General features: G+C 70.6%; 140 protein-coding genes (1 of these 140 only partly in view). 73 read left to right on the top strand and 67 right to left on the bottom strand.

All coding sequences use genetic code 11. The annotated features are described in order from the left end of the window. Nucleotides 1-1,094: the 5' portion of an AI-2E family transporter gene (locus tag K8640_RS16610; protein ID WP_223747901.1), read on the bottom strand. Its footprint begins 70 nt before the window's first position; 1,094 of the gene's 1,164 nt are visible here — the first part of the coding sequence; its start codon is at nucleotides 1,092-1,094; its stop codon lies beyond the left edge, outside the window. A gap of 120 nt (nucleotides 1,095-1,214) precedes the next feature. Here K8640_RS16610 and K8640_RS16615 point away from each other — a divergent pair, with 120 nt between their 5' ends. Beyond that, nucleotides 1,215-1,631, top strand: coding sequence for a DoxX family protein (locus K8640_RS16615; RefSeq protein ID WP_223747902.1), 417 nt, complete (start codon nucleotides 1,215-1,217; stop codon nucleotides 1,629-1,631). A 10-nt stretch (nucleotides 1,632-1,641) separates the two neighbouring features. Here the strand turns inward: K8640_RS16615 and K8640_RS16620 are convergent, their stop codons facing one another. Next, nucleotides 1,642-2,901, bottom strand: coding sequence for a threonine/serine exporter ThrE family protein (locus K8640_RS16620; protein WP_144426625.1), 1,260 nt, complete (start codon nucleotides 2,899-2,901; stop codon nucleotides 1,642-1,644). A gap of 137 nt (nucleotides 2,902-3,038) precedes the next feature. Between K8640_RS16620 and K8640_RS16625 the strand changes: the two genes are divergently transcribed. Next, the gene (locus K8640_RS16625) at nucleotides 3,039-3,866 is read left to right on the top strand and encodes a pseudouridine synthase (RefSeq protein WP_223747903.1); all 828 of its coding nucleotides are present in this window, start codon (nucleotides 3,039-3,041) and stop codon (nucleotides 3,864-3,866) included. Here K8640_RS16625 and K8640_RS16630 read toward each other — a convergent pair. The 11 genes from K8640_RS16630 to K8640_RS16680 form a co-directional block, all read right to left on the bottom strand. After that, nucleotides 3,849-4,496 (bottom strand): hypothetical protein, encoded by a 648-nt coding sequence (locus K8640_RS16630; RefSeq protein ID WP_223747904.1) that lies wholly within the window; start codon nucleotides 4,494-4,496, stop codon nucleotides 3,849-3,851. The two genes, K8640_RS16625 and K8640_RS16630, sit on opposite strands and share 18 nt — an antisense overlap. Nucleotides 4,497-4,515: 19 nt before the next feature. Beyond that, nucleotides 4,516-5,094 carry an alpha/beta hydrolase gene (locus K8640_RS16635; RefSeq protein ID WP_223747905.1) on the bottom strand — a complete coding sequence of 193 codons (579 nt, stop codon included), beginning with the start codon at nucleotides 5,092-5,094 and terminating at the stop codon, nucleotides 4,516-4,518. Between the two features lie 16 nt (nucleotides 5,095-5,110). Continuing rightward, nucleotides 5,111-5,935, bottom strand: a complete 825-nt coding sequence (locus K8640_RS16640) for an aminotransferase class IV (protein ID WP_223747906.1) — start codon at nucleotides 5,933-5,935, stop codon at nucleotides 5,111-5,113. 12 nt (nucleotides 5,936-5,947) lie between these two features. Further along, nucleotides 5,948-6,517, bottom strand: a complete 570-nt coding sequence (locus K8640_RS16645; protein ID WP_223747907.1) for an aminodeoxychorismate/anthranilate synthase component II — start codon at nucleotides 6,515-6,517, stop codon at nucleotides 5,948-5,950. Next, nucleotides 6,514-7,965, bottom strand: coding sequence for an anthranilate synthase component I family protein (locus tag K8640_RS16650; protein ID WP_223747908.1), 1,452 nt, complete (start codon nucleotides 7,963-7,965; stop codon nucleotides 6,514-6,516). Before K8640_RS16650 ends, K8640_RS16645 begins: the two co-directional genes overlap by 4 nt. Nucleotides 7,966-8,014: 49 nt before the next feature. Next, nucleotides 8,015-11,593: an AAA family ATPase gene (locus tag K8640_RS16655; RefSeq protein ID WP_223747909.1), complete on the bottom strand. Its 3,579-nt coding sequence runs from the start codon at nucleotides 11,591-11,593 to the stop codon at nucleotides 8,015-8,017. 21 nt (nucleotides 11,594-11,614) lie between these two features. Further along, entirely contained in the window at nucleotides 11,615-12,733 is a 1,119-nt protein-coding gene (locus K8640_RS16660; RefSeq protein ID WP_223747910.1) for a hypothetical protein, read from the bottom strand. Continuing rightward, on the bottom strand, nucleotides 12,720-13,970 hold the full coding sequence (locus K8640_RS16665) for a DUF559 domain-containing protein (RefSeq protein WP_223784637.1): 1,251 nt from the start codon (nucleotides 13,968-13,970) through the stop codon (nucleotides 12,720-12,722). The genes K8640_RS16660 and K8640_RS16665 overlap by 14 nt, the downstream gene beginning before the upstream one ends. A gap of 207 nt (nucleotides 13,971-14,177) precedes the next feature. Next, nucleotides 14,178-15,374: a cupin-like domain-containing protein gene (locus K8640_RS16670; RefSeq protein ID WP_223747912.1), complete on the bottom strand. Its 1,197-nt coding sequence runs from the start codon at nucleotides 15,372-15,374 to the stop codon at nucleotides 14,178-14,180. 63 nt (nucleotides 15,375-15,437) lie between these two features. Further along, entirely contained in the window at nucleotides 15,438-16,382 is a 945-nt protein-coding gene (locus tag K8640_RS16675; RefSeq protein WP_223747913.1) for an SDR family oxidoreductase, read from the bottom strand. Continuing rightward, the gene (locus K8640_RS16680) at nucleotides 16,379-17,200 is read right to left on the bottom strand and encodes a lysophospholipid acyltransferase family protein (RefSeq protein ID WP_141324309.1); all 822 of its coding nucleotides are present in this window, start codon (nucleotides 17,198-17,200) and stop codon (nucleotides 16,379-16,381) included. Before K8640_RS16680 ends, K8640_RS16675 begins: the two co-directional genes overlap by 4 nt. Nucleotides 17,201-17,300: 100 nt before the next feature. Here K8640_RS16680 and K8640_RS16685 point away from each other — a divergent pair, with 100 nt between their 5' ends. The 5 genes from K8640_RS16685 (at nucleotide 17,301) to K8640_RS16705 (ending at nucleotide 22,826) form a co-directional block, all read left to right on the top strand. Further along, complete coding sequence (locus tag K8640_RS16685) at nucleotides 17,301-18,251, top strand: ABC transporter ATP-binding protein (RefSeq protein ID WP_223747914.1); 951 nt, start codon at nucleotides 17,301-17,303, stop codon at nucleotides 18,249-18,251. Further along, entirely contained in the window at nucleotides 18,251-19,279 is a 1,029-nt protein-coding gene (locus tag K8640_RS16690; protein ID WP_223748030.1) for an ABC transporter permease, read from the top strand. Before K8640_RS16685 ends, K8640_RS16690 begins: the two co-directional genes overlap by 1 nt. Before the next feature lie 10 nt (nucleotides 19,280-19,289). Next, nucleotides 19,290-20,777 (top strand): class I SAM-dependent methyltransferase, encoded by a 1,488-nt coding sequence (locus tag K8640_RS16695; RefSeq protein WP_223747915.1) that lies wholly within the window; start codon nucleotides 19,290-19,292, stop codon nucleotides 20,775-20,777. Nucleotides 20,778-20,798: 21 nt separating this feature from the next. Beyond that, entirely contained in the window at nucleotides 20,799-21,965 is a 1,167-nt protein-coding gene (locus K8640_RS16700) for a pyridoxal phosphate-dependent aminotransferase (protein ID WP_223747916.1), read from the top strand. A 177-nt stretch (nucleotides 21,966-22,142) separates the two neighbouring features. After that, nucleotides 22,143-22,826 carry a LysM domain-containing protein gene (locus K8640_RS16705; RefSeq protein ID WP_141324305.1) on the top strand — a complete coding sequence of 228 codons (684 nt, stop codon included), beginning with the start codon at nucleotides 22,143-22,145 and terminating at the stop codon, nucleotides 22,824-22,826. A gap of 139 nt (nucleotides 22,827-22,965) precedes the next feature. Here the strand turns inward: K8640_RS16705 and K8640_RS16710 are convergent, their stop codons facing one another. Next, nucleotides 22,966-23,934, bottom strand: a complete 969-nt coding sequence (locus K8640_RS16710) for a fatty acid desaturase (protein ID WP_223747917.1) — start codon at nucleotides 23,932-23,934, stop codon at nucleotides 22,966-22,968. A 114-nt stretch (nucleotides 23,935-24,048) separates the two neighbouring features. Beyond that, nucleotides 24,049-25,539, bottom strand: a complete 1,491-nt coding sequence (locus K8640_RS16715) for a class I SAM-dependent methyltransferase (protein WP_223747918.1) — start codon at nucleotides 25,537-25,539, stop codon at nucleotides 24,049-24,051. Nucleotides 25,540-25,705: 166 nt separating this feature from the next. Between K8640_RS16715 and K8640_RS42865 the strand changes: the two genes are divergently transcribed. Genes K8640_RS42865 through K8640_RS16730 form a run of 3 tightly spaced genes read left to right on the top strand, consistent with a single transcriptional unit; the run spans nucleotide 25,706 to nucleotide 29,878 of the window. Beyond that, complete coding sequence (locus K8640_RS42865; RefSeq protein WP_305070661.1) at nucleotides 25,706-27,751, top strand: FtsX-like permease family protein; 2,046 nt, start codon at nucleotides 25,706-25,708, stop codon at nucleotides 27,749-27,751. A gap of 4 nt (nucleotides 27,752-27,755) precedes the next feature. Beyond that, nucleotides 27,756-29,060 (top strand): ABC transporter permease, encoded by a 1,305-nt coding sequence (locus K8640_RS16725; protein ID WP_223747919.1) that lies wholly within the window; start codon nucleotides 27,756-27,758, stop codon nucleotides 29,058-29,060. Then, nucleotides 29,060-29,878, top strand: a complete 819-nt coding sequence (locus K8640_RS16730; RefSeq protein WP_223747920.1) for an outer membrane lipoprotein-sorting protein — start codon at nucleotides 29,060-29,062, stop codon at nucleotides 29,876-29,878. The genes K8640_RS16725 and K8640_RS16730 overlap by 1 nt, the downstream gene beginning before the upstream one ends. A 13-nt stretch (nucleotides 29,879-29,891) precedes the next feature. Here K8640_RS16730 and K8640_RS16735 read toward each other — a convergent pair whose 3' ends face one another. Continuing rightward, nucleotides 29,892-48,443, bottom strand: coding sequence for a non-ribosomal peptide synthetase (locus K8640_RS16735; RefSeq protein WP_223747921.1), 18,552 nt, complete (start codon nucleotides 48,441-48,443; stop codon nucleotides 29,892-29,894). A 127-nt stretch (nucleotides 48,444-48,570) separates the two neighbouring features. Next, nucleotides 48,571-50,607, bottom strand: a complete 2,037-nt coding sequence (locus tag K8640_RS16740) for a hypothetical protein (RefSeq protein ID WP_223747922.1) — start codon at nucleotides 50,605-50,607, stop codon at nucleotides 48,571-48,573. A 113-nt stretch (nucleotides 50,608-50,720) separates the two neighbouring features. Between K8640_RS16740 and K8640_RS16745 the strand changes: the two genes are divergently transcribed. From K8640_RS16745 to K8640_RS16765, 5 genes are all read left to right on the top strand, one after another. Then, nucleotides 50,721-50,903 (top strand): Xan family putative trans-acting RiPP leader peptide, encoded by a 183-nt coding sequence (locus K8640_RS16745; RefSeq protein WP_046711779.1) that lies wholly within the window; start codon nucleotides 50,721-50,723, stop codon nucleotides 50,901-50,903. After that, nucleotides 50,900-51,916, top strand: a complete 1,017-nt coding sequence (locus K8640_RS16750) for an aromatic ring-hydroxylating dioxygenase subunit alpha (protein ID WP_223747923.1) — start codon at nucleotides 50,900-50,902, stop codon at nucleotides 51,914-51,916. The genes K8640_RS16745 and K8640_RS16750 overlap by 4 nt, the downstream gene beginning before the upstream one ends. Nucleotides 51,917-51,968: 52 nt before the next feature. Further along, on the top strand, nucleotides 51,969-52,925 hold the full coding sequence (locus tag K8640_RS16755; protein WP_223747924.1) for a c-type cytochrome: 957 nt from the start codon (nucleotides 51,969-51,971) through the stop codon (nucleotides 52,923-52,925). A gap of 98 nt (nucleotides 52,926-53,023) precedes the next feature. Further along, nucleotides 53,024-54,937: a hypothetical protein gene (locus tag K8640_RS16760; protein WP_223747925.1), complete on the top strand. Its 1,914-nt coding sequence runs from the start codon at nucleotides 53,024-53,026 to the stop codon at nucleotides 54,935-54,937. 17 nt (nucleotides 54,938-54,954) lie between these two features. After that, a complete protein-coding gene (locus K8640_RS16765; RefSeq protein WP_223747926.1) occupies nucleotides 54,955-56,100 on the top strand; it encodes a hypothetical protein in 1,146 nt (381 codons plus the stop codon). Nucleotides 56,101-56,401: 301 nt separating this feature from the next. On the opposite strand, the gene K8640_RS16770 is transcribed toward K8640_RS16765, so the two are convergent. After that, on the bottom strand, nucleotides 56,402-57,682 hold the full coding sequence (locus K8640_RS16770) for a TldD/PmbA family protein (RefSeq protein ID WP_223747927.1): 1,281 nt from the start codon (nucleotides 57,680-57,682) through the stop codon (nucleotides 56,402-56,404). 734 nt (nucleotides 57,683-58,416) lie between these two features. Here K8640_RS16770 and K8640_RS16775 point away from each other — a divergent pair. Then, on the top strand, nucleotides 58,417-59,781 hold the full coding sequence (locus K8640_RS16775; protein WP_223747928.1) for a metallopeptidase TldD-related protein: 1,365 nt from the start codon (nucleotides 58,417-58,419) through the stop codon (nucleotides 59,779-59,781). A 4-nt stretch (nucleotides 59,782-59,785) separates the two neighbouring features. Here the strand turns inward: K8640_RS16775 and K8640_RS16780 are convergent, their stop codons facing one another. After that, a complete protein-coding gene (locus K8640_RS16780) occupies nucleotides 59,786-61,153 on the bottom strand; it encodes a cupin-like domain-containing protein (protein ID WP_223747929.1) in 1,368 nt (455 codons plus the stop codon). Nucleotides 61,154-61,247: 94 nt separating this feature from the next. Between K8640_RS16780 and K8640_RS16785 the strand changes: the two genes are divergently transcribed. After that, on the top strand, nucleotides 61,248-62,132 hold the full coding sequence (locus tag K8640_RS16785; protein ID WP_223747930.1) for a pirin family protein: 885 nt from the start codon (nucleotides 61,248-61,250) through the stop codon (nucleotides 62,130-62,132). 90 nt (nucleotides 62,133-62,222) lie between these two features. Continuing rightward, a complete protein-coding gene (locus K8640_RS16790; RefSeq protein WP_141332407.1) occupies nucleotides 62,223-62,867 on the top strand; it encodes a hypothetical protein in 645 nt (214 codons plus the stop codon). Between the two features lie 22 nt (nucleotides 62,868-62,889). On the opposite strand, the gene K8640_RS16795 is transcribed toward K8640_RS16790, so the two are convergent. The 4 genes from K8640_RS16795 to K8640_RS16810 all read right to left on the bottom strand — a co-directional run bounded on the left by K8640_RS16795 (nucleotide 62,890) and on the right by K8640_RS16810 (nucleotide 66,872). Next, nucleotides 62,890-64,107 carry a 50S ribosomal protein L11 methyltransferase gene (locus K8640_RS16795; protein ID WP_223747931.1) on the bottom strand — a complete coding sequence of 406 codons (1,218 nt, stop codon included), beginning with the start codon at nucleotides 64,105-64,107 and terminating at the stop codon, nucleotides 62,890-62,892. Between the two features lie 87 nt (nucleotides 64,108-64,194). After that, nucleotides 64,195-64,623: a 2TM domain-containing protein gene (locus tag K8640_RS16800; protein ID WP_141332409.1), complete on the bottom strand. Its 429-nt coding sequence runs from the start codon at nucleotides 64,621-64,623 to the stop codon at nucleotides 64,195-64,197. Nucleotides 64,624-64,693: 70 nt separating this feature from the next. Further along, on the bottom strand, nucleotides 64,694-65,170 hold the full coding sequence (locus tag K8640_RS16805; protein ID WP_223747932.1) for a carboxymuconolactone decarboxylase family protein: 477 nt from the start codon (nucleotides 65,168-65,170) through the stop codon (nucleotides 64,694-64,696). Nucleotides 65,171-65,282: 112 nt separating this feature from the next. After that, nucleotides 65,283-66,872 carry a PLP-dependent aminotransferase family protein gene (locus tag K8640_RS16810; protein WP_223747933.1) on the bottom strand — a complete coding sequence of 530 codons (1,590 nt, stop codon included), beginning with the start codon at nucleotides 66,870-66,872 and terminating at the stop codon, nucleotides 65,283-65,285. 111 nt (nucleotides 66,873-66,983) lie between these two features. Here K8640_RS16810 and K8640_RS16815 point away from each other — a divergent pair, with 111 nt between their 5' ends. From K8640_RS16815 to K8640_RS16840, 6 genes are all read left to right on the top strand, one after another. Then, nucleotides 66,984-67,256 carry a helix-turn-helix domain-containing protein gene (locus tag K8640_RS16815; RefSeq protein WP_223747934.1) on the top strand — a complete coding sequence of 91 codons (273 nt, stop codon included), beginning with the start codon at nucleotides 66,984-66,986 and terminating at the stop codon, nucleotides 67,254-67,256. Between the two features lie 324 nt (nucleotides 67,257-67,580). Next, complete coding sequence (locus tag K8640_RS16820; RefSeq protein ID WP_141332411.1) at nucleotides 67,581-67,784, top strand: cold-shock protein; 204 nt, start codon at nucleotides 67,581-67,583, stop codon at nucleotides 67,782-67,784. Nucleotides 67,785-67,857: 73 nt separating this feature from the next. Next, a complete protein-coding gene (locus K8640_RS16825; RefSeq protein WP_141332412.1) occupies nucleotides 67,858-68,040 on the top strand; it encodes a hypothetical protein in 183 nt (60 codons plus the stop codon). A gap of 212 nt (nucleotides 68,041-68,252) precedes the next feature. Continuing rightward, nucleotides 68,253-68,459 (top strand): cold-shock protein, encoded by a 207-nt coding sequence (locus K8640_RS16830; protein WP_141332413.1) that lies wholly within the window; start codon nucleotides 68,253-68,255, stop codon nucleotides 68,457-68,459. Between the two features lie 90 nt (nucleotides 68,460-68,549). Further along, nucleotides 68,550-69,425, top strand: a complete 876-nt coding sequence (locus K8640_RS16835) for an ABC transporter ATP-binding protein (RefSeq protein WP_223747935.1) — start codon at nucleotides 68,550-68,552, stop codon at nucleotides 69,423-69,425. An 11-nt stretch (nucleotides 69,426-69,436) separates the two neighbouring features. Beyond that, nucleotides 69,437-73,030 carry a M1 family aminopeptidase gene (locus K8640_RS16840; protein ID WP_223747936.1) on the top strand — a complete coding sequence of 1,198 codons (3,594 nt, stop codon included), beginning with the start codon at nucleotides 69,437-69,439 and terminating at the stop codon, nucleotides 73,028-73,030. Nucleotides 73,031-73,100: 70 nt separating this feature from the next. Here the strand turns inward: K8640_RS16840 and K8640_RS16845 are convergent, their stop codons facing one another. Beyond that, nucleotides 73,101-74,777 (bottom strand): long-chain fatty acid--CoA ligase, encoded by a 1,677-nt coding sequence (locus tag K8640_RS16845; protein WP_223747937.1) that lies wholly within the window; start codon nucleotides 74,775-74,777, stop codon nucleotides 73,101-73,103. A 147-nt stretch (nucleotides 74,778-74,924) separates the two neighbouring features. Continuing rightward, nucleotides 74,925-75,569: a YafY family protein gene (locus tag K8640_RS16850; RefSeq protein WP_141332990.1), complete on the bottom strand. Its 645-nt coding sequence runs from the start codon at nucleotides 75,567-75,569 to the stop codon at nucleotides 74,925-74,927. 53 nt (nucleotides 75,570-75,622) lie between these two features. Between K8640_RS16850 and K8640_RS16855 the strand changes: the two genes are divergently transcribed. From K8640_RS16855 to K8640_RS16875, 5 genes are all read left to right on the top strand, one after another. Beyond that, nucleotides 75,623-78,061, top strand: a complete 2,439-nt coding sequence (locus K8640_RS16855; protein WP_223747938.1) for a DNA polymerase domain-containing protein — start codon at nucleotides 75,623-75,625, stop codon at nucleotides 78,059-78,061. Nucleotides 78,062-78,201: 140 nt separating this feature from the next. Then, a complete protein-coding gene (locus K8640_RS16860; protein ID WP_223747939.1) occupies nucleotides 78,202-78,822 on the top strand; it encodes a trimeric intracellular cation channel family protein in 621 nt (206 codons plus the stop codon). A gap of 63 nt (nucleotides 78,823-78,885) precedes the next feature. Further along, the gene (locus tag K8640_RS16865) at nucleotides 78,886-79,380 is read left to right on the top strand and encodes a nuclear transport factor 2 family protein (protein ID WP_223747940.1); all 495 of its coding nucleotides are present in this window, start codon (nucleotides 78,886-78,888) and stop codon (nucleotides 79,378-79,380) included. A 46-nt stretch (nucleotides 79,381-79,426) separates the two neighbouring features. Continuing rightward, entirely contained in the window at nucleotides 79,427-79,828 is a 402-nt protein-coding gene (locus tag K8640_RS16870; protein WP_223747941.1) for a tetratricopeptide repeat protein, read from the top strand. Nucleotides 79,829-80,294: 466 nt separating this feature from the next. Continuing rightward, a complete protein-coding gene (locus K8640_RS16875; protein ID WP_223747942.1) occupies nucleotides 80,295-81,992 on the top strand; it encodes a dihydroxyacetone kinase family protein in 1,698 nt (565 codons plus the stop codon). On the opposite strand, the gene K8640_RS16880 is transcribed toward K8640_RS16875, so the two are convergent. Beyond that, nucleotides 81,982-83,001 carry a DUF6268 family outer membrane beta-barrel protein gene (locus K8640_RS16880; RefSeq protein WP_223747943.1) on the bottom strand — a complete coding sequence of 340 codons (1,020 nt, stop codon included), beginning with the start codon at nucleotides 82,999-83,001 and terminating at the stop codon, nucleotides 81,982-81,984. The genes K8640_RS16875 and K8640_RS16880 overlap by 11 nt on opposite strands. Before the next feature lie 135 nt (nucleotides 83,002-83,136). Between K8640_RS16880 and K8640_RS16885 the strand changes: the two genes are divergently transcribed. From K8640_RS16885 to K8640_RS16895, 3 genes are all read left to right on the top strand, one after another. Further along, on the top strand, nucleotides 83,137-83,745 hold the full coding sequence (locus K8640_RS16885) for a hypothetical protein (RefSeq protein WP_223747944.1): 609 nt from the start codon (nucleotides 83,137-83,139) through the stop codon (nucleotides 83,743-83,745). Between the two features lie 139 nt (nucleotides 83,746-83,884). After that, on the top strand, nucleotides 83,885-85,999 hold the full coding sequence (locus K8640_RS16890) for an endo-1,3-alpha-glucanase family glycosylhydrolase (protein ID WP_223747945.1): 2,115 nt from the start codon (nucleotides 83,885-83,887) through the stop codon (nucleotides 85,997-85,999). Between the two features lie 39 nt (nucleotides 86,000-86,038). Continuing rightward, entirely contained in the window at nucleotides 86,039-86,260 is a 222-nt protein-coding gene (locus K8640_RS16895; RefSeq protein WP_223747946.1) for a WG repeat-containing protein, read from the top strand. A gap of 7 nt (nucleotides 86,261-86,267) precedes the next feature. On the opposite strand, the gene K8640_RS16900 is transcribed toward K8640_RS16895, so the two are convergent. Then, nucleotides 86,268-87,713, bottom strand: a complete 1,446-nt coding sequence (locus tag K8640_RS16900) for a hypothetical protein (protein WP_223747947.1) — start codon at nucleotides 87,711-87,713, stop codon at nucleotides 86,268-86,270. Nucleotides 87,714-87,842: 129 nt separating this feature from the next. Between K8640_RS16900 and K8640_RS16905 the strand changes: the two genes are divergently transcribed. The 3 genes from K8640_RS16905 (at nucleotide 87,843) to K8640_RS16915 (ending at nucleotide 90,759) form a co-directional block, all read left to right on the top strand. Next, nucleotides 87,843-88,889, top strand: coding sequence for a sensor histidine kinase (locus K8640_RS16905; protein WP_223747948.1), 1,047 nt, complete (start codon nucleotides 87,843-87,845; stop codon nucleotides 88,887-88,889). After that, nucleotides 88,886-89,671: a LytTR family DNA-binding domain-containing protein gene (locus K8640_RS43130; protein ID WP_223747949.1), complete on the top strand. Its 786-nt coding sequence runs from the start codon at nucleotides 88,886-88,888 to the stop codon at nucleotides 89,669-89,671. The genes K8640_RS16905 and K8640_RS43130 overlap by 4 nt, the downstream gene beginning before the upstream one ends. A gap of 113 nt (nucleotides 89,672-89,784) precedes the next feature. Next, nucleotides 89,785-90,759 carry a Xaa-Pro aminopeptidase gene (locus K8640_RS16915; protein ID WP_223747950.1) on the top strand — a complete coding sequence of 325 codons (975 nt, stop codon included), beginning with the start codon at nucleotides 89,785-89,787 and terminating at the stop codon, nucleotides 90,757-90,759. Between the two features lie 337 nt (nucleotides 90,760-91,096). Here the strand turns inward: K8640_RS16915 and K8640_RS16920 are convergent, their stop codons facing one another. Continuing rightward, nucleotides 91,097-91,891: a dioxygenase gene (locus tag K8640_RS16920; protein WP_223747951.1), complete on the bottom strand. Its 795-nt coding sequence runs from the start codon at nucleotides 91,889-91,891 to the stop codon at nucleotides 91,097-91,099. Between the two features lie 641 nt (nucleotides 91,892-92,532). Between K8640_RS16920 and K8640_RS16925 the strand changes: the two genes are divergently transcribed. Together K8640_RS16925 and K8640_RS16930 are read left to right on the top strand one after the other, a co-directional pair. After that, complete coding sequence (locus K8640_RS16925; protein WP_370640355.1) at nucleotides 92,533-93,648, top strand: DUF2380 domain-containing protein; 1,116 nt, start codon at nucleotides 92,533-92,535, stop codon at nucleotides 93,646-93,648. Continuing rightward, complete coding sequence (locus K8640_RS16930; protein WP_223747953.1) at nucleotides 93,645-94,115, top strand: NUDIX hydrolase; 471 nt, start codon at nucleotides 93,645-93,647, stop codon at nucleotides 94,113-94,115. Before K8640_RS16925 ends, K8640_RS16930 begins: the two co-directional genes overlap by 4 nt. A 12-nt stretch (nucleotides 94,116-94,127) precedes the next feature. Here K8640_RS16930 and K8640_RS43135 read toward each other — a convergent pair whose 3' ends face one another. Continuing rightward, nucleotides 94,128-94,955 carry a DUF6597 domain-containing transcriptional factor gene (locus K8640_RS43135; RefSeq protein ID WP_370640356.1) on the bottom strand — a complete coding sequence of 276 codons (828 nt, stop codon included), beginning with the start codon at nucleotides 94,953-94,955 and terminating at the stop codon, nucleotides 94,128-94,130. A gap of 90 nt (nucleotides 94,956-95,045) precedes the next feature. Between K8640_RS43135 and K8640_RS16945 the strand changes: the two genes are divergently transcribed. Next, nucleotides 95,046-95,564: a DUF3224 domain-containing protein gene (locus tag K8640_RS16945; protein ID WP_223747954.1), complete on the top strand. Its 519-nt coding sequence runs from the start codon at nucleotides 95,046-95,048 to the stop codon at nucleotides 95,562-95,564. Between the two features lie 62 nt (nucleotides 95,565-95,626). After that, on the top strand, nucleotides 95,627-96,289 hold the full coding sequence (locus K8640_RS16950) for a hypothetical protein (RefSeq protein WP_223747955.1): 663 nt from the start codon (nucleotides 95,627-95,629) through the stop codon (nucleotides 96,287-96,289). Nucleotides 96,290-96,298: 9 nt separating this feature from the next. Here K8640_RS16950 and K8640_RS16955 read toward each other — a convergent pair whose 3' ends face one another. From K8640_RS16955 to K8640_RS16970, 4 genes are all read right to left on the bottom strand, one after another. Further along, a complete protein-coding gene (locus K8640_RS16955) occupies nucleotides 96,299-97,441 on the bottom strand; it encodes a leucine-rich repeat domain-containing protein (RefSeq protein ID WP_223747956.1) in 1,143 nt (380 codons plus the stop codon). Nucleotides 97,442-97,513: 72 nt separating this feature from the next. Then, the gene (locus K8640_RS16960) at nucleotides 97,514-97,753 is read right to left on the bottom strand and encodes a hypothetical protein (protein ID WP_223747957.1); all 240 of its coding nucleotides are present in this window, start codon (nucleotides 97,751-97,753) and stop codon (nucleotides 97,514-97,516) included. A 139-nt stretch (nucleotides 97,754-97,892) separates the two neighbouring features. Then, nucleotides 97,893-98,768: an NAD(P)-dependent oxidoreductase gene (locus tag K8640_RS16965; protein WP_141327527.1), complete on the bottom strand. Its 876-nt coding sequence runs from the start codon at nucleotides 98,766-98,768 to the stop codon at nucleotides 97,893-97,895. A 30-nt stretch (nucleotides 98,769-98,798) separates the two neighbouring features. Then, nucleotides 98,799-99,545 (bottom strand): SDR family oxidoreductase, encoded by a 747-nt coding sequence (locus K8640_RS16970; protein WP_223747958.1) that lies wholly within the window; start codon nucleotides 99,543-99,545, stop codon nucleotides 98,799-98,801. 169 nt (nucleotides 99,546-99,714) lie between these two features. Between K8640_RS16970 and K8640_RS16975 the strand changes: the two genes are divergently transcribed. The 3 genes from K8640_RS16975 (at nucleotide 99,715) to K8640_RS16985 (ending at nucleotide 101,642) form a co-directional block, all read left to right on the top strand. Further along, nucleotides 99,715-100,524 (top strand): AraC family transcriptional regulator, encoded by an 810-nt coding sequence (locus K8640_RS16975; protein ID WP_223747959.1) that lies wholly within the window; start codon nucleotides 99,715-99,717, stop codon nucleotides 100,522-100,524. 44 nt (nucleotides 100,525-100,568) lie between these two features. Next, entirely contained in the window at nucleotides 100,569-101,138 is a 570-nt protein-coding gene (locus K8640_RS16980; protein WP_223747960.1) for a hypothetical protein, read from the top strand. Nucleotides 101,139-101,204: 66 nt separating this feature from the next. Continuing rightward, the gene (locus tag K8640_RS16985) at nucleotides 101,205-101,642 is read left to right on the top strand and encodes a GFA family protein (RefSeq protein ID WP_223747961.1); all 438 of its coding nucleotides are present in this window, start codon (nucleotides 101,205-101,207) and stop codon (nucleotides 101,640-101,642) included. 22 nt (nucleotides 101,643-101,664) lie between these two features. On the opposite strand, the gene K8640_RS16990 is transcribed toward K8640_RS16985, so the two are convergent. Then, on the bottom strand, nucleotides 101,665-102,294 hold the full coding sequence (locus tag K8640_RS16990; RefSeq protein ID WP_223747962.1) for a TetR/AcrR family transcriptional regulator: 630 nt from the start codon (nucleotides 102,292-102,294) through the stop codon (nucleotides 101,665-101,667). A 199-nt stretch (nucleotides 102,295-102,493) separates the two neighbouring features. On the opposite strand from K8640_RS16990, the gene K8640_RS16995 reads away from it, so the two are divergent. Beyond that, entirely contained in the window at nucleotides 102,494-104,335 is a 1,842-nt protein-coding gene (locus K8640_RS16995) for a M4 family metallopeptidase (protein ID WP_223747963.1), read from the top strand. A gap of 231 nt (nucleotides 104,336-104,566) precedes the next feature. Next, nucleotides 104,567-105,958, top strand: a complete 1,392-nt coding sequence (locus K8640_RS17000; protein ID WP_223747964.1) for a glutamate decarboxylase — start codon at nucleotides 104,567-104,569, stop codon at nucleotides 105,956-105,958. A gap of 64 nt (nucleotides 105,959-106,022) precedes the next feature. On the opposite strand, the gene K8640_RS17005 is transcribed toward K8640_RS17000, so the two are convergent. From K8640_RS17005 to K8640_RS17015, 3 genes are all read right to left on the bottom strand, one after another. Beyond that, nucleotides 106,023-106,862 (bottom strand): alpha/beta fold hydrolase, encoded by an 840-nt coding sequence (locus K8640_RS17005; RefSeq protein ID WP_223747965.1) that lies wholly within the window; start codon nucleotides 106,860-106,862, stop codon nucleotides 106,023-106,025. A gap of 72 nt (nucleotides 106,863-106,934) precedes the next feature. Next, the gene (locus K8640_RS17010) at nucleotides 106,935-108,998 is read right to left on the bottom strand and encodes a hypothetical protein (RefSeq protein ID WP_223747966.1); all 2,064 of its coding nucleotides are present in this window, start codon (nucleotides 108,996-108,998) and stop codon (nucleotides 106,935-106,937) included. A 40-nt stretch (nucleotides 108,999-109,038) separates the two neighbouring features. After that, entirely contained in the window at nucleotides 109,039-110,511 is a 1,473-nt protein-coding gene (locus K8640_RS17015) for an MDR family MFS transporter (protein WP_223747967.1), read from the bottom strand. A 229-nt stretch (nucleotides 110,512-110,740) separates the two neighbouring features. On the opposite strand from K8640_RS17015, the gene K8640_RS17020 reads away from it, so the two are divergent. From K8640_RS17020 to K8640_RS17040, 5 genes are all read left to right on the top strand, one after another. Next, nucleotides 110,741-111,376, top strand: coding sequence for an SRPBCC family protein (locus tag K8640_RS17020; RefSeq protein WP_223747968.1), 636 nt, complete (start codon nucleotides 110,741-110,743; stop codon nucleotides 111,374-111,376). Nucleotides 111,377-111,636: 260 nt separating this feature from the next. Further along, nucleotides 111,637-113,574 (top strand): alpha-amylase family glycosyl hydrolase, encoded by a 1,938-nt coding sequence (locus K8640_RS17025; protein WP_223747969.1) that lies wholly within the window; start codon nucleotides 111,637-111,639, stop codon nucleotides 113,572-113,574. Between the two features lie 117 nt (nucleotides 113,575-113,691). Then, nucleotides 113,692-115,278, top strand: a complete 1,587-nt coding sequence (locus tag K8640_RS17030; RefSeq protein WP_223747970.1) for a fibronectin type III domain-containing protein — start codon at nucleotides 113,692-113,694, stop codon at nucleotides 115,276-115,278. A 63-nt stretch (nucleotides 115,279-115,341) separates the two neighbouring features. Next, complete coding sequence (locus tag K8640_RS17035; protein ID WP_223747971.1) at nucleotides 115,342-115,731, top strand: BlaI/MecI/CopY family transcriptional regulator; 390 nt, start codon at nucleotides 115,342-115,344, stop codon at nucleotides 115,729-115,731. Further along, nucleotides 115,728-117,320: a M56 family metallopeptidase gene (locus K8640_RS17040; RefSeq protein WP_223747972.1), complete on the top strand. Its 1,593-nt coding sequence runs from the start codon at nucleotides 115,728-115,730 to the stop codon at nucleotides 117,318-117,320. Before K8640_RS17035 ends, K8640_RS17040 begins: the two co-directional genes overlap by 4 nt. A 7-nt stretch (nucleotides 117,321-117,327) precedes the next feature. Here K8640_RS17040 and K8640_RS17045 read toward each other — a convergent pair whose 3' ends face one another. From K8640_RS17045 to K8640_RS17080, 8 genes are all read right to left on the bottom strand, one after another. Further along, complete coding sequence (locus K8640_RS17045; RefSeq protein WP_223747973.1) at nucleotides 117,328-118,587, bottom strand: PAS domain-containing sensor histidine kinase; 1,260 nt, start codon at nucleotides 118,585-118,587, stop codon at nucleotides 117,328-117,330. Nucleotides 118,588-118,716: 129 nt separating this feature from the next. After that, the gene (locus K8640_RS17050) at nucleotides 118,717-120,393 is read right to left on the bottom strand and encodes an isovaleryl-CoA dehydrogenase (protein WP_223747974.1); all 1,677 of its coding nucleotides are present in this window, start codon (nucleotides 120,391-120,393) and stop codon (nucleotides 118,717-118,719) included. Nucleotides 120,394-120,475: 82 nt separating this feature from the next. Next, nucleotides 120,476-120,955, bottom strand: a complete 480-nt coding sequence (locus tag K8640_RS17055; RefSeq protein WP_223747975.1) for a spore coat U domain-containing protein — start codon at nucleotides 120,953-120,955, stop codon at nucleotides 120,476-120,478. 112 nt (nucleotides 120,956-121,067) lie between these two features. Beyond that, nucleotides 121,068-121,541, bottom strand: coding sequence for a spore coat U domain-containing protein (locus K8640_RS17060; RefSeq protein ID WP_223747976.1), 474 nt, complete (start codon nucleotides 121,539-121,541; stop codon nucleotides 121,068-121,070). Beyond that, nucleotides 121,525-123,834 (bottom strand): fimbria/pilus outer membrane usher protein, encoded by a 2,310-nt coding sequence (locus tag K8640_RS17065; protein WP_223747977.1) that lies wholly within the window; start codon nucleotides 123,832-123,834, stop codon nucleotides 121,525-121,527. Before K8640_RS17065 ends, K8640_RS17060 begins: the two co-directional genes overlap by 17 nt. Then, complete coding sequence (locus tag K8640_RS17070; RefSeq protein ID WP_223747978.1) at nucleotides 123,831-124,610, bottom strand: molecular chaperone; 780 nt, start codon at nucleotides 124,608-124,610, stop codon at nucleotides 123,831-123,833. Before K8640_RS17070 ends, K8640_RS17065 begins: the two co-directional genes overlap by 4 nt. A 15-nt stretch (nucleotides 124,611-124,625) precedes the next feature. Further along, nucleotides 124,626-125,153, bottom strand: a complete 528-nt coding sequence (gene pru, locus K8640_RS17075) for a fruiting body spore coat protein U (RefSeq protein ID WP_223747979.1) — start codon at nucleotides 125,151-125,153, stop codon at nucleotides 124,626-124,628. 297 nt (nucleotides 125,154-125,450) lie between these two features. Then, nucleotides 125,451-127,319 (bottom strand): glycosyl hydrolase family 18 protein, encoded by a 1,869-nt coding sequence (locus K8640_RS17080; RefSeq protein ID WP_223747980.1) that lies wholly within the window; start codon nucleotides 127,317-127,319, stop codon nucleotides 125,451-125,453. A gap of 402 nt (nucleotides 127,320-127,721) precedes the next feature. Between K8640_RS17080 and K8640_RS17085 the strand changes: the two genes are divergently transcribed. Next, nucleotides 127,722-131,024, top strand: a complete 3,303-nt coding sequence (locus tag K8640_RS17085; protein WP_223747981.1) for a bifunctional serine/threonine-protein kinase/formylglycine-generating enzyme family protein — start codon at nucleotides 127,722-127,724, stop codon at nucleotides 131,022-131,024. Nucleotides 131,025-131,032: 8 nt separating this feature from the next. Here the strand turns inward: K8640_RS17085 and K8640_RS17090 are convergent, their stop codons facing one another. Beyond that, entirely contained in the window at nucleotides 131,033-132,487 is a 1,455-nt protein-coding gene (locus K8640_RS17090) for a hypothetical protein (RefSeq protein WP_223747982.1), read from the bottom strand. Between the two features lie 311 nt (nucleotides 132,488-132,798). On the opposite strand from K8640_RS17090, the gene K8640_RS17095 reads away from it, so the two are divergent. From K8640_RS17095 to K8640_RS17115, 5 genes are all read left to right on the top strand, one after another. Continuing rightward, nucleotides 132,799-134,295, top strand: a complete 1,497-nt coding sequence (locus K8640_RS17095) for a sigma-54-dependent Fis family transcriptional regulator (RefSeq protein ID WP_223748033.1) — start codon at nucleotides 132,799-132,801, stop codon at nucleotides 134,293-134,295. 40 nt (nucleotides 134,296-134,335) lie between these two features. Continuing rightward, nucleotides 134,336-134,815 (top strand): hypothetical protein, encoded by a 480-nt coding sequence (locus tag K8640_RS17100; RefSeq protein ID WP_223747983.1) that lies wholly within the window; start codon nucleotides 134,336-134,338, stop codon nucleotides 134,813-134,815. Between the two features lie 10 nt (nucleotides 134,816-134,825). Beyond that, nucleotides 134,826-135,629, top strand: a complete 804-nt coding sequence (locus K8640_RS17105; RefSeq protein ID WP_223747984.1) for a DUF4347 domain-containing protein — start codon at nucleotides 134,826-134,828, stop codon at nucleotides 135,627-135,629. 231 nt (nucleotides 135,630-135,860) lie between these two features. Further along, nucleotides 135,861-136,856, top strand: a complete 996-nt coding sequence (locus tag K8640_RS17110; RefSeq protein WP_223747985.1) for a hypothetical protein — start codon at nucleotides 135,861-135,863, stop codon at nucleotides 136,854-136,856. 111 nt (nucleotides 136,857-136,967) lie between these two features. Then, the gene (locus K8640_RS17115; RefSeq protein WP_223747986.1) at nucleotides 136,968-137,714 is read left to right on the top strand and encodes a hypothetical protein; all 747 of its coding nucleotides are present in this window, start codon (nucleotides 136,968-136,970) and stop codon (nucleotides 137,712-137,714) included. Between the two features lie 24 nt (nucleotides 137,715-137,738). Here K8640_RS17115 and K8640_RS17120 read toward each other — a convergent pair whose 3' ends face one another. After that, nucleotides 137,739-138,482, bottom strand: coding sequence for an NIPSNAP family protein (locus K8640_RS17120; RefSeq protein WP_223747987.1), 744 nt, complete (start codon nucleotides 138,480-138,482; stop codon nucleotides 137,739-137,741). A 172-nt stretch (nucleotides 138,483-138,654) separates the two neighbouring features. Continuing rightward, nucleotides 138,655-139,047 carry a RidA family protein gene (locus K8640_RS17125; RefSeq protein ID WP_074958353.1) on the bottom strand — a complete coding sequence of 131 codons (393 nt, stop codon included), beginning with the start codon at nucleotides 139,045-139,047 and terminating at the stop codon, nucleotides 138,655-138,657. Between the two features lie 193 nt (nucleotides 139,048-139,240). On the opposite strand from K8640_RS17125, the gene K8640_RS17130 reads away from it, so the two are divergent. Continuing rightward, nucleotides 139,241-143,125: a kelch repeat-containing protein gene (locus tag K8640_RS17130; RefSeq protein ID WP_223747988.1), complete on the top strand. Its 3,885-nt coding sequence runs from the start codon at nucleotides 139,241-139,243 to the stop codon at nucleotides 143,123-143,125. Nucleotides 143,126-143,172: 47 nt separating this feature from the next. Continuing rightward, entirely contained in the window at nucleotides 143,173-145,011 is a 1,839-nt protein-coding gene (locus K8640_RS17135; RefSeq protein ID WP_223747989.1) for an OmpA family protein, read from the top strand. Between the two features lie 56 nt (nucleotides 145,012-145,067). Here the strand turns inward: K8640_RS17135 and K8640_RS17140 are convergent, their stop codons facing one another. Further along, the gene (locus K8640_RS17140) at nucleotides 145,068-145,673 is read right to left on the bottom strand and encodes a LysE family translocator (protein WP_223747990.1); all 606 of its coding nucleotides are present in this window, start codon (nucleotides 145,671-145,673) and stop codon (nucleotides 145,068-145,070) included. A gap of 121 nt (nucleotides 145,674-145,794) precedes the next feature. Between K8640_RS17140 and gcvA the strand changes: the two genes are divergently transcribed. Then, complete coding sequence (gene gcvA, locus K8640_RS17145; RefSeq protein WP_223747991.1) at nucleotides 145,795-146,697, top strand: transcriptional regulator GcvA; 903 nt, start codon at nucleotides 145,795-145,797, stop codon at nucleotides 146,695-146,697. Here gcvA and K8640_RS17150 read toward each other — a convergent pair. Both K8640_RS17150 and K8640_RS17155 read right to left on the bottom strand, forming a co-directional pair. Further along, on the bottom strand, nucleotides 146,687-148,036 hold the full coding sequence (locus K8640_RS17150; protein ID WP_223747992.1) for a hypothetical protein: 1,350 nt from the start codon (nucleotides 148,034-148,036) through the stop codon (nucleotides 146,687-146,689). The genes gcvA and K8640_RS17150 overlap by 11 nt on opposite strands. Before the next feature lie 253 nt (nucleotides 148,037-148,289). Beyond that, the gene (locus K8640_RS17155; protein ID WP_141323994.1) at nucleotides 148,290-148,751 is read right to left on the bottom strand and encodes a carboxymuconolactone decarboxylase family protein; all 462 of its coding nucleotides are present in this window, start codon (nucleotides 148,749-148,751) and stop codon (nucleotides 148,290-148,292) included. 130 nt (nucleotides 148,752-148,881) lie between these two features. Here K8640_RS17155 and K8640_RS42870 point away from each other — a divergent pair, with 130 nt between their 5' ends. Beyond that, a complete protein-coding gene (locus tag K8640_RS42870) occupies nucleotides 148,882-149,766 on the top strand; it encodes a sigma-70 family RNA polymerase sigma factor (protein WP_305070662.1) in 885 nt (294 codons plus the stop codon). 12 nt (nucleotides 149,767-149,778) lie between these two features. Here K8640_RS42870 and K8640_RS17165 read toward each other — a convergent pair whose 3' ends face one another. The 3 genes from K8640_RS17165 to K8640_RS17175 all read right to left on the bottom strand — a co-directional run bounded on the left by K8640_RS17165 (nucleotide 149,779) and on the right by K8640_RS17175 (nucleotide 154,150). Then, entirely contained in the window at nucleotides 149,779-151,065 is a 1,287-nt protein-coding gene (locus tag K8640_RS17165) for a hypothetical protein (RefSeq protein WP_223747993.1), read from the bottom strand. 252 nt (nucleotides 151,066-151,317) lie between these two features. After that, nucleotides 151,318-152,064, bottom strand: coding sequence for a DUF2652 domain-containing protein (locus tag K8640_RS17170; RefSeq protein WP_223747994.1), 747 nt, complete (start codon nucleotides 152,062-152,064; stop codon nucleotides 151,318-151,320). Nucleotides 152,065-152,116: 52 nt separating this feature from the next. After that, entirely contained in the window at nucleotides 152,117-154,150 is a 2,034-nt protein-coding gene (locus K8640_RS17175; RefSeq protein ID WP_223747995.1) for a radical SAM protein, read from the bottom strand. A gap of 187 nt (nucleotides 154,151-154,337) precedes the next feature. On the opposite strand from K8640_RS17175, the gene K8640_RS17180 reads away from it, so the two are divergent. Continuing rightward, nucleotides 154,338-155,408: a hypothetical protein gene (locus K8640_RS17180; RefSeq protein ID WP_223747996.1), complete on the top strand. Its 1,071-nt coding sequence runs from the start codon at nucleotides 154,338-154,340 to the stop codon at nucleotides 155,406-155,408. Nucleotides 155,409-155,604: 196 nt separating this feature from the next. Beyond that, nucleotides 155,605-157,017 (top strand): alpha/beta hydrolase, encoded by a 1,413-nt coding sequence (locus K8640_RS17185; protein ID WP_223747997.1) that lies wholly within the window; start codon nucleotides 155,605-155,607, stop codon nucleotides 157,015-157,017. A gap of 15 nt (nucleotides 157,018-157,032) precedes the next feature. On the opposite strand, the gene K8640_RS17190 is transcribed toward K8640_RS17185, so the two are convergent. From K8640_RS17190 to K8640_RS17205, 4 genes are all read right to left on the bottom strand, one after another. Beyond that, nucleotides 157,033-158,238 carry a serine hydrolase gene (locus tag K8640_RS17190; RefSeq protein WP_223747998.1) on the bottom strand — a complete coding sequence of 402 codons (1,206 nt, stop codon included), beginning with the start codon at nucleotides 158,236-158,238 and terminating at the stop codon, nucleotides 157,033-157,035. Nucleotides 158,239-158,290: 52 nt separating this feature from the next. Then, nucleotides 158,291-159,034, bottom strand: coding sequence for a LytTR family DNA-binding domain-containing protein (locus tag K8640_RS17195; protein WP_223747999.1), 744 nt, complete (start codon nucleotides 159,032-159,034; stop codon nucleotides 158,291-158,293). Further along, on the bottom strand, nucleotides 159,000-160,118 hold the full coding sequence (locus tag K8640_RS17200) for a sensor histidine kinase (RefSeq protein WP_223748000.1): 1,119 nt from the start codon (nucleotides 160,116-160,118) through the stop codon (nucleotides 159,000-159,002). Before K8640_RS17200 ends, K8640_RS17195 begins: the two co-directional genes overlap by 35 nt. Before the next feature lie 62 nt (nucleotides 160,119-160,180). Continuing rightward, nucleotides 160,181-161,305, bottom strand: a complete 1,125-nt coding sequence (locus K8640_RS17205) for a histidinol-phosphate transaminase (RefSeq protein WP_223748001.1) — start codon at nucleotides 161,303-161,305, stop codon at nucleotides 160,181-160,183. 222 nt (nucleotides 161,306-161,527) lie between these two features. Here K8640_RS17205 and K8640_RS17210 point away from each other — a divergent pair, with 222 nt between their 5' ends. Beyond that, complete coding sequence (locus K8640_RS17210; protein WP_223748002.1) at nucleotides 161,528-162,412, top strand: FAM151A/B family protein; 885 nt, start codon at nucleotides 161,528-161,530, stop codon at nucleotides 162,410-162,412. 39 nt (nucleotides 162,413-162,451) lie between these two features. On the opposite strand, the gene K8640_RS17215 is transcribed toward K8640_RS17210, so the two are convergent. Genes K8640_RS17215 through K8640_RS17225 form a run of 3 tightly spaced genes read right to left on the bottom strand, consistent with a single transcriptional unit; the run spans nucleotide 162,452 to nucleotide 167,903 of the window. Beyond that, nucleotides 162,452-163,402: an NAD-dependent epimerase/dehydratase family protein gene (locus K8640_RS17215; RefSeq protein ID WP_223748003.1), complete on the bottom strand. Its 951-nt coding sequence runs from the start codon at nucleotides 163,400-163,402 to the stop codon at nucleotides 162,452-162,454. Further along, on the bottom strand, nucleotides 163,399-166,008 hold the full coding sequence (locus K8640_RS17220) for an SDR family oxidoreductase (RefSeq protein WP_223748004.1): 2,610 nt from the start codon (nucleotides 166,006-166,008) through the stop codon (nucleotides 163,399-163,401). Before K8640_RS17220 ends, K8640_RS17215 begins: the two co-directional genes overlap by 4 nt. Further along, on the bottom strand, nucleotides 166,008-167,903 hold the full coding sequence (locus K8640_RS17225; RefSeq protein WP_223748005.1) for an FAD-binding oxidoreductase: 1,896 nt from the start codon (nucleotides 167,901-167,903) through the stop codon (nucleotides 166,008-166,010). Before K8640_RS17225 ends, K8640_RS17220 begins: the two co-directional genes overlap by 1 nt. 171 nt (nucleotides 167,904-168,074) lie before the next feature. Between K8640_RS17225 and K8640_RS17230 the strand changes: the two genes are divergently transcribed. The 5 genes from K8640_RS17230 (at nucleotide 168,075) to K8640_RS17250 (ending at nucleotide 173,493) form a co-directional block, all read left to right on the top strand. After that, nucleotides 168,075-168,602 (top strand): TetR/AcrR family transcriptional regulator, encoded by a 528-nt coding sequence (locus K8640_RS17230; RefSeq protein WP_223748006.1) that lies wholly within the window; start codon nucleotides 168,075-168,077, stop codon nucleotides 168,600-168,602. 204 nt (nucleotides 168,603-168,806) lie between these two features. Beyond that, entirely contained in the window at nucleotides 168,807-169,829 is a 1,023-nt protein-coding gene (locus K8640_RS17235) for a deoxyhypusine synthase family protein (RefSeq protein ID WP_046711849.1), read from the top strand. Between the two features lie 517 nt (nucleotides 169,830-170,346). Next, entirely contained in the window at nucleotides 170,347-171,180 is an 834-nt protein-coding gene (locus K8640_RS17240; protein WP_223748007.1) for a hypothetical protein, read from the top strand. Nucleotides 171,181-171,223: 43 nt separating this feature from the next. Continuing rightward, nucleotides 171,224-171,682, top strand: coding sequence for a lipocalin-like domain-containing protein (locus tag K8640_RS17245; RefSeq protein WP_223748008.1), 459 nt, complete (start codon nucleotides 171,224-171,226; stop codon nucleotides 171,680-171,682). Between the two features lie 92 nt (nucleotides 171,683-171,774). Beyond that, nucleotides 171,775-173,493: a radical SAM protein gene (locus tag K8640_RS17250; RefSeq protein WP_223748009.1), complete on the top strand. Its 1,719-nt coding sequence runs from the start codon at nucleotides 171,775-171,777 to the stop codon at nucleotides 173,491-173,493. Between the two features lie 3 nt (nucleotides 173,494-173,496). Here K8640_RS17250 and nhaA read toward each other — a convergent pair whose 3' ends face one another. The 3 genes from nhaA to K8640_RS17265 form a co-directional block, all read right to left on the bottom strand. Beyond that, the gene (nhaA, locus tag K8640_RS17255) at nucleotides 173,497-174,906 is read right to left on the bottom strand and encodes a Na+/H+ antiporter NhaA (RefSeq protein WP_223748010.1); all 1,410 of its coding nucleotides are present in this window, start codon (nucleotides 174,904-174,906) and stop codon (nucleotides 173,497-173,499) included. Nucleotides 174,907-175,057: 151 nt separating this feature from the next. After that, a complete protein-coding gene (locus tag K8640_RS17260) occupies nucleotides 175,058-175,786 on the bottom strand; it encodes a hypothetical protein (RefSeq protein ID WP_223748011.1) in 729 nt (242 codons plus the stop codon). A 415-nt stretch (nucleotides 175,787-176,201) separates the two neighbouring features. Then, nucleotides 176,202-177,092: a sigma-70 family RNA polymerase sigma factor gene (locus tag K8640_RS17265; protein ID WP_223748012.1), complete on the bottom strand. Its 891-nt coding sequence runs from the start codon at nucleotides 177,090-177,092 to the stop codon at nucleotides 176,202-176,204. Nucleotides 177,093-177,167: 75 nt separating this feature from the next. Between K8640_RS17265 and K8640_RS17270 the strand changes: the two genes are divergently transcribed. Continuing rightward, nucleotides 177,168-177,473, top strand: a complete 306-nt coding sequence (locus K8640_RS17270) for a hypothetical protein (protein WP_223748013.1) — start codon at nucleotides 177,168-177,170, stop codon at nucleotides 177,471-177,473. Between the two features lie 13 nt (nucleotides 177,474-177,486). Here K8640_RS17270 and K8640_RS17275 read toward each other — a convergent pair whose 3' ends face one another. After that, entirely contained in the window at nucleotides 177,487-177,744 is a 258-nt protein-coding gene (locus tag K8640_RS17275; protein WP_223748014.1) for a hypothetical protein, read from the bottom strand. A 323-nt stretch (nucleotides 177,745-178,067) separates the two neighbouring features. On the opposite strand from K8640_RS17275, the gene K8640_RS17280 reads away from it, so the two are divergent. From K8640_RS17280 to K8640_RS17295, 4 genes are all read left to right on the top strand, one after another. Beyond that, the gene (locus K8640_RS17280) at nucleotides 178,068-179,897 is read left to right on the top strand and encodes a S1C family serine protease (RefSeq protein ID WP_223748015.1); all 1,830 of its coding nucleotides are present in this window, start codon (nucleotides 178,068-178,070) and stop codon (nucleotides 179,895-179,897) included. 114 nt (nucleotides 179,898-180,011) lie between these two features. Next, on the top strand, nucleotides 180,012-180,362 hold the full coding sequence (locus tag K8640_RS17285) for a nuclear transport factor 2 family protein (protein ID WP_223748016.1): 351 nt from the start codon (nucleotides 180,012-180,014) through the stop codon (nucleotides 180,360-180,362). 110 nt (nucleotides 180,363-180,472) lie between these two features. Further along, nucleotides 180,473-182,326 carry a M48 family metallopeptidase gene (locus tag K8640_RS17290; protein WP_223748017.1) on the top strand — a complete coding sequence of 618 codons (1,854 nt, stop codon included), beginning with the start codon at nucleotides 180,473-180,475 and terminating at the stop codon, nucleotides 182,324-182,326. Between the two features lie 152 nt (nucleotides 182,327-182,478). Further along, a complete protein-coding gene (locus K8640_RS17295) occupies nucleotides 182,479-183,057 on the top strand; it encodes a HEAT repeat domain-containing protein (RefSeq protein ID WP_223748018.1) in 579 nt (192 codons plus the stop codon). A gap of 59 nt (nucleotides 183,058-183,116) precedes the next feature. Here the strand turns inward: K8640_RS17295 and K8640_RS17300 are convergent, their stop codons facing one another. Continuing rightward, nucleotides 183,117-183,542, bottom strand: a complete 426-nt coding sequence (locus K8640_RS17300) for an ester cyclase (protein ID WP_223748019.1) — start codon at nucleotides 183,540-183,542, stop codon at nucleotides 183,117-183,119. Between the two features lie 74 nt (nucleotides 183,543-183,616). On the opposite strand from K8640_RS17300, the gene K8640_RS17305 reads away from it, so the two are divergent. Next, nucleotides 183,617-184,153 carry a GNAT family N-acetyltransferase gene (locus K8640_RS17305; RefSeq protein WP_223748020.1) on the top strand — a complete coding sequence of 179 codons (537 nt, stop codon included), beginning with the start codon at nucleotides 183,617-183,619 and terminating at the stop codon, nucleotides 184,151-184,153. Here K8640_RS17305 and K8640_RS17310 read toward each other — a convergent pair. Further along, nucleotides 184,142-184,567 (bottom strand): PaaI family thioesterase, encoded by a 426-nt coding sequence (locus K8640_RS17310; RefSeq protein ID WP_223748021.1) that lies wholly within the window; start codon nucleotides 184,565-184,567, stop codon nucleotides 184,142-184,144. The genes K8640_RS17305 and K8640_RS17310 overlap by 12 nt on opposite strands. Nucleotides 184,568-184,731: the final 164 nt, after the last annotated feature.

Raw genomic sequence — 184,731 nt, forward strand, 5'->3', positions numbered from 1 at the left:
TCCTGGGGGCCGGGCGTCGGCGGGCTCGCGGGCGTCGGGTGGTTGCGGCCGTAGTCGCGCTCGTGGATGCGCACCAGGGCCAGGAAGAAGGCGACGATGAGCGGGCCCAGCAAGAGGCCCACCGTGCCGAACGCGGCCAGGCCGCCGAGCAGCGAGAAGAAGACGATGGCGCCGTGCTGGTGCATGCCGCGCTTGGCGAGCAGCGGCTTGACGATGTTGTCCACCAGCCCCACCACCACCGTGCCCCAGACGGCCAGGAACAGCGCCGCCCACGGGTGGCCGCTGAAGAACATCAGCGCCGCGGCGACCAGCACGACGATGGCCGCGCCCACCGCGGGAATCAGCGCCATGAAGAACGCCACGCCGCCGAAGAACAGCGGCGCGGGCACCTGGACGATGAGGAACCCCACGAGCGCGGCGAAGGCCTGCACGCCCGCCGTCACCACCGACGACAGCAGCACCGCGCCGGACACGCTGCGGAACTCGCGCATGATCTCCAGCGTCTCGCCGCGCCTGAGCGGCGACACGCTCTCAATCCAGTGCACCAGCTCCCGCCCGTCCGTGAGGAAGAAGAACAGGGCGATGAGCATCATCGTGGTCTGGAAGGCGATGGAGCCCGTGGCCGCCACCGCCCCCGTCACCGCGCGCGCCGCCGTCCCGCCCTGGGTGCTCACCTGCTCCTGGATGGTCTGGTCCAGCTGCTGCTCCTCCAGGGGCATCCGCTGCATCAGGCTCTCGGCGCCCTTGCGCACCGGCCCCGGCAGCTTCTGCACCAGCCCCTCCACGCCCTCCTGCTGCACCGTCTTGGTGACGAACTGCGCGCCGGAGGACACCTCCGCCACCACGAACGCGGTGAGCCCGCCCAGGGGCAGCAGCAGCGCGAGGATGACGGCCGTGCAGATGAGGCCCGCCGAGATGTTCTTGCGCCCCCTGAGCTTGCGCGTCAGCCGCACGTGCAGCCCATAGAAGACGCCCGCGAGCACCGCCGCCAGGAAGATGCCCTTGGCGAAGGGCTTGATGACCAGGGCCAGCAGGAACAGCGACAGCAGGATGAGGCCGGTGAACACACGCCGGGCGGTCTGCTCGGAAGCCATGCCCGTGAAGCTAGGGCGGCTTCCGTGGGAGGGAAGGGGGAGGCGGCCCCCCAGGTCGGCTGCCTGCTCCACGAGCAAGAAGACTTGGGCCCGGGCCCCGGGCGGCTAGAGTGCCCCGCCATGCCGGCATTCGATTCGAGTCAGTTCACCCCGTGGCTGCTCCAGGCGCTGTGCGCCGCCTTCCTCGCCATCCTCTTCCTCCAGTCCGGACTGGACAAGGTCATCGACTGGAAGGGCAACCTGGGCTGGCTCACCGGGCACTTCGCCAAGAGCCCCCTGAAGGGCATGGTGCCGTTGATGCTCGGCGTCATCACGCTGCTGGAGCTGGCGGCCGGCGCGCTCAGCGGCGCGGGGGTGGTCTCGCTCATCGCCACGGGCAGCCCGGCGCTGGCCTTCTTCGGCGCGCTCTTGTCCGCGGTGTCGCTGGTGTGCCTGTTCTTCGGCCAGCGCATGGCCAAGGACTACGCGGGCGCGGGCGGGCTGGTGCCGTACTTCCTGCTGTCGCTCGCGGCCATCTACTTCACGCGCATGCGCTGAAGGCCCCGCGTCACATCACCTTGCGCGTGGGCACCAGCGCGTTGGCGGACAACAGTCCGGCCACCAGCGCCACCGCCACCATCAGCATGTTGAAGGCGGTGTCGACGCCCGCCACCACGTCGCGTTCGAGCAGCGAGGACAGGCTGCGGAAGCCCACGCTGCCGGGCACCAGCAGCATCAGCCCGGGTACGACGACGGTGACGGAGGGCTTGTTGCGAAGCCGCGCCAGCACGTTGCCCACGATGCCCAGCGCGAGCGCCCCCACGAAGGCGCCCAGCTGCGGCCCGAGCAACTCCGAGCCCAGGCGGGCCCCGAAGAACGCGAACGTGCCCGCGGCCGCAATCCAGCCCCAGTCCCGAGGCCGCGCGCGGAACAGCACGCCGATGGCGACGCCCGCCACCAGCAGCGCCACGGCCTGGGTCCACGAGGGCAGCGAGGGCGGCGGCGGGGCGACGGGCGGCGGCAGCAGCACGGACAGCTTGCTGCCCAGCGCGACGCCGAAGCCCAGCTGGAGGAACACCACCGCGGCGCCCGTGAGGCGCGAGGTGCCGGAGATGAGGTGGCGCGTGGCCAGCTCGTTGAGGGCCACCGTCAGCGTCAGGCCGGGCAGCAGGACGATGAGGCCCGCCAGGGTGGCGACCTGGATGGACAGCGGGCCGATGACGCTCGCGGCCAGCACGGCGAGCGCGGAGGAGAGGATGGCGCCCACGGGCTCGAGCACGCGGGCGGTGGTGGGCTGGCGCTGCGTCACCTCACTGAGGATTCCGATGAGCAGGCTGCTCACCGTGGCCACCGCCATCTCCTTCAGTCCTCCGCCGAACAGACGGGCGCCAGCTCCTCCGGCGAGCGCCCAGCAGAGAATCTGGAGCACGGGCCCGAAGCGCGGGGGGCGGGCGAGGATGTCCTCCACGCGCAGCGCGCCCTCGGCGGGCGTGAGGCGCGAGTGGATGACGTCGTCGGCCAGGACGTCGAGCTGCGTGAGGCGCTCCAGGTCCATGTCCCCGGGCTCCACGCGGATGAGGCTGGTGCGCAGCGCCTCGGGCGGGCCGAAGGACGCGAACAGGGACGTGGGGGTGGAGAAGAAGCGGCCCTCCAGGCCCAGGCGCTCGGACACGCGCTTCATCAGCCCCTCCAGCCGGTGGGAGGGAGTGCCGTAGCGGTGCAGCGCCTCGGCCAGTCTCAGGGTAAAGGCGACGGACGGCCCTGGCGGTGCCGGGTGGTGTTGGAGCGAGGCGGCGATTTCAGGAGGGACGGCCACACGCGGCGCAATGGCAGAGCCGCCCGGGTGGAGTCAAATGGCGGCACGGTGACGTCCGCCTGTCCGCCATGCGCGCTCGGGAAGCACGGCTGATGGGGTCTCCAAAGAAGACAAGGGATGTCGGGGTGGTGCAGGAAGGAGACGAGAGCATGGCGCGCAAGAGCAGGACGCCCAGGTGGCTGGAGGCGGCGCGGAAGCGGGACGCGGGGGCGGTGGCGGCGGGGCGCTCGGACTGGCTGGCGCGGGCGCTGGGGCGCGCCGGGGTGATGCCTCGGGCGGAGGCGGAGTCGGCGATTCGCGCGGGCCGGGTGGAGGTGGACGGACGGGTGGTGACGGAGCCCTTCGCGCCGGTGGGGCCGGAGCAGACGGTGCGAGTCGATGGGCAGGGACACCCGCTGACGTCCGTGACGCGGGTGTTGATGTTCCACAAGCCCGCGGGGCCGGTGGTGCATGGCACGGACCCGGAGGGTGTGGGCACGGTGTTCGAGCGCCTGCGCGCGGTGCTGCCCGAGTCCCTGCGCGGCTACGAGTGGCTCGCCGTGGGCCGCCTGGACCGGGACACCACGGGGCTGTTGCTCTTCACCAATGACGAGCGCTTCGTGCGCCATGGCACGGCGCCGGAGACCCATCTGCCCAAGCGCTACGTGGCGCGGGTGGAGGGACAGCCTGTCGAGTCCGCGCTCCAGCGACTGCGGGACGGCGTGGAGCTGGAGGACGGGCTCACGCGTCCGGCCCGGGCCGAGTCACGGGCTCCGGGGGTGGTGGAGCTGACGCTGACGGAGGGCCGGCACCACCAGGTGAAGCGGATGCTGGCGGCCGTGGGGCATCCGGTGCTCACGCTCCATCGCGAGGCCGTGGGCGCGGTGGTGCTCGACGTGCCCGAGGGGGGATGGCGGGAGCTGCGTGCGGCGGAGGTCTCCGAGGCGCTGGGGTTCGGCGCTCAGGGGGAGTCCGACGGGTCAGCGCAGGGTGAGTGATTGGCAGGTCTCCAGCGCGGCCCGCGCGAGGTTCCGGTTCTGGCTCGAGAAGGTGCAGAGGAACGCGGGGCTCGTGGGGGATGCGGAGTACATGCAGTCCGCCTGATAGGGATGCGTGGTGTCCTTGGGCGTCTCCGTCCAGAGGCAGTGCTCGCCCACGCGTTCGATGCGCGCCGTGGCGTCGGTGAGCCGGTAGCCGCTCTCGATGCTCTTCAGGCTCTGGAAGAACTGGGGGATGTAGAGGCCGAGTCCCCGGACGTTGGCGAGCTGCACGTCGAGCTTGGACAGGCCCGGCGCGGTGGCGGGCAGGGTCAGCTTCACCTTGACCCCTTGAGTCCCGGGGTCCTCCAGGACGTAGCTCTCCTGGAAGGGGGAGACCACGTCCAGCTCGAGGGCCGTCTTCACGCCGAACGACTGCACGTCCGAGGCGGGGATGGTGAGCCGGGTGCGCTTCGCGGGGGGCTTCTCCGGCGCGGGGGCCTTCGGTCTGGGCGAGGAGGCCGCGCCCGGACGTCGCTTCGGAGGTTGAGCTTGGGGCGAGGGGGGCTCGGCGGACGCGCTCCCTGCGCACAGGAGCATGACGAGGGCGGAGGCCAGGAGGAGCGGCGAGGTCGCGCGAGGAGAGCCCATGGTGTGAGCTTTCCATGTCCTATCGAGGGCGTGCGCCGAAATGTGATTGCACCGCTTCGAGCACGGCGGGCTCGCGCGGGTTGTTGAAGTGGCGTCCCCTGGGGACGACGATGACCTCGGCGCCCAGGTGCTCCTCCCAGAGTCCTTGATTGCGACGCCAGTCGGAGGTGAACGGGTCGCTGTCGGAGAGCACGACGACGGCGCGGCCCAGCGCGGCGCGCACGCGGGCGAAGTCGATGGGCGTGTCGAGCCAGGGGCGCAGCGCGTCCCACGGCTTGTCCACCTCGAACCAGCCGGAGACGAACACGGCGCCCTCCACGCGGTGTCCCTCGGGCATCGCGGCGAGGTAGCGGAGGAGGGTCTGACAACCCACGCTGTGGCCCAGGAACACGGTGGACGGCGGAGGCACAGGGCCGAGCGTGCGCGTGAGCGTGGACACCCAGCCGTCGATGGTCGGCGTGGCGGGCTCGGGCATGTCCAGCGTGAGGATGTCGTCGAAGGGCGCGGGTGGCTCGCGCAGCTTCTCCTCGAGCCAGGGATAGAAGTCGGTGTTCGGACGTCCGGCCCAGCGGTGCACGACGACGAGGGTGCGGCTCATGGGGCCGCAGTCTGCCTCAGTCCTCGCGTGATGCCATCGTCAGGATGTGCTCCCGGAGCCTCGCCGCGAGTGACAGGCTCTCGGGCAACGTGTGGCCGAGGAGGCGCGGGACTCCGGTGGCCAGCACCGCGGCGTTGGTGAAGACACCTGCACGCGCCTCGGCGAGCCGCGCGAGGGGAAGCGCCTGCTCCATGATGGGGACTCCATCGATGGAGCCCGAATCGAGGAGCACCGCGCGGATGACGCCGGGGAGGCACGGCGCATCGAGCGGCGGAGTGACGAGCGCGCCGTCCAGGAGGACGAAGAGGTTCGCGGTGGGCAGCTCGCACGCGTGAGCCAGCTCGTTGGCCAGCACGGGGAGCTGTTGCATCCGCGAGAACTGCCGGAAGTACGACAAGCCCTTGTGGTTCGGAGACGTCTCCCCGTGACGATAGGCGCCGTGCTCCACCGTGAGGATGGCGCGTCCCTCGTGCTGGAGTCGCTCGGCGTCGGGAGCGTGGGGCCGGAGGGTGAGCAGGAGCTGCCCATCGCTCGCGGACAGCTTGCCGATGCCCTGGAAGCGGGGACCGAGCAGCGGGTCGGCGGCGAGGCAGCGTCGCAGGGTGTCACGAACGGAGGCGGGCTCCAGCAGCTCGGGCGAGGGCGCGCGGACGGTGTCCGTGTGAGCGGCGAGGCTCGCCGTGAGTCGGCGCAGATGACGGGACAGGAAGAGGGGGGCGCCGTCCTCGATACGGAAGGTGGTGAAGAAGCCCGCGCCGAAGAAGAAGCCCTGCGCGAAGTCGTGCAGGCGCAGGTCCTCCCAGCGCTTCACCTCGCCGTTCACCGCCACGGTGGAGAGCATGGTGTGGCTCCGTCAGCGCCGAGCCGCCAGGAAGTTGGCGAGCAGTCGAGGCCCGTGGGTGGTGAGGAAGGACTCGGGATGGAACTGGACGCCCTCCAGCGCGGGCAGCGCCTTGTGCCGCATGCCCATGATGAGCCCCTCGTGCCAGGCCGTCACTTCGAGACACTCGGGCAGGCCCTCCCGCTCCACGACGAGCGAGTGATAGCGCGCGGCGACGAAGGGCCGTGGGAGTCCCTGGAACACCCCCTGGTTCTCGTGCTGGACCTCGGCCGTCTTCCCATGCACGGGGACGGGAGCGCGGACCACCTTCGCGCCGAAGACCTGTCCCAGACACTGGTGGCCCAGACACACGCCGAGCAGGGGGACACGTCCGCCGAAGGCTCGGATGACCTCGAGTGAGACGCCGGCATCCTCGGGCGTCCCGGGGCCGGGGGAGATGACGATGCGCTCGGGCTGGAGGGCCTCGATGTCGCGCACGGTGACGGCGTCGTTGCGCACCACCTTCAGCTTCGCGCCCTGCGCGCCGAGCGCCTGGACGAGGTTGAAGGTGAACGAGTCGAAGTTGTCGATGAGGAGGATCATCGCGTGGCTCCGCTCGCGCGCAGGGCGAGGAGCTGGGAGCGCGCCTTGTTCAGCGTCTCCTTGAACTCCTGGCGAGGCTGCGAGTCGTGGACGATGCCCCCGCCGACCTGCGCGTAGGCGCGGCCGTTCTTCACGAGCAGGGTGCGGATGACGATGTTCAGGTCCAGGTCGCCGTTGAAGGACATGTAGCCGAGCGAGCCCGTGTAGAGACCGCGTGCGTGCGGCTCCAGCTCGGTGATGAGCTGCATGGTGCGAATCTTGGGGACGCCAGTGATGGTCCCGCCGGGGAAGAGCGCGCCGACCACGTCGAGCGGCTCGGTGTCGGGCGTGAGCTGCCCTATCACCTCGGACTCGATGTGGAGGACGTGGGCGTACTCGACGATCTCCATCAGCTTCGTCACCTCGACGGTGCCGTAGGCGCAGACGCGGCCGAGGTCATTGCGCTCCAGGTCCACGAGCATGGCGTGCTCGGCGCGCTCCTTCTCGCTGGTGCGCAGCTCCTGGACGAAGCGGGCTTCTTCCTCGGGCGTGCCCCGGCGGCGGGTGCCGGCGATGGGGCGGGTGATGGCGCGTCCGTGCTCGACGCGGACCAGTCGCTCGGGGGAGGCGCTGACGACGTGGAAGCCGTCGCCTTCGAGGTAGCTGGCGAAGTGGACGGGGTTGGTGGCGGACAGGGTCTCGTAGAGCGCGAGGGGGGCGCCCGGGAAGTCGACCTCGAGGCGCTGCGAGAGGTTGACCTGATACGTGTCTCCGGCGCGGATGTACTCGCGCACGCGCTCCACCGCGTCCAGGTAGCCCTGCTGCGTGAAGTTGGAGCGCGGCTCTGCGAGGGGTGCATCGGCGGCGGGGGGGGCGGGAGGCGAGGTGGGCGTGGCCTGGCGCACGATGGACGCGAGGGTGTCCAGGCGGCGCTGGCAGTCCTCCCAGTCCGAGCCGGTGGCGATGGCGAGCAGGTGCCCTTCGAGATGGTCCACCGCGAGGAAGGTGTCCACGAAGGACAGGGCGATGTCCGGCAGTGCCAGGTCATCGCGCGGGTGGACGGGGAGCTTCTCGAAGTAGTGGTTGGCCTCGTAGGCGAAGAAGCCGACGGCGCCGCCGAGGAAGAGCGGGAGCCCGTCGATGCGGGGGCCGCGCCACCGACGGAACAGGGCTCGCAGTGTGTCCAACGGGGGACCCGGTTGGGGCACGTCGTCGATGAAGCACTTGGGGCCCTTGGCGACGAAGCGCAGGAAGGGGCTCGCGCCGAGGAACGAGTAGCGCCCCTCGTCACTGACGCGGGTGCTCTCGAGGAGGAAACGGTGCTGCGCGGGGAGGGCGCGAAGCAGGTCCACGGGCCGCGGCGCCCCGGTGTCCCACCGTCGATACACGGGAACCTGGTTGAAGCCCTGGGCCACGAGCGCATCGAAGCGCTCGCGGTCCAACGGTGGCGGAAGCGGCCGGGTGCTCATTCCGGGGGCTTCCTAGCAGGAAGTCCCGGAACGGGCATCCGGCGGTGGTTCAGGACGTGCCGGTGCTCTGGGGACCACCCGTCTGAGCCTCGCGCGACTTGCGGGCGTACAGGAGGATCTCGTCCTCGGAGAGCTGGTTCGTGCTGATGGCCGAGCGGTCCGCCTTGAGCTGTTGGACCTTGCCCTCGCGCAGGACGTGGAACTGGCCGGCCTTCTGTCCAGGGAGCTTGGCGTCGGCGTCGACGCGCGCCTCGGTGAACATGGGCTGGAGCTTCCGGAGGGCGTTGTCCTCCTTCACCCGGCCCACGCACCACATGCGCACGTTCTCCCGGCACTTGTAGTCGAAGTCCCCCGGGCTCTGCGTGGCGAGCATGATGCCGAGGCCCGCGGAGCGCGCGCGCTTGAGGAGGCTCTCCATCGGCTCCTTGGTCGCGGGCTTGCTCGTCGCGGGCAGGTACATGTCCGCCTCGTCGAAGAGAATCACGGCCTGGAGCTTCGGTGACGGATGCTGGCTGGCCCAGCGGTGGGTCTCCAGGAGCAGCTGCGACACCCAGAAGAGGATGCGCGAGTTGTCCCCGAGGAACTTGGTGCTGATGATGCTCAAGCGCGTGCGACCGGGCACACCGTGGACGCCGCGCCCGAGCAGTTCATCCAGGTCGAGCCGTTCACCGCTCACGGCCAACAGCGTGCGCAGGTTGATGCGGAGCACGCTGAGGTCCTGGGCCAGCTTGGCGTGGGTCTTCGTGGGGATTCCGTCCGTGGCCTCCAGCAGCGCGGGGTCCTGCGACATGACGAACTGCTGGATGAGTTCGAGGGTGACCTCCTTCCCGAAGGACTGGCTCATCAGCAGCCGGAGGGCTTGGGCGAGCACGGCCTTCGCGGCCTTGTCGTTGGGGCTGGTCCGGTAGTCGAGCATGCCGGCGATGGCGTCCGCGGCCTGCTGGACGCCCTGCTCGCGCTCCTCGGCGGGGAGTGTCTCCAGTCCCTGGGGGACAATGGGAATCGCGAGCGGTCTGCCATCCGAGCGTCCCGGCGTGTAGAGCGCGACGTCGACGCGCTCACGCAGGAGTCGGCGCCGCTCGCGCAGCGTGGCGTCCTCGATGGGCTCCTCCCAGGCCTCGGGGCGGGCGTAGGCGGCGAGGTCGCCCTTCCGGTCCACGAGGATGACGGGGATGCCTCGGAGCAGGAGCTGCTCCAGCGTATTGAGCGCGAGCGTCGTCTTGCCGCTGCCCGAGCCACCGAGGAAGGCGCTGTGCTTCGTCAGCTCGGAGGTGTCGAGCATGACGTTCTGGGGGAGCAGCCCCTCGGAGACGCCCAGGCGCAGGGGGCCGGTGAGCACCACGTTCGGGACAGCGGGGGTGCCTGTCGCGGGTGTCGGGCGGGGCTTGCGCACCAGGTTGACGGGGGCCTCGGGCTTCTGGACGGGCTTGGGGTCCGGGTCGGGCAGCAGATTGCTCACGGGCTTCATCGTCGAGAGGTCCGTGTCGTCATCTTCGGTGGCAGCCGTCTTCGGACCCGCGGCGGGTGGGGTGCTCGCTTGCGGCGTGACGGTGGCGACCTTCCCGGAAGGACGCTTCGAGGACTGCGCGGGAGTCGTCGGCGCGGGAGAAGGGCTTGATGCGTTGCGAGGTGTCGGCGTCGCAGTCGTCGTCACCATGGCGTCCGAGAACAGGCCCGACTGCCGGGGAACGAAGTTGTTCTCGTTCTTCACGTGGACGGGGGCGGGAGGTGACACGGGCGGAGGCGTCACCTCGGCTGCCTTGGTCTCTCGCTTCTCGGACTCCCGCGCGACCGGGTCCTTCGCGGGGCCTGGAGGCGGGAGCGAAGGGCCGAGCGGCTCCAGTCCAAGGATGTCACCCATGGACTTCAGTCGGGTGACGGGACGCGCGGCGCGGCTCCACTCCGCGAGCGCCGCCTGTCCGACGTGCAGGGCACGGAAGTCACGCAGGGCGACCAGCTCGCGGAGGTCACTGTCGCCCAGCACGACGCGTCGCCCGCCTTGCCGGATGAGCTTGCTCAAGGCGTCCGAGACGAGGGTCCCCGTGGACGATGGGAAGTCGGAGGTCCGGATGAGCACCGGAGTCTTCCCCCTCGCGGCGGTGAGGGCCTCGCTCATCTGCCGGCCCAACCCGCCTCCGTGCGGACGGCGCTCGCAGAGCGCGAGGACGAGCTTCTTGCCGGAGGGGTGCACGGCCACGTCCAGCAGGTCGTCTCCGTTGCGCGTCTTCACAGCGAAGCGAGGCGAGCCTCCCATCTCCTCGCTCCCCATCTCGACGGCCCACGCGAGCAGGGCGGTGATGTCGGACGCGTCCTCGGGGAGCTTCTCCTTGTAGGCGGTGCGGAAGTCCGTCCACATCCGGTCCATGTCGACGCCAGCGGGAGGTTGAGGGGCCGGTGGACGCGCGTCTCGACTCGGCAGCGGGAAGGTGTCCGGCAGGCGCTGCAGCTCGATGGCCTTCTCACGGTAGCGACGGCACTCGTTCAGCACGTCCCGGGCACGCTGGCCGGCGAGCTTCTCGAAGCCTTCGGGAGGAATGGGGTAGGTGGGCTCCTCGGGGCGGTACTGCACGCCGCGCTGCTCGTAGAGGAAGCGCAGGCGCCGAGCGACCATGTCGCGAGCGGTGGCCGCGCTGACAGTGCGCTCCAGCGTCACGGGGTCCGGGTCGTTCTCGACGCGGTCGACCATGGCCCGCGTGAGGAGCGGGCGCATCTTCTCCCAATAATCGGAGAGGCAGCAGATGACCACGATGGCGTTGGGCACCTTGCCGGCGATGGATGCCAGGGTATTTATCGCCCGGCGGAAGGCATTCTCAGCCTGGGGGCGCTGCTCGAAGTCGCTGATGTCTTCGATCTGGTCGATGCACAGCACGAGCGCGTGTCCCAGCGCGCTCATGACGCGGCCCAATTGCTCGACCATGCGAGCCGGCGCGTCGTCGGAGGTGCGTGGGACCAACTCGCCGATGACCTTCCGGTCCTCGGGGGTGATGTCCTCGCAGCGCAGCCAGTTGAAGATGCGGCGGTTGATGCGCGGGTCCCGGCGCTGGAAGTAGATGAGCGCGCGCAGCAGGTCCACCTCGACGCCGCGGAAGCGCGGGTCGGAGAGGAGATCGTCCGCCACCGCGCGGACGGTGCCGTGGAGTTCGTCGTCCTCCAGGACCTTCTCCTCGGGCTCGATGAGCGGCGCGAAGAGGCTGGTGCACTGAGCCATCAGCAGGTTCGACAGGTACATCATTCCGCTGTCGTCATCCTGCGCCACGTCGTACGGATGATGATCGATGGAGTCGATGAGGTTGGACAGGATGTACCGGTCGTAGTGCGCCGCATCCACCGTCATGGGCATGTAGCCGGTGAAGCCGCGCTTCTGCTCGTGCGCCGCGTTGCGGAAGGCGCGCACCAGGTGCGTCTTGCCGCTGCCGGACTCTCCGAGCAGGAGAAGGATTTTTCCCGTGTCGGGAGCAGGTGACGACGTTGCCCGGTCCAACAGGCGTTTGAAGGCGCGGCGCGCGGCGGGGTTGAGGGTCTCCACGTCGAACGGGTCGGGCTGCCAGAGGTACTGGCCCTGTTGGACGCTGCTGAAGACCTCGCCGCCGTCGGAGAGGAAGACCTCGAGTCGAGGGTCGCGGGACATGGGCGCTCCTGGAAGGACGAATCAGACGACGACGAAATGGAAACTGGCGCCGTAGGAGCGCACCTCGGACTCGGCGACGTCCTTGGGGTCCATGGCCGAGACGAGGTCCGCACGCGTCAGTGACAGATGCTGGGTGCGGTTGGCCTCCAGGAGCGCGGCGTCGAACGCCTCACGGTTGCTCCACTCGGGCTGGAGGGCTCGCCACACGTGGGAGATGAAAACCTTGTCGCGCCCGAAGCGGCCCGTGGGCAGGGCCCGCGCCACCGAGAGCACATGCTCGGCGAAGGACTCCACGAGGACCGAGGGTGGCGGCGCGGCGGGCGCGGGGGCTTGATTGGGCGCGGACCCGGTGTCGCGTGAGGGCACGGTGTTTCGCGTGGGCGCTGGGGTTCGCTGGGGCGTTGCCCCAGCCTCGCGCGTGGACGCGGTGTTTCGCTGGGGCACAGACCGGGTGTCGCTCGCGGCCGCGGTGGACGACTCAGGGAGGAACCACTGCCGCAGCAGCGTCAGGCGAAGAATCTCCGCGTCGGCGCGAGGTGCCCCAGCGGCGCGGGCAGCGAGCTGCTCCACGGCCTTGCGCGGATTCTTCACCTCGGTGTCGAGCATCTTGCCGAGCAGGTGGGCCTGCACGGCACCCAGGGAGAACGGCCGCTCCGTCTCCACACCCAACTGGCGCCAGAGCAGCCTGTCCCGAATCTGCGACAGGGACGGCTCTCCCTCTCCGACCTCGGGATGGTGCCGGGCGAGCACCGCCGCGCGGACGCCATCCGCGTCGTTCAGGCGGGTGAGCGTGGCCTTGGAAGGTGCGACGTCCAGGCTGTTCGCGAGGAGGTAGGTGGCCTTGAGCTTCTTCCAGGTGAGCCCCTTGGGAAGCTGCTCCAGGCGCAGGAACTGGAGGACGCGCTCCATCCCCGCGCTGGTGAGCGTCAGGCCCGCCTTCTTCTTCGCGGCCACGAGCTCATCGCGCAGGAGCTGCTCCAGCACGGCGTCGAGTCGGGCCTTCCACTCGGGGCGCGAGAGGCGGTGCTCCACGAAGGGGCGCAGGGCATTGCCGAGCTCCGTGCGGGTGCCGCTGCGTTGTGGACGCGGCGCGAGCCAGGTGAGTGCGAGTCCCGCCAACCGGTTGTCAGGGCTGTCCATGCGTTGTCCTTTGCGCGGTGGCTTCTCGCCGCCGGGCCTCCATGAGCGATTCGAGGGTCTTCAAGATGTCTTCACAGTGAGGGTGCAGGTCCTCGTAGAGGAAGCGGGCCACCCAGTAGCCGATGCGCTGGAGCGCCAGGTCCTTGCGTCGGTCCCGACGGAACCGCTCGGGGTCGAGGAAGTGGTGTTGGCCGTCGATTTCGACGGCGAGCCGCAGCTCGCGGCTCAGCAGGTCGACCTCCAGCGGGCGCTTGCCCTCGCCGAGCTCCACCTTGGCGTTGAGGGTGAAGACGTCCTTGGTGGCCGGATGGACCTGCAGGATGTCGTGGTAGAAGAAGTGCTCCATCTTGCTGCGGGCGCGGGCCTCGGACTTCTCGCGCTCGGCGACCATGGCCTCCGCGTTCTCCCGGAAGCGCTCCAGCAACGGCGGCGCGACGTGGGGCTCCGGCTGTGAGGCCGGAGCCTTCTTCTTCGAGGATGCACGTCGAGGGGACGCGAGCTCGCCGACGGGCGCTCCCTGCTCGGAGGTGACGGCGACAGGGTCCGGGAGCTCGAGCAACCCTTCCCGCATCATCGCGAGCGCGTGGGAGTCCTTGCGTCCACGGGTGCCTTCGAGCGCATCGGGTGGCAGCACGCAGGCGACGTGAAGCAGCGGTGCCGCGGAGCAGATGGCGGTCGCGGTGCGGAGGCTGCGCGGGTCGGAAGGGGAGAGCGCCAGGTGGAGGGCGGGGGCGCGGCCTTCGGGGATGATGAGCAACAGCGCGTGGAGGACGCGGAGCGGGTCGTGGGAGATGGCCTCACGGACCTCGTTGGGGAGCGTGCCTGGGGGCGCGGGCTCCGGGGCTTCGAGCAGCTGTCGGCACAGGGCCCACGTCACGGGCTCGGCGTGGGGCGGCTCCAGTCGCTCGAAGAGGACGCGGCGGTCGTGCTGCGTCTTGCCCTCGAAGTGCAGCTCGCGGGAGGAGATGGCGCGCTGGGAGAAGACGACGTAGCTCTCCGCGTCTCGGAAGAGATTGCGCTCACGGGCGAGCTGGGTGGCCCAGGCGGCGACGGTGGAGCGCAGGTCCTCGCTCTGGGCGAAGGCCGCCTTCAAGCCGCTGCGGTGGAGCCATTCCGTCCAGAGCCGGAGCGCGCGCTCCGGGTCGCCCACCAGGGCGCTCAGGGTGGGAATCCCTTCCGCACGGCGCCGGGCATGCCGGTCCAGCGAGTCCAGGAGAGCGGTGTCTGCGGTTGTCACCAAGCCCATGCCCCCACGGGTCCCCGGAGATGGACCCGTCACACCGGGTAGAGCCTGCGCCCTTCATGTCATTCCTTGCAAGCGGCGAGACCCGGTGCATCCAATGTCTCACACCGCCCGCCGGGTCTGTCACGACATCGATGCGAGGAGTGACTCACCCCGTGGTGGTATGGACTGGAGTGACTGTCTTCGTCAGGGGCGCAATCCCTACCGCGGCGCCGGGTCCCCCGCGGGCAGCTCCATCACATCCGGCATCTCCGCCAGCATGTTGGCGTTGGGATAGAGCGTGAGCTGTCCCGCTTGTCGCTCGATGAGCCCCGCGAGCCCGCCGGCCGTCTCCTCGAACGGCGCCCCGTGCGTCTGGAAGGCGAACGCCTCCCACAGCCGCGCCACATGCTCACGCCATGAACTCGGCAGCTTCTGGAACGTCACCCGCGCCTGCTCCGCCAGCGCCGAGGACACCGAGACCTCCCCCCCCGCGAACACCCGACGGCGGAACAACTCCCGCTCCCGGTTCCGCTCCTCGGGCGTCGCCTTCGCCAGCGCGCGGATGCCCGCCGACAGGTCCTTCCACAGCTCCAGCGTCGCCGTGGACGGAATCGTGGTGATGAAGCTGTTCACCATGACATGCATCGCCCCGAAGGACTCCACGTGGTGCCACCAGAAGGGCGGAATCAGCAGCGCCTCCCCGGGCTCCACCACCGCCACGCACGCGTGCTCCATCGCCGTGCGAAACCGGGGGAAGCGCTCCAGGTCCAGGTTCAACAGGTGCACGGGCGTCGTGGGCGCCCCGCCGCCCAGCACGTCCAGCGGCGCGTGGTACAGGTTCTCCAGCTGCTCCGGCGGGAACATCGTCACCCGCTTGGTGCCCTCGAACATGCAGATGAAGTTGATGCAGTCGTCGTAGTGCAGGTTCACCACCTGCCCGTCCGAGCCCACCCAGAACTTGCTCTCCACCCCCAGCGGGTCGCTGAACGACAGGAAGTCGAACCGCAGCTTCTCTCGCACGTGGGACTGCTCGAGCATCCCGTTCTGCATGTACACGTACTCGCCCGTGCGCACCGCCGCCTTCAGCCGGTCCGCGAAGTCCGCGAAGCTGCCCTGCTCGGGCATCACCGCCACGCCCCCCTCCGCGTCGCTCACCACCAGCTTGGGCCGGTAGTGCCCGCCCGACTCCGGAGGCAACACGCAGAAGTAATGCTGCGGCCGCTCCCCCAGCTGCGCTTCCAGCACCGCGAGCTTCCCGTCCAACGTCCCCTGCGAGCGGAACGCGTCCAGCGCCCCCGAGGCGTCCAGGAGCCCCCGGACGATGACCGGCTCACGGTAGTGCCACTCCCGCAGCTCCTCGAGCGACGGGCGCTCCAACCTGCGGACCGGCCTGGCGGAAAAGGGCAGGGGCTTCATCGGCATGGGGCTCCAACTCGCGGCACGAGGGGGCCCTCACGCTACCACGTCCACGCGGGGGCCCTAGATGAGCCCCCCGGACACGGGCGGCGGCGCCGCTTCACGGTAGATGCGCAGCGTGTCCGCCACGCTGTGCCGGTACTCGAACCCCGTCGCCTCCAGGAAGCGCCGGTTGTCCACCACGATGGGATAGCGCAGGTGGTCCAGCGCCCCCACCGACAGGCGCGGGAGGCCCGCCCGCCCCAGCAGGAACGACAGCACCTGCGCCGGCAGCGGCACCGCCGTGCGCCGCGTCTCGCGCACGATGACCGACAGCGGAATCGGCGGAGGCCCCGCCACGTTGAAGATGCCCCGGATCTTCTTCTCCAGCGCCAGCTGCAGCGCCGTCACCACGTCCTCCTCCTGGAGCACGTGGAACAGCGGGTCATAGCCGAGCACCATCGGCACCCGTCGCCCCTTGAGGAACGAGGCCAGCGTCCCCGTGCCCGGCGCGCCCAGCGTGTACGGCAGCCGCAGCACCGCCGTCGTCACCTCGGGCAGGCGCCACAGCGCCGTCGCGGCGTACAGGTCCGCGGCCACCAGGTCCGCCAGCTCCGGGATGGCCTCCAGCGCGCGCGGCGGCTCGTCCTCGGAGTGGTACAGCGGCGAGTCCGGCGCCGCGCCATAGAAGGTGTGCCGCCCGACGAAGAGCAGCTGCTTCACGCCGTGCGTCGCGCAGTGGTCGAACACCGCCTTGGTGCCGTCCAGGTTGATGCGCCCGCGCTCCGCGCCCGGCACCGTGAAGGCCGTGACGGTGGCCATGTGCACCACCGCGTCCGGACGCCAGCGGCGGAAGACGTCCTCGGCGACGCGCTTTCGCACGTCGCCGCGGAACACCTGGATGTCCGCCTCCTGGGCCGTGTCCCACGGACGGATGTCCACCCCCGCCACCTCGTGGCCCGCCCGCTTCAACCGCAGCGCCAGCTTGCGCGCGATTCCTCCGGAGATACCCGGGATGAGCACCCTCATGGCAGCAGCTTTCTGGCCAGCCCGCGGTGCTGTCGCCCCGCCCGGCCGCGCTCGATGAGACCCGCGATGCGCTCCTTCACCTTCGCCACATACCCCTCGATGACGTGGTCCTCCTCGTCCCCGGTGCCCCGGAAGACGAGCGGCTCGCCATAGTGGATCTCCAGCCGCACCGGCAGCGGCACCGGCAGCAGGTACGGCGTCAGCGGCACGTACGGCACCCCCAGCAGCCTGCCCAGCGTGTACGCGTTGAACACCGTCGGGATGGCCGAGCCGCCCCCCAGGAACGCGAACGGGATGATGGGCGAGCGCGTCTGGAGCGCCAGCCGCACGAAGCCCGTGCCGAAGTCCACCAGCGAGTAGCGGTCCGGGAACAGCTTCGCCGTGCCGCGCGCGCCCTCGGGAAAAATCATGAGCAGCCGGTCGTCCTCGAGCAGCCGCCGCGCGTGCTCGGGCAGGCCGGTGAACTGGCCGGTGCGGCTGGCCCACAGCGAGGAGACGGGGAACTTGTGGAGGAATCGCTCCACCATGCCCTGGGCGAGCCGGGGCGGGTCCATCTCCAGCAGGGTGGACGTCAGCACCATGGCGCCGTCCACGGCCACTCCGCCGGAGTGGTTGCCCACGAGCATGCCCCGGCCCCGGGCGGGGATGTGCTCGATGCCGTGGCAGCGCACCCGGAAGTAGTACCGGTAGATGAGCGCGAAGACGCGCAGCGCATCCCTCACGTGCTTCCGGGAGATTCCGTACGGGTCCACGCCGTACTCGTTGAACGGCAACTCCAGCCGGTCAACCCGCGCATCCAATCCGTCGCTCAGGGCCACGGCGGCGGACCGTAGCACCCCCGGACGCGGCCCGCCGCATTCCACGCGCGCGCCGTTGGGCCCAGGCCCGCCTTGGGCCATACTGCCGCCCACTCCCCCCATGACATCCCCAGACGAGCTCGCCATCGAGGTGAAGGGACTGGTCAAGCGCTTCGGCGACGTCACCGCCGTGGACGGCATCGACCTGGACATCCGACGCGGCGAGTGCGTGGGCCTGCTCGGCCCCAACGGCGCCGGCAAGACGACCACCGTCGAGATTCTCGAGGGCCTCCAGGAGCCGACCTCCGGTCATGTACGGCTGCTCGGGCTGGACTGGAGGCGCGACGCGACGAGGCTTCGCCAGCGCATCGGGCTGACGCTCCAGGAGACGAAGCTGGTGGAGCAGCTCACGGTGGAGGAGACGGTGCGGCTGTTCGCGTCCTTCTATCCGCGCCCGCTGTCGCTCGAGGAGCTGATTGGCATGGTGCAGCTGGGCGAGAAGCGGCACGCCCGGGTGGGCAAGCTGTCGGGCGGCCAGCGGCAGCGGCTGGCCCTGGCGCTGGGGCTGGCGGGAGACCCGGACCTGCTCTTCCTGGACGAGCCGACCACGGGCCTGGACCCGCAGTCGCGCCGGGCCCTGTGGGACGTGGTGGCGACGCTCAAGGCCAAGGGGCGCACCGTGGTGTTGACGACGCACTACATGGACGAGGCGGAGGTGCTCTGCGACCGGCTGGTCATCATCGACCGGGGGCGCGTCATCAGCCGGGGCACGCCCGGGGACATCGTCGCGTCGCTGGGGGCCGAGCAGGTCATCGAGCTGGAGGCGGAGCCGTCGCTCGACCTGGAGCGGCTGTCGCCCCTGCCCGCGGTGGTCTGCGCGCAGCGTCACGCGGACCGGCTGTCCCTGCGGGTGAGGGCGCTGCACGAGGCGCTGCCGTGGGTGCTGCGCGAGGTGGAGGCGTCCGGCGCGAAGCTCAAGCACCTGTCCACGCGGCGGCCCACGTTGGATGACGTGTTCATCGGATTGACGGGGCGCTCGCTGCGCGAGGGTAACGAGGAGAAGGCGGCGTGATGGGCTCGCTGGGTGAGCTGGTGTTGATGCGCCTGCGGGTGCTGTGGCGGCAGCCCGAGGTGCTGTTCTGGACGTTCGTCTTCCCCATCGTCACCACGCTGGTGCTGGGGCTGGCCTTCCGCAACGAGTCGCTCGGGCCCGTGCGCGTCGCCATCGCGCAGGGCGAAGGGGCCCCCGAGCTCTCCGCCCGGCTCGCGGGCACGCCGGAGCTGGAGGTGGAGACGCTGGAGCTCCTCGAGGCGCGCCGTCAGCTCGCCCGGGGGCGCGTGATGCTGGTGCTGGTGCCCGGCACGCCGGAGCCCGAGGCGCTGGTGGACCCCAGCCAGGCGGAGGGGAGGACGGCGCGGCTGCTCGTCATGCAGGCCCTGTCGCGCGCGCCGGATGCGCCTCGGCTGGAGGCGGTGCGGACGACGCCGGTGTCGGAGCCGGGCAATCGCTACATCGACTTCCTCATCCCGGGCCTCCTGGGGATGTCGTTGATGTCCTCCAGCCTGTGGGCGCTGGCGGTGCCGCTGGTGTCCATGCGCGGCGGCAAGCTGCTCAAGCGACTGGCGGGCACGCCGATGTCGCGCACGCACTTCTTCCTGGCCTTCTTGCTGGGGCGCACGGCCTTCGCGGTGCTGGAGGTCGCCTTCTTCTGCGCCTTCGCGCGCTGGCTCTTCGGGGTGCCGATGTTCGGCAGCTACGTCGCGCTGCTGGGCATGGGGCTGATGGGCGCCATGTGCTTCGCCTCGCTGGCGCTGCTGGTGTCCATTCGCGCGCACAACGAGGAGGCGGTGGGCGGGCTGGTCAACCTGGTGTCCATGCCGATGCTGTTCCTGTCCGGCGTCTTCTTCGCGTCGGACAACTTCCCGGGCTGGTTGCAGCCGGTCATCCACGCGCTGCCGCTGACGGCGCTCAATGACTCGCTGCGCGCCATCATGCTGGAGGGGACGTCGTTGATGGCGCTGGGGCCGGCCATGTGGGTGCTCGCGGCCTGGACGGTGCTCCCCCTGGTGGTCGCGCTGCGCTGGTTCCGCTGGGTCTGAAGGAGAGTCCATGTCGAAGCCTCCCGCGTCGCCCGCCTTCGTGCAGCAGCTCAACTTCCTCGGCCGTGACGCGAGCAACGAGTCGGCGGCGCTCCAGGCCGCGTTCTCGCTCGGGCTGTTCGGACAGCTCTCCGCGGGGCCGGGCGCGTGGCCCCTGTCCCTGGACTCGCTGGCCGAGCACCTGGGCGCGAATCGCCGCGGAGTCCGCGCCATCCTCGAGCCGCTGGTGGGCCTGGGCTTCGTGTTGTTCCAGGAGGGCCAGGGGTATCTGCTCGCGGAGGACACGGCCGCGTTCCTCGCGGATGCGTCGTTCCGTGCGCGGCTGCGGGCGGTGCCGGACTGGTGGCACGTGGTGGCGAAGCTGCCCGAGGCGGTGCGCACCGGCGCCGCGGTGGACGGGCGGGATTTGCTGGGGTGGTTTCGCGCCCTGTTCCTGGAGCCGTCGCCTGCCGCGCCCAACGCGCGGGCCGAGGAGTTCTTCGACCGGTACGCGCGCAACTTCGCGCGCACGCAGGCGCTGGTGACCGCCGCGGAGCTGGGGTTGCTCATGCGGCTGGTGGAGACCGCGACGCCTCGCGACGAGCTCGCCGCCGGGTTGAAGGTGCACCCGGAGGGGCTGGGCGTGCTCCTGGGCGTGCTCGCCTCGCTGGGCGTGGCGCGGGAGGAGGCGGGGCGCTGGTCCTTCACGGAGGCGGCGGCGCGGATGCTCGACGCCACGAGCCTGCCGTACTTCCAGCGCGCGCTGCCGGCGACCATGGCGTATTGGGAGGCCTTCGGACATCTGGGCGAGGCCGTGCGCGAGCAGCGCTTCCGCCTGGACCTGAGGGACCCGGAGACGGCGCGCCGCATCTACCAGGAGAACGCCTCGCGCATCTCCGGCATCTTCGGCTCGCACCTCCGGCTGAGCCGCAAGGCGGCGGAGCTGGTGGGGCAGATGCGCTCGCTCGCTGGCGCGCGGGTGCTGGACGTGGGCACGGGCTCGGGCGTGTGGGGCGCGGCCTTCGGGCTCGCGGCGCCCACGACGCACGTGACGTACCTGGACTCGGTGCACGTGCTGGACGCGGTGCGCCCGCACCTGACGAAGCTGAAGCTGGAGGCGCGCTCGCGGCTGTGGGAGGGGGACTGCCTCTCGGTGGACTACGGCGAGGCGGAGTACGACGTCATCCTCCTGCCGCAGATCATCCCCGCGCTGCCGCCCGATGCGCTGCCGGGCTTCTTCGCGAAGCTCGCGCGGGCGCTCAAGCCCGGCGGGCTGCTCCTCATCTCCGGCTATCTCTTGACGGACCGCCGCGACGGGCCGCTCGACGCGCTCTACTTCGCGCTGCGGCGCTACGTGTCCAATGAAGGGGACGTGCTGTCCCTGCCGGAGTTCCAGGCGCTGCTCTCGCCCGTGGGCCTGACGTCGGCGCGAGCGTTCGACATGCCCATCCAGCAGGTGGTGGTGGCGCACCGCGGGGATGTCGCCTGGCCCGAAGTCGCCGCCGTGCCGGCCGCCTGAGTCCTCACATCCGGAGTCGAGATGGAACCGCTGCGCTCATTCTTCATGGAGGACTACCTGGAGGGCTCGCGGTTCACCGCGCGCTACAACCTGGGTGAGTCCGGAGGCCGTCCCGTCACCGTGGGCGAGCTCTTGACGGGCTCGGGGGTGAGCCCCGACGAGGCCTCGGCCGTCTTCCTGTCCACGTTGCTGCGCGACAGCCCCAACTGGGGACGCGCGGACCTGCGCGACCTGGTCGCCGCGATGCACCCGGGCGCCACGCGGGAGAACGTGCTCATCACCACGGGCACCAGCGAGGCGCTGCTGCTGCTGTTCCGGCAGCTGCGTCCGCGCAAGGTGGCGCTGGCGTGGCCCGCGTTCCAGCTCCTCTATGAGCTGCCCATGCAGCAGGGCGCGCAGGTGGTGCGGCTGCCGGTGCGCTGGGACGAGCGGGGCCGGCCGTCCATCGACGCGGGGGACTGGGTGGCGCGGCTGGAGCGCGAGCGCCCCGACGTGGTCATCCTCAACACGCCCCACAATCCGAGCGGCCTCGTGCTGGACGCGGGCCTCTTGGACACCGTGGCGAAGTGGGCGGACGCGAACGGGGCCACGGTGGTGGGCGACGAGCACTACCGCTTCCTGTCCTCCGAGGACGCGGTGCTGGGGGCCACGGTGTATCGGCCGGGCACGCGCTCGTTCGTGACGGGCTCGTTCATCAAGTGCCTGGGCTGTCCGGGGCTGCGCATCGGCTGGTGCGTGGGAGACACGGCGATGCTGGCGCGGATGCAGAACGAGAAGAACTACACGACGCACACGGTGAACCCGGTGACGGAGTGGATTTCGTACGAGGTGCTCAAGGACCTGCACAGCCCCGCGCTGAAGCGGGCGCGCGAGGACTGGCTCCAGAACCGGCGCACCCTGGCTGCGTTCCTGGAGCGCTCGCGGGGCGTGTACGGCACCGCGCCCCAAGGGGGCCTCGTCACCTGCATCGGCGTGAAGGGGGCCCTGGAGCCCGCGGCCTTCACCTCGCGGCTGGAGGCCCTGGCGGCGGAGGGCGTCTTCGTCCTGCCGCTGAGCGCCATGGAGGTGGGAGATCCAAACGGCAGCCACCCGCTGGAACGGGGCCACGGCTTCCGGCTGGGACTGGGCGCCGAGCCCGCCCATTTCGCGGAAGCGCTCGCGGTGATTGAGCGCGCCACCGCGCCGTGAACCCTCTCGGAGTGAATACGCGCGGAGATTTGTCACTCTCCGTCTGGAAATCTCTCGCGGAGACGGGGGCTGCTCTACAGCCCGGGTAGAAATCTCACAATTTTGTAAACAGGCAGAGAATTGCGGGGCGATCAGCAACTCAGCCAGGGGAACCCCGAGAATAGGGCAGGAGCTTTTATGGCCAACTACCGGATCAATCCTCGTGAGCGCCGTACGACCCCCAAGGACTACGTGATTCAGCGTGGCGACACGCTCACGAAGCTGGCGGCTCGGTTCGGCACCACCGTCGACAAGCTGGCGCGCGACAACAACATCGCGAACAAGGACCTCATCTTCACGGGCGCGTCCCTGAAGGTGGGCTACTCCGGCAAGGACACCTTCGAGCCGAGCGGCTCGCGTCAGGGCCTCCGCGGCGGTGGTCGTCCGACGGGCGGCCAGGACGTGGGCGGTCCCACGGGCGTGGGTCCCAGCAGCGCGTCGTCGGGGATGTCCCGGCTGGCGGATGCCGCGCGCCGCGCCGCGATGGGCATGGGCGGCTACAACAGCCAGGGCCTGTGCGCCACGGGCGTCAGCCGCGCCATCCGCGATGCGTACGGCATCGGCGTGTCCGGCAACGGCAACCAGATCGACAACAACCTGCCGCGCGACAAGTTCAAGCAGGTCAACATGTCGCTGGAGGAGGCGCTGAAGATTCCGGGCCTCGTCCTCACGTGGGAGAGCACCTCCACGCGCCTGGGCAGCATCTACGGCCACACCGCCATCACCCTGGGCGACGGCCACTCGTCCGCGAGCGACTTCATCGAGCGCAACACGACGAACAGCGGCCGCACCGGCTTCAAGGTGTTCATGCCCATCGAGTAGCGCCCGGCCCACACCGGCGATGCTCCAGAAAGCCTCGGTCCCTTCAGGGGGCCGGGGCTTTTGCGTTTCGGCGTGACGCCTGGAGCCAGGGGGCCCCGGAGCGGTGAGGCCCTCGGGGCTCGCTGCGCCCTCGGCTTCGCTACCGCAGCAGCGCGGAGAAGGAGTGGTCCCTGGCCGAGTAGTCCGCGTCCTCGAGCAGCAGCTGGTGCACGCGGCCCTGGAACGCGGTGGGGACGGCGGGGAACAGGTGGTGCGTCAGGTGGTACTGGTCATGCCGGGGGAAGAGCACCCGGTTGAGCCAGCCCCACGCGAAGATGTGATTGCGCGAGCGGTGGAACTCATCCGCCGAGCCGATGACCCCCGCGTGGTCCACCGCGTCCGACCAGTAGCGAATCACCTGGTACGGCACCACGTACGGCACCACGTAGAAGAGGGCGAACGCCTTCCAGCCGATGCCCCACTGCGCCAGCGCCGCCAGCCCCGCGATGAAGCCCCACCGCGCGAGCGTCACCATCCACGGGTCCGCGCGGTGGAAGAGCACCGGCTTGAGGAACGCGGGCAGGTGCATCAGCGTCAGCGGCCGCAGCAGATGGTCCTTCACGAACGGCCGGTCGGCTTCCGCGAAGCCGAAGCGGCGGCGGGGCGCGAAGTCCAAATCCTTCTGCGCATCCCCCAGGTGCAGGTGGTGCGTGAAGTGCTCGCGCGTGTACGGCTCCAGCGCCGTCCAGTCGATGATGGCCAGCACATGGCCGAGCGCGCGGTTGCGGCGCTTGCCGCGCACGAACATGCCGTGACAGGCCTCGTGCAGCATGTTGCCCAGCGCGCGGAAGCGGGTGCCGATGAAGAAGGCCACCAGCGGGTAGAGCACCCAGCCCGCCCAGGGATGTATCGCCAGCAGGCTCGCGCACCCGAGCGCCGCGCCCGCGCCGAGACCGATGTGAAACAGCAGATGTCCCACGCCGCCCGGCAGGGAATGCGAGTGATAGCCCAGCGAGGCCACCCGTCGGGCGAACCGTCCACGGAGCTTCGCGGCGATGGACCCGCCCCGCTCGCCCGTCTCGGGTGAGGTCTGGGTGTCAGGGCTGTCGAGCTGCGGCGCTGCGCGCATCAGGACCTTTCAGGGGTCTTGCTCGAACGCGGGGGGAGTCGGAACGGTAGTCGGGGTGCCGCGCCACGAGCAAGCAAGGGGCCGTGAAATCCCTGGCTCTGACGCGGCGCGTGCTCAGTCCGCCAGTCGGGAGGGCAGTTCCACCCCGGGCCGGGCCGCCAGAATCATCTCCTGTGTGGGCAGGGGGATGCACACGGACGAGGACAGCCCCACCGCCTGCAGGAGCTGTCCGTACTCGGAGGCGGACAGCAAATCCCCCTCGTTGGTCATGAACCGCCGCAGACCGAAGTACAGGTGGTCCAGCGGACCGTCGCGCCGCTCGTTCAAGACATACTCGGCGATGAGCAGCACGCCGTCCGGCTTGAGCGCCCGGGCCACGCGCGCGAACAGGCCGGGCAGGCTCTCCGGCCTGAGCACGTTCAAGACCTGGGGAAGGATGATGACGTCGAAGGCCGCCTCGCCGAAGTCGTGGGTGAACAAATCCCCAGGCCAGAAGCGCGCGCGGTCCGCCACCTGGAGCCGCGCCAGGTTCGTCTTCACCTGCTCCAGCACCACGCCCTGGTCGAAGTAGGTGACGTGGGTGGTGGGCGTCGCGCGAGCGAAGGCCGCGCCCCACACGCCCGAGCCCGTGCCGATGTCCAGCACCGCCGCGCCCTCCAGCGGGTGCGCCTTCGAGAGCGTGGTGGCCGCCTTGCGGCTGAGCTGGAAGTGCGACGCGAACACCGCGGTGATCTGATTGGAGTTGTCCGCGTAGAAGCGCCGGCTCACCTCCGGGTCCTTCAGGTCCAGGATGAAGCGCTCCTCGCGCACCGTCTCGTCCAGTCGGCCCAGCGCCTCGGTGTACTGCGCGGACACGCTGAGCGAGCGCACCAGGTACGCCAGCGCCTTGCCGTCGAGGAGCCGCTTCGCCTCCGTGCTCAGCCCGAAGGTCTCGCCCTCGCGCGTCACCAGCCCCAGCGCCTCCAGCACCTCCACCACGACGCGCAGCCCCGTCGTGCTCAGGTACGTGGCCGCGCCCAGCTCCGGCAGCGTGCGCGGCGCGGACGCGAGCAGCTCCAGGAGGCCCAGCCTCCCCGCGGTGATGAGCACCTGCGTGCGCGCGCCGCTCCGGGCGAAGCGGTCGAAGAAGTCCTCCGCGCTCCCGGCGGTTGCCTTGGCGCGCGTGTCCTCCAGGAACAGCGCGCGGTAGTGCCCGAGCACGTCCCAGCGCTGGCCCTCGTGCTCCACGGGCTCGCCTCGCTTCACCGCCTCGTCGAGCAGGGACAGGGGCCCCCACCAGGGCAGCTCGGCGCGCAGCCGCTCGAGGAAGGTGGCGTCGCGCAGGAACGTCGCGGCATGACGCGTCAGGGCGAAGCGGCGCGTGTCATCCAGGGAGGCGTAGCCCAGGCAGACGAGCAGCTCGAGCAGGGCGCGCAGCCCGCGGGGCGAGGACTTCGTCGCGGTGGCCAGGGCATCGAGCGAACACGCGGTGGTGGTGCCCTCCACCGGCAGTGCGTCGAAGAGGCCCAGGCGGAGCGAGGCGCGCAGGAGCGCGGACTCGTTCGCGGCGTTGCGTGCCCAGAAGTGGACCGACTGCGCGAGGGAGGGGCTGGGGGTGGCCGACATGCACTCGCAGCTTGGTCCGGTCGTCTCGCGTCGCGCAACCCGGCGGGGCGCATCGCTTGTATCGCCCGGGTGGGTTCTCTATCGTCGGGGGCTCCACGTCCGGTCGAGGACGCCCGCCCGCCCCGCTGGGGCGAGGGTGCAGGGTCCGCATCGCGAGGAGTCTCCATTGACGTTGCTGTCCTTCGCGCTTCAGAGCGTCGTGGCCCGGCCTCGGAGCTGGGTGGTCGCATTGCTGGCGCTCGGCTCCGCGCTGCTGCTCGCGTTGGGGCTCGCGATGGTGGCCGGTATCTCCGAGGGCACCCAGCGCAGCGTCATCGAGAGCGGCGCGGGGCACTTCCTCGTCTACAACTCCCAGTCCGCCGAGAAGGCCGTGGTGGTGACGGGCCCCACGGGCGCGCCGGTGCTGATGCCGCTGCCCGACTACCCGTCACTCGAGACCCGGTTGCGACAGACACCGGGTGTCCAGGACGTCGTGCCGCTCGAGGTGGGCATGGCCGCGACGTTCCGCGGCAACTACCTGGACGACAAGCTCTCCACCGCGCGCGCCGTGGCCCGTCAGCCTCCCTCGCCCGAGCGCGACGCGCGGCTCTCGCGGCTGGCCACCGATTTGGAGCGCACGCTGCGCGACGTGGCGCGCGACGCGGACCGTCAGACGGAGGCCTTCCTCACCGCCGACGAGGCGCGCATGGACCGCGCGGCGCTGGAGGAGACGTCGAAGCCCGCGTTCTGGGAGCGCTTCCGCGCCGAGCCCCTGGTGGCGCTCGAGTACCTGGAGAACCACGTCGCCCGGCAGGTGGGCGAGGGCGAGTCCATCGACATCGAGTACCTGGGCAGCGACCTGTCCCAGTTCGCCCGCGCCTTCCCACGCTTCGAGATGGTGACGGGCACGCTGCCGCCCGAGGGACACCGGGGGCTGCTCCTGGGCCACGGCCTCTACGAGCAGCGCTTCAAGCTGCCGGTGGCGGCGCGGCTGGATGAGCTGAAGCGGGAGCTGGACCGGGGCGCGCTGCTCGCGGAGGACGAGCGCCTGCGCACGCTGGTGGAGCGCGCCTCGGCGGAGCTGCCGGACCTGCTGGCCCGCGTGGACGCGGAGCGCTCCGATGCCGCGCGCGCGGTGCTCCAGCGTGTCCTGGGGCACGCGGGGGAGCCGGAGGCCCTGTGGCGCGAGTTCCTGCAACTGGACGACGGAAACTTCGCCGCCCGTCACCAGGTCTTCTACGCGGAGCTGGCGCCCCTGCTGCCGCTGTACCGCGTGAAGCCCGGGGACACGGTGGTGCTCAAGGGGTTGGACTCGCTCGTCAACGGCGTGCCGCTCAAGGTGTGGGGCACGTATCGCTTCCGGGGACTCGGCGGGGACACCAGCCGCGTCAACACGCTGAGCCTGATGGACTTGGTCAGCGCGCGCTACCTGTCCGGGCGCCTGTCGCCGGACATGGTGGAGGAGGCGAAGCGAGACGCCCAGTCGCTGGGGCTCGACTTCCTGTCGGAGGCGGAGGTGGACCAGCTCAAGCCGGCCACGGTGGTGGAGGTGGAGACGGTGCCCGCGCGCGCGACGGACATCCCCGACTTCCCGCGCGCCCGCGCCTGGCCGGACACCTTCTCCGCGACGGAGCTGCGCGGAGGCAGCGTGCTCCAGGCCGCGGTGGTGGTGGCTCCGGACGCGGACCCCGTTCGGGTGGCCGAGGTCGTGGTGCAAGAGGGCACGAGCGCCTCGGCGCCGCTGGCCACGGTGGACTGGGAGGCCGCGGGCGGCTTCATCAGCGGCGTGGTGGGCATGACGCGGGTGGTGCTGCTGGCCTTCTCGGTGATGCTGTGCCTGTTCGTGGTGCTGGTCTCCGCGGGCACGCTGCTGCTGCTCGCGCAGGAGCGCGTGGGCGAGGTGGGGACGATGCGCGCGGTGGGCATGCAGCGGCGGGACGTGTTCGGCTCGCTCTTGATGGAGGGGCTCCTGCTGGGAGGCCTGGGCGCGGGCGTGGGCATGGCGCTCTCGGCGCTGCTGCTGTTCGGGTCGATGGGAGATGGCATCTCCGTCACCGACGAGGCGCTCCAGTTCTTCATGGGCGGCCCCGTGTTGATGCCCCGGCTGTCGTGGGGACAGGGCCTGGGGGTGTGGCTGGGCGTGGTGGGCGTGGTGGTGGTGGCGTCGCTGGTGCCCGCGTGGCGGGGCAGCGCGGTGCCACCCGCGGTGGCGATGCGAAAGAGGGAGGACTGAGGCGATGCTCTCCCTTCTGCATCTGGCGCTGCGAAACCTCTTCGCCCACCGGGAGCGGGTGCTCCTGCTGCTGGGCATCACCGCCGCGGCCAGCGGCGTCATCGTCGCCGTGTCGTCGCTGGCGGCCGGGGTGGCCACGGCCCAGCGCGAGGCCGTCACCACGTTCCTCACCGGCGACCTCAACGTGGGCGGCTTCTTCAAGGTCCACCCGGACTCGATTGCGCCGGTGGTGGGTGACGCCGGCAAGGTGCGCGGCGTGCTGGAGCCCCAGGTGCCGCAAGGCTGCTACCTGCGGGAGCGGGGCCGCAGCTTCGCGCTCGCGGGCGCGGGGCGCCGCCGCACGGGCTCCTTCCTGGTGGGCATGGACGTCGCGAGCGAGAAGGACTCCCTGGCCCGCTTCCGCGTGGCGTCCGGCCGGCTGGAGGACCTCGCGCGGCCGCGCACCCTGGCCGTTTCCACCACGCTGGCCGAGCGGCTCCAGGTGAAGACGGGAGATCTGGCCACGCTCTTCGCGCAGCCGGTGGGCGGAGGCCGTCGCAACGCGCTGGACGTGGAGGTGGTGGCCATCACCGAGAAGGCGGGCCTGCTGGGTGAGTCCGCCGGCCTGCTCGTCTCCAACGAGACGCTGCGGGAGCTGGACGGCTTCAAGCCGGGCTCGGCGGGTGTGCTCCAGGTGGTGTGCGGTGACACGCCGGTGGACGTGGACGCGCTGGGCACGTCGCTGCGCGACTCCCTGCGCGGCGCGGGCTTCGACGTGCTGCCCGCCGCGAACCAGTCCTACGCGGAGAAGCAGATGCTGCTTTTGCGCGAGGGCTGGCGGGGCCAGAAGCTGGACGTCAGCACGTGGGAGGACGAGTCCTCGTTCATGTCCTTCGTCACGCTGGGCCTCACGGCGCTGGCGGTGCTGGTGAGCCTGGTGGTGCTGGTGCTGGTGGTGATTGGCCTCTTCGTCGCGCTCAGCGTCGCGGTGCGGGAGCGCACGCGGGAGATTGGCACCCTGCGCGCCATGGGCATGCAGCGCCGGAGCGTGGTGGCCCTCTTCATGACGGAGGGGCTGCTCCTGGGCTTCGTGGGCTCCGCGCTGGGGGTGGTGGTGTCCTCGGTGCTGTGCGTGACCTTGCGCGGCGCGGTGCCCTTGCACGAAGAGATCGCCAACCTGTTCTTCAGTGGCACCTTGCCCCTGACGCCCAACGTGGGGCTGTGCGTCCTCGCCGTGGTGCTCGTCACCGTGGGCGCGGGGGTCGCCACCTTCATTCCGGCGGCGCGTGCCGCCTCGCTGACACCTCGGTCCGCCATGGAGTCCCTGTGATGCAGACATCCATCCGCCGTCTCGCCGTGATGTTCGCCCTGTCGCTCGCGCCCCTGGCCCCGGCGGCGCAGAAGGAAGAGAGGCCCGCCGAGTCGAAGGCCGCGGAGTCGAAGGCCGCAGTGTCCGCCGAGGAGGTGATCCGGCGGGTGGATGCGCGCATGGCGCTCAAGAGCGACTTCAAGAGCACGGTGCGCCTGCGCGAGAAGCGCAAGGACGGCACCGAGGCGCTGCTGGAGATGCTGGTGTTCCGCCGGGACTCGTCGAAGGACCTGCTCATCTACATCACCAAGCCGCGCAACATGGCGGGTGGCGGCTACCTGCGCATCGGCCGCAACCTGTGGGAGTACGACCCGTCCGTGGGGCACTGGCAGCGGACCACCTCGCGCGGCAACATCGTCAACACCATCTCCTGCGAGGAGGACTTCGACCGCTCGCACCTCTTGGAGACCTACGAGGTGCAGGACGAGGGTGAGGAGACGGCGGCGGGCACGAAGTTCCGCAAGCTGTTCCTCAAGGTGCGCCCGGGCATGGAGGCGTCCTTCCCGCAGCTGCGTGTCTGGGTGGACCCCGACTACAACATCGTCAAGCGCGTGGGCTACGCGCCCTCGGGCCGCGTGCTGCGCACCGACGTCATCCGCGGCTACCAGAAGATTCTGGACCCGGCCGCGGACAACCGGCCGGTGTACCTGATGCGCGAGGTGCTCGAGGTGGAGGAGGCCGAGGGCACGCAGCTCACCGTGCGCTACGACGAGGTGGAGCTGGCGCCGCTCAGCCCCAACATCTTCACCAAGACGTGGCTGGAGGGCCGCTTCCGCTAACGCGGCCCCCGCCTCACGCCTTGCCCAGCGCCGCGAGCAGCAGCGCGGCCAGGGTGTCGACCTCGGGCGGGTGGAGCACGGTGGCGTGCTCCCCCTCCATCTCCAGCACCTCCATGTGCTCGGCGGGCAGGTGGTGCGTCCAGCCCAGGCGCGCGTCACCCACCTGCTCACGCAGCGCGCGGCTGGTGATGAGCGTCGGGCGCACGCGCGTCAGGGGGATGGTCCACGCGCGGGCCTGCGGCGTGAGCACCTCACCCAGCACCCGCCAGATGCGCGCGAAGTCGCTGCCCCGGAAGTGCGGCGCGGCCGTTCCCCGCTCGCGGGCCCGCTTCGCCACGTGCTCCCACTGCTGCTCGCGGGAGAGCGAGGCCAGCTCCTGCTCCATCGCAGCGTCGCGCACGCCGAACTCGCTGGCGAGCACCAGCACGGCGTCCTCATCGGACGACGGCGCGACGGCGCGGATGGCCTCCCACGTGGCGGTGTCCATCAGGGCGAGCAGCTCCACCGTCTCGCCCTGGGCCTCCAGCAGCGCGGCCACGCCGAGCGCGGGATAGCCGCCGTACGAGAAGCCCGCGAGCCGGTAGGGCCCATGGGGCTGGATGGCGCGGATGTCGCGCGCGTACGCCTCCACGCGGGCCTCCAGCGTCGCGTGTCCGTGGCCCGTGGCCAACGTCTCCGGGGCCTGGATGCCATGGCAGCGGAAGTGCGGCTCCAGGCGGGGGACCAGGTCGCGGTAGTGGTGCACCTCGCCGTCGCCCGCGTGGAAGAGGAACAGCGGGGGCGTGTCCTCGGGGAGCCGGGGGCTCGACAGGCGCACCGCGCTGGTGCGGCGGGGGCCTTCTCGCAGCAGCGCGAGGATGGCCTCGGAGGACTCGCCCAGCGTGGGGCTCTGGAAGAGCGTGGCCAGGGGCAGCGGCAGGCCCAGCTCCTCCTCCAGCCGCGCGAGCAGTCGCATCGCCAGGATGGAGTCACCGCCCAGCGCGAAGAAGTCGTCGCCAGCCTGGACGCCCGGTCGGCCGAGCACCTCCGTCCACAGGCGCTGGAGCACCATCTCCAGCGTGGTGCGGAAGGGCGTCTCCAGCTTCGAGTCGGACGTGGGCGCGGACGCGGGTTCGGGCGCGACCACGGCGTCCGGGTCCGGCAGCGCCTTGCGGTCCACCTTGCCGTTGGCGTTGATGGGCAGCGCGTCCATCACCACGAACGTCGCCGGCACCATGTAGCCGGGGAGCTGTGAGGCGACGTGCTCGCGGAACGGCTCGGAGCGCGCGACGCCCGGAGCCTGCACGTAGGCGTACAGCGACGTCACGCCGGACGGGGACACGCGCGCGATGACGACGGCCTCCTGGACCAGCGGGTGGCGGCGCAGGCACGTCTCAATCTCCGACAGCTCGATGCGGAAGCCACGGACCTTCACCTGGTGGTCGGCGCGGCCGAGGAAGCGCAGGCGTCCGTCGGGCAGCAGCCGGGCCAGGTCGCCCGTGTGGTACATGCGCGCGCCGGGCGTGGCGGAGAACGGGTCCGGCAGGAAGCGCTCGGAGGTGAGGTGTGGCGCGCGCAGGTAGCCGCGTGAGAGCGCCGCTCCGCCGATGTACACGCGGCCCGGCAACCCGGGAGGCACCGGCTCCAGGTGTTCGTCCAGCAGGTAGAAGCACACGCGCGGCATGGGCCGGCCGATGGGGAACGTGGCGGCGGTGCCCAGTCCCTCCACCCCGGGGATGTCACAGGTGGCGGACGTAATCGTGCACTCGGTGGGGCCGTAGACGTTGACCCACGGCGCGTGTCCACCGCCCACGCGCACCCAGGCCTCGAAGGTCTCCTTCTTGAGGACATCGCCACCGGGGGCGAGCAGCTTGAGGCGCGCGGGCACACGCTGGCCCAGTGCCTCCATCTGACGAATCCACTCCTCGATGTACGTGGGAGGCAGGCTGATGATCGTGATGCCCGTCTCCTCCAGGTACGGTGTCATCGCGTGCGCGGGCACCAGGCCGCTGCGCATCACCACCGTGCCGCCCACGAGGAGCGGCGGGTACAGGTCCTCGGCGGCGGCGTCGAAGGTGAGCGGCGCGAAGTTGAGCATCCGGTCCCCCTCCACCAGCCCGAAGCGCTTCGCGATGCCCACGTTGTGGTTCACCACCGAGCGGTGCTCCACCATCACGCCCTTGGGCTCGCCCGTGGAGCCGGAGGTGAAGACGATGTACGCCGTCTGCGCGTCAAGGACGCGGCGCGGCCCGGGCTCCAAATCGTCCGAGACGGACGCGGGCATGGGCGGCACCTCCACGTCCTCGACGAGTGACAGGTGCGGCTCCAGCACGTTCGCGTCCACCCACAGCCTGTGCACCTCGGCGCGCACGAGCACGTCGCGCTTGCGTGGCTCGGGCCAGTCCGCGTCCAGCGGGACGTAGGCGCCGCCCGCCTTGAGGATGCCGAGCAAAACCGCCATGGCCTGGGTGGACGGCTCCATCACCACGCCCACCCGCTCCTCGGGCTTCAGCCCTCGCTCGAGCAGGCGCGAGGCCAGGAGGTTCGCGCGTGCGTTGAGCTCCGCGTAGCTCCAGGTGACGTCCCCATGCGCGACGGCGGCCGCGTGCGGCGTGCGACGCACCTGGGCCTCGAACAGCGTGTGGATGCACGTGTCCGGCGCGATGTCCTGCGCGGGGCCGGCCAGCGCGGCGAGCACCTCCCTGCGCTGGGTGGGAGACAGCATGGACAGCTGGGGCAGCGAGACCTCCGGCGCGCTCAGCGCGGAGGCGGCGAGCTGCTCGAAGGCGCGTGCGAAGCGCTCGCCGGTCTCGGGCGTGAAGAGGGCGCCATCCAGGGCGATGAAGCCGGACAGCGGGCCCGCGTCTCCGAGCGTGACGCTCACCACCACGTCATACGCGGGGATGACGCCGTCGACGTCCAGCTCCGTGACGGACAGTCCGTCCAGGCCGGGCAGCCCGGGGCGCTCCGCCTGGAGCAGCGCCTGCGCGAGTCGGGGCGCGGTGCGGTCTCCATCCGGCTGCACCGTGTCCGCGATGCGCTTGAACGGCACCTCCTGGTGCGTGGTGGCGTGGGCCACGACATCGCGCACGCGGCGCAACAGGCCGCGCAGGCTGGGAGCGCCGGACACCTCCGTGCACAGCGGCAGCACGTTGGCGAAGTAGCCCAGCAGCGACTCCACCTGGGGCGTGGAGCGGCCCGAGAAGGGCGTGGCGACGACGACGTGGGACTGGCCGCTGAGGCGGTGCAGCCACGCCTGCGTCAGTGCCAGCAGGACGCTGAAGGACGAGACGCCCTCGCTCCGGGCGAGCGCGCGGATGGTGTCCGAGTGCTCCGCCGAGAGCGACACCGTCACCGCGCGCATGTTGTCGTTGAGCGCGGGCGCGCGGCGCGGGAAGTCGAGCGGCAGGTCCAGCAGCGGCGGTGCATGCGCCAGCGCCTGCTTCCACGACGCGAGGCCCTCCTCGAGCCTGCGCAGCTGCTCGGGCTGTCGCTGCCAGACGGCGTAGTCGGTGTACTGGAGCGCCAGCGGGGGCAGCCGCGCGGGGCGACCCTCCACCGCCGAGTTCCAGGCCGTCGCCAGCTCCTCCGCGAAGGTGGCCAGACCCACGCCGTCGTTCACGGTGTGGCTGAAGGCCAGGACGAGCGCATGGCGTGAGCCGCGCTCATCCAGCTTCAACAACTCGAAGCGATACAGCGGGCCCTGCGCGAGGTCGAAGTGCTCCCGGTCCAGTCGCACCACGGCGTCGCGGGCGACCTCGAGCGCGTGCGTCGCGGACAGGCGGGACAGGTCCACGCGCGTGAGGACCGAGGCGCGTGGAGGATGGACGCGGACACGGAGCGCCTCACCCTGCTGGAAGAACGTGGTGCGCAGCGTCTCGTTGCGCTCGACCACGGCGGCCAGGGCCTCCTCCAACCGGTCCGCGTCCAGCGCGCCTTCGAGCAGCAGGCCGAGCGTGAGGACATACGGCGGCGCCTGGGGAAGCTGCAGCGCGTACCAGAGCCGCTCCTGGACCAGGGACGGTGGCAGCACCTCCGGTCGGGCGACGACGGTGGGGACCTCGAGCACCGCGCGAGGCGCCGCGTCGATGAACGCCGCCACCGAGGCGATGGTGGGGTTCGCGAAGAACACCGCCAGGGGCAGCTCGACGCCGAAGGCCTGACGCAGCCGCGCCACGAGCCGGGTGGCCGAGAGGGAGTGGCCGCCGTGCTCGAAGAAGTTCGCCTGGCGGGAGAGCTGCGCCAGTCCCAGCGCGGCCTGGAACAGGGTGGCCACCCGCTCTTCCGTGGTGCCGCGGGGCGCGTCGTCACCGAGCGAGGGCAGCTCCTGTCGAGGCAGCTCCTGGAGCTCCAACGCCTTGCGGTCCACCTTGCGCGACGACGTGAGCGGCAGCGCGTCGAGGAGCACGAAGGCCGAGGGGACCAGGTGCTCGGGGAGGCGCTGACGCAGCCACGCGCGCACCGTGTCGACGACGAGGGACTCCGGATGCGTGGGGACCAGGAACGCCACCAGCCGCGTGGCTCCGTCCACGTCCTCGCGAGGCACCACGGCGACTTCGCGCACGTCCTCGTGGCGGGTGAGCACGGCCTCGATTTCACCGGGCTCCACGCGGATGCCACGCACCTTGAGCTGCGTGTCCAGGCGACCCAGGTACTCGAGCTGCCCGTCCGCGAGCCAGCGCACCCGGTCTCCGGTGCGGTAGAGCCGCTCGCCCGGCGTGGTCGCCAGGGGATGCGGGATGAAGCGCTCCGCCGTCAGCTCCGGGTGCTCCAGATAGCCCCGTGCGAGGCCGGTGCCGCCGACGTACAGCTCACCGGGCACGCCGATGGGACTCGGCTCCAGGCGCTCATCGAGTACGTAGAGGCGGGTGTTGGGCCAGGGCGTTCCCACCGTGACGCGGGCCACTTCAGTGGCCCCGCCGCCCGACGGGCGTCCGAGTCCCGGGAAGGGCGTGACGGTGGCGGCCACCGTGACCTCGGTGGGGCCGTAGGAGTTGAGCAGCGCGCGGCCCGGGGCCCAGCGTCGGACCAGCTCGGCCGAAAGGGGCTCGCCGCCGGAGACGATCACCTGGAGCGACTCCAGTCCCTCGGGCTCGAGCAGGGTGAGGACCGTCGGCGTGAGCGCGCAGTCGGTGATGCGCTGCTCGCGAAGCAGCGTGCGCAGCGGCAGGTCGGGCAGCAGCCGCTCCTTGGGCGCCATCACCAGCGTGGCGCCGGAGAGCAGCGTGGAGAAGATCTCCCAGACCGAGCCATCGAAGGTCGCCGAGGCGAACTGGAGGACCCGCCGGCCCGGCTGGAGCCCGTGCGCCTCCAGCGCCGCGAGGGCCGTGTTGCACAGGCCCTGGTGCGTCAGCAGCACGCCCTTGGGCTGGCCCGTGGAGCCCGAGGTGAAGATGACGTACGCGAGCTGCGCGCCTTGCGCGGACTCGGGCAGCTCCTCCACCGGCTTGCGTGAAATCTCCGCGGCGTCGGTGTCGACGTACGCGGACATGATGGCGACGGACGAGAACAGGTCTCCCAGGCCCTCCCGCGTCACGAGGACCCGCGCGCCGGCGTCGATGAGGAGCTGGGCGAGTCGCTCCGGAGGATGCGCGGGGTCCAGCGGCACGTAGGCCCCGCCGGCCTTCAGCACGGCGAGCATGGACACGATGAGCTCGGGGCCGCGCTCCAGGCAGAGGGCGACGCGCTCCTCGGGCCCCGCGCCGAGCTCCCGCAGGAAGTGCGCGAGCTGATTGGCGCGCGTGTGCAACTCCCGGTAGGTGAGCGTCTGTCCCTCGAAGGCCAGGGCCTCCGCGTCGGGCGTGCGAGCGACCTGCGCGGCGAAGCGGGAGACGACGGTGTCGTGGGCGTCGCGTGCGCGTGCGGAGGCGTTGAAGTCGACGAGCACCTGTCGATGTTCCGCCTCCGTGAGCAGGGACAGCCGGCGCACGGGCGTCGTGGGCGCGAGCAGCGCGGATTCGAGCAGGCGCACGTAGTGCGAGACCATCCGCTCCGCGCTCGCGGACTCGAACAGCGCGGTGGGGTACTCGAGGTAGAAGCCGAACTGGTCTCCCTCCTCCTCGGCGGTGAGCATCACGTCATAGAGGCTGGCGGCCGAGCCGAGCTGCACCGGGCGCGCCTCCAGGCCGGGGAACCCATCCGACAGCGTCCGCGGGCTGGGGCTCAGCTCGAACATCGCCTGCACGAGCGGCGCGTGGGAGAGGCTGCGCTCCACCTGGAGTGCCTCGACCACCCGCTCGAAGGGGACCTCCTGATGCGCGAACGCCTCCAGCGCCGTGGTCCGTGCCTGACCCAGGAGTGAAGCGAAGGAGGCCTCGGGGTCGACCTGCGTGCGCAGCGCGACGGTGTTGATGAACAGGCCGACCAGGGGCTCCAGGGACGGATGGACCCGCCCCGACACCGGCGTGCCGATGCTCAGGTCCGACTGTCCCGTGTAGCGATGGAGCAGCGCGGTGAAGGCCGCGTACAGCGCGATGAAGGGCGTGACCTGGTGTTCGCGGCACAGCTCCCGCAGCGCTTCGACCAGGTGCACCGGCAGCGGGTGGTGCCGTGTGAAGGCGCCCGCGTGTCCGCGCCCCGGATGCCGGGGGACGTCCGTGGGCAGCTCCAGCACGGTGGGCGCGCCGTCCAGCTTGCGCCGCCAGTACTCGAGGTGGGCATCCTGTCGAGCGAGTACGGCCGGCGTGCGCTGCCAGGCGGCGACGTCCGCGAAGTCGAGCGTCAGGGGCGGCGCCGTCGGCGCGCGGTTCTCGCGGCAGGCCGCATACGCTTCCGCCAGCTCGCGCAGGAGGAGGTCCATCGACAGGCCGTCCACCACGATGTGGTGGAACACGAGCAGCAGGACATGGTGCTCGGGCGCGAGGAGGAACAGGTGGAAGCGGTAGAGCGGCCCCGTGTCCAGGCGGAAGGGACGCTCAGACTCCTCCGTCAGCCGCCGCATCAGGACGTCGCGAATCGCGGCCTCGGCTGACAGGTCCTCGCGGTCGAGCACGCGCATCGGCACGGGCTCGAGCCCCAGCCGCGGGCCCCCTTCGGCGGGCGTGAAGATGGCGCGCAGCGCGGTGTGTCGCTCCAGCAGGAACAACAACGCGGACTCCAGCGCCTCGACGTCCAACGGTCCGCGCAGCTCCGTGGCCTCCGGAATGGCGAGCGACGCGGAGTCAGGCTGGAGCTGCTGGAGGAACCACATGCGCTCCTGCGAGAACGACGGCACGGTGGGCGCGTCACCGGGCCGGGGCACGGGCTCGGGGAGCGGGAGGGCCTGTCCCGGCGCCAGCTCAGTCAGGGCTCGCGCGATGCCCGCCACCGTGGGCGCGAGGAAGAGGGTCTTGAGAGGCAGCTCCTGCCCCAGCGCCCGGCGGATGCGCGACACCAGCCGCGTGGCGCTCAGCGAGTGGCCACCCAGCGCGAAGAAGTCCGCGTCGCGGGAGACGCTCTCCAGTCCGAGGACCTGGCGGAAGAAGCTCGCGAGCAGCTGCTCCAGCGGTCCGCGCGGCGGCGCATCGCCAGCGCCTCGCGTGACCTCCGGCTCCGGCAGGGGGAGCGAAGTGAGGGCTCGGCGGTCCGTCTTCCCGGAGGGCGTGAGCGGCAGCGCGTCGAGCACGACGACGGCCGAGGGGACCATGGCCTCGGGGAGCACGGGCTTGAGCGCCGCGCGTGACGCCTCGGCCTCCTCCGCGCGCCCCTCTCGCGGGACGACGTAGGCGATGAGGCGCGTATCACTCCGTGGGCTCGTTCGAGCCACGACGACCGCGTCGCGCACGGCGGGCAGTCGCCTCAGCGCGACCTCAATCTCCTCCAGCTCGATGCGCTGTCCGCGCACCTTCACCTGGAAGTCGGTGCGGCCCAGGTACTCCAGCGTGCCGTCGCCACGCCAGCGTGCGAGGTCTCCGGTGCGGTAGAGGCTCGCGCCGGGCGTGTCGCTGAAGGCGTCCGGGAGGAAGCGCTCGGCGGTGAGCTCGGGGCGACGCCAGTACCCGCGCCCGACCTGGAGGCCGCCGATGAAGAGCTCCCCCTGCACGCCCACCGGGACGGGGTGCCCCGCGGTGTCGAGGACGAGCAGGTGCGTGTTCGCCACCGGGCGACCGATGGGCACACTCGTGCGCGGGTCGCCCCGAGGGCAGCGCCAGTGGGTCACGTCCACCGCGGCCTCGGTGGGGCCATAGAGGTTGTGGAGCTCCGTCGTGGGCAGCCGCTCGTGGGCTCGCTGGACGAGGTCGGCGGAGAGCGCCTCGCCGCTGCACACGAGCGCGCGCAGGTCCGCGAAGGACTCCTGCCAGGGCTCCTCGAGGAAGGCCGCGAGCATGGAGGGGACGAAGTGGGTGACGGTGATGTGCTCGTCGGCCAGGACTCGCGCGAGGTAGGCGGGCTCGCGGTGCCCGCCCGGCCGTGCCAGCACCAACCGCGCGCCCACGGTGAGCGGCCAGAACAGCTCCCACACCGAGACGTCGAAGCTGGTCGGCGTCTTCTGGAGCACGCTGTCACCCGCGACCAGCGGGTGGACCTGGCGCATCCACGTCAGTCGATTGACGACCGCGCGGTGCGCGTTCATCGCGCCCTTGGGGCGCCCCGTGCTCCCGGAGGTGAAGATGACGTACGCGAGCGAGTCGGGGTGCGGCCTGCCCGAGACGCGGGTGCTCGGCAGGCTCGCGAGCCGCGTGGCCTCCGCGTCGAGGAGGACCGTGTGGCCCGGGTGCGAAGGCAGGTGGCTCGCGAGCTCCTGGCGCGTGAGGACGACGGCGGCCCCTGCGTCCTCGAGCATCCCGGCCAGTCGCTCGCGAGGCAGCTCCGGGTCCAGCGGCAGGTAGGCCGCGCCGGCCTTGAGGATGCCCACCAGCGCGATGACGAGCTCCAGGGAGCGCTCCAGGAACACGCCCACGAGGACCTCGGGCCCCGCCCCGAGGGACTGGAGATGCCGTGCGAGCTGATTGGCCCGGGCCTCCAACTCTCCGTAGGTGAGGTGGTGTCCCTCGAAGGTGAGCGCACGGAGCCCGGGCGTGCGCTCCGCCTGGGCCTCGATGAGCGAGACGAGCGTCGTGTCCGCGTCGTACTCCCGCCCGGTGTCGTTGAAGTCGCGGAGCACCTGGCGGCGCGCGTCGACATCGAGGAGGGACAGGTGCGCGACCTGCCGACTCGGGGTGCGCAGTGCGTCCTCGAGCAGGTGGACGTAGTGGGACAGCAGGCGCTCGATGGTGGGCGCCTCGAAGAGGTCGGTGCTGTACTGGAAGGACAGCTCGTGGCCCTGGGGATTCTCGGTGACGGTGAGGGCCAGCTCGGTCTGGGTGTTCAGGCCGTCGACGACGAGGGGCCGGGCCTGGAGGCCGGGGAAGGTCCCGGCGAGCGTGTTCTCCGCGCGCTCCCAGAAGAGGCCCACCTGGAACAAGGGTGCGTGAGCGAGGCTGCGCTCGACCTGGAGGGCCTCGACGACCCGCTCGAAGGGGGCATCCTGATGCGTGAAGGCCTCGAGCGCCGTGGTCCGTGTGCTCGCGAGCAGCTCGGCGAAGGTGGTCCCCGGGTCGAAGCGGGTGCGGAGGACGACCGTGTTGGTGAAGAGGCCGACGATGGACTCCATCGCGGGGTGCGGACGTCCGGAGACGGGCGTGCCCACGGACACGTCGTCCTGCCCGGAGTGTCGATGCAGCAGCGCCGCGAGCGCCGCGCTCAGCACCATGAAGGGTGTGACGTGGTGTTCCCGGCAGATCTGGGTGAGTGCCTGTTCCAGCGCGGGAGACAGTCGATGGAAGCGGCTCAGCGCGCCCGCGTCACCGAGGACGGAGGGACGCGGCTTGTCAGTGGGCAGGGCGAGGAACGCGGGAGCGCCGGCGAGCTGGCGCTTCCAGTACTCGACGTGGTGGTCCTCACGGGCCCGGACGGGAGCGGAGCGTTGCCACGCGGCGACGTCGGCGTAGGTGAGCGAAGGCGTCGGCAGGGAGGGCGTCTGGTGCTGGCTCAGGGACGCGTAGGCCAGGGACAGCTCGCTCAACAGCAGGTCGATGCTCAGGCCATCGACCACCACGTGGTGCAGCACGAGCAGGAGGACATGGTGCTCGGGGGCGAGGCGGAACAGGTGGAAGCGGTAGAGCGGCCCCTGCTCCAGTGACAGGACGCGAGTGCTCTCCTCGCGCAGCCGGAGGTGCAGCGCGGGACTGTCAGCGTTGGTCGCGGAGAGCTCCTCGACGTGGAGCACCTCCACGGGAAGCGGGTTGTGTCGTGGAACCGGCCGCCCGTCCTCCGCGATGAAGGTCGTTCTCAGGACCGGGTGACGATCGAGCAGCAACCGCAGCGCGCCATCGAGCGCCGGGATGTCCAGTGCGCCGCGAAGCTCCACGGCCTCGGGGATGTTGTAGGCGCGCAGCTCGGGTTGGAGCTGGTGGAGGAACCAGAGGCGCTCCTGCGCGAAGGAGGGCTGAGGAGGCAGTGCGGAAGGCGCGGGAGAAGGGAGCGGGAGCGCGTCGTGGTGCAGGGAGAGGAGGAGAGCGAGTCCTGCGACGGAGGGGGAGGAGAAGAGGGCGGCGAGAGGAAGCTCGACGCCGAAGGCGAGGCGGATGCGGGAGACGAGGCGGGTGGCGGAGAGGGAGTGGCCGCCGAGGGAGAAGAAGTCCGCGTCGCGAGGGACGTGAGAGAGGGAGAGGACGTCGGCGAAGAGTTGGGCGAGGAGCGCCTCGGCCTGTCCACGAGGAGAAGCGTCGGAGGAGGGGACTTCCGCGGCGGAGATGTCGAAGGAGGAGAGGGCCGTCCTGTCGACCTTGCCGCTGGTGGTGAAGGGGAGAGAGGGGAGGGAGAGGAAGCGAGAGGGGACGAGGGCTTCAGGGAGAGAGGAAGCGAGTGCGTCCCGAAGCGCGGAGAGAGGAGGCGCACCGTCGTCGAGAACGAGGAAGGCGACGAGGAAGGTGTCGCGAGAGGGGCGGAAGGGGAGGACGGCGGCCTGGCGGACGCCGGAGAGGCGAAGCAGAGCGGCTTCGATTTCTTCGACTTCGACGCGGACGCCGCGGAGTTTGAGCTGGAAGTCGGAGCGGCCGAGGAAGGAGAGGGAGCCGTCGTCATTCCAGCGGGCCCTGTCGCCGGTGTCGTAGAGGCGAGCGCCGGGAGAGGTGCTGAAGGAGTCAGGGATGAAGCGCTCTGCGGTGAGGTGGGGGAGTGAGTGGTAGCCGCGAGCCAGGCAGATGCCGCCGATGAAGAGGTTGCCGGGGACGCCTGGGGGGAGGGGCTGGAGGGAGTCGTCGAGGACGTAGAGGCGGCAGCGGGGAAGAGGGCTGCCGAGACGGACGGGCCGGTGAGGGAGGGAGATTTCAGCGGCGACGTTGATGCTGGCTTCAGTGGGCCCGTAGGTGTTGACGAGGCGGGTGGAAGTCAGCGCGAGGGATTGGACGAGAGAGTCTGGGAGGACTTCGCCGCCGGTGACGAGGACGGAGAGGGAGCGGAAGGCGTCGAGGGCACCGGGCTCCTCGAGGGCGGTGGCGAGGGAGGAGGGGGTGATGACGACATGGGAGACGGAGTGGCGGCGGATGTCGTTGGCGAGGCCAAGAGGGCCGACGTCGCGGAGGATGACGCGAGCGCCGCGGGAGAGGCTGAAGAGGATTTCCTCCTGGTGGATGTCGAAGGAGAGGCTGCCGGAGGCGGCCCAGGTGTGGCCCGTGGAGGTGGAGTAGAGGGCGTCGAAGGCGTCGAAGCAGTGGACGACATTCTGCTGGGTGGAGAGGACGCCCTTGGGAGTGCCGGTGGAGCCGGAGGTGTAGAGGACGTAGGCGAGGTTGTCGGGCAGGGCGCGCAGAGGCTCCGCCAGTGCTGCGTCAGCACGCTGCGCCGTAGCAGGCTCGACGAGCGAAATCCCAAGCTGCACATCCGCGAAGAGAGCAGGCGAAGAGACGACGAGGCATGCACGGGACTGCTGAAGCAGTTGTGCGCGCCGGGCTGGCGGGTGCGAAGGCTCCAGAGGGAGGCACGCTGCGCCGGAAAGATGGACGGCGAGGAGGGAGACGACAGCCTCGGACGAGCGCTCGACACAGACACCGACGACAGCTTCCGGACGCGCACCAAGAGCCGCGAGATGCGCGGCGAGACGCGAAGCGCGAGAGTGGAGCTGGGAGAAGGTGAGGGTGGCGTCGGGAGCGACGAGAGCAACGGCGTCAGGCGTCCTCGCGAAGGAGGCAAGCAGCAGGGACGCGACGGTGCCGTCGGAGTCGAAGGGACGGTGAGAATCGTTGAAGTCGAAGAGGACGCGCTGGCGCTCTTCGACGGAGAGCAGCGAGAGGCTGGAGAGGGGCGCCTGGGGCGAGGCGAGGACCTGTTCGAGGAGGATGACGAAGTGGGAGAGCATGCGCTCGACGGAGGCGTGCTCGAAGAGGTCGGTGCGGAACTGGAAGAAGAGCTGGAGGGAGGAGTCGGGCAGCTCGGTGGCGGTGAGGGCGAGGTCGAGCTGGCTGGCGCCATTGTCGACGAAGACGTGCTGAGAGGAGAGGCCGGAGAAGGAGAGGGGCGAGTCGACGCGGCGCAGGTCGAACATCACCTGGAAGAGGGGCGCGTGACTGAGGCTGCGCTCGACGTGGAGCGCGTCGACGACCCGCTCGAACGGCGCATCCTGGTGGCTGAAGGCGTCGAGCGAAGTGCTCCGGACCTGCGCCAGCAGCGAGGCGAAGGTCATCCCTGCTGGAAGCTGCGTGCGAAGGACCAGCGTGTTGAGGAAGAGGCCGACGATGTCCTCGGTGGCGGCGTGCGTGCGGCCGGAGACGGGAGTGCCGACGCACAGCTCGCGCTCACCCGAGTAACGGTGAAGCAGGGTGGCGAACACGGCATAGAGCGCCATGAACGGCGTCACCTGATGCTGTCGGCAGAGCGCCTCCAGCCGGAGGCGGACTTCACGAGGCAGGTCCTGGTGACGCGAGAAGGCGCCTCGATCCGTGAGGACCGGCGGACGCGGCTTGTCGGTGGGGAACGCGAGCAGCGCGGGGGCATCGGCGAGCTGCCGCTTCCAGTAGTCGAGGTGGACATCCTCACGCGCGCGAAACTCGGGGGTCCGCTGCCACGCGGAGATATCCGAGTAGGTGAGGGGCGGCGTGGGGAGCAGCGGCGCTCGTTGCCGGCTCAGCTCTGAGTACGACTGCGCCAACTCGCTCAGGAGCCGGTCCATGGACAGGCCATCCACGACGATGTGGTGGATGACTATCAGCAGGACATGGCGATCGACCGCGACCCTGAACAAACGGAAGCGATACAGGGGCCCCTTCTCCAGTGAGAACGGGCGCGAGCTCTCCTCCTCCAGACGTTGCTGGAGCAGTGCGCGCAGTGCCTCCTCGCCACGGACGCGAGGCCGGAGGTCCTCCACGTCGAGCAATTGCTCGGGGACGGGCTGGAACGCCAACCGAGGCATCCCCTCCGACGAACCGAAGACCGCGCGCAACGATGAGTGCCGCTCCGGCAGCAGTCGCAGCGCGGCCTCCAGGGCGGCTGTATCCAGGACTCCCGTCAGCTCGATCGCCTCCGGAATCACATACGCGGCGGAGTCAGGCAGGAGTTGATGGAGGAACCAGAGGCGCTCCTGCGCGAAGGAGGGCTGAGGAGGAAGAGAGGAGGGAGCAGGAGCGGGGAGCGGGAGCGCGTCGTGGTGCAGGGAGAGGAGGAGAGCGAGTCCTGCGACGGAGGGGGAGGAGAAGAGGGCGGCGAGAGGAAGCTCGACGCCGAAGGCGAGGCGGATGCGGGAGACGAGGCGGGTGGCGGAGAGGGAGTGGCCGCCGAGGGAGAAGAAGTCCGCGTCGCGAGGGACGTGAGAGAGGGAGAGGACGTCGGCGAAGAGTTGGGCGAGGAGCGCCTCGGCCTGTCCACGAGGAGAAGCGTCGGAGGAGGGGACTTCCGCGGCGGAGATGTCGAAGGAGGAGAGGGCCGTCCTGTCGACCTTGCCGCTGGTGGTGAAGGGGAGAGAGGGGAGGGAGAGGAAGCGAGAGGGGACGAGGGCTTCAGGGAGAGAGGAAGCGAGTGCGTCCCGAAGCGCGGAGAGAGGAGGCGCACCGTCGTCGAGAACGAGGAAGGCGACGAGGAAGGTGTCGCGAGAGGGGCGGAAGGGGAGGACGGCGGCCTGGCGGACGCCGGAGAGGCGAAGCAGAGCGGCTTCGATTTCTTCGACTTCGACGCGGACGCCGCGGAGTTTGAGCTGGAAGTCGGAGCGGCCGAGGAAGGAGAGGGAGCCGTCGTCATTCCAGCGGGCCCTGTCGCCGGTGTCGTAGAGGCGAGCGCCGGGAGAGGTGCTGAAGGAGTCAGGGATGAAGCGCTCTGCGGTGAGGTGGGGGAGTGAGTGGTAGCCGCGAGCCAGGCAGATGCCGCCGATGAAGAGGTTGCCGGGGACGCCTGGGGGGAGGGGCTGGAGGGAGTCGTCGAGGACGTAGAGGCGGCAGCGGGGAAGAGGGCTGCCGAGACGGACGGGCCGGTGAGGGAGGGAGATTTCAGCGGCGACGTTGATGCTGGCTTCAGTGGGCCCGTAGGTGTTGACGAGGCGGGTGGAAGTCAGCGCGAGGGATTGGACGAGAGAGTCTGGGAGGACTTCGCCGCCGGTGACGAGGACGGAGAGGGAGCGGAAGGCGTCGAGGGCACCGGGCTCCTCGAGGGCGGTGGCGAGGGAGGAGGGGGTGATGACGACATGGGAGACGGAGTGGCGGCGGATGTCGTTGGCGAGGCCAAGAGGGCCGACGTCGCGGAGGATGACGCGAGCGCCGCGGGAGAGGCTGAAGAGGATTTCCTCCTGGTGGATGTCGAAGGAGAGGCTGCCGGAGGCGGCCCAGGTGTGGCCCGTGGAGGTGGAGTAGAGGGCGTCGAAGGCGTCGAAGCAGTGGACGACATTCTGCTGGGTGGAGAGGACGCCCTTGGGAGTGCCGGTGGAGCCGGAGGTGTAGAGGACGTAGGCGAGGTTGTCGGGCAGGGCGCGCAGAGGCTCCGCCAGTGCTGCGTCAGCACGCTGCGCCGTAGCAGGCTCGACGAGCGAAATCCCAAGCTGCACATCCGCGAAGAGAGCAGGCGAAGAGACGACGAGGCATGCACGGGACTGCTGAAGCAGTTGTGCGCGCCGGGCTGGCGGGTGCGAAGGCTCCAGAGGGAGGCACGCTGCGCCGGAAAGATGGACGGCGAGGAGGGAGACGACAGCCTCGGACGAGCGCTCGACACAGACACCGACGACAGCTTCCGGACGCGCACCAAGAGCCGCGAGATGCGCGGCGAGACGCGAAGCGCGAGAGTGGAGCTGGGAGAAGGTGAGGGTGGCGTCGGGAGCGACGAGAGCAACGGCGTCAGGCGTCCTCGCGAAGGAGGCAAGCAGCAGGGACGCGACGGTGCCGTCGGAGTCGAAGGGACGGTGAGAATCGTTGAAGTCGAAGAGGACGCGCTGGCGCTCTTCGACGGAGAGCAGCGAGAGGCTGGAGAGGGGCGCCTGGGGCGAGGCGAGGACCTGTTCGAGGAGGATGACGAAGTGGGAGAGCATGCGCTCGACGGAGGCGTGCTCGAAGAGGTCGGTGCGGAACTGGAAGAAGAGCTGGAGGGAGGAGTCGGGCAGCTCGGTGGCGGTGAGGGCGAGGTCGAGCTGGCTGGCGCCATTGTCGACGAAGACGTGCTGAGAGGAGAGGCCGGAGAAGGAGAGGGGCGAGTCGACGCGGCGCAGGTCGAACATCACCTGGAAGAGGGGCGCGTGACTGAGGCTGCGCTCGACGTGGAGCGCATCGACGACCCGCTCGAACGGCGCATCCTGGTGACTGAAGGCCTCCAGCGCGGTCGCCCACACGTGCGCCAGCAACATGGAGAACGGCGCGGAAGGCAGCAGATGTGTCCGCAGGACGAGCGTGTTGATGAACAGCCCGACGATGTCCTCGGAGGCCGCGTGCGTGCGTCCGGAGACCGGCGTGCCGATGCACAGCTCGCGCTCGCCCGAGTAGCGCTGGAGCAGCGTGGCGAACACGGCGTAGAGCGCCATGAACGGCGTCACCTGGTGCTCTCGGCAGAGCGCCTCCAGCCGCAGCCGGACCTCGCGAGGCAACACGTGGCGACGCGAGTACGCGCCGCGGTCGGACAACACCGGCGGCCGAGGCTTGTCCGTGGGCAGCGCGAGCAGCGACGGCGCGTCGGCGAGCTGTCGCTTCCAGTAGTCGAGGTGGATGTCCTCGCGCGCGCGGACCTCGGGCGTGCGCTGCCAGGCGGACAGGTCCACGTAGTCCAGGGTGGCGGGCGCGGGAGGCGGGACGCGGCCTTCCTGGATCGCGGAGTACGTCGTCGCCAGCTCGTTGAGGAGGATGCCCATCGAGAGGCCATCCACCACCAGGTGATGCAGCACCAGCAGCAGCACCTGGTGCTCGGGGCCGCTCGTGAACAGGTGGAACCGATACAGCGGCCCCTCCTCCACCGAGAGCGGTCGCGAGGCCTCCTCGCGCAGCCTGCGCTGGAGCAACGCCTCCGCCGTCCCGCTCTCATTCGGCGGGCGTGACACGTCCTCCACCGTGAGCAGCGGCTCGCGGACCGGATGGACGCGCAGTCGCGGGCTCCCCTCCACGGGCGTGAAGGTGACGCGGAGCGCGGCGTGCCGCTCCACCAGTCGCCGCAGCGTGTCCTCCAGCGCGGCCCTGTTCAGCGTGCCCCGAAGCTCCAGCGCATCGACGACGAGGTACGCCGCCGAATCCGGCTGGAGCTGCTGGAGGAACCACAGCCGCTCCTGCGCCAGGGAGGTCATGGGCGCGACGTCCGCGGGGAGCGGCGTGGGGCCGGCGAGTGACGCCGAGAGCGACTCGGAGATGGGACCCAGCGCCCGGGCCAGACGAGCCACCGTCGCGTGCGAGAACAGCGCCGTCAGCGGCAGGTCCACACCCACCGCGTGCCGCACGCGCGCCAGCAGTCGCGTGGCGCTCAGCGAGTGCCCGCCCAACTCGAAGAAGTCGCTGTCCCGGCCCACCCGCTCCACGCCCAACACCTGCTGGAACAACCCCGCCAGCAGCACCTCCAGCTCTCCACGCGGCGCGCTGTCCGCGGACGCGCTCGCGGCGTCGACGCGGCCGAGCGACAACGAGCCCAGCGCCTTCCGGTCCACCTTCCCGGAGGACGTCAGCGGAAGCGCGGTGAGCGTCACGAGCGCGGAGGGCACCAGGTGCTCGGGGAGCTGCTGCTTCAACCACGGGCGCAGCACCGCGCTCACCCGGGTCTCATCCTGTCCCTCGGCGGGGACGAGGAAGGCCACCAGGGCCAGCTCGCCCTCCGCGACTTCGCGAGCCACCACCGCGACCTCGCGGACCTCCGGATGGCGCGCGAGGACGGCCTCCACCTCGCCCGGCTCCACGCGCATGCCGCGCAGCTTCACCTGCGAGTCGATGCGGCCCAGGTACTCGAGCTCGCCGTCCACCGTCCACCGCGCCAGGTCTCCCGTGCGGTAGAGCCGCTCACCCGGCGTCGAGCCGAACGGATGCGGCAGGAACCGCTCCGCCGTCAGGTCCGGTCGCCCCAGATAGCCACGGGCCACGCCCACGCCGCCGATGAACAGCTCTCCGGCGACGCCAGGAGGCAGCGGCTCCAGCGCCTCATCGAGCACGTACAGTCGCGTGTTGGGCCACGGCGTGCCCAGGGTGATGGCGCCCGGCACCACCGCGTACGGCGTGATCGCCGCGCAGACCGTGGCCTCCGTCGGTCCATACGCGTTGAGCAGCCGCCGGCCCTGGCCCCAGCGCTCGGCCACCGCGATGGGAAGGGCCTCGCCCGCGGAGATGACGGTGCGCAGGCCCTCCAGCCCGTCCGTCTCCAGCTGCGCCAGCACTGACGGCGTCAACGTCACCGCGGTGACGGCGCTCTCTCTCAAGAGAGTCCGCAGGGGCGCGTCCGGGAGCAGCCGCTGTCGGGGCGCGAGCACCAGCGTCGCACCCGCGAGCAGCGTGGCGAACACCTCGCACACGGACGCGTCGAAGCTCATCGACGCGAACTGGAGCACCCGGTCCTCGGACCGGAACCCATGCGCCCGCACTGCGGCCAGCGCCGTGTTGCGCAGCCCCGCGTGCGCCACCAGCACGCCCTTGGGCCGCCCCGTGGAGCCGGACGTGTAGATGACGTACGCCAGATGGTCCGCCGAGGCGACCGCCTCCAGCCGCTCCACGGAGTGCCGCGCGAACGGCGGCAGCAGGCCGTCCAGCTCCACGGTCAGCTCGCCGCGCAGCGGCAGCTCGTCCAGCATCTGCTGCCGCGCGAGCACCACGGGCGCGCCGCTGTCGGAGAGCACGAAGCCCTGCCGCTCCGCGGGATGCGCCGGGTCCAGCGGAACGAACGCGCCTCCCGCCTTGAGGATGCCCAGCATCCCCACCACCTGCTCCACCGAGCGCTCCGCGCACAGCGCGACGCGCGTCTCCGGCCCCACGCTCAGCGAGCGCAGATAGCGCGCGAGCTGGTTGGCGCGCTCGTCGAGCTGCCGGTACGTCAGCCGGGTGCCCTCGAAGTCGAGCGCCGTCGCGTCCGGCGCGCGGTCCACCTGCTGCTCGAAGCAGGCCACCACCGTGTCGCCGCCCTCCAGGTGCTGCTCGGAGGCATTGAAGGTGACGAGCACCTGGTGCCGCAGCGCCTCGGTGAGGACGGGACGTGGGGCCATCGCGCGCCCGGCCACGGGGGCGGCGTCGGGCGCGGCGGCGGAGTCGACAGGGGGAGCCTTCCGTCCGTGCGGACCGGGGGAGGTCGGGGCGGAATCGTCGTGAGCGGTCATCGTGAAGTCTGTGCTCTCAGAGCCGGAGTCGAACGTTGATGCCGGCGCGGAACAGGCCCATGTCCACCGGCGCGCTGGGGGCGATGCTGGCGTCGGGCTGGAAGCGGAACTCGCCGCCGCGCTCTCCAAAAGGAACTTCCACGTAGGCGGCGACCGTCACGTCGCGCAGCCGGGAGGCATTGATGTCCAGGCGCGCCACGTAGGACGGGTCTCCCACGTTGCCCATCACCGTGAGCGTCGTCGTGGGCTCGTAGATGTTGCGCGCGGTGACGGCCACCTGCGCCATGCCGTAGAAGCGGCCGAAGTAGAGCGGCTGGAAGTCACCCACCGCCTGCACCCACGTCAGCAGCTCGCGGTCGTCGCTGCCCAGCTGGTTGTAGAACCCCTCCAGCCGCACCACCGTCTTGAACGTGTCCGCCACGCGCAGCTCCACCTGCGCGCCGCCGCTGGCCTGCACCTGGAGCCCGTCGAGCGCCCGGACCTGGAAGCCCCCCGCCCGCGAGCGCTCCCACGTGGCCACGTCCGCGCCGTGCACCAGGGCAATCTCGGTGTTGAAGTCCAGCCGCCCCAGGCCAATCGAGTAGTCCACGCCGTAGCGGGGCCGCCGGCCCTCCATGAACGAGCCCGAGACCGCCAGCTCGCTGGTGCCCAGCGCCATCTCCGCGCGCACAGCGCCGCCGTAGCGCACGCGGTCCCCGTCCGCCGTCACCTCGTCCAACAGGTCCGCCGTGCCGATGAGCCACAGGTTGGCCGCCATCTCCTCCCACGGCACGTTGACCTTCACCATGTCCACGCCCGGCCTCAAGTCATAGAGGAACAGCGGGTCCGGGTTGCGCGCGCGCAGGAAGTCGGTGGTGTTCCAGATTTTGGAGCTGCCCCACTTGATGTGCTGCCGCCCCGCGGTGATGAAGACGTGGTCGAACAGGCCGAAGTAGATCCACAGCCGGTCCAGGCTCGTCGCGGGCGTGGAGAGCACCGGGTCCAGCGGGTCGTACGCCATGCGGCCCACCGCGAAGCTGCGCAGCCCGTCGAACGGCTTGAAGTCCAGGTACACATCCAGGAGCGCCGGGAAGAACGGGTCCACTCCCGTGGCCGACGTGCTCGCGCGCCTGGCCCCGGCCACCTCCGCGCGCTGCAGATAGAAGCCGCCCACCGTGAGCAGCTCGGGCACCTTGAGGAACGCGGAGGGGTGCAGCGGGTCCTCCTCGACGGCGTCCTCCGTCACCGGCTGGGGCCCCGCGGTGGGACCTCCCGCCGCGGAGGCGACGCTCGTGCCCGACGCGGCCACGTCATCCACCACCACCGGCCGCAGCGACGTGTCCACGTCCATGGGCGGCGCGGGGCGCGGGGCCTCCGTCTCGCCCTCGATGGTGGGCACCGCCAGCTCCAGGCTCGCCACGGCGGGCTGCGTGGCGGCGGCGGGCTCCGCGAAGGCCTCCACCGTGTTGCCGTCCGCCGTCTCCGTATCGTCCTCGGACGCGGTGCCGGAGGCGGACACCGTGTCGCCTGCCTCCTCCGGGGCCACGGTGCCGGCGGAGGACAGCTCCGGCGGCGGCTCCACGCTCGCGGTGAGCGCGAGCTTGCCTCGCACGGGCTTCTGATACGTCAGCGCGCGCACGTCGCCACCGGCGAAGAACACCGCGAGGCCCCGCGACGGATAATGGAAATACAGCGAGGTGTCCGCCGTGGCCTTCACCACGTAGCAGGGCTTCTTGCTCCAGCCCGTCTTGGGACACGCGGGGCCGAATTGTTTCTCCACCGCGGCGCGCGTGGGCGCGCGGGTGGGGAAGACATCGATGCGCCGCAGCTTGCGCGTGCGTGTATCGACGGTGAAGCGCGCGCGCTGCGTCCCCGCTGGCGAGGACTGCCCCTGATAGTCGAGCACCAGCGCGCCGTCCTCGCGGCGTCTCGCGTCGGGCTCGCCGAACAGGATGCGCAGCTGCGCCTCGGTCGTGACGCCCGGTCTGGCTTTCTTCCAGGGCTCCGCGTGAGCCGTGCCATGAATCAGACACAACATGGCCACGATGCGCACGACAGAGGGGGCAGGGGGCATGGAGGGCCGCAGTCTAGTGGTGTTGTGACACGCGTGGAAACCCACGGTGGGTTGACATTCCCCCGCTCTTCCTCCGAGCATCCACCTCCCCCTGCGTAGTGGAGGCCACCCACATGGCGTCGGAAGAGGCGGTTCAGTCCCCATCCGAAACAGCGGCGAACGCGGTATCCACTCCGAATCCCTCCGAGGCTCCCGAGGCGGTGTCAGCTGCTCCCGAGAAGCTCGATGAGATAGAGGAGATCGACTTCCTCCTCGAGGAGATTGAAAGCAAGATCGCCCCGCTCGCCCTGGCATGAGCACGGCTGGCGAGGTCCGCTCGTACCGGGACACCTTCGTCCCGTACTGGCATCCGGTGGCGTACGCCCATGAGCTTCGGGAAGGCCCCCTGGCCGCCCGGCTCCTGGAGACGGAGCTGGTCCTCTGGCGCACCGCCTCCGGTGTCGCGGCCACCCAACGCTACTGCGCGCACCGCGGAGCAGACCTCTCCGCCGGGACTGTCACACCCCAGGGACTTCGCTGCGCGTTCCATGGATGGACATACGCCCAGAGCGGCTCGTGTGTCCGCATTCCCTCTCAACCCCAGACGCCCGTCCCCGAGCGGGCCCGGGTGAGCAGCTACCTTGCCGCGGAGCGGCATGGGCTCATCTGGGTCTGTCTTTCGCCCGAGCCCGCGGCGCCGCTGCCCGAGTGGCCGGAGCTGGCCGACAGCGCGACGGTGGCCACGGTGCCGCTGCCCCGCCTGGACTGGGACACGTCCGCCGGACGCATGGTGGAAATCGTCCTGGACGTGGCTCACCTATCGTTCGTTCATGAGGGCACGTTCGGCAATCCGGAGCAGCCCGAGGTGCCGGCGTATGACGTGGAGAAGCTGCCGGACGGGCTGCGCGCGCAGATTGTCTACCCGGCGCTGGCGCCCGCGGTGGGGAGCGCTCCACCCCGGGTGGACCGCACCACGCTCACGTACGAGGTGACGTTCCCCTTCACCGCGCGGCTCACCTTCAAGCCCACGCTCTTCTATCCGCACACCGTCTACGCGGTGGCCTCGCCCTGGTCGGAGGAGAAGATGCAGTGCTTCTACTTCGCCTCGTACCACCCGAGGATCCGCAACTTCGCGGAGCTGTTCGTGAAGTCGGAGTCGGCCATCCTGGAGCAGGACCGCCGCGTCGCGGAGGGGCAGCGCCCGCGCGCGCACCCGCTGGACTTCTCCGGAGAGGTCCCCGTGAAGGCGGACCGGCTCCCCATCGAATACCGCCGGGCCCTCGCGGCCCTGCGCCTGGGCCGTCCTCCGGACGCGCCCGCATTGGACTAGCCACAGGAGTCGCTCGAACGTGAATGCCGGGGGCCGAAGCTGGGAGAGGTGCGTGTCCGTGGTGGCGCTGCTGGTCGCCGTGAGCGGCTGTCGGGAGAAGGACGCGGCCCCCAAGCCGCCGCCGCCGCCCGCCGTCGTCGAGGCGAAGCCCGCCGCGCCTCCCGCCCCCAAGCCCGTGTCCGCCCAGGCCGCGCTCGTGGAGCGGGGCCGCTACCTGGGCGAGTCGGTGCTCGGCTGCGTGGACTGTCACACGCGGCGCGACACGGGCCGCTTCGGTGGACCCCTGTCGGGTCCTCCGCTCGCCGGCGTGTGCTTCGGCCCGGAGTGGGACCTCCCCGGCACGCTGTGCGCGCCCAACATCACCTCCGACCCGGTGCACGGCGTGGGCAGGTGGACCGACGCCCAGCTGCTGCGCACCCTGCGCGAGGGCTACGGCCAGGGCGACCGCACGCTCTTCCCGATGATGCCGTACATGGAGTGGCGCGCCACCCTGTCCGACGGTGACGCGAAGGCCGTCGTCGCGTGGCTGCGCACCGTGCCCGCCGTGGCCCTCCCCACGCCTCCCTCCCAGCTCGCGCCCGAGGTGCTCGCGGACATCAAGGACCTGGCCGGCCCCCTGCCCGGACCCGTGGCCGAGCCCGCCCAGGACGACGTCTCCCGGGGCCGCTACCTGGCCACCATCGCCCAGTGCGCCTTCTGCCACGCCAGCGCGGACGAGGAGCCCAGGCCCTTCGCCGGAGGCCGCGCCGCCCCCACGCCCCTGGGCGAGGAGCCCGTGCCGTCCCTGCTCCCGGAGGGGCCCATCCTGAAGGACCTGAGCGAGGACGCCTTCGTCGCCCGCTTCACCGCCTTCAAGGACCTGGCCCCCGCCCCCAGCAAGAAGGGCCAGGTCAACAAGCTGTCCATGCCCTGGCGCGCCTTCTCCTCCATGAAGGAGGAGGACCTTCGCGCCGTGTACCGCTTCCTCAAGACCCAGGGCACGGCAACGCAGCGCGCCACGGGCCCATGAATTGGCGCGGCGCTTTCTGAGAAAGTAGGATACACGCCTAGCCCTCCGCTGAACGTCACCGTGCCCTGCGCTGGTGAGCCGCGCTGGACTCGAATCTCATGACCCTGTCCTTCAAGAAGTGCGTCCTGATGCTCCTGGTGCTGGCGGTTGCCTCGGGCTGCAACCTGCTCGACACGTCCGACGTGGAAGGCACGCGTGGCCGTGGTGCGCGAGCGTTCGACCCGTACTCGAGCTCCGCCTCCGGGGCCATCTCGCTGTCCCTGCTCTGGTACAAGGGCTGCGCCATGCTTCCCACGGGTGAGCCCGTGACGAAGGGTGACCTGAACCTGCCGGACTATGGCGCCACCTGCTACAACCTGAACAACGGCTACCCCTCGGAGACGAAGCCCTTCGAGCCGGTGGAGCCCTTCGCCCGGATGATCGTCACGCCGGGGGAGCTGTACTTCCTGCGCGAGTTCTCCGCGATGGACGTGGAGCTGGCGCGCTTCGAGGACCCCAACGACAGGCGCACGCCGGCCGCGTGGATGCGGATGGAGTCGCTCTTCAAGGACCTGGACTGGTCCGGCCTGTCCTCGGGGCGCGACGCGTGGAAGCGCCTGGAGCCGAAGACGTTCCTGCGCGAGACCTTCTACGAGAACGCCGCGTGGATGCTGGCCACGGACGACACGTTCCTCCTGGAGGTGCTGGACGCGGACGGCAACGTGCGCACCAGCATCACGTACTCGCGCCGGGACTTCCTCGCGGAGAGCGCCGTCACGGGCCGCACCCGCGCCAGCTTCACGGTAACGGGCCTGCAGCGCCCGCTGTTCCCCGGAGACCCGACGCCGCGCCGGGCGGAGAACTACGACGCGCTCGAGTTCGCCACGGCGGTGAAGGTGTCGCTCGCCAACTCCACCAACCCGTTCAAGTCCTTCACCATGCCGGACCTGCGGGGCGAGGGCGTCATCCGCCTCACCTGGAGCCAGCTGCCGCTCAAGCCGTTCCTCTTCCCCGTCACCTTCCAGCCCTCCTCGGAGCGGCTCGCGACGTGCTACCAGCTGGGGCCGGACGGGCTGGCCACGGACGTGCCCACGCCGTGCGGCTTCGGCCTCAAGCAGCAGGTGCAGGTGTCGCGCCCCGCCAACGGCACCTTCTTCAACGCCGGTGAGACGGTGGACTTCGTGGTGTCGCTGCAGGACGGCGACGGCCACGGCCTGCACCCGCGCGACTCCATGCCGTCTTACTTCGACTACCTGGGGGAGGGCTCCAACGGCCTGGCCTACTTCAACGAGCAGATGCTGCTGACGTGGCGTGACAGCAGCGCGTCCGAGTCCGGCTTCAAGGTCGTGGGTCCGCTGCAGAACCTGAAGGTGGTCAACGGGGACTATGTGCCCAAGGACTACTTCGCCTATCCGGCCGCGAGCGAGCCGCAGTTCTACGTGCCGCCGGACATCATGGCCGTCGCGGGCGGCATGGCGGTGCGTCCGACGACGCGCTACGCGGTGCCGCTGCCTCCGGACGCGAAGCCCGGCACCTACGCCATCCTGCTCAAGGGGCACCGCAACTACGAGGGTGAGCGGCTCAACCGGTTGGACCCGTTCTTCTTCCAGGTGGGCCAGGCCGCGCCGACCTCGTACCCGGGCCGCATCGGCAACTGCCAGGTGTGCCACAACGGCGTGGGCTCGCTGAGCAACGTGCACCACGGCGTCTCGGTGGACCACGTGGAGACGTGCAAGGTGTGTCACCACGACGACGTGGTGGGGCACGTGTCGGACTTCATCCACCGGCTGCACATCTCGTCGCCGAAGTACGCGCAGAACAAGGGTGACTGCACCCTGTGCCACCTGACGCGCGAGAGCACGCTGCGTCCGAGCATGAACGCGTGCGCGGGCTGCCACCCGGGCACGCACGGCACCGAGTACTTCGACCTGCAGTTCCAGGAGCTCAACTCTCCCCCCAACGCCTTTGGCAACTGCGCCAACGCCTGCCACGTGACGACGGTTCCCGCCGAGCACGTGCTGCCGGCGCGCTGAGCCCTTCGAGGACCGCGATGAAGCTCCGCTCCCTAGCCTCCAGCTTCCTGCTCTTCGCCGCCGCCGGTGGGTGTTCCAGCTCCGACGCGCCCGTCAACATCCCGCCGGACACCGCGCCCGTCGTCGACCTGCCGGCGCGCACGACGAACGTCTCCGGCGTGCTCTACGACCCGGAGGCGTTCCTCGTCGCCTTCATGACGGTGCCCGAGGAGGAGGCCGGCAACGCGCTGCCCGGCCTCTTCGAGGGGCCGTACACCTTCCTGTCCGCCATCATGGGGGGGCAGGTGTCGCTGTCGTCACCGGAGGGCGGCGGCGCGCTGGTGTCGGCGCCGTCGGACTTCGGAGGGACCTGGTCGGTGGTGGGGGCTCCGTCGGGTGAGACGACGGCCTATCTCGCGTCCGCGACGCCTCCCGAGGAGCCGGTGGAGCCGAACCCCGACTTCCCCGTCCCGATGCCGACGACGACGTACTTCCCCACGACGTACGTGCGGCCCATCCTGGCGAGCGTCACGCAGTGCTACGGCCAGGCCGCGGTGCTCGTGGGCAACACGGGCGCGCTGGACGCGGTGGCGCAGGCGATGACGGAGGCGGGCACGCCGACGACGCCCGCGGACCTGTTGGACCCGACGAAGACGGGCGGTGTCGCGCTCCTGTTCGTGCACGACATGAGCTTCCTGGCGGACCTGTTCCAGACGCCGGTGTCCAGCATCGCGGAGGCGTCCGCGGGGCGGCTCTTCCCGCTCGACTGGGCGCCCGTGGAGGAGGCTCCGCTGCCGGGGCAGTCGCCGATGGGCTTCATGGTGCTGCCCGGCTCGGAGAGCTTCCTGGGCTACTTCGCGCTGGTGCTGCCGCCCAACGCCACGGAGCCGGTGACGGTGAACCTGGTGGACACCTTCGTGCCGGAGCCGGAGCCGGACCCCGAGGCGCCGCCCCGGCCGTACCTGATTCCGCCGGTCATCGTGGAGCCGCGCCCGGGTGAGGTGAGCGTGTACCGGGCCTTCGGGCAGATTCCGATGCCGCCGGGCGAGGAGCCGCCTCCCGGTGGTGGGCTCGAGGACCCGCCGCCGCCGGAGCCGGAGCCCACATGGACCTGCTACATCCCGCCTCCGCCCGTGGAGCTGCCCGAGGAACCTGTCGACCCCGAGGGTCCGCCGGCGGAGTAGCGACGAGGGCCCCCAGGCCTTTGGGTCGTGACACGAGGACGCGCTCCGATGTCGAGGAGCCGTCCTCGGTTCGTTTCGTGGGGATGCTTCGGTCGTGAGGGTTCGTGTGTAGGGGCGGTACGTCACGAGAGCACGCGCTCCGACTTCGATGCACCCGGTCTCCGCCTGGTTAGCTCGGATGCCGCGGCCATGAGGCGCGCGCCCGGATGGCGGTAGGCCACGCGAGCATTCGCCCCGAGGTTTCGCGTCCTCGGCTGGAGGAGCGAGCTCGTGGCGGCAGGTGCCCGCCTCGGGCCCCCGCTCAGGTCCCGGGCCGCACGCGCAGCTCGCGGAAGCGGACCGAGGGCTGCCCGAAGGACACGGGCAGCGGGCCATGGTCCAGCTTGCGGCACCCTCGCGTGGCGAAGAGGTTGCGCGCGTCGGCGCCCACCGCATCGATGTGGGCCAGCGCCGTCAGCCCGTTGCCGGAGAGGACGCCGGGGCCCACGCGAGGGCCCGCGCGCCCGTCGCGCACCAGGCGCGCCTCGACGATGTGGAAGCTGAAGTCCCCCGACAGGAGGTTCATGTGCCGCGGCGTGAGGTGCTGCACGAGCAGCCCGTGGCCCACGTCCGCGAGGAGGGACGCCAGGTCGCCTTCATGCGGCTCCACGCGGGTGTGCGCCATGCGTGGCAGGGGCGGGTGACGGAAGTCCACGCGCCGGCCATGACCGTTGGGCTCCAGGCCGAGCGCGCGGGCGCTGCGCGCATCCAGCATGGGCGAGGTGACGATGCCTCCACGCAGCAGGGGCACCGCGCGCGCGGCGTGCCCCTCGTCATCCCACGTGAAGCCGAGCGCACCCTGCGCATCCGTGGGGTCGTCGGACACGTGGACGAAGGGCTCGGCCACGCGCTGTCCCAGTCTGCGCGCGAGGAAGGAGCCGCCGCGCGCGACGACATCGCCCTCCAGGGGATGGCCGCAGACCTCATGGAAGAAGCACGCGGACGCCGCGCCCGGAGGGAAGAGCACGGGCAGCGCATCGTCGGGGCACGGCACGGCGGGAGTCGTCTCCCGGAGCTCACGCACCAGCGTGTCCACCCACGCTTCCAGCGAGGGCAGGGCGGCATGGAGGCGCGCGGCGTCGGGATGCGTGACGCAGCGCCACGCATCGAACCGGGGACCGCCGGCCTCGCCATGGAACGCCTTCACCTCCAGCAAGGCATGGCGCGTGTGGTCCTCCACCATCCGCTCGGGCTGAGCGTGGAGCGTCCAGCGGTCCACCTCACGCAGCGTCACCTCGAGGTGGAGCGCCCCGGCCGCGCGTGCGACGTCCACGAGCCGGCGCACCACGTCCTCACGGAGCGCGGCGCCCTCCGAGAGCCTGGAGGACTCGGCGAGCGGCGCACGTGCCCGTTCGAGCACTTCGGACGGGAGGAGCCCCGGAGCGGGTGTTCCACGAGACAACTCCGTCCACGTGTATTCACCGTGGCTCGGGGGACCTTTGCGGACACAGGCGCCACGCTCGAAGGTGGCGGGCAGAATCCGTGTGCCGGAGCGGAGGTGGAGCACGTCGGAGACTTCGCGCCGCTCCACGAACCAATCCAAGACGAGGGCTCCTTGTGTCAGCGTCGGGGGCGCGCGAGGGAACGCGTCCCTCCGGGTTGTATCACGCTGCGCGCTGCTGGACCGAGACCCCACCCACGCGCACGCGCCGCGAAGATGTCGAGCATGACCTCCGGGCGGCTTCGGCCTCGAGCCTGTCTGGGTGCACCGATTGATTCCGATGAGGCCCGCCAGCCCGTGTCGACAGGGTGCTTCGCAGTGGGCGGGCATCAGGCCGAAGGGCATGACGGCCCCAGGGAGAGGGCCCTCGGTCATGCGCGATGGCGCGCGCCGACTGATTCTGATGGGAGCCTGCGAGCCCCTGAGGCCGGGGCGCTTCGCGGTGAGCAGTTCATCGGGTTGATGCCGCGACGGACTTCGGACAGGTCTCTGCGACGAGCCTGTCTCGGTCTGGCCCTCGGGCTCCGATAGGAGCCGGCCTCCGCCGCTCGCGCGCTTCGTGGCGAGCAAGGTGTCGGGTCGAGAACGGCGATGGACTCCAGCCAGGTTCCCGCGATGAGACTGGCTCGGTCAGTCCCGTGGGCTCCGATGGGAGCCGATCTCCACGGAGAGCGTGCTTCGTGGTGCGCGGGGCCTCCGGTCGAGGGCCGTGGCGGACTTCCGTGATGCATCTGTCTCGGTCTCGTTGGTTGATTCATGATGGGCTTCATCCCGTGATGACGGTGGGCAGGTCGTCAGGTTTCGGATGTGCCGAGCGATGCGAGTCGGGAGTCTGCATGTCGGAGCATGACGAGGACGTGAGGTTGGAAGACGCCAGCCTGGTCTCCACGGGCGGCCTGTCGCCCCAGGACTGGAGTGTCCTGGCGCGGGAGGTGATGGACCGTCTGGGCCGCGAGCGTGGCTGGCGGGGCGTGGAGCTCTACCTGCTGTCGTACGACAACCTGTCGCTGGACTACGACGTCGCCTCGAAGACCTTCTCCAGCAGCTCCGGTGGTGCGCTCACCGTCTCGGCCCGGGTCTGGCTCGGGGAGGCCGTGGGCACCGCCATCGATTGCGTGCATGACCGGGCGACCCTGGAGCAGGTGTTGCTGTCCGCGGAGGAGAAGGCTCGCACGGGGTCGACCGGGGTCTTCCCCACGACACCGTCGCCAGGAACCCCGCTGCCCACGGACGCATGGCGCGGGGCGACGGACTTCTCTCGCGCCCACCGGTGCGCCGAACGCATGGTGAAGGACGTGCTGCCCCCCGGCGTCGTCGTGCAGGCCCTGGTGGTGAAGCAGGAATGCACGGGCGCCTTGTCCGTGCGAAGCGACGGCTTCGAGGCGTTCCGTCGGACCCATCAGGAGGTCGCCTTCCTGCGCTGCGAGACCTCTCGCGGCGCGGTGGTGGACGCCGTGCCCCTTTCTTGGGAGGCCTCGAAGGGGAAGGGCGACCTCGAGCCCATCCGCGCCCGGCTGGCCGACGCCGTGGCCGCGCTCGAAGGACCCGCGAAGCAAGCGGACCGCGCGCTCCCGCTCGTGCTGCGGCCCCTGGTCGCGGCGCCGCTCGTCGCGGGGCTCACGTGGCTGTTGCGAGGAGACATCGCCACCGCGACGCCCGCGCTCGTGCGCGCCGTGGGCCGCAAGCTCTTCCCCTCCATCCTGACCGTGGAGGACGACCCGCTGGACCCGCGCGGCCTCCAGCGCCGTCAGCTCGATGACGAAGGCCGGCCCACCCGCGTCCTGCGCCTCGTCGACGAGGGGCGCCTCGTGGGCTTCCTCCACTCGGAGGAGACGGCCGCGCGCCTCGGCGTCGAACCTGGAGGCCGAGGGCTCCGCGACCTCGTGCACCCGGCGACGCCCACGGCCCTCAACTTCTGCGTCCTGCCGCGCGAGGACACCCTGCCCGCCGACTACACGGAGCTGGTGGCGCGCGTGGAGAACTTCTCCACCATGCCCACGCCCGGCATCGTGTCGCTCATCGCGGGAGGCTGGGAGGTCCGCGACGGCCGCCGCGTGCACCGCGTGGAGCCGCTGGAGCTGGAGCTGCCCGTGCTCGAGACGTTCCGCTCCCTGCGCGGCGTGGGCTCGGACCTGGCCTTCTTCCCCTCGGCGGAGGGCTGCGGCACGCCCACCCTGGTCCTCCCTCCGCCGGGAGGCTGAGCCGTCAGCGCCGACGCACGGGCTCGTGGCGCCACACCGCGCGCCACCGCGCCAGCTCATCCAGCAGCGAGCGCACCCCCACGCGAGGAAACGCACGCGGCGGCAGTCGCCGGAAGAAGTCCTCCTCCAACGTCCCCACCGACACCGGCCTGCCGGAGCTCAGCGTCTCCGTCAGCGCCTCGAGCCGCCGCCGCGCCACCGGCGAAGGGCGCAGCGTCCGCGAAAACCCATTGGCCGCCACCACCACCTGTCCGCCCTCCAGCGGCACGGTGACGATGGGGCGCGCGGGGCTGCCCACCACCGTGTCCTCGGGCGTGAGCGGCGAGAGCCCCCGCGCCTCCGGAGGCGGCCCATCCAGCGCGCCGTTGGTGAGGAAGCGCACCCAGCCCTCGGTGAGCGTGTTGCGCGTCGTGCGCAAGCCCTGTCCGCGCCCCTGCTTGCCGAGCGCGTCGCGCACCGACCTCGGCAGCGCCCAACCCTCGACCCGGGGCAGCTCTCCATGGGACAGCCGCTGCGGCCACGGCTGCTCGGGCGCGCGGTCCAGGAACATGGGCGCGCGGAAGTTGAAGCCCAGCGAGGCGGCGATGGTGAGGCCCTCGCTCGGCTCCGAGCGATGCCAGTACGACGAGGGCCAGTACATGATGTCGCCCGCGCCGGCCTCCAGGAAGCTCGCCTGCGCCATCACCTGACGCGTGTCCTCCGCGTCGCGCAGCACCACGCCATGTGGCCGGTCCTTCAGCCCCGGGTCCGCGTGCGGCGCCACCTCCGGTCTGGAGCGCATCGCCTCCAGCGGCCAGAAGCTCATCCGTCGACGTCCCCGGATGACGAAGTAGAAGACGTGCAGGTCATCCTTGTGGATGCCGAAGGGCGTGTGTCGGTAGTTGCCCAGGAACAGCGCGGAGTCCGCGCCCCCCAGCGGCACGCCGAGCGCGCCGTGGACGCCGGACAGGAAGGTGCGCATCTGGAGCCAGTGGCTCCAGTGGTGGCTCTGCGTGTTGCTCAGCACCAGCCCGAACCTGCGTCCGTGGAGCAGGTGCTCCATCCGCCGCGCGTACCCGTCGACGTCGCCGTCTTCCGCCAGGGGCAGGTAGCGCGACATCGCCACGGCCGCGAAGACCTCCGGCGGTCCCTCCGCCGTGGCCTCGTGCTCCACGTAGAAGCGCACCGGCAGCATCACCTCGCCCTGGCGGTAGCGCGTGCCCACGTCCACCAGCGCCTCGAAGACTTCGGCGGGCGATGGAAAGTGGCGGGGGAACAGGCTGGGGAAGAGGGTGGGCCCCACGTCCCAGTGCTCGCGGGCGAAGCGCTTCCAGAAGGCCCTGGGCAGGGCGAGGGACGGTTCGACCGGGAGTGCGGCGGAGGCTCGTGCCATGGGTCCGGGGGGATGCGCGAGGAGAAGGCCGGGTGATACTAGCATCCGGCATCCGGGCTCCACGACACGGGGCGCCCGGCCAGGAGAATCGAGCATGGGGAAGGAGTCATCAGTGGCGGCGCGCGTGGACCCTTCGGTGGAGCGCGGCGTCGCGGCCCTGTGGACCGCGAAGCCGACGGAGCTGGTGGGCGAGTCGCGGGTGCTGCGCGCCCTGCCCAGGGTGGAGCTGCGGCGCGTGGGCCCCTTCGTCTTCTGCGACCACTTCGGCCCCGCCCCCGCCACGCCGGGCACCATGTCCGTGCCGCCCCATCCCCACGTGGGACTCCAGACGGTGACGTACCTGTTCTCCGGCGCCATCCGTCACCGCGACTCGGTGGGCTCGGTGCAGGACATCCACCCGGGGGACGTGAACTGGATGACCGCCGGACGCGGCATCGTCCACGCCGAGGATGTCGACTCGAGCCCCGGCGCCGCCCCGCTGCACGGCCTGCAGACCTGGGTCGCCCTGCCGCGCGAGCACCGCCACACGACGCCGTCCTTCGAGCATGTCCCCGCCTCCAAGCTGCCCCTCGTCGAGCACGAGTGCGCCCGGGTGCGCGTGCTCGCCGGCCGGCTGGGGGACGCCGTGTCCCCCGTGCCCACCTTCCATCCCCTGACGTACCTGGACGTGGAGCTGGAGGCGGGCGCCTCGGTGTCGCTGCCCGTGGAGCCCACGCACGCGCTCGCGCTCTACGTGGCGGACGGGGAGGTGGCCGTGGGCGGGACGACGGTGGAGCGGGGCGTGCTCGCGCACCTGGAGGACGGCGGCGCCGCGCTGGCGCTGCACTCGGTGCGGGGCGGCCGGGCGGTGGTGCTGGGCGGTGAGCCGCTGCCGGACCCGCTGGTCATCTGGTGGAACTTCGTGGTGGACAGCGTGGCCGAGGGCCGCGCGCGGCTGGCGGACTGGGAGGCCGGACGCTTCCCGCCGCTCGCCCCCTGAGCTTCCGGGGTGACAGGCCCTCGCACCCGAGGGCTTCCTTCGCACGACGCGAATCCGGTGCATGCTGCGCGCGCACTCGGGAGGACATGGATGTCGGGTCAGTCGTTGGCGATGAAGCTCTTGGAGGGCGCTCGGGAGTGGGCGAAGCGCCTGCCGTCCCCGCTCTCCGGAGACGTCGCGGTGGACGTGGGCGGCAAGCGGCTGCGGCTGTCCCACGTGCGCGTGGAGACGGTGGTGCGCCAGCTGCTGGTCAAGGCGAAGAACGTGGAGCTGCGCCACTGGGAGGCCCGCCCGGAGCTCTATGACATCCGCCTGTCCGTGAAGGGCTGGAAGGTGCGCGTGGAGACGACGCTGGAGCGCGTGGAGTTCGCCTCGGGGCGCTACCGGCTGTGGCTGCGCACGCCCGGCCGCGTCGAGCTGGAGGAGTCGCGCGGCGCCTCGTCGCTGGTGATGGGCCTGCTGCGCGCGGGGGCCGGCCGCTCCGCGCTGCGCGCCATGGCGGAGCGCCTGTTGCCACCGGGTTTCCGCTGGGATGGTCAGGTGCTCCAGGTGGAGGGCCGCCTGCCTCCGGAGGGCGTGCTGTCCGCGAAGCTCTTCGAGAACGCGTCACTCGCCATGAGCGTCGAGCACGTCGAGGAGGGCCTGTGGCTGGGCGCGGAGGCGTGGCCCGGCCTGGTCGACCTGCTCCAGGCGGTGTTCGGCACGGAGCTGCCGCGCACGCCCCCGGGGATTTGAGCCCCGAGGGCCTGGAGGTCGCTCAGGCCAGCTCGACCTTGAAGCGGTGTCCGTGTGAGCGCTGGAGGCTGGAGCGGATGCGCACCTTGTCCCCGGGCTTCACCTGCACCCGCTCCCGGAACTCCTTCACCAGGAAGCCCCAGCACGTCGCGGGCGCGGTGGGGGAGGTCGACAGCACGGTGTGCTCGTCCATGTGCGCGCGGAAGTAGAGGGCCACGCCGCCCAGGGTGCCGGGCGCGTTCGCCTCGAGCACGGATTCGACGGGCGCCTCGTCCATCGCCTCCGTCAAGTCCTGGTCGAGCCTCACGTCCCGCAGCACGCAGGGCCTGGTGAGCAGCGTCTGCGGCGGGCCTGGCGGCACGTTCATCCCGCCCAGGTCGAAGTTCGGTCCGGCCACGTCGTACGCCTCGCGCAGGCGCTGGAGCACGGGGCGGAAGGACAGGCCGTAGAAGTCGTCGAGGTTCTCCGCCTCGCGCAGCATGCGCTGACCGGAGCTCACCGGCTCGGTCATCTGGACGCCGACGCACATCGCCTCGATGCGATGCGGAATCAGCCGGCCTCCGGGCGCGAGGAACCGCCGCGTCGCGTCCTGCATCGCGGGCAGCAGGTTCTCCCCGAACGGGTCCACGTTGAGCAGCTCATGGACAATCACATTCGCGCGCTCGGGCAGCTCCACGTCCCGGCTGTTGCCGTGGAACAGGGTGATGCGGTCCGCGACGCCATTCTCGGCGTACATCTCCAGCGCCACCTCCGCGATGGCGGACTCGTCGATGGCATAGACATGCCGCGCCCCTGCCTTCGCGGCGAGAATCGCGAGCACGCCCGTCCCCGTTCCGATGTCCAGGACGACCTGGTCCCTGGCGTGCCGGAACAGCGCCGAGCGGTACGCGTGCACGCGGACCGTGTCGTAGAGCATCCGGTGGTGCTCGGTGATGTCCGCGAAGCCCCCGGGCCCCATCAGGTAGCGCGAGCTGTCCACCGCCGCGCCCTCCACCGGCACCACCAGCGAGTGCTCGACGAGCGTGTCGAGCGCCTCGGTGAGCTGCTCGCGCGAGAAGGTGCTCGGCTTCGACAGCAGCGCCTCCTTCGGGAGCGCCGCCTGCAGCGAGCCCACCAACCACCACTGCGCGGGGGTGAGCGTCAACGGCGGCTGGGACATGGACCCGATGGCGGTCATCTGCCCCTGCGCGTTCATCATCAACAAGATGGACTGAGATACCCGGAGCTGCTCGGTCGACACGGTGGCCTCGCTCGGTTTCAACCCAATTCTAGGAAAGCGAGGCTGAGTCTGCCTTATCTCGAGGTCCATCCCACGCGCATTCGCGCGCTACTCATCCTCCGGGACGTTCAGTGCGCGTCGGGCCATGCCCATCGTCACGCCCATGGTGTGGAACGCCAGGCCGATGCCCCAGCCAATCGCGGGCCAGACCACGAACCAGGTGGGGCCGGAGAGGATGTCGATGAGGGTGAGCGCGCCGATGACGATGGTGTAGCTGAGGCCGTGCGTGGCGAGCCCCAGCAAGTCCTTGCGCAGCTTCAGGCGGTCCTCGTTCTTCTTCCCGCGGGTCGCCAGCGCGGCCTCCACGGACGCCTCGCTCAAGCCCATCTCGCGCGCCATGGCGAGCACCTCCTCGCGCGTGAGCTTCCGCTCGTGGGCGCGGCTCTTGAGGGCGTGGGTGCTCGCCTCGCGGATGAGGTCCGCGGCCTCCGCTTCGGTGAAGTGGGTGGGCGGCGACTGGGTTCGGGTCTCGGCCATGGACCGGGGACGTTAGTGCGTCACCCAGGCCCGCGTCGATACGAGGCGCCCACGCCCGACGGCCTCCGGCTCAGCCCGCCTTCTGCGCGGTCTTCGGCGCCTGGTACGTGCCGGGCAGCGTGCGGGCGGAGATGGCCAGGCGGTTCCAGGCGTTGATGGTGGCCACCGCGCCGGTGAGGTCCGCCAGCTCCTTGTCCGTGAAGTGCGGCTTCACCGCCTGGAAGACGGCGTGGGACACGTGGCCCTCCTTCAGGTTCGTCACCGCCTCCGTCCAGGCCAGCGCCGCGCGCTCGCGCTCGGTGTAGTAGGGGCTCTCCTCCCAGGCGTCCAGCCCGTACAGCCGCTGCTCCGACTCGCCGAGGGCGCGCAAGTCCTTCCAGTGCATGTCGATGCAGTAGGCGCACCCATTGAGCTGCGAGGCGCGCAGCTTGATGAGGTGCAGCAGGCCCGCCTCCAGGCCACACTGGTGCAGGTACTTCTCCAGCCCCATCATCGCGCTGTAGATGCCCGGGGCGAGCTTCGCGATTTCGAAACGCTGCGCTTCCATGGTGATTCCTCCGTGGCGAGCGGGACGTCGTGTCCGTTCGTCGATGGGCGTGAAGTAACCGGGCGGCGCCCACGGCGCGAGGGCCACTCGCGCACCCGTCGATGGAGCCACTTCAGCGCAGGGCCCGCGCGAGCAGGCGGACCCCTTCTTCAATCTGGTCCTCGGGCACGCAGGAATAGCCGAGCAGCAGCGCCCCGGGCCCCCGCGACGCGACGCGGAAGGCGGACAGGGGCTGTGTCATCACCCCGGCCTCGATGCCCCGCGCCGCGGCCACCCCGTCGTCCACGCCCGCTGGCAGCCAGCCCACCAGGTGCATGCCCGTGTGCAGGGGCTCAAGCCGCAGCCGTCCGGAGAGCTCGCGTCGGGCCGCCTCCAGCAGCGCCTGCTGCCTGCGCCCGTACAGCACGCGCATGCGCCGCACGTGGCGGCTGAAGTGGCCCTCGTGGAGGAAGTCCGCGAGCACCGCCTGCTCCACCACGGGCGTGTGGGTGTCGATGAACCGCCGCGCCGCGCAGAAGGCCCGCACCAGCGACTCCGGGACGACGAGGTAGCCCACCCGCAGCGCCGGGGACACCACCTTGCTGAACGTGCCGATGTAGATGACGCGCGCGTCCGGCGACAGCCCCTGGAGCGCGGGCAGCGGCCGGCCCTCGTAGCGGAACTCGCTGTCGTAGTCGTCCTCGACAATCCATGCATCCGAGCGCGCCGCCCACGCCAGCAGCGCCCGCCGCCGCGCCGGGCTCATCGCCACGCCCAGGGGGAACTGGTGCGCGGGCGTGACGATGGCCAGCCGCGCGTGCGGCGAGAGCCGCGCGCCCGCCTCCACGTCCAGCCCCTCGTCGTCCACCGGCACGGGCACCAGCGTGGCGCCCGCGGCCACGAGCGCGCCCCGGCTGGCGAAGTAGCCCGGGTCCTCCACCCACGCGGCGTCACCGGGGTCCAGCAGCACCTGCGCCGCCAGGCTCATCGCCTGCTGCGCTCCGTTGACGATGATGACCTGCTCCGGCACGCACCGCACCCCGCGCGAGGTGGCCAGGTAGTCCGCGACGGCGCGGCGCAGCGGCGGGTGCCCTCCGGGGTCCGCGCGCTTGAGCAGGTCCCCCCACGAGCGCCGCCAGCGCGTGTGCAGCAGCCGGCCCCACAGGTCGCTCGGGAAGGCGTCCACCGCGGGCGTGCCCATGCGGAAGGCCAGGCGGCTCTCGGGGATGCCCGGCGCGCTGAGCCGCACGTCCGGAAGGCCCGCCACCGCGCTGCCCCGGCGCGAGATTCCCGGCGTGTGCCGGGCCCCGGGCGCCTCCTGCCGGGCGCGCCGCGAGGACTGCAGCCGCTCCGGCAGCTCGCTGGCCACGTACGTGCCCGAGCCCAGGTGGCCGCGCAGATAGCCCTCCGACAAGAGCCGCGAGTACGCGTTGAGCACCGTGTTGCGCGACACGTCCACCTGCTCCGCCAGCGCCCGCGTGGAGAGCAGCCGCGTGCCCGGCCCCAGCCGCCCCGAGACGATGGCCGAGCGCAGCGCCTCCACCAGCTGCGTCTGCAGCGAAGCGCCCGTGGAGCCGTCCAACACCACCGACGTGGCCGCCATCACCGGAGGCCGCTTGCGCGCGCGACGCCGAGCGGGCTTGCCGCCGCGAGGCGCGGGCTTCGCGGACGTCATCGCGCCCGCTCCCACCCGGCGCTGGAACCCGGGCCGGGCCGGGTCCATGGGAATTCACCGGGGTGATGTCCTGAATCACGAGCCATCACTGTTGGAAACGCGCGCAAGCGGGCTAGGTGGGGGGCGTAGCGCCCATCCAACGAGGGAAGGGGGAGCGTCATGTTCGGGGTGCCCTGGTTCCACTTCATCGTCGCGCCACCGCGCGCGAGAATCGAGGGAATGCGTGAGCGCCTCTTGCGCGCCGCCGAATCCCTGCTGCGCGAGGAGGGCCCCCAGGCGTTGACGCTGGAGGCCGTGGCCCGACGCGCCCACGCGGGCCGGGGTGCCCCGCGCTACCACTTCGGCGGGCGACAGGGGCTCCTGGAGGCGTTGGCCGCCCGTCAACACCCCCGCGTCCAGGGGCGACGTCGAGTGCCCCACACTGTGCGTTGAAGACGCTGTCGGCCCCTCGTCACTTCGAGGGCGGACCCGGCGTTTCGCCTGTCTGCCTGGATGCTTCGTCCAAGCGTCCCACATGTCCCGTCCGCGCGCGCGCCTTACCTTCCGAGATGCGGCGGACCGGAGGGGCGACCATTAAGCTGAAACGAGAATTGTTCGGGGTGCCCGTGCGTTCTTCCGCGCGGGGTTGGGGTCGGTGGGTTTTTTCGAGGTCACCCGGGAGATGACAGGGGCCTCCTATCAGGCTAAGGGCAGTTCCGCTCCCCAGGTTCGGGGGGCAGGGCGGCCTTGGATGCCGCGAGAAGAAAGAAGACGCATATGGCGACTGGTTCCGTGAAGTGGTTCAACGACGCGAAGGGCTTTGGCTTCATCGCGCAGGACAATGGCGGCCCTGACGTGTTCTGCCACCACACCGCCATCCAGGCGGACGGGTTCCGGACCCTGGCCGAGGGTCAGAAGGTGGAGTTCGAGGTTACGAAGGGCCCCAAGGGGCTGCAGGCGTCCAACGTTCGTCCCATCTGAGCGCGTCGCCTGGTAACCCGTGGCCCGGTCTCCTCGCGAGGGGCCGGGCCTTTACTTTCAGGAGGGAGGCGGCATGCAAGGAAGGTCGACGAAGCGCCAGAAGGAGCAGGCGCGCAAGCAGCATCAGCAGGAGAAGGACGTCAAGCGCGAGGAGCGCAAGCGCCTGAAGGCCGAGAAGGGACCCCGCCAGCCTGGCGACGTGGACCCCGACATCGCGGACATCGTTCCGGGGCCGCAGCCGCAAGTGGAGTACTGAGTCGTGGTCTCCCCATCGAGGCCCACCACGCGTCTTCGTGGTGGGCCTTGTCGTGTCCGGAGCTGAAGCGTCCTGGGGGCAATCGCTCACTGGTGGATGATCGCCCCCTCGCCCCGTCGACACGCCCTCCGGGTGTGGGCTACGCGTCCACTCCCGTGCCACGTTCCGGGCACGCGGCGACGTCCGACGTCGCGACAGGGAGGATGCCGAGTATGGCGACGGGTACCGTGAAGTGGTTCAACGACTCGAAGGGCTTTGGCTTCATCGCGCAGGACGATGGGGGCGCCGACGTGTTCTGCCACCACACCGCCATCCAGTCGGAGGGGCACCGCACCCTGCGGGACGGGCAGAAGGTGGAGTTCGACGTCACCAAGGGCCCCAAGGGGCTGCAGGCCGCCAACGTCCGCGCGCTGGACTGAAAGCGCGCCGCTCGCCCGCGCGGCCGTGCAATCGCACGTGGGGTGGGAGCGTAGGTGGGAGGTCCTCCCCAACGCTTCCTCCGGCGCCCCATGCTGCGAATCTCCGCTGTCTCCAAGTCCTACCCCAACGGCGTCCAGGCCCTGCGCGGCATCGACCTGGACATCGAGCGGGGGCTGTTCGGCCTGCTCGGGCCCAACGGCGCCGGCAAGTCCTCGCTGATGCGCATCCTCGCGACGCTGCAGGCGCCGGACGCGGGGCAGGTGACGTTCGACGGGCTGGATGTGCTCGCCCACCCGGAGGCGCACCGCCGTCACCTGGGCTACCTGCCCCAGGACTTCGGCGTGTACCCGGGCGTGAGCGCGGTGGAGCTGTTGGACCACCTGGGCCTGCTCAAGGGCCTGTCGCACGCGAAGGCGCGCCGTGAGCAGGTGGACGCGCTGCTGCACCTGACGAACCTGTACGCCCACCGCAAGAAGGCCGTCAGCGGCTTCTCCGGCGGCATGCGGCAGCGCTTCGGCATCGCCCAGGCGCTGCTGGGCGACCCCCGGCTGCTCATCGTGGACGAGCCCACCGCGGGCCTGGACCCGGAGGAGCGCCAGCGCTTCCACAACCTGCTGGGCGAGGTGGGGGAGAACGTCGTCGTGCTGCTCTCCACGCACATCGTCGAGGACGTGCGCCAGCTGTGCCCGCGCATGGCCATCCTGTCGGAGGGGCGGGTGCTGTGCGAGGGCGCGCCCGAGGCGCTGGTGGCGTCCCTGGAGGGGCGGGTGTGGCGCAAGACGGTGGAGAAGGCGGCGGTGGAGCGCTACCGCGCGGACTTCCCGGTGCTGTCCACGCAGCTGAGGGCGGGGCGCACGCGCGTGCACGTGCTGGCGGACGCGCGACCGGAGGAGGGCTTCGAGCCGGTGGCTCCGGACCTCGAGGACGTCTACTTCTCCACGCTGTCCGCCCGGCGCGCGGCGTGAGGGAGGCGGGCATGCTCGGCGGAATCCTCCACTTCGAGTGGCGCCACCAGACGCGCCAGGCCGTCTTCTTCGCGGCGGCGGCGGCCTTCGTCGCGCTCGCGTTCCTCTTCGTCTCCACCGGCTACGGGGGGGACAACCTCCACGTCAATTCGCCGCACAGCGTGGCGCAGTCCCTGGGGTTGTTGTCGCTGACGTCGCTCTTCGTGCTGGGCATCTTCTGCGCGAACACCGTGCAGCGCGACGCCGAGCACGGCATGACGGAGCTCATCTACACCACGTCCGTGCGCAAGCGGGACTACCTGCTGGGCCGGTTCCTGGGCGCGACGCTGGCGACGCTCGCGGTGTTCGGCGTGGCGACGCTCGCGCTGATGGCGGCGCCCTTCCTGGTGTCGCTCGCGCCCGAGCGGGTGGGGCCGGTGGGCGTGGGCCGCTACCTGTGGCCGCTCGTCGTGCTGGTGCTGCCCAACATCGTCTTCGCCGCGTCGCTGCTGTTCGCCGTCTCCGCGCTGTCGCGCAGCACGCTGGCGACGTACGTGGGCGGCATCCTCGTCTACGCGGTGTACGTGGTGGGCTCCATGTGGGCGGACTCGCCGCTGATGGCGGGGACGTCGCCCCAGACGCCGGAGGCCCTGGCGCGCGCCGCGCTGCTGGACCCGTTCGGCCTGTCCGCCTTCTTCGAGCAGACGCGCTACTGGACCGAGGCCGAGCGCAACACCCGCCTCTTCGCGCTGGAGGGCCACCTGCTGTGGAACCGGCTGCTGTGGCTGGGCGTCGCGGCGTGTGTGCTGGGCTGGGTGCACGCGCGCTTCTCCTTCCGCAAGTCCGCGGTGAAGCGCCGGCCCGACGCGAGCGCGGATGAGCTCTCCCGTGGGGCGCCGTCCACGTACCGGCCCGTCGAGGTGCGTGAGGCTTCCTGGTGGGCGGCGCTCGTCTCCGCGACGCGGCTGGAGCTGCGGCACGTGCTCGGAAGCTGGCCGTTCCTGGCGCTGCTGGTGCTGTGGCTCTTCATCGTCGGCATGGAGGTCGTGACGGGCGCGGGCCGGGGCGAGTACGGCACCCTTCGCATCCCCACCACGGGCCGGGTGGTGGAGCACCTCTGGACGCCCCTGTCGCAGCTGGGCACGTTGGTGCTCATCTACTTCGGCGCGGAGCTGGCGTGGCGCGAGCGCATGGCGCGCTTCGACGCGCTGCTCGACGCGACGCCCGTGTCGAGCGCGGTGTTCGTCGCCTCCAAGCTGCTGGCGTTGGTGGCGCTGGTGGGCGTGCTGACGGGGGCGCCCATCCTGCTGGGCATGGCGTTCCAGCTGTCGCGGGGCGTGACGGCGCTGGAGCCGGGGCTGTACCTGTCCTCGTTCTACTTCGCGGGGCTGCCGCTGGTGCTCTTCGCGGTGGCGGTGCTGTTCCTGCAGGCGGTGAGCCCGCATCGGTATGTCGGCATGGTGCTGAGCCTGGCCCTGGCCATCGTCTCGAGCCAGGGCGCGGGCTGGGGCCTGGAGCATCCGCTGACGCGCTTCGCGGCGGCGCCGGGCGTGGTGCACACGGACCTCAACGGGCTGGGGCCCATGGCGGGCTCGTTCACCGCCTTCATGGTGTACTGGAGCGCCTTCGCCGTGGTGCTGGCGCTCGTCACCTGGGGCCTGTGGCGGCGCGGCCTGGGCTTCTGCCTGCTCGCGCGCCTGCGGAGTCTGCCGGCGCGGTGGGGCAGGGGCGGGTGGCTCGCGGCGGGCGTCGCTGGGGGCGTGCTGGTGCTGATGGGGGGTGTCATCCTGCGCGACACGGTGCTCCAGGGGACGTACGAGTCGCGCGAGGCCTCACGCGACTGGAAGGAGGCGTACGAGCGCACGTACAAGGTGCACGAGGCGTTCCCGGTGCCGAGCATCACCGCGGTGACGGCGAAGGTGGACCTCTTCCCCCAGGAGGCGCGCTACCGCGTCACGGGCAGCTACCGGCTGGAGAACCGTACTCAGGAGCCCATCGACATGCTGTGGGTCGCGGTGCCCCGGTCCGCGCGGCCCGTGTCGCTGGCGCTGCGCGGCGCGGAGCAGGTGTCCCACGACGAGCGCTTCGGCATGGTCCGCTTCGCGCTGTCGCCCGCGCTGCCACCGGGTGGTGTGTCCGAGCTGTCGTTCGACGTCACCCGGGAGGAGCGGGGCGTGAGGGCGACGGACTTCGCGCTGGCGCTGGTGGAGAATGGCACCTTCCTGCGCAACACGGAGGTGTTCCCCTCGCTGGGCTACCGCCGCACGTATGAGCTGGGCAACGCGGCCGAGCGGCGGGCGCGGGGCCTGCCGGAGCAGCCGAGGCTGCCGAGGCTGGACGAGCGCGGCGCCGTGCCCGCGCCGGTGGAGCAGGGCTGGCACACGCTGGACCTCACCGTGTCCACGGACTGGGACCAGACGGCGGTCGCGCCGGGTGCGCTGCGACGCGAGTGGACCGAGGCGGGCCGGCGCCACTTCCACTTCGTGGAGGCGCGGCCGATGACGCCGATGTTCGCCATCGTCTCCGCGCGCTACGCGGTGGAGCGGACGCGGCACCAGGGCGTGGACGTGGAGGTGTACTACCACCCGTCGCACCCCTACAACGTGAAGGCCATCCAGGCGGCGATGACACGCTCGCTGGACGACTTCGGCGCGCGCTTCCAGCGCTACCCGGACGCGCAGCTGCGCGTGGTGGAGATTCCTTCGTACTGGGACTTCGGCGCGCTGGCCCTGCGGCAGGTCATCTACTTCGTGGAGGACCGGGGCTTCCTCACGGACATGGGGCGCGAGGACGACGCGGTGGACCTGGTGACGCGGCGCACGGCGCACGAGGTCGCCCACCAGTGGTGGGGCCACCTGCTGGACCCGGCTCCCGTCGAGGGCGCGACGATGCTGGTGGAGTCCCTGACGAAGTACGCCGAGCAGCGGGTGCTGGCGGGACAGGACGGTGAGCGCTCGCTCCTGCCCGTGCTCGCGTTCGACAGGGACCGCTATCTCTCCGGCCGGGGCGAGGAGGCGGAGGCCGAGCCGCCGCTCTACAAGGGCGCGGGCCAGTCCTACCTCTACTACGGCAAGGGCGCGCTGGTGATGAACGCGCTGCGCGACCTGCTGGGCGAATCGCGGCTGGACGCGGCGCTGCGCCACCTGCTGGCCTCGCAGACGCGTGAGAACACGCTGACGACGTTGGACTTGCTGGCCGCGCTGCACGCCCAGGCGTCCGCCGAGCAGCGCGTCCTCATCGACCAGTGGATGAAGGAGGTCGTCCTCTACGACTTGAAGGTGGAGTCGGCCACCGTGGAGGCGCTGGAGGACGGGCGCTTCCGGGTGAGGGCGCGCGTGGCCACGGCCAAGCACGCGCGGCGCGGGAGCGAGGACGTGCCCTTGCCCATGGACGAGGTGCTCGAGCTCGCGGTCTACCGTGGCTCGCCGCGTGACGGCGTCGTGGAGGACGTCCCGCTGCGCGTGGAGCGCCACCGCTTCCAGGGCCCGTCCACGGAGGTGGCCTTCATCGTGGAGGAGCGCCCCGCGTACGTGGGCGTGGACCCGGGCTTCCTGCGAATCGAGCGGGAGCGCGGGGACAACTTCCGGAGGCTGACGCCCCGGGTAGAGGCGTCAGCGTCCCGTTAGCGCGCCTCTTCCGGCGGCCCGGGGCCCCAGCATGCCCCGGGCCGCCGTGACGAGCGGCGCGCCGCCTGAATCAGGCGACCTTCTTCTCGCGCAGCTCGCGGCGGAGGATCTTGCCGACGTTCGTCTTCGGCAGCTCCGTGCGGAACTCGATGGACTTGGGCCGCTTGTAGCCGGTGAGCTGCTCGCGGCAGAAGTCCATGATCTGCGCCTCGGTGAGCGACGGGTCCTTCTTCACGATGAAGAGCTTCACCACCTCGCCCGAGTGCTCGTCCGGGATGCCCACCGCGGCCACCTCCAGCACGCCGGGGTGCATGGCCACCACGCCCTCGACCTCGTTGGGGTACACGTTGAAGCCGGACACGAGAATCATGTCCTTCTTGCGGTCGACGATGCGGGTGTGGCCGCGCTCATCCATGATGCCGATGTCGCCCGAGCGGAAGAAGCCGTCCGGGAACATCACCTTCGCCGTCTCGTCCGGACGGTTCCAGTAGCCCGCCATCACCTGCGGACCGCGGATGCAGATTTCGCCCGACTCGCCCATCGGGACGTCCTTGCCGTCCTCGTCGCGGATGGCGATCTCCGTGCCCGGCACGGGCAGGCCGATGGTGCCCGAGTACTCGGTGGCGACGGGCGTGTTGCTCGTGGCGACCGGGGACGTCTCCGACAGGCCGTAGCCCTCGATGAGCGGCACGCGCGTGAGCGCGAACCACTTGTCCGCCACCGCCTTCTGCACCGCCATGCCGCCACCGTTGGAGACCATCAGGTGGGAGAAGTCCAGCTTGGCGAACTCGGGGTGGTTGACCAGCGCGTTGTAGAGCGTGTTGACGGCCGGCAGGATGTGGAAGGGCTGCTCCGACAGCGTCTTGATGAACGCCGGGATGTCGCGCGGGTTGGGGATGAGGATGTTCATCGCGCCCATGCGGATGCCCATCAGCCCGCACACGGTGAGCGCGAAGATGTGATACATCGGCAGCGCGCAGACGATGTTCACCTGGTCGATGTTGCGCCCCTTCTGCGCCGGCGCCAGCCACGCCTCCACCTGCAGCAGGTTGGCGATGACGTTGCGGTGCAGCAGCATGGCGCCCTTCGACACGCCCGTCGTCCCGCCCGTGTACTGGAGGAAGGCGATGTCGTCGCGCGTCGTGGTGGCCGGCGTCAGCGTGCGCGAGCCCCCCTCCGACAGCACCTGCTTGAAGCTGACCGCGCGCGGCAGTTCGTACGCGGGCACCATCTTCTTGACCTTGCGCACCACGAAGTTGACCAGCGTGCCCTTCAGGCCACCGAGCAGGTCTCCCATCGTCGCGACCACGACGTGGCGCACCGGCGTCTTGTCCAGCACCTGCTGCAGCGTGGTGGCGAAGTTCTCCAGGATGAAGATGGCCTGGGCTCCGCTGTCCTTGAGCTGGTACTCCAGCTCGCGCGGCGTGTAGAGCGGGTTGACGTTCACCACGATGTAGCCCGCGCGCAGGATGGCGGCGATACACACCGGATACTGCAACACGTTGGGCATCATGATGGCGATGGTCGCCCCACGCTCCAGCCCGCGCGACTGCAGCCACGCGCCGACCCGGCGCGACAGCGCGTCCAGCTCACGGTACGTGATGACCTTGCCCATGCATTTGAAGGCCGGCCGGTCCGCGTACTTCGTGAAGGCCTCCTCCAGCAGGTGCGTCAGCGTCGGGTACTGACGGTCATCGATCTCCGCCGGAACTCCAGGCGGATAGTGCTTCAACCAGGGCTTCTCCATCGGCTCGCCTCCAAGGCGCGTGTCGTGGGGGTTGGGTTGGGGGACGCGGATGGTATCCCGATTGCGCTCCTGTTCGACCCTTCACGTCACCGATGTTCGTTGTCTGCCTTTGATGCGGTGCGGCATGGCCGTTGGCGCGCGGGGAATTCAGGGCTCGAAGGCGCGCAGCACCTCGGCGTGGACGATGCGGTCCAACCGGAAGGGGCGCCGCGCGCCGCTCTGCATGTCCTGGGTATCCAGGCGTGTCTCGTGTCGGTCCATCACGACGGAGAGGATGCGCACCTCGCGCGTGGTCTCCAGGAAGTTGCCGTCCACATACGTCAGGCGCAGCGGCTGTTGCTCGAACCAGGCGCGCTCGATGGCCGCTCGGACGGCGGGCTTGCTCGGCAGCGACGGCACGCCCAGGAAGCTCAGCTCCTTGAGCCGGTCGAGCAGCTCGCGCTGCGCGGACGTGGAGAGCGCGGCGCGCACCTTGTCCAACGCCGACTCGAGCGTGCCCGCGAAGGGCATCAGCCGCATGTCGATGGCGAAGCGTCCCAGCGCCACCAGCAGCGCCGCCTCGCGCGCGGTGAAGTTCACCGGCGGCAGGCTGTAGCTGCGGTCCAACGCGTAGCCGCCGCCCCGTCCCCGCTCCGCCGCCACCGGCATTGACGCGGCGCGCAACGTGTCGAGGTCGCGGTAGATGGTGCGGATGGTGACGCCGAAGCGCTCGGCGAGCGTCTCGGCGGTGACGCCGGTGCGGCGGCCCCGGAGGTACTCGGCGAGTGCGAAGAGTCGCTCGGTGCGTTGCATGGCGTGGGTTTCCTGACATACCGCTGACACCCGGGAGCGGCAAGGTGTGGGGCATGATGGCGGGCATGGTGGAGGACGAATGGCTGTGGGGCTGGGACGCGACGCCGGGCATCGTCTCGGTGTGGGCGGAGCCCGACGGCCGCGCCTTCGTGTGGCGCAGGCTCCCGGAGTCGGGGGCGCTGGTGCGCGAGGACGTGCGCTTCCGGCCGTGGCTGGTGCTGTCGAACCTGGAGGACCTGGAGCACCTGGGGCCGCGGCTGCGACCGGAGCGTGAGGGGCCCGCGCCGCGTCGGGTGACGTACCAGGAGCTGTCGGGGCCGGGGGCGCTGCGCTTCCTGATTCGCGCGGAGGACGGGCGCGCGCTCGCATCGGACGTGTTGCAGGGCGCGTCGCGGCGGCTGGGGCGGCCGTTCGCGAACCTGCGGGACCTGAGCGCGGAGACGGTGCTGTCGCTGCCGCCGGAGGAGCAGTACCTCACGGCGTCCGGGCGGACGTACTTCCGGGGGCTCTCCTTCGAGTCGCTGCACCGGCTCCAGTTCGACTTGGAGACGACGGGGCTGGACCCGGGCAAGGACCGCATCTTCCTCATCGCGATGCGGGGGCCGCGCGGGGACACGGACGTGCTGGAGGCGCACGGGGACGGTGACGCGGCGGAGGCGGACCTGCTGCGCCGGTTCGTCGAGCGGGTGCGCCAGTGGGACCCGGACGTCATCGAGAACCACAACCTGCATGGGTTCGACCTGCCCTTCGTCGCGCGGCGCGCGCGGCGGCTGGATGTGCCGCTGGCGTTGGGGCGCGCGGGCTCACCGGGCCTGCGGCACCGTCCGTCCGCGCGGGGCTCGGCGTTGGGGCGGGGGGCGGAGCGCAACGCGGATTCGATGCGGCGCGCGCGGTACACGGTGCCGGGGCGCGAGTTCATCGACACGTTGGACGCGGTGCTGCGGCACGACTTCTCGGCGCGGGATTTGCCGGGGCATGGGCTCAAGGTGGTGGCGCGGCACTTCGGCATCGCGGGCCCGGCGCGTGAGTACATCCCCGGGGCGCGGGTGCACGAGGTCTTCAAGACGGACCCGGAGCGGGTGCGGCGCTACGCGCGGGACGACGTGGCGGAGGCGGAGGGCGTGGCGCGGCTGTTGGGCGGGGCGGCGTTCGCCCTGGCGCGCATGGCGCCGCGCCGGTACGAGCGCCTGGCGGACGCGGGGCCGGCCACGGGGGTGTTGGACCCGTTGCTGGTGCGGGCGTACCTGCGTTCGGGGGCGGCGATTCCGGCGCACGAGGGCGGGGATGGCACGGCGCACAGCGGGGCGGCGCTGCACCTGTTCGCCACGGGGGTGGCGCGGCGGGTGGTGAAGGCGGACGTGGCCAGCCTGTATCCGTCGTTGATGCGCGAGTACCGCATCGGGCCGAAGCGGGACAGGTTGGGGGCGTTGTTGTCGATGGTGGACCGGCTGGTGGACCAGCGGCTGGCGGCGAAGAAGCGGGCCCGGGCGGCGCCCGCGGGCTCCACGGAGCGGCACGAGAACGACGCGCTGTCGTCGGCGATGAAGATCATCGTCAACTCGGCCTATGGGTACATGGGCGCGGTGGGGTTGACGCGCTTCTCGGACGTGCACGCGGCGAACGAGGTGACGCGGCGCGGGCGCGCGGTGCTGGCGCTCCTGTGTCGGGAACTCGCGCGGCGGGGCGTGACGTTGTTGGAGGCGGACACGGACGGCGTGTACTTCGCGGTGCCGGAGGACTGGCGCGAGGAGGACGAGCGGCGGGTGGTGGCGGAGGTGGCCGCGCTGTTGCCTCGCCGGGTGCAGCTGGAGTTCGACGGGCGCTATGCGGCGATGTTGTCGCACGAACCGAAGAACTACGCGCTGCAGTCGCATGACGGGACGCTCCACCTCAAGGGTGTGGCCTTCCGCTCCAGCCGCGCGGAGCCGTTCGGCGAGGCGTTTCTGCGCAAGGCCTTGCGGTGTCTGTTGGCGGGAGACGTGGCGGGCGTGCGGGACGTGTACGTGGACACGGTGATGGCGCTGCGCAGGCGGCGGGTGCCGACGACGGAGGTGGCGGCGCACGTGCGGCTGACGAAGGACTCCGCGCAGTACGCGGCGGTGCGTGAGCGCAGGCGCGAGCTGGCGTACGAGGCGATGCTCACCGCGGGCAGGACGTCGTGGGCGGCGGGTGAGCGCGTGCGCATCTACCGCGCGGTGGGCGGGCGCGCGGGCCTGCTGCCCGAGCCGGAGCCGGATGACGTGGAGGAGGTGTCCGCGCAGGGCGCCGAGGACCCGCGGGACTACGACGTCGAGTACTACGTGCGGCTCTTGAAGGACACCTTCGCCGCGCGCCTGGAGCGGGGCCTGACGCCGCTGGACTTCTCCACCGTGTTCGACGACCCGGGGCAGCCCTCGCTCTTCACGCCGTCACTCGTGGACTCGCGTCCCATCCTCACGGTGGTGCAGGCGCCGCCGGAGGACGAGACGCAACAGGAGTCGCTCGGCGGCTGACAGCCCGCGGTGCCGTGCTGTTCAGAAGACGTCCTCCGTCACCCGTGTCGCGTTGAATCGATGCGGGCGCTGCGTCAGACCCGGAGCTCCAGGGGGATGGGATGCGGCCAGCATCGATGGAGAGGTCACCCACGCGTGGGATGTCGCGTGCGCTGCTGACAGCGGGAGACCTCGCGGGCACCTTCGTCTTCGCCATCGAGGGAGGGCTGACGGCGGCGCGCGCGGGCCTGGACGTGCTCGGCATCCTGGTGCTCGCCTTCGCCACCGCGCTGGGCGGAGGCATGGTGCGGGACGTGCTGCTCGGCGCGGTGCCGCCGCTGGCCCTCCAGGATTGGCGCTACGCGGCCACGGCCTTCGGCGGAGGCGCGCTGGTGATGCTGCTGAGTGGCCCTTTGGGGCACGTGCCCGTGACGCCGCTGCTCATCCTGGATGCGGCGGGGCTCGCGCTCTTCACGGTGACGGGCGCGGGCAAGGCCCTCTCGCTGAAGGCCACTGCGCTGGCGGCCATGCTCCTGGGCGCCATCACCGGCGCGGGCGGGGGGACGATTCGGGACGTGCTGCTCGCGCGCGTCCCCCTGGTGCTGCGCGCGGATGTCTACGCGGTGGCGGCGCTGTCGGGCGCGGGCGCGTTGCTCCTGGCGCGCAGGCTGGGCGCCTCCGCCGTGCTCGCCGCGAGCGTGGGCGCGGCCGTCTGTTTCGGATTGAGGACGCTCGCCATCCTGCTCCACTGGAAGCTTCCGGGAATCCTCCCTCCTCCCTGAGCCGCTTGTTGGCAATTCAGCGTGTATTCCCAGGCTGACGGGCTGAGCCTAGAGTTCCCGTCCATGCGCGAAAAAGACACGCAGTATGTATTGGATTGGATTGCCATCCAGGAGCTGGTGGCGGAGTACGGGCAGGCCATCGACTTCGGCAAGGACACCGGGGACTGGAGTCGGTGGGCGAACGTCTTCACGCCCCAGCTCACCGCGGACTACAGCCGCTTCATGGGCGGCGAGCCCATCCACATCACCCGCGAGCAGGCCGCCGAGTACGGCCGGGTGGCGGTGAGCGCCTTCAGCCGCGTCCAGCACGCCACGGCGACGACCATCCGCATCCACTTCAAGAACGAGACGCAGGCCCAGGTGATGGCCTACGCGGAGGTGGCCCACTACTTCACGCTCGGTGGCGTGCAGCAGGAGTGGACCATCGTCGCGCGCTACACGCATGACGTGGTGAAGACGGCCGAGGGCTGGCGCATCGAGAAGGTGCTCCTGGACCCCGTCCACTACCGCGGCAACCCCCTGGGCCTGGAGTTCGTGCAGGGCAAGAGACTGGCGTGAGCGACACCTCCGGGTGTCTGCTCTCGCACCTGGGAGGAATCGCATCATGGGTGATGAACATCCCCTGCGCCTCGCGTCCGAGCTCGCGCGGGCGGGCAGGATTGACGAGGCCATCTCGTGCCTGGAAGCTGCGTTGGGGCGCACCCGCTCCATGGCGGAGCGCCCCGCCAACACCTCGCTCCTGCCGAGGACGGCGGGGCTGCTCTGTGAGGAGGCTGGGAGGCTGCCACAGGCGGTGCGCTACTACGAGGAGGCCCTTGCCGTTGCGGCGGAGCGCGAGCCGCTCCTGTTGCTTGCCCTGGCGGAGGTGCATCGGCGCTCGGGGCAGGTCGCCCGAGCCCAGGTCTGCCTGGACGAGGCCGAGGCACTGGCTCGCAGCTCCGCGGAGGTCGACGTCGCGAGGAGGGTTGCCCAGCTCCGCGAAGCATGGGCGCGCGAGGAGCGTTGAGCGAGGTCTCGAGGCGAGTGGTTCCGGTCGAAGCAGTACCTCGCCGGTGGCGAGATGCTCGTGAGGTGACCTCCGACGGATGACTCCGGTCCGGGGCCCGCGAGTCCTCGGCACATGTGTGGGTCCTATGCGTGAGTGACGCGCCCGGTGATGGACGATTCCGGTCCTTGGCTCGCGTGTCCTCAGTGCGCGTCACGTGCGAGGGTGACGTTCCCGCTGACGGACGAGCCCGGTCCGTCGCCTGTGTGTCCTGTGCGAGCGCGTCACGCGCGAGGATGACGTTCCCGCTGACGGACGAGCCCGGTCCGTCGCCTGTGTGTCCTGTGCGAGCGCTTCGCGCACGAGGGTGACGTGCCCGCTGACGGACGATTCCGGTCCGTCGCCCGCGGGTCCCCGGCACCCGCGCGCCACGCGCGTGGTTTACTCCCGCCCCTGGACAGCACAGGTCGCCAAGGAGCGGGAACCGGTGAAGAAGCTCGTCAATGAGCCCAAGGCCGTCGTGAGGCAGATGCTGGAGGGATTCGTCGCGCTCGCTCCAGGACAGGTGTTGCTCGATGACGAGACGGTGGTCATCCGGAGCGACACGCCCGAGGACCCCCGACAGCGCAAGGTGTCCGTCATCTCCGGCGGCGGCAGTGGCCATGAGCCTGCTCACGCCGGCTACGTGGGCGCGGGCATGCTGGACGCGGCCGTGGCCGGTGACGTGTTCACCTCGCCCAGCACCGACGCCGTGCTCACCGCCATCCGCGCGGTGTCCGGCCCCGCGGGCTCGTTGCTCGTGGTGAAGAACTACACCGGAGACCGGCTCAACTTCGGCCTCGCCGCGGAGCTGGCCCGCGCCGAGGGCATTCCCGTGGAGGTCGTGGTGGTGGCCGATGATGTCGCCCTGCGCGACACCGTGGAGCCCTCGCGCCGTCGCGGCATCGCCGGCACCGTGCTCGTGCACAAGGTCGCGGGCGCAGCGGCCGCCGCCGGACTTCCCCTGTCGGACGTGCTCCGCGAGGCCCAGGCCGCATCGGCGGAGCTGGGCACCATGGGCGTCGCGCTCGGGCCCTGCACAGTGCCCGCGGCGGGGCGCCCCGGCTTCACCCTCGGCGACGAGGAGATCGAACTGGGCCTGGGCATCCACGGTGAGCAGGGCGTTCTGCGCGCTGAGCTCCAGTCCGCGGACGCGCTGGTGGAGACGCTGCTCGCCGCCATCGTCGAGGACCGCCGTCTGACCTCGGGCGCGCGCGTGGCGTTGCTCGTCAATGGACTCGGTGGCACGCCGCCGATGGAGCTCGCCATCGTCACGCGCCGTGCGCTGGCCGTCCTGCGCGAACGAGGCCTTCGCGTCGAGCGGGCCTGGAGCGGGACGTTCCTCTCCGCGCTGGAGATGCCCGGCTGCTCGTTGTCGCTGTTGAAGGTCGACGACACCCTGCTGACCCGGCTGGACGCGAAGACGTCCGCGCCCGCATGGGGCGGGGAAGGGCGGCTCGCTCCGGAGCGTGCGCCCAGGCCCGTCACCGCCGCGCCCTCCGTGTCCTCGGCCCCCGCCGCGAAGCCACCGGGGATGGAGAAGGTCCACGCGGCGGCGCTCGCGGTGGCGTCCGCTTTCGAGGCGAGCGAGTCGCGCCTGACGGAGCTCGACAGCGCGGCGGGAGATGGCGACCTGGGCATCAGCCTGTCGCGCGGCGCCGCGGCCATCCGCGCGCTCCCCGAGTCCTCGTGGACGAGTCCCTCGCGAGCCCTCACCTCCATCGGTGAGGCCCTGCGCCGCGCCATCGGCGGAAGCTCCGGGCCGTTCTATGCCACGGCGCTGCTGCGCGCCGCGCGCCGCTTGTCGGAAGGGCCCGTGGATGCGCCGGCCTGGGCGGAGGCGTTCGTCCTCGCCGTCGACGCCGTGGCGAACCTCGGCGGCGCCAGGCCCGGAGACCGCACCATGCTGGATGCGCTCCGTCCCGCGGCGGACACCTTCGCCCAGGCGCTGAAGGCGGGACAGGCACCCGCCTACGCCTGGGCCGCGTGCGTGCGCGAGGCGGAGCAGGGCGCCGACGCCACCTCGCGCATGCAGCCCCGCCTGGGGCGCGCCAGCTACCTGGGGAGCCGCGCGCTCGGTGTCCCGGATGCGGGCGCCGCCGCCGTCGTCGTCTGGGTGAAGGCGCTCACGCCCTTCATCGGATGAGCGGAGGCGTGCTGCCCTTCGACGGCGGCACCCCCGACAGGCTGTTCGCGGCCGGACGCGAGGTGGCCGCGACCCGCTTCGGGGGCCGCCACCCGAGCGACACCCGCAGGTAGGGCGCCGGGCCCGTGGACTGGAGCATCCCCAGCTCCACCCGGTCCCGGTTCCTGTCGAGCAGCGCGTAGTCGTTCAGGAAGTCGAGCCCCAGCGAAGTGCTCAACCACAGGCTGCTGCCGCCCAATCGCGTGTTCACCGTGGGGCCCGCGCGCAGCGCCGTCTCCCGCACGTAGCGGGCCGCCAGGTCCTGGCTGCCCTCGGGCAGGCGCGTGCGGAACACCTGCTGGTCGAACATGGCGCTGAGGCCCAGCTCCAGACCGTCGCCCACCTTGAGCATCGCGGTGAGCCGGGGCAGGCCCAGCTCCAGGATGTACGCGCCCTTGCGATAGGTGAAGGCCGCCATGGGGATGACGGGCGTGGCGTCGAACGGATAGAGGGCGACGAGCCCGAAGGTGAGCCGCACGTCCGGGTCTCCGCCAATCAGGTAGTTCGCCATGGCGAAGCCCGCCCACGACGTGTCCAGCCCCACGTCGAACGAGCTCTTGAAGTCCGTGCGCGGATTCGCGGACACGCCCGAGATGAGCATCCACCGGGGCGCCAGCGGACGAATCACCGTGAGCCCCAGGCTGAAGCGATGGAAGCGCCGGCTCAGGTCCTCCTCGGACACGTCCGCGAGCGGGCCGCGTCGCTCGAGCCCCATGAAGCGCGTCTCGTACCCGAACGAGGGCACCAGCACCGTCTTCCCCAGGAAGAGGGGAGGAAGCGGCAGGCGCAAATCCAGCTGATGTCGTTCGTCCAGTCGCCCGCCCTGCGAACCGATGCGGGTCCCCCGCGCGACGGTGATGCCGACATAGGCCCGGTCCTCCGTCGTCTGCGCCGAACCCGTCCCCGCGAAGACGAGCACGCAGGCGAGCAGCACCTGTTGGAGGGGCGCCCAGCGCACAGCCCTGGTCACTGACACATGGACCTCACCACGGTTTTCCCGGCCGAGCCCCCACTATACAGGGAGTCGGCGCTCCCACGTCCGTCCAGGCAGTCCGCCGAAGACATTGTCCTCGTCACCCGGGCCGCGGACTTCTACCCTGGCTCCATGAAGCTCTTCGATACGTTGCTGCAGGAAGCCTCGTTGCATGACAAGGCCGGCTCGGCCTCCAAGCGGGCGGCGCTCAAGACGAAGCTGACACCCACCGACACCGTCGAGCAGGTGTCGGGCGACCTGCGCATCTGCGAGGGCGAGGACCGGCGCGTGGGCGGCGGCCTCGTGGTGAAGGGCAACCTGGTGCTCGAGGACCAGGGGCGGCTGCTCGTCGCGGGCAACCTGGTCGTCGAAGGCAGCATCATCCACGAGGGCTTCGACTACTCGCTGCTCTTCGTCGGCGGCGCGCTCCAGGCGGGCAACCTGCTCGTGCACGGCGAGGTCGTCGTCCTCGGCGCCTTCAAGGTCCAGGGCGTCGCGTGGACGTACTACAGCGACTACTCGACCTACGCCGACACGCTGACGGCCCGGCTCGTCGTGGCGGATGACCGCGAGGACGCCATCGGCAAGGTGAGCGCGGAGAACCACCTCGTCGGTCACTCGAGCGAAATCGGTCCCAAGCTGAGCAAGCTGCTCCAGAAGGGCCTCGTCGACGAGGAGGGCGAGTGGTCCTACACCACGCTCGCCAAGAAGCTGCTGAAGAAGGAAGCGCTGCTGGCGTGAGGCGGGTACCCCGCACGGTGCGCTGTCGATAAACCAGGAAACCTCCGGATTGTTCGCGCCATCCGGAGCGTGCGTGTGTCCGAGGAGCAACCCCCCACTCTTCGTCCTCCACGGCGAAGAGCCCTCCGAGGTCCAATCCATGCACACACCCTGGGCGTTCCCCCGGGCACGGCTCGCCGTGTCCTTGCTGGTGCCGTTGCTCTCGTGGTCCTGCTCGGGTGGAGCACCGGAGGAGCAGGACGTCTCCTCGGGCGACACGCCTCGGGGCGAGGCGCCCTCGACGCCAGGAGAGGCGAGCTCTCTCGGGACGGCCGCTGACGCGCTGGAGACGGTGCTCATCGCGTCGGGCGCGACGTGGCGCTACCTGGACACGGGCGTGGACCTGGGCACGGGCTGGACGGCGCCGGGCTATGTGGACGGCGCGTGGGCCTCGGGCGCGTCACCGCTGGGCTACGCGGAGACGGACCTGGCCACGACGGTCTCCTTCGGGAGCAACACGGCAAGCAAGCACATCACCACGTACTTCCGGCGCGCCTTCACGGTGACGGACGCGGCGTCGGTGCGCGAGCTGCGCCTGCGCTTGCAGCGCGACGACGGCGCCATCGTCTACCTGAATGGTGTGGAGGTGCTCCGCAGCAACCTGCCTTCGGGCACGGTGGGCTATCGCACGCTGGCGCCCGCCACCATCTCCCTGCCCGTGGAGGAGCAGACGTGGCACGCGCAGGCCCTCGACACGGCGGCGCTGCGCACGGGCACGAACGTGCTCGCGGTGGAGCTGCACCAGTCCGCGGCCAACACGTCGGATGCGCGCTTCGACCTGGAGCTGAGCGCGACGGTGGCACCCGCGCCCTCGCCCATCTCGCAGTGCTACCCGTTCGACATGCCCGCGACGAGCGTGCTGCGCGCGGCGCCGAAGAAGGTCTTCGGCTTCTATTACCCCATCTTCCCCATCTCCATCGACAACAAGGCGCCCGCCGACGACCACTGGACCAGCTGGCTGACGCCCGAGGCGCGCGGGGGGGAGTACGCGAACATCGGCGGGCTGATGCGTGACCGGCCGCTGCCGCGAGCCCCCTGGGCCGACAGCGCGTGGCGACAGCGTGACTTCGAGGTGGAGGTGCGCCGCGCCATCGCCGCCGGCATGGACGGTTTCCTCTACGAGCACCCGTACCGCGTCTCGTCCGACACGCGGAACAACCAGCTGACCACGATGCTCGCCGCCGCGGCGGCCGTGGACCCGGAGTTCCGCATCGTCCTCAGCCCCGACTTCCCCACCGAGGCCACGGGCACCACGGACGGCCTGGTGTCGATGATTGCCTCCGTCGCCAACCACCCGTCCGTGCACAGGCTCGACGGCGCTGTCGTGCTGGCCAGCTTCAACCCGGAGCGCAAGTCGGTGGCCTGGTGGACGGAGGTGAAGACGCGGCTTGCGTCCCAGGGCATCCAGGTCACCTACTGGCCGCTGCTCTCGTACACGGGAGACGTGACGAAGTACGCGGAGTGGAACAACCTGGTGACGGGCTTCTCCACCTGGGGTGAGCGCACCGCGCAGTCCGGGGAGGCGATGCGCCGCTGGAGCGTGGAGTCGCACCGGCGCGGCAAGCGGTGGATGTCTCCCGTCGCGTTCGAGGACGTGCGCCACAAGCTCACCGACAGCGAGAACAGCAGCCGCGTGTACTGGGAGGCGCAGAACAGCCTGGCGTTCCGCACGCAGTTCGAGAAGGCGATGGAGGGCGACGCGGACTGGGTGACGCTGCTGACGCTGACGGACTACGGCGAGTCGTGGATGACGGCGTCGCAGGAGCGCGGCTACGTCATCATGGATTGGATTGCGTACTACACCACCTGGTTCAAGACGGGGCAGCGGCCCACCATCGTCCGCGACACGCTCTACTACACGCACCGCCGACACCGCACCGACGCGCCGTTCGATGCCACCAAGCAGACCGCGCGCGCCATGAAGCTGCGCGGCGGCGTGGCCGCGTCCAACCAGGTGGAGCTGCTCGCGTTCCTCAAGGAGCCGGGCCGGCTGGTCATCACGCAAGGCACGGACGTGCGCACGCTGGACGTGACGAGCGCCGGCGTGACGGCCTTCCAGGCGCCGCTCGTTCCCGGCACCACGCCCGTGTTCGAGCTCCAGCGCAACGGCGTCACGGTGCAACGGCTCCAGAGCGCCACACCCGTCGTCGCGCAAACCGTTTACCAAGACCTCATGTATCACGCGGGCGGTGGACGCTCCTGCGCGAGGCCCTGAGCGTGGACGGGCGCGGGCCCGCTGCCTAGGGTCCGCGTCATGTCCGCCACACGCTACGGCTTCATCGACACGAAGGGGGAGCTGGTCATCGAGCCCCGCTTCGAGGCGGTGAACGGCGGGTTCTCGGAAGGGCTGGCCGCCGCGAAGGAGGGCGGCCTGTTCGGCTACATCCACCCGGATGGGAGCTGGGCGCTGACGCCCCGCTTCGCGTCGGCCCAGCCCTTCACCCACGGACGGGCCGTCGTGCTGAACGCCGGTTGAGCGCTGGTTACTTCGACGGCGTGGGGATGCCGACGGTGAGCCTGTGCGCGGGCACGGGCGTGGCGGTGGCCACGTTCCAGCTGTCCGGGCGGCCCGCCACGTCTCCGGTGGGCAGCACCCCATTGCCCAGAACCCCCGTCTTGTTGCGGCCCCAGGAGTAGAGGGTGCCGTCCGTGGCGGTGGCGTAGCCGTAGAAGGACTGCGCGGTGTTGTGCAGCGCCTTGAACGTCACGCCCGGGGCGACCTGCACGGGACGGAAGACCATCTTCTGGTAGTTGGACCAGTCCCATTGGTAGGGCGTGTGGTAGGTGGCGAAGTCCAGCATCACGCCGTTGCCCACCTCGCCCATCGCGCTGTCGCCCCAGCCCCACAGCGAGCCGTCGTCCAGGATGACGTGCGTGGCGTGGCCGTTCGCGGTGACGTGGGTGATTTTGCGCGAGCCGAACTCCGGGAACGACAGCTTGCGCGGCGTGGCCACGGGGTACCAGCCGCCCGCCGGCGGGCCGAGTCCCAGGAAGGTGCCCTGCAGGCCCCAGCCCCAGAGGTCACCTGCTTCATCGAGCGCCACCGCCCAGCGGCTGCCGCCCGCGGCGAGCTCCTTCACGCGCGTCGGGATGCTCAGCGGGTTGGGGCGCGCGTAGTCGTTGAACCTGCCCGTGCCCAGCGTCTCCGCCGCGGCGCTCCCGCCCCAGGCCCATGCCTTGCCCGTGTCATCCAGCGCGAAGATGGAGGTGTCGTTGGTGGTGAAGCTCGTGATTCGCACACCCTGGGGCAGGGGGACCTTCGTGGGCCGGGTGATGTTGCGCGGCGCCGTGTTCCCGTCCCCGGCGATGCCCAGCGTGTTGCCAATCGCGGTGCCGCTCATGCCCCAGACCCAGAAGGAGCCGTCCGCCTTGAGCGCCATGTTGAAGAGCAGCGCGCTGCGCACCTTGATGACGTTGTCGAACGTCTCGCCGGTGGAGTCCGTGAGGACCAGGTACGGCTGTCCGTTGTTCGGCGTGGTGGCGCGGTTGGGTTGGTCGTTCGTGGTGCCATCCCCGCGTTGGCCGTAGAGGTTCTGCCCGAAGGTCCACACGCGGCCCAGGGTGTCGAGCGCCACGCTCTGGAAGCCGCCGCCCGCCACGTCCTTGAAGCGCAGTCCCTGGGGCAGGGCGATGTCCACCGGCGGGACCTGGTTGTACGGGTTGGAGTGCCCCACGCCGAGCTGCCCCGCGCGGTTGGAGCCGAGCCCCAGCACGCGTCCGTCCACCAGGTAGAACAGCTGATACTCCGCGGTGGCGATGTGTGTCAGCCCCGCGAGGCTGTCTCCCGCGTCGGGAGTCCCCGCGTCGCCCAGGGCTTCCTGGCCGAGCGCCTCGTCCAGCGGGCCCTCCCCCTCTGGTTGAGCGGGCGACCCGGAGCAGCCAACGAGGACCACGGCGAGCGAGGCGAAGAGGGCGCGAAGGAGTGGCATGTTTCTATTGTCACTCGATTGCCATAATGAAGGAAAGTCAGGTCCTGGAGGGGCTCGCCAGGGTTCGTGTCTCCGAGGAGGAATGCGCGCGGGTGGGAATGTCGATGTGAGTTTGTGTACCTTGCTGCCATGTCACGCGGACGCGGCTGGCTGTTGTGGGTGGGGGCCTTCTCCTATTGGACCTTGCAGGGACTGGCGGCCTCCAGTGAGGCGCACTCCGTGCGGGGCGTGTCCTGGACGCATGCGCTGCTCACGGATGGCCTCGCCACGGCGCTGTGGGCGCCCGTCACCATCGCGGTGGTGCACTTCGGCCTGCGCTTCCCGTTCGACCGGCGCCTGTGGCGCTCGCGGCTCGCGCTGCATGTGGGGGGCGCGCTCGCGGTCTCGTTCTTCCGGGCGACGGTCATCTACTCGCTGGACCCGTACTTCCACTGGTACGACGCGCCGCCCGCGTACACGGCGGTGCTCGAGCATGCGCTGCTCTACAACCCGTTCATCTACCTGACGCTCCTGGGCGTGGCCCACGCCATCTACTACGCGGAGCAGCTGCGGCTGCGTGACACCCAGCTCGCCCGCGCGCAGCTCCACGCGCTGGAGGCGCAGCTGCACCCGCACTTCCTCTTCAACACGCTCAACTCCATCTCCGCGCTGGTGCGCAGGGACCCGCTGGGCAGCGAGCGGATGATTGCGCGCCTCAGCGACTTGCTGCGGGAGACGCTCGAGGCGGCGGGGCGCGAGGAGGTGTCCCTTCGCGACGAGCTGCGCACGCTCCAGCTCTACCTGGACATCCAGGGCGTGCGCTTCACCGACCGGCTCCGGGTGGAGCAGGACATCGCGCAGGAGGCGCTGGGCGCGCGGGTGCCGCACCTGGTGCTGCAGCCCCTGGTGGAGAACGCCATCCAGCACGGCATCGCGCCGCGCTCGGCGCCGGGCACGGTCACGGTGACGGCCAGGCGCGAGGGGCCGGAGCTGCTGCTGGAGGTCCGCGACGACGGCGTGGGGCTGCGCGAGGGCGCGGCGGCGAAGTCCGAGGGGAGCGGCAAGGGGCTGTGGATCACCCGCGAGCGCCTGGTGCAGCTCTACGGCCCCGCGCACCGGCTGAAGCTGGAGGCTCGCGAGGAGGGTGGGGCGCGGGTGTCGCTGGCCATTCCCTTCCGGACGGAGCGTGCGGCGTGACGCAGCCCATCCGCGTGCTCATCGTCGACGATGAGCCCCTCGCCCGGGCGCGGCTCAAGGAGCTGCTCTCGGAGGAGCCGGACATGGCCGTCATCGGCGAGTGCCGGGACGGCAACGAGGCCATCGACGCCATCGGCAGGCAGCGCCCGGACCTGGTGCTGCTGGACGTGCAGATGCCGGAGCCGGATGGCTTCGGGGTGCTGCGGGCGGTGTCGCGCGAGCACCAGCCGGCGGTCATCTTCGTGACGGCGCACCGGGACTTCGCGGTGCAGGCGTTCGAGGCGAACGCGCTCGACTACCTGCTCAAGCCCTTCGACCAGGAGCGCTTCCGGCGGAGCCTCTCGCGCGTGCGTGAGCGCAGGCGCACGGGGGCGACGGAGCTGGACGCGGAGCTGGTCGAGCGGCTGGAGTCGCTGTCCTCGAGACTGTCCCCCGCCCCGGAGCGGTATGCGACGCGGCTGGTGGCCAAGGTGGGCTGGCGCATGCGCTTCTTGCGCGTGGAGGACATCGACTACCTGGAGGCGGAGGGCAACTACGTCTGCGTCCACCAGGGCAAACAGTCCTTCCTGACGCGCGAGACGATGAACGCGGTGGAGGAGAAGCTGGACCCGAGGGACTTCGTGCGCATCCACCGCTCGCTCATCGTCCGGCTGGACCGGGTGGAGGAGGTGGAGCCGCTGGCGCCCGGGGAGATGGTGCTCACCCTGCGGGACGGCACGAAGCTGACCTCCGGACGCAGCTACCGCGCCCGGCTGCAGCGGGCCCTGGACCTGCCCTCCTGAGCGTTGTCCGGGGCGGGCTCCACGGTTCGTCCCGGAAGCTCCACCGTTCATCCCATCGTCAATGCGGTCGTCGAGCAGGGAGGCGATGGTGTCTCCAACAAAGGAGACGCCGCATGCACCGCTTCACGCCGAGCAAGTCGTGGTCCGTGGGATTCATCGCCGCCCTGTCCTCCCTGTCGATGGCGTGTGCGTCGCAGGCGCCGGAGACGGCCCCCGTGGCCGAGGCGCTCGGCGCGGCGGAGGTGTCCAGCGAGGCGTTGCGCTTCCTGAGCTGCACCCCGGGCGGCAGCATGTTCGCGCCTGGAGAGGTCTCGCTGCCGGACCGCTCCGAGTACCGGCTCACCTTCTCCGCGGACGGCAACACGGCCTACTACCACGTGGACTCGGCGGAGGCGCCGTTCCAGGCCATCTACGAGACGCGCAAGGTGAACGGCCACTTCACGCCGGGCCAGTTGGTGTCCTTCTCGGGGACGTGGCTGGACACGGACCCGTTCCTGTCGGTCGACGGCCAGTCGCTCTTCTTCTCGTCCACGCGGCCGGTGACGGGGACCGAGGAGCGCGCGGACTCGGACCTGTGGGTGGTGCACAAGCAGGCGGATGGGAGCTGGGGTGAGCCGCTGCACCTGGGGCCGAACGTGAACTCGGACCGGCAGGAGCTGTACGTGAGCGCCACGCGGGACGGGACGTTGTACTTCGCGAGCGGGACGTTCGACTCGGACTTCAACGTGTATCGCGCGGAGCGGCGGGGGCCGGGGTACGCGCCGGCGGAGAAGCTGAGCGTGGCCATCAACAGTCCGGATTATTGGGAGTACAACTCGCACATCTCCGCGGATGGGCGGGTGCTCATCTTCGCGTCGCTCAACCGGCCGGAGGGTTACGGGCTCGGTGACCTGTACGCGAGCGTCAACATCGGCGGGAAGTGGACGAAGGCCATCAACCTGGGGCCGGCGGTGAACACGGAGAAGGACGAGTTCCACCCGTCGCTGAGCGTGGACGGCCGTCACCTCTACTTCGTGCGCCAGACGTGGGCCCCGTTCGTGCCGTCGGACTTCTACACGCTCGACACCCTCTGCCTGCTGTTCCAGTGACGGCGAGGCGCCCTCCGCCCGGGGGCGGCGCCCTCGCCACGCAGCAAGGCGCGGCGGGCGAGGCGTGGTGGAGCCGCGCCACGTCTCGTCCGTCCTCGCCGTGGCCGTGAGGTGGGTTTGACGATGGGGACGCCCTCCGCCCGGGGGCGGCGTTCTCGTCGGGTGGCAAGGCGGGGTGGGCGAGGAGTGGAGCAGGGCCACTCCTCGTCCGCCTTCGCTGTGTGGCTTCGGCGCGCGCAGCGCCAGCGTGCCTGCGACGCGCATGTTGGCCGGGGGATGGCTTCGTCGTCGGGCGGCGAGACGGGGCGTGGAGTGGTGCCCCTGGGGCGCCTCGGCTTCAGCCCGGGATGCCCACGACGAGCGTGACGACGTAGCCGTCCGCGACGCTGCCTGTCACGGTGGCGACCTGGGTGGAGGAGCCATCGCTGAAGACGTTGTCCGTCGCGAGGCTGACGCGTTGGAAGTTGGCGACGCTCTGCGAGTAGCCGGACGTGGCGTAGACCTCGTCGCAGGCGGCCTTGGGCAGGGCGAGCTGGGAGGTGACGAGCTTGTTCGCGGACGAGGTGGCCGAGGCCAGGTCCGGGTACACCTCGAAGTGGATGTGGGGCCAGCGGCCGCTGTAGCAGGCGGGGAAGATGCTGGTGAAGGTGACCTGGCCCTGGCTGTTGGTCTCCTGCACGCCGCGCAGGTAGTTCTCGTTCGTGATGCCCGCCCCGTAGAGGGAGTACTCCCCCGAGTTGTCGCAGTGCCACAGATAGACGGCGCGGCCGGCGAGCGGGGCGCAGGCATCGTTGACGTCGACGAGGGTGAGTGTCACCGTCGTGAGGACTCCCTCGGCGACGGTGCGGGTGTTGCCGAAGCTCGCGCGGATGTCCGAGCGGACGATGCCCGACTGCTGGAGGACGTTGGGCCCGTTCGAGCCGTCGGCGGGGTAGGGGCCGGCGGTCTCCTCGGGGATGCGCGAGCAGCCGGACGGGTCTGGTGTCGGGTCGTCATCGTCGCCGCAGCCGAGCCATGGAATGAGGCTGGCGCCGGCCATCCAGCGCAGCACCTGCCTGCGTCCCGCGCGTGCCATCAGGACGCGCAGGTCCTGCTGGAGCCCTTGATGGTGACGCGGATCCTCGTCGCTCATGTGTCCTCCCCTTGGGTCGGGCCAAGGTAGGAACCCGGTCTGAAGGAAGTCCGCGCGGGCGTGGTCCACTCAACGCCTGTCCCGACAGGTGTTGGCGACTGGAGGTTCGTGTCGCGCCGGAGCGCGGGCTTCCTGCGTACTCGTGGGTGGGAGGACCCCCGTTGCTGGGTTCAGGCCGGATACGGGAAGGATGCTGGAGGTGCTTCTACGGCTCGAGTGACTCCGCGAGACTCGGGACTCGTCCCACGCCCATACCGAGGCGTGCCCAGGAGTCCTGCATGTCCAGGAGGCGATGCCGCTGGTCTGGTCCACTGTCCCTGCTCCTGGTGGTCGCCTTGACCACGACGGGTTGTGCATCCGTGCCGCAGGCGTCCAGCCATGGCGAGGTGTGGAACTACACGCCGTCCGAGACACCCACGGGGCGGCAACGGCTCTGGCGCAACGTGGCGCAGCGAGATGCTGCAACCCGTGTCCGGGGTGGGAGCGGAGCTGTCGAGGCCGGGGAACGAAGTGTCACGCTCACGCGTCAGGCCGTCCTCGAAGCCATCGAGGAGGTGCGGGGCTCCCTCGGTGGTGTCTCAGCCGTGCTCTCCCATCTCGAGGAGCGAACGTCCTCATCCAGTGTGAGTGGACTCGAGGGTGTGTTCACCCGATACCGTGAGCACGGCGCCCGTCAGCTGGCGTGGCTGCGTGGAGAGTCCAGGAGCGCCACGGCGCTCGTGGGCGTGGCATCAGAAGTGGGGGATGCGGGGATGGAGGTGGGCATCCTCGGCATGGCCGGACCTCGTCTCCAGGCCGCGATGTTCGGTGCCCTGCTGGCGTCCACGTGGGTGGACTTCCTCCAGCTCGCTGACGCGGTCCTTCGAGACTGCCCCATGTACGGAAGAGAGCGGCTCTTCGCGGAGCTGCACCGTGTCCAGGGCTTGATGGAGCCTTCGTTGAAGGAACTCGCGTCACGAGACCCCGAGCGTGTCGCCGCCGCGGCGGTCGCCATGCCCGCGCTGATGGGGACGTTGTCCCGAGAGTTCGATGCGATTCGCCGAGACGCGCGCTCGGCCATGGAGCTGGGTGGCAAGGTGATGGTGGCGGTGCAGGTGTTGGAGATGCTCACCCTGATTTCGACCTTGAAGATGTCGCTGCCGCGTCCGCCGCCGGCTGTGCCCGTGACGCTTGGAGCGCGGCTCGCGATGGGCTCGGGCGGCGTCATGGTGGGCTCACGAATCGTGGTCTCCGCCGAATGGGTGGAGATGATGCGCAGGCTGGTCCAGGCGGGCGTCATCTCGGTTCCGGTGGTGGGCGCGGCCGTCCGCATCCACGGCGGGCAGGTGATGATGGCGCAGGCGCACCAGGACCTGCCCGAGGGCGTGCGAGAGGCGCTGGGGGATGGCCCCGAGGTGCGTGGCATGCACGTGACGGGACGTGCAGGGGCCGGCATGTCCGAGGCGCCGAAGCACCACGTCCTGCCGAAGGAGCACCGCGAGTGGTTCGAACAGCGTGGCTTCAAGGGCGACCTGGACATCGACAGCTTCTGCGTCAGGCTGGAGCGCTCCCACCATGAGGCGATTCATGGTGGGGGCAACTGGAAGCTGGGACGCATGTGGCCCGACGAATGGAATAGGAGGATCATGCGCACCCTGAACGATGCGGAGTTGGCGGCAGGGCAGCCGTTGACGCGGAATGAGGTACTGAGCATCGTCGCGGAGAACATGAAGCTCTACGACATCCCAATGAAGTTCACCAAGGGTCGGAGCCGATGACCGATGGGCGCTCGTGGCAGGGGAACTGGCGTGTCCGGCTCTACGAGCGGGTCCGCGAGCGCGGCTTCGACTCGTTGACGGCCTTTGCGGAGGCACGCCCTGCCGTGCCGCTGTACGCGCTGGCAGAAGAGCTTGGAAAGGACGACATCGCCGGGGCGCAGGTGTTGGTCGGATTGCGTGCTGAAGCGGAACGGCGGAATCAAGTCACGCGACTCGTCCGTGACCTGCTCGTGCGTGAGTTGGCGGCAGGGCTTCCCAACGGGTGGCCAGCGACACTTGATGACGTGACTCGCTTCCAGGTCGCGAAGGCACTTGGCATGTGGTCTGGGTCCACTCCAGAAACATATTCGGAGCGGACTCGGCAGGTGATTGCCGCGCTCCGGGCGAATCCTCCCCCTATGGGCTGGCGCCCGCTCGGGCCTGATGACGAATTGCTCCGGACACTCCTCCCCGACGAGGAGGCATGACCCTGAACGGCTCTACTTGCCCGCGGCCCGCCGGCTCGCGGCGGCGCGCTCGGCGTACTGTCCCGGAGAGCAGCCGACCAGGGCCTTGAAGTCGCGGATGAAGTGGGACTGGTCGAAGTAGCCCAGTTGGAGCGCCAGGCTCGCCATGTCGGGCACCTGGACGCGCGCGAGCTGCTCGGCGGCTTCGTGGAGCCGGTAGCGCTTGAGGACCCACTTGGGACTCACTCCCACCGCCGCGCTGAACCTCCGCTGGAGGTTGCGCGGCTCCAGCTTCGCCAGCGCGGCCACCTGCTCCATCCGTGTCACCGACGCGTCCGCCGCGAGCCGCTCCACCAGGTCCCGCATCCTCGCGATGGGCTCGGGCATGGGCGGCAGCCGTCGCCGCAGGAAGTCCTGCGCCAGCGTCACGCACCGGCGCACGTCCGGCTCCGCCAGGAGGGCGTCCTTCAGCGCGATGCCCTCCCTCCCGAACACCGAACGCACGCTCACCGTCCGGTCCGTGAGCTGGGACAAGGGCGCCCCCAACACCGGCTGGAACGCCGCGGGCCGGAACTTGATGCCGAACACCCGCGACTGTCCCTGAATCCTCCGGCGGAACCGGCGCGACTGCACCCCCGTGACGCGGCCCTGTCCCCGGTCGAACACCACATGCACACAGGGATGGGGGAGCGTCTCCGCCAGGAGCGGCGGCTCGCCGCGCAAGTCCCACCGCACCGTCCAGAAGTGCTGGATGAACTCCTCCAGCTCCGCGGCGGGCGCGAAGCGCTCATGCACGATGCTGTCCGCGGGAGCGGGACGTTGGAGGACGCCACGCACGGCGTCGATGCGAGGGCGACTCACCAGCGCGCATTCTGTCGGCGTGTCGCGTTTTTGCAATCCACCCGCCGCGCCGCCACGTATCTGACGGCCCACAACCACGAAGGAGCTCCCATGACGAAGACGGGAACGAATGTGTTGGCGTGGGTGCTCGGCGCCGTGCTCTTCCAGGGCTGCGCGAGCACCCCTGCGGCGGCGACACCCACCCGGACCGGAAGCGAGACGAACATGACGAAGCACGTGAAGGGCATCTTCAACGTCAAGGCGACCCCCCTGGCCCCGGACGCGGGCGCGGCGCAGTCCCCCATCGGCCGGCTGTCCATCGACAAGCGCTACCACGGCGCACTGGAGGGCACGGGCGTGGGCCAGATGCTCGCCACGCTCGACGAGGGCCAGTCCGGTGGCTACGTCGCGCTGGAGCGCGTCACCGGCACCCTCGAGGGACGCAAGGGCAGCTTCACCCTCATGCACTCGGGCTCCATGACGCGCGGAGCATTCAAGGTCGTCGGCTCCGTCGTGCCCGAGTCCGGAACGGACGAACTCCAGGGCATCTCCGGCACGTACGAGATTCAAATCGACGAGAAGGGCGTCCACCTGTACGTGCTCGACTACACCCTCGCGAGCCAGCCCTGAGCAAACGGCCCGAAAGCCCCGAGCGACTTCCGTTCTCGCTCGGGACGGGATAGAGGCCACGCATGGCGAGCGCGACGTGGCGAGAGGATTTGAAGGCCCTGCTGGACGAGATGGACGCCTGGGCCCAGGCGCGGGGCTGGCGGCTCATCCGGGAGGCACCCCTGACGCGCGAGGAGGTGGATGCGCTGCCCCGCATGCTGATCGGGTTCGAGTACGAGCTTCCGACGCCCTATCGCGAGGAGGCCTTCGTCATCCCGGACAGCTATCGCGAGTTCCTGATGCTGCACCGCGAGGTCCGGCTCGAGTACCAGCCGGACACCGAGGAGTGGGAGACGTATCGCCCGTTCCACGTCTGGGCGCCCACGATGGCCTCCCTCACGGCGGCCTGGACGCCCGCGGGCACCACGGTGGATGGCCGGGAGATCACGACGACGGACCTCATCTCCTTCGCGGATGCGTACATGGGCGTGGAGGCGTCGCGGTGGTGCTTCTACACGCGCACCACACCGAAGGACGGAGAGCTGCCCGTCTACTTCGAGGACAACGACTACGAGGCGCTCGCTGGCCACTACGTGGACGACGGCACGTGGTTGGACGAGAACGACCCGATGATGTTCGGCTTCGAGAGCTTCGAGCACTGGTTCCGCGCGCTGTGCAAGGTGCTGCGTCGCGAGGACGTGGACCCCGAGGACCTCCGGCAGGTGGGCGACTCCATCCAGGAGTGAGTCCCCCCGTCACGGTCGCGGATACATCGAGCACTCGGGACGGGCCTGCCTGAAGGCCTCGAGCTCCCCTGGTGGGACGTCCGTGCGCGACAGGTCCAGGAACTTGAGCGCGGGCAGTTGGCTCAGCCACGCCGGCAGCGCGGTGAGGCGCGTGTTCTTGAGGCTGAGCGAGCGCAGGCGCGGAAGCTTCCCGAGCGCCTCCGGGAGCGTGGCGACCGCGGTGTGGTCCAGGTTGAGTGACTCGAGGTCCTGAAGGCGCCCCAGCTCGGCGGGCAGCGTGGCCAGCTCCGCGTTCCAGGAGCAGTCGAGCTGCTTGAGCTTCGTGAGCTGGCCCAGCACGGAGGGCAGCTCCTTGAGCCCCGCCCCCTTCACCGTCAGGGTCTCCAGCTGGGAGAACTCGGCCACCATGTCCGGCACCACGCCCAGCTTGCGGTGGAGCAGCGAGATGGCGCGGGTGTCACGAGGGAAGGTGTCGAAGAGGGCCGCCGCGCCCGCCTGCCTCGCCTTCGCCGCCACTTCGCCGAGGGACTCCTGGAGCAGCGCGAGCGGGTCCCCCAGCTCGGGCTTCTTCGCCGGCTTCGCGATGGCCTTGCGCAGGGGTTCGAGGGCCTTGCCGAGCCACGCTTCAAAGCTTCCCAGCTCGCGCAGGGGCAGGCTGTCCTCCACCTGGAACACGACGGGGGCGCCGCCCTTCGCACCGAGCCCGAAGGCGAAGCCGTTGACGTCGTTCAGGTCCGCGGAGGCGAACATCACGAAGCGGTACACGTGACGGCCCGCCTCCCGCTCCTTACGCACCTCGGTCCACTGACGGTTCGGCTCGCCCATGCCCTGGGACGCGCTCGCGCGCCAGCGCGGCGGCAGGAACGCCAGGGCCTTCTTGCCCGTGTTGAGCCAGCGATACCCCAGCGCCTCGACGAAGCGCTGGTACGACTCGGGCAGGAGTCCCGTCTCGTCGGGGCCCTGCTCGAACACCCGGCTCATGGGCTCCAGGTCCGCGGGGTACTGGCCCACGGCCTTCTCCCCCAGCACGGCGAGCACCTGCTGCTCCAGCGCGGTCCACGCCGCCTCGGGAGCGACAGGCTCCGGCTTCCCGGCGGAGGCGCGGGGCGTGGACTTGCTCTGGGGGGACGAGGAGGTCTTCTTCTGCGCCATGCAACACCACGGGTTCGAGTCGAGGCGCACCGCGCGCGGGGTGCCCGCGGTGCGCCTCGTGACGAATCCCGTCTAACACTCTTCGGCGAGACACTGCGTCATGCACTCCGTATTCGTGCCGCACCGCTGACGACAGATGCGGTTGCACAGGCAGGTCGGGTTGTCCTCACACGCCTGCGCGCTCACGTCTGAGCCGGTATCCGCGGGCTGCTCGCTCACGGGTTCTTGAGTCTCCTCGGGCAGCGGTGCGCCACAGCCGAACATCAGGCCGAGGGCCGTCACCGTGGCCAGCCACATGCTTGCTCTCTTCATCCTGTCTTCCTGGTGGGACGCGCGGGAGTGCGCACCCGGAGTCTAAAGGCAAGCAGTCCAGGAGCGCGAACGCTGCAGTGAGAGCGTCAAATGACAATCAGCCATGCTCTCTGACGCGCCGCTCTATCCTTTCGCGCGCTCAGCGCAGGAAGCGCGCGAGGACCGAGAAGTCGTCCTGTCCGTGCCCCGCCTTCCGGGCGGTCTGGATGAGTGCATCCATGGCCTTGGGGAGGGCGTGGTGGATGTTCCGCTCCTCGCACAGGTGAAGCAGGTGCTGGAACGCCACGTTGTGCGTGTCGAGCGTGGCGGGGCTCTCCGTGTCCGCGCCGTACCGCTCCTGCTGGATGCGCTGGAGCAGGTCGGCCACGCCGAATTGAATCATGGGCACGACGGAGTCCAGATGCGGGCCGAGCCTGTCGAGCGCAATCCCCTCCGCCCGGCAGATGGCCGCGGCCTGCAGCCCGCTGAACAGCGAGCCCCACATGTGGAACAGCATCGCGCTGTCGAGCGCGGAGGCGTGGCCCTCGTCCTCGCTCACGTGCTGCGTGTTTCCACCGAGCGCCGCCAGCACGGCCTGGTGCTTGTCGTACAGGGCCTTCGGGCCCGCGTACAGGAGCGTGCAGTGGGGCTGACCGATGAGGTCTGGCGTGGCCATGATGGCGCCGTCCAGGTAGTCGATGCCGTGCCGACGTGCCCACGTCGCCTGCTCGCGCGCCAGCTTCGGCGAGCCGGACGTGAGCTGCACCAGCACCTTGCCGCGAAGCTCCCGCGTCACCTCGTCCTGGCGCAGCAGCGCGTCGCTGGTGTCGTAGTCGTTCACGTTCACGATGACGACGCTGGCGGCGTGTACCGCGTCCCGCACGGAGTCGGCGATGCGCGCGCCCGCCGTGGCCAGCGGCTCGCACCGTGCCCGGGTGCGATTCCAGACCGTCGTCGTGTATCCGCTCTGGAGGAAGGCCTTGACCAAGGCGGAGCCCATGCGGCCCGCGCCGATGACGCTGATGTGTGGCTTCATGTCGTGTGTCCTTCGAGGTGGAAGTGGAACTCAGAACTGCGACAGGCCGCCGTCGACGGGCAGCTCCGCGCCGGTGGTGAAGGTGGCCTCGAGGCCGAGGAACAGCGCCGCCCGGGCCACCTCCTCGGCGTCCGCGATGCGCTTCATGGGCGTCAGGTGCAGGCCCTCCTGCTCGAAGGCCTCCACCTCCTGGGGCGTGGCGCCGGTGACGCCCAGCGTGGGCGTGCGCGTGAAGCCCGGGCTCACCGCGTTCACCCGGATGCCCCGCGCCACCAGCTCCGCGCCGAGCACCCGCACGAACGAGCGGACCGCCGCCTTCGAGCCCGAGTAGACGCTCATGCCCGGCGCGCCCGCCTCGTCCGCCACCGACGTGGTGAAGACGAACGCGCCGCCATCCCGCACGAGGGGCGCCAGCCGCTGCGCCGTGAAGAACGCCCCCTTCGTGTTGATGCCGAAGGTCTCGTCGTACACCGCCTCTGTCACCTGCTCGAAGGGCACCAGCTTCGCGAACCCCGCGTTGACGAGGACGAAGTCCACCGCGCCCAGCGTCTGCTTCACGTGCGTGGCCAGGGCGTCGATGTCCCGCAGGCTCGCCGTGTCGGAGCGCACCACGTGGGCACGCGGCCCCAGCTCCTTGCGCGCCGCCTCCAGTCCCTGCTCGCCGCGGCCGGTGAGCAGCACCTCCGCGCCCTCGGCGAGCAGCGCCTTCACCGCGGCGAGCCCGATGCCCGCCGTTCCTCCCGTCACCACCACTTTCTTCCCGGAATACCGTCCCATGTCGTCTCTCCCCTGAGGTCCTGCCTGGATGCATGGCCGCACGCCGAGCGCGTCGGGCGCGGCGGCTTCATCGCGTGTGGGAGAGGAATACCGACGGCCCCCTCGGGGGTCGCGCACGCACGGATGTTTCGGGAGCACGAAAGGACGCCGCCCCCTATATTCAGGGGCCATGAGCGAGCACGCGCGACGACCTCGAGTCGGCCTGGGGGTCGACCTGCGCACCACGCGCGCCGGAGACCGGGTCCACCTGGCGAGCTCGGACCATGTCCTCAACATCCACGCCGGTGAGCCCGTGCGGGTGTCCTGTCTCGCCAGCCAGAACTATTCGGTGCGCACGCGAGGAGAGCTGTTCCTCCTGCCGGCGGGCCACACCGACACCTGGGTGGAGGACGATGACAGCGTGGGCCTGGACCTGCGCCTGCCGCACTCCCTTCTCCAGCGGGCGGCCGAGGACATGGGGTTGGACCCGGACCGCGTGGGCGTGGCGCTGCGGCACCACTTCCGCGACGCGCAGTTGGAGCACATCGCCTGGGCGCTGGAGGCGGAGGCCCGCGCGGACTTCCCCAACGGGCTGCTGTACCGGGAGAGCCTGGGCCTCGCGCTCGCGGCCCGGCTGCTGTCCCACTACCGCGCGGAGGTCGAGGTGCGTGGGGGCCTGTCCGCGGACCAGCTCCAGCGCGTCACGGACTACGTGGAGACGCACCTGGACGAGGACCTCTCGCTCGCGACGCTGGCCCGCGTGGCGGCCGTCAGCGCGTCGCACCTCAAGACGCTCTTCAAGCGCTCCACCGGGCTGCCCGTCCACGAGTACGTGATTCAGCGCCGCGTGGAGCGGGCCCGCACGCTGCTTCTGCGCGGCGAGCTGCCCACGGGACAGGTGGCCCTGGAGGCGGGCTTCTCCCACCAGAGCCACATGGCCCGCTGGATGCGCCGCGTGCTGGGCGTGACGCCGGGTGACATCCTCCGCTCGCGCGCCTGATTCCGCGTTGCCGGTGGGGCCGATGCAGGCGTAGAGCCTTCCTCATGTCCGAGGAGACGCCCGATGTCCGCATGCTCGCCATCTTCGAGGCGAATGGCTTCCACTTCGCCTCCGTCGAGGAGGCCTGGGCCCGCGCCCGGCACCTGTACCCGCTGCTGCCTTCCGTGGTCGCCCGCTTCCCGGAGGAGCGCGCCCACCAGGTCTGCGCGGACTGGTTGAGCCGGGTGGCCGAGCGCATCCAGGACGCGCGGCCGGCGGCGGAGCTGTTCGCCCAGGCCCGCTCGAAGACGCCTCCACGCCAGGCGCACCTCGTCGCCAGCGGGCTGGGGGACCTGCGCAATGCGTGGGTGCTGGGCGGGAAGCCCGCGGCCGCCGCCTTCGCCGATGCCGCCAGCCACCTCGCGGAGGTCTGGGCGGCCAGGACCTCAGGGGAGGAGGACGCGGAGACCGACGCGTGGGCGCGCTCCCAGGAGGCCTCCAAGGCCCTGGTGACGGCCTGGGTGCTGAACCAGGGGCGGGGGGACCAGGACAAGGAGGCCCGGGTCCAGGCCCGCGAGGCGCTGACCGACCTGCTGCGGGAGGCCCGGGCCGCGAAGGCCCTCGAACAAACCTGACATACTCCTGTCACGGGCAGGGTCCATAACTCCCTCATCACAGCGACTCACCGAGGAGAACCCGCCATGAGCCTGACCCCTGCCCAGAAGTCCCCCACCCTGAAGAAGTACGTCGGCGGCTGTCACTGCGGCGCCGTGCGCTTCGAGGCCGAGGTGGACCTCGCCGAGGCGGTGAACCGCTGCAACTGCACCGTCTGCACGAAGATGGGCGGCACGACGACGCAGGTGGCCCCCAGCTCGTTCCGCGTCCTCCAGGGCGAGGGCGAGACGGGCGAGTACCGCGTGGGCAAGAGCCCCAACTACCGGCGCTTCTGCAAGCACTGCGGCGTCCAGGCCTACGGCGGTGGCTTCGTCGAGGAACTGGGCGGGGACTTCCGCTCCATCAACGTGGGCTGCCTGGACGGCGTGGACCTCTCCAAGCTCACGGTCCAGTACTGGGACGGCCGTCACGACAACTGGGAGGCCGGCCCGCGCTCCGAGCCGTGGCCCCTGCGCGCCGCCTGAGGCGCCTCGAGCGGGCCTGTCCTCAGCGGCGGGCCAGCGTGGCTTCCAGGCCGAGCAGCACGACGTCCAGGCCGCGGCGGAACTCCTCGTCAGGGGGGAGCCGCCGCGCGTCCCCGGCCGTCTGACGCAATAGGGGATGGCGGCCGGCGTCCAGCTGTGTGAGGGCGGCGGTGCCCTCTCCGGACAGGGCGCCCAGGTGCATGAGCTGGACGGAGCCGAAGACGTGGCTCACCAGCGTGCGCAGGGCGACGAGCCGCGCCAGGCCCTCGAAGCCGCCCTCCGTCAGGAGCGCGAGCAGCGCCTCGGCCCACGCCAGCGTGCCCTCGGTGCAGTGGCGCCGGGTGAGCACCAGCGGCGCGACGCAAGGGTGGCGCGCCACCGCCCCTCGCACCTGTCCCAGCAGCGTCTTCACCCGCTCGGTCCAGGGCGTGTCCCCGCCCGGGCCGGGCAGGCGCACGTCCCGCATCACCGCGTCGACGACCAGCGACTCCAGCGCCTCCCGCCCCTCCACGTAGCGGTACAGGGACATGGTCCCCATGCCGAGCGCGCTCGCCACCGAGCGCATGGACAGCGCGGCCAGCCCCTCCCGCTCGATGACGGTGAGGGCGGCGTCGGCGATGCCGGGCAGGGTGAGCGAGCGGGGACGTGGCATGGGCGCGGGGCTGGCGTACAGCGTACGCCCAAGGTGGGGCCGTTACGACTCATCTCGAGCGGAGGCCGGGGCCTCCATGATTCCGGCAGGTTGCCTGCTCCGACAGGGCGTGTGTGCTTTTTCCTCCTATCGCGACACAACCTCGGGTGCCCAGAGTCCGAGAATCTTCACGAACCTGTCACCTCTGGGCCCCCCCACCATGAAGATTCGCGCCGACCTCCCGAAGCTTCCCGTCACGCGTTCCACGGACACCCGGCCCGCGACTGCGCCCGAGGTGAAGAACAAGGCCCTGGGCTTCACCGAGGGCTCCACCTTCGAGGCGGCGACGAAGCCCGCGCTGGCGAAGCCGGCCACGCCGCTGACGGCGCCGACGGTGAAGTCGGGCCCGGTGGCGCTGGACAGCACCGCCAGCAAGGCGGCCATCCAGACGACGGTGGACTTCCTGCAGAAGCAGGCGGCGCCCACGGTGTCGCAGCTGCTGGCCGGCAGGCAGGGCGTCAACGCCGCGGACTTCGCGCCGCGCGCGGTGGAGAAGGACGACCTGGGCTTCACGCACGTGCGCATGGACCGCAAGCACGAGGGCGTGCCCGTCTTCGGCGAGCAGGTGGTGGGGCACCTGGACCGCGAGGGCAAGCTGGAGAGCCTGACGGGTGACGTGGGCACCATCCCCGCGGGCCTGGGCAAGAAGGAGACGAAGCTGTCCGCCAAGGACGCGCTGGCCGTGGCCCAGAAGGAGTTCAACGGCCCCACGGACCGCAAGCCCGTCTCCGAGCGCGTCATCTTCAAGGACGCCAACGGCGAGTACAAGGCCGCGTACCACGTGGAGCTGAGCAACACGACGGACGTGGGCCCGGGCAAGGACCCGCGCCGCATGCAGTACCTGGTCGACGCGAACACCGGCAAGGTGCTGGAGCAGTACAACCAGATGGGCGGCGTGGGCAGCCACGCGCACGGCGCGGACCACGCGGGCCACTCGCACGGGGTGAAGCCCTCGCTGACGGCCGAGACGCCGACGACCGAGGAGCCCGGCACGCCCACACCCTCGAGCAAGGCGGACGACACCACCCAGTACAGCGGCAAGGTGGAGATCGGCAGCACGAAGAACGCGGACGGCACGTACTCGCTCGAGGACACCTCGCGCGGCGGCGGCGTGGTGACGCGCGACGCGCTCAACCGCGACCCGAACACCGACAACACCACGCACGCGGCCGTCACCGACGACAACGACATCTGGGGCGAGGGCACCGACTCCGCGCGCAACAAGGACGCGGTGGACGCGCAGTACGGCGCCCAGGCCACGTACGACTTCTACAAGGACGTGCTCGGCCGCGACTCCATCGACGGCAAGGGCGAGAAGCTCATCTCCGACGTGCACGTGGGCAAGGACTTCGCCAACGCCTTCTGGGACGGCGAGAAGATGAACTACGGCGACGGTGACGGCGACCAGTTCGGCTCGCTCACCACGCTGGACATCGCGGGCCACGAAATCACCCACGGCCTCACCGAGCGCACCGCGGGCCTGCAGTACCGCAACGAGTCGGGCGCCCTCAACGAGGCGATGAGCGACATCATGGGCGTGGGCGTGGAGTGGTACGCCAGCCAGCGCAACGAGGCGGTGAAGTTCGACTGGACGGTGGGCGAGGACACGTTCACGCCCAACAACGGCGACGACACCGACGGCCTGCGTGACCTGAGCAACCCCTCCAGCGACGGCATGTCGCCGGACCACTACTCGAAGCGCTACACCGGCTGGCAGGACAACGGCGGCGTGCACATCAACTCGGGCATCCCGAACAACGCCTTCTACCTGCTGTCCGAGGGTGGCAAGAACCGCACCTCCGGCGTGGAGGTGAAGGACGGCATCGGCATCGAGAAGGGCCTGAAGATCTACTCCCGCGCGCTGAACTTCTACATGACGCCGACCACCAACTTCGCCCAGGCGAAGGAGGCCACGTACAAGGCGGCGCAGGACCTCTACGGCAAGGACTCCGTGGAGGCCCAGAAGGTGCTGGAGAGCTGGGGCGCGGTCGGCGTGAAGTAGTCGCGGTCCCTTCTGCTTCATCCCCGCCGCGCTCGAGTCACCCGGCTCGCGCGGCGGGGCGCATTGCCGGGCCTCCCCGTGCGTCGTCGGCGCCGCGTGCACCTGACAACCGGGGGCTCCCGGGTGGAGCGGACGGCTGCCCGCCGGCTCGTCCCTCTCCGGGGAACGAGGCTCCCACCTGAGGGCAACACCATCTCCTCTTCCAGAGCGCCTTCACCGCCTGGAGAGAACATGCCCCTGCATGGAAAAGACGAAGTCCGGGACCGCCTCAACGATGACGTCTACGCCTCGCCGGATTTGTCCGTGCCGATGCCGAAGTACCGCATCCCCGAGGACGAGCACAGCCCGGACCATGCCTACGCCGTGGTGCACGACGAGCTGCTGCTGGACGGCAACTCGCGGCAGAACCTGGCCACCTTCTGTCAGACCTGGTCCGAGCCCCAGGTGCACAAGCTGATGGACGAGTGCCTCGACAAGAACATGATCGACAAGGACGAGTATCCGCAGACCGCCGAAATCGAGACGCGCTGCGTGAACATGCTCGCCGACCTCTGGCACGCGCCCCACGCGTCCAGCGCCATGGGCTGCTCCACCACGGGCTCCAGCGAGGCGGCCATGCTGGGGGGCCTGGCGCTCAAGTGGCGCTGGCGCAAGCGGCGCGAGGCCGAGGGCAAGCCCACCGACAAGCCGAACCTCATCTGCGGCCCGGTGCAGATCTGCTGGCACAAGTTCGCGCGCTACTTCGACGTGGAGCTGCGCCAGGTGCCGCTCGCGCCCGGGCGCATGGTGATGACGCCCGAGGAGGTGCTCAAGCACTGCGACGAGAACACCATCGGCGTCGTGCCCACGCTGGGCATCACCTTCAACCTGCTCTACGAGCCGGTGGCGGACATCGCCGCGGCGCTGGACGAGCTGGAGGTGCGCACGGGGCTGGACATCCCCATCCACGTGGACGCGGCCAGCGGCGGCTTCCTGGCGCCCTTCATCCACCCGGACGTCGTCTGGGACTTCAAGCTGCCGCGCGTGAAGTCCATCAACGCCTCCGGCCACAAGTTCGGCCTCACGCCGCTGGGCTGCGGCTGGGTGGTGTGGCGCGACAAGGAGGACCTGCCCGAGGAGCTCATCTTCCGCGTGGACTACCTGGGCGGCGACATGCCGACCTTCGCGCTGAACTTCTCGCGGCCGGGCGGCCAGATTGTCATCCAGTACTACAACTTCCTGCGGCTCGGGCGGGAGGGCTACCGGCGGTTGCAGCAGGCGTGCTCGGACACCGCGAACTACATTGCGAAGGCCATCGAGCAGATCGGCCTGTTCGACATCGTCTACGACGGCCGGGGCGGTGTGCCGGGCGTGTGCTGGAAGCTGAAGGAGGGGACGGACCCGGGTTTCACCCTCTACGACCTGGCGGACCGCCTGCGTGAGCGGGGCTGGTTGGTGCCCGCCTATCCCATGCCCGCGAACATCCAGGACCTGGTGGTGCAGCGCGTGCTGGTGCGCCACGGCGTGAGCCGGGACCTGGCGACGCTGCTGGTGACGGACCTGCTCGCGTGCATCGAGCACTTCCGCCGGCATCCGGTCAGCGCGCCGATGACGCGGGAAGAGGCCTCCGGCTACCACCACTGAGGTGGCGCTGTCGGGGAGGATGCGGGAGCGCGTCGGGTGCGGACGCGCTCCCGTTTCTTCCGCGTCAGCGCTCGTCGTGGCGCTGGAGGAAGTCCACCAGGCTGTCCACGTAGCGCGAGTCGATGAGCGTCGTCAGGTGCGTGCGGCCGGGGATGATGACGTTCTCGAACCCCGCGAGCTCGCGCTCCAGGCGCACCGTCTTGGAGTAGGGCGCGTCGAACTCGCCGTTCACCGCCTGCACGGGCACGCGCAGGGAGGGCAGGTCGATGGAGGGCGGCCACCAGGCGGTCCACGCCTCGGTGATGGCGGCGACGAAGCGCGGGTCCGGCGGCGGCTCTCCGGCGATTGCGTCGAGGATGCGCTGCTCGTCGGGGTCCGTGCCCTTCGGGTCCCGGGCCTCGGCTTCCGCGCGGATGACCGGGTCCAACTCCTCCACGCCCGCTCCGCCCAGGCTCGCGCTGATGACCCGCTCGGGTGCGCGGGTCATCAACACGCGCGTCATCGCCGCGCCCATGGAGTAGCCCACGAGGTGGGCCCGCTCGATTCCAAGGGTGTCCATCAGCTCGAGGACATCCCGCACCATGGGCTCGCCGTAGGCGGAGGCCGTGTAGGGGACGTCGCTCTGCCCATGGCCTCGCTGGTCCAGGAGGATGAGGCGGTGGCCCTGCTTCGCCAGCGCTCCGGCGATGCCCGGCGCCACCCAGGACGGATGCGCGCTGCCCAGCAGCCCGTGGAGCATGACCACGGGCGAGCCGCGCCCCTCGACCTCCAGGTAGTGCAGCTTCAGCCCGTCCCGGTTGGTGAACCAGCGGTCCTTCGGCTCCGACGCGGGCTCGGGGTCTTCCGAGCAGCCCACCAGCGCGAGGAGGGCGAGGGGCAACAGGGCCACGTACGACTTCAGCATGCGGTGTGTCTCCCGGAGAAATGCCGTGGTCTCCGGGAAACACCGCGTACTTGCGAAACTGTTACTGCTGTCTCACCGAAACGCGATGGGCTCGAACTGCTTCCCATCGCGCGAGGAGGTCAGGTGGTGGGGGAACACCGTCCACAGCCTGTCCCCGGCGACCACGAGCCGGGCGACGCCGGGGGCGGGGGAGGGGAGCTTCACGGCGACGGCCCGGTCCTTCTCCAGCCGGAGCACCTGCTGCCCGACGCTGACGAACAGGCGGTTCTTGAAGAAGGCGATGGAGTGGATGCCATCCTTGGGCAACGCGAGCTTCCGGGCCTTGCCCTTTGGGGGCAGGTACCAGGCGTGCTCGTCGGTGTGCAGGTAGACGCCCTGCTCGGGGGCGGCGCACAGCGCTCGGACGGGAGCACGGGTGGGCTGGAGCTGGGCCAGCGCGCCGTCCTCGAGTACGAACACGCCGTCGTCGCCGAAGGCGTAGAGCGTGCCCTCGTGGGAGAAGAGGCGGTGGAGGCCGGACTGCTCGTCGCCGAGCAGCTCCAGACTCAGGTTCTTGCCCTCGGGCACCAGCCGTCCCAGGCCGTTCTGCTTGCAGAGGCCGTAGAGGACGCCGTCGTGGACCACGGCGTCCACGAGGTTGAGGCCTCCGGGGCCGCTGACCTCCTTCACCTTCCAGCCCTTGCCGCCGCCGTCGAACGCGAGCGCGGAGACACCGAAGGCGGAGAGGCCCCAGGGGGCGCCGAGGTCCCGCAGGACGGGCGCCACGTAGCCGTAGGGCAGGGCCTTGGGAAGCTTCGTGCGGGTCCAGGTCTTGCCGTCGTGGATGAGCAGGCGGTTGAAGTCGACGTCGTAGGAGAGCCCGTTCGCCTCGAGCTCGTCCTCGTCGATGTCCATGTGGATCTGCTCCAGCCACACCCGGTCATCCCACGGCTGGTTCCACTTGATGCTCTTGTCGAAGTCCCACAGGTCGTCGCCCGCGGTGTAGCCGTGGTCGGAATCCGGGTGGGGCGTGCCCGCGAGCACCCTCACCGTTCCGTCCGAGGTGACGTGCACGTCCGCGAACACCTGGGCCGTCGTGTACACGTCCGGCGTGGCCTGCTGGGTGGCCGAGACCTCCTTCTTGTTCGCGGGCTTCTTCGCGGAGGATTTTTTCGCGGCCGAGACCTCCTTCGCGTTCGAGGACTCCTTCGCAGTGGAGGGCTTCTTCGCGGACTTGGACTTCTTCGCGGTGGGCGCCTTGCCCTTGGCGTCGGGCTTCGCGCCCGACAGCGCTTCCAGCTCGCGCACCAGCGCCTTGTCACCCAGCTTCTTCGCGCGCTCCAGGAGCGACTTGCCGCCGACCTTGAAGTCCAGATTGGCGCCGAGCGCGCGGAGCGCGAGCAGTCGACCCACGCGGCAGGGTGTGGTGACGGGGCCCTTCAGCTCGGCGGACACATCCCAGTCGCCGACATGAAGCATCCCCTGCACGAGGTCCTTCGCGCGCTGGCCCTTGGCCACCCGCGGCTTGCGAGCGCGGAGCCACTCGAGGAAGCCCTCGTCCGCGAACGCGCCCTCCAGTCCCCGGAACGCGGAAGCATGGTCATCCGGATGGAACGGCGAGGGGCGGGGATTCTCGGCCACCCAGTCCAGCAGCGCCTGATAGGCGTCCGGCTTGCCCTTGCGCGCGCGGTGGATGGCCTTCCACGCCATCACGCCCCGCTCACCCCGGCGCCTCGCGGGGAGCTTCGCGTCCAGGGACTTGCTCTCGGCCAACAGGTCCTCGGCCTGCTTCAGCCGCGCCGGCGTGGGGTCCGTGCGGAGGATGTTCTCCGCGTGCTGCGCCAGCGCGAGCGCCCGAGCACGGTGCGCCACCGTGTCGCCGCCATCCGCCTTCACCTTCTTCGTCAGCTCCAGGATGCGTCCGCGCACCGCGCGCTGCGGCTCCTGGAAACGGCGCTGCCACTCCCCAGGCGAATGGTCCCGGTCGCGCTCATGGGCCTGGTTCAGCGAGTGCAGGGCCTCCAGGTGGTCCGGCTGCGCGGTGAGGACCTCCTGGAGCAGTGCCTTCGCCGTGCCGAAGCTCCGCGGGTACTGGTCGAGCAACTTGTCGGCGCGAGCGAAGAGCGAGTCGACGTCGGAGGCACGGAGCTTGGGCATGGGGGCGTGCATAGCACTCTCCCCATCATGTCCGTGCTCCTCAGTGCGGCGCGGCGGCGCTGTCACTGGGGACGGGCGCGTTCGTGTTCCGGCTCACGCGGGGGAAGAACAGCCCCGACACGAAGGCCGCCACCGAGAAGGCGCAGATGAGCCAGAAGTTGATGTTCAACCCCGCGGTGAGCGCCCCGCTCAGCGACTTGAGCATCGCCTCCGGGATGGCCGCGTGCCCCCGCTCGGGCCCCAGCAGCGCGTTGGCGGCCGACAGCGGCACCGACGGGTCCTTCATCAACTGCGACACCATCACCCCGCCCATCAACCCCACGCCCAGCACGCCGCCGATGGTGCGGAAGAACATGTTGCTCGCCGTGGCCACGCCCCGCAGCTCCCAGCCCACGCTGGTCTGCACCGCGATGAGCAGCGCGGTGGACGCGAAGCCCAGCCCCACCCCGAACAGCGCCATGGCCACCTGGAGCGCGATGAGCGACGCGCCCTGGACGAGCAGCAGCGTCATCAGCACCGTGCCCACCATCGTCAGCCCCAGCCCCCCGACGATGAGCGGCCGGAAGCCCGTGCGCAGAAGCAGCTTGCCCGCGAACACCGAGGCCAGCGGCCAGCCGACAATCATCGGAGTAATCATCCCGCCCGCCACCGTGGGCGAGCTGCCCAGCACCGCCTGCACGTACAGCGGCACGTACGTGGTGGCCCCGAACATCGCCGCGGAGAACAGCGCCCCGGCCACCGAGGAGATGGCGATGGCGGGCGACTGGAAGATGCTCATCGGGATGACCGGCGCGGGCGCACGGCGCTCCACCGCGACGAACGCCCACAACAGCCCCAGCGCCACCGGCAGCGCCCACAGGTTCATCCCCAGGCCCTGCACCCCGACGAGCAGCGCCACCACGCCCGCGCACAAGAGCGCCGCGCCCGCGTAGTCCAACTGCTGCGGCTTTCGCTCCACCTGCTCGTGGAAGAACGCCACCACCAGCGCGAACGTCAGCACGCCCACCGGCACGTTGATGAAGAAGATCCAATGCCAGCTCAGGTACTTCACGATGAGCCCGCCCGTGACAGGCCCCACCAGCCCCGCCACGCCCCACACCGCGCTGAACGCGCCCTGCACCCGCGCGCGCTCCTGCATCGTGTACAAATCCCCGATGATGGTCAGCGCCACCGGCTGGATGGCGCCCGCCCCCAGGCCCTGCAACGTCCGGAAGGCGATGAGCAGCCCCATCGACGTCGCCAGCCCGCTGGCGATGGAGCCCACCAGGAACAGGCCGATTCCGAACAGGAGCACCGGCTTGCGACCGTACAGGTCCGCCAGCTTCCCGTAGATGGGGACGGTGATGGTGGACGCCAGCATGTACGCGGTGAAGACCCACGCGTAGCGCTGGATGCCACCCAGCTCGCCCACCACCGTGGGCATCGCGGTGGAGACGACGGTGACCTCCAGCGCCGCCATGAAGAGGCTCGTCGCGAGCGCCAGGGTCGTCAGGGGACGGTGAGTCTTTCGCATGATGTCGGGCGGGGTGGGGTCGCCCACTTCTAATGGCCACCTCCCACAGACGCCAGCGCCAATCTTTTCGGGTACTTGGAAAACCAGGGAAAAGCCCGGAGAGCATGTCGATCCGAGCCTTGCTCGTTCGTCGCGAAAAAAGAGTGGCGAGTGGCGCGCTCGGTCCATGGCCCGGGGGGGCCTTCAGGAGAGGTCGGACCGAGCGCGCGCCACTCCTTCGAGGAGCTTTATGAAGAAGACACCCGGAGTCCTGTTGGCGGTCATCGTCCTGGGCTTGTTCGTGGCCATCAGTCGCAGGCCGGACACCTTCCGCGTCGAGCGCACGGCCCACATCCAGGCTCCCGCCGAGCTCGTCTTCACGCTGGTCAACGACTTCCGCTCCTGGGAGCAGTGGTCGCCGTGGTGGAAGCTGGAGCCCACGCAGCAGGTCTCCCTGACGGGCGCTGCCTGGGGCGTGGGGGCCGTCTACGAGTGGCGGGGCCAGCGCACCGGCTCCGGGCGGATGGAAATCGTGGAGAGCCGCCCGTACGAATACGTCCGCATCCGGGTCGACTTCCTGGAGCCCATGCGCGCCACCAACACCACCGAGTACACGCTGACGCCCGCGCCGGGCGGAGTGGCGCTCACCTGGGTGATGGCCGGTGAGAACACCTTCGCGGGCAAGGCGCTCCAGCTCTTCTCCAGCATGGACGAGGTGATGGGGCGCGACTTCGAGCGGGGCCTGGCCGACATCAAGCTCGTGGCCGAGTCCCTCCGGGGCGCCGCGAGGCCCTCCGTGGGCGACGCGGGCTTCCGCGGCGACAGCGACTCGCGGGACGCCGCGCTCGACGTCGTCGTCACCCGGCAGCGTCAGGACCACGAATAACGTGTATTTGTTATCAGGCGGAGACGGCTCCGAGGACGGCCGCGGCGCCGTGACACATGAGACACGCAACCTTGGGGGCTCCTGGCCGATACTGAATCTGGATTCCTCCAGACAACGGCCGAGACATGTCACCCCGGATTCCCCCACCGAGCCGTCCCGCTGCCTCCTCCACGTCCTCGCAGGCCCGCTCCTCGGAGTCCGAGGCACAGCCGCCCCAGGCCGCGTCCCGCCCTGGTGGCGCGGGTGCGCGCGGACCTGGGGTGAAGGACTTCTTCGACGACGCCCGCCAGAAGCGCAACGCGGAGGCGAAGCGCGCGCCCACCCAGGCCTCGCAGGTGGACCACGGGCCGGTGGCCCGGGCCTTCTCGCGCAAGGACGGCAGCCTGCTGGCGACGCCGCTGGTGCCCAGCGCGGCGACGGTGCCCACCCAGGCCTCCAGCCGCCCGGGCATGGGCGCCATCCCCTACGACGGCGGCACGACGTTCCGCGTGTGGGCGCCCAACGCGCAGCGGGTGCAGGTGGCCGGCGACTTCAGCAACTGGCAGTCGGTGGAGCTGCAGCGCGAGCCCAGCGGCAACTTCTCGCTCGACGTGCCCGGCGCGAAGGCGGGCGACCAGTACCAGTACGTGGTGCAGGGCAAGTACGGCGACTGGCGCTGGAAGGGAGACCCGCGCGCCAACGACGTGACGAACTCCACGGGCAACTCCGTCGTCGTGGACCACAAGGCCTACGAGTGGAAGCACGACTGGGAGTTCAAGATGCCGCCCTGGAACGAGGCGGTCATCTACGAGATGCACGTGGGCACGTTCAACGACGAGCCCGGCTGGGGCCCCGGCAACTGGCAGAGCGCCATCGACAAGCTGGACCACCTGAAGGAGCTGGGCATCAACGTGGTGGAGCTGATGCCCTCGGCCGAGTTCGCCGCGGACTTCTCCTGGGGCTACAACCCGGCCTTCCCCAACGCGCCGGAGAGTGCGTACGGCACGCCGGATGACCTGAAGCGCTTCGTCGACGAGGCGCACAAGCGCGGCATCGGCGTGGTGATGGACGTCGTCTACAACCACCTGGGGCCCAGTGATTTGCCCCACTGGGACTTCGACGGCGAGACGTACGGCAAGGGCGGCAGCTACTTCTACACGGACTGGCGCGCCAAGACCCCCTGGGGCGACACGCGCCCGGACTACGGCCGCCACGAGGTGCGCGACTACCTGCGCGACAACGCGATGATGTGGCTGCGCGACTACCACATGGACGGGTTGCGCCTGGACGCCACCAAGGAGATCCGCCAGGCCAGCGGCGCGAACAACCCCGAGGGCTGGCAGCTGCTGCGCGACATCAACGAGGCGGTCAACCGCGAGTTCCCGCAGAAGATCATCATCGCGGAGGACCTGGGCAACGAGGCGGGCCTCACGCACCCGGACGGCGCCAACTTCGACACGCAGTGGGACGCGAACTTCGTGCACCCCATCCGCGCGGCGCTGACGGCGCCCTCCGACGCGGCCCGGGACATGAACGCCGTCGCCGACGCCATCCGCTTCAAGTACAACGGCAGCGCCAACCAGCGCGTCATCTACACGGAGAGCCACGACGAGGTGGCCAACGGCAAGCAGCGGCTGCCCAGCGAGGTGGGCGGCTGGGACGCGGGCGGCTACCACGCCAAGAAGAGCTCCATCCTCGGCGCCGCGCTCACCATGACGAGCCCCGGCATCCCGATGCTCTTCCAGGGCCAGGAGTTCCTCGAGGACGGCCACTTCCAGGACGGAGATCCGCTCGACTGGAAGAAGAAGGAGACGTACGCCGGCATCAACCAGGCGTACACGGACCTCATCAAGCTGCGCCGCAACTGGAACGACAACACGGCGGGGCTGCGCGGTGAGCACGTCAACGTCCACCACGTGAACAACCACGACAAGGTCGTGGCCTTCCACCGCTGGGACAAGGGCGGCGCGGGCGACGACACCATCGTCATCGTCAACTTCGGCGGCAAGCACCTGTCCGACTACGAGCTGGGCCTGCCCTCCGACGGCACGTGGAAGGTGCGCTACAACAGCGACTGGAAGGGCTACTCCGACAACTTCGGCAACGCGCAGAGCTTCGACATGGGCGGCCGCTGGACTGGCAAGGACGGCCTGCCCGCCAGCGGCAGCCTCAACAACCTGGGGCCCTACAGCGTCGTCATCCTGTCGAAGGACAAGTAGCCCCCGCCGCGCTTCGGACGCGGTGGGGACTGACCCGGGCCCCTGTCGCTTGAAGGACAGGGGCTCGCCCCCCGTGGACAATGTCGTGTGCGGCGGCCATCCGGCACAACGGCCGGCATGGCCAGAAACACGATGGTGGTGGTGGCGCGCCCGGAGTGGGTTGCGGGCGGCAGTCCCTGGTGGTCGACCTTCAAGGTGACGCTGCTCAACCTGTCGGACGTGGCGGTGGTCAACCCCGCCATCGGCTTCCGGGTGGCGCCCGACCAGGTGGTGCAGAACAACTACGGCCTCGTGTGGCGGCGTCACGGCGACACGCTGACGGGCACGCTGGTGGCCGAGCGCCAGACCATTGCTCCGCGCGCGTCCCAGGAGTTCCGCCTGTCCATCCGGACGGAAGGGGTGCACCGGGGCGCGCTCCCCTCCTGCTTCACCGTGGACGGCGAGCCCGCGGACCCGCCGCGGGATGTCGAGCCGCCCTCGTCTCCCCGGCGCGTGCGCGCGACGCTCGTGGGCTCGCGGCTGCTCACGCTGGGCTGGGACGCGTCCACCGACAACGTGGCCGTCGCGGGCTACCAGGTGACGTACTCGAGCGTGGACCGGGAGGAGTCTCGGACGCTCACGTGCACGAGGCCTTCCATCACCCTCACCGGCCTGACGCCTCGCACCGAGTACCTGGTGTCGGTGGCGGCGTATGACTTGTCCGACAACCTGTCGAAGCTCACGCCTCCGGTGATGGTGCGCACGGCGGCGCTGTCGCCGGACGCGGGAGACTGGGACGTGCCCCGCGCGCCCTTCCTGGACCTGGTGTCCGCGCCCCGGCCCGTCGTGTCGGAGCTGGCGCGGGCGTGCGGGCTGGATGGCGTCATGCTCGGCGGGCTGGGCGTGCGCGCGGGCGGCGCGCGGAAGGTGACGTGGGGCGGACACCTGCGGCTGGTGGACGCGGTGGACGGGCGCTCCCACGAGGCGGAGGCCTCCGTCTCCGACTACGGCAAGGAGGACCTGGAGGCGTTCCGACGAAGCGGGGGCAGGGTGGTGCTGTCCTTCGGCGGCGGCGCCGGGCTGATGCCACTGGAGGTCGAGGAGACGGATGTGGCCCGCCTCGTCGCCACCTACGCGGCCATCCTCCGCAACTACCAGGTCCGTCACCTCGACTTCGCCTTCGACAGCGCGTTCCTCCACGATGACGCGGGCCTGGAGCGCCACGTCGCGGCCATGTCGCAGCTCCTGCTGGTGTGTCCGTCGCTGAAGCTGTCGTACTCGCTGCCGGCGGATGGCGCGCCGGGGGCGCTCGCGGGCTTCAACGACGCCGGAGTGCGCCTGCTCCAGCGGCTGTCCTTGGCGGGAATCGAGCCGTCGCTCGTCAACGGCCTCCTGCTGGAGCTCGGACCGACGGCGCCCGTGGACACCTTCGAGTGCTGTGCCCAGGCGCTCCACGGCATGCACGCGCATCTGTCCGCCGCCTTCCCGCGCTGGGACACGGACAAGGTCTGGCGACGCCTGGGCGCCAGCCCCCTGTTCGGCGGACACCCCAACGGCCGCGACTTCACCCTGGAGCATCAGCGCAGGCTGGTGGCGCTCGCCCACACGCTGCGCCTGGGCTGCCTCTCCGGCCGCGCGGGTGCCCGGGACACGGGCCTGTCCTTCTCACGGTGCATCGCCACCTACCTGCCGGGCGCGACCGCCACACCCGCGCTCACCTCGTGAGCCCCTCCCCGAAGTACGACGCGCGTCGTTGACAACATACGATTCGAGTCGTACTTTGGGGACATGACGACAGAAGCCATTCCCACGGAAGTGGAGCTCGCCATCCTGGGCGTGCTCTGGAAGCGCGGGCCCTGCACCGTGCGGGACGTGCACGAGGCGCTGGGGCGCGAGGACGGCAAGAGCGCCGGCTACACCACCACGCTCAAGCAGCTGCAGGTGATGGCGGCCAAGGGGCTGGTGAGCCGTGACGAGCGCTCGCGCAGCCACGTGTACGCGGCGAGCATCGGTGAGGCGCGCACCAAGCGCCAGCTGGTGAAGGACCTGTTGGAGCGCGTCTTCGGTGGCGCGTCGGGTGAGCTCGCGGTGCAGGCGCTGTCGCTCAAGCCCGCGTCGAAGGAGGAGCTCGAGGACCTGCGCCAGCTGTTGGACGAGGGCAAGGGGGGCAAGCGATGAGCCCGACCTGGCTGATGGAGCAGGGGGCCCGGGTGCTCACGGTGTGGCTGGCCCAGGGCGTGTGGCAGGCGAGCCTCGTCGCGCTGCTCGCGGCGGCGGCGCTGTGGCTCCTGCGCGGCCGCTCGGCGCGGCTCCGGTACGCGGTGGGGTGTCTGGCGCTGGCGGCGCTGGTGCTCGCGCCGGTGGGCTCGCTATTGCTGTCGTCCCCGGAGGCCGCGCGGGGGGAGCCGGCCTCGCGCGCCGTCGAGGTGGCCCCGTCCGGGCTCGAGGGGGCGCGGACGGAGGCTCCGCCCGCGGGTGAGCGCGTGTTCGTTCCCCAGGCGGCGGCATCCGGTGACGTCCTCGGACCGTGGCCCCTGGTGCTCGGCGGGCTCTGGGTCCTGGGCGCGTGCGTGGGGCTGGCGCGGCTGCTGGTGGGCGGCTGGCGCACGTCGCGGCGGCTGGTGCGGCCGGCGACGCCCGTGTCCTCGGCGCTGAGCCAGACGGTGTCGCGCGTCTCGGAGCGGCTGGGGCTGCGGCGCGCGGTGCGCACGCTCGAGTCCCCGCTCGCGCCGTCCCCGCTGGTGGTGGGCGTGGTGCGTCCGGTGCTGGTGCTGCCGCAGGGGGTGGGGGAGCGCCTGTCGTCCGCGCAGCTGGAGTCGGTGCTGGCGCATGAGCTGGCCCACGTGCGTCGTCACGACACCGCCGTCAACCTCCTGCAGTGCCTGGTGGAGACGCTGTTCTTCTTCCACCCGGCGGCGCGGTGGCTGTCCGCGCAGGTGCGGCTGGAGCGCGAGCACTGCTGTGACGACGTGGCGGTGGGCTTCTGCGGCAACGTGCGGCTGTACTCGGGCGCGCTGCTGGGGCTGGAGGAGCTGCGGCAGTCGGGGCCGGCGCTGGTGCTCGGCGCGGGCAGCCATCCGCTGGCGGCGCGGGTGCGTCGGCTGCTGGGGCGCGCGCCCGTGGAGCCGTCGCGCGGCGGGGGTTGGGCCCGGCGCGTGGGCAGCGCCCTGGGGGTGCTGGCCGTCTCCTGCGCGGCCTGGGCGTGGGAGGCTCCGGCGAGCCCGCCCCGTGACGGCAAGGGCATGCTCGCGGCGGGGATGTGCTCGCGCCCCGTGTACCCGAAGGACTTCACCGCCATCGCCACCCACGTGAATGGGGACCGCACGTTGCGCCACCGGCTCTTCGTCTCGCGCTGCGGTCGCATCCGCCTGGAGGACGCCACGGGCGCGTCCGTGTACACGCTCCTCTTCGACGTGGGCACCGGGGAGAGCGCGATGCTGAATGCCCGCGAGCACACCTATGAGACGCACTGGGACGAGAAGGAGCCGGGCCTCCCGCTGCACCTGCCCGGGGGCTGCTCGGCGCCAGGCCCGGGCTGCGAGCGTCAGGCGGAGGAGGCGGTGGCGGGACGTCGCGCCCGGCGCTGGCATCGCGTGCACTCGGCCCATGACACCGTGACGCGGTGGATGGACCTGGAGCTGGGCTATCCCATCCGCGAGGAGTCCGAGCTGTTCGGCACCCTGACGCTGTCGGACATCCGGCTGGTCGAGCACGGCGCCGCGCTCTTCACCCTCCCGAGCGACTACCGGGCGGAGCCAGCGCCGTAGCGGCGCCTCAGGGCGCGGGCTTCGCGGTGGGGCCCACCTTGGCGAGCAGCGCCTCGCGGGGAATCCTCAGCGTGAAGGTGGAGCCGCGCCCCAGCTCGCTCTCCACGTCGATGGTGCCCGCGTGCGCCTCGACGATCTGGTGGGTGATGAAGAGCCCCAGGCCCATGCCGCCGTAGTTGCGCTCGGACACCGCGCGCACGAAGCGCTCGAAGATGCGGCGCTGATGGGTGGGGGCGATGCCAATGCCCTCGTCCCGCACGGTGATGACGGCGTCCGTGTCCGCCACCCTCGCGCTCACGTGGACGGGCTTGCCCGCGCCGTACTTGATGGCGTTGGTGACCAGGTTCGTCACGGCCTGCTCCAGCCGCCGCCGGTCCCACGTGCCCTCGATGGGCCCGGCGACGTCCACGTCCAGCCGGCAGCCCGCGACGTGGGCCTGGGGCGCGTAGCGGACGGCGATGTCCCGCAGGAGCGCGGACAGGTCCATGCGCTCGGGCTCCACCGTGAGCCGGCCCACGTTGATGCGCGAGACATCCAGCAGGTCATCGATGAGGTCCGCCAGCTTGCGCACCTGGCCGCTCGCCGAGGCCAGCTCGCGCGACAGCCTGCCTTCCGCCAGGAGCGCCTGGGGATTCGTCTCCGCGATGCGCCGCATGGCGGTGAGCTTCAGCTGCAGCGGCGTCAGCGGCGTCTTCAGCTCATGCGAGGCCACGGAGAGGAACTCGTCGCGCGCCCGCAGGGCCTCGCGCAGCCGCTCCAGCTCCCGCGTCTCCTCGGCGTGCTTGCGCTGGGTGAAGTCCCGCGTCACCTTGCCGAAGCCCCGCAGCTCCCCGCTCTCGTCGAACAGGGCGGTGATGACCACGTTGGCCCAGAACCGGGTGCCGTCCTTGCGCACGCGCCAGCCCTCGTCCTCGAAGCGGCCCAGCCGGATGGCGGACTCCAGCTCCCAGGCGGGCTTGCCCCAGGCGATGTCCTCGGGGGGATAGAAGCGGCTGAAGTGCTGGCCCAGGATTTCGTCGGCCCGGTAGCCCTTGATGCGCTCGGCGCCCAGGTTCCAGCTCGCGATGTGGCCCTCCACGTCCAGCGTGAGGATGGCGTAGTCGGACACGCTCGCGATGAGAAGCCGGAGCTGGTCCTCCGTGTCCCGCCCGGCGCGGTCCCTCCGCGAGTAGGTGATGACCCCGTCGTTCGAGTTCAGAAGGTGGTCGTTGTCGCCCAAGGTGCCCTCTTCCAGCCGCCAAGAGAACACGTCAGTGTCGACACGCAAGCGTCCACCCCATCCTTTCGTCCGATAGACGAAGGCGTTCCCCTCCTGCCAGGGCGGTGGATGGACCGGAGGCCCCCTCGCCCGCCCTGGGCGAGCAGGCGAGGGAGCACCCCGAGCGAAGCAGCCCGCTCAGGCCGAGGCGTCCTCGCCGAAGGCGCGCTCGACCAGGGCCTTCAACGGCGCGTGGGCGGGCAGCGTCCCGAAGCAGGCGCCGTGGGCGCCGCCCAGCCGCGTCTCGCAGAAGGTGTCGGCGACCTGGCTGTTGCCGGCGCGCAAGAGCAGCGAGGCCTGGAGCGCCAGGGCCAGCCGCTCCACGACGAAGCGCGAGCGGCCCTCCAGCGTGGCCGTGTCGGCGAAGTCCTTGGAGATGCGGGCCAGCTCCGCGTCGAACGCGGGGTGGCCGCCCTGTGCCGCCATCAGCTCCTGGAACAGGGCCTCGCGGCTGGCCGGCTCACGGGTGGCCGCGCGCAGCACGTCCAGGCACTGGATGTTGCCGCTGCCCTCCCAGATGGAGTTGAGGGGCGCCTGGCGGTAGAGCCGGGGCAGGTTGGACTCCTCGACGTAGCCGGCGCCGCCCAGGCACTCCTGGGCCTCGTTGACGAAGATGGGCGCGCGCTTGCACACCCAGTACTTGCCCACCGCGGTGGCCATGCGGGCGAAGGCCGCCTCGCGCTCGTCGCGGGGGCCTGCGTCCACGGCCCGGGCCACGCGCGCCGTCAGCACCGTGTGGGCCTCCGACTCGAGCGCCAGGTCCGCCAGCACGTTGAGCATCAGCGGCTGGTCGACGAGCCTGCGGCCGAACGCCTTGCGGTGGCGCGTGTGGTGGATGGCCTGCACCAGCGCTTGGCGCATCAGGCTGCTGGAGCCAATCATGCAGTCCTGCCGGGTGAGGGCCACCATCTCCAGGATGGTCGCCACGCCGCGGCCCTCCTCGCCCACCATCCACGCCACCGCGCCCTGGAACTCCACCTCCGAGCTGGCGTTGCTCCAGTCGCCCAGCTTGTCCTTGAGCCGCTGGATGCGGATGGCGTTGCGCTCGCCGTCCGGCGTGAAGCGCGGCAGGAGGAAGCACGACAGTCCGCCCTCGGCCTGGGCGAGCACGAAGAAGGCGTCGCTCATGGGCGCGGAGAAGAAGAACTTGTGCCCCACCAGCGAGTACGGATTGCCGGGCCCCTTCTCGCCCAGGCGGTGGGCGCGCGTGGTGTTGCTGCGCACGTCGGAGCCGCCCTGCTTCTCCGTCATGCCCATGCCGATGGTGACGCCCGTCTTCTTCTCGGACGGGATGAAGCGCGGGTCGTACGACGGCGCGGTGACGAGCGGCAGCCACTTCTGGGAGAGGCCCGCGTGGTGGCGGAAGGTGGGCACACACGCGTACGTCATCGTCAGCGGACAGCTGGTGCCCTGGTCCGCCTGGTTGTGCAGATAGGACAGCGCCATGCGCGCCACGTGCGCCCCGGGCGTCTGCTCGTGACGCCAGGCGAAGTTGGGGATGCCGTGGGTGATGGCCGCCTCCATGATGCGGTGGTAGGCGGGATGGAACTCCACCTCGTCCAGCCGGTGGCCATAGCGGTCGAAGGGCTTGAACTTCGGCTTGTTCTCGTTGGCGAGGAAGCCCTGCTGCATCAATTCGCCGCCCACCAGCGGGCCGTACTTCGCGATGTCCGCCTCCGCCCAGCCGCCGCCCTCGCGGTGGATGGCCTCCCGCAGGGGCAGGTCGGTCTTCCAGGCGTCGTACACCAGGGGCGGCGCCTGATTGGTGACTTCATGGGTGGCGAAGGTGGGCGCGAGGGGGGCTGAAGAACTCATGGGGGAAGGATAGGCGAGCGCCCCAGGTCGGGCGAGCGCAACCTCCAGGGCGACCCCCCACCCGAAGTGGAGGCCGGGACGCTCAGTAGGTCAGCGTCATCACCACCGTGTCCGAGTAGGCCCCCGCGACCGCGGCCTGGCCGGCGGGAATCCGCCCGTAGAGGGTGAGGGTGACCTCCACGGCGTTCACGGGGAACACCGGCCCGTAGCGCGAGGTGCCGAGCGTGCCGTTGCCCCAGACGAGCAGGCGGGTGGCGTCCAGGTAGAGGTTGTAGTTGAGCCTGTTGCCCGAGGGGCCCTGGAGCCGGCGGTTGAGGAAGTCGCTGCCGCTCCCGGTGCTCAGGTCGATGGTGACGGGCTGGAACTGCGGCTGGCCGTCGCAGCGGTAGACGATGGCGCCCGTGGCATCCCGGGGGAGCGTGGCCGTGGGTGTGTACACGCCGAAGTTGGGGGCTGTCGCGGAGCGGATCTGACAGACGGCGCCGGCGTCCACGGGCCCCAGCCCTCCCACCGCCGCGACGAGGAGCGCGACCCCGCGCGCCTTCGTGTACGAACCCTTCATCCATCCTCCCGTCCCCGCGAACGACGCGGTCGCCCGGGCATGAGTGGGACGTGGAGGGGCGCGCCGCAACGTCCGCGAGGGACTCCGGCGCTCGGGCGCGAAAGCCGCCGCGTCAGAAGGTCATCGTCATCACGAGCGTGTCGGAGTAGGCGCCCGCCGGGACGGTCTGCTGCGCGGGGATGCGTCCGTAGATGGGCACCGTGACGTCGATGGCGAGCACGGGGATGACCGGCCCGTAGCGCGAGGTCCCCGACACGCCGTTGCCCCAGACGCGCAGCCGGGTCGCGTCCACGTAGAGGTTGTACTCGAGCGTATTGGAGGTGGGGCCTCTCATGCGCCGGTTCGTGAGGTTGCCCGAGTGCCCCGGGCCCAGGTCGATGGTCATCGGCGTGAGCTGCAGCAGGCACAGGTAGGTGATGCTCCCCACGGTGTCCAGCGGGAGCGGGGACGTGGGGTTGTAGTTGGCGAAGTTCAGTCCCACCGCGCTCCGAATCTGACACGCCGCCCACGCCTGCCCGGGTGTGAGCCAACACAGCCCCGTCAGCGCGAGCCCCCACGACCCCAGGGCCTCACCTCGACGACTCATCCACACACCCCACGGTTCCCAGGTCGATGACCTGGCCCGCGAGGGATGGGACCTCCAGTGTCGCGGCGCATCGTCCACCGGGGTGGGTGACGTGTGCCACGTGGCGTCCGGGTGGGATTCCCACCAGTTCGAACTCACCATGCCAGCCGATGGGCGAGCTGTAGCGCTGGCCGTCCACCACGAGCTCGAGCTCGCCGTGCGCGGGCGTGGCCTGTCCGCCCGCGAGCACCAGCGTGCCCCGGAAGGCGCGCACCGAGTCCACCTGGAAGTCGAGCACCACGCCGCCCCGTCGCCACGGCGCCACCAGCTTCTCCGTGGTGCGCACGTACACCTCCAGGGGGAGGTCCCCGTCGGTGAGCGACAGCCGGTTGGCGCCGTACGCCTGCAGCCGCGTCACCATCAGCTCACCGCGCGAGTCCGTATGGCCGATGAGGTGGTTGTCCAACCGCACGCCCACGCCCTCCACGCCCTCCACGCGCACCAGCGCGTAGCCCTGGTCCACCGCGCGCGTGGCGTGGATGCGCCCGCCCAGGGCCACCAGGCCGCCGGACACCTCGGCGGCGCCCACCAGCACGCCCTGGCGCCACTCCGCGCCGCCCGCATAGCGGCCCACGTCCGTCTCGTACTCGACGCGCGCGAGCGCCCGGTCCTGCCGCCCCGCCTGCGCCTGGACCTGGAAGCCCAGGCCGCCCTCGAGCGGGATTCCCCGTGACAGGTCCACCGCCGTGTCGCCGCCGCGCTGTCCCTGCGTGTGACCCACCGTGCCCGAGGTCCTCGCATCCAGGATGGCCGTCAGGTGCACCATGCCCTCCAGCGCCGAGGGGCCGCGGGACTCCTGGTTGCGGCTGGCCGAGAAGGAGAGCATGGCCCGGTCCATCACCTGGGCGGACGTGGACGCGCCCAGCCACGTCGTCCACCCGCGGCCCTTCCAGCGCGTCACCGCGGCCTGTCCCCCCAGGCTCACGCGGCTGCCCAGCGCCACGAAGAGCGAGCCCCCCGCCTCCAGCCTCGGGTGCGCCCCCGGCGCCCGGCTCGCGTTGGCGTAGTGGGGGCTGAGCGCCCGCGTGAAGAGCGAGCCCCCCGCCCACCGGCCCTGGAGCGAGTAGCCCAGGCCGGCCGCGAGCCCCGTGCGCCGCTCGCTGACGCTCAGCGCCTGCGACACCTCCAGCTCCCCCAGCGGCAGCTGCAGCCACTGCACCGCGCCCGTGCTGACCAGGTCCGGCGACAGCTCCAGCCGCACGCCCGGCGTCAGCCACGACGTGGCGCCCATCCGGAAGTGGCCCAGCATCAGCGGCCGGCCGTAGTCGAAGCTCTCCGTGGCCAGCGACTCGCGCTCGACGCCGAGCGACAGCTGGTAGTCGGCCACCCCCGGCGCGAGCAGCTGCGCGCCCAGCGAGTACGCGGCGCTGACCTCGCGCGTGCGGCCGAAGGCGTCGCGCACCACGTAGCGCGCGGTGCCCTCGCCGCGCGGCACGGCCAGGTTCTCCAGCCGGTAGGGGCCCGGCGGCAGCTCGCTGCGGCTCACCAGGCGGTTGTTGACGTACACCTCCAGCGTCGACGGCGTGGTGACGTCTCCGGCCAGGTCCTGCACCGGGTTGCGCACGAAGTAGGGGTTGAGCTCGAACGCGCGCAGCACGTGCGCGCCCGCCACCACCGCGCCGCCTCCCAGCACGCCCCCGTAGCCCGTGGCCTCGCCGGCGATGGCGCGCAGCATGTGCTCGGGGAAGTCCACGGTGAGCTGGCTCAGCCCCCGCAGGGGCGTGGCGCCGGGGTTCCAGCGCGCCTGGGTGGTGAGGAGCACGCGGCCCAGCGACGCGCCCGTCTCGCCGAACAGCGACACGCGCGCGTTGCGGGCATGGGCCGCGTAGTTGACGAACGCGCTGGGGCTGCCCGTCAGCGCGTAGCCGGGCGGCGCCGCGGGGCTCAGGTTCACCCGCGTGGTGGCGAAGGCCCAGGCGGGCAGCTCGCACACCAGCTCCGTGGTGCGCTCGTCCAGGTGGAAGCGCGCGCCCAGCGACTGGAGCGAGACGTAGTCCTGTCCCTCGATGCGCTCCACGCCCGCGCCCAGCCTCCCCACGTCGACGCCCGCGGCCTCCAGCGCCACGACGGGCATCAGCACGTCCTCGCCCCGCAGCCTGGGGAAGACATCACCCCGGGGGACACCGTTGAGCGTCAGCCCGACGACGATGGGCGCCTGGACGGTGGCGGGCTCCACCGCGCGCGCACGTCCCCCGTGCAGCGCCAGCATCAGCGCCAGCGCCGCCCACGAACACCTCGCTGTCGCACGGCTCATGGGACGGTGGGCGCCACGCAGGGGACGGAGGCCTTCACCGGCGAGGACTGGCGGAACACGCCCTGGTCCGTCTCCACCTCCACTTCCAGCGAGCGGATGCGCTGGCACTGCTCCGCCGGCGTCTCCAGGGCGAAGACGCGCGAGCCGCCCGACAGCACGTACCAGCCGGGCTCCTCCTTCTCCACCAGCCGCTGGCCCTTCTCATCCAGCCCGCGCACGCGCGCCTGGCGGATGAAGAAGCTGACGGTGCCCGGGTTCTTCACCCGGAAGTGGAACCGCGACTGGCGCAGGTCCACCTCCTCCACGCGGGCCTGGAGGTCCTTGTGCTGGGGCGCGACGAACACCGGCACCGAGACGCGGGTGAGGATCTTCAGGCCCATGCTCGGTGGCACCGGGCCGAAGGGTGGCAATTCCTCCACGATGAGCCGGAAGGTGCGCTCGGTGTCCCGGGGAGCCGAGGAGATGCCCACCCGGATGGGGCGGGACTCCCCCGGCTCCAACGTCAACATCGACGGGAAGAAGAACACCTCCTGCGTCGGCTCGAGGCTCATGCGCCCGGTCTCGTCCTGGGTCCACGTGTGCATGGACGCCTGGAAGCGCGTGGTCTCGTCGCCCAGGTTCTTCACCGTCACCACCACTCCTCGGGCGCCACCGACGAGCTCCAGGCGCACGGGGTTGACCTCGACGGAGGCGGCGAGCCCCGGGACGGGCAGCGCGAGGAGCCACAACGCCCACCAGCGCAGGTGGCGGGCCCAGGAAGACAGACGCGGATGCATGGTGCCTCGGGTGGCTCAGAAGGTGATGGTGGCGACGACGGTGTCGCTGTAGGTGCCGGACGGGACGACCTGCCCGCGCGCCACCGTGCCGTAGACAATCACCGGCGTGGACAGGCCCGTGCCGATGTACGGCAGGCCCGTGCCCGCGGTGTTGCCCCACACCACCAGGCGCGCCAGGTCCTGGTAGAGGTCGTAGGCCAGGTAGTCATTGGAGTTGGTGTTGCGCATGCGACGGCGCGGCACCGCGTCCGTCGAGCCCGTGGCGGCGTGGGTGCCCTGGCCCAGCGTCACCACGGCGGTGCCCAGCAGGGTGCACTGCACCGTCAAGGTGCCGGTGCCCAAGAGGTCGATGCCGCCCGCGGAGTTGATGACCACCGGGTCGTAGTTGCCGAAGTTGAGCGTGCCGGAGTTGATGGTGCACGCGGACGCGACGGTGGCCGTCACGGTGAGGTTGGCGGTGGCCGTGGCGGCGTCGGCGCTCGTGGCGGTGAAGAGGGCCGCGGCGGCGGTGGCGGCGGCGAGGGTGCCTTGAATGGCTTTCATGTGAATGGCTCCAGCGGCGGACGGGGGAATCCCTTCCGTGGCGTCTGGCCATTGCAGACTGGGCGCCAACGCCCGTGGCGCCAAGGCGGCCAGGCGTGGGGCGCCTCGCACTTCACGCTCGCGGCGTGGAGTGCATGGCACTGCCGGCCCCGCGGGGCCGCGGACTTTCCACCGCCTGTCGTCCGCCGGGGCGAGGGAACCCCGGGCGCGCCTCGGGTCGCCCGGGTGTGCGGGCCCGGAGGGTGGGCGGGTTTCCCTCTCGGGCCCGCCGCTTTCCCTCCCGGGCCCCACGGGGACTCAGGGCTGGAAGGCTTCCTTCACGGCATCCAGGGGAGGATTGGCGCCGGTGGAGGGATTGGTGCAGCCCTGGTTGAGGGTCCAGATGATGGTGCCGCCGAAGCCGTTGGCGCGGGCCCACGCTCCCTTGGCGGCGATGGCCTGCGGCGAGTCATACGAAATCCACCGCACGGTGCCGTCCACCACGGGGCGGGTGAAGGTGACGTAGCTGGACTGGGCCGCCGCGTCCCAGCGGTAGGTGCCGCTGGCGGACAGCTGGAGGATGCGCGCGTAGGTGAAGTCGTTGTCGCTGCCCACGTAGTCGGACCAGTCGGTGTAGGGCTGGTAGGGGCCGGTGATGTTGCGCCAGGCCATGCCGTAGAAGGGCATGCCCATGCCCAGCTTCGCCTTGGGCAGCCCCGCCGCCACCCAGGCGTTGAGGCTGGAGGACACCGACGTCGGATGCGTGCCGGACTCGCCCGTCAGCGCGGAGCTGTACCACGAATCCCAACCGCCCCACGGGCCGGTCATCTCGTACGTCATGACATTCATCTGGTCCATGTAGGGCACCAGGTTGGTGAACCACGGGTCCGCGTCCTCGGGGAAGTTGGCGTTCACCCAGTTGATGGGGATGGTCATCAGCATGTTGGGCCGCGCCGCGCGCAGCTCCCGCACCAGTGCCAGCAGGTTGGGCTTGTCCTCCGGCTCGATGGGCTCCCAGTCGATGTCCAGGCCGTCGTAGCCGAAGCTGTCCATGGCGGCGAGGAGGTTGCTGACGAAGCGGGCGCGGTTGGCATTGGAGGCGGCGCCCACCCAGCCGTCGTGCTCTCCGGAGCCGCCCACCATGATGAGCGCCTTGCGGCCCGCGGCGTGCGCCCGCGTGGACAGCGTGCGGGCGATGGCCGGCCCGTTGTCGTTGTCGAACTGGGTGTTCACCGTGCCGTCGGGGTTGGGCGTGACGCGGCCGACCAGGATGTGCGTCAGGGCGCTGAAGTCCACCTTCTCCGGGGGGTACAGGTCCGCGTTCCAGCCGGTGTAATAGCCAGACACCCACAGCCCGCCGCCGGGCGCGGCGCTGACGGTGACGGTGGCCTCGGCGGACCGGCTGGGGTCCGCGAGGCTCTGGGCCACCACGTGGTACGTCCCGGGCGTGGCGGGCGCGGTGTAGACGCCCGCCTGGGTGACGGCGCCGCCGGCGCTGCCCTCGCGCACGCTCCAGAGCACCTGGGTGTTGGTGGTGCCCGTCACCGTGGCGACGAAGGTGCTGGTGCCGCCTGGGGGCAGGGTGACGGCGGGCGGCGAGACGCTGACCTGCACGGGCGCGGGCCCGTCCGAGTCCTCCAGGCGCACCTCGTCGAAGTAGAGCGTGGGCAGCGCCACTCCGCGCGTCTCCTGGAGCACCAGGCCCTTCATGCGCGAGCCGATGGAGAGCAGGGCCGACAGCGGCACCCGGCACGTCACCCAGGTGTTGGCGCGGATGCGGCCCCCGGTGCAGCGGGCGCCCAGGGGCGTGCCCGGCGTGAGCACGTTCTCCTGGAAGGCGCGCACCTGCACCGCCGCGGACTCTCCGCCCGTGCCGCCGTGCACGCGCAGGACCAGGGTGTCGGTGGCCGCCACCACCCGGGGCTCCGTCTGGAAGAACAGGCCTTCATTCGCTCGCATCGTCACGGAGATGGAGTGTCGTCCTCCGGAGACGGGCGAGGTGTTCGTCAGCGAGTGTTGCGCCCAGGAGAAGTCCTGCCACGGCGCCACCATGCCATCCAGGTATATCCAGCTCGTGATGGCCAGCCCCTGCTCCTGGGGGACCTCCGCCCTCGGCGCCTGCGCGTGTGTCTCCCAGGCCGACAGCAGCACCACGGCCATGGCCATCCATCCCACCCAGCGTTTCATGTATTCTCCTCTCGGGGCATGTCGGGCACCGCGCTCAGCAGCGGCGTCGCACGGGCCATGGGCCCCGGTGGCGGTCCGAGATGGACGGGCCACGGGAGGCAAGCTGGGTGAAGAGCCCCCGGCAGCAAACCCCGCCCCCAGTCCCAGACGGCGGCCGTGAGACGACATTCACGCGGCGACTGGGACAATGAATGGCGTCAATCCCTTACAGCAGGCGCCCCTCGTCTGGGATTTCAGCCGCGCTCTGTCGGCTCCAGGGGTGGTGATTCGGACCCGGCTTGCCCATGGCGTCCCGGCCTGGGTGGGCCCGGGTGGTCATGGCGCCTGTCGGCCGGTTGGCCCTAGCATCCTCGGGCGAGCCGCGACCGGGACACATGAGGAATCGCTGGGGGTGGGGCGGACATGAGCAAGTGGGGCTTGGGCGCGTCGCCCGAGGCGACCGATGATTTGCTCTCCACGGGTTGTCTCGTGGAGGGCTTCCGGGTGCTGCGGCTGCTCGGCGAGGGCGCGTCGGGGCGTGTCTACCTGGCGCAGGACCTGTCCTTGGGGCGCCACGTCGCGCTCAAGCTCCTGCGGCCGGAGCTGCTCGGTCCTCCTGGCGCGGAGCGGATGTTGGAGGAGGCGCGCACCACGGCCCGCTTCAACCACCCCCACATCGTCACGGTGCACGCCGCGGGCGTGTTCAAGGGGCAGCCCTACCTCGCGCTGGAGTACCTGGAGGGGCAGACGCTGCGGGAGCGGATGTCGCGCGAGCGGCTGTCGCCCGGGGAGGTGCTGCGAATCGGGCGGGCCATCGCGGACGCGCTCGCGGAGGCGCATCGCCACGACATCATCCACGCGGACCTCAAGCCGGAGAACGTCTTCCTGCCGAGGGATGGGCGCCTGCGCGTGGTGGACTTCGGGCTCGCCCGGCACGCGGGTACCACCGCGCAGGCCGCCTCGGGGACGCCCGCGTACATGTCCCCCGAGCGCTGGCGGGGCGCGCCTCCGTCGCCGGCGATGGATGTGTGGTCGCTGGGGGTGATTCTGCACGAGCTGCTGGAGGGGAAGCGGCCGGTGGAGGACGCGCACCTGGCGTCGTTCGCGTTCCAGCCGCGTCCGCTCCCGGGGCCGGCGCCGCATCTGCACGGGGCCTCGCTCTTCAAGGATTGCCTGGCGCTCGTGCCCGAGGCGCGGCCCACGGCGCGGGCCCTGGAGCAGGCCCTCACGCAATGGCTGGAGCCGGTGCGCGCCGCGCCGGGGGAAGGGGAGGAGGGCGCGAGGGCGCCGTTCCATGGGCTGCGCTCGTTCGCCGAGGACGAGGCGGAGGACTTCTCGGGACGGGAGATGGAGGTGGGGGCGCTCGTCGAGCGGCTGCGTCAGGACGCGCCCGTGGTGCTGGTGGGGCCGTCCGGCATCGGCAAGAGCTCGCTGTTGCACGCGGGCGTGGTGCCCCGGCTGCGGCAGATGGCGCGCTGGGAGGTGGTGTCGCTGCGCCCGGGCGCGCGTCCGCTCGCGAGGCTGGTGGAGGTGCTCGGGCTGAAGCGGGAGCTGGCCGAGACGTTGTCCGTGACTCCGGGGGCGCTCGTGGGGCTGCTGCAGGCGCGTGCTCCCGGGCCCGCGCTCCTGGCGGTGGATGCGTTCGAGGAGGTCTTCACGCTGGGGGCGCCGGAGGACGCGGTGGCGCTGGCGCGGTGTCTCGCCGCGGTGGCCTCGGCGGGCATCGGGTGGCGGGTGCTGGTGGTGCTCCGCGACGACTACCTGGGGCACTTCGCGCGCGTGGAGCACCTGGGGGCATTCCTTGGCCATGCCTTCGTGGTGGGGCCGTTGTCGCCCGGGGCCCTGGCCGAGGCCGTCACCGGGCCGCTGCGGCGCGTGGGGTATGCGCTGGAGGACGGGCTGGTCGAGCGCATCGTCGCGGATGTCCGGGCCCAGCCGGTGGGGCTGCCGCTCCTGCAGGCCACGTGCGCGGCGCTCTGGGAGCGCAGGGCGCGGGGGCCCCGGCTGCTGCGGACGAGCGTCTACGAGGAGCTGGGCGGCGTGGCGGGGGCGCTGGCGGCGCAGGGGCGGCAGCTGCTCGGGCAGCTGTCGGCGCGGGACATCCACACGGCGCGCCTGTTGCTGCTGGAGCTGCTCACGCCCGAGGGGACCCGGAGGCCCCGGCTGCGCGAGGAGCTGGTGGAGACGCTGGGGGCGGGGGCGAAGCCGGTGTTGGACGCGCTGCTGTCACACCGGCTGGTGGTGGCCTCGCGGGACGTGAAGACGGACGGGGCGCTGGTGGAGCTGGCGCACGAGGCGCTGGCCACGGCGTGGCCGGAGCTGGCGCGCTGGCGGCAGGAGTCGCGGGACGAGCATCAGCTGGTCAGCGAAATCGACCAGGCCTCGGAGCTGTGGGACCGGCGGGGGCGCAGGGACGAGGAGACGTGGGGCGGGAGCGCGCTGGACCAGGCGTTGCGCCGTCTGTCGGAGGGGCAGGTGCCGTTGGTGAGCCGCTCCCGGGCGTTCTTGGATGCGGGGAGGCGGCGCGAGCAGGGGCGGCTGCGCAGACGGCGGCTGGGGTTCGTCGCGGGAGGGTTGTTGCTGGTGCTCGCGACGGGCATCGGGACGGCGGTGGTGCTCGCGTTCCAGCAGAGCCAGCGGGAGGCGACGCGGCGGCAGCGGGAGATGGAGCTGATGTCCCTGGACCAGGGGGACTTCGACCTCGTGCTGGAGCTCTTCGACTACGACGCGGGCGCGCTCGCGTGGACGCGGGTGCCCGTCACCGAGCCGCTCCGGTGGAGCCTCGCGCCCGCGGAGGTTGGAGGCGAGGGGCCCGCGTATGACGACACGCGGCTGACGCGCCATCCGGGACAGGTGGATGGGGAGGGGGCCTGGCGGGAGCGGGTGCAGGCGCCCTCGAGGGCGGCGTGGCTCACGGTGTGGCGTGGGGCATGTCCGCCCTCTCGGGTGCGGCTGCTGCGATTGCCGGGGTATGCGCAGCGGGCTCGGCGCGAGGCGCTGAGGCTGCCGGTGCCCACGTGCGCCGCGTCGCGGGCCGGGCAGGTGCCCGTTCCGGCGGGGTGGTACTGGCGTCCGGAGGTGAGGCCCGAGCAGGAGGTCCGGGTCCACGTCGACGCGTTCTCGATGGACCGGACGGAGGTGACGAACGCGCAGTTCCAGCTCTTCGAGGAGCACATCCTTCCCCGGGTCGGCGGACAGCGGGAGGTGCCCCCGAAGCATCCGAAGTATGCCCATGCGGCGGAGGCGTCCCGCCCCGTCTCGGCCATCGACGCGGAGGTGGCCGAGGCGTTCTGCCATTTCCTGGGCAAGGCGTTGCCCACGTATGAGGAGTGGTCGAAGGCAGGGCGCGGCGGTGAGTTCCTGGACGCGGACGGGCGTGTGCCCAATCCCATGCCCCGGCGACAGACGGTGTGGGGTGATGACAGGCGTGTGCCGCCGGCCAACCTGAATGGCGAGGATGTGTTTCCGACGCTCGCGCCCGTGGGGTCGTTCCCAGAGGACCTGGGCCCCTACGGCATGGTCGACCTCGCGGGCAACGTGGCGGAGTGGACCGCGACCGATGCGACGGAAGGGGACTTCCCGGGCTACCGCATGGTCGCCGGGGGGCGGTGGGACGCTCCCCCGGAGGCGCAGCACCACTGGCTCGTCTGGGCCAATCACAAGTCACCCCGCAGCTTTGAATTCGGCATTGGGATGCGCTGTGTGGAACGAGGGCGGCGACGATGAGTCGCGGCTTACGCGTGCTTCTGGAGCGGACGGTAGATTCGGTGTCGCGCCATGCTGCCTCGGAAGGGGACGGCGAGGGCGCTCCACATCGGGTTGGCGTCGTGCATCTGCTTGAGCTGACGAATCATGCGCGAGTGGACCGACGGGATGTCGGCGTCGGGCGTCAGGCCGGCGACCACCGCCGCCGCGACGAGGTGCGCGGCGTACGTCCCCTCTGCCAGCTCCCCGGCGAGCTCCACCGGGCCGCGTGCCAGTCCCCTGGCGAGACGATTGACGCGCGCCTCGTCCTCGTCCCGCCAGTTCTGGATCTGCCCCAACGCATGTCCCTCGAGCGCGGCGGGACGGTAGGTGACGAGGACCTGGGCGACGGCATCCGCGGAGCTCTTGGCCAGCTCACGCGTCACGGAAGCCCCTTCGAGGTCGAGCTTCCTCCCGTTCAGGTCCGTATCCACCTCCCGCTCGATGAGCTCGCCCCAGGCCGTCCCGGCCGCGAAACGGAGCTTCTGGACGGTCGCCGCCGCCAGGTAGCCCCGCAGGACGTCCGCGGGATGGGTGTCTTCGGAGGGGCCATCGCGCCGAAGGACCGGCCCACCTCCCCAGGCCGCGTTGAGCCCTCGGAAGTAGCCCACCAGGCCCAGGCCCGCCGTGGGGCCCATGTTGAGGATGCCGAGCACATCCGCGGCCGACTCGTCGATGCGGTCCGCCCAGTAGGTCGCGAGCGAGGGGAAGCTGCTCTTGAGCTGGTCATACACGGCGTTGGAGAGCTCCGCCGTCAACCCCGAATCCGCGTTGAGGATGTCGTGTCCCGCCGCCTCGTGAGGCAGCGCGGCCCAGCCCAACAGCCCTCGCCGCGCATGGGCCGGTGGAAGGCTGACGATGCCCGCCTGTATCCCGAGCACGCTCGAGGTGGCATCCACGGGCCAGGTGTAGGGGCCGAAGTCCGGGTTGCCCCACTTCACCAGCGGCGGCAGCACACCCAGGTCTGGAGGGAGGACTCCCCTGCGGTCCTCGGCGCTGAGGAAGCCATCGACCAGGTCGCTGACGACCTCCTGGAATGCATCCGTCGCCACAGGCTCGTAGCGCTCCGCGTTCTGGAGGACCGCGTGTGCCGCGTCCAGCAGGAGTCCCGCGCTCCCCTCCCGCCTTGGGTCCTGGTGGAGCAACTGCGCGAACCGGGCAGGGCCCAGCTCCGCCACCTTGTTGAGGAGCGGCTGGTAGAAGGTGTCCCGGTAGGCGGCGGGAAGGGTATCGCGCGCGGCGGACAGTCGACTGAACAGCGTCTGATAGCTCGTGGGTTCCATCGGGCCCGGGTCGCCATCCAGCGCCGCGTCGCGAGCGTCCATCGTCAGCTCGCGCAGGTTGTGATGGGTTTTACGCGGCGAGAAGAGGGAGTCCTCCTGCTCTCTGGTGGAGGAGGACAGGGAGGGCACGGGGGTGATGGGCATCTTCTTGAGTCGTGACATGGGTTCCTCGGTGGAAGGCCCCGATGCTCGGCATCCTGCGGGGCCCACGTCACCGTGAGAGCAATCACCATGCCTTGACACGCGGATGGTTGATGCAGACGTATGTGAAACGGCCGGGCGACATGTCTGTCAACTTCCGTGGACAACGCCTCTCGTTCCCGTCAAACGCCGTGGACGCACCGTGCGGATGCGACGCCAGTGTCCTCCCTGGGCGGGACGTGGCGTGGTCCCTGCAATGACTGTCCGAGCCCATGCGCTCCCTCTGGCTCGCCAGCATTGCCGTGCTTCGAACGGGTGGTATCGTGACTGACATGGTCACCCCCGAGGCTCGCATTGCCCGTGAGCGAGATTTGTATCTCGCGGTGCTTCGCGTCATGGATGCACCCAATCCCCTCCAACCCCTTCAGGATGTCCTGACCTATCTGGTCGAGCTGGCCGACGCGCAACGTGCGGGTCTCGAACTGTATGGAGATGGCTCGGTCGAGCGCCGGGAGTGGTCGCTCTTCCATGGTTGTTCGGAGCTGGAGCGCGAGGAGATTCGCGAGCTGACCTCTCGCGGAATCGTCGCGTCGGCCATCGCCGCTGGCAAGTCCGTGCACACGGCGCACGCACTGCTGGACGCACGCTTCTCCGGCTCCGCCAGCGTCAAGTCCCAGCGATTGGAGGCGGTCCTCTGCGTGCCCCTGGCGGGACGACTGCCGGGCGTCCTCTATCTCGAGGGAAAGCGCGGTGCGGGGCCCTTCTCCGAAGAGTTGGTGATGCTCGTGGAATCCGTGGCCCACTTCCTGGGCACGGCCGCCGAGCGGGCCCTGCTCCAGAACAAGGGGCGTGGGGATGACCCGACCCACCCCTACCGGCAACGCTTCCAACTGGAGGACATCGTCGGGCGGAGCCCGGGGATCGCACAGGTGTTCGCGCAGCTCGCCGTCGCCGCACCGCTCGACGTGACGGTGATGATCAGCGGCCCTTCGGGGACGGGGAAGACCCAGCTGGCGCAGGCGCTCCACGTCAACAGCAAGCGCAGGCTGGCGCCATTCGTGGAGCTCAACTGCGCGGCGGTTCCGGAAGGTCTCTTCGAGAGCGAGTTCTTCGGGGCCTTTCCCGGGGCCTTCCCTGGGGCGCGCCGGACCATCGGAAAGGTGGAGGCAGCGGAGGGCGGGACGCTCTTCCTCGACGAAATCGCCGAGATTCCCCTGGCTGCGCAGGCCAAGCTGCTCCAGTTGCTCCAGTCCCGACAGTACTTCCCGCTGGCCAGTCCCAAGCCCTTCAAGGCGAATGTCCGCCTGGTGGCCGCGAGCAACGCCAACCTGGAGCAACTCGTCCGCGAGCGGCGCTTCCGCGAGGACCTCTTCTACCGGCTCAATGTCCTGCCTGTCCGGATGCCCTCACTGGCCGAGCGGCGCGAGGACATCGCCCCCTTGGTTGAGGCACTGCTCGCGCGGCTGGCCGAGGAGAATGGCTTGCCGAGATTGAGCCCCTCTCCCGCGTGCTTCGCCGCATGCGAGACGGCGGAATGGCCCGGGAACATCCGTCAGCTCCGGCACCGTCTGGAGGCCGCGCTCATCCGTGCCAGCGCCGAGGCCGCGACGTTCCTGGAGCCACGCCACTTGTTCGAGTCGGCAGCCGTTTCACCGGCCGGAATCATTTCATTCCATGAAGCAACACGCCGCTTCCAACGAGACCTGCTGCGCCGCGAGCTGGAGTGCGTGGATTGGTGTGTCACGGATGTCGCCCGGCGGCTCGACCTGACACGCCAGCATGTCTACAACCTGATGAAGGCTTTCAGTCTGACACGGGAATCCAAATAAGCAGACAGTTGAAGTCCCACCCGCAGTCCCGGAGTGCCCCATGCCCCCGACGCCGTTCTACGATGACTCCACCCAGACGCCTCAGAACTCGGTGCAGGATTTGAGGAACTGGTGGATGCCCACCGTCGAGAAGTTCCCCTCCAAGGGGTACCGGGCCTACAAGGTCCAGGTGAAGAGCACGATTCCGAATGCCTTCACGTTCGACTTGATGGCGCTCGACGGAGCCTCTCCCACGTGTGTGGGGTTGACGGTCGACCTCGGGAACCCCGCGGACGTGTGGCCGGGGCTGCCGTCGACGGCGGTGTTCGCACAGGTGGGCCAGTTCGGATACCTGCTGCTGTCGGAAGCGTACCTCAGGGGACAGCAGGTCACGAACCTGGACGCCTACTCGGATGGGAAGGGAAAGTGGCCCTTCGGCACCGACAGGCTGCAGCGTCGGGGGAACGCGGTCCGCGACGAGATGCTGCGCTCCATGTCCCTGCTGCTGGCGTCGCTGGCGGCCCTGCAGGACGAAGGGTGAGGGAGATGCCATGCACTTGACCATCATTGCGTATGCCTCGACCCTCGACTGGGAGGTCGAACGGGCCGTCTTCCTCGTGGATGAAGTGCGGGATGCCCGGCGCAGGTTCGAGCGCTGCCAGAAGGTGGAGAACCTTCAGCATGTCGTGAAGGAGGCGGTCAGCTTCGCCCGGGCGAAACTGAGCCGGCTGGACATCTTTGGTCATGGGCAGCCAGGGACGCTGACGCTCGGGGACTCGGGCGAAGACATCGTGACGCCCGATGAAGCGAGCTGGAAACACTTGCTGGCGCTCGATGGATTCCTCGCCGATACCGCCGAGCTGAGGCTGTTGGGTTGCGATACGGCGGTGGGAGTCGAGGGCCGGCATGTCCTGCAAGGGCTCCAGGCGGGCTTGTCGAAGAATGGCAAGCAGCGCACCGTCTGGGGGACCATCGCGACGCTCTCCAGCTTTGATTTCGGCCCCCAGGGATTTCGTGAGGCGGTTGCGAGCGCCTACCTGCGCTCCGCGTCACAACTGACGGAGCCGGCACAGGGAGTCCTTCGGTTCGGACTCATGGATGACAGCCTCCAGGAGGAAATCCAGGCGGGTCTGGCGTTGCTCCCCGAGGGGTATGTCCCGGCTGGGTTCCATGACATGCATGGAGCCATTGTCGAGGAGCGCTCGCAGAAGAGCGGGCGGCAGCTCACGATGCTTGCTGCGCGCCGATTGATTGCAATCAGCTCGAATCAGATGCGCGGAGTCGCGCTGTACCGGTGGGAGCCCACGGTGGCGCCACCCAGCAGGCAGGTCATCTTGAGCCATTCGAGCCGATGAGCTCGGGCCAGGGCTGACATGACTTCAAGGCAAGCGGTGGGTTGTGTTCGTTGAGTCCACGGACATGGGGGACGTGTCTCCATGTCCTGGGGGCAGTGCGTCCGTCGGTGCGGTCGGGCGCACTGCTGCCGGCGTGATGTCGATGCGGCTCCATGTGTCGCTTCCGGTGCCAGGGGTATCTCTTTTTCTGAGGCGTGTATGACAGAGTGGATTTCGTTCGGAGTTGCGTTCGTGGCAACGCTTCTTGCGATCATTGAAGAGGTGCTTGACCTCAAGGATCGTAAGTCGGAGCGTGGCAAGGTGAGGATTGTCGCTCAGTGTGTGGTGATTCTGGGGCTTGGAATTACTGTCCGTGAACGCCATGACGATGCGCGCCAGAACTTGAAGGCTGGGGAAACAGTAGCGAAGAAGCTGGAGGCGCTCTCCGCTCGCTATCCCGAGGGAGATAAAACGCTCAGGGAGGAAATCCGGGGGGTCGCGAAGCAGATCAGGGAGAGTGATGCGGCTCCTGGGATGTTGATGTATTCGGTCTACCTGAGTCTTCAAGATACGGCACTGAAGCTTGAGGGCATGGCGAAGGGGCTGCCAGCTCAGTTGGGAACAATCGAAAGTCTGGCTCGGAGTTCTGACAAGCATGCCGCCGCTGGAGAACTGGAGGCAGGCAAGGCGTATGAAGAAGCCCGGCGAGCGACGAAGGCGGCAGGTGATGCTCAATCCCAGGCCCGCAGTGCGACGAGTGAGGCGATAGCCGCGAAGAACGTGGCAGGTGAGGCAAGGAGCGAGGCGACGGCTGCGAAGAACGCAGCAGTGGAGTCGAGGAATGAGTCGACTCAAGCGAAGGTCGAGGCGACCGCCGCGAAGGTCGAGGCGACCGCCGCGAAGGTCGAGGCGACCGCCGCGAAGGGCCTGGCGGGAGATGCGAAGGTCGAGGCAGCCCACGCCAGGACTGAAGCGACCGCCGCCAAGCACGCAGCGCTCGAATCGAAGGAGGAAGCCACCCAGGCCAAGAATGAGGCTGCCGCCGCGAAGGGCCTGGCAGGAGATGCGAAAGCTGAAGCCTCCGATGCCAAGAACGAGGCGATAGCCGCCAAGAACGAAGCTGCTCGGGCCAGATGCGAAGCGGAGGTCACCGCAAACGGCTCGGCGGGCAGAACCACAGCCTCCTCGGGCACTTTGCCGGACACACCTGACGCAGGTCGTACCGACGAGGCCTCATCGGGAACGTGAGAGGAGCAGAGGTCTGCCTGGCCCCGTACTTTCGCGGCCTTCCAGGGTGCTCTGAATCCCAGGTTCCACTACACTTCCAGGAAACCTGTGACTCCCAGTTGGAGACGAATGATGTTCAGTGTCTTTCCGCGCACCCTGCGAAGCCTCGCCGCCATGGCGGCCCTCCTGTCCCTGACCGCCTGTGGCGACGACGACGACAACACTCCCGAGCCGCCCGGGCCCCTGGCGTGTGACGCCTCCACCTACGCCGAGGCCGTGCGCAACGCGGCGGAGCCGACGAGCGCCGACATCTCCACGGACCTGTGGGCCATCAGCCCGTCCAACACGAAGCTCGTCTGGAACGAGGACAAGACGGCCGTGCGCATGGCCATCTGGACCACGTTCCAGGGTTACACGGTGGGCCAGAACACGCTGACCCGCGAGGTGTGGGTCACCCCCGCGCCGCAGCTGCAGACGTTCTGCAAGACGGTGCCCCAGGACAAGCTGGTGGCGCGCGTCAACCAGTACCTGGGCCTGCCCCCCGCAGGCGAGAGCGACAACGGGCGCTACATCGTCGAGCTGTGGGTGAAGCCCTCGGACATGTTCCGCCCCTGCCCGGACTCGGAGATCGACGACGGCAGCTGCGGCCTGCAGTTCCCCGAGTCCGCCACCAACGAGCACAAGAACTGGATGAACGCGTACTTCGCCTCCAGCTACGGCTTCTGGCAGCGCACGCAGTACCCGTGGACCGGCCTGGGCTACACGTATGACTGGTGCAACGCCGACACGCACGTCGGCGCCAGCGAGTACGTGGTCCGCTCCGGCTCCATCGTCGACGTGACGGGCAAGTTCGAGCGCGCCGTCTACTGCGCGCAGTAGTCGCCGCACCGCCCTCCGGTCCGCTCACCTGAGCCGTGAGCGGGCCGTGGGCTCCAACTGCAACGTCTCCGGCTCCGCCTTCAGCTTCGCGCGCAGCCCGGGGCGCACCGTCTCCTTCCAGCCGAGTGAGCCCTCCAGCCGCTCCACGTGCGCGCGGTACGCCTCCCGACTCGCGAACCGCGTGAAGTAGACGACCACGTGCTCCCCCTCGCGCACGGGCAGCGCGGGGAAGGTGTTCGTCGCGTGCTCGCTCTGGAACACCGCCAGGGGCGTGGCCCCCGCCTTCGTCAGCTCCGGCACCAGCTTCCCCTCGACGTACTCCAGGAACGCCGCGTCCACGGGCGCGTCGCGGTGGAGAATCGTCGCCACGATGAGTGAGCCGGGCAGCTCGCGCGCCTCCGCTCCCGGGCGCGCCTGGGACGACGCGGGGAACCCCCGTCGACCCGGGAGCGGCCTCAACAGGAGCACGTTCGACGAGTCCAGCATCGTCGCGTTCGCGGCCTCCCGGTGCGCCTTCCACACCGGGCTGCCATAGAAGGACCTCAGCACCTCCTCGCGCGCCACCATGTCCGAAAAGCCGCGCAGCCACACGAAGCGCTCGGGCCTCGCCGCGTCACGGAACTGACCGACGAGCCGGGCGCCTCGCTCCTCCTGGCTCTCGATGAACTCCCGCTCGAACAGCGAGACGAGCACATCCCGCTGCCCCTCGCGCAGCGTGTACTGCCTCAGCTCCAGCACGGCGCAGCATTCGTCCGACGACGGTTTCACGGGCGTGACTCCAGCACCGGAGGCCCGCGGGAGCGCGTGGGCCGTCCACGTCAGGGACCCGCAGAGAACGAGGAGGGGCAGTCGCATCGGGCCTTCCGGAAGAAGAAGGCCCCACGGTACGGACGAACTAGGACAGTTCCGGTCCTCATTCGGACGGCCCGCGCCGCGCGGCTCAGGGCACGTAGGCGACGCAGTCGATCTCCACCATCAGCCCCTCGTCGGGGAGCGCCGACACCTGCACGGTGGTGCGCGCGGGGCGGTGTCCGGCGAAGACGCGCTCGTAGACGGCGTTCATCCGGCGGAAGTCCTTCATGTCCGTCAGGAAGACGCCGCAGCGCAGGACGTGCTGGAGGCTGGAGCCGCCCGCCACGAGGATGCGCTCGAGGTTTCGCAGCACCTGCTCCGTCTGCGCCTCGATTCCCTCCGCCTGCTTCCCGGTGGCCGGGTCCGTGGCGGCCTGTCCGGAGACGAAGAGCAGCGACTCCAGCTTCATCGCGGGCGAGTAGGGCCCCACGGGCTTGGGCAGCCCCGGCGCGCTCACGACTTCGTGTTTCGTCGACGTCATGGGTGGATGCCTCCTGGAGCCTGGGACCCCACATGACCTCCCAGGGCGAGTCAAGTGGGTCCGGTTCAAGGAAAAGCGTGATACAGCGTGCGTCGACACGCGCGGGTCCTTCCGCGTGGCACGCGCCCCGGCGCGTAGGCCCGTGATTCACGCTCGGGTCCTGGGAGGGTGACAGATGCAGTCGAGATGCGTCTTGCAACGCCTGGTCTTGATGCTGTGCTGTGCCGTGGTGTGGTCGTGCGAGCAACAGCGCGACCTGCCCGCGGCGGAGGATGCGCTCGCCCTGGCCCGGAGCTACTTCCCGGAGCTCGCCACGGACGAGGCCGCCCCCAGGCGCTTCTCGTCGTCTCACATGCCGGCCTCCGGCTCGGACGCGCGGGCGCTGACGGCCCGGCTCACCGGGAGCGGGACGCTGGAGATTTCCACCCGGGGGCTGTCCTTCCGGGTCGAGTCGTCGCCGGGTGAGGCCGACCACGGGACGCCGCGCCACGAGGGCGCCGTGTCGTACGTGGGCGAGCGGCACTTCTTCTTCCCGGTGGGCGGCTTCGCGGCGCTGAGCCAGGGCTGGCGCGGCTCGCGCATCGAGGAGGCCTGGGTGGTGGACGCCTCCGAGCCCACCCACCGCGCCGAGTACCGTGTCACGCTCCCGGCCACGGTGACGCGGCTGCGGGACACGGGCGAGGTCATCGAGTTCCTCGACGAGGACGGCTCGCCGGTGCTGCGCTTCCACCCGTCCGAGGTCCGTGACGCGGAAGGCACCTCCCGTCGCGGGACGGCGCGGCTGTCGGGCGTGCGCGCGAGCGCCGTCGCGAAGGTGTTCGACGTCGTGGCGCCTCAGGTGGGAATCGTCTCGGAGGTCGCGCTCGCGGGGCTCCAGGCGCCGCTGGTGGTTGACCCCGGCTGGTCCTCGACGGCGGTGATGGCGACCGCGCGGGCCCAGCATGCCGCCATCCCGCTGACGGATGGCTCCGTCCTGGCGGTGGGCGGCGTCAACAGCCTGGGCTTCGTCACCAGCGCGGAGCGGTTCGACCCCACGCGGGGCGCCTGGTCCGCCGTCGCGGCCCCGGGCATCACCGGCAATACGTCGGTCGGCGTGATGCTGCCGACGGGCAGGGCCGTCGCCTTCATGGACGGCAGCCTGACGGGGCGCCTGTACGACGCGACGACGAACACCTGGACCGCCACGGGCGCGATGTCCGCGAGCCGCTCGCTGCCGACCGCCACGCTGCTGTCCTCGGGGCAGGTGCTGGTGGCGGGCGGCTCCAGCCTGGCGACGGCGGAGCTGTACGACCCGACGACGAACACCTTCACGGCCACGGCCTCCATGTCCATCGCCCGCCGTGCCCACGTCGCCGCGCGGCTGCGGGACGGTCGGGTGCTGGTGGTCAGCGGCTTCAACCCTGGAGGTGGGAACGTCCCCAGCGCGGAGCTCTACGACCCCACCTCCGGGACCTGGACGCTCGCGGCTCCGCCCCTGGTGCCGCGTCATTACGCGACAGGGACGATGCTGCCCGATGGGCGCGTGCTGGTCGCGGGCGGCCGCTCGGGCGTGAATGTCGTCACGCACGCGGAGCTCTACGACCCGGTGGCCAACACCTGGACCGCGACGGGCGCGCTGCGGCTTCCCCGCAACGGCCACACGGCCACGCTGCTCCCGGATGGGAAGGTCGTGGTGATGGGCGGCTCGGATGACGCGAGGGTGGCTCAGACCGTCTCGGAAATCTATGACCCGGCGACGGGGACCTGGAGCGACGCGGGCACGGTTGCCATGGGCCGCGAGAACGCCACCGCCACGCTGCTCGTCACCGGGCAGGTGCTGGTCACCGGCGGCTTCAACCAGTCGGGTGGGCCCACGGTCTTCACCGCGGAGACGGACCGCTACGAGGCCTCCAGCTCCCGCTGGACGCCGGCCGGCGCGCTGGCGACGGGGCGTGAGGGTCTGTCGGCGGTGCTCTTGCCCTCGGGGCAGGTGCTGGTCGCCGGAGGCCGCGCGGACACGGGCGTGCTCGGCGACGTGGAGCGCTACACGCCCGCGAGTGACGCGTGGTCCGCCGCGGCCCCGATGAGCACGACGCGCGAGCGCGCCACGTTGACGCTGCTGCGCTCGGGACAGGTGCTCGCCGTCGGTGGCGCCAACAACGGCGGTGCGCGCCTGTCCTCGGCGGAGCGGTACGACCCGGCGACGGACACCTGGGTTCCCGCGGGGAACATGGCGGGCGCGCGCGATGGCCACACCGCGACGCTGCTCGCGACAGGCGACGTGCTGGTGACGGGTGGACGGCTCGCGGGCGTGACGGAGATCTACGACGTGGCTGCCAACACCTGGCGTCCGGTGGCCACGACTCCGGAGACTCGCACGAACCACGCCGCGGTGCTGCTGCCGGACGGTCGGGTGCTGGTGGCGGGCGGGCGCTTCAGCTCGACGTCGGTCAACTCGGTGGAGCTGTATGACCCGGCCCTGGACACGTGGTCCCCCGCCGCGTCGCTCGCGGAGGGCCGGGCCCACTTCTCGCTGACCCTGCTGCCGTCCGGGCGGGTGCTGGCCGCGGGCGGCCTTTCCCCCACGGCCGAGACGGCGACCGCGGAGCTGTACGACCCGACGACCAACACCTGGTCTCCGGCGGGGACGCTCACGACGGCGCGGGCCCATCACTCCGCCGCGCTGCTGCCCTCCGGGCGCGTGCTCGTCGCGGGTGGCGAGGGCGGGGGGAGCGTGCTGAACAGCGCGGAGCTGTACGACCCGGTGACGAACACCTGGCAGCCCGCGGCGAACCTGCCCGAGGGCCGGACGCTCTCGAAGCTCATCGTGTTGTCCACTGGCGAAGCGCTGACCTTCGGCGGGCAGGACGCGGGCGGTGCCTGGCTGGCGAGCGCCTCGCGCTACGAGGACACGGGCGCGCAGCCCGCCTGGCGGCCGACGGTGGCCACGCCGGACCAGGTCCCCATCGGCTGTCCGGTGCGCATCACCGGCACGGGGTTCCAGGGCATCTCCGGGGCCAGCTCGGGTGACTACCGCGACTCCTCTGCGGCCTTCCCGCAGGTGCGCCTGCAGGCCAACGAGGGCCGGCGGCTGTGGAGCCTGCCGGGCAGCGACATGTCCGCCACGGGCGTGACGGCCACCATCCCCGCGAGCGTGACGCCGGGCGCGTATGTGCTCTCCGTCTTCGCCAACGGCGTGGGCGGTGGACGCGTGGTGCGCGCGGTGACGAACACGGCGCCCACCGTGCAGGGCCTGACGGCCCTGTCGAGCAACGGGGCGCCCGCGGAGGTGACGCTGACGGGCACGGACGCGGAGGGCTCCGCGCTCACGTTCATCATCGTCACGCCGCCGGCGCACGGCACGCTCACGGGCACGCCGCCCGACCTCACGTACACGCCGAACCCGGGCTACATCGGACCGGACAGCTTCACGTACCGGGCGCGCGACTGCGGGCTCGACAGCAACGAGGCCACGGTGACGGTCGACGTGACCGATGACCCGCCGACGCTCACCTGTCCGGCGGACCTGGTGGTGGACGCCACGAGCGCGGCCGGCGCGGTGGTGACCTATCCCCCGGCCACGGCGTCCGACAACGGCGGGCCCGAGCCCACGGTGACTTACTCGCACCCCTCGGGCAGCACGCTGCCTTTGGGCGACACGACGGTGACGGTGACGGCGGAGGACGCGGGCGGCCAGCAGGTCACCTGCACCTTCCTGGTGACGGTGCGCGACACGACGGCGCCCACGCTGACGTGCCCCGCCGACATCCAGGTCCAATCCGACGCGCAGGGCGGCGCGGAGGTGACCTACAGCGTGCCGCCTCCGACGGACACCGCCGGCGCCGTCACCGTGACGACGTCGCACCCGTCCGGCTCGCGCTTCCCGACGGGCCGCACGCGCGTCACCGTCACCGCGACGGACGCCTCGGGGAACGCCTCCCGGTGCGAGTTCGACGTCACCGTGCAGACCTTCGTGGTGCGCATCGCCGGCGGCAGCTGCCAGGCGGCGGGCGGTGGAGCGAACCTGGCGTTGGTGGTGCTGGCGGTGCTCGCCGTGTGGGCGAATCGTCGTCGTGGCCGCGAGGAGGCGGGTCGATGAGCGCCTCGAATCCTCTCCTCCGACTCTTCAGCTCGAAGGACCTTCCCTTGCGTAAATCGGCACGGATGTGTGTGCTCGCCGCGGCGCTGGCCTCGGCGGGCGGAGCCTCGGCGCAGACGACCTCCACTCCCCTGAGCCCCTTCGACGCGGAGCGGCTGCGGCTGAACGCGTCGGCGGTGGACTCGCTGACGGTGGACACCGGGCGGCTGCTCAACGAGGGCGGCTACCGGCTCAGCCTGCTCGTGGGGTACGAGCGCGGCATCCTGGTGCTGGAGGGCAGCGACGGCAGCGAGCGCTCCATCCTCCACTACCGCACGTCGGCCTGGGTGCAGGGCGCGTGGTCGCCGGTGGACCGGTTGGAGCTGTCCGCGCGGCTGCCCGTCATCATCCACCAGGGCGGCCATGGCGAGGGCATGTACGTCGGCATCTCCACGCCGTCGTCCTCGGGCCTGGGCACGCCGGAAGTGGGCGCGCGCTACTCGCTCTTGCGTCGAGACGAGGGCGCGCCCTTGTCGCTCGCGGTGGGGCTCGACGTGGGGCTCCCGGGTGGACGCGCGAGCGCCTTCGGTCGACAGGAGCACTGGGCGGGCCTGCAGTTCTCGCCCCGCGTCTCGCTCGGCCGCGAGGTGGGCATGTTCGCGCTGGGCGCCAGCGCGGGCGCGCGCATCCGGTCCACGGAGGTGAACCCGGGCCGCGACGTGGGCACGGAGCTGGAGCAGTCCGTGGTGGTGGCCACGCGCGGCGAGGGGCTGCGCGGCGAGCTGGCGCTGCAGGTGGCCGAGTCGCTGGTGCAGCCCGACGTGGCGGTGGAGCTGCTCGGCGGCGTGCGGCTTCCCATCGGTCACGGCTTCGAGGTGAACGCGCTCGCCGGGAAGGGCTTCACGAACATCCCCGGCACGCCCGCGTGGCGGCTGGGCGCGGGAATCGCCTGGGCGCACAACCCCGCCCGCGAGGACGTCTGCCAGGGCGGACGCAAGCACACGCCCGAGCAGTGCCCGGACAACGACGACGACAACGACGGTGTGCTCAACAAGTCCGACCGCTGCCCGAACGAGGCGGGCTCGGCGGACAACGAGGGCTGCCCGGACCCGGACTCGGATGGCGACGGCGTGCCGGACCGGAACGACGCGTGCCCGAGCGAGGCCGGCAGCAAGGACGCGGGTGGCTGCCCGGACAAGGACGGCGACGGCGTGCCGGACGCGAAGGACCAGTGCCCGGACGAGAAGGGCACGGCGGAGAACCAGGGCTGCCCCGCCACGAAGGACACGGATGGCGACGGCGTCCCGGATGACCAGGACAAGTGCCCCGACCAGAAGGGCACGGCGGAGAACCAGGGCTGCCCCGCGGCGAAGGACACGGACGGCGACGGCGTGCCGGACGACGAGGACAAGTGCCCCGACCAGAAGGGCACGGCGGAGAACCAGGGCTGCCCGGCCGCGAAGGACACGGACGGTGACGGCATCCCGGATGACCAGGACCAGTGCCCGAACGAAGCGGGCGTGGCGGGTCGTCAGGGCTGCCCGGAGCCGGCGCCGGTGGAGGAGAAGCTGTCGCTGGCGGACCGTCGCGTCACCTTCACGGTGGGCCGCGCCGAAATCGAGGGCGAGGGCGCCAGGGTGCTGGATGACGTGGCCGCGCAGCTGAAGGCGCGTCCGGACGTCGCCATCCGCATCGAGGGCCACACGGACAACACCGGTCCGGAAGAACTCAACCGCACGCTGAGCCAGGAGCGCGCGGAGTCGGTGCGCGCCTACCTCATCAAGCGCGGCATCGACGGCAAGCGCCTGGAGGCCAGGGGCTACGGTCCGTCGCGTCCCATCGCGACGAACGACACCCCGGAAGGCCGCGGCGAGAACCGCCGCGTGGAGTTCATCATCAAGCGGTAACGGCAGGACCTGGAGGCCCGCGGAGCCACGAGGCTCCGCGGGCCTTCGGGGGCGGTTCACGCCACGGCGACGTAGGCGGCCACCGCCACCATGCACGCGCCGAACGTCCAGCCCTGGATGCGCAGGGCCCGCTCGGAGCGGAAGCGTCCCAGGATGAGCTTCCCGCCGTAGATCCACGGGAAGTGGCACGCCACGCAGACGACCAGGAAGGCCCCGGTGAGCTGCGCCGTCTGCGCGAGCATCCCGAGCTCCGGCCTCAGGAACTGCGAGAACATCACCAGGACCATCGAGTGGATCTTCGGGTTGAGCGCGACGGCGAGCACGCCCTCGACGAACCCGAGCCGCTCCGGCTCCGCGTCCTCCGCGGTGGGCGCGCGCGTGCCGCGCACGAAGCTCCACGCGAGATGGAGCAGGTACGCCACGCTGCACCAGCGCAGGACGTGCAGCAGCGCGGGCACGCCTTGCAGCGCACGGCCCAGCCCCAACCCGTAGACGAGGCACAGGGCGACGTTGGCCACCTCGAAGCCGAGCCAGAATGGCAGTGTGCCGCGGAGGCCGAAGCGGCCTCCGGCGGTGGCGAGCACCGTGTTGCCGGGGCCCGGACTGAACACCATCGGCACCGTGTAACCGAGGAACATCACCCAGACTTCGACGGGAATCATGGCGCAAGCCCCAAGCCCCCGGCGCGTCCATCGCGTCGGGCACACGCTGGGACAAACTCCATTTCGAGCCCGCTCCCCAGCGAGCTATCCTCGGGCCCTCGATAAAGGGAGCTCATCGAGCATGCGACGCATTCCACCGCTCGGAGCCCTGCGGGCCTTCGAGGCGGGAGCACGGCACCTGAGCTTCACCCGCGCCGCCACCGAGCTGCGCGTGACGCAGGCCGCCATCAGCCATCAGGTGCGTCAGCTGGAGGACTGGCTCGGCGTGTCGCTGTTCGAGCGCCGGGGCCACGCGCTGACGCTGACGCAGAAGGGACAGGCCTACCTGCGCGAGCTCACCCCCGCCTTCGAGCGGCTGGCCGAGGCGACCACGCGCCTGTACGAGGCCCAGCCGGGGCCGCTGCGGCTCACCGTGCTGCCCTCGCTCGCCGCGTGTTGGCTGGTGCCCCGGCTCGCGTCCCTGCGTGAGCGACACGAGGCGCTGGAGCTCCAGATTTCGAGCGCCGGCGAGCTGTGGGACTTCCTGGACGACCGCTTCGATGTCGGCCTGCGCTCCGGGCTGGGGAAGTGGACGGGGCTCAAGGCCGAGCTGCTGGCGCCGGAGGGGCTCACACCCGTGTGTACGCCCGCGCTCGCGAGGCGCCTGCGCTCGCCCTCGGACCTGCGCAAGCTCCGGCTCCTCCACGACACGCCGAAGGACGGCTGGCGGCGCTGGTTGGACGCGGCCGGGGTGGAGGGCGTGGACACCACGAAGGGCTTCGCGTTCAACGACGCGGGGCTGGTGCTCCAGGCCGCGCGTCAGGGGGAGGGCGTGGCGCTGGGCCGGCTGATGCTCGCCGCCGAGGACCTGCGGACCGGACGGCTCGTCCGGCCCTTCGAGACGGTGCTCCCCAACGACTACGGCTACTGGCTCGTCCACCCGCGGCCGCTGTCGGGCCGCTCCGACGTGGCGACGCTGCGCGCCTGGTTGCGCTCCGAGGCGCGCGCCACCGCGCGTTTTGTGGGGCTCGCCGTTACGGGGTAGCCCTGGCCGCGCACGAGAAGTCGGCCGGCGTGCTCCACAGCTGCTGGTCGCCCGTGTCGTCCTTGGCGAAGAAGAAGACGTGCTCGCCCAGGCGGCGGAAGCCCGCGGGCGAGGAGCCCCATGGGCCCGGGGTGATGTCCGCGAGCTGCCCCGTGGTGGCCGACGTGCCCCGCGTGAACCAGGGCTCGGTGGCCCCGTACTCGGACCCGCTGAAGAGCAGCGCGCCGTGGCCCGTGTCGAACAGCGGGGAGCTGGAGTCGAGGCTCAGGTCCAACGGACGATGGATGAACCGGGTGCCCGCGGCGCTGCCATCCGTCACCCACAGCGACACGTCCTGGTGGCCGGGCCCCGTGCCGCCGATGGCCATGGAGAAGTAGAGCTTCCCTCCGGAGCGCAGCGTGCGCTGCAGATAGGGCATGGCATCCGGGCGATTCGCGTAGGGGTTGTCCAGGGTGGTGATGCGCGCCTTGCCGCCGCCCTCCAGCGAGAGGCGCTCCACGTGGAGCGCGCGCATGTTCGACGACAGCGTGCCCAGGTAGACCCAGTCGCCCAGCACGCCGAGCAGCCGCGTGGACCTGCCGAAGGAGTCCAGGCGCACCGTGCCCTGGGCGGTGCCGTCGGTCTTCCACACCTCGTCGTGCGAGCCGTCGTTCATCACGAACAGACCCACGTCGCCCGTCGGGTCCACGTGGTGGACGTACGCGTCACGCGAGTCGACCTTCTTGACGGCGAGCGTCCCGGAGGGCGTGCCGTCGGTGCGCCACAGCGTGGTGCCGCCGCGCTCCGAGGACAGGAAGAAGAGCAGCGAATTGCCCACCTTCAACGAGGTGGCCTGGACGATGACGTCGTCGGGGATGAGGGCCACGCGGACGGTGCCGTCGGGCGTTCCATCCGAGCGCCACAGCTCGTGATGCACGTAGGGCGGCTGGGAGTCGAACGTCGCCCGGACGAAGACGAGCACGTCCTCGAGCGCGGTGTGATGCATCAGCGACGAGCCCTCCGCGCCGGGCGTCATGTCCTTGAGCAGCCGGCTCCCCGCCTGGGTGCCGTCGCTGACCCACAGCTCGTTGCCGGTGTCGGGGTCGTCGACCTCGAAGAAGACCTTGCGGCCCATGGCCACCAGGCTCCCCAGTCGAGGGGCGCGCCGCGGGGCGGGGGCGAAGCGGTTCACCTCCACGGTGCCCCCGGGGGTTCCATCCGTGCGCCAGAGGGTGGCGCCGCCATCCTGGAAGTTGGTGCCGAAGTAGAGCATCCCGCCCATGTCGACGAGCAGGTCCGTCCCGCGCTGCTTGCCGGCGATGAGGACGGGGCCCGAGCCCGGTGGCGTGATGACCTTCAACCGGGAGGCCGTGCCCTGGGGACAGGCCTGGGCACGGGCTGCGCTTGCGCCCGTGTCGACAGCCTGTGTCGCTTCGGGGCTCGTGGAAACTCCGCACCCCGCCAGTCCGAGTCCCAACAAGGTGCACCAGAGTCTTGCCCGCATGTCCGTTCCTTTCCGGGTCCAAAAAAGCAACGGACGGTGGGGTGGGAGGCCCGGACTTCCAACGTGCTCCGTGGGGAGGGGGTCCCGTTCAGGACACGTCGCATGTCACCTACCAGCGGGCGTTCGGGTCCACCCGCTGGCGCGTCGCCGCGTTGAGGCGGTTCCAGAGGTTGACCAGGCCGATGGACATCACGAGCGCGCCCAGCGCAGGCTCGTCGTAGTGCCGGGCGGCCTCCTGCCAGACGTCGTCGGGCACCGCGTCCGAACGGTCGCTCAAGCGGGTGACGCATTCGGTGAGCGCCAGCGCGGCGCGCTCGGCGTCGGTGAAGTAGGGCGTGTCGCGCCAGGCGGCGACGGCGAACAGCCGCTCCTCGCTCTCACCGGCCTTCCTGGCCGTGCGCGGGTGCATGTCCACGCAGACCGAGCAGCCGTTGATTTGACTGGCGCGCAGGTGGACCAGGTCCAGCGTCTTCTGAGGCACGCCGCCCTGGCTCGTGGCCTTGGAGAGCGCCATCAGCGCGTGCATGGCCTCGGGGACGACCATCGCGGGGTTCTTCATGCGGGAGTTCATGACAGGAGTGCTCCGGGAGCCGCGAAGGGCTCCGGTGGAAGGGAGTTGCTGAACCGCTGTCTGCGTGTCACATCGACGCCGTGCTGCGTCCGGCGCCGCGATGACGGAGCTCCGCGAAGGAATGTGACCGATGGACGAAGAAATTCGGCGAGCCAGGGAGTTCGAGTCCCACCGGACGCACCTTCGGGCCGTGGCGTACCGGATGCTGGGCTCGGTGAGCGAGGCGGAGGACGCGGTGCAGGAGTCCTGGCTCCACGTGAGTCGGGCGGACACCCATGATGTGGTGAATCCCCGGGGCTGGCTGACGACGGTGGTGGCGCGGGTGTGCCTGGACTTCCTGCGCACCCGCAGCTCCCGCCGCGAGGAGTCCGCGGACCTGCAGGGCGTCTCCCGGTTGGAGCATGTGCCCGCCGCGGGCGACCCCGAGCAGGCGTCGCTGATGGCGGACTCGGTGGGCGTGGCGCTGCTGGTGGTGCTGGACGCGCTCAGTCCTCCGGAGCGCATCGCCTTCGTGCTGCACGACCTGTTCTCGCTGTCGTTCGACGACATCGGGCCCATCGTGGGGCGCACGGCGACGGCGGCCCGGCAACTGGCCAGCCGGGCGCGGCGCCGGGTGCATGGGGCCGCGCTCTCTCCAGACGCGGACCTGGGCCGGCAGCGGGAGCTGGTCGCGGCCTTCCATGCGGCGGCGCGGGGCGGGGACCTGGACGCGTTGCTCGCGATATTGGACCCGGACGTGGTGGCGCGCACGGATGCACGGGTGTTGCCACCCGGGGCGTCGCGGGAGGTCCGGGGCGCGGCGTTCGTCGCGCGTCAGGCCACCCTCGCGTCGGCGCGTGCGCGCTTCACGCAGCTCGCGCTCATCGATGGGCAGGTGGGGCTGGTCATCGCGCCGGGAGGCCGGCTGGTCTCCGTGCTGCGCTTCACCGTGGAGGCAGGGCGCGTGGTGGCCATCGAGTCCATCTTCGACCCCGAGCGGCTGAGCCAGCTCGAGGTGGCGGTGTTCCCCGCCTGAGTCCGTCGCGGCTCACCAGGCGGTGCCGCTCAGGCTGCTCTCTCGCAGGCCGCCTTGGGGGAGCACGGTGAGGAAGCGGCGCGCCACCGGGTGCCACGCGGTGGGCTTGAGGGTGGCGTCCTCGTGCAGCTTCTCACCGGTCTCGATGTCCCAGACGGCCGTGCCGGTGTCCGCCGCGCTGGCGAGCAGCAGGTTGCCGTCGCACTCGAAGGCGCCTCGGGGACCTGGGAACCAGCGCAGGAGCTTGCCGGTGGAGACGTCGTGGAAGAGCGCGGCGTCGATGAGCTTGTCGACGTCTCCACCGAAGCCCCACGTCGCGAGGATGCGGGGGCCGACGAAGCAGCGCGGGCCGTCCCAGTAATAGGGGACCTCGCGGAGCCGTCGCTGCGAGGGGCCGTCCTCGGACTCCCAGACGTTCTCCCGCACCCAGCGCCGCAGCGAGAGGCTGGTGAGGATGCCCACCGGGTGCCAGACCCAGCCGTCGTCCACGAGCCACTCGTCGTTGGGGGACACGGTGAGGCCGCAGTGGAAGTAGTCGAGCTCGTGCGCGCGGATGGGTTGATTGGGCTCGCCTCGGGACGGCGGCTCGCGGGCGCTCAGCAGCGCGCCGCTGGCGGGGTCCGACAGGTCCAGCCGGTTCCACCCGGTGGCGTGTACGAGCAGCGTGCGGTCGCCATCGCGGAAGAAGGCGACAGAGTAGTCGCAGTGCTTCGTGTGGTACGAGCCCCGGTCGAGCCGCATCGTCACCGCGCTGGTGGTGAGGTCGACGACGACGCCGTGGCTGCCGCGCAGGTTGACCACGGCGGCGAAGCGGGCGCAGGCGGAGACGTGCAGCGCGAGGGGCGCGGCGAGGTCGAGCGCGGTGTCGCTCACCGAGCCCAGACGGGCGGGGGTGGCCTCGTCGAGGTCCAGGCGGAGCAGGGCGCCCTCCGGGTCCACCGCGAGCCAGCTCGACGCGCCGAGGGCGGCGACGGCGAGCGGTGTACGTCCGGTGAGCGCGGAGCGGCTGTGCTCGCGATGCTCGAAGCGCAGGTCCGTGGCGCGGGAGCGGGACTCGGGGCGGCCGATGACGCCGATGAGGTCGAAGCCACGGGCGACGGTGGCCTGCTGACAGTCGGTGCAGACGGCGCGGTGGGCCTGTCCGGGGTGGCTGACGCGGCCGCAGTCCTCACAGAGCAGGTCCATCCAGGCGCCCCTGCCGGTGAAGCGGACGTAGTAACCCGCGTCCTCGTTCTCGAGCAGGTGGACGCAGCACAGACCCGCGACGGGCGCGGCATGGCCACAGGCGAGTGTCTCCACGGCGGACCTCGAGGTGAAGGTGAGGTCGGCAAGGTACCCGAGCCGCGTTGTCGTCGCATCCGACGCGGGTCGCGGAGGTGCGCCATGGCGTGCGTGGTGGCCGTGCGTTGGCGTCCGGGTCCGCTTGTGTCGAGAAACTCCGTCCGCGCTTCACCTGGGCGCTCGAGTGCGTGCGCCGGTGAGCGGGTGGCCTACCTGAGCGCCGACGCATCGAGCCTTGGGCCAGCCTGGAAGATTCCGCCGCGCGTCCGGTCAGGCGCGGTGGTCCGCCTTGGACGCGTCACTCGCGTCGACGACCTCCACGTTGCGGAAGTCCTCACAGGGCTTGGCGAAGCCGAGCACGTACTTCAGCGTGCGCAGCTCCAGCAGCAGCTTGTTCCAAAGCCTGCGCGGCAGGCTCGGCTTCACGGAGACGGGCAGCGTCAGCGCGCTGTCGTTGAGGTCCAGGTAGTGGCAGGTCGTGCGCCCCAGGCCCTCGAACTCGTGCTCCAGCCCTTGGGCCTTGCCTCGCAGCTCCGGCTCCAGCCGCTGGTGCACCGCGTCGGTCATCAGGACGTACTCGGACACCGGCACGTCGTTCTTCAGCATCCGATGCACGAGGATGACGTCGACGCCCGCCAGCTCCGTGAGGTGCTTCACGCGCTGGAACGCGACTTCTCCGGAGTGGGCCACGAACTTGAGCGTCAGCGAGCCCACCTGCGTGCACCCGTCGCACTTGCACATCCGGTCCACGTCCAACAGCGTCCGCCGCGCGAGGAACGCACGCCGGATGTCGGAGATGCGCTGGGCGAGCGAGCCGTGGTCCTCTCCCACCGCGTAGAAGAACGCCGCGTCGCCTTCCAGCTTGGCGAGCTTGAGCTTCCCCGACGCGTCGATGACCGCCTCGAGCAGCTGCGCCACCGAGTCCTGCGCGTGTGCAAGGCTGAAGCGGTGATGCTTCATGAAGCGGGTGTAGCCGCCGATGTCCGCGATGAGCAGCAGCGCCTTCTCTGTCGCCATTCTGCCACCAGCGTAGCCCAGCGCCCCGGAGAGGCAAGCCGCCCACCTGGGCTCAGCGCTCCGACTCCACCTCCTCACGAAGGCGGTGCAGGGCCTCCGCGAGCGGATTGTCGGGATGGAGCCTCACCTGGATGGGCATCCCGAGCAGCACCTCCAGCTCCGTGAACCCCTTCAACACCGGCCCCGGCGCCTGGGTGTCGACCTGAATCATCAGGGACTTCTCCCAGGACACGGTCTCCAGCCGGTCATCCGCGGACAGGTACGGCCGCAGGCGTGGCACCATGTCAGCGGCCCCGGGGCTCTTCTTCGCGAAGTACCCGGTGACGATGACGCGCTGGCCCGTGAGCATGAGCGCCCGTCCTCCCTGTCGATGGGCCAGGTACCCCAGCCGAGGACCGAAGTGGCCCTCCTCGAGCAGCACGTGCGCGCCCGCCACGGTGACGGCGCCCTCCAAATCCCGCGCGTAGCGCGCCGCGGCCTCCGCCGAATCGAACAGGGCCCACAGCCGCGTCCGAGTGGCCCTCGGATGCCTCGACGCGAGGGCCTGCTTCAGGTTGGCTTCCCGTGGCATCTCCACCAGCTCCGCCGCGAGCACCGCGCCATGTTCCTGCGCCACCGCGGAGAGGCGGGCCGCGCGCGTATCGAGCGCATCCTCGTCTCCGGCCTCGCCCCAGAAATCCACCAGCCCGTGGAGCTGGTTCGCATGGCGCATGAAGGGGCCGAACTCCGCCGCGTCCAACGCGCGCGCGAGCGCCGGGAGCGACGCCGCGTCCTTCACGCCGAACACCGTGGCCAGCAGGACCTGCGCGTGGACATGGATGCCCGTGTGGACCAGGCGGCCCTTGCGCTTCCACACCCGCGACCGCAGCGCGCGGAAGTCGTCTCCCAGCGTCATGTCGGTGTGCATCAGCACCGCGCGCCCCACCGCGAGCATCACCTGGGGCGCGTACTCATCCGCCGCGACGCGGATGCCCTCGGCCGCCAGCAACGCCTTCCACCGCTCGGGGTATTCACCCCCTGGCTTCCAATCCGGAACGAGCGTCTCCAGATAAGCCGTCGCCTCCTCGGGTGTATCGAAGCGGCCCACGAGCACGCAGTCGCCGCTGTTGTTGCCGGAGAACCCGCGCCACACCCGGACGCCCTCTTCGAGCGCATCCGCGCGTGGCGAGCTCACGCGCGCGCAGCCCGGCAGGGGCGACGGCGTGGACAGCGTCGCCTGATTCTCCTCCCACGCCCGGAGCACGTCCTCCGCCGAGCCGACGGGCAGGCCCGCGCCATGGAACGAGCAGGACTTCAGCTTCCGGTCCGACGTCAGCGTGACGAAGTCGCGTCCCGCGCCGCAGTCACCGCCGAAGAGCCGGGGCACCTCCAGCAGCATGTCCCCGAAGCAGACCGACAGCCGCGTGCGCACCGGGCTCGCCGCCACGATGTCCGTGAGCCGCGCCTCGTCGTCCGCGCCGAGCCGCAGCGCCGCATCCCGCCCCACGTAGCGCAGGAGCGCGACATCGCGGCACCCCAGCGCCTCCAGCCTCCGCAGCCGCTCCGGGAGGCCCGACACCTGCTCCGGCGTGGCGAGCAGGTTCACCCCGAAGGTCTGCCCCGCGCGGGCCAGCCGCGCCACGCTGGCCTCCCAGTCGTTGTCCTCGTACAGGGACACCCGCACCTCACCCAGGTGGGGTTGCAGTCGCGCGAGCCGCTCCTCCGAGAGCAGCACCCCGTTCGTGGTGAAGTGGATGGCCAGCGGCGTGTGCGTCGCCAGCCGCTCGACGAGCGCATCGAAGCCCCGGAACGCGAGCGGCTCCCCGCCACCGAAGGCCACCTCCAGCGTCCCCGCGCGCGCCAGCCCCGAGAGCACCTCGAACGCCGAGTCCACCGTCCAGTCGCTGCGCGCCTCGCGCTCCCGCGAACAGAAACCACACGCCAGGTTGCACGCGTTGGTGATGCCGAAGAGCACCAGCCGGGGCGCGCGGCGTCGCAGGTGCCGTGTCCTGGGGGCATCGAGCCGGAGGTTCGTCCCCGTCTTCCGATGGAACCAGAGGAGGGCACCGTCGAGAGCATGGGGGCGCCAGTCGGGCTGCGGCTGCATGGGGACCTCGTGGGGAGAGCGGCCCCCATACGTCCACCTTCGCACAGCCCTGACTCGATGGCGCGCCCGGTCGAACGCTCGCTCAGCTCCTGGTAGTCCGTGCTCTCACACCACAAGAAACCTTTGCGGGGACCGGGCCGATAACCGGACAGACGCCCCGCTCATCCCACCCCCCGAGGTTCCAGTCATGGGCATCCGGCTCCCCAGCTTCAACGACGTGAAGAAGACGGTGACCCGCACGGTGGACGACGTGAAGGACACCGTCGTCGACAAGGCCCAGGGCGTGAAGGACACCGTCGTCGACAAGGCCCAGGACGCGAAGAAGGCCGTCGTCGACACCTCGCGCGACGTCTTCGAGGACGTGAAGCGCAACCCCGTCGCGGACGCCTTCAAGAAGGCCATCACCGACCCCAAGGACCTGGCGCGGGACGTGTTCCAGACGGGCCTGCGGACCGCCTACCACGGCGCCAACGCGCTGCTCCCGGACGGCGCGACGAACGTGCTGCTCAAGGGCACGGAGCTGGGCGTGGACGCGCTCGCCAAGACGTCCGAGGTCGTGCTGGGCAAGGACGCCTCGCTCACCGACAGCCTCAAGAAGCTGGGCGAGGTCGACCTGGAGGCCATCAACCGCACCACGGACCCGGTGACGGGCCAGAAGCTCGAGGCCGACTGGACGAAGCTGTGGGGCACGTGGCTGCTGGAGGAGAAGCCGGCGGACCTGGGCACGTGGGACAAGACGACGGACGGCGAGGGCCGCACCGTCGACCGCGTCACCATCACCGATGACAAGTACACCCAGGACCTCGCGGGCCGTCCGCACCAGCAGCAGCTCACCGAGGAGTTCTTCAAGATGTACCCCAACCCCAAGCCCGGCGACGTCTTCCCGCCCACGCAGGGGGACCCGAAGGTCATCGCCGACGCGAACGACAAGGCCCTGTATCGCTTCACCGGCCCCGGCACCTCGGAGAACAACAAGGACGCGCCGTACACCGCGCTCGAGTGGTTCATGGGCTCGTACAGGACCCAGATCGAGTGCACCGGCATCGACCCGAAGACGGGCAAGCCGAACCTCGAATACAAGGTGACGAACAACTCCCACCTGGAGTCGGGCACGCGCGTGCCCCAGTCCTTCCAGGACAAGGGCCTGCCGGACGCGCTCGTGGGCGACGTCGAGCGCGAGCGGGGCCTGGGCGTCGGCGGCAGCTTCATCCAGGACTTCGTCTGGACGAGCAACGGCGTGGACAATCCCAACAAGTAGCGCACGTCCTCCCGCTGTATCCATGAAGGCCCGGTGGCCCGCGTCGATGCGGTCCCGGGCCTTCTGTCTTTGCGTGACAGAGCCCACGTCCTGGAGTGTTTGTCTTTGTGCGTCAGCTGATTTTCGCGCACATCGGGAAACTAATTCCTACCCGTCGCGATGATAAAGGCATCCCCCAGCCATTCGAGGCGATGTCATGGCCCCCATCTCATCTGTCGACCGTGGAGCAGCCGAGGCAGCCCGCAGGCGCGCGGAGGCGGCGCGAATCGCCGCCCAGGCGCAGGCCGCCGCCGCCAAGGCGAAGGAGAAGGCCGCGCAGAAGCCCCAGCAGACGCTCACCGCGTTCGAGGGGCCTCGGAAGGTGGGCGCGGAGCGGCTGACAGGGGAGAAGGCCTCGCCCGTGGCCAAGGGCCCGCTCGACGCCGCGCCCGCGGACCCGAAGGCTCGCGCGGGCTGGTGGAAGCAGCTGTCCCCCACGGAGCAGATGCAGGCGGTCAGCTCGGACCCGAAGAAGGTCGGCTCCCTGGATGGCCTGCCCGCCTCCGTGCGTGACACCGCGAACCGCCAGCAGCTCAAGAACGAGCTGACCCAGCTCACCGCCGAGGCCGACAAGGCCAAGAAGGACTACCTGGACAACCGCTCGCTGGGAGACAAGCTGCGCGACGCGCTCCGTCCGGGCAGCGCCGCGGACGAGCCCGCGGAGAAGTTCCTCCCGAAGGAGAAGCAGCACCAGTTGGAGAACGCGCGGGCGGTGCAGAGGCAATTGGAGCGGACGGAGAAGGAGGTCGGCTCCGCGCAGCTGCTCGTCTACGACTCCGCCTTCGTCAAGGGCGAGGGGCGCGCGGCCATCGTCGCTGGCAACCTGGACACGGCCAAGCACGTGTCGGTGAGCGTGCCCGGGCTCAACTCGGACGTGCGCGACTACATGGACAACATCACCAGCGACGCGCTGAACCTGCACAAGGCCGCGGGCAAGGAGCACGGCGAGGTCGCGACGGTGGCGTGGATGGGCTACGACGCGCCGGGCTTCCAGAACGTGGCGTCCGACAACGCCGCGGAGAATGGCGCGAAGCTGCTCGCCGCGGACGTGGCCGGCATCCGCGCCAGCCGCGAGGGCAACCCGCCCCACCTGACGGTGATTGGCCACAGCTACGGCAGCACCACGGCCTCCATCGCCGCGGACAAGAACGGCCTCCAGGCGGATGACCTGGTGCTCATCGGCAGCCCGGGCGCCGGCAGCGCGAAGTCGGTGAAGGACTACGACGGGCCGCTCGCCAACGGGCACGTCTGGTCCGGCTCGGCCAGCCGGGACTTCGTCTCCTGGCTCAACGGCAGCAACCTGCCGGGAGACCCGCTGGGCCAGGACCCGACCGAGGACCTGTTCGGCGCGAAGCGCTTCACCGCCGAGGCGACGGACCGCGGGGACAAGAGCAACTTCGAGGACCACTCCAAGTACTACCGCGCGGGCTCCGAGTCCCTGGGTAACCTGGCCGACATCGTCACCGGCAACTACGGCGGCGTGGACTCGGCGAAGCACCGCTACGGCGAGCACGACTGGTTCAAGGGCAACCGCGTCATCGACCCGGAGACGCAGCGCCCCGTGTCGTGATGCGGCCCGCGTGACTCAGGGCCGCGCGCTCCGGTGCTCGCGCAGGGCGCGCACCAGGGCCCAGAGCCCCGCCTCGGCGGCGACCTGGTTGTCATTGAAGATGACGGCCACGAAGGCGTCGTCCTCGGGGAGCCAGGCCATCACCGAGGTGAAGCCCTGGATGCCGCCGCTGTGGCCCAGCATGAGGCCCGGCCCCTGGGGCACCTCGTAGAGCTGCACGCCGCGCCCGTAGGACATCGTGTTGCCCGGCTGGGACGGCGGGTACATGACGTCCATCGAGTGCATGTCCTGGAACATGCGCTGGACGGTGTCCATGGGCAGCAGCGCGCCCGACATCAGCGCATGCCAGAAGCGCACGAGGTCCTCCGCCCTGGAGGCCAGCGAGCCCGCGGCGTACGGGGTGGCGTAGTCGACCTGCGTGATGGGTGCTCCCGCCAGATGGCCACTGACGACCTGGGGGAGCGGAGCGTCGACCGTCCTCATCCGCGAGTGCGTGAGCCCGAGCGGCCCGGCGATGCGCTCCTGGAGGAGGTCCGCGAAGGGCTTGCCCTCCACCTGCTCGAGGATGCGTCCGAGCATGACGTAGCCCGTGTTGCTGTAGGCCCAGTTCGTGCCCGGGCAGAACTGGCGCGGATGCTCGGCGGCGACCTGAATCAATTCCTCCGGCGCGTGGTGGGGACCGTCCTCGAAGCCGGGCAGGGCGTTGAAGCTCACCAGCCCGTGCGTGTGCTCCAGCAGGTCCGCGACGGTCATCGACTCCGCGCCCTGCACCTGCGGGAACCAGGTGGAGACCGGCGCGTCCAGCGAGAGGCGCCCCTCGCGCGCGAGCTGCGAGACGAGCACCGCCGTGAAGCTCTTCGTCACGCTGGCAACCTGGAACAGGGAGTCGGGGCCCACCGCCTCGCGCGTGTCCGTGCGCGCCACGCCGCGTGTCGCCGTCCATAGCCCTTCTCCCGGCAGGGCGACCGCGACGCTGGCCGCGGGCACGTGTTTCAGGACCGAGTCCAGCGCGGTGTCCAGCGCCTGGGTGAGCCCGGCGTCGAGCGCTCCGGTGAGGGAGCGCTGGGCGGCGAGCTTCGGCCAGACGGACTCGGGGGCGCTGCGGCGGGTGGGGCCGCGGTAGGTCCGCTCTCCGGTGCAGCGCTCGGGGCCCGGGTTGGAGCTCGCGCATCCCAGCAAGAGCAATCCCAGGAAGCAGGTCCAGCGTGTCATCGGGTTCATGGCATACGCTCCGGGGAAGGAACGGGCACGTCGTGAGGATGTCGCGGAGACGTCAGCCGAATCGCTCCTTGAGCACGGCCGCGTAGCTGCGGCTGAGCGGCAGCGGTGACTCCACTCCGCGCAGGTACACGTCGCCCCCACCGCCGAGCCCCCGGTCCACGCGCTCGACGAGCGTCAGGTTGACCAGGGCGGAGCGGTGGATGCGCGCGAAGGTCCGCTCCGGCAGCCGGGCCTCCCACTCCTTCAGGGGCCGAGGCGAGAGCGTGCACATCCCGCCCACCGTCACCAGCTCCACGTAGTCGCCCGCGCCGCGCAGGCAGACCAGTTGGTCCACCCGCACGAAGCGCGACTTCGCGCCGTTCTCCAGGAACAGCATGTCCGTCTCGGTCAGCTTGTGGCGCGAGGGCGCTTGCGAGGGAGCGGGCTTGTCCTTCTCCGTGTCCTCCAGGCGCGCCAGCGTCCGGGCCAGCCGCTCCGGGTGCACGGGCTTGAGCAGGTAGTCGAGCGCGTTGACCTCGAACGCCCGGAGCGCGTGCGCGTCGAAGGCCGTCACGAAGATGACCTCCAGGCGAGGTTCCGGCAGCCGGGCGAGCAGGTCGAACCCGCTCTCTCCCGGCATCTGCACGTCCAGGAACAGGAGCTCCGGCTTCAGCTCGTCGATTCGCGCGAGCGCGCTGGCCACGCTGTCCGCCTCGCCCACCACCTTCACGTGGGGGAAGGGCGTCAGCATCTCGCGCAGCTCGGCGCGCGCCAGCCGTTCGTCATCCACCAGCAACGCGCGCAGCGGGTGCGTCATGTGACTCCTCGGCGAGAATCGGGGTCCACTCCTGGGCGGGCAGCTCCACGCGGACGCGCACCCAGCCCTCCTCCTCGGAGGTCTCCAGCCGCGCGCGCTCCGCGTAGAGCTGGGCCAGCCGCTCGCGCACGTTGCGAAGCCCCGTGCCCGTGCCCTCGGGGCCCATCTCCCGCGCGGGCGGCGCCCACACGCCGGTGTTCTCCACCAGGATGCGCAGCACGTCGTGCTCCCGCGTGATTCCCAGCCGCACCCGCACCGGCAGCTTCCCCGACGCCAGCCCGTGCTTCACCGCGTTGTCCACCAGCGGCTGGATGAGGAAGGCGGGCACGGAGAGCCGCTCGGTGCCCGGCATCACCGACACCCGCACGTCCAGCTTCTCCTCGAAGCGCACCGACTCGATGCTCAGGTAGCTGCGCACCATGGCGAGCTCCTCCTCCAGGGGCACATGCGGGCTGTCCCCCTTCTGGAGCGAGAAGCGCAGGAAGTCCGCCATCTCCGTCACCATGCGCCTGGCGCGCGCCGGGTCCTCGCCAATCAGCGCGCGCACCGACGTCAGCGCGTTGAACAGGAAGTGCGGACGCACCTGGTGCCGCAGTGACGCCAGCCGCGCCTCCTGCGCCAGGGTGGCCGCCTTCAGCGCCCGCTCGCGCTCGTCCTGCCACGCCTGGGCGTGCTTGATTCCGAAGTACAGCCCGCTCCAGCCCAAGAGCGTCACCGCGTAGTCGAGCGCGGCCCTGCCGAACATCATGCGGTTGGTGCGCCAGTTGTACGTGTCATACAGCCACGTGGCCCACACCTCGGCGAGGCCCATCCACACCACGCCGAATACCGCGCTGGTGACCATGGCCCAGGCGGCCTGCCGGGTGAAGCTCCCGGGGAACATGCGCTGGTAGCCCAGCCGCATCAACGAGGTGAGCACCAGGCCGAACATCGCCCGGCTGCCCTTGGCCATGAGCAGTGACACGGTCCGCCCATCGGCCGCGGCCGCGGGCAGGAAGGTGACGATGAGCAGGAGCGCGTAGAGCCCCCAGCCGCCGAACTGCATCGGCCAGAAGGAGGGCCTCGACGCCGCGCGGGAGTCCATGCGCGGCAGGGTACCAGAGGGCTCCGGGCCCGACGACGGACCGACATGTTCGCCTGGCTGCCTCATCGCCCGAGCATCGAGCGCAGCAGCGCGGCGAAGGCGGTCATCTCCTCCACCGTGCCCACCGTCAGCCGCAGGCGCGCGGCCTCCGCCGCGATGGGCACGGTGGGCTGGGTCGTCAGGTGGAAGCCGTGGGGCGCGAAGCGCACGGGCAAATCCAGCAGCTCCGGAGGCAGGGGCATCCAGACGAAGTTGGCGTGGCCCGGCACGTACTTCATTCCCACGGTGTCCAGGGCCTTGGTGGTGATGCGGCGCGCGTCGGTGATGAGCTTGCGGATGCGCGGCACGAAGGCCTTGTCCTGGAGGCTGGCGAGCGCGGCCTCGATGGAGAGGGCGTTGGGCAGCGTCATCTGCCGCTCGGAGAGCTTCTTCACGAGCGCGGGCTGGGCGAGCGCGTAGCCCACGCGCATGCCGGCGAGCCCGTGAATCTTGGAGAAGGAGCGGGTGATGACGACGTCCTTCCCCGCGCGCACCTGGTCGACCATGGAGAGGCCGGGCGTGGGCTCCAGGTATTGGAGGTAGACCTCGTCCACCAGCACGGTGGCGCGGGGGGCCACGGCCTCGCAGAAGGCGCGCAGCCGGCCCGAGTCGACGATGGTGCCGGTGGGGTTGTTGGGATTGCAGACCGAGACGAGCTTCGTGCCCGCGTCCACGCGCGCCGCGAGCGCGTCCAGGTCGTGCGTCATCGTGGCGTCCAGGGGCACTCGCTGGACCTTGCCTCCGGCCCGCTCGGCGTAGTTGGCCACGATGGGGAAGGACGGGTCGGGACAGATGACGCCGCCGCCTCCGGAGGCGAACTCGTTGGCGATGAGGACCAGCGCCTCGAAGGCGCCCGCGGTGAGCAGGACGTGCTCGGGCGTCAGTCCTTCCTGCTCGGCGATGAGGCGCTTGAGCGCGTCGACGCGGTCCTGGGAGGCATAGCGGCTGGAGAGGTGGAGCGACTCGCGCATCACCCGCAGGGCGCCCTCGCAGGGGCCGTAGCGGTTCTCGTTGAAGAAGAGGCGGACGGGGTCCTGGCTCCAGTTCTTGCGAGGGGCGGGCGCGGCCATCGACAGCTCGGGGCGGACCACGAGCGCGGCGGTGGCGCCGGCGAGGAGGGCTCGGCGGGTGGGAAGGGGGTGGGGCACGAGGGTTCTCCCTGCGCGAGTGGGCGGGGTGTGGGTTCGCGCCAGGGGGAGGTTAGACGTTCCCGCGGGCTTCCGGGGGAGGGGCATCTGTGAGGCGCACCCGGCGTCGGTGAGTGGCGAGCCGCGTCGACGAGCTGCGGCATTCCTCGGGCTTACAGCCGGGATGGACGCAGCACCTTTCGCGCGTCGATTCCCGAGAATGTGCTGGGGAGGCTTCGAGCCATGTCTTTCGATTCCGTCGGCCGTATCCGTCGTCCGGTGGTGGAGCTGCCCAGACGTCCGCCTCCACCTCCGCCCGCCGAGGCGAAGCCCGCCGCGAAGCCCACGGGCTACTCCCAGGCGGACACCTTCGAGGCGAAGCCCGCCGCCGAGTCGTCGGCGCCCGCCGGCAACACCTGGTCTGGAGACCTGCCGTTGTCGGAGGCCCGCAACGCGCACCGCACCAACACCAAGGAGGAGTTCCAGGCCGCGCTCGACAGCGACGCCAACTGGTTCGAGGGGGATGTCCGCAAGGAGATCAACAACGACACGCCGGAGATGCGTCACGACAAGGCGCACGAGGACGGCGACAACCTCACCCTCAATGAATGGCTGACGATGGGGAAGGAGTCGGGGCGCGGGCTCAAGCTCGACATCAAGGAGAGCGACCAGGTGCCGGCCGTCCTCGATGAAATCGAGAAGGTGGGCATTCCGCAGGACAGGCTGATGCTCAACCTGGGCTTCGAGGCCATGGAGAAGTGGGGGCCGGAGATTCGCGAGCGCTTCCCCAACGCCATCCTCGCCATCAACCCGCCCACCGACGGCGAGGTGAAGGCCGCCGACGCCCGGAGGATGGTCGAGCAGGCCGAGAAGTTGGGCGGCCCCGTCACCTTCGTGGTGCGCCACGACAAGCTGTCGGACGAGGCCATCGAGACCTTCCTGCCCGCGGGCACCGTGTCCGTGTGGGGCGAGTCCGACGACCCGGTGAAGGCCGCCGAGGCGCTGCGCGAGCGGGGCGTCAACGGCGTCGTCGACATCGCCGGGCCCCACGGGAACAACTGGGGCGGCAAGGTGGACGCCGCGAAGAACTGGTTCCGCACGCAGTGGGACAAGGCCTTCGGCGGCTGAGTCAGGCTGGCGGTGGACGGGACGCCACCGCCAGGCCTTCTAGGCGCGGGGCTGGGACTGTCGCAGCCACGCCACCGTGTCGCTCAGCGTCTGGCGGTGGGCGCGCGGCTGGTAGTCGAGCTCCTCGTGGCTCCACAGGGTCTTGAAGCCCCAGTGGCACGTGGACATCTCGAGCACGACGGGGTCCGGCAGCTTCTTGAGCGGCACCTTCGAGCCCAGCTTCGCCAGGCCCTGCACGACGAGCGTGGGCACGTCGGGCTTGTCCACCTTGATGCCGGCGACCTCACCCACGCGCTCGAAGAAGGTGCGCAGGGACAGGGACGTCCCGGGCAGGTGGTACGTGTCACGCCAGGTGTCGCGCCGCGCCAGCTTCGCGAGCGCGTGCGCCACGTCGCGCACGTCGGTGAAGGCGATGCCGCCCGCGGGGATGAACGGCAGCCGACCGTTGAGCACGCGCGCGACGTTGGTCGTCGAGCGGCCCAGCGTGTCGCCGGGCCCGAGCAGCACCGGAGGCCGCACCACCGTCAGCTCCACGCCCAGCTGCTTCGCGAGCTTCCGCGACTGCTCCTCGGCGCGAATCTTCGACAGGTAGTAGGGCCAGCGGCCGACGACGCCCTCCGCGTAGAGCGAGTGCTCGTCCGCCTCGATGGTGGCGTGGGGGAAGCAGCCCACCGTGCCGGACGTCGACACCAGCACCATCCGCGCGTCGAGCGCCTTCGCCGCGCGCACCATCGCCAGCGAGCTCTCGATGTTGAAGCGCACCATCTCCTCGGCGTGGTGCCGGCTGTGGTGCACCATGCCCGCCGCGTGAATCACCACGCGCGTGCCCTTCGCCTGGGACAGCCACGCGTCGGGCTCCATCGGAGTGCCGGACACTTGCTGAACCTTCGCGTCGAGCGGCGAGCGCACCAGGGCAATGGCGTCGTCGCCCAGGACCTCGAGCAGGTTTCGCCCCAGAAAGCCGCTGGCACCCGTGACGAGCGTCTTCACGACTGCACCTCGCCCCGCCACGCGCAGGCCTGCTGGAACTGGGCGAGCTGCGCCGCGTTCGGGCCCCACTCGAGGTCGTCACCCGAGGGCTTCACGATGTCGAGCGACAAGAGTGCCTGCACCACGCCGTCCAGGTGCGGACGGTGCGCCACCGGCACGGCCTTCAGCTCGCACGGCGCGCTCACCTTCGTCGCCTCCAGGTAGTCGCGCACCACGGGCTCGAAGAGCGCCTTCACCACCGCGTCGACGCGCGCGTCGCCCATCTCCGCCAGCGGCGTGGCGCACCAGCGGTAACGCGACAGGTGCGTCTCCAGCGCGGGGTTGCCCGGCTGGCGCGCCAGCACGTCGCCCGCGAACCAGTTCTGCCACTGGTTGCGCAGCGAGTGCGCCAGCGTCGGAGTCAGGGGCGAGGGCACCGGCAGCTCGCTGGCGATGACGCGCCCGCCCCGCCGCTCGATGGCGTCCTTCAGCCAGGCCTCGTCGACGCCCGGAATCGGGTGCTCGGCGAGGAACGCGCGCAGGTGGAAGCTGCTCACCGTGGTGTGGCGCTGCAGCTCGGCCATCACCGTGTGGCTCAGCGCGCGCACGTCCGTGTCCGGGCCCATCGCCTGGGGCTGGCCGCACGCCACGTGGACGCGGCCCAGCTGCACCTGCCCACGCGCGAGCCGGCCCAGCCACGACATGACGCCCGTGAGCGTCATCTTCGGGCGCGGCTTGCCCGACAGCTCCTCGCACAGCGACGCCTCCTCCGGGAGTCGGTCGTAGGAGATGGCCACCGGCAGGACGACGAACTGGCGCCCCGTGTTCTGCAGGGCGCGCAAGAGGCCCCGCTTGGGCGGCAGCATCAGCCGCGCGCGGCTGCGCTGGCCCTCGATGAAGAACATGAGCGACGCGTTCTTCTCGGTGAGCCGGCGCAGCTCCTCGCCCAGCTCCGGCACCTCGCGGCCCACGCCGCGCTTGATGAAGAAGGCCTGCGAGTCCTTGAGGATGGGGCCCACCACCGGGATGCGGCCGAACTCCTCCGCCGCGGCGATGTGCGGCATGGAGATGCCCAGCTCCGGGTGCTGGAAGCACAGGTAGCTGGTGAGCAGGAAGTCGAAGTAGCTGCGGTGCGTGGGCGCCAGCACCACCAGCGCGCCCGGGGGCACCTGCGCCATCGCGCGCTCGAACGAGGGCCGGTCGAACGTCACGTCGCTGGTGCAGTGGCGGAACGTCTTGCGCAGCGCATAGCCGAACACCTTGAGCGTGGTGTTGGCGGCCGGGCGCTCCTTGAGCCACGTGCTGTCCGCCCGCCCGTCATCGTGCTTGGGCCCGGCGAAGGACACCTGGGACTCGTCGCGCGACAGCAGGTGGCGGTACATGCCCTCGTTCACCACGCGCACGTACTCGCGAGGCTCGAAGCCGGGGACCTCCAGCGGCGCGGCGCGCACGAAGTCGAAGGTGTGGTGCGTGAAGTACGAGAAGCCCTCGTTGAGGTACTGGACCTTCTGGTCCGCGCGCACCAGCTTGCGCAGGGCCTTGCTCTGCCCGAGCACCGTCAGGGCGGCCTTCTGCAACTGCACGGGCAGCTCGCGCCGCACCAGGTCCGCGGCGTCGAAGCCGTGGTCCTTGCGGCCGACGAACATGTCGGGCGCCTTCACCACGCCGGGGCGGTGCTTGAACCACTCGATGGTGGCCGCCGCCGCCATGTCGATGCGCAGCGCCCGCTGCACGCCCATGGTGGCGTGGACGATGGGCACCGGCTGACCCTCGGCCGGCATGGGGCCGAACACCGCGCGCACCACTTCACTGGCCACCACGTCCACCGGCACCACGTCCAGGCGCACCGACGGGTCCGCGTTGAAGGCCCGCACCACGCCCAGGCCGCTGTACAGCAGGCACCCGGCGAGCGCCGCCGGGCTGTCGAGCCAGCCGGGGAAGGGCGCGCGGTGCGCGGCCGACACGATGCTGGGGCGCACGATGACCACGGGCACGTGGCCGCGCCGCTCGCAGATGAGGTGCTCGGCGACGCTCTTGGTGAGCGTATAGGTGTTGGGGTGGCCGGTGAGCGTCAGCCACTCGCGGCCGTCGCCCTCCGCCACCTGGAACGCCTCGTAGAGCTCCGAGGCGGGCTTGGGCAGATGCGCCAGCTTCTCCTCGACGGGGCCGGGGCGCCAGACGCTGACGTACGCGGTCGACACGTCGACCATGCCCACCACCTTGGGGCACTCGCGCGCCAGCTCCAGCACGGACAGCGCGCTGCGGATGTTGGCGGACGTCGCCTGCGCGAGCGGCAGGTCGAACTCCACGCTCGCCGCGCAGTGCACCACGTGCGTGACGCCGCCGCGCACGGCGTCCCGGTCCGCGGCGGACAGGCCGCAGGCGGGCTGCTCCAGATCACCGCTCACCACGTCGACCTGCTGAGTCCAGCCGGCCGGCAGGCGTGAGAAGCACGCGGCCTGGGCCACCTTGGCGAAGCGCTCCGCGGCCGACTGCACGCGGCCCTGACGGTCCTTGGACTCGCGGACCAGCACGGTGACGCGCTCGACGCCCTGGTGCAGCAGCGCCTCCAGCACCACCTTGCCGACGAAGCCGGTGACGCCGGTGAGAAAGACATGGCGGGACATCAGTGAGGCTCCTCGTTCGGGGTGAGCGCCACCGGGCCGTTGATGCCGCTGTTCGACGCGCCGAAGACGTTCTGCGGGTCGATGGCCGCCTTCACCTTGCGGTTCAGCGCCAGCGCGCCCTCGGAGTAGACCTCCGGCAGGAAGTCGCGGCGGATCTTTCCGACGCCATGGTGGTGCGACAGTGAGCCGCCCGCGGCGAGGATCTCCTCGCGCGCCGCGTGCTCGAGCGCCGCGTAGGCGCCCACCGGGTCCTCCACGCCCTTCGCGTAGAAGCCCAGGTAGAAGTAGATGACCACGCCCGTCTGGTAGACCTGGGTGAGGCGGCCGGTGAAGAACACCTTGCCGGGCAGCTTCAGCAGGGCGTGCTCCTTCTCCACCCGACGCTGCACGCGCTCGTAGAGCTCCAGCGCGCGGCTCCACGGCACGCTCGTCTCGAAGCTCTCCGCGATGGCCCAGTGCTCGAAGGTGAGGTCGCGGATGTAGGCGATGCCGAAGGTGAGCTGGTAGCCGCGCTCGCCGTTGGCGCCGCCGCCCTTCATGCCGCCGTGCGCCGCGGCGATGCGGTAGAGCGTCTTCTCCTGGAAGTCGACCTCCTCGCGCGAGCCCTCGAACACGATGGTCGCCACCGCGAGCTTGTACGGGTCGAAGCCCTTGAGCTTGGTGACGACGACCTTCTCCAGCTCGCTCTTCAGCTTCGCGGCCAGCCCGTGCTTGGCGGGCTTGAGCGCCTGGCCGAAGTGGAACTGGGTGTTGTCCATCACCCGCACGCTGGCGGGCACCGCGCCGGACTGCTGCAGCTCGTAGAGGAACGCCAGGCCCTCGGCGAGGTCCGGGAAGATGACCGAGCCGTAGCGCTGGACCTCGGGCAGCGGGAAGAGCTTCACCACCGCCGTGGTGATGATGCCGAAGTTGCCCTCGCTGCCGAACATGTACTGGCGCGGGTTGACGCCCACGCTCTCACGCGGCGCCTGGCGCGGGCGCTCCACGATGCCCTGGGCGGTGACGACCCGCATGTCCAGCACCAGGTCCTCGATGTTGCCGTAGCGGTTCTTCTTCATGCCGCTGGCGTTGGTCGCAATCCAGCCGCCCAGCGTGGAGAACTCCAGGCTGTCGGGCTCGTGGCCCATGGTGAAGCCGAACTTCGCCAGCTCGCTCATCAGGTGGCGGCCGGTGGCCCCCGCCTCGATGCAGGCCATGCGGTTGACGGTGTCGATCCACAGGACGCGGTTCATCTGCCGCATGTCCACGGCGATGACCAGGCGCGCCTCCGACAGCGGGATGCGCAGGGCCTCGGTGACGTTGGTGCCGCCGCCGAAGGGGATGACACACGCGCCGTGCTTCGAGGCGGTCTCCACCAGCTTCACGACCTCGTCGTGGCCGCGCGGGAAGACCACCAGGTCCGGGACGCGGTCCAGCTTCGTGTAGCGGATGGCCCAGATCTCCCCGCCCGTGTGCCCGTGGCCCCGGCGCAGCCGCTGCTTCGGGTCGTCGGTGAGCTGGTCCTCCTTCAGGAAGGCGCGCAGCGCGGTGAGCAGCGCCTCGTCCTTCTTCGCCTCGGGAATCTGGGGCGGGTAGTGGGGCTCGTTGCGGTTGTCGTAGCCCAGCGGCGAGGCCAGCTTGGCGGCGAACCACGGCATCAGCTCCGGCAGCGCCACGTTGCTGATGTTGTAGCGGGTGCCCGTCAGCAGCGTGCTGCCATCGGGTTGCACCACGAAGCGCGTGTCCTCGAAGCCCCAGCCCTCGAGGGATTCGACGTCCTGGGACGCGGGGGAGACGGGGGGCGTGAAGCGCGTGTCTCCAGACGACACGGTGGACGACTTGCCGTCGAGGCGCTCGCCGGTTCCGCTCTGCACCGCATTACCCAGACGGTGCAGCAATCCTGATTTGTCAGCCATGGTCGCGCGCAGTGGTACATAGGGTTGCTCGCTGCGTCAACGCGCGCGCTTTGCGCAGGTGCGCACCGCGTTACGCACTTTCGGAACGCATCGTCTCGTAAGTGCCCTGACGAGACTCCGGGTCTCGTAATCCGGCTTCTTCCGAGACAGGAAGTCTCGTAAAGAGAAGTCATGCGTGCAGGCCGACCGAGGGACGAGGGCGTGCGCCGGGCCATCCTGGTGGCGGCGCAGGAGCTGGTGCTGGAGCGGGGCTATGCGGCCGTCACCATGGGGGATGTGGCGAAGCGGGCCGGTGCGGGGAAGCAGACCCTCTACCGCTGGTGGCCCGGCAAGGGGGCGCTGGTGCTGGACGCGTTCTCGGAGTGGGTGAGCCAGGCGCCCAGGCTGCGCGGCCCGCGCAGGCCGTCCCTGTCCTCCACGCTGGTGGAGCTGTGCCGGGGCGCTTCGGAGGCGGCGCCGGTGCTGCGCGCGCTGATGGCGGAGGCGCAGTTCGACGAGGACCTCCACCGGCGGCTGGTCGCCCAGCTGGTGCGGCCGCGCGGCGACGAGCTCCGGGCCTGCCTCGTCGACCGGCGGCCGGCGGACCGGGAGCTGGTGGTCAACGTGCTCTCCGGGCTGGTGTGGCAGCGGCTGATGCTCAACGAGCCGCTCGACGCGCGCTTCGTGCGCTTCGCCCTGAGGGTGGTGGAGCGCATCTGAAGGGGGCAGGCGGCCGGGCGGGCCCCGCCTGGGGGCGGGGTTGAACGAAGTTGGCCGGCCCGCTCCCGCTGTGCTAGCTAGCGCCCAGCCACTCGACGCTCCGATGGCGGCGCGGCATCTCGTCGCGACCGTAGGGTGTCCTCGGGTGGCATTTCTTCGGCTGGCGCCTCCCGAGCATCGACCCCGTTGTTGCTGGAGGCCTACATGTCGACGTCCGAACTGCCCGTCCTCGAGTTCATCCTCGCGAACTACAAGAACTTCAACGCGCGGGCGACGCGCGACTCGCTCTTGTCCTACTGGGACCACGTCTCCACGGGGGGGCGGATGTTCTGGAGCGTCGCGGGCGCGATGTCGTCGGCGCAGCTGGGCATCACCCTGGCGCCGGCCATCCGCTCGGGCCTGATTCACGGCCTGTCCGTCACGGGCGCGAACCTGGAGGAGTCGCTCTTCCGGCTCGTCGCGCACGCGGCGTACAAGGACTTCCCGGAGTACCGCTACTTCACCAAGCAGGACGACACGAAGATCCTCGAGCAGCGGATGCGCCGGGTGACGGACACGAGCATCCCGGAGGACGAGGCGTTCCGCGCGGTGGAGAAGTTCATCGTCCCGATGTGGAAGACGGCGACGGAGAAGGGCCAGCGCCGCTTCTGGCACGAGTACTTCTACGAGGTCATCCAGATGCTGGACCCCTCGGCGTACGAGGGAGACCCGGAGGCCTGCTGGCTGCTCGAGGCGGCGCGGCGCAAGCTGCCCATCGTGGTCCCCGGCTATGAGGACTCGACGTTCGGCAACATCTTCGCGTCCTACGTGAAGTCGGGCGAGTGCAGCGCGAGCATCGTCAAGTCCGGCATCGAGTACATGGCGGACTTCTATGACCGCTACGAGGAGCTGTCCGCGGGCCAGGGCGTGGGCTTCTTCCAGATTGGCGGCGGCATCGCCGGTGACTTCCCCATCTGCGTCGTCCCGTCCATCAAGTACGACCTGCAGAAGCCCGTGAAGCCGTGGGCGTACTTCTGCCAGATCAGCGACTCGACGACGTCCTACGGCTCGTACTCGGGCGCCACGCCCAACGAGAAGATCACCTGGGACAAGCTGACGGAGACGACGCCGATGTTCGTCATCGAGTCGGACGCCACCATCGTCGTCCCGCTGATGCTGCGCGCGCTGCTCGAGTGCCAGGGCAACCCCAAGGCGGCGGGCGCCCTCATCGCGAAGCACCGCGGCTGAGACGTTCGCAGGGCTGTGACGGCTTGCCGGGGCGGTCCGTATCTCCGCCCCGCGCCGGATTCGCCGTGACGTGGCCGCCTCGTGGAATGCTCCCACGAGGCCTGGCCGCTCCGGCGCCGAGGTGACGCTCCTCGAGGGTCGACGTGCTCGGGTGCTCGCGCATTCCCGCGAGCCGTGCTGACGCGCCTGGAGGCCCGGTGAGGCCCGGTGTCGACCGGTGGGCACTGGCCCTGGCGGGCGAGCCCCGGGCGCGGGTGCGGGGCGCGGGTGAAACACAGGCGGGGCGCGTGATGCGGGGTGTGTCGGCGCCCGCATTGTCTGTGATTGTTGCCCTGGAGTACGTCTGTGTTTCGGGTTGACGTCAGGGACGGGCGTGGTGATGTATGAGCCGCCCGGTCGTGAATCGTGCCGTGCTCATCCAGGGAGACATCGGGTTTCCGACCGGGCGTGATTCATCACCTGCCCGAGTGGCTCGCTCCGCGCTGTCGTCAGGCGTGGACAGGAAGGGACGCGTGCAATGAAGCCTCTGCTCGAACTCATTGGAGAGACCGCGCCGTATGCCAGGGCGTTCGATGTGACGGTCAAGGATGATGTCGTGCTCGGCTGGTTCAAGCCCGAGCAGCGGCGTCACGCCGAGACGACGTTGTTGAGCCTCTCCGAGACGCTGCGCTCCATGGCCCTCCACGGCGCCCTGATTGGCGCCGCGGCGAACCCGGTGAAGGCCCGTCACTACTACCTGGGCAGCCGCGCCGAACTCCGGGTGTTCCCGGTGGAGGCCACCGAATCGGAGGTCTTCCAGTGCGTGGGACGCCTGGAGGGCATCGACCGCTCGAACCTGTTCCCCATCTATCGGGTGAGCGGGATGTGTCTGACGGACAAGGGCGAGCGCTACGCGGAGCTGGACGGAGCCTTGCTGGTCCTGACGGAGGAGGAGTTCGTGGGGCTCAAGGGCGCTGATGCGTCGGCGCGGCCCTCGTGGTCCCCCGGGCAGCCGAGCCCGTATGCGGACCCCATTCGGCCCATGACGCTGGAGTGGATGGAGCCCGGGAGGATGCTCCGGGCGTCACTGCCGGGGTTGGCTCGCGAGGACTTCGCGGGCCACTTCGACCTCCGTCCGCTCTGTCCCCTGACCCTGACCCTGGCGAATGCGTGCTCGTTGGTGGGGCACTTCCCCGGGTACGGGAGGTTCTGGATCAGCCGCTGTGCCATCTCCTGCAAGGACGTGGTGGACCCGGGCCAGGCGCAGCGGATCGTCTGTGTCTCCGACGGGGCGGGCCGGTTCGTCATCACCGTGGAGAGCGACGCGGGCCAGCGGCTGGGCCGTTTCAAGCTCGAGGTCGTGCCCGCCTGAGACCCGCGACGTGATTCCCGATGTTCCACATGGAGGTGACGTGATGCTCAAGGATGAACTGGTGGGAACCTGGAAGCTCGTGTCCATGGAGTACGTGCAGCCGGATGGCCGGCGCAGCCACCCCTTCGGAATCCACCTGCTGGGCTGCCTGATGTACGACGCGCACGCGAACATGTCCGTCCAGCTCATGCGCGGAGACAGGGCCTTCTTCGAGTCCCCGGACCCGCTGGCCAGCAAGCCCCAGGAGGCGAAGGCGGCGATGGATGGGGCCGCCTTCTACTTCGGCACCTACTCCGTCGACGAGGACGCGCGCGTCGTGTCCCACGCCATCGAGGGGAGCCTCTTCCCGAACTGGGTGGGGGTGGTGCAACGGCGGCATGTCCTCGTGGAGGGCGAGAAGCTCTCGCTCCGGACCGACCCCATGCCCTTCGCGGGGGGCAGCGGGGTGATGGTGCTGACCTGGCGCAGGCTGAGCGGCCGGGCGGGCACGCCGAGCCACTGAGGGCCCGCTCCGAGGCTCGAACCTGGAGCGCGTCCACCGCCCCGGATGGACTACGCTGGGCGGCCTTCGTCGGAAAGGTCGGTGCGTGTCCCATGGGTGGTGGTCGTGTGCTCTCGCCAGTGCTCCTCGTCGGTGCCGGGATGGGGGAGGCCACGTGCGGCATCCTCTACCTGGCGAGCTACCTGCGACGCGGCGGCATCGAGGCCTTCGTGCGGCTGTACGACGGCGACGAGACGGAGGCCGAGGTCATCCGCTCGTTCGAGGCCCTGGTGCGACGCGTGCGCCCCAAGCTGGTGGGCATCAGCCTCAAGTGGTTCCACCACGTGGACCGCGCGCTGCTCATCGCGCGGACGCTGCGGAAGATCGACCCGTCCATCCGCGTCGTCGTGGGCGGCAACTCCGCCTCCTTCTGGTGGCGGGAGCTGCACGCGTTCGACTGCATCGACCACGTGGTGCTGGGGGACGGTGAGCGGCCGCTGCTGGCCCTGTGCCAGGGGGAGGATTCGCCGCCCAACTGCGTGAGGCGGGACCCGGACGGCCGGGCGCGCCGGCTGCCGCTCGAGTACGTGCAGGGCGCCACCAACACCGAGGACGTCTTCTACTCGCACTTCGACGAGATGTTCCTGAGCCAGCTGGACCTGAGCTCCTTCTCCGGCTGGGTGGCGCCGGGCAAGGGCTGCGGCGAGAACTGCCTGTACTGCGGCGGCGCGCGCGGGAACCAGAAGGCCGCCTTCGGTCGGGCGAAGCCCTTCCTGCGCTCCGAGGAGAGCGTTCGGAGGGACCATCAGGAGATCGCCGGCAAGACGTGGCAGATGCGCTACGACTTCGCGGGGAGCTCGGCGGAGTTCCTGGGCAGCACCTGGGCGGGCGTGGACCTGTCGCGCCACTGCTGCACGTACTTCCTGTGGGGCGTGCCGCGCCTGGAGCTCGTCGAGGCGCTGTCGAACACCTTCGAGCGCGTCTACATGGTGGTGGACATCGGCTGCTTCTCCGAGAAGCAGCGCCTGGAGCAGATGGGCCGCGGGCTGCTCAAGCCGTGCGCGAAGGACCGGGAGCTGCTCGAGCTCATCGAGGGCTGCCGCCGCTACAAGAACCTGGGCGTCGAAATCTCCGGCATCGGCGGGCTGCCGTTCGCCAGCGAGGCCACGCTCGTCGAGGAGCTGGCGCTGGTCCAGCGCATCATCGACCAGGACTGCGTGGTGGGCTACCAGCGGCTGGAGTCACAGCCCGGCGCGCTCGTCACCGAGCACCCCGCGCGGTTCGACATGGTGAGCGAGGCGCGCACGTTCAACGAGTTCCTCGACTTCTTCGAGCGCCGCGAGCCGGGGGACGTGTCCGTCCCGATGATTCGCTTCCGCGACGCGAAGCTGGAGGCGGCGGTGCAGCGCACCTCCGAGCAGGTGGACGCGCTGGCGTGGAAGCACCGGGACGCCCGACGCAACCTCGACGTCAACGGGCGCACGCGGCTGGTCAACACCGCGTCCTCGCCCCGGCGCTTCTCGCTGGGGGACTGGCTGGGCAGCCACCGGGCTCCGGTGAAGGTCGCGCGGGAGGAGGTGACCGTCCTGCGCTCCGTCGACGGCATCACCTTGAGCTGCGCGCCCACCGTCAACCCGCGCAGGTTCTCCGACCCCACGCTGGTCCAGGGCGACGACGGGGCCATCCTGCTGGCGGCCCTCGCCGCGTTCGAGCGCCCCACCACGGTGTCCAGCGCGGTGTCTCACCTGGGCAGCAAGGCCCGGCTGGACCCCCACTCCGCCCGGGAGGTCATCGACCACCTGGTGGAGGGGCGCTTCCTGCAGCCGGGCTGAGCCTCACAGCTCGGTGGAGCTCTCCGCCTCGTCCGCGCTCCTCGCCGCGTTGCCCGGGGGGACGGGCGAGAGCAGGAGCCGGCCGAGCACCAGCGCGAGCACCGCCGCGCAGGCGCTCGCGGCCAGCACGCCCAGCTTCGCGCCCGCGAGCAGGCCTGGGTCCGTGAAGGCGAGCTGCGCGATGAACAGCGCCATGGTGAAGCCCACGCCGGCGACCAGGCCGAGCACCACGAGGTGGCGCACGGTGAGCCCCGCGGGCAGCGTGCCGATGCGCAGCCGCAGCGTCGCGCCGATGGCGAGCAGCACGCCCACGGGCTTGCCCACGACGAGGCCCACGGCCACGGCCATCGCCACGCTCCAGGCGGAGGCGCCGAGCGTCCCGCCCGAGAGCTGGACGCCCGCATTGGCGAGCGCGAACACCGGCATGATGCCGAAGGCCACCCAGGGGTGGAGGGACTCGATGAGGCTCTCGGCGGGAGACAGGGCCTCGCGCCGCGCGACGTCCACGTGCCGGAGCACCCGTGAGAGGTCCTCGGGCGAGTGCGCGCCCTTGGCCTGTTGCCCGAGCGTCTCCAGCTCCTGGCGCACGTCGACGAGGAGTCCCTGGGGGCCGAGCCACGCGCGCACGGGCGTCATGAGCCCCACGATGACCCCGGCGATGGTCGGGTGGATGCCCGCGGCGTAGATGCCCGCCCACGCGACGAGCGCGGGGACGACGTAGGCCCACTTCGAGCGCACGCCCACTCGCTGCATCGCGAGCACGCCGACGAAGCCGAGCGCGGCCGTCAGCAGCCCGACGAGCGAGACACCCGAGGAGTAGAAGAGCGCGATGACGACGATGGCGCCCAGGTCGTCGATGACGGCCAGGGCCAGCAGCAGCACGCGCAAGGCGGGCGGCACGCGCTGGCCGAGCAGCGTCAGGATGCCGAGCGCGAAGGCGATGTCGGTCGCCATCGGGACGCCCCAGCCGCTCTTCGTCTCGGGGGCTCCCGCGAAGGCGAGGTAGAGCAGGGCCGGCGCGAGCATCCCGCCGAGCGCCGCCGCGATGGGGAGCGCCGCCCGGCGCCACTCGGACAGCTCGCCGTGGTGGACCTCGCGGCGGATCTCCATGCCGACGACGAAGAAGAAGATGACCATCAACCCGTCGTTGACGACCCACTCCAGCGAGCGCTCGAAGCTGAACGCGCCGAGCCGGAAGCCGACGGGGGTGTGCCAGAGGCGGGTGTAGCTCTCCGCCCACGGGGAGTTGGCCCAGGCGAGCGCGACGGCCGCGGCCACCAGCAGGAGGATTCCGCTCGCGGCCTGGATGTGGAGGAAGCGCTCGAGGGGTCGGCTTGCCAGGCGCACGAGGCGGAGCAGGGGCTCCCAGGCCTCCGGCGGAGATGTGGGACGGGGAGGAACAGGGGTCGACATGGCGCATCCTCGCCGGCGATTCATCCGGCTCGGATGGCGGCCCGACCATCCACTGTCCTGCAGCGGTGTGCTGCACCCTTGCGTTGTGTGAGGCCCGGGCACCTTCTCACAGGCGGCTTCGTGGGTCGACGAATACCGGCGCGTGGAGGGCTCACGTGTTGCCTCGGAAGGGGATGCCCGAGGCGCGGAAGAAGACCGCCGTCAGGGCCGCTGGGAGCGCGGCGAGCAGGGGGGAGAGCAGGCCGTTGGGCCCGCCATTCATCCTGGCGGGTATCTCCAGGGTGACGAGGAGCCCGCCCGCGGCGGCGAGCAGCAGCAGCGCCCGGAGGTCCGAGGGGCGCGCTTCTGGAGCGATGACCAGCTTGAGGGCTCGCCAGGCTGTCAGGCCCCCGGTGAGTGCTGCCACGAACTGGGAGAAGGGGGGGATGGGGGAGCCGTGGAAGGCGAGGCTCATCATGGTGTGTCCGACCAGGCTCACGACCACGGTGCCCAGGCCCCCCAGTGTGGTGAGCGCGGCCGAGATGACGAGGACCCATCGCGGCGGTGCGAGGGTGGGGGTGCGCCCGAAGGTGAGGTCCTCGGGTGTCAGGCGCCGTGCCTCGGGGCCATCGAGCTTGAGCAGCGCCTTCACCGCGAGCATCCGGCAGGAGCGTCCCTTCCGGTCGCGCACGGTCGTCAGGGTGCCGGAGCTCAGCAGTTCCCACAGGACAGCGCCCAGCTCGGGCGGCCCGCCTCGTTGGGCCACGTCGCGCAGGCGGGCGCTCAGGGTCTCCACGTCGAGCGTGGTCTCGCCCTGCTGGGCGAGCACGGCCTGCTCGGCGAGGCCGCGCATCGTCGCCACTTCCATCGCGGTGAGGTCGGACTGCGAGGGCTCGAGCACGGCGCGCAGTCTATGCCAGACGTGTGTGTTTGAGGCACGGGCCCGCGTGTGAGTGTTCAGCGAGGGGCCGAGGACCTCGCGAGCGCTGGTGCGCGTGGCTTCCGCGAGGACGCGCCGTGGGCGTTGGCGCGAGGTGCCTGGGCCCGTGAGGGCTCCGGCGTGTGTGACGCTCCCGCGCAGCCTCATCGTGGAGGGGGCGGCGAAAGGCGCCTGGGCCCGTGAGGGCTCCGGCATGAGTGAGGTGCCCTCGCGACCTCCTCGTGAAGAGGTCGGCGCGAGGAGCCGGCGAGTCATGTCGGGCTTCGGCGTGAGTGAGGCGCGCCCGCGACCTCCTCGTGAAGAGGTCGGCGCGAGGAGCCGGGCCGCATGTGCGACCCTGGCGTGCGCAGCTCCATCCGACCTCCATCGCGGCAGCTCAGGACCCAGGCGCGAGCAGGGTGATGTGCAACCTGCGCAGGTGCGCATGCTCGCTGATGACGTTGAACGCGGCGACGCGGTCTCCCGCGATGTCGACTTCAAGGACCAGCCGCAGCCGTCCCCGTGGAGCGACGACGATGCCGGGCTTGCCGTCGATGAGCGCGACCCGGGCGAAGCGCGCCCGGCCCGTGTTGGTGAGGGTCTCCTCGGCCACGCGGCGGGCACCGCGTACCTCGGCTGGTGTCGCGGGCCGCAGCGCTCCCGCGTCCGCACGCCGGACGACGTCGGGGGCCAGCACCGCGAGGAGCGCGTCCAGGTCACCGGCGCGCGAGGCGGCGAGGAACGCCTCGATGACCTGCCGGTGATGGTCGAGCTCCGCTGGGGAGCCCAGCGGCCTGCCTCGCACGCGGTGCCGGGCACGGCTCGCCAGCTTCTTCGCGGCGACGGGCGAGCGCTCCACGATGGTGGCGATGTCCTCGAAGGGCAGGCTGAACAGGTCATGCAACACGAAGGCGATGCGCTCGGCGGGGCCCAACGTCTCGAGCACCACCAGGAGCGCGAGCCCCACGGACTCGGCTCGCACCGCCTCGTCCTCCAGGCTCGGCGTCTCGCCCTGGGCGAAGGACTCCTCGAGCAGCTCCGTGTCTGCCGGTGTCTCGCCTCGGTGCTGGCGAGCGCGCAACATCTCCAGACAGACGCGACTGAGGACCGTCGTCCACCATCCATCGGGATTGGCGATGGCGCGCGTGTCGGCCCGGCTGGCGCGCAGCCAGCACTCTTGCACGGCGTCATCCGCCTCCTCCGCGGTGCCGAGCATGCGGAAGGCCACCGCGCGCAGACGACTCCGGGCGCGCTCGAAGGTCGCGGAAAATTCAGCGGAAATTCCCACCGGTCACCTTTCGAGGTCGTGGTTCATCAACACGGTGGAAGCGATGAACGACACGAACGCGACGAGGAGCCGAATATGCCGACGCTGATGGTCCGATACAAGGTGAAGGAGGAAGGTGTTCCCGAGGTGCTGGCCGCGGTCCAGGCAGCCTTCGCGGCCATCGAGGCGAAGCGACCGCCGGGCCTGCGGTTCGAGTACTTCCACCAGCCCGAGGGCCACGAGTTCTTCGGGCTGCTGGAACTGGAGGAGGGCGCCGAGAACCCCCTGCTCGGCATCCCCGAAGCCCGTGCCCTGCAGGCCACCGTGGCGCGACATGCCCTCGGAGGCGCCCCGACGCCTCAGCCCTGGGTGAAGCTCGGCTCCCACGGCTTCGCGCGCTGAGGCCGAGGCGCGCTCAGCGTTCCCGATAGAGGGCTTCCATGTTGTTGCCATCGGGGGCCAAGACGAAGGCCGCGTCGTAGCCCGCGGGATAGCCCTGGGCGGTGTCGCGCAGCCCCGGCGGGCCGTTGTCGATGCCGCTCGCTTGCACGGCCGCCGCATGGAAGGCGTCCACCTCCGCGCGACTGCGCGCCGCGAAGGCGGTGTGCTGTCGCACGCCGTGCGGGTGGAGGCGGTCGATCCAGAAGATGGGATACGTGATGCCGTAGCCCACGCCGACGGTCTGCCCGTCCTCCGCGAGCTGTTCGACCCGCCGCAGGCCGAGAGTGCGACATCCGCGACGCCCATTCCCGTGGGGTCAATCACGCTGTGTCCCTCCAGGGTTCGAGCGGGCGGGAGGCTCGCCACGAACGGAAGCTTCCTGAAGCCCTGTCCCCACACGAGCCCGGGTTTCTCGAGCATGCGAGGGGCCTCCGGCGGGGGCACGCACGGACGCGACGGCGCGCGCGTTCGGAGGCATGATGGACGAGCGCCGTCGACCTCGCGGAGGACGCACGCGCGCCAGGAGCCACGGGCGGTGGCTGGGGGAGCGCGGGAATGTCGGAGTCGGTCGAGCTGAGGTGCCTCCGGTGTGGTGCGCCGGATGCGGGGAACGTGGCGCGATGTGTGTGCGGCGCCAGCCTCCGGGTCGATGTGGTGTTGCGGGACGCGGTGGTGGACGAACGAGCGCGCTTCGCGCTCGCCCGGGCCATCTCGCAGCTGGGCCCGCCTGCTCCCTCGTTCTCCGAGGCTCGAAGCCTGCTCGCCAGGGCGGGCGCGCCCCTGGCCCACGGTGTCTTCCGCGCCTTCGCGGAGAAGCTCCTGACGGTGCTTCGCGCCCAGGGCGCCCGCGCGGAGCTGCGCCCCTTCGTGGAGGTGGCGGTCCTCTCCGAGGAGCCCGCGAGGGGCGGTCGCCGCGCGCTCCTCGGCGTGCTGCTCCTGGTCGCCGTCGCGGTGGGCGTGTGGGTGGCCCGCTCCCCACGCTTCGCGCAGGCGCGCTCGGAGGTCCTGTCCCTCGCCTCGGGTGAAGCGTCTCCGGGCGACAAGGCCCCTGGGCCCGTGACCCTCTCCACCTCGGAGATCTCCCGCCGCGCGGGGCCGAGCACCCTGACCCTGCGGTGTGGGAGCAAGACGGGCTCCGGCTTCTTCGTGGAGCCGGAGCTGGTGCTGACCAACGAGCACGTGGTGTGCCCGCCGGGCAAGATGATGACGGCGGTGCTCGCGGATGGGCGCGAGCTGCTCGGCGAGACGGTGGCCAGCGACGTGGACCTGGACCTCGCCACCGTCCGGGTCGTGGGCGCGAAGGCCGCGCCGCTGCCGCTGGGCGACGTCACGCGCCTGGAGCCGGGAGACCCGCTCGTCTTCATCGGCAGCCCCCAGGGGCTGGACTTCACCGTGCACGAGGGGAAGGTGGGCTACGTGGGCCGCCATTACCTGGGGACGGGCTACGTGCAGTTCAACGCCTCGGTGAACCCGGGCAACAGCGGTGGGCCGCTGCTGAACGGACAGGGCGAGGTGGTGGGCGTCGTCTCGATGAAGATCGAGAACTCGGATGGCCTGGGGCTGGCGCTGCCCATCGCCTACGCGAGCAAGCTCGTCCCGGTGCCCACCACGCCCGAGTCCACGGAGCGCTGGAAGGCGCTGCTCGAGCGCGTGGCTCGCGACGAGGCGCGCGAGGCGCAACGCTTCCAGATGGACACCGAGCAGCAGGTGCTCCTCTCCGTGCAGCGGGTCGACGGGCTGGGGCTCGTGGTGCTGGTGCTCGAGCGGTTCGACTCGCCGCCCACGTCGCTCAAGCGCCGCATGGAGCTGGAGGCGGAGGGGAAGACGTGCACGTTGGACCTGGAGTTCGAGGACTGGCGGCCGCTGAGCCAGTCCCTGGCGGCGCAGGAGGACTCGCGGCGGCTGCGCTGGTTCCTCTCGAAGGGGCTCACCCGGGGCATCCACGTCGGCGGCGCGCGGCTGCCCGTGGAGACGTGCGCGCTGCCCGCGACGGGCACGGCGTCACTGAAGGCGGGGCAGGGCAGCGGTGAGAACCTGGAGCGCATCGAGGTGTCGCTCAAGGACGTGCGGGACGCCCGCGACACGTGGAACCGCAACCCCACGGGCATCCAGCGCTGGGAGCGCGAGCGCTTCAAGCAGCGACTGGTGGGGACGCAGTCGCGCGAGGAGGAGGAGCGGTGGCGCACGTCCTTCGGCAAGGCCCGGGCGCGCGTCGCCCGCTTCGAGGAGGAGCGCACGCGCCTGCGGCAGGACGAGGCCTCGGGCAAGCCCGTGGCCCGGCGCCAGCAGGAGGTGGAGGCGGAGCTGAAGCTGGCGAGCCAGCAGCTCTCCGAGCTGGAGCGCTACGCCACCGAGAAGAACGTGCCCGCGGAATGGCGGCGGTAGCGCGCCGCTCCGCGCGGGGGGCCGCGGAAACCTGACACAGGGCTGTCGGCGCCGAGGACCATGAATACGGTGACTCCGACACATCGACGTGTCGGCCATTCCAGGAGGTGGAGCGTGGAGAGTCCCGTGGAGGTGGTGGAGGCGTACTTCGAGGCCTGGACGACGAAGGACGAGGCGAAGCTGCGTGGGACGCTCGCCTCCGAGGTGAGCTTCGTCGGCGCGCTCGGCACGGCGCAGGGTGCCGAGGCCTGTGTGAAGGGGCTCGTCAACGGCATGTGGAAGGTGTCCCCCCGCATGCGCGTGCTGCACCGCTTCGTGGACGGCCCGGAGGTGCTGACCTGGTTCGAGATTCATCCGTACGACGGAGCGCCCACGCCCGTGGCCAACTGGTGCCACGTGGAGGAGGGACGCATCACCCACATCCGCGTCACGTTCGATCCACGCTCGATTCTCGAGAAGCGTTGACGCGAAGGTCTGGCGGGATGGGAATTCCCGGTGGCTGTCTTCCGGGGCCCTGGGAGGCCATGGTTTGCGGGAACCCATCCATGGGATAAGGGCCGTGATTCCCACAGACCATGGCCACGACCTCTTCCGCCTCCGGTGTCCTGCGCGGTTATGTATTGCCCGCGCTCCTGCTGTTCGCCCTCCCCGTGTTCGGGCTCTGGTTCACGGGCTACGCCAGCAACTGGTTCGACGAGCGCATCCGCTCCGCCATCTCGCAGCAGGTGATGCAGGACCGGGAGCTCGACGAGGTCCAGCGCAAGGAGGTGTTGGAGGCGTACAGCACCTTCTCCGCGGTGGATGCGTGCATGAGCACGGACGAGGAGCGGGCGGGGTTTCGCGCGAGCTTCGGTGACGGGTGCACGGACGCGATGCAGTTCGGCTGGGCGTACCGCGGGGCGTTGGGGTTGGTGTTGTTGGGGCTCGCCTCCGCGTTGATTGCGCTGATGTGCGGGCTGGCGGCGTTCATCTCCCGGCCCATCCAGTACCTGAGCTTCGTGGTGGGCTGGAACCTGCTGCGCATCGCGACCGCGCTCCAGGTCATCGGCCAGGGGGCGCTGGCGGTGTGGCTGTCGTACTGGGTGACGGCGGTGCTGACGCAGCGCTACTCGGTGAAGCTCATCCTGGCGGTGGGGCTGATGGCGGCGGGTGCGGCGTTCCTGGTGGTGGTGGCCATCTTCAAGCGTCCGCCGATGGACTTCGAGGTGGAGGCGGAGGTCGTCGAGGAGTCGAAGGCGCCGGAGCTCTGGGCGCACGTGCGCAAGCTGTGTCAGCGGCTGCAGACGCCGCCGCCGGACCACCTGCTGGCGGGCATCGACGCGAACTTCTTCGTCACCGAGGGCGACATCCGCGTGGGAGAGCGGACGCTGCGGGGGCGCACGCTGTTCGTGAGCCTGTCGCTGCTGCGGCAGCTGGAGCGGCGCGAGGCGGAGGCGGTGCTGGCGCACGAGATGGGGCACCTGCTGGGCGGCGACACGGGACATGGCAAGCGGTTGGCGCCGATGCTGGCACGGTTCGGCCAGTACCTGGAGGCGCTCCACGAGGGTGGGCTGACCCGGCCGGTCTACTACTTCATGCTGTCCTATCGGGGGCTGTTCGAGCTGTCGTTGGGGCGCAGCCGGCGCGCCAGTGAGTTCGCGGCGGACCGGCTCGCGGCGAGCGTCACCTCGGGGCGGGACGTGGCGCACTCGCTGGTGAAGGTGGTCGCGTACGCCAACTTCCGGGACCGCGTGGAGGCGGCGCTGTTCAACCGTGACGAGCAGCACCAGAGCGTGGCCATCGCGCAGCGGGTGGCGCATGGCTTCGCGGAGTACGCGCAGTCGGAGGCGCTGCAGGGCGATTTGAATGGCTCGGTGACGCCGCACCCGTTCGATTCGCACCCGCCGCTGTCGGCGCGGCTGGAGAACGTGGGCGTGAAGCTGTCGCCGGAGGACATGGGGCAGATGCTGGTGGAGCCGGTGACGTCCTCGTGGGCGGAGGCGTTCGAGGACGCGGACGGCATCGAGGCGCGGCTGTGGCGGGCGTACGAGTCGCGCTTCTCGAAGGCGCATGACGTGGCGCTGGCGTACCGGTACGCGCCGTCCAACGACGAGGAGCGGGAGCACGTGGAGCGGTACTTCCCGCCGATGACGTTCGAGGCGAAGGAGGAGGGCCACGAGGTCCGGCTGACCTTCGCGGAGGTGTACTGCGAGGAGTGGGCGGCGCCGGTGCACCTGGACGAGGTGACGACGGCGACCACCGAGGACCGCATGTTCAAGAAGTACCTGGACCTGCTCCTGAACGGGACGGGGGCCACGCAGGGCAAGGTGTCCATCTGCTTGAACAAGCTGAAGGACTCGGAGGCCCTGCTCGCCGCGTTCGGTCACTACCTGGGCCGCCACCGCGCCAGCAAGGACCACCAACAGAGCGCCGAGCGCGACGCGGCGTGAGGTCCCAGGGCGCCCGCCGTCGCGGCGCCAGGGTGTCAGTTCCGGAGAGGGGTTTTCGTCCCATCGCGGCCTCGATGTCCGCAGGCCGCGATGCGGGGGCTCGGTGGGCTCGAAGCCCATGAACCTGGCGGCGATTCCCTTCGAGGTAGACCTTGGCCACTCAGCAGCGCCCGCGGTTGTCACCCGAGCAGCGTGACGCCGCGCTCGCGGACCTCCTCGCCTCCGAGCGGGCGCGCATCATCCCCGCGGCGAACCTCCTCTCGTCGGATCCGTCCACCATGCCCCGACTGCTCGAGTTGCTTGCGCTCGAGCGACGCGCGGACAATCGCCAGGGGATTCTCTTCGCGCTCACCTGGCATGCGGAGCCCGACGCCCTGTGGGACCTCATGATTCGGGTCCTGTCCGACCCGACGGAGGGCGAGAAGGTTCGGGGACAGGCCTCGGAGGGGCTCGCCTACATGTTCCCGCAGGTCGAGGTGGGCTCCTCGCGGTTCGAGGCCGGAGTCCAGGCCCTGCTGGCGGCACTGAAGGACTCATCGCCTGAGGTCCGCTACTGCGCGCTCTTCGCGCTCGGCGCGACAGCGCATCCGCCGCTCGTCCCCGCGATGGAAGCGATGCTCGTGGACGAGACGCCCGTGCCCGGTTGGGTCGGCACGGTGGCCACCTCGGCGGCGAATGCGCTCGAACACCTCAAGGGCAAGTCCGCGTCCCCGCACTGCGAGGGGCCGTAGGCGGAAGGCTCCTGCTGACCTTGGCGGCTCGGCTCCTCCACCTTCGCATCGCGGCGACTTCAGCGCGGAGGACGGCCGAGCTGCTGGCGCAGGTGCCCCTCCTCCACCAGCCCCCAGCGCTCGACCAACCTCCCCTCGGGGGAGAAGCGCAGCAGGTCCAGCAGCGTGTAGCTCACCGGCAGCCCGGTCGCGGCGAAGCCCATGAAAGGCCCCCGGTGGGTGGCCCGGGCGGTGATTCGACAGGCGACCTTGTCCCCCTCGGCGACCAGGTCCTCGAGCTCGAAGCGGATGTCCGGGAACGCGGCCCGCAGGCCGGCGAAGCCCTGCTTGATGCCCTCGGGCCCCGGCATCATGTCCGGGTCCGGATGGTGGTCGACGGCGTCCTGCTGGATGACGTCATCGACGACGTCGAAGTCGCCGGAGTGGATGGCCTCTTCGAGTCGGCGATAGAGCCTGCGCGCGGCGTCCTTGGTGGAGAGGGGCATGGGCTGAGGATGGGCACGTCTCCGCCGTGCGCCTTGAACGAATCGGACATCGGCCGCGTGGCATGCTCCGTCCGATGACCCCTCCATTCCGCATCGAGTGTGGCCCCTGTGTCCTGCGCCCCTGGCGGCGCGGGGACGAGGCCTCCCTGGTCCATCACGCCAACGACCGCGAGGTGTGGCGCAACCTCCGCGACCGGTTTCCCCACCCCTACACCGCCCAGGACGCGGCGGGCTGGGTGGGCTACGCGGGCGCGGTGTCCCCGCCTCGTGACTTCGCCATCGAGGTGGCCGGCGAGGCCGTGGGCTCCATGGGGATGATTCCCGGCACCGACATCGAGCGCCATTCCGCGGAGGTGGGGTACTGGCTCGGCCGCTCGCTGTGGGGGCGGGGCATCGTCAGCGCGGGCCTCGACGCCTTCTGCGGCTGGACCTTCGCGAACACGGACCTCCTTCGGCTCTTCGCGCTGCCCTTCGCCGACAACGCGGCGTCCTGTCGGGTGCTGGAGAAGGCGGGCTTCCAGCGCGAGGGCGTGCTGCGGCGCAGCGCCGTCAAGGACGGCGTCGTGCACGACCAGGCGCTCTATGCACGCCTGCGTCCCTCAGGGCCTTGAGCCACCGTGCGAGGCAGGGGGAATGGCATACGTCCCCACCGCGTGGGCCACGGGCTCCGGCAGGCCCTCCGAGTACAGCGACACCTCGCCCACCGCGAGGCTCCGCCCCACCTTGAGCAACGTGCACACGCCGATGATGCGGCGGTCCGCGGAGGGCTTGCGCATGAAGTTGAAGCTCAGGCTCGTCGTCACGGCGAGCGGGACGAGGCCAATCTCGCCCAGCAGGGCCACGTAGAGCGCCACGTCCGCGGTGGCCATCAGCACCGGGCCGGACACCGTGCCGCCGGGCCGAAGCTCACCGGGGCCCACCTCGTGCGCGACGGTGGCGCTCCGGTGGCCCACCTCCAGGATTCGCACGCGCGTCTGGGGGAATTCGGCGGTGATGAAGTCCGACAGCTCACGCAGGGTCGCCATGTCGCGAGTGTGAGCGAAACCCGCGCGCGTGAGTAGCGGTGCTGACGTGGCCGCACGGCGCGTGGCGCACGGGGCCTTATGCTTGGCCCATGGTGCGTCCTGAAGGACGAGAAAGAGGAGCACGTCCATGCTCCACCAGACCTGCGGGTGAGAGTCCCGTCCGG

This window comes from Myxococcus sp. XM-1-1-1, from assembly GCF_020037095.1.
Classification (GTDB): domain Bacteria; phylum Myxococcota; class Myxococcia; order Myxococcales; family Myxococcaceae; genus Myxococcus; species Myxococcus fulvus.

Bases quoted from the DNA above. Each gene is read 5' to 3' on its own strand.
- K8640_RS16615 (WP_223747902.1), top strand. From the start codon at position 1,215: ATGCCGGCATTCGATTCGAGTCAGTTCACCCCGTGGCTGCTCCAGGCG.
- K8640_RS16625 (WP_223747903.1), top strand. From the start codon at position 3,039: ATGGCGCGCAAGAGCAGGACGCCCAGGTGGCTGGAGGCGGCGCGGAAG.
- K8640_RS16630 (WP_223747904.1), bottom strand. From the start codon at position 4,496: ATGGGCTCTCCTCGCGCGACCTCGCCGCTCCTCCTGGCCTCCGCCCTC.
- K8640_RS16635 (WP_223747905.1), bottom strand. From the start codon at position 5,094: ATGAGCCGCACCCTCGTCGTCGTGCACCGCTGGGCCGGACGTCCGAAC.
- K8640_RS16640 (WP_223747906.1), bottom strand. From the start codon at position 5,935: ATGCTCTCCACCGTGGCGGTGAACGGCGAGGTGAAGCGCTGGGAGGAC.
- K8640_RS16645 (WP_223747907.1), bottom strand. From the start codon at position 6,517: ATGATCCTCCTCATCGACAACTTCGACTCGTTCACCTTCAACCTCGTC.
- K8640_RS16650 (WP_223747908.1), bottom strand. From the start codon at position 7,965: ATGAGCACCCGGCCGCTTCCGCCACCGTTGGACCGCGAGCGCTTCGAT.
- K8640_RS16655 (WP_223747909.1), bottom strand. From the start codon at position 11,593: ATGTCCCGCGACCCTCGACTCGAGGTCTTCCTCTCCGACGGCGGCGAG.
- K8640_RS16660 (WP_223747910.1), bottom strand. From the start codon at position 12,733: ATGGACAGCCCTGACAACCGGTTGGCGGGACTCGCACTCACCTGGCTC.
- K8640_RS16670 (WP_223747912.1), bottom strand. From the start codon at position 15,374: ATGAAGCCCCTGCCCTTTTCCGCCAGGCCGGTCCGCAGGTTGGAGCGC.
- K8640_RS16675 (WP_223747913.1), bottom strand. From the start codon at position 16,382: ATGAGGGTGCTCATCCCGGGTATCTCCGGAGGAATCGCGCGCAAGCTG.
- K8640_RS16685 (WP_223747914.1), top strand. From the start codon at position 17,301: ATGACATCCCCAGACGAGCTCGCCATCGAGGTGAAGGGACTGGTCAAG.
- K8640_RS16690 (WP_223748030.1), top strand. From the start codon at position 18,251: ATGGGCTCGCTGGGTGAGCTGGTGTTGATGCGCCTGCGGGTGCTGTGG.
- K8640_RS16695 (WP_223747915.1), top strand. From the start codon at position 19,290: ATGTCGAAGCCTCCCGCGTCGCCCGCCTTCGTGCAGCAGCTCAACTTC.
- K8640_RS16700 (WP_223747916.1), top strand. From the start codon at position 20,799: ATGGAACCGCTGCGCTCATTCTTCATGGAGGACTACCTGGAGGGCTCG.
- K8640_RS16705 (WP_141324305.1), top strand. From the start codon at position 22,143: ATGGCCAACTACCGGATCAATCCTCGTGAGCGCCGTACGACCCCCAAG.
- K8640_RS16710 (WP_223747917.1), bottom strand. From the start codon at position 23,934: ATGCGCGCAGCGCCGCAGCTCGACAGCCCTGACACCCAGACCTCACCC.
- K8640_RS16715 (WP_223747918.1), bottom strand. From the start codon at position 25,539: ATGTCGGCCACCCCCAGCCCCTCCCTCGCGCAGTCGGTCCACTTCTGG.
- K8640_RS16725 (WP_223747919.1), top strand. From the start codon at position 27,756: ATGCTCTCCCTTCTGCATCTGGCGCTGCGAAACCTCTTCGCCCACCGG.
- K8640_RS16730 (WP_223747920.1), top strand. From the start codon at position 29,060: ATGCAGACATCCATCCGCCGTCTCGCCGTGATGTTCGCCCTGTCGCTC.
- K8640_RS16735 (WP_223747921.1), bottom strand. From the start codon at position 48,443: ATGGCCCCACGTCCCGTCCTCACCGAGGCGCTGCGGCACCAGGTGCTC.
- K8640_RS16740 (WP_223747922.1), bottom strand. From the start codon at position 50,607: ATGCCCCCTGCCCCCTCTGTCGTGCGCATCGTGGCCATGTTGTGTCTG.
- K8640_RS16745 (WP_046711779.1), top strand. From the start codon at position 50,721: ATGGCGTCGGAAGAGGCGGTTCAGTCCCCATCCGAAACAGCGGCGAAC.
- K8640_RS16750 (WP_223747923.1), top strand. From the start codon at position 50,900: ATGAGCACGGCTGGCGAGGTCCGCTCGTACCGGGACACCTTCGTCCCG.
- K8640_RS16760 (WP_223747925.1), top strand. From the start codon at position 53,024: ATGACCCTGTCCTTCAAGAAGTGCGTCCTGATGCTCCTGGTGCTGGCG.
- K8640_RS16765 (WP_223747926.1), top strand. From the start codon at position 54,955: ATGAAGCTCCGCTCCCTAGCCTCCAGCTTCCTGCTCTTCGCCGCCGCC.
- K8640_RS16775 (WP_223747928.1), top strand. From the start codon at position 58,417: ATGTCGGAGCATGACGAGGACGTGAGGTTGGAAGACGCCAGCCTGGTC.
- K8640_RS16780 (WP_223747929.1), bottom strand. From the start codon at position 61,153: ATGGCACGAGCCTCCGCCGCACTCCCGGTCGAACCGTCCCTCGCCCTG.
- K8640_RS16785 (WP_223747930.1), top strand. From the start codon at position 61,248: ATGGGGAAGGAGTCATCAGTGGCGGCGCGCGTGGACCCTTCGGTGGAG.
- K8640_RS16790 (WP_141332407.1), top strand. From the start codon at position 62,223: ATGTCGGGTCAGTCGTTGGCGATGAAGCTCTTGGAGGGCGCTCGGGAG.
- K8640_RS16800 (WP_141332409.1), bottom strand. From the start codon at position 64,623: ATGGCCGAGACCCGAACCCAGTCGCCGCCCACCCACTTCACCGAAGCG.
- K8640_RS16805 (WP_223747932.1), bottom strand. From the start codon at position 65,170: ATGGAAGCGCAGCGTTTCGAAATCGCGAAGCTCGCCCCGGGCATCTAC.
- K8640_RS16810 (WP_223747933.1), bottom strand. From the start codon at position 66,872: ATGGACCCGGCCCGGCCCGGGTTCCAGCGCCGGGTGGGAGCGGGCGCG.
- K8640_RS16815 (WP_223747934.1), top strand. From the start codon at position 66,984: ATGTTCGGGGTGCCCTGGTTCCACTTCATCGTCGCGCCACCGCGCGCG.
- K8640_RS16820 (WP_141332411.1), top strand. From the start codon at position 67,581: ATGGCGACTGGTTCCGTGAAGTGGTTCAACGACGCGAAGGGCTTTGGC.
- K8640_RS16825 (WP_141332412.1), top strand. From the start codon at position 67,858: ATGCAAGGAAGGTCGACGAAGCGCCAGAAGGAGCAGGCGCGCAAGCAG.
- K8640_RS16830 (WP_141332413.1), top strand. From the start codon at position 68,253: ATGGCGACGGGTACCGTGAAGTGGTTCAACGACTCGAAGGGCTTTGGC.
- K8640_RS16835 (WP_223747935.1), top strand. From the start codon at position 68,550: ATGCTGCGAATCTCCGCTGTCTCCAAGTCCTACCCCAACGGCGTCCAG.
- K8640_RS16840 (WP_223747936.1), top strand. From the start codon at position 69,437: ATGCTCGGCGGAATCCTCCACTTCGAGTGGCGCCACCAGACGCGCCAG.
- K8640_RS16845 (WP_223747937.1), bottom strand. From the start codon at position 74,777: ATGGAGAAGCCCTGGTTGAAGCACTATCCGCCTGGAGTTCCGGCGGAG.
- K8640_RS16850 (WP_141332990.1), bottom strand. From the start codon at position 75,569: ATGCAACGCACCGAGCGACTCTTCGCACTCGCCGAGTACCTCCGGGGC.
- K8640_RS16855 (WP_223747938.1), top strand. From the start codon at position 75,623: ATGATGGCGGGCATGGTGGAGGACGAATGGCTGTGGGGCTGGGACGCG.
- K8640_RS16860 (WP_223747939.1), top strand. From the start codon at position 78,202: ATGTCGCGTGCGCTGCTGACAGCGGGAGACCTCGCGGGCACCTTCGTC.
- K8640_RS16865 (WP_223747940.1), top strand. From the start codon at position 78,886: ATGCGCGAAAAAGACACGCAGTATGTATTGGATTGGATTGCCATCCAG.
- K8640_RS16870 (WP_223747941.1), top strand. From the start codon at position 79,427: ATGGGTGATGAACATCCCCTGCGCCTCGCGTCCGAGCTCGCGCGGGCG.
- K8640_RS16885 (WP_223747944.1), top strand. From the start codon at position 83,137: ATGAAGCTCTTCGATACGTTGCTGCAGGAAGCCTCGTTGCATGACAAG.
- K8640_RS16890 (WP_223747945.1), top strand. From the start codon at position 83,885: ATGCACACACCCTGGGCGTTCCCCCGGGCACGGCTCGCCGTGTCCTTG.
- K8640_RS16895 (WP_223747946.1), top strand. From the start codon at position 86,039: ATGTCCGCCACACGCTACGGCTTCATCGACACGAAGGGGGAGCTGGTC.
- K8640_RS16900 (WP_223747947.1), bottom strand. From the start codon at position 87,713: ATGCCACTCCTTCGCGCCCTCTTCGCCTCGCTCGCCGTGGTCCTCGTT.
- K8640_RS16905 (WP_223747948.1), top strand. From the start codon at position 87,843: ATGTCACGCGGACGCGGCTGGCTGTTGTGGGTGGGGGCCTTCTCCTAT.
- K8640_RS16915 (WP_223747950.1), top strand. From the start codon at position 89,785: ATGCACCGCTTCACGCCGAGCAAGTCGTGGTCCGTGGGATTCATCGCC.
- K8640_RS16920 (WP_223747951.1), bottom strand. From the start codon at position 91,891: ATGAGCGACGAGGATCCGCGTCACCATCAAGGGCTCCAGCAGGACCTG.
- K8640_RS16930 (WP_223747953.1), top strand. From the start codon at position 93,645: ATGACCGATGGGCGCTCGTGGCAGGGGAACTGGCGTGTCCGGCTCTAC.
- K8640_RS16945 (WP_223747954.1), top strand. From the start codon at position 95,046: ATGACGAAGACGGGAACGAATGTGTTGGCGTGGGTGCTCGGCGCCGTG.
- K8640_RS16950 (WP_223747955.1), top strand. From the start codon at position 95,627: ATGGCGAGCGCGACGTGGCGAGAGGATTTGAAGGCCCTGCTGGACGAG.
- K8640_RS16955 (WP_223747956.1), bottom strand. From the start codon at position 97,441: ATGGCGCAGAAGAAGACCTCCTCGTCCCCCCAGAGCAAGTCCACGCCC.
- K8640_RS16960 (WP_223747957.1), bottom strand. From the start codon at position 97,753: ATGAAGAGAGCAAGCATGTGGCTGGCCACGGTGACGGCCCTCGGCCTG.
- K8640_RS16965 (WP_141327527.1), bottom strand. From the start codon at position 98,768: ATGAAGCCACACATCAGCGTCATCGGCGCGGGCCGCATGGGCTCCGCC.
- K8640_RS16970 (WP_223747958.1), bottom strand. From the start codon at position 99,545: ATGGGACGGTATTCCGGGAAGAAAGTGGTGGTGACGGGAGGAACGGCG.
- K8640_RS16975 (WP_223747959.1), top strand. From the start codon at position 99,715: ATGAGCGAGCACGCGCGACGACCTCGAGTCGGCCTGGGGGTCGACCTG.
- K8640_RS16980 (WP_223747960.1), top strand. From the start codon at position 100,569: ATGTCCGAGGAGACGCCCGATGTCCGCATGCTCGCCATCTTCGAGGCG.
- K8640_RS16985 (WP_223747961.1), top strand. From the start codon at position 101,205: ATGAGCCTGACCCCTGCCCAGAAGTCCCCCACCCTGAAGAAGTACGTC.
- K8640_RS16990 (WP_223747962.1), bottom strand. From the start codon at position 102,294: ATGCCACGTCCCCGCTCGCTCACCCTGCCCGGCATCGCCGACGCCGCC.
- K8640_RS16995 (WP_223747963.1), top strand. From the start codon at position 102,494: ATGAAGATTCGCGCCGACCTCCCGAAGCTTCCCGTCACGCGTTCCACG.
- K8640_RS17000 (WP_223747964.1), top strand. From the start codon at position 104,567: ATGCCCCTGCATGGAAAAGACGAAGTCCGGGACCGCCTCAACGATGAC.
- K8640_RS17005 (WP_223747965.1), bottom strand. From the start codon at position 106,862: ATGCTGAAGTCGTACGTGGCCCTGTTGCCCCTCGCCCTCCTCGCGCTG.
- K8640_RS17010 (WP_223747966.1), bottom strand. From the start codon at position 108,998: ATGCCCAAGCTCCGTGCCTCCGACGTCGACTCGCTCTTCGCTCGCGCC.
- K8640_RS17015 (WP_223747967.1), bottom strand. From the start codon at position 110,511: ATGCGAAAGACTCACCGTCCCCTGACGACCCTGGCGCTCGCGACGAGC.
- K8640_RS17020 (WP_223747968.1), top strand. From the start codon at position 110,741: ATGAAGAAGACACCCGGAGTCCTGTTGGCGGTCATCGTCCTGGGCTTG.
- K8640_RS17030 (WP_223747970.1), top strand. From the start codon at position 113,692: ATGGCCAGAAACACGATGGTGGTGGTGGCGCGCCCGGAGTGGGTTGCG.
- K8640_RS17035 (WP_223747971.1), top strand. From the start codon at position 115,342: ATGACGACAGAAGCCATTCCCACGGAAGTGGAGCTCGCCATCCTGGGC.
- K8640_RS17040 (WP_223747972.1), top strand. From the start codon at position 115,728: ATGAGCCCGACCTGGCTGATGGAGCAGGGGGCCCGGGTGCTCACGGTG.
- K8640_RS17050 (WP_223747974.1), bottom strand. From the start codon at position 120,393: ATGAGTTCTTCAGCCCCCCTCGCGCCCACCTTCGCCACCCATGAAGTC.
- K8640_RS17055 (WP_223747975.1), bottom strand. From the start codon at position 120,955: ATGAAGGGTTCGTACACGAAGGCGCGCGGGGTCGCGCTCCTCGTCGCG.
- K8640_RS17060 (WP_223747976.1), bottom strand. From the start codon at position 121,541: ATGAGTCGTCGAGGTGAGGCCCTGGGGTCGTGGGGGCTCGCGCTGACG.
- K8640_RS17065 (WP_223747977.1), bottom strand. From the start codon at position 123,834: ATGAGCCGTGCGACAGCGAGGTGTTCGTGGGCGGCGCTGGCGCTGATG.
- K8640_RS17070 (WP_223747978.1), bottom strand. From the start codon at position 124,610: ATGCATCCGCGTCTGTCTTCCTGGGCCCGCCACCTGCGCTGGTGGGCG.
- pru (WP_223747979.1), bottom strand. From the start codon at position 125,153: ATGAAAGCCATTCAAGGCACCCTCGCCGCCGCCACCGCCGCCGCGGCC.
- K8640_RS17080 (WP_223747980.1), bottom strand. From the start codon at position 127,319: ATGAAACGCTGGGTGGGATGGATGGCCATGGCCGTGGTGCTGCTGTCG.
- K8640_RS17085 (WP_223747981.1), top strand. From the start codon at position 127,722: ATGAGCAAGTGGGGCTTGGGCGCGTCGCCCGAGGCGACCGATGATTTG.
- K8640_RS17090 (WP_223747982.1), bottom strand. From the start codon at position 132,487: ATGTCACGACTCAAGAAGATGCCCATCACCCCCGTGCCCTCCCTGTCC.
- K8640_RS17095 (WP_223748033.1), top strand. From the start codon at position 132,799: ATGGTCACCCCCGAGGCTCGCATTGCCCGTGAGCGAGATTTGTATCTC.
- K8640_RS17100 (WP_223747983.1), top strand. From the start codon at position 134,336: ATGCCCCCGACGCCGTTCTACGATGACTCCACCCAGACGCCTCAGAAC.
- K8640_RS17105 (WP_223747984.1), top strand. From the start codon at position 134,826: ATGCACTTGACCATCATTGCGTATGCCTCGACCCTCGACTGGGAGGTC.
- K8640_RS17115 (WP_223747986.1), top strand. From the start codon at position 136,968: ATGTTCAGTGTCTTTCCGCGCACCCTGCGAAGCCTCGCCGCCATGGCG.
- K8640_RS17125 (WP_074958353.1), bottom strand. From the start codon at position 139,047: ATGACGTCGACGAAACACGAAGTCGTGAGCGCGCCGGGGCTGCCCAAG.
- K8640_RS17140 (WP_223747990.1), bottom strand. From the start codon at position 145,673: ATGATTCCCGTCGAAGTCTGGGTGATGTTCCTCGGTTACACGGTGCCG.
- gcvA (WP_223747991.1), top strand. From the start codon at position 145,795: ATGCGACGCATTCCACCGCTCGGAGCCCTGCGGGCCTTCGAGGCGGGA.
- K8640_RS17155 (WP_141323994.1), bottom strand. From the start codon at position 148,751: ATGAACTCCCGCATGAAGAACCCCGCGATGGTCGTCCCCGAGGCCATG.
- K8640_RS42870 (WP_305070662.1), top strand. From the start codon at position 148,882: ATGGACGAAGAAATTCGGCGAGCCAGGGAGTTCGAGTCCCACCGGACG.
- K8640_RS17170 (WP_223747994.1), bottom strand. From the start codon at position 152,064: ATGGCGACAGAGAAGGCGCTGCTGCTCATCGCGGACATCGGCGGCTAC.
- K8640_RS17175 (WP_223747995.1), bottom strand. From the start codon at position 154,150: ATGCAGCCGCAGCCCGACTGGCGCCCCCATGCTCTCGACGGTGCCCTC.
- K8640_RS17180 (WP_223747996.1), top strand. From the start codon at position 154,338: ATGGGCATCCGGCTCCCCAGCTTCAACGACGTGAAGAAGACGGTGACC.
- K8640_RS17185 (WP_223747997.1), top strand. From the start codon at position 155,605: ATGGCCCCCATCTCATCTGTCGACCGTGGAGCAGCCGAGGCAGCCCGC.
- K8640_RS17190 (WP_223747998.1), bottom strand. From the start codon at position 158,238: ATGAACCCGATGACACGCTGGACCTGCTTCCTGGGATTGCTCTTGCTG.
- K8640_RS17195 (WP_223747999.1), bottom strand. From the start codon at position 159,034: ATGACGCACCCGCTGCGCGCGTTGCTGGTGGATGACGAACGGCTGGCG.
- K8640_RS17200 (WP_223748000.1), bottom strand. From the start codon at position 160,118: ATGGACTCCCGCGCGGCGTCGAGGCCCTCCTTCTGGCCGATGCAGTTC.
- K8640_RS17210 (WP_223748002.1), top strand. From the start codon at position 161,528: ATGTCTTTCGATTCCGTCGGCCGTATCCGTCGTCCGGTGGTGGAGCTG.
- K8640_RS17220 (WP_223748004.1), bottom strand. From the start codon at position 166,008: ATGTCCCGCCATGTCTTTCTCACCGGCGTCACCGGCTTCGTCGGCAAG.
- K8640_RS17225 (WP_223748005.1), bottom strand. From the start codon at position 167,903: ATGGCTGACAAATCAGGATTGCTGCACCGTCTGGGTAATGCGGTGCAG.
- K8640_RS17230 (WP_223748006.1), top strand. From the start codon at position 168,075: ATGCGTGCAGGCCGACCGAGGGACGAGGGCGTGCGCCGGGCCATCCTG.
- K8640_RS17235 (WP_046711849.1), top strand. From the start codon at position 168,807: ATGTCGACGTCCGAACTGCCCGTCCTCGAGTTCATCCTCGCGAACTAC.
- K8640_RS17240 (WP_223748007.1), top strand. From the start codon at position 170,347: ATGAAGCCTCTGCTCGAACTCATTGGAGAGACCGCGCCGTATGCCAGG.
- K8640_RS17245 (WP_223748008.1), top strand. From the start codon at position 171,224: ATGCTCAAGGATGAACTGGTGGGAACCTGGAAGCTCGTGTCCATGGAG.
- K8640_RS17250 (WP_223748009.1), top strand. From the start codon at position 171,775: ATGGGTGGTGGTCGTGTGCTCTCGCCAGTGCTCCTCGTCGGTGCCGGG.
- nhaA (WP_223748010.1), bottom strand. From the start codon at position 174,906: ATGTCGACCCCTGTTCCTCCCCGTCCCACATCTCCGCCGGAGGCCTGG.
- K8640_RS17270 (WP_223748013.1), top strand. From the start codon at position 177,168: ATGCCGACGCTGATGGTCCGATACAAGGTGAAGGAGGAAGGTGTTCCC.
- K8640_RS17280 (WP_223748015.1), top strand. From the start codon at position 178,068: ATGTCGGAGTCGGTCGAGCTGAGGTGCCTCCGGTGTGGTGCGCCGGAT.
- K8640_RS17290 (WP_223748017.1), top strand. From the start codon at position 180,473: ATGGCCACGACCTCTTCCGCCTCCGGTGTCCTGCGCGGTTATGTATTG.
- K8640_RS17300 (WP_223748019.1), bottom strand. From the start codon at position 183,542: ATGCCCCTCTCCACCAAGGACGCCGCGCGCAGGCTCTATCGCCGACTC.
- K8640_RS17305 (WP_223748020.1), top strand. From the start codon at position 183,617: ATGACCCCTCCATTCCGCATCGAGTGTGGCCCCTGTGTCCTGCGCCCC.
- K8640_RS17310 (WP_223748021.1), bottom strand. From the start codon at position 184,567: ATGGCGACCCTGCGTGAGCTGTCGGACTTCATCACCGCCGAATTCCCC.